176 protein-coding genes and 2 tRNA genes (1 of these 178 only partly in view) are annotated in these 163,807 nt (G+C 65.6%); 80 read left to right on the plus strand and 98 right to left on the minus strand.

The window, feature by feature from the left end:
* Positions 1-479: the 3' portion of a phosphoribosylglycinamide formyltransferase gene (purN, locus tag AC58EF_RS03885; protein ID WP_497274665.1), read on the plus strand. 472 nt of this gene lie to the left of the window's left edge; 479 of the gene's 951 nt are visible here — the last part of the coding sequence; its start codon lies off the left edge, out of view; its stop codon occupies positions 477-479.
* A 202-nt stretch (positions 480-681) separates the two neighbouring features.
* Here purN and AC58EF_RS03890 read toward each other — a convergent pair whose 3' ends face one another.
* Positions 682-2,082: an OprO/OprP family phosphate-selective porin gene (locus tag AC58EF_RS03890; protein ID WP_497274666.1), complete on the minus strand. Its 1,401-nt coding sequence runs from the start codon at positions 2,080-2,082 to the stop codon at positions 682-684.
* 141 nt (positions 2,083-2,223) lie between these two features.
* Between AC58EF_RS03890 and AC58EF_RS03895 the strand changes: the two genes are divergently transcribed.
* Both AC58EF_RS03895 and AC58EF_RS03900 read left to right on the plus strand, forming a co-directional pair.
* The gene (locus AC58EF_RS03895) at positions 2,224-3,720 is read left to right on the plus strand and encodes an ABC transporter substrate-binding protein (RefSeq protein WP_497274668.1); all 1,497 of its coding nucleotides are present in this window, start codon (positions 2,224-2,226) and stop codon (positions 3,718-3,720) included.
* Between the two features lie 18 nt (positions 3,721-3,738).
* Positions 3,739-4,161: a DUF4112 domain-containing protein gene (locus tag AC58EF_RS03900; RefSeq protein WP_497274669.1), complete on the plus strand. Its 423-nt coding sequence runs from the start codon at positions 3,739-3,741 to the stop codon at positions 4,159-4,161.
* Here AC58EF_RS03900 and AC58EF_RS03905 read toward each other — a convergent pair whose 3' ends face one another.
* Together AC58EF_RS03905 and nadC are read right to left on the minus strand one after the other, a co-directional pair.
* The gene (locus AC58EF_RS03905) at positions 4,162-4,989 is read right to left on the minus strand and encodes a ribonuclease T2 family protein (RefSeq protein WP_497274671.1); all 828 of its coding nucleotides are present in this window, start codon (positions 4,987-4,989) and stop codon (positions 4,162-4,164) included.
* The gene (gene nadC / locus AC58EF_RS03910; RefSeq protein WP_497274672.1) at positions 4,982-5,845 is read right to left on the minus strand and encodes a carboxylating nicotinate-nucleotide diphosphorylase; all 864 of its coding nucleotides are present in this window, start codon (positions 5,843-5,845) and stop codon (positions 4,982-4,984) included. Before nadC ends, AC58EF_RS03905 begins: the two co-directional genes overlap by 8 nt.
* An 87-nt stretch (positions 5,846-5,932) precedes the next feature.
* Between nadC and AC58EF_RS03915 the strand changes: the two genes are divergently transcribed.
* Together AC58EF_RS03915 and AC58EF_RS03920 are read left to right on the plus strand one after the other, a co-directional pair.
* On the plus strand, positions 5,933-6,265 hold the full coding sequence (locus AC58EF_RS03915) for an ArsR/SmtB family transcription factor (protein ID WP_497274674.1): 333 nt from the start codon (positions 5,933-5,935) through the stop codon (positions 6,263-6,265).
* The gene (locus tag AC58EF_RS03920; RefSeq protein ID WP_497274676.1) at positions 6,262-6,747 is read left to right on the plus strand and encodes an SRPBCC domain-containing protein; all 486 of its coding nucleotides are present in this window, start codon (positions 6,262-6,264) and stop codon (positions 6,745-6,747) included. The genes AC58EF_RS03915 and AC58EF_RS03920 overlap by 4 nt, the downstream gene beginning before the upstream one ends.
* A 177-nt stretch (positions 6,748-6,924) precedes the next feature.
* Here AC58EF_RS03920 and nadA read toward each other — a convergent pair whose 3' ends face one another.
* From nadA to AC58EF_RS03935, 3 genes are read right to left on the minus strand one after another with little or no spacing between them, the layout of a single operon-like run.
* Positions 6,925-7,911 carry a quinolinate synthase NadA gene (gene nadA, locus AC58EF_RS03925; protein WP_497274678.1) on the minus strand — a complete coding sequence of 329 codons (987 nt, stop codon included), beginning with the start codon at positions 7,909-7,911 and terminating at the stop codon, positions 6,925-6,927.
* Positions 7,912-7,955: 44 nt separating this feature from the next.
* A complete protein-coding gene (locus tag AC58EF_RS03930; protein ID WP_497274679.1) occupies positions 7,956-8,675 on the minus strand; it encodes a DUF4230 domain-containing protein in 720 nt (239 codons plus the stop codon).
* On the minus strand, positions 8,660-9,538 hold the full coding sequence (locus AC58EF_RS03935) for an MBL fold metallo-hydrolase (protein WP_497274681.1): 879 nt from the start codon (positions 9,536-9,538) through the stop codon (positions 8,660-8,662). The genes AC58EF_RS03930 and AC58EF_RS03935 overlap by 16 nt, the downstream gene beginning before the upstream one ends.
* A gap of 87 nt (positions 9,539-9,625) precedes the next feature.
* Here AC58EF_RS03935 and AC58EF_RS03940 point away from each other — a divergent pair, with 87 nt between their 5' ends.
* Together AC58EF_RS03940 and AC58EF_RS03945 are read left to right on the plus strand one after the other, a co-directional pair.
* Positions 9,626-10,537, plus strand: coding sequence for a tyrosine recombinase XerC (locus tag AC58EF_RS03940; RefSeq protein WP_497274683.1), 912 nt, complete (start codon positions 9,626-9,628; stop codon positions 10,535-10,537).
* Between the two features lie 67 nt (positions 10,538-10,604).
* Complete coding sequence (locus tag AC58EF_RS03945; RefSeq protein WP_497274684.1) at positions 10,605-10,892, plus strand: hypothetical protein; 288 nt, start codon at positions 10,605-10,607, stop codon at positions 10,890-10,892.
* 12 nt (positions 10,893-10,904) lie between these two features.
* Here the strand turns inward: AC58EF_RS03945 and AC58EF_RS03950 are convergent, their stop codons facing one another.
* The 4 genes from AC58EF_RS03950 to rsmI all read right to left on the minus strand — a co-directional run bounded on the left by AC58EF_RS03950 (position 10,905) and on the right by rsmI (position 13,949).
* The gene (locus AC58EF_RS03950; RefSeq protein WP_497274686.1) at positions 10,905-11,504 is read right to left on the minus strand and encodes a DedA family protein; all 600 of its coding nucleotides are present in this window, start codon (positions 11,502-11,504) and stop codon (positions 10,905-10,907) included.
* Between the two features lie 118 nt (positions 11,505-11,622).
* Positions 11,623-12,597 carry a glutathione synthase gene (gene gshB, locus AC58EF_RS03955; RefSeq protein WP_497274687.1) on the minus strand — a complete coding sequence of 325 codons (975 nt, stop codon included), beginning with the start codon at positions 12,595-12,597 and terminating at the stop codon, positions 11,623-11,625.
* A gap of 144 nt (positions 12,598-12,741) precedes the next feature.
* Complete coding sequence (locus AC58EF_RS03960; RefSeq protein WP_497274689.1) at positions 12,742-13,110, minus strand: YraN family protein; 369 nt, start codon at positions 13,108-13,110, stop codon at positions 12,742-12,744.
* Positions 13,107-13,949, minus strand: coding sequence for a 16S rRNA (cytidine(1402)-2'-O)-methyltransferase (gene rsmI / locus AC58EF_RS03965; protein WP_497274691.1), 843 nt, complete (start codon positions 13,947-13,949; stop codon positions 13,107-13,109). The genes AC58EF_RS03960 and rsmI overlap by 4 nt, the downstream gene beginning before the upstream one ends.
* Positions 13,950-13,960: 11 nt before the next feature.
* Between rsmI and AC58EF_RS03970 the strand changes: the two genes are divergently transcribed.
* Together AC58EF_RS03970 and AC58EF_RS03975 are read left to right on the plus strand one after the other, a co-directional pair.
* Positions 13,961-15,166, plus strand: coding sequence for a penicillin-binding protein activator (locus AC58EF_RS03970; protein ID WP_497274693.1), 1,206 nt, complete (start codon positions 13,961-13,963; stop codon positions 15,164-15,166).
* An 87-nt stretch (positions 15,167-15,253) separates the two neighbouring features.
* Positions 15,254-16,483 (plus strand): dicarboxylate/amino acid:cation symporter, encoded by a 1,230-nt coding sequence (locus tag AC58EF_RS03975; protein WP_497274695.1) that lies wholly within the window; start codon positions 15,254-15,256, stop codon positions 16,481-16,483.
* A gap of 29 nt (positions 16,484-16,512) precedes the next feature.
* Here the strand turns inward: AC58EF_RS03975 and AC58EF_RS03980 are convergent, their stop codons facing one another.
* The 5 genes from AC58EF_RS03980 to treA form a co-directional block, all read right to left on the minus strand.
* Entirely contained in the window at positions 16,513-17,121 is a 609-nt protein-coding gene (locus AC58EF_RS03980; RefSeq protein WP_497274697.1) for a peptidylprolyl isomerase, read from the minus strand.
* Between the two features lie 42 nt (positions 17,122-17,163).
* Positions 17,164-18,564, minus strand: coding sequence for a chromosomal replication initiator protein DnaA (dnaA, locus tag AC58EF_RS03985; RefSeq protein WP_497274699.1), 1,401 nt, complete (start codon positions 18,562-18,564; stop codon positions 17,164-17,166).
* A gap of 409 nt (positions 18,565-18,973) precedes the next feature.
* On the minus strand, positions 18,974-19,237 hold the full coding sequence (gene rpsT / locus AC58EF_RS03990) for a 30S ribosomal protein S20 (protein WP_497274701.1): 264 nt from the start codon (positions 19,235-19,237) through the stop codon (positions 18,974-18,976).
* A 116-nt stretch (positions 19,238-19,353) separates the two neighbouring features.
* The gene (gene mutM / locus AC58EF_RS03995) at positions 19,354-20,166 is read right to left on the minus strand and encodes a bifunctional DNA-formamidopyrimidine glycosylase/DNA-(apurinic or apyrimidinic site) lyase (RefSeq protein ID WP_497274702.1); all 813 of its coding nucleotides are present in this window, start codon (positions 20,164-20,166) and stop codon (positions 19,354-19,356) included.
* Positions 20,167-20,183: 17 nt separating this feature from the next.
* Entirely contained in the window at positions 20,184-21,860 is a 1,677-nt protein-coding gene (gene treA, locus AC58EF_RS04000) for an alpha,alpha-trehalase TreA (protein ID WP_497274704.1), read from the minus strand.
* A gap of 129 nt (positions 21,861-21,989) precedes the next feature.
* Between treA and AC58EF_RS04005 the strand changes: the two genes are divergently transcribed.
* The 7 genes from AC58EF_RS04005 to AC58EF_RS04035 are packed head-to-tail and all read left to right on the plus strand — an operon-like array spanning position 21,990 to position 27,467.
* The gene (locus AC58EF_RS04005) at positions 21,990-22,721 is read left to right on the plus strand and encodes a class I SAM-dependent methyltransferase (RefSeq protein ID WP_497274706.1); all 732 of its coding nucleotides are present in this window, start codon (positions 21,990-21,992) and stop codon (positions 22,719-22,721) included.
* A 7-nt stretch (positions 22,722-22,728) separates the two neighbouring features.
* A complete protein-coding gene (ubiB, locus tag AC58EF_RS04010; RefSeq protein ID WP_497274708.1) occupies positions 22,729-24,270 on the plus strand; it encodes a 2-polyprenylphenol 6-hydroxylase in 1,542 nt (513 codons plus the stop codon).
* The gene (coaBC, locus tag AC58EF_RS04015) at positions 24,267-25,511 is read left to right on the plus strand and encodes a bifunctional phosphopantothenoylcysteine decarboxylase/phosphopantothenate--cysteine ligase CoaBC (protein WP_497274710.1); all 1,245 of its coding nucleotides are present in this window, start codon (positions 24,267-24,269) and stop codon (positions 25,509-25,511) included. Before ubiB ends, coaBC begins: the two co-directional genes overlap by 4 nt.
* Positions 25,486-25,941 carry a dUTP diphosphatase gene (gene dut, locus AC58EF_RS04020; protein WP_497274712.1) on the plus strand — a complete coding sequence of 152 codons (456 nt, stop codon included), beginning with the start codon at positions 25,486-25,488 and terminating at the stop codon, positions 25,939-25,941. The genes coaBC and dut overlap by 26 nt, the downstream gene beginning before the upstream one ends.
* A 4-nt stretch (positions 25,942-25,945) precedes the next feature.
* Positions 25,946-26,350, plus strand: a complete 405-nt coding sequence (locus tag AC58EF_RS04025; protein ID WP_497274713.1) for a hypothetical protein — start codon at positions 25,946-25,948, stop codon at positions 26,348-26,350.
* Positions 26,347-27,114: a HesA/MoeB/ThiF family protein gene (locus tag AC58EF_RS04030; RefSeq protein ID WP_497274715.1), complete on the plus strand. Its 768-nt coding sequence runs from the start codon at positions 26,347-26,349 to the stop codon at positions 27,112-27,114. The genes AC58EF_RS04025 and AC58EF_RS04030 overlap by 4 nt, the downstream gene beginning before the upstream one ends.
* The gene (locus tag AC58EF_RS04035; RefSeq protein ID WP_497274717.1) at positions 27,102-27,467 is read left to right on the plus strand and encodes a DsrE family protein; all 366 of its coding nucleotides are present in this window, start codon (positions 27,102-27,104) and stop codon (positions 27,465-27,467) included. Before AC58EF_RS04030 ends, AC58EF_RS04035 begins: the two co-directional genes overlap by 13 nt.
* Before the next feature lie 3 nt (positions 27,468-27,470).
* On the opposite strand, the gene AC58EF_RS04040 is transcribed toward AC58EF_RS04035, so the two are convergent.
* The 6 genes from AC58EF_RS04040 to AC58EF_RS04065 form a co-directional block, all read right to left on the minus strand.
* Positions 27,471-27,653, minus strand: a complete 183-nt coding sequence (locus AC58EF_RS04040; protein ID WP_497274719.1) for a hypothetical protein — start codon at positions 27,651-27,653, stop codon at positions 27,471-27,473.
* A gap of 61 nt (positions 27,654-27,714) precedes the next feature.
* Positions 27,715-28,794, minus strand: coding sequence for a M48 family metallopeptidase (locus tag AC58EF_RS04045; RefSeq protein ID WP_497274721.1), 1,080 nt, complete (start codon positions 28,792-28,794; stop codon positions 27,715-27,717).
* A 3-nt stretch (positions 28,795-28,797) separates the two neighbouring features.
* A complete protein-coding gene (locus tag AC58EF_RS04050; RefSeq protein ID WP_497274971.1) occupies positions 28,798-29,880 on the minus strand; it encodes a YjgN family protein in 1,083 nt (360 codons plus the stop codon).
* A 76-nt stretch (positions 29,881-29,956) separates the two neighbouring features.
* Complete coding sequence (locus AC58EF_RS04055) at positions 29,957-30,148, minus strand: helix-turn-helix transcriptional regulator (protein ID WP_497274723.1); 192 nt, start codon at positions 30,146-30,148, stop codon at positions 29,957-29,959.
* Entirely contained in the window at positions 30,145-30,735 is a 591-nt protein-coding gene (locus AC58EF_RS04060) for a hypothetical protein (RefSeq protein ID WP_497274725.1), read from the minus strand. The genes AC58EF_RS04055 and AC58EF_RS04060 overlap by 4 nt, the downstream gene beginning before the upstream one ends.
* Before the next feature lie 79 nt (positions 30,736-30,814).
* Positions 30,815-31,270 carry an ExbD/TolR family protein gene (locus AC58EF_RS04065; RefSeq protein WP_497274727.1) on the minus strand — a complete coding sequence of 152 codons (456 nt, stop codon included), beginning with the start codon at positions 31,268-31,270 and terminating at the stop codon, positions 30,815-30,817.
* 174 nt (positions 31,271-31,444) lie between these two features.
* On the opposite strand from AC58EF_RS04065, the gene thrS reads away from it, so the two are divergent.
* From thrS to AC58EF_RS04085, 4 genes are all read left to right on the plus strand, one after another.
* Complete coding sequence (gene thrS, locus AC58EF_RS04070; RefSeq protein WP_497274973.1) at positions 31,445-33,427, plus strand: threonine--tRNA ligase; 1,983 nt, start codon at positions 31,445-31,447, stop codon at positions 33,425-33,427.
* 130 nt (positions 33,428-33,557) lie between these two features.
* Positions 33,558-34,091, plus strand: a complete 534-nt coding sequence (gene infC, locus AC58EF_RS04075) for a translation initiation factor IF-3 (RefSeq protein WP_497274728.1) — start codon at positions 33,558-33,560, stop codon at positions 34,089-34,091.
* A gap of 585 nt (positions 34,092-34,676) precedes the next feature.
* Entirely contained in the window at positions 34,677-35,894 is a 1,218-nt protein-coding gene (locus AC58EF_RS04080; RefSeq protein ID WP_497274729.1) for an MBL fold metallo-hydrolase, read from the plus strand.
* 64 nt (positions 35,895-35,958) lie between these two features.
* The gene (locus AC58EF_RS04085; protein WP_497274731.1) at positions 35,959-36,387 is read left to right on the plus strand and encodes a GFA family protein; all 429 of its coding nucleotides are present in this window, start codon (positions 35,959-35,961) and stop codon (positions 36,385-36,387) included.
* Between the two features lie 8 nt (positions 36,388-36,395).
* Here the strand turns inward: AC58EF_RS04085 and AC58EF_RS04090 are convergent, their stop codons facing one another.
* The 3 genes from AC58EF_RS04090 to AC58EF_RS04100 all read right to left on the minus strand — a co-directional run bounded on the left by AC58EF_RS04090 (position 36,396) and on the right by AC58EF_RS04100 (position 37,881).
* Positions 36,396-36,902, minus strand: a complete 507-nt coding sequence (locus AC58EF_RS04090) for a DUF3617 domain-containing protein (protein ID WP_497274733.1) — start codon at positions 36,900-36,902, stop codon at positions 36,396-36,398.
* A 70-nt stretch (positions 36,903-36,972) separates the two neighbouring features.
* Positions 36,973-37,254, minus strand: a complete 282-nt coding sequence (locus AC58EF_RS04095; RefSeq protein ID WP_497274735.1) for an HNH endonuclease — start codon at positions 37,252-37,254, stop codon at positions 36,973-36,975.
* 87 nt (positions 37,255-37,341) lie between these two features.
* Positions 37,342-37,881, minus strand: coding sequence for a DUF3617 domain-containing protein (locus tag AC58EF_RS04100; protein WP_497274736.1), 540 nt, complete (start codon positions 37,879-37,881; stop codon positions 37,342-37,344).
* Between the two features lie 246 nt (positions 37,882-38,127).
* Here AC58EF_RS04100 and AC58EF_RS04105 point away from each other — a divergent pair, with 246 nt between their 5' ends.
* The 3 genes from AC58EF_RS04105 to uvrB are packed head-to-tail and all read left to right on the plus strand — an operon-like array spanning position 38,128 to position 41,693.
* Positions 38,128-39,054, plus strand: coding sequence for a LysM peptidoglycan-binding domain-containing protein (locus AC58EF_RS04105; RefSeq protein WP_497274738.1), 927 nt, complete (start codon positions 38,128-38,130; stop codon positions 39,052-39,054).
* 22 nt (positions 39,055-39,076) lie between these two features.
* Positions 39,077-39,469 carry a hypothetical protein gene (locus tag AC58EF_RS04110; RefSeq protein ID WP_497274975.1) on the plus strand — a complete coding sequence of 131 codons (393 nt, stop codon included), beginning with the start codon at positions 39,077-39,079 and terminating at the stop codon, positions 39,467-39,469.
* A 40-nt stretch (positions 39,470-39,509) separates the two neighbouring features.
* The gene (uvrB, locus tag AC58EF_RS04115) at positions 39,510-41,693 is read left to right on the plus strand and encodes an excinuclease ABC subunit UvrB (RefSeq protein ID WP_497274740.1); all 2,184 of its coding nucleotides are present in this window, start codon (positions 39,510-39,512) and stop codon (positions 41,691-41,693) included.
* Between the two features lie 12 nt (positions 41,694-41,705).
* Here uvrB and AC58EF_RS04120 read toward each other — a convergent pair whose 3' ends face one another.
* Positions 41,706-42,113, minus strand: coding sequence for an SPFH domain-containing protein (locus tag AC58EF_RS04120; protein ID WP_497274742.1), 408 nt, complete (start codon positions 42,111-42,113; stop codon positions 41,706-41,708).
* An 18-nt stretch (positions 42,114-42,131) separates the two neighbouring features.
* Positions 42,132-43,073, minus strand: coding sequence for a prolyl aminopeptidase (gene pip, locus AC58EF_RS04125; RefSeq protein WP_497274976.1), 942 nt, complete (start codon positions 43,071-43,073; stop codon positions 42,132-42,134).
* Positions 43,074-43,186: 113 nt separating this feature from the next.
* Between pip and AC58EF_RS04130 the strand changes: the two genes are divergently transcribed.
* The 3 genes from AC58EF_RS04130 to AC58EF_RS04140 all read left to right on the plus strand — a co-directional run bounded on the left by AC58EF_RS04130 (position 43,187) and on the right by AC58EF_RS04140 (position 47,745).
* Positions 43,187-43,945, plus strand: coding sequence for a class I SAM-dependent methyltransferase (locus tag AC58EF_RS04130; RefSeq protein WP_497274743.1), 759 nt, complete (start codon positions 43,187-43,189; stop codon positions 43,943-43,945).
* Positions 43,946-43,999: 54 nt separating this feature from the next.
* Positions 44,000-44,668, plus strand: a complete 669-nt coding sequence (locus AC58EF_RS04135) for a 2OG-Fe(II) oxygenase (RefSeq protein WP_497274745.1) — start codon at positions 44,000-44,002, stop codon at positions 44,666-44,668.
* Between the two features lie 248 nt (positions 44,669-44,916).
* Positions 44,917-47,745 (plus strand): TonB-dependent receptor, encoded by a 2,829-nt coding sequence (locus tag AC58EF_RS04140; protein WP_497274977.1) that lies wholly within the window; start codon positions 44,917-44,919, stop codon positions 47,743-47,745.
* An 11-nt stretch (positions 47,746-47,756) separates the two neighbouring features.
* Here the strand turns inward: AC58EF_RS04140 and AC58EF_RS04145 are convergent, their stop codons facing one another.
* Both AC58EF_RS04145 and dnaN read right to left on the minus strand, forming a co-directional pair.
* The gene (locus AC58EF_RS04145) at positions 47,757-50,375 is read right to left on the minus strand and encodes an EAL domain-containing protein (RefSeq protein WP_497274746.1); all 2,619 of its coding nucleotides are present in this window, start codon (positions 50,373-50,375) and stop codon (positions 47,757-47,759) included.
* A 223-nt stretch (positions 50,376-50,598) separates the two neighbouring features.
* The gene (gene dnaN, locus AC58EF_RS04150; protein ID WP_497274747.1) at positions 50,599-51,723 is read right to left on the minus strand and encodes a DNA polymerase III subunit beta; all 1,125 of its coding nucleotides are present in this window, start codon (positions 51,721-51,723) and stop codon (positions 50,599-50,601) included.
* 169 nt (positions 51,724-51,892) lie between these two features.
* Between dnaN and AC58EF_RS04155 the strand changes: the two genes are divergently transcribed.
* The 4 genes from AC58EF_RS04155 to AC58EF_RS04170 all read left to right on the plus strand — a co-directional run bounded on the left by AC58EF_RS04155 (position 51,893) and on the right by AC58EF_RS04170 (position 55,113).
* Positions 51,893-52,393 (plus strand): invasion associated locus B family protein, encoded by a 501-nt coding sequence (locus AC58EF_RS04155; protein WP_497274749.1) that lies wholly within the window; start codon positions 51,893-51,895, stop codon positions 52,391-52,393.
* A gap of 47 nt (positions 52,394-52,440) precedes the next feature.
* On the plus strand, positions 52,441-53,700 hold the full coding sequence (gene rlmN / locus AC58EF_RS04160; RefSeq protein ID WP_497274751.1) for a dual-specificity RNA methyltransferase RlmN: 1,260 nt from the start codon (positions 52,441-52,443) through the stop codon (positions 53,698-53,700).
* Between the two features lie 182 nt (positions 53,701-53,882).
* Positions 53,883-54,677, plus strand: a complete 795-nt coding sequence (locus AC58EF_RS04165) for a YkgJ family cysteine cluster protein (protein WP_497274753.1) — start codon at positions 53,883-53,885, stop codon at positions 54,675-54,677.
* A gap of 13 nt (positions 54,678-54,690) precedes the next feature.
* Positions 54,691-55,113 (plus strand): hypothetical protein, encoded by a 423-nt coding sequence (locus AC58EF_RS04170; protein ID WP_497274754.1) that lies wholly within the window; start codon positions 54,691-54,693, stop codon positions 55,111-55,113.
* Between the two features lie 70 nt (positions 55,114-55,183).
* Here AC58EF_RS04170 and AC58EF_RS04175 read toward each other — a convergent pair whose 3' ends face one another.
* Positions 55,184-55,696 (minus strand): porin family protein, encoded by a 513-nt coding sequence (locus tag AC58EF_RS04175; protein WP_497274756.1) that lies wholly within the window; start codon positions 55,694-55,696, stop codon positions 55,184-55,186.
* Positions 55,697-56,022: 326 nt separating this feature from the next.
* Between AC58EF_RS04175 and AC58EF_RS04180 the strand changes: the two genes are divergently transcribed.
* The 7 genes from AC58EF_RS04180 (at position 56,023) to AC58EF_RS04210 (ending at position 60,905) form a co-directional block, all read left to right on the plus strand.
* On the plus strand, positions 56,023-56,760 hold the full coding sequence (locus tag AC58EF_RS04180) for a cytochrome b/b6 domain-containing protein (RefSeq protein WP_497274758.1): 738 nt from the start codon (positions 56,023-56,025) through the stop codon (positions 56,758-56,760).
* Complete coding sequence (locus tag AC58EF_RS04185) at positions 56,757-57,503, plus strand: molybdopterin-dependent oxidoreductase (RefSeq protein ID WP_497274760.1); 747 nt, start codon at positions 56,757-56,759, stop codon at positions 57,501-57,503. Before AC58EF_RS04180 ends, AC58EF_RS04185 begins: the two co-directional genes overlap by 4 nt.
* Before the next feature lie 31 nt (positions 57,504-57,534).
* Positions 57,535-58,776, plus strand: coding sequence for a class I SAM-dependent methyltransferase (locus AC58EF_RS04190; RefSeq protein WP_497274762.1), 1,242 nt, complete (start codon positions 57,535-57,537; stop codon positions 58,774-58,776).
* 105 nt (positions 58,777-58,881) lie between these two features.
* Positions 58,882-59,193 (plus strand): hypothetical protein, encoded by a 312-nt coding sequence (locus AC58EF_RS04195; protein ID WP_497274764.1) that lies wholly within the window; start codon positions 58,882-58,884, stop codon positions 59,191-59,193.
* Positions 59,194-59,318: 125 nt separating this feature from the next.
* Complete coding sequence (locus AC58EF_RS04200) at positions 59,319-59,741, plus strand: DUF350 domain-containing protein (RefSeq protein ID WP_497274766.1); 423 nt, start codon at positions 59,319-59,321, stop codon at positions 59,739-59,741.
* Positions 59,742-59,745: 4 nt separating this feature from the next.
* On the plus strand, positions 59,746-60,576 hold the full coding sequence (locus tag AC58EF_RS04205; RefSeq protein WP_497274767.1) for a S1 family peptidase: 831 nt from the start codon (positions 59,746-59,748) through the stop codon (positions 60,574-60,576).
* 53 nt (positions 60,577-60,629) lie between these two features.
* Complete coding sequence (locus AC58EF_RS04210; RefSeq protein WP_497274769.1) at positions 60,630-60,905, plus strand: DUF3297 family protein; 276 nt, start codon at positions 60,630-60,632, stop codon at positions 60,903-60,905.
* 90 nt (positions 60,906-60,995) lie between these two features.
* Here AC58EF_RS04210 and AC58EF_RS04215 read toward each other — a convergent pair whose 3' ends face one another.
* The 4 genes from AC58EF_RS04215 to AC58EF_RS04230 all read right to left on the minus strand — a co-directional run bounded on the left by AC58EF_RS04215 (position 60,996) and on the right by AC58EF_RS04230 (position 64,052).
* The gene (locus AC58EF_RS04215; RefSeq protein WP_497274771.1) at positions 60,996-61,688 is read right to left on the minus strand and encodes a CHAP domain-containing protein; all 693 of its coding nucleotides are present in this window, start codon (positions 61,686-61,688) and stop codon (positions 60,996-60,998) included.
* Positions 61,689-61,765: 77 nt separating this feature from the next.
* Entirely contained in the window at positions 61,766-62,296 is a 531-nt protein-coding gene (locus tag AC58EF_RS04220; protein WP_497274773.1) for a CHAP domain-containing protein, read from the minus strand.
* Positions 62,297-62,401: 105 nt separating this feature from the next.
* Positions 62,402-63,472 (minus strand): DNA replication/repair protein RecF, encoded by a 1,071-nt coding sequence (recF, locus tag AC58EF_RS04225; RefSeq protein WP_497274979.1) that lies wholly within the window; start codon positions 63,470-63,472, stop codon positions 62,402-62,404.
* 67 nt (positions 63,473-63,539) lie between these two features.
* Entirely contained in the window at positions 63,540-64,052 is a 513-nt protein-coding gene (locus AC58EF_RS04230; RefSeq protein WP_497274775.1) for a hypothetical protein, read from the minus strand.
* A gap of 94 nt (positions 64,053-64,146) precedes the next feature.
* On the opposite strand from AC58EF_RS04230, the gene AC58EF_RS04235 reads away from it, so the two are divergent.
* Both AC58EF_RS04235 and AC58EF_RS04240 read left to right on the plus strand, forming a co-directional pair.
* Positions 64,147-64,536, plus strand: coding sequence for a VOC family protein (locus tag AC58EF_RS04235; RefSeq protein ID WP_497274777.1), 390 nt, complete (start codon positions 64,147-64,149; stop codon positions 64,534-64,536).
* A gap of 46 nt (positions 64,537-64,582) precedes the next feature.
* Positions 64,583-65,116 carry a peroxiredoxin gene (locus AC58EF_RS04240; protein WP_497274779.1) on the plus strand — a complete coding sequence of 178 codons (534 nt, stop codon included), beginning with the start codon at positions 64,583-64,585 and terminating at the stop codon, positions 65,114-65,116.
* 54 nt (positions 65,117-65,170) lie between these two features.
* Here AC58EF_RS04240 and AC58EF_RS04245 read toward each other — a convergent pair whose 3' ends face one another.
* Positions 65,171-66,085, minus strand: a complete 915-nt coding sequence (locus tag AC58EF_RS04245; RefSeq protein ID WP_497274780.1) for a dienelactone hydrolase family protein — start codon at positions 66,083-66,085, stop codon at positions 65,171-65,173.
* Between the two features lie 376 nt (positions 66,086-66,461).
* On the opposite strand from AC58EF_RS04245, the gene rplJ reads away from it, so the two are divergent.
* Complete coding sequence (gene rplJ / locus AC58EF_RS04250; RefSeq protein WP_497274782.1) at positions 66,462-66,977, plus strand: 50S ribosomal protein L10; 516 nt, start codon at positions 66,462-66,464, stop codon at positions 66,975-66,977.
* Positions 66,978-67,046: 69 nt separating this feature from the next.
* On the plus strand, positions 67,047-67,424 hold the full coding sequence (gene rplL / locus AC58EF_RS04255; protein ID WP_497274784.1) for a 50S ribosomal protein L7/L12: 378 nt from the start codon (positions 67,047-67,049) through the stop codon (positions 67,422-67,424).
* A gap of 97 nt (positions 67,425-67,521) precedes the next feature.
* Here rplL and msrA read toward each other — a convergent pair whose 3' ends face one another.
* From msrA to pabB, 5 genes are all read right to left on the minus strand, one after another.
* Positions 67,522-68,196 (minus strand): peptide-methionine (S)-S-oxide reductase MsrA, encoded by a 675-nt coding sequence (msrA, locus tag AC58EF_RS04260; RefSeq protein ID WP_497274786.1) that lies wholly within the window; start codon positions 68,194-68,196, stop codon positions 67,522-67,524.
* A complete protein-coding gene (locus AC58EF_RS04265; protein ID WP_179044228.1) occupies positions 68,180-68,332 on the minus strand; it encodes a hypothetical protein in 153 nt (50 codons plus the stop codon). Before AC58EF_RS04265 ends, msrA begins: the two co-directional genes overlap by 17 nt.
* Positions 68,333-68,645: 313 nt before the next feature.
* Positions 68,646-69,848, minus strand: a complete 1,203-nt coding sequence (locus AC58EF_RS04270; RefSeq protein ID WP_497274788.1) for a pyridoxal phosphate-dependent aminotransferase — start codon at positions 69,846-69,848, stop codon at positions 68,646-68,648.
* A gap of 201 nt (positions 69,849-70,049) precedes the next feature.
* Positions 70,050-70,673 (minus strand): aminotransferase class IV, encoded by a 624-nt coding sequence (locus AC58EF_RS04275; RefSeq protein ID WP_497274790.1) that lies wholly within the window; start codon positions 70,671-70,673, stop codon positions 70,050-70,052.
* A 35-nt stretch (positions 70,674-70,708) separates the two neighbouring features.
* Complete coding sequence (gene pabB, locus AC58EF_RS04280) at positions 70,709-71,878, minus strand: aminodeoxychorismate synthase component I (RefSeq protein WP_497274791.1); 1,170 nt, start codon at positions 71,876-71,878, stop codon at positions 70,709-70,711.
* Positions 71,879-71,970: 92 nt separating this feature from the next.
* Between pabB and AC58EF_RS04285 the strand changes: the two genes are divergently transcribed.
* Positions 71,971-72,354: a DUF983 domain-containing protein gene (locus AC58EF_RS04285; protein WP_497274793.1), complete on the plus strand. Its 384-nt coding sequence runs from the start codon at positions 71,971-71,973 to the stop codon at positions 72,352-72,354.
* A gap of 34 nt (positions 72,355-72,388) precedes the next feature.
* Here the strand turns inward: AC58EF_RS04285 and AC58EF_RS04290 are convergent, their stop codons facing one another.
* Complete coding sequence (locus AC58EF_RS04290; protein ID WP_066857969.1) at positions 72,389-72,826, minus strand: acyl-CoA thioesterase; 438 nt, start codon at positions 72,824-72,826, stop codon at positions 72,389-72,391.
* Between the two features lie 259 nt (positions 72,827-73,085).
* Here AC58EF_RS04290 and AC58EF_RS04295 point away from each other — a divergent pair, with 259 nt between their 5' ends.
* From AC58EF_RS04295 to AC58EF_RS04315, 5 genes are all read left to right on the plus strand, one after another.
* Entirely contained in the window at positions 73,086-75,404 is a 2,319-nt protein-coding gene (locus tag AC58EF_RS04295; RefSeq protein WP_497274795.1) for a TonB-dependent receptor, read from the plus strand.
* A gap of 82 nt (positions 75,405-75,486) precedes the next feature.
* A complete protein-coding gene (locus AC58EF_RS04300; RefSeq protein WP_497274980.1) occupies positions 75,487-76,833 on the plus strand; it encodes an alkaline phosphatase family protein in 1,347 nt (448 codons plus the stop codon).
* Between the two features lie 292 nt (positions 76,834-77,125).
* Positions 77,126-78,364, plus strand: coding sequence for a YceI family protein (locus AC58EF_RS04305; RefSeq protein WP_497274797.1), 1,239 nt, complete (start codon positions 77,126-77,128; stop codon positions 78,362-78,364).
* 114 nt (positions 78,365-78,478) lie between these two features.
* Positions 78,479-78,856, plus strand: coding sequence for a Rap1a/Tai family immunity protein (locus AC58EF_RS04310; protein ID WP_497274798.1), 378 nt, complete (start codon positions 78,479-78,481; stop codon positions 78,854-78,856).
* Positions 78,857-78,984: 128 nt separating this feature from the next.
* Positions 78,985-80,355: a class II 3-deoxy-7-phosphoheptulonate synthase gene (locus AC58EF_RS04315; RefSeq protein ID WP_497274800.1), complete on the plus strand. Its 1,371-nt coding sequence runs from the start codon at positions 78,985-78,987 to the stop codon at positions 80,353-80,355.
* A 95-nt stretch (positions 80,356-80,450) separates the two neighbouring features.
* On the opposite strand, the gene AC58EF_RS04320 is transcribed toward AC58EF_RS04315, so the two are convergent.
* The 6 genes from AC58EF_RS04320 to AC58EF_RS04345 all read right to left on the minus strand — a co-directional run bounded on the left by AC58EF_RS04320 (position 80,451) and on the right by AC58EF_RS04345 (position 86,228).
* Entirely contained in the window at positions 80,451-81,833 is a 1,383-nt protein-coding gene (locus AC58EF_RS04320) for a sensor histidine kinase (protein ID WP_497274802.1), read from the minus strand.
* Positions 81,830-82,549 (minus strand): response regulator, encoded by a 720-nt coding sequence (locus tag AC58EF_RS04325; protein ID WP_497274803.1) that lies wholly within the window; start codon positions 82,547-82,549, stop codon positions 81,830-81,832. Before AC58EF_RS04325 ends, AC58EF_RS04320 begins: the two co-directional genes overlap by 4 nt.
* Before the next feature lie 139 nt (positions 82,550-82,688).
* Positions 82,689-83,369 (minus strand): EF-hand domain-containing protein, encoded by a 681-nt coding sequence (locus AC58EF_RS04330; protein ID WP_497274805.1) that lies wholly within the window; start codon positions 83,367-83,369, stop codon positions 82,689-82,691.
* A gap of 176 nt (positions 83,370-83,545) precedes the next feature.
* Entirely contained in the window at positions 83,546-84,763 is a 1,218-nt protein-coding gene (locus AC58EF_RS04335; protein WP_497274807.1) for an argininosuccinate synthase, read from the minus strand.
* 137 nt (positions 84,764-84,900) lie between these two features.
* Positions 84,901-85,863 (minus strand): hypothetical protein, encoded by a 963-nt coding sequence (locus AC58EF_RS04340; protein WP_497274809.1) that lies wholly within the window; start codon positions 85,861-85,863, stop codon positions 84,901-84,903.
* A 158-nt stretch (positions 85,864-86,021) separates the two neighbouring features.
* A complete protein-coding gene (locus AC58EF_RS04345) occupies positions 86,022-86,228 on the minus strand; it encodes a DUF4169 family protein (protein WP_497274810.1) in 207 nt (68 codons plus the stop codon).
* Positions 86,229-86,319: 91 nt separating this feature from the next.
* On the opposite strand from AC58EF_RS04345, the gene AC58EF_RS04350 reads away from it, so the two are divergent.
* A complete protein-coding gene (locus AC58EF_RS04350) occupies positions 86,320-87,315 on the plus strand; it encodes a LacI family DNA-binding transcriptional regulator (RefSeq protein ID WP_497274812.1) in 996 nt (331 codons plus the stop codon).
* Between the two features lie 8 nt (positions 87,316-87,323).
* On the opposite strand, the gene AC58EF_RS04355 is transcribed toward AC58EF_RS04350, so the two are convergent.
* Positions 87,324-87,397, minus strand: a tRNA-Gly gene (locus tag AC58EF_RS04355).
* Positions 87,398-87,483: 86 nt separating this feature from the next.
* Between AC58EF_RS04355 and AC58EF_RS04360 the strand changes: the two genes are divergently transcribed.
* The 4 genes from AC58EF_RS04360 to AC58EF_RS04375 all read left to right on the plus strand — a co-directional run bounded on the left by AC58EF_RS04360 (position 87,484) and on the right by AC58EF_RS04375 (position 93,290).
* Positions 87,484-88,428 (plus strand): LysR family transcriptional regulator, encoded by a 945-nt coding sequence (locus tag AC58EF_RS04360; RefSeq protein ID WP_497274813.1) that lies wholly within the window; start codon positions 87,484-87,486, stop codon positions 88,426-88,428.
* A gap of 348 nt (positions 88,429-88,776) precedes the next feature.
* Positions 88,777-90,912: a TonB-dependent receptor gene (locus AC58EF_RS04365; protein WP_497274815.1), complete on the plus strand. Its 2,136-nt coding sequence runs from the start codon at positions 88,777-88,779 to the stop codon at positions 90,910-90,912.
* A gap of 146 nt (positions 90,913-91,058) precedes the next feature.
* Positions 91,059-92,174, plus strand: a complete 1,116-nt coding sequence (locus AC58EF_RS04370) for a DUF47 family protein (protein ID WP_497274982.1) — start codon at positions 91,059-91,061, stop codon at positions 92,172-92,174.
* Between the two features lie 114 nt (positions 92,175-92,288).
* Positions 92,289-93,290, plus strand: coding sequence for an inorganic phosphate transporter (locus AC58EF_RS04375; protein ID WP_497274816.1), 1,002 nt, complete (start codon positions 92,289-92,291; stop codon positions 93,288-93,290).
* Between the two features lie 129 nt (positions 93,291-93,419).
* On the opposite strand, the gene AC58EF_RS04380 is transcribed toward AC58EF_RS04375, so the two are convergent.
* On the minus strand, positions 93,420-93,704 hold the full coding sequence (locus AC58EF_RS04380) for a hypothetical protein (RefSeq protein WP_497274990.1): 285 nt from the start codon (positions 93,702-93,704) through the stop codon (positions 93,420-93,422).
* 27 nt (positions 93,705-93,731) lie between these two features.
* On the opposite strand from AC58EF_RS04380, the gene AC58EF_RS04385 reads away from it, so the two are divergent.
* The gene (locus tag AC58EF_RS04385) at positions 93,732-95,141 is read left to right on the plus strand and encodes a helix-turn-helix domain-containing protein (protein WP_497274818.1); all 1,410 of its coding nucleotides are present in this window, start codon (positions 93,732-93,734) and stop codon (positions 95,139-95,141) included.
* 328 nt (positions 95,142-95,469) lie between these two features.
* Here AC58EF_RS04385 and queE read toward each other — a convergent pair whose 3' ends face one another.
* The 25 genes from queE to AC58EF_RS04510 form a co-directional block, all read right to left on the minus strand.
* On the minus strand, positions 95,470-96,117 hold the full coding sequence (gene queE / locus AC58EF_RS04390) for a 7-carboxy-7-deazaguanine synthase (RefSeq protein WP_497274820.1): 648 nt from the start codon (positions 96,115-96,117) through the stop codon (positions 95,470-95,472).
* A gap of 12 nt (positions 96,118-96,129) precedes the next feature.
* Positions 96,130-96,822, minus strand: a complete 693-nt coding sequence (queC, locus tag AC58EF_RS04395) for a 7-cyano-7-deazaguanine synthase QueC (RefSeq protein WP_497274821.1) — start codon at positions 96,820-96,822, stop codon at positions 96,130-96,132.
* Positions 96,823-96,865: 43 nt separating this feature from the next.
* A complete protein-coding gene (locus AC58EF_RS04400) occupies positions 96,866-97,270 on the minus strand; it encodes a DUF3617 domain-containing protein (RefSeq protein WP_497274823.1) in 405 nt (134 codons plus the stop codon).
* A 154-nt stretch (positions 97,271-97,424) separates the two neighbouring features.
* On the minus strand, positions 97,425-98,297 hold the full coding sequence (gene hslO / locus AC58EF_RS04405; protein WP_497274983.1) for an Hsp33 family molecular chaperone HslO: 873 nt from the start codon (positions 98,295-98,297) through the stop codon (positions 97,425-97,427).
* Between the two features lie 250 nt (positions 98,298-98,547).
* Positions 98,548-99,477, minus strand: a complete 930-nt coding sequence (gene argF / locus AC58EF_RS04410; protein ID WP_497274825.1) for an ornithine carbamoyltransferase — start codon at positions 99,475-99,477, stop codon at positions 98,548-98,550.
* A 118-nt stretch (positions 99,478-99,595) separates the two neighbouring features.
* Entirely contained in the window at positions 99,596-100,792 is a 1,197-nt protein-coding gene (locus tag AC58EF_RS04415; RefSeq protein WP_497274827.1) for an aspartate aminotransferase family protein, read from the minus strand.
* 161 nt (positions 100,793-100,953) lie between these two features.
* A complete protein-coding gene (locus tag AC58EF_RS04420) occupies positions 100,954-101,349 on the minus strand; it encodes a flagellar export chaperone FliS (protein WP_497274828.1) in 396 nt (131 codons plus the stop codon).
* An 18-nt stretch (positions 101,350-101,367) separates the two neighbouring features.
* Positions 101,368-102,783 carry a flagellar filament capping protein FliD gene (gene fliD, locus AC58EF_RS04425; protein ID WP_497274830.1) on the minus strand — a complete coding sequence of 472 codons (1,416 nt, stop codon included), beginning with the start codon at positions 102,781-102,783 and terminating at the stop codon, positions 101,368-101,370.
* Positions 102,784-102,866: 83 nt separating this feature from the next.
* On the minus strand, positions 102,867-103,322 hold the full coding sequence (locus AC58EF_RS04430; protein ID WP_497274832.1) for a hypothetical protein: 456 nt from the start codon (positions 103,320-103,322) through the stop codon (positions 102,867-102,869).
* Positions 103,323-103,433: 111 nt separating this feature from the next.
* Positions 103,434-104,570, minus strand: coding sequence for a flagellar type III secretion system protein FlhB (flhB, locus tag AC58EF_RS04435; RefSeq protein ID WP_497274834.1), 1,137 nt, complete (start codon positions 104,568-104,570; stop codon positions 103,434-103,436).
* A gap of 1 nt (position 104,571) precedes the next feature.
* A complete protein-coding gene (fliR, locus tag AC58EF_RS04440) occupies positions 104,572-105,354 on the minus strand; it encodes a flagellar biosynthetic protein FliR (RefSeq protein WP_497274836.1) in 783 nt (260 codons plus the stop codon).
* Entirely contained in the window at positions 105,351-105,623 is a 273-nt protein-coding gene (gene fliQ / locus AC58EF_RS04445; protein ID WP_179044145.1) for a flagellar biosynthesis protein FliQ, read from the minus strand. The genes fliR and fliQ overlap by 4 nt, the downstream gene beginning before the upstream one ends.
* A gap of 103 nt (positions 105,624-105,726) precedes the next feature.
* Positions 105,727-106,473 (minus strand): flagellar type III secretion system pore protein FliP, encoded by a 747-nt coding sequence (gene fliP, locus AC58EF_RS04450; RefSeq protein ID WP_497274838.1) that lies wholly within the window; start codon positions 106,471-106,473, stop codon positions 105,727-105,729.
* 127 nt (positions 106,474-106,600) lie between these two features.
* On the minus strand, positions 106,601-106,864 hold the full coding sequence (locus AC58EF_RS04455) for a FliO/MopB family protein (protein WP_497274840.1): 264 nt from the start codon (positions 106,862-106,864) through the stop codon (positions 106,601-106,603).
* Positions 106,865-106,949: 85 nt separating this feature from the next.
* Positions 106,950-107,285, minus strand: coding sequence for a flagellar motor switch protein FliN (gene fliN / locus AC58EF_RS04460; RefSeq protein ID WP_497274842.1), 336 nt, complete (start codon positions 107,283-107,285; stop codon positions 106,950-106,952).
* Positions 107,282-108,166 carry a flagellar motor switch protein FliM gene (locus AC58EF_RS04465; protein ID WP_497274843.1) on the minus strand — a complete coding sequence of 295 codons (885 nt, stop codon included), beginning with the start codon at positions 108,164-108,166 and terminating at the stop codon, positions 107,282-107,284. Before AC58EF_RS04465 ends, fliN begins: the two co-directional genes overlap by 4 nt.
* Before the next feature lie 53 nt (positions 108,167-108,219).
* Positions 108,220-108,891: a flagellar basal body-associated FliL family protein gene (locus AC58EF_RS04470; RefSeq protein ID WP_497274845.1), complete on the minus strand. Its 672-nt coding sequence runs from the start codon at positions 108,889-108,891 to the stop codon at positions 108,220-108,222.
* Positions 108,892-108,919: 28 nt separating this feature from the next.
* Positions 108,920-110,848, minus strand: a complete 1,929-nt coding sequence (locus tag AC58EF_RS04475) for a flagellar hook-length control protein FliK (protein WP_497274847.1) — start codon at positions 110,846-110,848, stop codon at positions 108,920-108,922.
* Position 110,849: 1 nt separating this feature from the next.
* On the minus strand, positions 110,850-111,275 hold the full coding sequence (locus AC58EF_RS04480; RefSeq protein ID WP_497274848.1) for a hypothetical protein: 426 nt from the start codon (positions 111,273-111,275) through the stop codon (positions 110,850-110,852).
* Positions 111,272-112,600, minus strand: a complete 1,329-nt coding sequence (locus AC58EF_RS04485; RefSeq protein ID WP_497274850.1) for a FliI/YscN family ATPase — start codon at positions 112,598-112,600, stop codon at positions 111,272-111,274. Before AC58EF_RS04485 ends, AC58EF_RS04480 begins: the two co-directional genes overlap by 4 nt.
* The gene (locus AC58EF_RS04490) at positions 112,597-113,241 is read right to left on the minus strand and encodes a FliH/SctL family protein (RefSeq protein WP_497274852.1); all 645 of its coding nucleotides are present in this window, start codon (positions 113,239-113,241) and stop codon (positions 112,597-112,599) included. The genes AC58EF_RS04485 and AC58EF_RS04490 overlap by 4 nt, the downstream gene beginning before the upstream one ends.
* Positions 113,228-114,244, minus strand: a complete 1,017-nt coding sequence (fliG, locus tag AC58EF_RS04495; RefSeq protein WP_497274854.1) for a flagellar motor switch protein FliG — start codon at positions 114,242-114,244, stop codon at positions 113,228-113,230. Before fliG ends, AC58EF_RS04490 begins: the two co-directional genes overlap by 14 nt.
* Positions 114,237-116,021, minus strand: coding sequence for a flagellar basal-body MS-ring/collar protein FliF (gene fliF, locus AC58EF_RS04500; protein ID WP_497274856.1), 1,785 nt, complete (start codon positions 116,019-116,021; stop codon positions 114,237-114,239). The genes fliG and fliF overlap by 8 nt, the downstream gene beginning before the upstream one ends.
* A gap of 3 nt (positions 116,022-116,024) precedes the next feature.
* Complete coding sequence (fliE, locus tag AC58EF_RS04505; protein WP_497274857.1) at positions 116,025-116,384, minus strand: flagellar hook-basal body complex protein FliE; 360 nt, start codon at positions 116,382-116,384, stop codon at positions 116,025-116,027.
* 13 nt (positions 116,385-116,397) lie between these two features.
* Positions 116,398-117,657 carry a sigma-54 interaction domain-containing protein gene (locus tag AC58EF_RS04510; RefSeq protein ID WP_497274859.1) on the minus strand — a complete coding sequence of 420 codons (1,260 nt, stop codon included), beginning with the start codon at positions 117,655-117,657 and terminating at the stop codon, positions 116,398-116,400.
* A gap of 317 nt (positions 117,658-117,974) precedes the next feature.
* Between AC58EF_RS04510 and AC58EF_RS04515 the strand changes: the two genes are divergently transcribed.
* From AC58EF_RS04515 to mdoH, 3 genes are all read left to right on the plus strand, one after another.
* On the plus strand, positions 117,975-118,823 hold the full coding sequence (locus tag AC58EF_RS04515; protein ID WP_497274861.1) for a flagellin N-terminal helical domain-containing protein: 849 nt from the start codon (positions 117,975-117,977) through the stop codon (positions 118,821-118,823).
* Between the two features lie 211 nt (positions 118,824-119,034).
* Positions 119,035-120,519, plus strand: a complete 1,485-nt coding sequence (locus tag AC58EF_RS04520; RefSeq protein WP_497274862.1) for an OpgD/OpgG family glucan biosynthesis protein — start codon at positions 119,035-119,037, stop codon at positions 120,517-120,519.
* A gap of 64 nt (positions 120,520-120,583) precedes the next feature.
* Positions 120,584-122,470 carry a glucans biosynthesis glucosyltransferase MdoH gene (mdoH, locus tag AC58EF_RS04525; protein ID WP_497274864.1) on the plus strand — a complete coding sequence of 629 codons (1,887 nt, stop codon included), beginning with the start codon at positions 120,584-120,586 and terminating at the stop codon, positions 122,468-122,470.
* Between the two features lie 21 nt (positions 122,471-122,491).
* Here the strand turns inward: mdoH and AC58EF_RS04530 are convergent, their stop codons facing one another.
* The 8 genes from AC58EF_RS04530 to AC58EF_RS04565 form a co-directional block, all read right to left on the minus strand.
* Positions 122,492-123,223: a sigma-70 family RNA polymerase sigma factor gene (locus tag AC58EF_RS04530; protein WP_497274866.1), complete on the minus strand. Its 732-nt coding sequence runs from the start codon at positions 123,221-123,223 to the stop codon at positions 122,492-122,494.
* 14 nt (positions 123,224-123,237) lie between these two features.
* The gene (gene flhA, locus AC58EF_RS04535; RefSeq protein ID WP_497274868.1) at positions 123,238-125,358 is read right to left on the minus strand and encodes a flagellar biosynthesis protein FlhA; all 2,121 of its coding nucleotides are present in this window, start codon (positions 125,356-125,358) and stop codon (positions 123,238-123,240) included.
* Between the two features lie 8 nt (positions 125,359-125,366).
* Complete coding sequence (locus AC58EF_RS04540) at positions 125,367-126,185, minus strand: lysozyme family protein (RefSeq protein ID WP_497274870.1); 819 nt, start codon at positions 126,183-126,185, stop codon at positions 125,367-125,369.
* 146 nt (positions 126,186-126,331) lie between these two features.
* Positions 126,332-126,640: a hypothetical protein gene (locus AC58EF_RS04545; RefSeq protein ID WP_497274872.1), complete on the minus strand. Its 309-nt coding sequence runs from the start codon at positions 126,638-126,640 to the stop codon at positions 126,332-126,334.
* 11 nt (positions 126,641-126,651) lie between these two features.
* Positions 126,652-126,930, minus strand: a complete 279-nt coding sequence (gene flgM, locus AC58EF_RS04550; protein WP_497274873.1) for a flagellar biosynthesis anti-sigma factor FlgM — start codon at positions 126,928-126,930, stop codon at positions 126,652-126,654.
* A gap of 46 nt (positions 126,931-126,976) precedes the next feature.
* Positions 126,977-127,546 carry a flagella basal body P-ring formation protein FlgA gene (locus AC58EF_RS04555; RefSeq protein ID WP_497274875.1) on the minus strand — a complete coding sequence of 190 codons (570 nt, stop codon included), beginning with the start codon at positions 127,544-127,546 and terminating at the stop codon, positions 126,977-126,979.
* A 63-nt stretch (positions 127,547-127,609) separates the two neighbouring features.
* A complete protein-coding gene (locus AC58EF_RS04560; RefSeq protein ID WP_497274877.1) occupies positions 127,610-128,107 on the minus strand; it encodes a flagellar motor protein MotB in 498 nt (165 codons plus the stop codon).
* On the minus strand, positions 128,104-128,772 hold the full coding sequence (locus AC58EF_RS04565; protein WP_497274879.1) for a MotA/TolQ/ExbB proton channel family protein: 669 nt from the start codon (positions 128,770-128,772) through the stop codon (positions 128,104-128,106). The genes AC58EF_RS04560 and AC58EF_RS04565 overlap by 4 nt, the downstream gene beginning before the upstream one ends.
* A 250-nt stretch (positions 128,773-129,022) precedes the next feature.
* On the opposite strand from AC58EF_RS04565, the gene flgB reads away from it, so the two are divergent.
* The 13 genes from flgB (at position 129,023) to AC58EF_RS04630 (ending at position 139,491) form a co-directional block, all read left to right on the plus strand.
* Positions 129,023-129,391, plus strand: coding sequence for a flagellar basal body rod protein FlgB (gene flgB, locus AC58EF_RS04570; protein ID WP_179044122.1), 369 nt, complete (start codon positions 129,023-129,025; stop codon positions 129,389-129,391).
* Positions 129,392-129,393: 2 nt separating this feature from the next.
* The gene (gene flgC / locus AC58EF_RS04575; RefSeq protein ID WP_497274880.1) at positions 129,394-129,804 is read left to right on the plus strand and encodes a flagellar basal body rod protein FlgC; all 411 of its coding nucleotides are present in this window, start codon (positions 129,394-129,396) and stop codon (positions 129,802-129,804) included.
* On the plus strand, positions 129,801-130,460 hold the full coding sequence (locus tag AC58EF_RS04580; protein ID WP_497274882.1) for a flagellar hook assembly protein FlgD: 660 nt from the start codon (positions 129,801-129,803) through the stop codon (positions 130,458-130,460). The genes flgC and AC58EF_RS04580 overlap by 4 nt, the downstream gene beginning before the upstream one ends.
* 45 nt (positions 130,461-130,505) lie before the next feature.
* Positions 130,506-131,348: a flagellar hook-basal body complex protein gene (locus tag AC58EF_RS04585; protein WP_497274884.1), complete on the plus strand. Its 843-nt coding sequence runs from the start codon at positions 130,506-130,508 to the stop codon at positions 131,346-131,348.
* A gap of 31 nt (positions 131,349-131,379) precedes the next feature.
* Complete coding sequence (locus AC58EF_RS04590; RefSeq protein ID WP_497274886.1) at positions 131,380-132,123, plus strand: flagellar basal body rod protein FlgF; 744 nt, start codon at positions 131,380-131,382, stop codon at positions 132,121-132,123.
* A gap of 81 nt (positions 132,124-132,204) precedes the next feature.
* Positions 132,205-132,993 (plus strand): flagellar basal-body rod protein FlgG, encoded by a 789-nt coding sequence (flgG, locus tag AC58EF_RS04595; RefSeq protein ID WP_497274888.1) that lies wholly within the window; start codon positions 132,205-132,207, stop codon positions 132,991-132,993.
* A 9-nt stretch (positions 132,994-133,002) separates the two neighbouring features.
* Entirely contained in the window at positions 133,003-133,683 is a 681-nt protein-coding gene (locus tag AC58EF_RS04600; RefSeq protein ID WP_497274985.1) for a flagellar basal body L-ring protein FlgH, read from the plus strand.
* Between the two features lie 11 nt (positions 133,684-133,694).
* Positions 133,695-134,936 carry a flagellar basal body P-ring protein FlgI gene (locus AC58EF_RS04605; RefSeq protein ID WP_497274889.1) on the plus strand — a complete coding sequence of 414 codons (1,242 nt, stop codon included), beginning with the start codon at positions 133,695-133,697 and terminating at the stop codon, positions 134,934-134,936.
* Complete coding sequence (locus tag AC58EF_RS04610; protein WP_497274986.1) at positions 134,936-135,256, plus strand: rod-binding protein; 321 nt, start codon at positions 134,936-134,938, stop codon at positions 135,254-135,256. The genes AC58EF_RS04605 and AC58EF_RS04610 overlap by 1 nt, the downstream gene beginning before the upstream one ends.
* On the plus strand, positions 135,253-136,590 hold the full coding sequence (gene flgK, locus AC58EF_RS04615; RefSeq protein ID WP_497274891.1) for a flagellar hook-associated protein FlgK: 1,338 nt from the start codon (positions 135,253-135,255) through the stop codon (positions 136,588-136,590). Before AC58EF_RS04610 ends, flgK begins: the two co-directional genes overlap by 4 nt.
* 17 nt (positions 136,591-136,607) lie before the next feature.
* A complete protein-coding gene (locus AC58EF_RS04620; protein WP_497274893.1) occupies positions 136,608-137,453 on the plus strand; it encodes a flagellin in 846 nt (281 codons plus the stop codon).
* Positions 137,454-137,574: 121 nt separating this feature from the next.
* Positions 137,575-138,438 (plus strand): flagellar motor stator protein MotA, encoded by an 864-nt coding sequence (gene motA, locus AC58EF_RS04625; protein ID WP_497274895.1) that lies wholly within the window; start codon positions 137,575-137,577, stop codon positions 138,436-138,438.
* Between the two features lie 3 nt (positions 138,439-138,441).
* On the plus strand, positions 138,442-139,491 hold the full coding sequence (locus AC58EF_RS04630; protein ID WP_497274897.1) for a flagellar motor protein MotB: 1,050 nt from the start codon (positions 138,442-138,444) through the stop codon (positions 139,489-139,491).
* Positions 139,492-139,537: 46 nt separating this feature from the next.
* On the opposite strand, the gene dapE is transcribed toward AC58EF_RS04630, so the two are convergent.
* Positions 139,538-140,701, minus strand: coding sequence for a succinyl-diaminopimelate desuccinylase (dapE, locus tag AC58EF_RS04635; RefSeq protein ID WP_497274898.1), 1,164 nt, complete (start codon positions 140,699-140,701; stop codon positions 139,538-139,540).
* A 51-nt stretch (positions 140,702-140,752) separates the two neighbouring features.
* On the opposite strand from dapE, the gene AC58EF_RS04640 reads away from it, so the two are divergent.
* Both AC58EF_RS04640 and AC58EF_RS04645 read left to right on the plus strand, forming a co-directional pair.
* Positions 140,753-141,196: a cupin domain-containing protein gene (locus AC58EF_RS04640; protein ID WP_497274900.1), complete on the plus strand. Its 444-nt coding sequence runs from the start codon at positions 140,753-140,755 to the stop codon at positions 141,194-141,196.
* Between the two features lie 2 nt (positions 141,197-141,198).
* Positions 141,199-142,248, plus strand: a complete 1,050-nt coding sequence (locus AC58EF_RS04645) for a S66 peptidase family protein (protein ID WP_497274902.1) — start codon at positions 141,199-141,201, stop codon at positions 142,246-142,248.
* A gap of 3 nt (positions 142,249-142,251) precedes the next feature.
* Here the strand turns inward: AC58EF_RS04645 and AC58EF_RS04650 are convergent, their stop codons facing one another.
* The 4 genes from AC58EF_RS04650 to AC58EF_RS04665 form a co-directional block, all read right to left on the minus strand.
* Positions 142,252-142,845, minus strand: coding sequence for a histidine phosphatase family protein (locus tag AC58EF_RS04650; protein WP_497274904.1), 594 nt, complete (start codon positions 142,843-142,845; stop codon positions 142,252-142,254).
* Positions 142,846-142,850: 5 nt separating this feature from the next.
* A complete protein-coding gene (gene kdsB, locus AC58EF_RS04655; RefSeq protein WP_497274987.1) occupies positions 142,851-143,660 on the minus strand; it encodes a 3-deoxy-manno-octulosonate cytidylyltransferase in 810 nt (269 codons plus the stop codon).
* Positions 143,657-144,667, minus strand: coding sequence for a KpsF/GutQ family sugar-phosphate isomerase (locus tag AC58EF_RS04660; RefSeq protein ID WP_497274905.1), 1,011 nt, complete (start codon positions 144,665-144,667; stop codon positions 143,657-143,659). Before AC58EF_RS04660 ends, kdsB begins: the two co-directional genes overlap by 4 nt.
* Before the next feature lie 289 nt (positions 144,668-144,956).
* A complete protein-coding gene (locus AC58EF_RS04665) occupies positions 144,957-145,958 on the minus strand; it encodes an NAD-dependent epimerase/dehydratase family protein (RefSeq protein ID WP_497274907.1) in 1,002 nt (333 codons plus the stop codon).
* Positions 145,959-146,103: 145 nt separating this feature from the next.
* On the opposite strand from AC58EF_RS04665, the gene AC58EF_RS04670 reads away from it, so the two are divergent.
* Together AC58EF_RS04670 and AC58EF_RS04675 are read left to right on the plus strand one after the other, a co-directional pair.
* Positions 146,104-147,228 carry a GNAT family N-acetyltransferase gene (locus AC58EF_RS04670; protein ID WP_497274909.1) on the plus strand — a complete coding sequence of 375 codons (1,125 nt, stop codon included), beginning with the start codon at positions 146,104-146,106 and terminating at the stop codon, positions 147,226-147,228.
* Positions 147,225-148,094 (plus strand): cupin-like domain-containing protein, encoded by an 870-nt coding sequence (locus AC58EF_RS04675; protein WP_497274911.1) that lies wholly within the window; start codon positions 147,225-147,227, stop codon positions 148,092-148,094. The genes AC58EF_RS04670 and AC58EF_RS04675 overlap by 4 nt, the downstream gene beginning before the upstream one ends.
* Here the strand turns inward: AC58EF_RS04675 and AC58EF_RS04680 are convergent.
* From AC58EF_RS04680 to bla, 3 genes are read right to left on the minus strand one after another with little or no spacing between them, the layout of a single operon-like run.
* Positions 148,072-149,139: a GNAT family N-acetyltransferase gene (locus AC58EF_RS04680; RefSeq protein ID WP_497274913.1), complete on the minus strand. Its 1,068-nt coding sequence runs from the start codon at positions 149,137-149,139 to the stop codon at positions 148,072-148,074. The two genes, AC58EF_RS04675 and AC58EF_RS04680, sit on opposite strands and share 23 nt — an antisense overlap.
* A 44-nt stretch (positions 149,140-149,183) precedes the next feature.
* Entirely contained in the window at positions 149,184-149,540 is a 357-nt protein-coding gene (locus AC58EF_RS04685) for an Mpo1-like protein (RefSeq protein ID WP_497274989.1), read from the minus strand.
* A gap of 54 nt (positions 149,541-149,594) precedes the next feature.
* Entirely contained in the window at positions 149,595-150,653 is a 1,059-nt protein-coding gene (gene bla, locus AC58EF_RS04690) for a class A beta-lactamase (protein ID WP_497274915.1), read from the minus strand.
* An 83-nt stretch (positions 150,654-150,736) separates the two neighbouring features.
* Here bla and ung point away from each other — a divergent pair, with 83 nt between their 5' ends.
* Both ung and AC58EF_RS04700 read left to right on the plus strand, forming a co-directional pair.
* Entirely contained in the window at positions 150,737-151,447 is a 711-nt protein-coding gene (gene ung / locus AC58EF_RS04695; RefSeq protein WP_497274916.1) for a uracil-DNA glycosylase, read from the plus strand.
* A 380-nt stretch (positions 151,448-151,827) separates the two neighbouring features.
* On the plus strand, positions 151,828-152,181 hold the full coding sequence (locus AC58EF_RS04700; RefSeq protein ID WP_497274918.1) for a glycine zipper 2TM domain-containing protein: 354 nt from the start codon (positions 151,828-151,830) through the stop codon (positions 152,179-152,181).
* A gap of 394 nt (positions 152,182-152,575) precedes the next feature.
* Here AC58EF_RS04700 and rpoZ read toward each other — a convergent pair whose 3' ends face one another.
* Positions 152,576-152,920: a DNA-directed RNA polymerase subunit omega gene (gene rpoZ / locus AC58EF_RS04705; RefSeq protein ID WP_179044100.1), complete on the minus strand. Its 345-nt coding sequence runs from the start codon at positions 152,918-152,920 to the stop codon at positions 152,576-152,578.
* Between the two features lie 124 nt (positions 152,921-153,044).
* Here rpoZ and AC58EF_RS04710 point away from each other — a divergent pair, with 124 nt between their 5' ends.
* Positions 153,045-154,247: a phospholipase D-like domain-containing protein gene (locus AC58EF_RS04710; protein ID WP_497274920.1), complete on the plus strand. Its 1,203-nt coding sequence runs from the start codon at positions 153,045-153,047 to the stop codon at positions 154,245-154,247.
* 134 nt (positions 154,248-154,381) lie between these two features.
* Here AC58EF_RS04710 and AC58EF_RS04715 read toward each other — a convergent pair whose 3' ends face one another.
* The 6 genes from AC58EF_RS04715 to ald form a co-directional block, all read right to left on the minus strand.
* Positions 154,382-154,750 (minus strand): hypothetical protein, encoded by a 369-nt coding sequence (locus AC58EF_RS04715; RefSeq protein ID WP_497274922.1) that lies wholly within the window; start codon positions 154,748-154,750, stop codon positions 154,382-154,384.
* 336 nt (positions 154,751-155,086) lie between these two features.
* A complete protein-coding gene (locus AC58EF_RS04720) occupies positions 155,087-155,647 on the minus strand; it encodes a hypothetical protein (RefSeq protein ID WP_497274924.1) in 561 nt (186 codons plus the stop codon).
* Positions 155,647-156,993, minus strand: a complete 1,347-nt coding sequence (locus tag AC58EF_RS04725; RefSeq protein ID WP_497274926.1) for a sensor histidine kinase — start codon at positions 156,991-156,993, stop codon at positions 155,647-155,649. Before AC58EF_RS04725 ends, AC58EF_RS04720 begins: the two co-directional genes overlap by 1 nt.
* The gene (locus tag AC58EF_RS04730; protein ID WP_497274928.1) at positions 156,986-157,696 is read right to left on the minus strand and encodes a response regulator transcription factor; all 711 of its coding nucleotides are present in this window, start codon (positions 157,694-157,696) and stop codon (positions 156,986-156,988) included. The genes AC58EF_RS04725 and AC58EF_RS04730 overlap by 8 nt, the downstream gene beginning before the upstream one ends.
* 89 nt (positions 157,697-157,785) lie before the next feature.
* Positions 157,786-158,616 (minus strand): sulfite exporter TauE/SafE family protein, encoded by an 831-nt coding sequence (locus AC58EF_RS04735; protein WP_497274930.1) that lies wholly within the window; start codon positions 158,614-158,616, stop codon positions 157,786-157,788.
* A gap of 345 nt (positions 158,617-158,961) precedes the next feature.
* Entirely contained in the window at positions 158,962-160,077 is a 1,116-nt protein-coding gene (gene ald, locus AC58EF_RS04740; protein ID WP_497274932.1) for an alanine dehydrogenase, read from the minus strand.
* 154 nt (positions 160,078-160,231) lie between these two features.
* Here ald and AC58EF_RS04745 point away from each other — a divergent pair, with 154 nt between their 5' ends.
* On the plus strand, positions 160,232-160,708 hold the full coding sequence (locus tag AC58EF_RS04745) for an Lrp/AsnC family transcriptional regulator (protein WP_497274934.1): 477 nt from the start codon (positions 160,232-160,234) through the stop codon (positions 160,706-160,708).
* A 103-nt stretch (positions 160,709-160,811) separates the two neighbouring features.
* Here the strand turns inward: AC58EF_RS04745 and AC58EF_RS04750 are convergent, their stop codons facing one another.
* Entirely contained in the window at positions 160,812-161,702 is an 891-nt protein-coding gene (locus AC58EF_RS04750; RefSeq protein ID WP_497274936.1) for a peptidylprolyl isomerase, read from the minus strand.
* Between the two features lie 150 nt (positions 161,703-161,852).
* Between AC58EF_RS04750 and AC58EF_RS04755 the strand changes: the two genes are divergently transcribed.
* From AC58EF_RS04755 to AC58EF_RS04765, 3 genes are all read left to right on the plus strand, one after another.
* Positions 161,853-161,943, plus strand: a tRNA-Ser gene (locus AC58EF_RS04755).
* Positions 161,944-161,989: 46 nt separating this feature from the next.
* Positions 161,990-162,271 (plus strand): hypothetical protein, encoded by a 282-nt coding sequence (locus AC58EF_RS04760; RefSeq protein ID WP_497274938.1) that lies wholly within the window; start codon positions 161,990-161,992, stop codon positions 162,269-162,271.
* A gap of 56 nt (positions 162,272-162,327) precedes the next feature.
* Positions 162,328-163,557: a hypothetical protein gene (locus tag AC58EF_RS04765; protein ID WP_497274940.1), complete on the plus strand. Its 1,230-nt coding sequence runs from the start codon at positions 162,328-162,330 to the stop codon at positions 163,555-163,557.
* 24 nt (positions 163,558-163,581) lie between these two features.
* On the opposite strand, the gene AC58EF_RS04770 is transcribed toward AC58EF_RS04765, so the two are convergent.
* Positions 163,582-163,807: hypothetical protein (locus AC58EF_RS04770; protein ID WP_497274942.1), on the minus strand; the 226-nt coding region annotated here is incomplete at its 5' end.

A 163,807-nucleotide genomic window follows, 5' to 3' on the forward strand; every position in this document is an offset into this window, starting at 1 on the left:
TCCTGCCCGGCGACACCCCCGACAGCCTCGCCGCCCGCATCCTGATCGCCGAGCATCAGCTCTATTCGCGCACCCTCGCCGACTTCGTCACGCGCGAACGCCAGCCCGACTGGCTGCTCAACAAGGTGCGCGAAGCCGCGCTCGCCCTGCCGCAGGCGGACGAGATTCTCTCCCACGGTATGCCCTGCTTCGGCATCGTCAAGGGCAAGAAATTCGCCTATTTCACCCGCGACCATCATGGCGACGGCATCATCGCCGTCCTCGTCAAGACCACCGCGCCGGAGGAACAGGCGACCCTGATCGAGGCCGACCCCGACCGCTATTATCGCCCGGCCTATTTCGGCAATGACTGGGTCGGCATTCGCCTTGACCTGGGCGACACCGACTGGGACCATGTGGCGGAACGGCTGCACGCCAGCTGGCGCCAGATCGCGCCCAGAAAGCTGCTGGGCCTGATGGACATCGCCGACCAGTTTTAGAGTGATTTCGAAGCAGATGGAATCTGCTGCTGGCTCGGAGCCGAAGGCCGGCGTAGCTAGAGTATGATGACTTCACATTGATCCACCCCGTCATTGCGAGCGCAGCGAAGCAATCCACTGGATCTCCGATGGATTGCTTCGCTGCGCTCGCAATGACGATTCAAGAAAATGTCATCCCGCTCTAAAGGCGGCGCCTCTGTCGTCAGAAATCCAGTTCCGCGCGCCAGCCGACCACGTCCACGCCATAGTCGTTCCTGCCCCCGGCCAGGATCGCCGCGTCCGTATAGTCGAGATGCGCATAGTTGATGTTGAAGCGCAGAAATTCGACCGGCGTCCAGACGAGCGCGGCGATGATGCCGTTCTGCGTGCCGCCGATGATATCCTTGTCGTTGAGGCTGAGATAGTCATAGCGCAAGGTTGCCTGCAACGCGCCCCAGCCGCCCCCGCCGACCGGACGGTCGGGCTTCACGATGCCGAAAATGCCGTTCTTGTAGCCGCGGCTTTCGCCGGTCAGCACATAGCCGACCTCGCCATAGCCGCCGAAGAAGGTCGGATCGGCCAGACCCGGCCGCGACACGCGCAGCCAGTGCGCCTCGCCCGCCCACCAGAGGGAGCCGCGCTGCCCCGCCAACTCCAGTCCATAATGGCTTTCGCCGTCGGCCGGGATATTGGGTGTCGCCAGGAAACGGCTGTTGGCGGTGTGGAGATAGGCGCGCTGGCGGTAACGCTGCGGATTTTCGCTCAGCCGCTGGAAATCGCGCCAATGACCCGACAGGCCGAAATGTAGCTGGGTCTTGCCGAGCTTGGGCGCCAGCACGAGGCGGCCGTCGACGCCATAGCTGTTATTCTCGTCCCCGCCATCGGCGCCGTCCGAATCATTGGTCAGCGAATCGGCGCTGTCGGAGAAGACGCCCGCCTGCACCAGCAGGATGCCGGACCGATATTGTGCCGAGAGGCCCAGCCGCCGCTCGAAACCGAAAGCGTCTGTGAAGGCCGCGCGCTCCATCACCGCGCCGCCGGTGTCGCTGATCAGTTCGTCCAGCGACTGGAAGCCATTGTGATTGCCCAACGTAACCAGCCACGGCCCCTTCTCATAGGTGATGAAGGTGTCGACCAGATCGACGCTGTTATCCGACAGTTCCAATTCCAGCTTGTAGCCAAAGCCGCCGCCCAACTGGCCCTCTCCCCCCAAGCGCAGGCGACGCAGTTCGTTGGAATAGCCCTTGGCCCGGTCGTTCACGCTGTCGGGAGTCATCAGCAGGCCGGCATCATATTGAATGCGGCCCTTGACGTGGAAGCTGGCCGCCCCTTTCGTGAAGACCGGGCCACCTTTCCAGCTCACGACGGTATCGCCTGCAGGCTTGACCTGCGCGACCTGAGCCGGCGTGCCGGATGCAGGCGGCGGTGGCGCGGTTCCGCTCTGGGAGGCCGGCGATGCACTGTTCAGCCGCGCTTCCAGCCGATCGACCTGTGCCTTGAGCGCCGCGACCTGTGCGCGCAGGGCATCGGCCTCGGCTGCGCTCATGGCCTGGGCGGCCGCGGGCAGGGGCACCAGCGCCAGCGCCAGCGCGGCGCCGGCGTCCAGTCGAAATCGGAGGGTCATCAGCATTTTTTTCATTTCGGCGACGCAAATATGAACTTTATGTTACATAACAGAGTATTTTGAATGTAAGTTTTATGACATACTCCAGCGACTGATCCCCGGTTGGCGACGCAGCGATGACGGGCTAATCCTGTCGGCGACATGGGCGGCATATCTTTCTTCTTGCGTCGCGGCCGACGCGCCCTGCTGATCGGCGGCATCTTCCTCGGCGCGTCGCTGTCCGGCTGCTCCAGCGAAGGGAGCGGCCCGGTGGTCGTGAGCGTCGTCGGCGACCGCGATGATTTCGCGAAACCCCTGCTCAATCTGCCCGATCCCGCCGCCAAGCTGATGCTGGAAAGCACGGCGCAGGGGCTGGTCGCGTTCGACGGCGGCGGCGACATCGTGCCGGCCCTGGCCCAGCGGTGGATCGTCGAGGATGACGGGCGCAGCTATATCTTCCGCCTGCGCCGCGCCTTCTGGGCCGATGGCAGCCGCCTCACCGCGCCCGATGTCGCCCGCCTCCTGATGGCGCGGATCGTCTCGCTGCGGCGATTCGACCCGGACGGGCCGCTCGACGCGGTGCAGACGGTCGTCCCCATGACCGGCGAGGTGATCGAGATCAAGCTGGCCGCCGCGCGCCCCTTCATGCTCCAGATGCTGGCCCAGCCGCAGATGGGCGTGCTGTCGCGGGAGGGCGGCACCGGCCCCTATCGCCGCGCCCAATATGGCAAGGCGCTGTTGCTGACCCCGATCGACCGGTCGAGCGGCGACGATGAATCGGCCGAAGGCCCGGTCCCGCCATCGCAACTGCGGATCGTGCGCAGCGAGCGCGCAGCGCTCGCCATCATCCGCTTCCGCCGGGGGCAGGCGGCGCTGATGCTGGGCGGGCGCTTCGCCGACCTGCCGCTGCTCGTTCCCGCCGGGGTCGATCGGGGCGCTGTGCGAGTCGATCCGGTGCAGGGGCTGATGGGCCTGACAGTGGTGGGCGACAGCAAGCTGCTGGGCGACGACAATGTGCGCGCCGCGATCAACATGGCGATCGACCGCAGCCAGTTGCCGGCCCTGTTTCCGCTAGGCGGATGGGCGACGACCGAGCAGATCGTCCCCTCGCAACTCGACCTAGGCCGCAACCCCACGCTACCCGCCTGGAGCAACATGGCGATGGACGAACGGCGCGGTCAGGCCAGCGCCACCATCACCCGCTGGAGATCGGACAATGGCGCGCCGCCGCCGCTGCGCATCGCTCTGCCCGACGGACCCGGCGCGACCCTGCTCTTCGCCATGCTGCGGCGCGACCTTGCGGCCGTCGGCCTCGATGCCCGTCGCGTCGATATGCGCGCGGATGCGGATCTGCGGCTGATCGACGAAGTGGCACCCTATGACAGCGCGCTCTGGTATCTGGGCCGGGTCGGCTGCGCACGCAAGGTGCATTGCAGCGATGCTGCAGACATCCAGCTCCAGGCCGCGAGCCTCGCCAGCTCGACAGAGGAACGGACGGCCCGCATCGCCCAGGCCGAAGCGCTGATGCAGGCGCATAATGGCTATATCGCGCTGGGCGCGCCGGTGCGCTGGGCGCTGGTGTCGAAACGGCTGACCGGCTTCCTGCCTTCGCCCCGCGCGCGCCACCCATTGAACCATCTCTTCCGCCGCCCCAATTAAGGTGGAAGGAGACAGTTGATGGCGCTTTCGCAGGACCAGTTTGATCGCATCGTGCGGGACATGCCCGGCTTCGGCCGCGACCCCACCTCGGTCCGGCGCCGGGTCGAGGCGATGGAGGCAGTGCTGGAGGGATTGTTCGTTATCCCCGGCACCAATCGCCGCGTCGGCGTCGACAGCCTGATCGGCCTGGTCCCGGTGGTCGGCGACATCGCCACCGCCGCGATGGGCGCCTGGATCGTGTGGGAAGCCCGGAATCTGGGTATGTCCAAATGGCAGATCGCGCGCATGGCCACCAATGTCGGCGTCGACACGCTGGTCGGCGCCATCCCCTTTGCCGGCGATATCTTCGACTTTCTCTACAAGTCGAACACGAAGAACCTGCGGATCATCCGCAAGCATCTCGACCGCCACCATCCCTCGACAGTGACGATCGACGGCTGATCAGGGGGGCGTGCCTTCAGTGGGCGGCTGGGCATTGGGATCAAGGTTGAGGAACAGGCCCGGCTCGCGCTGGGGCGTGGGCGTCGATGCGGGGCGGCGCGGATTGGCGATGCGCGGCCCCGGCTCGATCCGTAGATAGGCGCTGTCGGGCGCCCCGCCCTGATGCGCCGGGCACCGGGTGAATTCCAGCGCCCGGTCCATGCACAGCCACACTTCGCTCAGCCAGTTGCCGCGCGTGGTGGTGACGCGCAGCATATCCGCCTTCAGCCCCTTGTTGGCGCGCGCGAAAGCATCGGCGAACTGGCCGACCGTCAACGTCCTGCGCCGCGCCAGCGCCCCCATGTCGGGGTAGCGCAGCGACTGGTAGAAGGCGCGCGACAGGTTGAAATAGAGTTCCGGCTTCGTCGTCATGCAGGTGCCATGTTTGGCCCATTCATGCTGGATCAGTTGGGGCGACGGCGTGGTGCAGAGATTCTGCCGAATCACCGCGCGCGGGACGAGATCGGCCGGGCGGCAATATTGCGGCCATTCCTTGCCATAGCCATCGGGCCACAGGCCATGCAAAGTAAAACCGAACTTGCCCGCCCTGCCCCCGCACTGGAGGCTGCCCCGATCCCGCACGGTCGAACAATATTGCGGCGACCAGCTGATCGCCAGCGTATAGCTGCCGATCGGCAGGACGCGCCTTGGCTCCTTGGCGGTCGGTCCTTCGGCCTGCGGCCGGGCGATCTGCGCGGGCATGTGGCACTGCGCCGACTGGGCGAGCGCCCCGCCGGGCGCGGCGATCAGGGCGAGGACGAAGGCTGGGACGATAAGCGGCTTAGGCATAAGCGAAATCCAGTCCGATATCGGCGGCGGGAGCGGATTGGGTGAGGCGGCCGACGCTGATATAGGTGACGCCGGTTTCGGCCTTGGCGCGGATCGTGTCGAGCGTGACGCCGCCCGACGCCTCGGTCGGCACACGGCCGTCGACCAGAGTGACCGCGCCGCGCAGCGTGGGCGCGTCCATATTGTCAAGCAGCAGATGCGTCGCGCCCGCCGCCAGCGCCGGTTCGATCTGATCGACCCGATCGACCTCGACAATGATGCGCTCCACGCCTGCCGCCACGGCCCGACGCACGGCTTCTTCGACCGATCCGGCGACGGCGACATGATTGTCCTTGATCATCGCCGCGTCCCACAGGCCCATGCGATGGTTGGTCGCGCCGCCCATGCGCGTCGCATATTTCTCCAGCAGGCGCAGCCCCGGAATGGTCTTGCGCGTGTCGAGCAAGGTCGCGCCGGTGCCGAGGATCGCATCGACATAGGCGCGGGTCATGGTGGCGATGCCGGTCAGATGCTGGACGGTGTTGAGCGCCGAGCGCTCCGCCGTCAGCATCGCCCGCGCCCTGCCCCTGATGCGCATCAGGTCGGTGCCCGCCGCGACGCGATCGCCATCCCGGTGCAGCAGTTCGATCTCCACATCCGGGTCGAGCGCCCGAAAGAAGGCGACGGCAATCGGCAGGCCGGCCAGCGTCACCGCGTCCCGGCTGTCCATCACCCCGTCGAAAACCGCGTCGGCGGGGATCACCGCCTCGCTGGTGACGTCGCGCCCGTCGGGGCCAAGATCTTCGGCGAGGGTGGCGGCCACGAAGGCGTCGAGGTCGAAGCCGGGCAGCGAAATTGTCTGAGAATCACGGGTCATCGCCATGCGATGTGGCACAGTCGCGGGACTGTTGACACCCCTTCCAACATTATATAGCTAAATGTCTATATAGATGGAGAGCGATATTTGACCGCGGAGCAACTGGACCGGATTTTCAGCGCGCTTGCCGATCCCACGCGCCGGGCCATCCTTTCGCGCCTGGCGCAGGGTGAGACGACGGTGAACGCGCTGGTCGAACCGTCCGGTCTCAGCCAGCCGACCGTGTCGAAACATCTCAAGATATTGGAGCAGGCGGGCCTCGTGTCGCGCGGGCGCGCAGCGCAGACCCGCCCGGTCCGGCTGGAGGCCGTGCCGCTCGCCGCCGCCGCCCGGTGGATCGATCATTACAAGGCCTTCTGGACCGCCAGCTATGATCAACTCGATGACTATCTACAGGATCTGAAAGGAGAGGACGCATGAGCGACGAATCCGAAACTGCCCGTGCCATCACCATCACCCGCCTGATCGACGCCCCCGCGCATCTGGTCTTCGCCGCCCATGCCGATCCGGTGCATGTGAAGCGCTGGTTCGGCCCGGTCGGTTGGCCGCTCAGCAAATGCGAGATGGATTTCCGCGTCGGCGGGCGCTTCCGCTTCCAGATGACCAGCGACGCGGGCGAGCCGGGGCCACCTTTTGGCGGCACCTATCTGGAAATCGTCCCGAACGCGCGCATCCGTTACGACAACAGCTTTGAAGCGCCCGGATCGCCGGTGATGGTGACGACGCTCAGTTTCGAGGAGGATGCGGAAGGCCGCACCCTGCTGACCCACCACACCGTCTTCGAAAGCCAGGCGGTGCGGGACGAATATCGCGGCCTTGGCTTTACGGAAGGCACCGGCTCCAGCCTCGACCTGCTGGCCGACGAGGTGCGCGAGATGGTGGCGGAAATGGGCGGGGGGTGAGCGCTCCCCGAATCATATGAAGACAGGAGCGTTCAACAAAAAGCCGTTCGGGCTGAGCCTGTCGAAGCCTTGCTCTTCTTTTCAAGAAAGAAGAGCCCCCTTCGACTGCCTGCCAAGGCAGGCGCTCAGGACAGGCTTCGACGAGCTCAGGGCGAACGGAGATAAGATGCTTCCGCCTCAGCGCGCGCCCACGTCCCCCTGCCCCACTGTGCCGCTCGCCATTTCAAGCATCTTGTCGAGGCTCTTCTTCGCGGCGATGCGCAGCGTTTCGTCCATCTCGATGCGCGGCTGCAGGTCGCGCAGGGCGAGATACAGCTTCTCCATCGTGTTGAGCGCCATATAGGGGCAGATGTTGCAGTTGCAGTTGCCGTCCGCGCCGGGCGCGCCGATAAAATGCTTCTCCGGCACCGCCTTTTCCATCTGGTGGATGATGTGCGGTTCGGTCGCGACGATCAGCGTGTCGCCGGGCATGGTCTTGGCGAAATCGAGGATGCCGCTGGTCGACCCGACATAGTCGGCATGGTCGACGATATAGGGCGGACATTCTGGATGCGCGGCGACCGGGGCGTCAGGGTGCTGGGCCTTGAGCTTCAGCAATTCGGTTTCGCTGAACGCCTCATGCACGATGCACACGCCCGGCCACAGCAGCATGTCGCGGCCCAGCTTGCGCTTCAGATAGCCGCCCAGATGCTTGTCGGGGCCGAAGATGATTTTCTGCTCCTTGGGAATCTGCGCCAGGATTTTTTCCGCCGACGAAGATGTCACGATGATGTCGCTGAGCGCCTTCACCTCCGCCGAGCAGTTGATGTAGCTCAAGGCGATATGATCGGGATGCGCCTCGCGAAACGCCTTGAACTGGGCGGGCGGGCAGGAATCTTCCAGAGAGCAGCCTGCGTCCATGTCCGGCAGCACGACGATCTTTTCGGGCGACAGGATCTTCGCGGTTTCCGCCATGAAGCGCACCCCGCAAAAGGCGATGACATCCGCGTCCGTCTCCGCCGCCTTGCGCGACAGTTCGAGCGAGTCGCCGACAAAGTCGGACAAATCCTGAATTTCGGGCGACTGATAATAATGGCCCAGGATGACGGCGTTGCGCTCCTTGCGCAGGCGATCGATTTCCGCTCGCAGGTCCGTGCCCTGCGGAATACCGGTGAATGCGTTCATACCCTGTAACTCCTCGGTCCCATATCTGGCCCTTTGCGCGCGCCCTAGCGCTGCTGCCGCTTGTTGGCCAGTACCTCGTTGATGGGCGTGGTGACGTCCCATCGGTCGCGTCTGTCGTCCTTGCGTTCCGGCGGGAAGGTGACGAGCACGCGCACGTCGCCATAGCCCATCGCGCCCAGCGGCGCGGCCATGATCTTTCCGATAGCCGCGCGGCCATATTCGCGCGCCTGCGCCATGCGCTCGGGCGACCGGGCCGACGTTTCGGCCCGCGCCTGCGCATGGACCGAGGTGCGGCGGCTCAGTTCCTCGCCCGCCTCGCGCGTCACGAACAGGCCGCTGGTGCGAACCAGCGTCCGGCGCGCCTCGTCCAGATTGGGCTTGCCCGGCTTCACGTCCGGCGCGTTGACGATCAGCGTCCGGCTTTTTTCGTCCCACTCCAGATCGCGCGCGGTCAGCCCGCCCAGATCGATATAATAGTCGACCGAATAAGGCATCTTCACCACCTGATCGGACTTGAGCCAGCCAAAGCCGCGCACATCGCGCGCCGTGCTCTGGATCGTGCCGTTCAGTTGCGAGACGCGCAGGCTGGCCGATCCTGCGATCTTCTCCGCGATGATCTTCGTCACCGCCGACCCGTCATCCTCGACCGTCACGACATAGTCGCGATTATAGCGCTGCCAGCCGACCAGCATCGCCGCGCCGACCGCGAGGATCAGCAGCGCCAGCAGGACCGGCCCGCCATAGCGCCTCAACGCATCTGCCATCGCCCGTCCCCGGTCGGCGCGGCCAGGCCGCGGCCATCCAGATCGATGAGATGCGCCAGAACGGATCGGCCCGCCGCCGCATAGAGGCGCGGATCGACGCCCTTATACATCTCGGCAACCATGTCGGGAATCGCGCTCTGGCCGTTGCGCTCGAGGAAACGCAATATCTGCCCCTCGCGCTGTTTGCGATGGCCCATCATGCCGCGCACCAGCCGCTGCGGATTGTCGACCGGATCGCCATGCGCCGGATAATAGACGCTGTCGTCGCGATCGAGCAGACGCTGCATGGACCGCATATAGGCGGTCATGTCGCCGTCGGGCGGCGAGATCACGCTGGTCGACCAGCCCATCACATGATCGCCGGTGAACAGCGCCCTTTCCTCCAACAAGGCGAAGCAGAGATGATTCGACGTATGGCCGGGCGTCGCGACGGCCTCCAGCGTCCAGTCCGGTCCCTTCACCTGCTCGCCATCGGCCAGAATGCGATCGGGGCGATAATCGGCATCGAAGGCGGCGTCGGCGCGCGGGCCGTCATCGTCCAGCGTCAGTGGCGCGCAACCGACGACCGGCGCGCCGGTCGCTTGCGCCAGTGGGCGCGCGGCGGGACTATGATCGCGATGGGTATGGGTGCACAGGATGGCGAGCACCGGCCGCCCGGCGATCGCGGCGTCCAGCGCGGCGAGATGCTCGGCATCGTCCGGGCCGGGATCGATGACGGCGACAGCCTCGGCGCCCACCACATAGGTCTGCGTGCCTGTGTAGGTGAAGGGCGACGGATTGGGCGCCAGCACGCGAGCCACCTGAGGGCTGAGCGGCATCAGGATTCCGGTCGGCAGCGCGGCCGGATCGAAAGGGGTAGCCATGCTCCCCATGTGCCCATTTCGGCGTAGATTTCAAGGGCCGGCCACGATCACCTGTCCTATCCTTCCCGGCTCTGATAGGCTCCTTCCATGTCTATTGCGCAGCCTCGTCCGACCGCGCCGCTCCCCGAACGCTGGCGCGAGCATCTTGCTCTCGATCGGCGGCGGTCGGCGCATACGGTGCGGGCCTATGTCGCGACGGCGGAGCGGCTGCTCGCCTTTCTGGAGGCGCATCGCGGCGGACCCGTCGGCGCCACGATCCTGGCGCAGCTTGAGCAGGCCGATTTGCGCGCCTTCCTCACCAGCCGACGGATGGACGGGATCGGCAATCTGTCGGCGGCACGCGAATTGTCGGCGGTGCGCGGCTTCCTGAAGTTCGTCGGCGGCGACGAGGCGCGGGTGCCGCAGCTCAAGGGACCACGGGTGAAGCGCGGCCTGCCCCGCCCCGTCTCCCCCGACGAAGCGGTGGCGCTGGCCGAGGATATCGCCGAAACCGCGCGTGAGGGCTGGATCGGCGCGCGCGACTGGGCGGTGCTGCTGCTGCTCTATGGCGCGGGCCTGCGCATCGGCGAGGCGATGGGGCTGAAGGGCGACATCCTGCCGCTCGGCGAAACGCTGCGCGTCACCGGCAAACGCGGCAAGACGCGCATCGTCCCTCTACTGCCGCAGGTCCGGCAAGCGATCGGAACCTATGTCGACCAGTGCCCCTATCCACCGGCGCGCGACGAGCCTTTGTTCCGCGGCGCGCGCGGCGGACCGCTGTCCTCCGCCCTCATCCGCCGCGCGGTGCAGGGCGCGCGCGGGCGGCTGGGCCTGTCGGAGCGGACGACGCCGCACGCGCTGCGCCACAGTTTCGCGACACATTTGCTGGGGCGCGGCGCGGACCTGCGATCGCTCCAGGAACTGCTGGGCCATGCCAGCCTGTCCTCGACGCAAATCTACACCCAGGTTGACGCCGCCCACCTGCTCGACATTTATCGCAACGCCCATCCGCGCGCCTGAAAAAGCCACGAAAACGCCCTATTCACCAACCAGCCTGCGCGTCCCTCCGGTCGAAGGGAATGCGATGATGCTGCATCTGATCCTGGCCCTACAGAGTATAAGCGGACCCGATATCCCGCCTGACTTCGACCTTCGGAAGGTAAACCCCTCCCCGGACGCCAACGCCATCGTCGTCACCGCGCGCCGGCAGAGCCAGCGGATCGAACGCGAACCGGCAAGCGATGAACCGCCGCTGGGCCGCGCGGAGATCGGCCTGTTCGGCGAAGCCAAGGCAAACCTGCATGTCGAAAATCATGAGCTGGGCGCCGCTGGAAGTTCGCAGCGGGTGATGGTGGGGGTGAAGATTCCCTTCTGAGCCTTTGCAGGATCAGCCGCGCGGCCGCCAGGTCGCCAGCCGCCAGAGATAGAGGATCACCGCGCCGATGACGCAGGCCGTGGCGGCGGGGCCGACATATTTGTCGATGTCGTGGAAATTCTGCCCCAGCAGATAGCCGGCATAGGCCAGGATGACGTTCCAGATCAGCGCCCCGCCCGCGGTCCAGAGCAGGAAGCGGACATGCCCCATGCGGAACAGGCCGGCCGGCAGGGATATCATCGTGCGGAAGGCGGGCATGAAGCGGAAGACGAAGACGACGATCTGGCCATATTTGCCGAAAATATGGTCGAGCGCCTCGACATCGCGCCATTCCAGCGTCGCCCAGCGGCCATAGCGGTCCACCAGCGGTTTCAGCCGATGGAAGCCCAGCACATGGCCGACCAGATACCAGACATAATTGCCGATGGTGGTACCCAGCGTGCCCGCGAGCAGCAGCCACTCCATCGCCATCCTGCCCTGCCCGACGCGAATGCCGCCAATCCCCATGATGAGTTCGGACGGGATCGGCGGGAAGACATTTTCAAGGATCATCAGGAAGAAGATGCCCCAATAGCCGCCGGCGTCGATCAGGCGGAGAACCCAGTCGGTCATGACTGCCCCTCCCCTCTTCCGTCATCCCAGCGCGGGCTGAGATCCCCCTTTTCTTTATCGCCTTGAAAAGAAGAGAGATGCCAGCATTCGCTGGCATGACGGAGGCTGGGCATTGGGATCAGGCCGCCGCCCGCTGCGCCAGCCGCGCGTCGATCGCATCCCAGATCATGCCGCCAGTGTCGGTGCCGTCGAATGCGTCAATGGACACGATCCCGGTGGGCGAGGTCACGTTGATTTCGGTCAGCCATTCGCCGCCGATCACGTCGATGCCGACGAAGAGCAGACCGCGCGCCTTCAATTCCGGTCCCATCGCCGCGCAGATTTCACGCTCCTTCTCAGTCAGCTCGGTCTTCGCCGCCGATCCGCCGACCGCCAGGTTGGAACGGATTTCGCCCTGGCCGGGAATGCGGTTGACCGCGCCCGCGACTTCGCCGTCGACCAGCACGATGCGCTTGTCGCCTTCCGCGACGCCGGGGATAAAGGCCTGGACCATGAAAGGTTCGACCCACGACGCCTTGAACAGTTCCACCAGCGCGGACAGGTTCGATCCCCGGGAATCGACATGGAAGACCGCGTTGCCGGCATTGCCGTAAAGCGGCTTCACCACGATCTCGCCATGCTCGACCAGGAAGCCCCGCACCTGCGCCAGGTCGCGGGTGATCATCGTCGGCGGCATGAAGCGCGCATAGTCGAGCACGAACAGTTTTTCCGGCGCGTTGCGGACGCTGGCCGGATCGTTCACCACCAGCGTCTCGGCCTGCACCCGCTCCAGCAAATGGGTGGCGGTGATGTAGCTGAGGTCAAAGGGCGGGTCCTGCCGCATCAGCACGACATCGACGTCGCGGCCCAGATCCAGCATCTCCGGCTCGCCAAAGGCAAAATGATCGCCATCGACCTTCTGCACCTTCACCGGCCGCGCTTTTGCCAGCACGCGGCCGCCGGACAGGGTCAGGTCGGGCGCCAGATAATGGTAGAGCCTGTGTCCCCGCGCCTGTCCTGCCAGCATGATGTGAAAGGTCGAATCGCCTCCGATCTTGATGCCCTCCATCGGGTCCATCTGCACGGCGACGGTCAGGGGATTGAGTATGGTCATGCGTATCTTTCCCTTAGACCGTTCGGTTCGAGCAGCTTCGAGCTTGTCGAGAAGCGTCTGTCGAGAACGCTTTCTCGACTTCGGTTCTCGGCTTCGCTCGAACCTCCGCTCGAAACGAACGGGATTGATTGATGGGGCAGATAATCACCCCCCATGCCAGACATTGGCCAGATGGCGTGGCGGGCGGCCGGGCGCAAGGAGGATGACGTCGATTCGCATGTCGTCGCCCGGTTTCGCCAGATCATGCCACAGGATTTCCGCCGCCGCCGCGACCCGCGCCAGCCGGCGTTCGTCGATGGCAAGGTCCAGCTCCGCCGTCGAACCGCGCGCCTTCACCTCGACGAAAGCCAGCATCGCGCCGCGCCGGGCGACCAGATCGACCTCCCCCGCCGGGGTGCGCAGCCGGCGACCGACAATCTGCCAGCCCTTGAGACGCAACCACCAGGCGGCGATACGCTCGGCCTGCCGCCCGCGCCTTTCCGCCGCCAGCTTTCCGGCAGAGGATGGCTTCATCCCTTGAGTTCCATCGCCCGGTCGTAGAGGGCGCGGCGGTCGAGGCCGAATTTCTTCGCCACCTCGCCTGCCGCCTTGGACATGGGCAGGCGCGCCATCGCCTCCAGCAGCGCCGCGTCGGCATCCTCGGCGCTGGGCGGCGGGGCTTCGCCGGGGGGACCGACGATCACGACGATCTCGCCCTTGGGCGGGGCGTCGGCATAGCGGGCGGACAGTTGGGTGAGCGTTCCGCAAGCCGTTTCCTCGAACGCCTTGCTGATCTCGCGACTGACGGCGGCTTCCCGGTCGCCCAGATGGGCGGCCATGGCAGACAGGCTGTCCGACAGACGCGGGCCGCTTTCGTAGAAGACGAAGGTCGCGCGCAGCGCCGCCACCTCGTCCAGCACGTCGCCGCGCGCCTTCGCCTTGTTCGGCAGGAAGCCCATGAAGAGGAAACGGTCGGTCGGCAGCCCGGAAAGCGTCAGCGCCGCGATCGCCGCGCTGGGTCCGGGCAGGGTCGTGATCTTGCGCCCCGCCGCGCGCGCATCGCGCACCAGTTTATAGCCCGGATCGGAGATGAGCGGCGTCCCCGCATCGGATAGCAAAGCGACCGATTCGCCCGCCATCCGCTCGATCAGCCGCTGGCGGACATTTTCGGCGCTATGGTCATGATAGGGAATCATCGGCCGGTCCGATCCGGCATGGCGCAGCAACCGTGCGCTCACCCGTGTATCTTCCACGGCGATCACATCGGCCAGCCGCAAGACTTCGGCCCCGCGCGGCGTAAGGTCTCCGAGGTTGCCGATCGGCCCAGCCACGATATAAAGCCCCGGTTCAAGCCCTGAATTTCGAGTTTCCATAAGGACGCCAGATGACAGAGACGGATGCCCCCCGGCAAGCAGATGTGTTCGCCGCAGTGAAAAGGGGCGCGCGGATCGCCTTCATGGGGGCGGCGCTGTTCCTTGCCGCCTGTCAGTCGATCGTGCCCAAGGGGCCGGCGCCGACCACGCCCACCGGCCCGACCCAGCCGACCGGCCCGGACGTGACACAGGGCCTGCCGACCGACACGACGCGCCATCGCGTCGCGCTGCTGGTGCCGATGAGCGGTCCCAATGCCGGGGTCGGCCAGTCGATCGCCAACGCCACCACGCTGGCGCTGCTCGACACCAAAACCGACAAGGTGCGCATCACCACCTATGATACCGCACTGGGCGCAGCGGCGGCGGTGAACAAGGCGCTGGCGGAAGGCAACCGCCTGATCCTCGGCCCGCTCCTCGCCGAAGACGCCCGCGTGATCGGACCGATCGCGGCGCGCGCCAATGTGCCAGTGATCAGTTTTTCCAACGACGCCAGCATCGCGGGCGGCGGCGTCTACATCATGGGTTACAACCCCAACCAGTCGATCGAGCGTGTGGTCGGCTTCGCCCGCGAAAAGGGGTTGAGCAATTTCGGCGCACTGGTGCCGCGCGGCACCTATGGCGAGCGCGCGGGCAATGCGATGCTGCGCGCGGTCGAGCAGGCTGGCGGCACCGTTGTGTCGATGCAGAGCTTCGACCGGTCGCCCGCGTCGATCACGGCCGCGGTCAAGAAATTGCAGGCATCCTCCAGCTATGACGCACTGCTGATCGCGGACAGCGGCCGGGTGGCGTTGCAGGTCGCGCCGATCGTTCGCAAGAATGGCGGGGCGACCGCGCGGCTGCTGGGTACCGAACTGTGGAATACCGACACGGCGCTGGCGGCAAGCCCCGTGCTGCGCGGCGCCTGGTTCGCCAGTGTCTCCGATACGCTCTATCGCCAGCTTGCGACCAAATATCGCGCCCGCTACGGCAATGCGCCCTTCCGCCTCTCGTCGCTGGGTTATGACGCCGTGCTGCTGACGGTGCGGATCGCGCAGGACTGGAAGCCCGGCACCCCCTTCCCCAATGCGCGGCTGCGCGATGCGGGGGGCTTTTCCGGCATCGACGGCGCCTTCCGCTTCAACCGCACCGGTGTCGCCGAACGCGCGCTGGAGGTGAATGAGGTAGGCGCGGGCGCAATCAGCGTGATCGACGCCGCGCCGCGCGGGTTCGGCGAATAAAGCCCTGTTCTTCAAGGGACATGGCGGCATAGACTGGACTGGTCCGTTTCGGGGAGCGAAGCGGACCAGGAAAGGGGTAAGCCATCCATGTCCTTGACCGTCCGCATCCTGATCGCCCTCCTCGCGGGGCTGGCCAGCGGCATTGCGCTGGCCGAATGGGGCGGCGCTTGGACGGGCGACTGGGTCGCGGTTGCCCAGCCGATCGGCAAGGCCTGGCTCAACGGGCTGCAAATGCCGCTGATCCCGCTGATCTTCGCCCTGCTCGTGACCGGCATCGCCCAGGCGGCGACCACCGCGCGCAGCAACGGCATGGCCGGGCGCGCGATCGGCCTGTTCGCGATCCTGCTGCTCGCCTCCTCCTGCGTCGCGGCGCTCATCGGACCGCTGATGCTACACCTCTGGCCAGTGCCCGAGGGGGCGGTCGGCGCGCTGGCCGGGGCCGGGCCGGTGACGGACGTGCCCGACATGCGCCCGTCGGCCGAATGGCTGCTCGGCTTCATCCCGGTCAATCCGCTGAAGTCCGCCGCCGACGGGCAGGTGGTCGCGGTCGTGCTGTTCGCGCTGATATTCGGCTTCGCCGTCACGCGCATCGCGGAGGATCGCCGCGCGCAACTGACCGGCCTGTTCCAGTCGCTGGCCGACGCGCTGCTGCTGGTGGTGAATTGGGTGCTGTGGCTGGCGCCGATCGGCGTCTTCGCGCTGGCGCTGGTCGCGGGCGCGCGGTCGGGCCTGGCGACCGCCGGGGCGCTGCTCCACTATATCGGCTTCATCGTGCTGATCTGCGTGACGGTGACGCTGCTCGTCTATCCGCTGGTCGTGCTCCTCGGGAAAATATCACCGGGCCGATTCGCGCGCGCCGCTTTCCCAGCGCAGGCCATCGCCTTCTCGACGCAAAGCTCGATCGCCTCGCTCCCCGCGATGATCCAGGCTTGCGACGGTCCGCTCCAGGTGCGGGAAACCAGCCGCAGCGTCGTCCTGCCGCTCGCCATCTCGCTGTTCCGCATCACCAGCCCGCCCGCCAATCTGGGCGTCGCCCTCTATGTCGCGGCGATGAACGGCGTGGCGCTGGGACCGACGCAGATCATCATGGGCGTGTTGGTCGCGGCGATCGTCAGCCTGGCGGCGGTCGGCCTGCCCGGACAGATCACCTATTTCACCACCACCGGTCCCATCTGCCTCGCCATGGGCGTGCCGGTGGAGGCGCTGCCGCTGCTGCTGGCGGTGGAGACGGTGCCCGACATCTTCCGTACCGTCGGCAATGTCACCGCCGACATGGCGACGACGCGGATCATCGATCGGGGATATAGCGATAGATAAGAGACTTTCGAATTGTCATCGCTACATGATTAGGGAATCCGGCGCGCCGTCACTATCCTGACCGGCGCTTCCAGCATCTGTCCCTTCATCACGCCTTCGCCCTTGGTCGGGGACTTGGGCGCGACCAGGATCACCTTCACCACGTCCAGCCCCTCGACCACATGGGCAAAGACGGCGAAGCCCTGATTGTCGCCCGCAGCCTCAGGATGGGCGTCCATCGCCGGCATCTTGCCCAGCACCACGAAGAAATCCCCGGTCGCGCTGCCCGGCGCATAGCGCGCCATCGACAGCGCGCCGTCATCATGGGTGAGGCCGGTCTGCGTCGTCGGCTCATGTTGGATGGGAGGAAGAATCCGCTTGGGATCATTCTGCGCGCCGCCCTGCACGAAGCCATAGTCCGCCGCACCGACGCCGCGATAGAAGGCCGTGCCGTCGAACCGCTTCTGGTCGACATATTTGAGGAAATTGCCCGCAGTGACCGGCGCCTTGTCCGTGTGGACGGCAATGACGATCCGGCCCTTGTCGGTTTCCATCGCCACACGCACGTCGACGGGATTGGGCGTGGCCGATTCTGTTTGCGCCAGCGCGGGGGACAGGGTCAGGACGGCAAGGAGTAAAAGGAAAAGCTGGCGAATCATATCGCCAGCCTAACCTATCGTGCGTCCAGCGCCAGTGGCGCGTCAGCCTTCGAGCTGGCGCAGCAGCGCGCGCACGTCCGCGTCCATGTCGGGGTTGCTTTCGCGCAAGGCCTCGATCGTCTTCACGGCATGAATGACGGTGCTATGATCGCGACCGCCGAAGATGCGGCCGATTTCGGGCAACGACCGGGGCGTCATCTTCTTGGCGAGATACATGGCCACCTGGCGCGGGCGGGCAACGGCGCGGGCACGGCGCTTGGAGCGCATCTCGGCCGGATCGATCTTGAAATGAGCGGCGCAGACCTTTTGGATTTCGTCCACGGTGATGCGGCGGGCATTGGCGCGCACCGCATCGGCCAGCATCTGCTGCGCGAAGTCGAGGTCGATCGAGCGGCCGGTCAGCTGGCCATAGGCGACCAGCTTGTTAAAGGCGCCTTCCAGCTCGCGCACGTTCGAACGGATCGAGCGGGCGAGGAAATCGATCACTGCGTCGGGCACCGGCGGATCGCCCGCGACGGCGCGCTTCGATTCGAGGATGGCGAGGCGCAGGTCGAGATCGGCGGGGCGAATGTCCGCGACCAGACCGCCCGCCAGACGCGACAGGATGCGCGCGTCGATCGCTTCGAGCAGTTGCGGCGCCCGGTCGGCGGTCACGACGATTCGCGCGCCCGTGTCGATCAGGTCGTTGATCGTGTGCAGGAACTCCTCCTGCGTCGATCCCTTCCCGGCGATGAACTGGATATCGTCGATCAGCAGCAGCCGCGCCGCGCGCAGCCGCGCCTTGAACGCCATCGTCTCGTTGGCCCGCATCGCATTGACGAATTCCACCATGAAGCGCTCGGCCGACATATAGAGCACCGGCTCCGAGGGCGAATGGGTGGAGAAGGCCGCCGCGATCGCGTGCAGCAGGTGCGTCTTGCCCTGGCCGGTGGCGCCGTGGATGAAGAGCGGGGTAAAGCGCGGCTGCGCCTCGCCCGCCATCGCCTGCGCGGCGGAGAAGGCGAGCCGATTGGTTTCGCCGACAACGAAGTCGACAAATGCGTGACGTGGCTGAAAATTGGAAGCGACGCGCGCTTCGACCGGCGCGGCGACCGCCGGCTCGGCCTGCACCACTTCCAGCAGGCGTGGTCCGGTGGCGTCGGGGGCGCGGCGAACGCGCACTTCGCGCACGCCGACGCCGGCGCCGCGCCACGCCATGCGCAGCCGATCGCCGAAATGGCCGGACACGAAATTGGCGCTGAAGTCGGTTGCGACGAACAGGTCGAGCGTCTGCGATTCGGGGCAATAGTCGCCAAGGCGGGCGGGCTTGAGCCACTGGTCGAACAGGCGCGCGCCCAGATCGCGGCGCAGGCCCGCACGGATGGCAGTCCAGGCAGACTCCAGGCCGGAAGCATCCTGCACATCCACTGCCTGCCGTCCGACCACTGCTGCCTTGTCCTTCATTGCTTAATCGACCCCCCGATCTCATCGGTTCACACGGCGCAAGCATGGCTGTGCGGGAAAGCGCCTGCTTCCCCGGTCCTCTTGCATCGTCTGACCTAATGACGGCCGCCGGAAATCGATTCGATTGGCAGCCGGACGATCAAAATAGACAAGCCCGCTTCACCGGATCAAGGGCGTCACGGTTCAAAAAAATGAAATAAAGACATTGACTCAGCAAACCCGCGGAAAAGTCAGGATGGTTAAATTATCTTTGTATTTCAATGCATTATTTTTTCATTTTTGTGGTGCAGCGCGTCGAATCGCAGGAATTGCGCGGCTGTCAAAAATGACGGCGCCGTGAAGGAACGATGAAAAGCCCGCTCCGGCGATCCGAAGCGGGCTTTCAATCTTGGATTAGTTTGGAAGAGGCTTAGGCGATCGCGCTGACGGCCTTGGTCAGGCGGCCGAACTTGCGTGCAGCGGTATTCTTGTGCAGCACACCGCGGGCGACGCCCCGAGCCAGTTCGGGCTGAACGGTCTGCAGCGCCGTGGTGGCAGCTGCCTTGTCACCGGCGATGATGGCGGCTTCCACCTTCTTCACCAGGGTGCGGATCCGGCTGATGCGGGCGCCATTGATCGCGGCGCGGCGCTCATTGCGACGGATGCGCTTCTTGGCTTGCGGCGTATTGGCCATTCTATTCCTCGGTTCTCGTCAAATCTCGGGAAGAGGCCCGCCGAACTGCCGACATGCCTCGTGAAGGAGCGCCCCTTACAGAGTATCGGGGCAGGCGTCAACGGATTCGGGGTCCGTTATTTCTGGCATTTCGGGCAGAAGAAGGTCGATCGGCCGCCTGTCATGTGGCGCTGGACGGTGCCGCCGCACGGGCACGACTCGCCTTCGCGGCCGTAGACACGCCATTGTTTCGAAAAATAGCCCAGTTCCCCATCGGGCCGCGCATAATCGCGCAGGGTGGAGCCGCCCGCGACGATGGCGGCGGACAGCACTGCGCGAATCGCCTCCACCAGCAGCGTCAGGCGCGGGCGGCCGATCTTCCCCGCCGACCGAGTCGGCGCGATGCCCGCCATGTTGAGCGCCTCGCACACATAGATGTTACCAAGGCCCGCCACGATCCGCTGGTCGAGCAGCGCCGCCTTGATCGACGTCGCCTTGCCCTTGAGCGCGGCGGCAAGACGGGCGGCGTCGAAATCCGGCCCCAGCGGCTCCGGCCCCATGCGGGCGAAGGGGGCATAGGCGGTCCACGCATCCGATCGCACCAGATCGAGCGAACCAAATCGGCGCGGGTCGTTGAGCGAGAGGAGATGGCCGTGGCCGGTTTCCAGCAGCAGATGGTCGTGCGCGCCAATCTCCGCCGGGTCGATCCGCCAGCGGCCCGACATGCCGAGATGGAAGATCATCATGTCGCCGCGGTCGGTTTCGATCAGGCCATATTTGGCGCGGCGCGAAAGGCCCGTCACCGTCGCCCCGGTCAGCCTCTGGCGCAGATCGACGGGAATCGGAAAGCGCAGGTCGGCGCGGCGCGGCTCGACCCGCGTCAGCACGCGCCCCTCCAGGACGGAGCGCAGGCCGGCGACGGTGGTTTCGACTTCGGGAAGTTCGGGCATGACGCTCCCTGTAAACGTTAGGGGGCCGTGGCGACAGGGGTGCCGAATGCACCGTTCGCGTCGAACGGATGGGGCGCATCCGGGTTCAGGTCGGGCCAGCGTTCGATCAGGGCGCGGGTGACGCCGTTGGTCCAGCCGAACCCGTCCTGCAAGGCATATTCGCCGCCGCCGCCGGACTTGCGCGCCTCGACATCATATTTCTCCAGCATCTTGCCGGTTTCCCGATAGGCTGCGTCGACCGTGCCGATCCAGCGGCGGGCAATGTCCCTGGCAAGCGCCTCATGGCCGGTGCGCGCCAGTCCCTCGACCGCGACCCATTGCAGCGGCGCCCAGCCATTGGGGCTGTCCCATTGCTGGCCGCTGGCGATGCGGGTGGTGCGCAGGCCACCCTCCCCCAGCAATTGCGCCTTGGTGAGATGCGCGACGGCCGCGGCCTGTCTGCGGTCGGCAAGGCCGACGAAGAGGGGGAAGAGGGTGGCGGCGGACAGGACGGACGTCGCCTTGCCAGCCTGCCTGTCCCAGTCGCCATAGCGGCCTTCGCCCGGCTGCCAGAGCCAGCGGTCGATCGCCCGGCCCCGCGCCGTCGCCAGCGCATCGAACCGCCGGGCACAGGCAGCGTCCCCAGCGCTCGCACAGCGGCGCGCGATGCTGCGCTCCAGCGACCAGAGCAGGCTGTTGAGATCCACCGGCACCATGTCGGTGGTGCGGATGGTCGACAGGCGCGCGGGATCGTCCAGCCATCGCGACGAGAAATCCCAGCCGCTCTCTGCGCCCGCGCGCAGATGGCGATAGATGTCGGCAGCCGGGCGATTGCTCTGCCGCGCGGTGGCGACATCCTCCGCCCAGCTTTCGTCACGCGGCCCCGGCCGGTCATCCCAATAGCGGTTGAGCAGCGCCCCATCGGGCATCCGCACAACGCGCCGGGCGGCTGCACCCTTCGCCAGTCCTTTCGCGCCGCGCATCCAGAAGTCGTGCTCGGCGCGAAGCGCGGCTAGGTGGCGGGGATCGTCGGGCCTGCTGGTGAGATCGACCATCAGCGCCAGGAAAGGCGGCTGCGACCGCCCCAGATAATAAGTGCGCGTGCCATTGGGGATGAAGCCGTAACGGTCGATCAGGCTTTCGAAATCGGTGAGCATCGAATCGATGAGATGCTGTTGCCCGTCGGCCTTGAGGCCCAGCATGGTGAAATAGCTGTCCCAATAATAGATTTCGCGGAAGCGGCCGCCCGGCACGACATAGGGCGCGGGCAGGGCGAGCGCGGACGATCCGGGCGGCGGATCGAGCGCCGGGCGCGTCAGTTGCGGCCAGAGCGCCTTGATATGGCCGAGCAGGCTCCGCGCTTCCGCCGCCCCTTCCCCCGGCACGTCGAAATGGCGAAGGACGAAATGGCGAAGGGCCGCGCCCTGCGGCCGTTCGCGCCGATAGGTTTCGAGGATGGCGGCGGGATCGCCTTTCGGCACCGCGTCGGCGAAGCTCTTGCCGTCGGGGAAAAGCTTGTCGCGCTGCACCGCCTCGAACAAGGGTCCGTAAATCTGCTGCGGGCCGGGCGGCGGCGCGGCTTGCGCCATGCAGAGCAGGGTGGCAAGGGCGACGAGGACAGGACGGCGCAAGATACAAGCTCCCCCAACAAGGATCAGCGAGGGAATGGATGACGCGGGCGAAACGTTCCCGGCCCTTCTCCTTCGCGCTGGCATGGCGCGGGAACAGCCTGGCAGCATCTCGCAGCCCAAAGCCCAAGCCCATTGCCGGTTTTTTCGTTTTCGCATCGCTTTTGCGCAAAACCGGTTCCCACTTTTGCGCGCGATGCTCTAGAGCGCTTTGCCATGAACGAAACAGCATCCTTCGGCTATCGCGACGTCGATGCCGCTGAAAAGGCGGGCATGGTCCGCGCGGTCTTCTCCAATGTCGCGGCCAAATATGATCTGATGAACGACGCCATGTCCGGCGGCGCGCATCGCCTGTGGAAGGATCAGTTCGTGCGCCGGGTAAAGCCGCGCGCGGGCGAGCAGATACTCGACATGGCGGGCGGCACCGGCGACATCGCCTTTCGGATGCAACGCCATGGCGCGCATGTCACCGTGTCGGACATCAATCCTGAAATGCTGGCCGTGGGCGTCGAGCGGGCGCAGAAAAAGGGCTATGAGGGGCTGATCTGGTCGGAGCAAAATGCCGAGGAACTGACCTTCGGCGACCGGGAATTCGATGCCTATACGATCGCCTTCGGCATCCGCAACGTCACCCATATCGACAAGGCGCTGCGCGAGGCGCATCGCGTGCTCAAATATGGCGGTCGCTTCTTCTGCCTTGAATTTTCCACCACCACCTGGCCGGGCTTCTCCGACGTCTATGACGTCTATTCGCATCGGCTGGTGCCGCAACTGGGCAAGCTGTTCGCCAATGACGCGGATAGTTACCGCTACCTCATCGAATCAATCCGCCGCTTTCCGCCCATGCCCAAGTTCGAGGGCATGATTCGCGAAGCCGGTTTCGTGAACACAAAGGTCGAACCGATATTGGGCGGGCTGGTCGCCATCCACAGCGGGTGGAAGATCTGAAACCGGCATGACCGCGCATATCACGCATCTCTGGCGCCTCGTGAAATGGGGGCGCACGCTGGCGCGGCATGGCGCGCTCACGGGCATCGAACGCGATCCGCTCACACCTTCGCCGGTGCGGCGGCTGGTGCGCGTCGCCCGTTTCGGCGCGCGCGTGCCCAAGCAGCCGCGCTATGCCGACGCCTTCCAGTCCATCGGACCGGCCGCGATCAAGCTGGGCCAGACGCTTGCGACCCGCCCCGATCTGGTCGGTGAAGAAGCGGCGAACGACCTGCTGCGCCTGCAGGACGCCCTGCCCCCCGTCCCGTTCGAGACGATTCGGGCGCAGATCGAGCAGAGCTTCGGCCGCCCGCTCGATGCGCTCTATCGGAGCTTCGATGAGGTGCCGGTCGGCGCCGCCTCGATCGCGCAGGTGCATCGCGCCATCACCACCGACGGGCGCGACGTTGCGGTCAAGGTGATCCGCCCCGGCGTGATCGCCCAGTTCAACCGGGACATCCAGACCTATGAGTGGGCGGCCGCCCATGTCGAGCAGCTGGGCGGCGAACTCGCCCGTCTGCGCCCGCGCCTGGTCATTGCCAATATGAAGCGCTGGACCGCGCGCGAACTGGACCTGCGGCGCGAGGCGGCGTCCGCCTCCGAACTCAGCGAGGCGATGGAGGCAATGCCCGGATATCGCGTTCCCGCCATCGACTGGGACCGGACGACCGGCAAGATCATGACGATGGAATGGATCGATGGCATCAAGATTTCCGATCGCGATGCGCTGATCGCGGCGGGCCATGACGTCAAGGACCTGGCCGCGCGTCTGGTCAACGCCTTCCTGCGGCAGGCGATCGCCGAGGGATTTTTCCACGCCGACATGCACCAGGGAAACCTGTTCGTGACGGCCAGCGGCGACATCGTCGCGATCGACTTCGGCATCATGGGCCGGATCGACCGGCGCGCGCGCATGTGGCTGGCGGAGATTCTCTACGGCCTCATCACAGGCAACTATAAGCGCGTCGCGGAAATCCATTTCGAGGCGCAATATGTGCCCGGCCATCATAATGTCGAGGAATTCGCCACCGCCCTGCGTGCGGTCGGCGAGCCAATGCGCGGCAAGCCGGTGCGCGAATTGTCGGTCGGCGGGATGCTGGACGGGCTGTTCGCCATCACCCGCGACTTCGACATGCAGACCCAGCCGCATCTGCTCCTGCTCCAGAAGACGATGGTGATGGTGGAGGGCGTGGCGACCGCGCTCGACCCCGACATCAACCTGTGGGAAACGAGCGGCCCCTATGTGAAGGGCTGGCTGCGCGACGAACTGGGGCCGGAGGCGAAGGCCGCGGACACGCTGATCGAAAACTGGCGCACACTCCAGCGCCTGCCCGGTCTGGTCCGCCGGATCGAGGAGGCCTTCCCCGAAAAGGGCGGCGCTCCGCCCCCACCGCCCCTGACCGAGGTGAAGCTGATGCGCGTGGGCGGCGGCTGGCGCTATGCGGCGGTGGCGGCGATTGCGGCGGCGACTGGTGCGCTCGGCTCGGCGCTCCTACATCTGCATCTATGACACAGCGCGTCCTCCTTATCGTCTCGGGCGGCATTGCCGCCTACAAGTCGCTCGAACTGGTTCGGCTGCTCCGCAAGCGCGGCATCGCGGTGCGGGCGGTGCTGACGGAGAGTGCGGAGAAATTCGTGACGCCGCTCAGCCTCGGCGTGCTGACCGAGGATCATGTCTATGGCGACATGTTCGACCTGAAGGAAGAACGCGAGATCGGGCATATCCAGCTCAGCCGTCAGGCCGATCTGGTGGTGGTGGCGCCCGCGACCGCCAACATCCTCGCCAAGATGGCGAACGGCATTGCCGACAATCTGGCGACGACCCTGCTGCTCGCCACCGACAAGCCGGTGCTGGCCGTGCCCGCGATGAACGTGCGCATGTGGCATCACAAGGCGACCCAGCGCAATTTGGAGCGGCTCCATGCCGACGGTGTCCATATATTGGAGCCGGATGACGGCGAGATGGCCTGCGGCGAATATGGCAAGGGCCGCCTGCCCGAACCGGAGGCGATCGCGGCGGAGATCGCGCGGCTGCTGGCCCTGCCCAAGCGCCCGGACCCGCTGGCGGACCAGCCCGATTTCGCGGGCGACGCGCTGTCGTTGGCGGGCAGGCATATCCTGATTACCGCCGGGCCGACGCATGAGCCGATCGACCCGGTGCGCTACATCGCCAATCGATCGTCGGGCAAGCAGGGCTTCGCGATCGCCGCCGCCGCCGCGCGGGCCGGCGCGCGGGTGACACTGGTGGCGGGGCCGGTGCATCTTCCCACCCCGACCGGCGTCGATCGTATCGATGTCGAAACCGCGCGCGAGATGCTGGCCGCCGTCGAGAGCGCCCTGCCCGCCGACGCCGCGATGATGGTCGCCGCCGTCGCCGACTGGCGCACCGCCGACGCCGCCGACCAGAAGCTGAAGAAGGATGGATCGGGTCAGCCCGCCCCGCTCGCCCTGGTCGAAAATCCCGATATTCTCGCGACGCTGGGCCGTCATGCGCAGCGCCCCGCCCTGCTGGTCGGCTTCGCCGCCGAGACGCAGAAGATCGCCGAACATGCACAGGCCAAGCTGGCGAAGAAGGGCGCGGACTGGATCGTCGCCAACGACGTGTCCGGTGACGTCATGGGGGGCGACGCCAACGCCGTGCAGATCGTCACCGCCGCCGGCATCGACAGCTGGCCGGTCCTGCCCAAGGATCAGGTCGCCACCAAACTCATCGAAAAGGTTGCCCATGCCCTCGCCTCTCGCTCCCATTGAAATCAAGCTGAAGCGCCTGCCCCATGGCGAGGGGTTGCCGGTGCCCGTCTATGCCACCGCCCATGCAGCGGGGATGGACGTGGTGTCGGCGGAGGAACTGGTGCTGGCTCCCGGCGGCCGCCATGCGGTGGCGACCGGCTTCGCCATGGCGATCCCCGAAGGCTATGAGGTGCAGGTGCGCCCCCGCTCCGGCCTCGCGCTCAAACATGGCATCAGCCTGCCCAATACGCCCGGCACGATCGACGCCGACTATCGCGGCGAGCTGAAGATCATTCTCATCAACCTGGGCGATGCGCCTTTCCCGATCCAGCGCGGCGACCGCATCGCCCAGCTGGTGGTGGCGCCGGTGCAGCTTGCCAGTTTCGCGGAAGTCGATAATCTCGACGACACCGCCCGTGGACAGGGCGGCTTCGGTTCGACGGGAGTGTGATGCGATGACGATGCTGCTTTCGCTGATGCTGGCTGCTGCGCCGGTGGCGGCGACCGCCCCGCCCATGCCCCAGGATCTGAGCAGCGTCCCCGTCATCGACGGCTGGCTGGGTCGGAAAATCTCGCCGCGCTGGTCGGAGGATGTGGCCCGCCTCTACCGTCGCGGCGAATGCAGCGGCGCGGTCAATCAGGAAGGATCGCAGCTGCTGGAGATCGACATGCTGTTCCTGCTGTCGGGCGAGGGCAAGCCGCTGAAGATCGCGCCGGTCAACGTCCGCTGCCTGGAGGTGGAGAAGTTCGTGAGCGGGCGCATACTCGGCACGCTGCGCAATTCCTTCCCCAAAAGTGGAGCGGCCGAGCCGCGCTGGATGCGTTCGCAGGTCCGCTTCCTCTGGTCCGATGCGCCGTGACGCTCACCGACGACCAGCTTGAACGCTATGCCCGGCATATCGTCCTCAGGGAGATTGGCGGGGCGGGTCAGGCGCGGCTGCTGGGCGCCGATGTCGCGGTGATCGGCGCGGGCGGCATCGGCAGCCCGGCGATTCTCTATCTGGCGGCGGCCGGGGTCGGCACGATCCGCGTGATCGACGATGACGCGGTGGCCCTGTCCAACCTGCAACGCCAGATATTGTTCGGCACCCCCGACATCGGCGCGCCCAAGGCCGAGGCCGCGATGGCGGCGGTGGCGCGGATCAATCCCGACGTGAAGCTGATCCCCATCAACGCCCGGATCGATGCCGCCAATGCCGAGCTGATCCTGCGCGAGGCGGATGTGGTGCTGGACGGCTGTGACAATTTCGACACCCGCCTTGCGGTCGCCGATGCGGCGCAGCGGCTGCGGATTCCCCTGGTGTCGGCGGCGGTCGGCCCGTTCGAAGGGCAGCTTTCCACTTATCGCGGCTGGGAGGACGATAAGCCCTGCTATCGCTGCCTGGTCGGCGCGCCGGAGGATGCGCCCGAGCGCAACTGCGCCGAAACCGGCGTGATCGGTGCGCTCACCGGCGCGATGGGCAGCCTCGCCGCGCTGGAAGTGATCCGCGCCCTGGTGCCCTTCGGCGCCGACATGGCGGGCAAGCTGCTGATCGCTGACCTCCTGTCCATGCGCTTCCGCACGCTCGACGTCGCGAAGGACCCCGCCTGCCCCGCCTGCGCCGTGGAATTATGCGTCCCCTGAGGATCGTCGTCGCGACGGCGGACGCGGAACGGCTGCGCGGCGCGCTGGTGCTGGCGGCCGCGCAGGCCGCGCTGGGGGCCGATGCGGCGCTTTTCCTTCAGCTCGATGCCGTGGCGCTGTTGCGCGCGCCGATCGCCGCCCCGCGGGATGACGCCCATCGGGCGGCGGGATTGCCGGTGCTGGCGGCGCTGCTCGACGATGCGCTGAGCCTCGGCGTCGCGATTATCGCCTGCCAGAGCGGAATGGCGCTGGCGGGCCTGACGGCCGACGCACTGCCGGCAGATGTCGAAATCGGCGGCCCGATCGGTTTCCTCCAGCAGACCGGCGACGACGCGCGGCTGCTCTTTGCCTGAAAATCAGCGGATAATGGGCAAATAGTGCCACATCCGGCGCGGCGTTTCCACGCCGGATGCGGCCTGCGCCGCAGCTTCGGGCATGGCGTCGGCGCGCAGCACGGGCAACATGCCGACATGCGCGGCGCTCCAGAAAGCTACATAGCATAGGAGCGCCGTCAGCGCGTAACGCATCGCCTTCTTCATGCAGCCTCCTTTCCAGCGCGGGAAATACCGGCTCCGCACGCCAGCGGCAAGCCGCTTGGCGTCAGAAGCCCTGCCCCCAGGGCTTTGCGACATCAGGGTCGGACTTGCAGGCGCTGCGCAAGGCCCGCCACTGCGCCGCGTCCAGCGCCGGGCGATAGCGTGCATCCTTGACCACGGCCTGCTCGAATCGCTGGCGCCGGTCGGCCGAGAGCGGATGGGACGAAAGCCAGGTCATCGCCTGCTCGGCGCGGCCGGCCTTCCCCTTTCCGCCCATGCGCGCGAAGAAGGCGGCGGTGCCGGCAGGCGAAATGGCGGCGTTGCGCATCTGGTCGATCGCCACGCCGTCCGCAGCGCTTTCCGCGTCGCGGCCATAGCTCAGGGACAGGACGCCATTCAGATAGCCGCCGGCATTGCCGCCAAAGCCCCCCAGCACGACGCTGAGGCCGAGCTGACGCACCAGGCCGGTCAGCGTATCGCGATGGCGGACATGGCCCAGCTCATGGCCCAGTACGCCCGCCACCTCATCGGCCGATCCGGCCTGCTGCACCAGCCCGTCGAACAGGATGATCCGTCCGCCCGGCAAGGTCACGGCGTTGACCAGCGGGATATTGGCCAGCGCCACCTCGCGCGCCTCCCCCTTGGGATCGATCCGCGCCACCAGCGCGCGCAGCGCGGCGTCGCCCGCCGGGGCGCGGCAGAAACGGCCGCCGAAATCCCCGACCATGGCGTCGCCCATCCGGTTTTCCCACGCCCTGGGGATCAGCGGCGCGATGACGCCGGGCGCTTCGGCGGCTCCCCAGATCACCAGCGCGGCGATGAGGGTGAAGGCGCCCGCCGCCGGCCAGAAGCCGAATCGGTCGATCCAGCGGCCGTAACGCTCGCCCCTGGGCAGGTGCGCCACAATCTCCGGCGGCGCCTCACCGGAAAAGCCCATGCGCCAGCCTGGCACATCCTTGTGCCCGAAGGCGGTGCGCCCGCCCTCGGCGCCGATCATGGTCAGCGCGGACCAGGCGACAGGCTCCCCGGCCCAGCCGCTCTCCGGCTCCTCCAGCCGGAACCGGCCGTCGCCCGCGCCGACCAGCAGGACATGGCGCCGCACCCCGCTCCGGCCGTCATAATGCCACAGGCGAAAGTCGCTCATGGCTCAGAAGGCGCCGACGTCCAGCGCGTCGAGCAACCCTTCGCCATGGCGCGCGGTCTTCGTCTGCGATTGGGTGAGTTCGTCGGTATAGATCTCGCCGGTCACGCCCATATGGGTGATGAAGAATTTCCAGTGCCGATATTGCAGGAAGATCGCCCCGATCCCCAGCGTGCAGATGACGAGCGCCATATCGCCCAGGAACAGCAGCAGCCATTCCCGGGTGCGCGCGTAGAAATGGAAATTCAGACCCGACAGCGACAGTCCGTCGACCGCGACGCGGAAGAATTTGGCGTAGAAGGCCAGCGCGATCAGGCCGAGCGCCAGATAGAAGGCGATGGGGATCAGCGCGATCATCAGGATCACGCCGACCGGCGGCGGCGTTCCCTGTTCCAGCCGCGGCATCATCGGGAAAAGCCAGATCGCCGCGAAGGCGCCGATGGCGACGAGGATGAAGGGCAGCAGATAGAAAAGCAGGAACCGCTTGAAGGTCGGCCGATAGTCGCCCGCCGATTCGAACATGTGCGGGCCGAAACTCATCTTGTTCCAGCGCTCGTTCCACAGCGACATCATCGACCAGGGGATGAGCAGGCCCAGCGCCAGGCTGCCGGCCATGCTCTTTCCCATATAGGACAGGCCATAGCCAAAGCCCGGATCGTCGCTGCCACCGCGAATGCCGTGCCACCAGGTGCGGCTGAGCCGATAGCGCAACGCCCGGAAGCGCGCGAGGCCCGCCATATAGAAGATGACGAAGAAGGCGATGATCGACAGGATAGCCGCCAGTCCGCCCCGCCCCTGCAACACCAGCGCCTGTGCGCCGAACTGGAGGAAGAGGAAGGGCAGGCCGATCAGCAGCAGCACCATCAGGAAGCCGATGAACAATTCCTTGCCCGTGCCGGTCCATTCCAGCCGGTCGTCGATGAAGCGGGTGTTGGCCCACAGATAGCGCCGCGTCCGCGTCGTCGCCCAGAATCGATAGATGCCCAGCGTCACGATCGTCAGCAGCAAATTGGTGAAGGCGATCGGCGCATAATCCCGCCAGTCGCCTTCGAAGGCGAAACCGCCGCGCCCGACCTGTTCCTCGTCCATATCCATAGGACCCCCCAGACATATTCCCCGGCATCACCAGACAGGGAAGCGCTCTGATGGTCAAGCGGGCAACAGCCTAATCGCGCAGGAAAATCTCCTCGATCGCCAGTTCGAACAGGTCGGCGATGCGAAATGCAAGCGGCAGCGAGGGATCATATTTGCCGGTTTCGATCGCATTGACGCTCTGCCGGGAAATGCCGAGGTGAACCGCCATATCGCCCTGGCTCCAGTCCCGCTCGGCCCGAAGCAGCTTCAGCCGATTCTTCATGCGCGCAACCAATTGAAACAGCGGGACAGGCCGATCGCGATCGCGAAAACCGGAATGGCGACCCAGGCCGGAACATGCGGCACCAGCCCGAATTGTTCCAGAAACCCCCAGACGGTGGCCGTCACCAGCAGGACGCCGGTCCCGAAAAGCGCCGACTGCGCCAGCTTCATGCGAAGATATTCGTCATCCTCCTCCACCAGCAGGCGCGCCATCGCCCAGACCATGGCAAGCGCACCGATCGATGGAAGAAGCCCGAGTCCCCACAGCAGGACGTCCGCCGGATGCCAATTCTTATAGCCATAGACCGCAACGAACAGGCCGATCGTATAGATCAGGCTGCCGGCAATCATCCGCCGGTTATAGCGCTGCATTGCCGAGGACAGATTTCCCTTCGCACGCGCGAAACGCTCTAACGCGAGAACGAAGGGGATGATCATCGCCGTGCCCAGCAGCATGACGGCGAGCGAACCGGCCCAGCCCAGATCGAAGCGGCGAACGACCAGCCCCGCGCCGATCATCGCCACGCAGAAGGCCAACGCCCAGACAAGGAGAAAACGCCGCTCAAAGAGCGATCGAGCGATCATCATGGTCAAGCCCCTTTTACAATAAGTAAAGGATCATTGACAGGACCATCGCTCGAATGTCAAGTGTCATTGACAGGCACGGTCAGAAGCCCGCGTAACGCTCGTTGCCGATGAAGCCTAATTTGGTCACGCCCGAAGGCTTGATGTCGGCCAGCACCTCATCGACCGTCACGTAACGGGCGGCCGCATCCGGCTGGAACTGGAGTTCCGGCTCGACCGACAGGCGCAGCGCGGCGGCCAGATAGCGGCGCAGGGTCAGCCGGTCGACCGCCGCGCCGTTCCAGCGGATCACGCCGTCGGCATCAATCGTCACCTTGTTCTTGACCGGATCGGGACGAGGCAGGCTCGTTTCGATCGGCCCCTGTGGCAGGTCGACGCCCACGCTGTGCGTCTGGATCGGGATGGTGATGATGAACATGATCAGAAGCACCAGCATCACGTCGATCAGCGGCGTGGTGTTCATCTCCGCCATCGGCGACACCTCCATCGACAGCGCTTGCCCAGAGCGCGATTGGGGTCTTGCGAAGCTCAAAGCCATAAAGTCCCTCCTGACGCTGAAATATGATATATCAGCACATGAAACATGCTTGTAACGCCGAAGCTTGGCAAGCGCCCTTCTATTGACAGTGCGGGCGGCCCATTTAAGGGGAAGGCGCGGCTTTTTCGCGCCGCGCAACCTGCCATTTTCACAGAAAGACCCCCCGTGTCCGCCATGCTCAAGATCACCCTGCCCGATGGTTCCGTGCGTGAAGTCGCGCCCGGCACTACCCCGGCGGACATTGCGGCGGCGATCGGGCCGGGTCTGGCCAAGGCCGCCATCGCCGCGCGCGTCGATGGCGAACTGCGCGACATCGGCCGGCCGCTGGAGCAGGACGCTAGCCTTGCCCTCGTGACGGCGAAGGATGAGGCCGACGCGCTGGAACTGGCGCGCCACGATTTCGCCCATGTGCTGGCCGAAGCGGTGCAGGCGCTGTTCCCCGGCACGCAGATCACCTTCGGCCCCGCGACGGACGACGGCTTCTATTACGACTTTGCGCCGGCCGAGCGGCCCTTCACCGAGGAAGACCTGCCCGCGATCGAGGCGGAGATGCGCAAGATCATCGCCGCCGACAAGCCCCTGCGCCGCGAAGTCATCGCCCGCGACACGCTGATCGCCCAGTGGGAAGCCGCCGGCGAGACGTTCAAGGCGCAATGGGCGGCCGAACTGCCGCAGGGCGAGGAACTGACCGTCTATCATTCGGGCGACGGCTGGTATGATATGTGCCGCGGCCCGCACCTCGCCTCTACCGGCAAGCTGGACCCGGCCGCCTTCAAGCTGACCCGCGTGTCGGGCGCCTATTGGCGCGGCGACCAGAAGAATGCGATGCTCAGCCGCATCTACGGCACCGGCTGGCTCAACAGGAAGCAACTGGCCGAACATCTGACGCGGCTGGAAGAGGCCGGCAAGCGCGACCATCGCAAGCTGGGCGCGGAGATGGACCTGTTCCACCTCCAGCAGGAAGCGCATGGCAGCGTCTTCTGGCATCCCAAGGGCTATCTGATCTGGCGCGAACTGGAAGCCTATATGCGTCGTGCCATCGACGCTGCGGGTTATCGCGAGGTGAAGACGCCGCAGGTGATGGATGCGCGCCAGTGGGAGCAGTCCGGCCATTGGGGCAAATATCGCGAAAATATGTTCGTCATCCCCGACGAAGTGCCCAACGTCGCGGACGAAGGGCCGCTGGTGTCGGACGATGCCGACTGGATGGCGCTGAAGCCCATGAACTGCCCGGCGCATGTCCTGATCTTCCGCCAGGGGATCAAAAGCTATCGCGACCTGCCCTTGCGCTTCTACGAAAATGGCTGTTGCCACCGCAACGAGCCGCATGGCGCGCTGCACGGCCTGATGCGCGTGCGCCAGTTCACCCAGGACGACGCGCACATCTTCTGCCGCGAGGACCAGATCGTCGAGGAAGTCCGCGCCTTCTGCGCGCTGGCCGATCGCATCTACAAGGATTTCGGCTTCACCTACTCGATCAAGCTCGCGCTGCGCCCGGACAAGCGCTTCGGCAGCGATGAGATGTGGGACAAGGCGGAAAATGAACTGCGCAATGCGGTGGCGGCGGCGGGCCTCAACACGCAGGACTATGGCTGGGAGGAACTGCCGGGCGAAGGCGCTTTCTACGCGCCCAAGCTGGAATGGCATCTGACCGACGCGATCGGCCGCACCTGGCAGGTCGGCACGATCCAGTCGGATCGCGTGCTGCCCGAACGACTCGACGCCAGCTACATCGGCGAAGATGGCGAACGCCACCGCCCGGTCATGCTCCACCGCGCGATCTTCGGCAGCTATGAACGCTTCATCGGCATATTGATCGAACATTATGCGGGCAAATTCCCGCTCTGGCTGGCGCCGGTGCAGGCGGTGGTCGCGACCATCGTGTCGGACGCGGACGATTATGCCAGGGACGCCGTTGCAAAGCTGCGCGCCGCGGGAATCCGTGCCGAACTCGACATCCGCAACGAGAAGATCAACTATAAGGTGCGCGAACATTCATTGGCGAAAGTGCCCAACCTGCTGGTCGTCGGCCGTCGCGAGGCAGACGAGGGCACGGTGGCGCTGCGCGAACTGGGCAAGGAGGGGCAGAGCGTGATTTCGCTCGATGCCGTCATTGCCCGTCTTGCAAAAGAGGCGCAGGCACCCGATATGCAGTGAGGCAGAAATGCCGCAAGGGTGCGTGATTCCGTTACGGCGGTGTTACGCACCCCTTTCGGCTTTGCGCAAAAGCCGCTAAGAGCCGTCCGTTTTTGAAACGACCGTAGGAGATATTGCTATACGTCCCCCGATGATGCGCCGCCCGATGGCGCCGCCGCCGAAATCCGGCCCCCGTTATAACGAGTTCATCAACGTGCCCAAGGTGCGCGTGATCGATGATGAAGGCGAGAATCTCGGTGTGATGTTTACGCAGGAGGCGATCGAGCAGGCCTATGAGATCGGCCTCGATCTCGTGGAAGTCTCGCCCAACGCTGACCCGCCGGTCTGCAAGTTCCTCGACATCGGCAAGTATAAATACGAAGCCCAGAAGAAAGCGAACATCGCCCGCAAGACCCAGAAGACGCAGGAGATCAAGGAGATCAAGATGCGTCCGAACATCGACGATCATGATTATGATACGAAGATGAAGAAGGTCCATGACTTCATCGGCGACGGCGACAAAGTGAAGATCACCCTGCGCTTCCGTGGCCGCGAACTCAGCCACCAGCAACTGGGCATGAACCTGCTCCAGCGCGTGGCCGAGAATGTCGCCGAAGTCGCAAAGGTCGAAGCCTATCCGCGCATGGAAGGCCGCCAGATGCTGATGGTGCTCGCGCCGAAATAAGCACGCCGCGCCCCTGGAAAGTGACGCTTGTCGGGCGGGGTCTGCAAGAAGACCCCGCCCGTTTGTTTTTCTTGAAGGAAGTTTCGGCCAGGAGCGGACATGTTCCCCCTCCCGCTGGCGGGAGGGGGCTAGGGGGTGGGCTTAGCGCAACGCGGCAATAGCCCACCCCGCTGCGACTAAATTCCCCCGGCACAAGGCCGGGGCCACTAAGTCTCGCTGCCCCTCCCGCCAGCGGGAGGGGAATGAAATGACGACAGTCCGCAACCCACCCTTCTCGTCATGCTGACGAAAGTCAGCATCCAGGGTTGCGCAGAGAGACTCTGGATCCCGGCATCCACCGGGATGACGGAGTTGGGCATGGTCCGCACTCCACCCATCTCGTCATCTCCGCGAGATCGGGTGCCAACTTGTCGCCGGCGCGCTGGTCGCATCGGGGGAAGGCCCCGGCCCGAGGCCGCCCTGTAGGGCGCGGGAAGGACGATGGGAATAGCCACATGGTTATCCACAGCCCGCTCTCCCTATCCTCGCCCCTTGCCCCGCCGCCGCCTTGCGCTATGTCGCGAGGGTCAGCAGCGCGGGAAATATATGGGTCGCCTTGTCAGTATCATCCGGGGCGCAGGGATCGCGCTGCTGTTCCTGGTCATCATGCTGTGCCTCGCGATCACGGTCATTCCCCCCTTTCTCGACCGCATCTATTATGAAGGGCCGGCCAGCCGTCACTATGACGGCGCACATTTCTTCAATCCCGATGGCGCGATCGAGACGCCCGCGCCGCCGGGGACGAGCCGGCAGGGATTTTTCGCGCGCTGGTTGCTGGGCGCTGACGACCGGCCGCGCTGGCCCGAGGCGATCGCGGTCAGGCCCAGTCGCCCCGCTCCCTTCGCCGCGCCGCGCGGCATGGTCGCGACCTGGGTCGGCCATGCGACCGTGCTGGTGCAGGCGGCGGGCCTCAATATCCTTACCGATCCGATCTGGTCCGATTACGCCAGCCCATTGCCGCCGCTTGGGCCGAAGCGGGTGGCGCAGCCCGGCATTCGCTTCGACGACCTGCCCAGGATCGACCTGATCCTGCTCAGCCACAATCATTATGATCATATGGACCTGCCCACGCTGAAGCGGCTCTGGGAACGGGACCGGCCGAAGATCGTCACCAGCCTGGGCAACGACAGGATTCTGAAGCGCGCGGGCATCCCCGCGACGGCGCTCGACTGGGGGCAGTCGGTCAGTGGCGCGGCGCTCAACGGCCTGGCGCCACAAGCCGTCATCCAGTGCGGCAATTACGAACATTGCCCTGACTATCAGGTGCATGTGACACGCAACCATCATTGGAGCAGCCGCTGGGGCGCCGACCGCAACCGCGCGCTCTGGTCGGGCTTCGTGATCGAGACACGGGCGGGGAACATCTTCTTCGCCGGCGATACCGGCGCGGGCGACATGGGCTGGCCCTATGAGGCGCGGCGCTATGGCCCGATCCGGCTGGCGCTGATCCCGATCGGGGCCTTCCGCTTCTGGAAGGGGCAGATGCAGTCGGACGCGCATATCGGCCCGGTGCAGGCGGTGGAGTTGTTCAGGCGGCTGGGCGCATCGACCGCCATCCCCATCCACTGGGGCACATTCCGCCTGTCTTATGAGCAATGGGACACCCCGCCCCGGATGCTGGAACTGGCGCTGCGCTGCGAGGGGATAGGGCGCAAACGCTTCGCGCCGCTGCGCATCGGCCAACCGCTGCGGGTGCCCACGGTCAGCCTGGTTCCGATCGGACGCAAGGCGTGCGACGAACGGGCGCTCCGCGCGTTGGAGTGATATGCACAGCTTATCCACAGGTCGTCCACAGGCGGCCCACAGGCTTAGCACGGGAGCGCGCATCATGACGGAAAAGGTTCGACAAGCGGGACAATGTCTGTGCGGCGCGGTCCGCTTCGACGCGGTCATCGCCAGCGGGGACATGGGGGCGTGCCATTGCGCCATGTGCCGGCGCTGGACCGGCGGCATATTCCTGTCGGTCGAATGCGCCGAGATCGACATCGCCGACCCCGACGCGATGGGCGTCTATGCTTCGTCCGACTGGGGCGAGCGCGGATTCTGCAAGACATGCGGCAGTTCGCTGCTGTGGCGATCGAAGGACGGCGCGCATCTCGCCGTGTCGGTGCAGGCGTTCGCCGATCCGGGCGCCTTCCCCTTCGCCACGCAGATCTTCATCGAGGAAAAGCCGGCCAGCTATAATTTCCGCGAAGAAACGCAGGTGATGACGGGTGCGGAGGTGTTCGCCGCCTTCGCGCCCGGTGGAGATGCGTAGCCGCCCCGTCAGGACGCGGCGGGGCAATCGCCTTCGCGCCTGCCGGTGAGGTCATGGGTCGTGCGCAGCACCGGCTTGCCGCCTTCCGTCTTGGTCATGGTGGCGCCCAGGGTCAGCGTGTCGGCGGTATAATTGCCTTCCACCGCGATTTCGGAGGCGCCCGCGCCGGCCTTGCAGCTCAAGGTCGCGATCAGACGGCCCTTCCGCGCCATCTTGTCCTTGTAGCTGCACTCCGTCCCTTCCTTGCCCGCGATCGCATCGGCGTCGGGCAGGCCGTCCTTGTCGATGGCGATGCAGAGCTTTTCCTCGTCTATCTGCTTCAACGCTTCCTGATATTCGGCCGGCGTGACGGTGGGCGTGTTGTAGCCGGTGGTCTTGCGGGTCAGCGCCCATTGGCCGGCTTGCATGACGACGGGCGCCTCTTCGGCTTCCGGCGCCGGCGCGGGATCGCTGCCGCACGCGGTCAGGCCAAGGGTCAGGGCCAGCGGCAGCACCGCATACCAGGTTTTTCGCATCATCCTCTCCCCTGTTCTCGGTAGGAACGGAACGGAGGCTCTACCGCTTGGCCATGAAGCGCAAGGGAAATCATCTCCGCTTGCGCGTGGGCGCGTGGAAGTCGGGCGGCCGGGCGGCAACCCAAAGAAGGAAGCGGGCTATGTCCGGCTGGGCGCGCAGCGCCTGCGGGTCCGTGTAGGCGCGGGCCAGCTCCGCATTGGTCAGCGTCGCATGGATGGTGCGGTGGCAGATCGGATGCAGCGGCGCCACTTCGCGCCCGCCCCGGCTTTTGGGCAGCGGATGATGCCATTCCACCCGGCGGCCCAGCGGCCGGTCGCAGAGCCAGCAATGGTCCGGCGGGTCAGTCGACACTGGTGACCCGAATCTGAAGTTCGTCACATTATGGGGCAGGCGCCGAACGAACTTCAGATTCATCGGGGTCACCAGCAAATATAGATTCTAATGCGCGCACTCCACGCCGATCCACTTGCCCTCCGATCGCGCGGTCATCGCCATGGTCATGTTCTGGGGGCCGCCCTCCATCTTCATGTCCATGTCCATGCTATAATGTTCGGGCGCATAGGTGCCGGACATGGTGGCGTTCATCGTGCCGCCCTGCGACTTGCAGGACACCTGCCCCTTCACCACGCCGCCCTTCGCCTCGAACCCGCCATAGGTGCAGTCCTTATTCTCCTGACCGGCGAACATTTCGCCGCCGGGGTTCGCGGCCTCCTCGGGCGTGACGCAATATTTGAGCGAGGTCTGGCTCATCATGCTCTTCATCTGGTCCTTCATGCCCGCGGGCGCGCCTGGCATGTTGCCAAGGTCGATATCCTTCACGGTGAAGCGGCCTTCCCACTGGCCGGGCTTGAGCTGCACCTTGTCGACCTGCGCCTTCACCTCCGCCCGGCTCATGGCGTCGGTGGCGGCGATGTCGCCGGTCTTGTCGCCGGCCTTGTCGCCGCAGGCGGCCAGACCCGCCGTCAGAACCGCAAGCATCAAGACTGTCCGGCGCATCGTCATCCTCCCTGTTTCCCTGCCCTTGTCCGACCATAACAGCGCCGCGCGCCGGTTCAATGACATGGGATAAAAGGAATAAATGTTCTTGATTTGTTCTTAATGATATGCTAAGCGCAGTCCGAAACTTTGGGGGGAGTTTTGATGCAGCGGACGATATCGGGCGAGCTGACGGCCTTCGGCCTCTATCTTCGTACCGGGCGCCGGGCCGCGCCAGCCGCGGTCGAGGTGAAGTTCAACCCCTGGCATGACGAGGAGAATGGGCGCTTCACCTTCACGGGACAGGGGCGCTATTTTGGAGCAGGCGCCGGCAAGGCCGGTCCCGCACGAACGCAGACTGGAGCCAGCCCGCGCCCCGACGGGGCGGACAGACGCAGTCGTTCGAGCCAGGGCGATGCGCTGGATCGCAGAAGCAATCGCGCGGACCATCCGGACAATTATGCCTTTTATACGGTGCAGCGGGGGGATTCGCTGTCCGGCATCGCTGCGCGGCGAAAGGGGCTGACCGCGCGCGATCTGGCGTGGCTCAACCGGCAATCGCCCGATCAGCCACTCAGGGTGGGACAGCGGATCAAGCTGCCGCATCAGGCCTATCTGGATAGGGGGCGCAGCGCGAAAAACAAGTTCCTCGCTCTCGCGCATTACCTGGACACCCATGGCGGCAAGCTGCCGCCGAACGTGGCCGAACCGCCGTCGCTGTGGAGTCAGATTCTGGGTGCGGATTGGAGGCGGGAGACGAAGAATGGCTATGACTTTCACATCGACGCGATTGCGCGGCCAAGGGAGATCATCGCCGAACTCACAAATGGTCCGATGGCAAAACGCTCGCAACGAGCCCCGGCTCAGGCGGGTCGGCCAGATCGCCGGGCAAGCGATGATGGCGGCCATTTCATCGCTGCTCGCTTCAACGACCCCGGCGACAGCTTCAACCATTTCGCCCAGGATCGGAATTTCAATCGTGGCGTCTACCGCGCCATGGAGGATGGATGGGCTAAGGACTTGCGCGCAGGAAAGACAATCATCGTCGACATCGTGCCACTATATGAGGGACAATCAAAACGCCCCTATCGAATCCACGTTACGTGGCGTGTCAACGGCAAAGAACAGTTCAGGGATTTCTCGAACGAAAGGAAAGGCAAGCCTCGTGGCCGATAAATTTGATGAACTCGGGCCTCTCATGAACGAGATTGGACTCGAATTGGTGGAATTGGTCGGTGGAGATGCAAACGGTATCTTTCTTTATGTGGAGATCGGCGACGGTTGGGTCAGCCCTAGCATCTTCAAGGACGAAGGTAATGTAGTGCGCTATTATAACCCCCGTGACACGAGTTTGAGCGATATGCTCTGGGAGGCTTGGTATCTTGAACCGGATGAACCGAACATGCGCTGGTCGGTTCTGGAATATGTCATTCAAGACAAGAAATTCCACGTCAGCATGAAATATCCCGAGGAAGTGAATGTGGACGTCGTCGACGACGAGCGGCGTGAAGCCGCCCTGCGCGCCCGCTTCGGCGACAAGCCGGTCGTCTATCCGCCCCCGCCCAAGGGCGCCTTCGAACTGAAGCCATAAGCCCGATTGCGCCTTCGATCAAAGAACCCATATTCGCCTTATGTCGATTCAGATCCGCACCACGCTCGATGAACCGGAAACCGGCGCAGGTTTCGTCCCGCATCGTCCTGCCCGCCCCGAAAAGAGCGAGGGTGGCCGCCCCTTCACGCTGGTGAGCGACTATGAACCGTCGGGCGACCAGCGCACGGCGATCCCCGAACTGGTCGAGCAGGCGCTGGCGGGAGAGAGGGACCAGGTGCTGCTGGGCGTCACCGGCTCCGGCAAGACTTTCACCATGGCAAAGGTTATCGAGGCGTTGCAGCGCCCGGCGCTGGTGTTGGCGCCCAACAAGATATTGGCGGCGCAGCTTTACGGGGAATTTAAGAGCTTCTTCCCCGACAATGCGGTCGAATATTTCGTCAGCTATTACGACTATTATCAGCCCGAAGCCTATGTCGCGCGGTCGGACACCTATATCGAGAAAGAGTCGAGCGTAAACGAGAGCATCGACCGGATGCGCCATTCGGCCACCCGCGCGCTGCTGGAGCGGGACGATGTCATCATCGTCGCCTCCGTCTCTTGCCTCTATGGCATCGGCTCGGTCGAAACCTATTCGGCCATGACCTTCGCGATGAAAAAGGGCCAGATCGAGGATCAGCGCGAGATCATCCGCAAGCTGGTCGCGCTCCAGTATAAGCGCAACGATGCCGGTTTCGCGCGCGGCAATTTCCGCGTGAAGGGCGACAATCTGGAGATTTTCCCGTCCCACTATGAGGACACCGCCTGGCGCATCAGCTTCTTCGGCAACGAGATTGAGGAGATTGTCGAATTCGACCCGCTGACCGGCAAGAAGGTCGCCAGCCTCGATTATGTGAAGGTCTTCCCCAACAGCCACCATGTCACCCCCGGCCCGACGCTCAAGCAGGCGATGGAGGCGATCCGGTTCGAACTGGCGGAGCGGCTGAAGGAACTGGTGGCCGAGGGCAAGCTGTTGGAGGCGCAACGGCTGGAGCAGCGGACCAATTTCGACCTGGAGATGATCGCGGCGACCGGCAGCTGCGCGGGGATCGAGAATTATTCCCGTTTCCTGACCGGCCGCCTGCCCGGCGAACCGCCGCCGACATTGTTCGAATATCTGCCCGAAAACGCCCTGTTGTTCGTGGACGAAAGCCATCAGACCGTGCCGCAGATCGGCGCGATGGCGCGCGGCGACCATCGGCGCAAGATCACGCTGGCCGAATATGGCTTCCGCCTGCCCAGCTGCATCGACAATCGTCCATTACGCTTCAACGAATGGGATGCGATGCGGCCGCAGACGGTCAGCGTGTCCGCCACGCCCGGCCCCTGGGAGATGGAGCAGACCGGCGGCGTGTTCAGCGAACAGGTGATCCGCCCCACCGGCCTCATCGACCCGCCGGTCGAGATCAAGCCGGTCGAGGATCAGGTGGACGACCTCATCAACGAATGCCGCAAGGTCGCCGCGCAGGGCTATCGCACGCTCGTCACCACGCTGACCAAGCGGATGGCCGAAGACCTGACCGAGTTCATGCATGAGGCGGGGATCAAGGTCCGCTACATGCACAGCGACGTCGAGACGCTGGAGCGTATCGAACTGATCCGCGACCTCAGGCTCGGCGTCTATGACGTGCTGATCGGCATCAACCTGCTGCGCGAGGGGCTGGATATTCCCGAATGCGGGCTGGTGGCGATATTGGACGCGGACAAGGAAGGCTTTCTGCGCAGCGAGACTTCGCTGATCCAGACCATCGGCCGCGCGGCGCGCAATGTCGAGGGCCGGGTGATCCTCTATGCCGACCGGATCACCGGGTCGATGGAGCGGGCGCTCAACGAGACGTCACGGCGGCGCGAGAAGCAGGAGGCGTACAACCGCGAACATGGGATCACGCCGACCACGATCAAGCGCAACATCGGCGACATCATCGCCCATGTGGCGAGCAAGGATCAGGTGACGGTGGATATCGGGCTGGACGACCGCCCGCACCTCGTCGGCCATAATCTGCGCGCCTATATCGAGGATCTGGAAAAGAAGATGCGCGCGGCGGCGGCGGACCTGGAGTTCGAGGAAGCCGGCCGCATCCGCGACGAAATCCGCAAGCTGGAGGCGGAGGAGTTGGGGCTGCCGCAAGAGCAGCAGGTGGCCGCGCCGCGTGGGCGCGCCACTGAGGGCAAGCCGGGAACGCGGAAGATGCGCTATGGGAAGGTGCAGCGGAAGATGGGGCGGTAGAGAGACCTTCCCCTATTCCGCCGCGCGCGGCCTTGGCGCCAGCCTTGTGCTTTCCAGCAGCGGCAGACCGCCTTCGGTCGGCACATAGATGATGCTGGCGTCCTTGCCGTCGATCGCCTGGATCTGGAGATAGCGCAGATAGCCGTCCGGGCCGCCCAGGCTGTCCTGAAGGATGCGGTTGGCGCGCGCCGCGCCTTCGGCCCGCACGACCTCGGCGTCGGCCAGCATCTTGGCGCTTTCCAGCCGAGCCCGTGCTTCCAGCACCGCGATCTGGCGCGAGGATTGCGCCTCGGCCAGCGCCGCGCGGCCGGCCTGCTCCTTGCTATAGACATTATAGGTCGGGCATCCCCACAGCACGCCCGAAAGCGTGATGCCGAAGAGGATGACGATCCCCAACAGGCCGGTTGCAGTCAGTCGCATTCTATCCCCCCGTCCTGATCAATCCGCAAACCCATCCGTCGCCCGGATCAGCGCGTCCAATATGCCCGGCTCATTATAGGCGTGGCCCGCGCCCTCGATCATCTCGAAGCGGGCCTGCGGCCAGGCGCGGTGCAGCGCCCAGGCGGTTTCGGCCGGGCAGGCCATGTCGTAGCGACCCTGCACGATGACGCCGGGAATATCCGTCAGCCGCCCCGCGTCGCGGATCAGCTGCCCGTCCTCCAGCCAGCCGCCATGGACGAAATAATGATTTTCGATCCGCGCGAAGGCGAGCGCGAAATCATCCTCGTCGTGGGTCGCGGACAGGGCCGGGTCGGGCAGCAGGCGGATCGTCTCGCCTTCCCAAACGCTCCAGGCGCGGGCGGCGGCGACCTGGGCCGCACGGTCTTCGCCGGTCAGGATGCGGCGATAGGCCGCCACCATGTCGCCGCGCTCGGCCGCCGGGATCGGGGCGACGAACCGCTCCCATTTGTCGGGATAGATGCGGCTCGCGCCCTGCTGATAATACCAGTCGATCTCGCTCTGCCGGATGGTGAAGATGCCGCGCAGCACCAGTTCGGTCACGCGCGCGACATGCGCCTGCGCATAGGCGAGCGCCAGGGTCGAACCCCATGAGCCGCCGAACACCAGCCATTGCTCCACGTCCATCATCGCGCGCAGCCGCTCTATGTCGGCGACAAGGTGCCAGGTCGTGTTGGCGTCCAAATTGGCGTGCGGCGTCGAGCGGCCGCAGCCGCGCTGGTCGAACAGCAACACATCATAGCGCGTGGGATCGAACAGCCGGCGATGATCGGGCGAGATGCCCCCGCCCGGCCCACCATGCAGGAAGACCGCGGGCTTGGCGCCGGGGGTGCCGACCCTCTCCCAATAGACATGATGGCCATCGCCGACATCCAGATGGCCGGACGCATGGGGTTCGATCGGGGGATAGAGCGTGCGCATGGCGCCTCTTGTAGCAGTCCGAACGGTTTCGACCAGCGACTTGAAGCATCGACCATCGGCATTGAGCGCCGCGCCCACCGGGCGCATCATCCCCGCCTTCAGGAGGGACTATCATGCGCGCCTTTTCCATGCTCTGCCTTGCCGCCGCGCTGGCGGTTGCGGCCCCGGCCATGGCCGCCACCGCACCCGATTATGCCGCCGCGCTGGCGGACCCCAAACGACCGGCCGAGGCGAAGGCACTGGACGCCAGCCGCAAGCCTGCCGAAACGCTCACATTCCTGGGATTGAAGCCCGGCATGAAGGCGGCCGACATCATGACCGGCTCGGGCTATTGGGCGGAAATCATGGCCGATGCGGTGGGACCCAAGGGCAAGGTGACGGCGTTCGAGCCGAACCAATTCTATACCCAGCCCGAGGAGCAGATGAAATGGCAGGCGCTGGTCGCGCGCCGGCCCGAGGTCAAATGGGTGCGCTATCCGTTCGAGGCATTCAGCGCGCCCGCGAACTGCTTCGACTTCACCATCATCAACATGAGCTATCATGATCTCTACTGGCAGTCGGACAAATATGGCATCCCGCGCACCGACCCGGCCGCCTTTGTGAAGACCCTCTACGCCGCGACCAAGGCGGGCGGGATCGTCGGCATCGTCGATCATGTCGGCGCGCCGGGCGATACGCGGGTCATCGTGGACAAGCTGCACCGGATCGATCCTGCCGTCGTGAAGGCGGACTTTGCGGCGGCCGGCTTCGTGCTGGAGGCGGACAGCCCGCTGCTCGCCAATCCGGCGGACGATCATAGCAAGCTGGTGTTCGATCCCACCGTGCGCGGCAAGACCGACCGCTTCCTGCTCCGCTTCCGCAAGCCCAAATAATTTGACCGCAAAGCGCAGGATGACGCAGCCCCGCGCCGCTGCCATCCTGCCGCCATGGACCTGACCGATCTCGACCGCCATGGCGCGGCACGCCTGCCCGCCCTGCTCTCCCCCGACCAGTGCGCCGCGATCATCGCGCTGTGGGACGATCCTGCCGCCTTCCGCAAGGAAGTGGTGATGGCGCGGCACGGCTATGGCCGCGGCCGCTACCGCTATTTCGCCTACCCGCTGCCCCAGCCGGTCGCGGCCCTGCGCGAGGCCCTTTGGCCCATGCTGGCCGACGTCGCTAATCGCTGGGCGGCGATGCTGGGGACGGGCGACATCTATCCCGCGCGCCATGCCGATTTCCTCGCTCGTTGCGCGCTCGGCGGGCAGGACAAGCCGACCCCGTTGTTGCTGCGCTATGAGGAAGGCGATTGGAACGCGCTGCATCAGGATGTCTATGGCCCCTACACCTTCCCGTTGCAGGCGGCGATCCTGCTCTCGCGGCCAAGCCAAGATTTCAGCGGCGGCGCCTTCGTCCTGACCGAACAGCGCCCGCGGATGCAATCCCGGCCCGAGGTGGTGCCGCTGGGCCAGGGCGATGCCGTGATCTTCCCGGTGCGCGACCGGCCAGTGAACGGCACGCGCGGCGTCCATCGGGTGCAGATGCGCCATGGCGTCAGCCGGCTCCTGTCCGGCACGCGCTACACGCTGGGGATCATCTTTCACGACGCGGTTTGAGGCTTAGAGTTTACCCTGTTCAGATCGAATCAAGATAAACTCTATTTGTTTTCCGTGATTTCCGAGCCGTGAAATGTTCCATTTCACTCGAAATCACTCCAGCCAGCCCCCGTTCAGCAACCCCATTACAATTTGCGACAAATTTGTCCGGCAGATGCCAGAAACTTGCGACAAGTGGCGGCTAGACGAAGTGGGGTTCCGGTCTGTCTGTAGGGGGTTTCGTGCGTCGATCCGCGTCCGTCTTTCTGATGCCTTTCCTGCTGGGCGTCGCGCCCGGCGCGCTGATGGCGCAGGAGCAGCCCAGAGGCACCGCGCAGGAACCGGTCGATGACGGCGAGGAGATCATCGTCACCGGCCAGCCGCAGCGTGGCGCGGTGATCGGCGAGATCGAGCCGGAACAGCAATTGTCGCCCGCCGACGTCCGCGCGCTGGGCGTCACCTCCATCAACGAACTGATCACCGAATTATCGCCCCAGACCAACGGCACGCCGATTGTTCTGCTCAACGGCAAGCGCATCTCCAGCTTCGCCGAAATCCGCGACATCCCGTCCGAAGCGGTGGCGCGGGTCGATATCCTGCCCGAACAGGTGGCCCTGAGCTATGGCTATGCGCCGACGCAGAAGGTGGTGAACATCGTCCTGCGCCAACGCTTCCGCGCCGAAACGGGCGAGGTCGAGCTGGGCACCACGACCGAGGGCGGGCGCGACAATGGCGAGCTGGAAGCGGGCATATTGCGCATCCGGGGCGACAATCGCTTCACGCTGAACCTGGAATATAGCCGCGCCGCACGCCTGCTGGAAAGCGAGCGCGACATCACCACCACGCCTTCCAGCCGCCCCTATTCGCTGACCGGCAATATCACCTCCGCCACCCAGGGCATGGAGATCGATCCGGCACTGTCAGCGCTGGCCGGCCAGAGCGTGACGATCGCGAGTGTGCCCGCCAGCGCCGCCAATGGCGCCCCGACGCTCGCCGATTTCGTCGCGGGCGCCAACGCGACCGACGTCAGCGACATCACCCGCTATCGCACGCTCAGCCCCGCGACCGAGAATTTCTCCGCCAACGCGACGCTCGCCCGTGCGCTGGGCGGGGTGTCGGCGACGCTCAACGGGCGGCTGGAGCTGTCGGAAAATGATTCGCTCCAGGGCTTGTCCACGGCCGCCCTGGGCCTCGACGCGGGCAGCCCCTTCTCCCCCTTCGGCCAGGACGTCACCCTTTATCGCTATCTGGCGCAGGCTGGCGCGCTGGGGCAGCAGATACGTGGCACCACCGGCCATCTCGGTCTGACGCTGAACGGGCGGATCGGTCGCAAATGGCAATGGTCCTTCACCGGCAATGGCGACCTGTCGATCACCCGCACCCGCACCGACCGCGGCGCGTCGACCGATGCGATCCAGGCCGCGCTCGACGCGGGCGACCCGGCGGTCAATCCCTATGGCGACTTTGCGCCCGGCCTGCTCGCCACCCGCATGACCGACACGGCCCGCGCCAAGAGCCAGGCCGTGACCGCCGACCTGCTGGTCAGCGGCACGCTGTTCCATATGCCGGCGGGCGATGTCATGACCTCGATCCGGGTCGGTGGCTCAGCCAACGGCTTTGAAAGCCGCTCGACCCGGTCGGGGGCGGCGTTCAGCACCGATTACAGCCGGCAGATCGGCAGCGGCCAGATCAGCATCGACGTGCCGCTGACCAGCCGGTCGAAGGGCGTGCTGGGCGGTATCGGCGACATCGGCGTCAATGTGAACGTCGCGGCGCAGCAATTGTCGGACTTCGGCACCCTCTCGACGCTCGGCTATGGGCTGCGCTGGCAACCGGTGAAGGCGGTGCAGATCCTGGCGTCGGCCAATCAGGATCGCGCCGCGCCGACCGGATCGCAGATCACCGATCCGCTGATTTCGACGCCCAATGTCTCGGTCTTCGACTATGCCACCGGGCAAAGCGTGTTCGTGACGCAATTGTCGGGCGGCAATGCGTCCTTGCGCGAAAGCGTGCGCGACCAGTTCCGCCTGAGCGCGACGGTCAAGCCCTTCGAAAAGCCGAACCTGACGCTGACGGCCACCTATCTGAACAGCCGCACCAGCAACCCGATCGCCGCCTTCCCGACGCCGACGCCCGCGATCGAGGCCGCCTTCCCGCAGCGCTTCCTGCGCGATGCCGACGGCAATCTGTTGCAGGTCGACGCGCGGCCGATCAACTTCTTACGGTCGCAGAGCGAACAGCTACGCTGGGGTTTCGACCTCTCCATTGCGCTTAAGTCGCACATACAGAAATTGATGGAGGCATGGCGCGCATCGGGCGGCAGGCCCGAGGATCGCCCACCCGAATTGCAGGGGCTGTTCGGCAATCGAGAACGACGCCGGGGCGGGCAGGAAGGCGGCCCGCCGCCGGGCGAGGGCGGCGGCGACCGGCCGCGCGGCGAAGGCGGCAATGACGGGCCGGGGGGCCAGGGCGGGGGTCAAGGTGGCGGCCGGCCGGGCGGCGGCTTTGGCGGTCCCGGCGGCTTCGGCGGTGGACGCGGTGGCGGTGGCGGTGGCGGTGGCGGTGGCGGTGGACGCCTGAGCTTCAGCCTCTATCACACCTGGCATCTGGAGGAGAGCATCCTCATCGCGCCCGGCGTGCCGGAACTCGACCTGCTGAACGGCGACGCCACCGGATCGTCGGGCGGTCAACCCCGGCATGAGATCAGGGCGCGGATCGGCTATTCCAACAACGGTATCGGCGCGCGGCTGGGCGTCGACTGGGAAAGCGGCACCCATGTCGACGGCGCGCTGAGCGGAACGGCGGGCGGCAGTTCGCGGCTCGACTTCGGCAGCCTCGCGACCGCGAACCTGCGTATCTTCGCCAATCTGGGGCAGATGCCGCAACTGACGAGGAAGGCGCCCTTCCTGCGCGGATCGCGCGTGTCGATCGGCATCGACAATATCTTCAACCAGCGGCGCGAGGTGCGCGACGCGACCGGGGCAACGCCGCTGCGCTACCAACAGGATTATCTTGATCCGCTGGGCCGGACGATTTCGATCAGCTTCCGCAAGCTGTTCTTTCCCAATTTCGGCCCGGGCAACCGGCCGCGTGGTTAGAGCCCGCCCCGTCAGGAGGCCAGCGACCGGGATTGCGGCTGGCGCAGACCGGCGACGTCGACCGGGCCGGCAAACTCCACGCCCATCCGGTCGTCCTTCGACCAGCGCGCGGTCGCCTTCACCATCGTCTGCTCATTGAGTTCGATCGCGAACAGCGTGCCCGCCGGCACGTTCCACAGCCCTTCGATCAGCGCGCCGGTGGCGGAGATATTGCGGACACGTCCGGTATAGACATGACCGTCATGATGGACCTGGACGGTGCGCAGCATCGTCTTGCGCTCCTGCCGGCTCGATTGATAGCCGTTAGGCATCGCCGCCGTGCCGCCGCCGCGATGGGTGATGAGCACCAAATCGGAAGGCATCGGCTTGCCGTAGATATAGCCCTGGATATGGCTGCATCCCAGCTGGCGGATCAGTTCCAGCTCATCCTGTGTTTCCGCTCCCTCGGCGGTCGTATCCATGCCCAGCGCCTCGGCCAGGCTGACGATCGCCTTGATGATCGCGCTGTTGCGATTGCCCTTGATGGCGGCCCCGCGCACGAAGCTCTGGTCGATCTTGATCTTGTCGAACGGCGCCTTCTTCAGATAGCCGAGCGAACTATAGCCGGTGCCGAAATCGTCGAGCGCCAGCCGCACGCCCAGCGCCTTCAGCCGCGCGAACATGGAATCGGTGCCCGCGTCATCGTTTAGAAAGACGCTTTCGGTGATCTCCAGTTCCAGCCGCTCTGGGGCCAGTTGCGCCGCCGCCAGCGCGTTCATCACCGTGGAGGGAAAGCCCGGATTGGCGAACTGTGCCGGCGATACATTCACCGCCACGCGGATGCCGCCGGGCCATTGCGCCGCGTCGCGGCAGGCGGTGCGCAGCACCCATTCGCCGATCGGCGCGATCAGGCCGCTATCTTCGGCGATCGGCACGAACAAGGCTGGGGAAATCACCCCGCGCGTGGGATGGTTCCAGCGCAGCAGCGCTTCATAGCCGGTGATCTGCTCCGTCCGCGACGACACGACAGGCTGATAAACCAGATGCAGCCCGTCGGCGGCCAGCGCATGGCGCAAATCCTCCTCCAGCTTGCGCCGGTCCTCCGCATCGGCGTGCATGTCCGACGAATAGAAGCGATGCACGCCGCGCCCATCGCCCTTGGCCGCATAGAGGGCAAGGTCCGCGTTGCGGATCAGCGCATCGGCGGTGACGCCATCCTGTGGGCAGGAGGCGATGCCGATCGATACGCCGATCACCACCGCCGTCCCTTCGATCGAATAGGGCTGCGAGATGCCGGTGATGATCGTCTGCGCCAGATGGGCCAGTGCCGCCTGGTCCTGACGGCCCGGCAGGAGAATCTTGAACTCGTCGCCGCCCTGGCGCCCGACCAGCCCCTTGTCGCCAACCACGCGCTGGAGCCGCTGGCTGACCTGCCGCAGCAGCGCGTCGCCGGCGGGATGACCCAGCGTGTCGTTGACCGTCTTGAATCGGTCGAGATCGAGCATCATCAGCGCGCAGTCGCCCGGCCGTCCCTGACGCTCGGCCACAGCCTGCTCCAGTGAACGCAGCATCTGGATGCGGTTGGCAAGGCCCGTGAGCGAATCGAACTGGGCCAGTCGCGTCACCTCGGCCTGGCTGCGGCGCATTTCCGTAAGGTCGGTGCCGGACCCGCGAAAGCCGTGGAACTGATCATATTCGTTGAATACCGGCTGGCCGGAAATCGACCACCAGCGTTCTTCCTTCGACAGGGCGGCGCAGACGGCGATATCGGAAAAGCCGGTGCGGGCGGACAGATGGAAGCCCAAAGTCCGCTCGCCATCGCCCTGCTGCTTGTCGCCGTGACGGACGATCTGCGTGATGGGACGCCCGATCAGGCCGCCCATGGGCACCTCCAGCGTCTCAACCAATGTGTCCGAAATATAGGTGAGGCATCCGTGCCGATCGGTTTCCCAGAACCAGCCGCGCCCGGTGCGCTCATGTTCCTGCAGCAGCCGGTCGGACCGCTGGGCGCGCAGATCCTGTCGATGCAGCTCGATCGCGCGTTCACGATCGGCCGTAGCCTGTCGCACGGCGGCGATGGCCATCACGAAGACGCAGCTTGCCAGCAACCCGGCCTGAGTCACCTCCGCCTTCTCCACCACCGACACCAGCAGCGCGCCGAGAAAATAGACGATCCCCAGCAGCCGGCGGTCGCCGAAGATGCATACGGCGAGCAGCGCCACCGCCAGTTCGGGCACCGCCGCGAGGAAGATCGCATCCGACGCGGCCGTCGGTTGGCTGTTCAGCCAGAGGCTGTAAGTAAGGCCCGACAGGAACAGCATCGGCAGCATCAGCCAATTCTGCACATGCGGCATCAACCGCTGGAACGGCGCCTGGCGCGGCAGGATCATCAATGTGCCGTCGACCAGCAGCATCGTCGCGAGCAAGATCGCCTGCCGGACATCGCCGTCCCGGTAGAAGGGCAGGTTGAGCACGGCGACGACGCAGATTTTGGCGAGCAGGATCAGCGGCCACAGCCGCGCGATATGGACGAAGGCGCCCGAAATCCACGACGCCGCCACTTCCGTGCCGCTCCGCGCCAGCCCGAGCGCCATCATCAGGGTGATGGGGCTGGCCGGACCATCGGATCGGTGGGCGCGCACGAAGGACATGCGTCCTCCATTAGCAACCAGTCATTGACAGAGAATTACTTCACCGCCGCCAATAATGCGCCACGACGAAGCTGCGATCGCCTGGAGCATTTTCAAGTCGGGCTTTACGGTCAACGGCCCGGCAAAGGCTTCATCAAGAAAGACAAAAGCATTTCACCATGCGCGGACATGCTCTTGCAACAGGCTTGAGGCGCGCGGCATCGAACCGTCCAGGCCGGTCGCGTCAGACGCGCATCGGCATCAGCACATAGAGCGCGGGGCTGGCGTCGCTTTCGCGGATCAGCGTCGGCGCGGCTGCGTCGGCCAGATGAAGTTCGACCAGGTCGGTGTCGATCTGGCCGAGAATATCCAGCAGATAGCGCGCGTTGAAGCCGATGTCGAAACCCTCGCCCTGGAAGGCGCCGGGCACTTCTTCGGCCGCGGTGCCATTTTCGGGGCTGGTGACGGACAGGGTGATGCGGTCCTTGTCCAGACTCATCTTGACCGCGCGGGTCTTTTCGGTGGCGATGGTCGCGACGCGGTCCACGCCCTCCTCGAAGCTGCGCGGATCGATCTTGAGCAGCTTGTCGTTCGCGGTTGGAATGACCCGGCTATAATCGGGGAAGGTGCCGTCGATCAGCTTGCTGGTCAGGATCGCGCTGCCCAGCCCGAAGCGGATCTTGCTGGCGGACAGGCTGACCTGCACCGAACCCTCGACCTCGTCGAGCAGCTTGCGCAGTTCGCCGATGCACTTGCGGGGCACGATGATGCCCGGCATCCCGTCGGCGCCGTCGGGCCGCGGCACGGTGACGCGGGCAAGGCGATGGCCGTCGGTGGCGGCCGCCTTCAGCACGGGCTGACCGCCGGAACTGGCGTCTTCGGCGACATGGAAATAGATGCCGTTCAGATAATAGCGCGTTTCCTCGGTCGAGATGGCGAAGCGCGTCTTGTCGATGATCTGCTTGAGCGTCTCGGCCGGCAGTTCGAAGCTGGTGGGCAGGTCGCCCTCCGCGATCACCGGGAAATCGTCGCGCGGCAGGGTCGACAGGTTGAAGCGGGCGCGGCCCGCCTGGATCAGCATCTTGCCCTCGGCCGCCTGCAACGACACCTGGCTGCCTTCGGGCAGCTTGCGAGCAATGTCGAACAATGTGTGGGCGGAAATGGTGGTGGCACCTGCCTGTTCCACCTGGGCCGACACGCTTTCCACCACCTGGAGGTCGAGATCGGTCGCCATCAGCTTGATCGCACCATCGGCCGACGCTTCGATCAGCACGTTGGACAGGATCGGAATCGTATTGCGCCGCTCGACCACCGACTGGACGTGGCTCAGGCTCTTGAGGAGCGTTGCGCGTTCGATGGTGGCCTTCATGTCCCTGTTCTGTCCGTTCTTTTAAGCCTTTAGCCAGGAATTCGGTCGAATCCCGGCGACAATGATGGATGCTTCTTCATAACCACTGTTGCGGCCCCTGCAAGCGTCGCCTTCACCCTTTCGCGTCGGCGTGCTTGCAAAAGCGAACGGCTTGGGCTTTGCCGTGGTCATGCGCCGCGCCCTCGCTCTCCCGATCCTGTTCCTGCTCGCGGCGACGCCCGCAGCGGCACGCGATTCACTTGGCATTTTCGAGGGATGGGGCGCCTTTCGCGATCCCGGCGGCAGTCAGAACGGGCCGCGCTGCTACGCCATAGCCGAACCGGTGGTGCGGCGCGGACAGGCGCGCAGGGGCTTCGCCTCGGTCGGCAACTGGCCGCGCCAGCGGGTGCGCGGGCAGCTCCACATCCGTCTCAGCCGCGCCCGCGCGCCGCAGGCGCCGGTGACATTGAGTGTCGGAGAACGCCGCTTCACATTGGTCGCGGGCCAGGTCGACGCCTGGGCGTCCGACGCCCGCAACGACGCGCAGATCATCGCCGCGATGCGCTCCGCCCGCAGCATGAGCGTGCAGACGGTCGGCGCGGACGGGCGTGCCTTTGCGGACTCTTATGCCCTGCGTGGGGCGGCGACGGCGATCGATGCGGCGGCGCTGGGATGCGCGCGGCTGCGCTGATGTAACAGTCCTTTAAAAATCCGCGCAAATCGACTATGTGCGCGGCCATGCAGACAGCCGCCAGCCCCCTGATGCCGATTCCCGGCGCTATCGATCCTGTGCCCGTGCCCCGCGCAGTGACGCCCCGTGAAGATGGGCGCATCGACCTGATGGGCCTGTCGCGCCCGCAGATCAAGGGAGCGCTGGAGGAAGCGGGGCTGGACGTCAAGGCGGCCAAGCTGCGCTCCAAGCAGCTGTTCCACTGGCTCTATCATCGCGGCGTCACCGATTTCGAAGCAATGACCGACCTTGCCAAGCCGATGCGCGGCTGGATGGCCGAACGCTTCGTCGTCGGCCGGCCGCAGGTGGTGGAGGCGCAGGTGTCGAGCGATGGCACCCGCAAATGGCTGCTCCGCTCGGACGACGGCCAGGATTATGAAATGGTCTTCATCCCCGATGCGGATCGCGGCACGCTGTGCGTGTCCAGCCAGGTCGGCTGCACGCTCAATTGCAGTTTCTGCCATACCGGCACGATGCGACTGGTGCGCAACCTGACGCCGGGCGAGATCGTCGGCCAGGTCATGCTGGCGCGCGACGCGCTGGGCGAATGGCCCAAGGGCAGCATGGCGTCCGCCAATGACGATGAGTCGGACGAAGCGTCGCAATATACGCCGGACGGCCGGATGCTCACCAACATCGTGATGATGGGCATGGGCGAGCCGCTCTATAATTTCGATCATGTCCGCGACGCGCTGAAGGTGGTGATGGACGGCGACGGCCTGGCCCTGTCGAAGCGCCGCATCACCCTGTCGACCAGCGGCGTCATCCCGATGATGGCGCGCGCGGGCGAGGAGATCGGCGTGAACCTTGCCGTATCGCTCCATGCCGTGACCAAGGATGTGCGCGACGAACTGGTGCCGCTCAATCGCAAGTTCGGCATCGAGGAATTGTTGCAGGCCTGCGCCGACTATCCCGGCGCCAACAATGCCCGCCGCATCACCTTCGAATATGTGATGATCAGGGACAAGAATGACAGCGACGAGGATGCCCGCGAACTGGTCCGCCTGCTGCGCAAATATAAGCTGCCGGCCAAGGTCAATCTGATCCCGTTCAATCCCTGGCCCGGCACCGACTATGAATGTTCGACGCCCGAGCGGATCAGGCGCTTTTCCGACATCGTGTTCGAAGGCGGCATCAGCGCGCCGGTACGCACCCCGCGCGGTCGCGACATCATGGCCGCCTGCGGGCAGCTCAAGTCGGCGAGCGAGAAGAAGAGCAAGGCGGAAATGAAGCGCCTGGCCGAGGAAAAGCAGGCCGCGCTCGGATGATGCGCCGCCGGTCCCTGCGTCAGACGCCCGCTTGACCGCAAGGGGAAAAGCGGCCTAGCGGCGATGAATGGCCCGATCCGGTGGATCGGCACAGCCTGCCCGACTCTGAAAAAGAAGCGGGAAGGCGCCGTTTCAGGGTGCCGCGTGGGGCGACACCCGTCTCCAACAGCCGGGTCGCACCGATGAACGCACCACGCCAAGACGAAACGGACTTCGAAGCCGCCTTGCGCTTTTCCTGCACATCCTGTGGCAGATGCTGCAACGGCCTGCGCCTGCTCCTGAGCCTGTCGGAAGCGGTCAGCTGGCTGGAACATGGCGGGCGGGTCGAACTGCTGTGCGATGCCGCGCCGGCCCTGCCCTTCGCGGAAGGATCGAGCGAAGCCTATCGCGCCGCGCGTGCCGTGCCGGCGACAAGCCACAAGCTGCCGGTGACGATCGCCGTGACATTGACCGCGGTCTTCGAAGGCCCCTGCCCCAATCTGCAACCCGACATGCGCTGCGGCGCCTATGATCGACGCCCCAATGCCTGTCGCATCTATCCCGCTGAAATCCGCCCCGACCGCGCGATCGTGCCGGCCGAAAAACTGTGCCCGGACGAGGCCTGGGACGCCAGACAGCCGGTTTTCGTCCACCCCGCGACCGGCATCGCCGATGACGTGACCGCCATTGCGATCGACCGCGCACGAAGCGCGGGGATCGAGGATGTCGATCGCAAGGCCCGCCTGCTGGCCCTTCTCGGCATCGACCAGGCCGCGCTCGCCAATGAAGGCTATGCGATCTGGAAGCCGGCGTCCGACCTGCTGCTGGAGACACTGCGCACCGTCATCGCGGCGGACCTGCCGGAGGAAGGAGAGCCGCTGCGGTTCCAGATCGTCTCTCCGCGCGAGGATACGCGGCGCATGATCGCGCAGGCCGAGGGCGCCGACGCCCCGCCCGATCCCGCGCGCGGCTACGATTATCTGCCGCTCTACGCCTGAGCTGGGAGGCAGCATGACGGACGAGGAGATGGCGGCGCTGGCCGAAGCCTTTCTGGCCTGCGCCCTGCCCAAGGAACGCTGGACCCATGAGGCGCATTTCGCGACGGCGCTGTGGCTGATGCTGCGACGGCCCGACATCCAGCCGGAACGCGACATGCCCGGCATGATCCGCCGCTATAATGAAAGCGTCGGCGGGGTGAACAGCGACACGGGCGGCTATCATGAGACGATCACCCAGGCGTCGCTGCATATGGCCCGCCACCTGCTGGCCGGCCTGCCCGCCGACGCCACGCCCGCGAACGCCCTCGTCGCGCTGATGGCCTCGCCGCTCGGGGACAAGGACTGGCCCTTCATCTACTGGTCGCGCGATCGGCTGATGTCGGTGGCGGCGCGACGCGACTGGGTGGCGCCGGACTTGCAATCGTTGCCTACATAGAAAGCTGCCGGCATAGAAAAAGGGCGGCCCCTTGCGAGGCCGCCCTTTCCCTGTATCCGATCGAGAGGGATCAGAAACGGAAGCCGACGCCAACCAGGCCGGCGTCACGGCCGCCAATGTTGGCTTCATATTCGCTGCGCTGATATTCGGCCGAGATATAGGTGTTCGGGGTCACGGCATATTCCAGACCGCCGCCGTAACGCACGCCTTCGAACGACCCGCCGGCGCCGCCGACGTCGATACGGGTGTTGGCGTAGCCGACCTTGCCGAAGGCCAGGATCTGCGGGGTCAGCGTGTAGCCAAGGCGGACCGAAGCGGCCAGGTCGCGGCTGACTTCCGCACCGGCGCCGGCGCTGGTGGTGCTGTCGCTGAACGAAACTTCGGGGCCGAAGGTCACGCGGGGGGTGACGGCCAGGTCATAGCCGGCGGTCACGCCATAGGTGAAGCCGTCGCGACCGTCGAACTTGTCATAGCCCATGATGACGCCTGCGCGCGGCCCGGTGAAGGGAGCGGCATCCTGAGCGAAAGCAGGAGCGGAGAAAGCAGCGGCAGCAGCAATCGCTGCGAAAATCACAGTCTTCATAAAGTCCTCGATATTATTCTTGTCGCCGTGATTTAGATGTTCATCCGGCGTTCAGGTTAGATGCAAAGCAACCATGAACTTATTCTCATGATTCCTCCTGCTTCTTTTCTCCTCATTATCAGAGAGAAAAGAGCGCTATCCGCATCTTGATTGCGCAGGGGTCATCTAGGATCGTCAAATAGATTTGCAAAGGGGTTCGAACTTTATTTCAATCAATTTCAGCACTTGTGTTGCAAAACGGTTACAGCCCGCCTTGCGCACCCTTGACAATGACCGACTCCGGGGCCGGCTCTGGACCACCGCCGAAAATCCGATAGGATCGCGCCATGAACAGCCCGGTAGACAGCGCCAATGCGATCGTCAGGCGGCACCGCCTGTCCACCCGGCTATGGCATTGGCTGAACGCGCTGCTGCTCTATGTCCTGTTCACCAGCGGCCTCGGCATCTTCAACGCCCATCCCCGACTCTATTGGGGACAATATGGCGCCAATTACGATCATGCCTGGCTGGTGCTCGATCGCTTTCCCGGCTGGATCACCCTGCCCGGCCATTACAGTCTGGCGCTGTCGCGCCACTGGCATCTGGCGGCCGCGCCGATCTTCGCCTTCGCGCTGCTTTTCTACATGCTCTGGAGCCTCGCCAACCGGCATATCACCCGCGACCTCGCCTTCCGCCGCAGCGAGCTGGCGCCGCGCCATGTCTGGCGGGACATAAAGGATCATGCCCGGCTGCGCTTCCCCACCGGCGAGGCGGCGTTGCGCTACAATGTCCTTCAGAAGGCGAGCTATATCGGCGTGATCTTCGTCGCGCTGCCGCTCGTCATCCTGACCGGCCTTACCATGTCGCCGGGCATGAACGCGGCCTGGCCCTGGCTGGTCGAACTGTTCGGCGGGCGGCAGTCGGCCCGGTCGATCCATTTCCTCACCGCCTTCGCGCTGGTCGCCTTCTTCCTCGTCCATATCCTCATGGTGCTGCTCGCCGGGCCGGTGAACGAGCTGCGGTCGATGATCACCGGCCGCTATCGCCTGCCGAAGGCGCGGTCCGGGGTCGGGGCGGGGGCATGATCCTCACCCGCCGCACCCTCCTCCTCGGCGCCACCGCGTCGCTCGCGGGCTGCGATCGGTTGGCCCGCAACGAAGGCTTCCGCGAGGCGCTCTTTTCCGCCGAGAATTTCCACAAATGGGCGCAGCGCGGCCTGATGGCCGGCGACGCGCTGGCGCAGGAGTTCCGGCCCGACCAGATCTCCCCCTTCTTCCGCGCCAACGGCACCGCCAATCCGAATACGCCCGCCTATAAGGCGATCTGGCGTGGCGGCTTCGCCGACTGGCGGCTGCGCGTCGACGGGCTGGTGGCGCGGAGATTGTCGCTTTCGCTGTCGCAGTTGCGCAGCCTGCCCCATCGCGAACAGATCACCCGGCATGACTGCGTCGAGGGCTGGAGCGCAATCGGCAAGTGGCGCGGCGTGCCCCTGAAGACCATTCTCGACGGCGCAGGCCTGCGCGATCGTGCGCGCTACCTCGTCTTCCACTGTGCCGACACCATGGGCAGCGGCCAGCCCTATTATGAAAGCATCGACCTCATCGACGCCTTCCATCCCCAGACCATCCTCGCCTTCGCGCTCAACGACCGGCCGCTGTCGGTCGCCAACGGCGCGCCGCTGCGCCTGCGGGTCGAACGGCAGCTGGGCTACAAGCACGCCAAATATCTGATGCGGATCGAGGCCGTGGAGAGCCTTTCCGGCGTCGGCAAGGGCAAGGGCGGATATTGGGAAGACCATGCCGGCTATGACTGGTATGCGGGCATTTGACGCCTGCGAAACGACATGACAAGGTAGCGGCATGAAACTGTTTGAACGTGTTCTCAAGCGGTTGGTCACACGTGGCCAGCTTACCGTCCACTATGCCAATGGAGGCAGCTTCACCATCGGACATCCCGATCCGGCCTTCCCCAATCTGGCGCTGCGCTTCAAGGACGGGCGCGTTCCGCTCGACATCATCAAGGATCCGCGGCTCGGCATGGCCGAAGCCTGGATCGACGGCCGCGTCGGCATAGAAGGTGGCGGCATCATGGAATTCGTGTCCATGATCCGCGCCAACAATCCCTGGGAGCAGGGCCGCTCCATCGACGCCAAGAGCTTCGTCAGCCGCAGTTTCAAGTCCGCCCGCCAGAAATTTTGGCGGTTGAATCACAAGAGCCGGTCCAAGGCCAACGTCGCCCATCATTATGATCTGTCGGGCGCGCTCTACGCCCTCTTCCTCGACCGCGACCGCCAATATAGCTGCGCCTATTTCCCCGATGCCGACAATGAAGCCGGCATCAGCCTGGAACAGGCGCAGGAGGACAAGAAGGCGCATATCGCCGCCAAGCTGCACCTGAAGCCCGGCATGAAGGTGCTGGACATCGGCTGCGGCTGGGGCGGGATGGCGCTCTATCTGCATCGCACCTGCGGCGTCGACGTCACCGGCATCACCCTGTCGGAAGAACAGTTGAAGGTCGCGCGCCAGCGCGCCGAGGAAGCGGGCGTCGCCGACCATGTCCGCTTCGAACTGATCGACTATCGCGACATGCAGGGGCCGTTCGACCGGATCGTGTCGGTCGGCATGTTCGAGCATGTCGGCACCGCCCATTTCCGCACCTTCTACAATAAGTGCCGCGAATTGCTGGCGCCCGACGGGGTGATGCTGATCCACACGATCGGCCGCGTCGACGGGCCGGGCATCACCGACGCCTTCACCCAGAAATATATCTTCCCCGGCGGCTATATCCCCGCTTTGTCGGAGATGATCCAGGGCAGCGAGGGGACGCGCCTGATGGTGACGGACGTGGAGGTGCTGCGCATCCATTACGGCCTCACCATCCGCGAATGGTACAAACGGACCCTGGCGCACAAGGCGGACATCGTCGCCCTCTATGACGAGCGCTTCTTCCGCCTCTGGACCTTCTACCTCGCCGGCGCGGCGACTGTGTTCGAACATGGCGGCATGGTGAATTACCAGGTCCAGTATGTCCGCGACCGCCGCACCCTGCCCATTACCCGCGACTATATGCAGGAGGCGGAGGCGGCGCTGCGGGGACGCTGATCCGCATTAACCATCGCTGACAGCCATGTTCCCGGACGGTTCAGTCGACGGCGCGCATTCTCCCCTCCATGCCCCCACGCGGGGGGCTTAGGAGGAGAGAAGGACATGAACCTGTTTTGGAAGGGCGCGGCGGCGCTGACCCTCGCCATTGCCGGACTCGGCGCGGCGGCGGTTCCCGCCCAGGCCCAATATTATGGCAATCATGGCTGGCGCGGCGACCGGGACGGTCGCTGGGACCGGCGTTGGGATGATCGTCGTCGCTGGGACGACCGGCGGCACTGGCGCGGCGACCGGCGCGACTGGCGGGGTCATCGCGGCTATTACCGCTCCAATTATCGCTATCGCCAGCGTTGCTGGACCGAATGGCGCTATGACTATTATCGCGACCGCGACGTGCGGGTGCGCATCTGCCGCTGACCCTCACACCCGTTGGCTTCGGGCGAAGGCGAGACGCCGACTCATCATGCGTCTCGCCTTCGCCCGATGCCAACGGCCACTGAACATCGATTGAACCCAAGCGCGGGTTGCGGCATTGCATCGGCATGACCGATCCCACGCCCGTGATTCAGAGCCTGCTGTCGGGCCTGCCTGTCCTGCTGCTGCACCTTGGCAGCGCCACCCTGGTCTGGCTGGCGGCGCTCGCCCTCTATCTGTGGATCACCCCGCATGACGAGTTCGCGCTGATCCGCGCCGGGAACGAGGCGGCCGCCATCTCGCTCGGCGGGGCGGCGATCGGCCTGGCGATACCGCTCGGCTTCTGCCTCGCCGGATCGGTCAATGTCTGGGATATCGTCATCTGGGGCAGCGTCACGCTGGTCCTGCAACTCATCGCCTTCCGGCTCGTCGATTTCCTGCTTGGCACCCTGTCCGCCCGGATCGAGGCGAATGAGCGATCCGCCGCGATCTTCCTCGCCATGATGAAGGCGGCGATCGCCTGCCTCACCGCCGCCGCGGTGGCGGGCTGAACCGATGGCGCGCGGGGGTTGCGGCTGCCTGCCCTTCGCCTTGGCCGGCCTTTTGCTGGTCGTCTGGCTGGGGCAGGATATCGCACCGCCGCTGCAGGTCGAGCAATATGATCCGCGCTCACCCCGTCGCCCGCTGCCGCAATGGGGCGACGAGCAGTTCGTGATCGAGGACCGGCCCGGCGGCCCGGCCGATGCGATGGGCACCGCCTTCGCGGTCGATCGCGACGGCGCCTGGCTGACCGCCGAGCATGTCACCCATGGCTGCACCCGCATCGGGCTGGAGGATGGCCGCTTCGCCCGGCCGGTGTCCAGCGTCGTGGAAAGCCGGGAGGCGGATGCCGCACTGGTGCGCGACGGCCTGCCCAGCCGGGACGCGCTGCCGCTATCGGACCGCACGCCGCAGCCCGGCACGCCCGGCTATCATATGGGCTTCCCCGCCGGCGAGCCGACTCTGGTCGTGTCCGAGCTGATCGGCGCCGCCAGCGCGCGACGCGGCCGCAGCGAACTTACCCAGCCTGTTCTGGCCTGGGCGGAAAAGAGCCGCATTCCCGAAGGCGACGGCACGCTGTCGGGGATCAGCGGCGGCCCGATCTTCGCCGAGGACGGCCATGTCGTCGGCGTCAACAGCGCCTCGACCGACCGGCGCGGACGCATATTGACCACCGCGCCCGACGCCATGACCCGCCTTATCGTCGCCAGCCGCGCGGTGGACGAACATCCCGTCGCCTATCCCTTCGTCGGCCTGGCCGATGCCGAGAATCGCTTCTCCGCCTGGCTGGACCAGGGCGTCATCCGCCGCATCTTCTGCGACGTGGACGAACTGCGCGGCGGTTGACGAAAGCGGCGCGCAGACGCTAGGCGCGACGCAACATTTCAAGGAATTCGACCATGAGCGACACGCCACCCGACCATCTGTCCACCAATCCGCGCAGCCCCCATTTCGACATGGACGTGTTGCAGCGCGGCATCGGCATCCGCTTCAAGGGCCGCGAGCGCAAGGATGTCGAGGAATATTGCATTTCCGAAGGCTGGATTCGCGTCGCCGCCGGCAAGACCCGCGACCGCCACGGCAATCCGCTGACGATCAAGCTGACCGGCGAGGTCGAGGCCTGGTTCGAAAACCCGGCCGAAGACGAAGAAGGCAAGGCCGCCGACGCCGAATAAGCAAATGGAAAAGGGCGCCGAACCGGGCGCCCTTTTTTTTGCGGACGATTTGAGGTTCGTCCGGAGCGATCCCTCCAGAGGTCATCTCGCTCAGTTCATCATCGTGTCGCGCTTCACATCAGCGATGATGGCGCTGAGCGTCCGTTCCGCCGGAGCAGTATCGGCATATTCGATCACGCCCATGTCGGTTTCCAGCCGCGGCATCGCCTTGCGCGCGACCTTCACCGGCACGGCACGCGCAACCGCGGGTTTCTCGTCCCAGCCATCCCTATCCGCTTTGGCAAAACGCACGCTTTCGCCCAGCGACGGATCGGGGATGAAATCATGCAGTTTCGCCTTGGCCGGATAGATGAAGCCATAGGTGGGATTGATCCGCGCGCCCATCTGGCCGGTCGGACTGTGCCAGACGCGCACCTGGCTCCAGTCCCCCTCTTCGGACACGTCGATCGCCAGCACATCTTCCTCGATCGCGCCGGGCGCCGACCAGTTGGCGTGCCGGATCAGCACCCGCCGGTCGTCCAATATCCGGCTGACCACCGCGACATGGCCGAGCGTCATCGGGCCATAGGGCCGGAAGGCCAGCACCGCGCCCTTCTTCGGCTTGTGGCCGCGCTTATATTGCCCCTCGGCCTGATCCCACCAGGTCAGCGCATCGCCGCGCAACGCCACGCCCGACACGGTGCGGGCATAGGGCACGCATTGCAGCATCGCCGCGCCAAAGGCAGGCGCAGCCATCAGCCCGGACAACAGCAACGCCGCCGCCCAGCTCGTCTTTCCAATCATCTGCGATCCCGAAACGTCAAGAACCGCCCCACCGGGGACGATTCTAGAGCCGGGATGATTGGGAAAAGGTTAACGGCTCAGAAAGCAGCGCGAAGGCCTGCGCCACCGCCATTGTCGGCCGAAGCCACGCGGACCGGCTGGTCGGCGACCTTCGGCGCGGTGGCATAGATGAAGCCATTGGCCGGGTTGGAGCGCAGGCCCAAGCCACCGATCGGGCCATACCATACGCGCACGTCGGTCCAATCATTGTTGGGCGACACATCGACAGCACGAACGTCGCGCTCGATGCCGCCGCGATAGGACCAGTTGGCATGGGTCAGCAGCACTTCGCGGTCGCTGACCACCTTGCTCACCATGGCGACATGGCCGACGGGCATGGAACGGCTGGACGAAAAGGACAGGACGGCGCCGACGCGCGGCTCATGGCCACGGTCATAACGACCTTCGGCCTGGCTCCACCAGCTGTTCGCATTGCCATGAATGTCGATGCCCGAAACCTGACGGGCGAAGGGCGCACACTGCAGCACGCCAGCCGAGGCGGGAAGGGCGATCAGGGTCGAGAGCGCAAGAAAAGATGCCGCGAAAAGCGCGCGAAGACCAACGAACATCCGATTGCGACCCCGACTTTTTAAGAGCTTAACCCCGTTGCGGCTCTTAGGGCAGACGCCGGTCGAACCGACAAGCATGGGGCGACGAGTCGTTTGATCGTTGCGTTATGCTGCGGAACGAAAAACGTGGCCAGCCGTTACCGTCAGCCGTGTTGCTGACGACAAGGCACTGAAAAGGCTGGATTCAGTCCCCGTCATCCACACTTGCCCCCCCGTATCGGCCAAACGGTCGAACAGCGCGGCCCGCCGCGACGGATCGAGATGCGCCGCCACTTCGTCCAGCAACAGCACGGGCGGCTGGCCCCGGTCGGCGGCGACCAGCGCGGCGTGGGCGAGCAGGATGGAGAGCAGCAGCGCTTTCTGCTCCCCGGTCGAACAGAGCGCCGCGGCCCGCCCCTTGGCGACATGGGTGACGGCCAGGTCATGCCGGTGCGGGCCGGACAGGGTGCGCCCCGCCGCCGCATCGCGCCGCCGTTCGCGGCCCAACCGGGAGCCAAGCGATTCATCCCCCTCCTCCTCACCCTCGATCGCGATCAGCGGCCGGGCGAACGGTTCGTCGGGCTGGTCCGCCAGCACATGATTCAGCCGCGCCACGAGATCGGCGCGCGCGCCGGCCAGCGCCGCGCCATGCTGGCCCATCTGCGCCTCCAGCGCGGTCAGCCAGACCGGATCGGCCCGCCGCAGGTCGGTCAGCAGCCGATTGCGCGCCCGCATCGCCGCATCATAGCGTGCGCTGTGCGCGGCATGGCTCGGATGCAGCGCCAGCGTCAGCCGGTCGAGGAAACGACGCCGGCCGCCGGGGCTGTCGAGGAACAGCCGGTCCATCGCCGGTGTCAGCCAGACGATCGAGAGATGGTCAGCCAGCGCATTGGCGGAGGAAGCGACGCCACCGATCCGCACCTGCCGCCGGTCGGGACTGGCGGGCGCAACGCCGGTGCCCAGTACCACCCCGTCCACCTCCGCCGCGATGCCAAAGCCCCCCGCGCCCTCCTGCCGCGCCATGGCGGACAGCGGCATGCCGCGCAGGCCGCGCCCCGGCGCCAGCATCGACACGGCTTCCAATATGTTGGTCTTGCCCGCGCCATTGTCGCCGGTCAGCAGGATGAAGGCGTGATCGGGCAGGATCAGCGCATCCGCATGGTTGCGGAAATCGCTCAGGGTCAGGCGGCCGATCATCGGGTGGCTGTAGCGGGGAGTGGGCGCTTGGGGAAGCGACAAGCGCCTTCCCTGAACGGAGCGAGGATCAGCAGCGCTTGCGCGTCACCGCCGTGCCATCGTTGACGATGGTCAGCGTCTTGCCGTCCGCGGAGCGCCGCATGTGCAGAGTCCGGGTCCAGCTTTGCCCCTCGCCGGTGAAGGCCGCCTCCACCGCGATTTTGCCGTCACCGTCTTCGCGCACCGCTTTCACGGCGCCGACGCTTTCGTGGAAGACCAGTTCATCGGGCGCGATCGACAGTTCCAGATCGGCGGCGCGATCGCCGCAGCGCTCGTCCATTCCCGTCCAGCGTCCCTGTAGAGAGGCGGGGATCAGCCCGTCAGGCGCGGCGGGCGGTGGCGGCGTATCGATCGCCGGCGGCGGTTCGATCGGCGTGATCCTGTTGGCGGGTGTCGGCCCATCCCTGATTTCGGGCAGCGTCTCGTCGATGATGTTCGAGACGACACCGGGCTTCCGTTCCTGCCGTTCCTCCTTCTGGTTGCAGGCGGCGACCGAGAACAAGGGCAACAGCAGGGACAGGAGCGGAACGATCTTTCGCATGATGCGAAAACCCGCTTGCCCGCCTCCCGGTTCCCCGCATGACTCGGGATTGCCGCCATGGTAGGAACAGGCGGCAGTCAGGGGAGTCGACGTCATGCCGGTGCTTGGAATGGGCGGCCTGTTCTTCCGTTCGCGCGATCCCGAGGCGCTGGCCGCCTGGTATCGCACGCATCTGAATGTCGGCGGCGGCTGTGTCGCCGATCCGGCGGCGAAGGCGAATGAATGGGTGTGGCAGACGCTGGGCGGGCCGATGGTCTTCGCCCCGTTCAAGGCCGACAGCGACTATTTCGCCGCCGACAAACAGTTCATGATCAATTTCCGCGTGTCCAACCTCGACGCGCTGCTGGCGGACTTGCGCGCGGCGAAGGTTGAGATCATCACCAAGCCCGAATGGGACGATCCGCAAGTCGGCCGTTTTGCCCGCATTCACGATCCAGAGGGCAATGCGATCGAATTGTGGGAACAGCCCACCCCGTCCGCCTGACTTTTGGCCGCCCGACTTTTGGCCGCCTGAACATTGGAGTCCCCTGATGAAGCGCCTGCCTCTCCTTTTCGCCGCCGCTGCCGTCACCCTCATGCCGGGCGCCGCCGTCGCCGCGCTCGCCGTCGGGGCCCAGGCGCCCGACTTCACCACCCGCGGCGCGCAGGCGGGCAAAACCTTCACCCTGACCCTGTCCCACCAGCTGAAGCACGGGCCGGTGGTGCTCTATTTCTTCCCCAAGGCGTTCACGCCGGGCTGTTCGGCCGAAGCGCGCGAGTTCGCGGAGAATATCGACAAGTTCAAGGCGGCGGGCGCGACCGTCATCGGCATGTCGGCCGATCCGGTGGAGGATCTCGTCGCCTTCTCGACCAAGGAATGCGCGGGCAAGTTCGCCGTCGCCTCGGCCGGCCCCGGCATCGTGTCGGGTTATGACGTGGCGCTCAAGATGCGGCCGGGCATGACCGACCGCACCTCCTATGTCATCGCGCCGTCGGGCCGCATCGCCTTCGTCCATAGCGAGATGAACTATGCCGGCCATGTGAAGAGCACGCTGGCCGCGGTGGAGGCGATGAAGGGGAAATAGGACGCACTTCGAGCGTGTCGAGAAGCACGCCTCTCGACACGCTCGAGGAGATATTCAACCCTTCACATATTTGCCGAACCAGCCGAGCGTTTCGGCCCAGGCCGTCTTGGCCGCCGCCTCATTATAGCTGGGGCGATAGTCGGCCATGAAGCCATGGTCCGCGCCCTTGTGCACGGTGATGGCGTCGGGCGGCGACTTGCCCGCCTTGGCGAGCGCGGCCCGCATCACCTCGACATCGGCCTGGGGGATACCCTTGTCCAGCTCGCCATATTGGCCCAGCACCGGCGCCTTGAGCTTCCCGACCTCCTCGACCGCGCTCAGCGGTTGCAACGCGGTCTTGTCCGTCACCAGCCGGCCATAGAAGGCGACGCCCGCGTCGAGATCGGCGCTGTGCGCGGCGTAGAGCCAGACGATCCGCCCGCCCCAGCAGAAGCCGGTGATGCCGCGCCGCTTCGCGTCGCTGCCATGGCTACCCGCCCAGGCATAGGTGGTGTCGATGTCGGTCAGCACCTGCGCATCGGGCGCCTTCGACACGATCGTGCCGATCAGCTGCTTGAAGTCGGCGACCTTTGTCGCGTCGCCATGGCGGGCGAACAGGTCAGGCGCGATGGCGTAATAGCCCGCCTTGGCGAAGCGGCGGCAGATGTCGCGAATCCATTCATGCACGCCGAAAATCTCATGCACCACGACGATCACCGGCGCGCTCTTCCCGCCCGCTGGCCGCGCGACGAAGGCCGGCATGGCGAAACCGTCGCTCGCGGGGATGGAGACAGTCTCCTCCGTCAGCCCCTCGCCCGACGTCTGCACCGCGCTGCTCGCGACCGGGCGACAGGCCGCCGCGAACCCGGCGGCAAAGGCGCCCCCGGCCAGCACATGGCGGCGCTGCAATCCGGTCGCGCCGATCCAGTTGCGATCTTCGGGCAGGCGATCGGGCGCAGCCCCCGCATCCTCATTTCCGTCGCTGGTCATCGGCACGCTCCTCTTCCCATGGTTGAGATGGGGCAGACTAAGGGCTGGACGCGGAAACGGAAGGGCAGTCGTGCGCTCCATCGCCGAGATTCTGCGTGACAAACCTCCCTCTTTCCACTAAAGGCCCGCCCAGCAGACCCCCCAGGGTCTTCCGTCCGAGACAGTTGGTGAAGGGAATCTGCCCTTCTTAATCTCCAGCCTAGACGGGGAAAAGTTCTTTGCCGAACGGGCCATGCGCCCGATTCGGGTCTGCCTGTTTCCCATGGATGCGGGCCAGTCGATCTCTCCCCTTCGGACCTAGTGCCCCATGCCGCATGGCGTGGGTTTAGTCGTTCGCCAAGCGCCAAGCGAAGCGGACATGAAGTGGAGTAATGGCATGGATCGTAATCAGAAAGCTGAGGTCGTTTCCGCGCTGAACGCAGAGCTGGCAGAAGTTGGCGTGGTCGTCGTGACCCGCAACCTCGGCATGACCGTCGCCCAGTCGACCGTCCTGCGCCAGAAGATGCGCGAAGCCGGTGCGTCCTACAAGGTTACGAAGAACCGCCTCGCCCGTATCGCCCTTGACGGCACCAGCTACACCGGCATCAGCGACCTGCTGACCGGCCCGGTTGGCCTCGCCATCTCGGCCGATCCGGTCGCCGCCGCCAAGGTTGCGATCGATTTCGCCAAGACCAACGACAAGCTTGAGATCGTTGGCGGCGCGATGGGCGAAGTGCTGCTCGATGCGGAAGGCGTCAAGGCGCTCGCATCGATGCCGTCGCTGGATGAACTGCGTGCGAAGATCGTCGGGCTGCTCGTTGCACCCGCGACCAAGCTCGCAACCGTCACCCAGGCACCGGCTGCGCAGCTTGCGCGCGTCTTCAACGCCTATGCGGAGAAGGAAGCCGCCTGAGCGGCCTCTCATCCGATTTTTTGACCCTCATCTGACGGGGCATATCGCCCCAAATAAGGAATTAGACAAATGGCAGACATCAACGCTCTGGTCGACCAGCTCTCGGCCCTCACCGTCCTCGAAGCCGCCGAGCTGTCGAAGGCTCTCGAAGAAAAGTGGGGCGTTTCGGCCGCCGCCGCTGTTGCCGTTGCCGGCCCCGCCGCTGGCGCCCCGGCTGCCGCCGCTGCTGAAGAGCAGACCGAATTCGACGTCGTCCTGACTGGCGACGGCGGCAAGAAGATCAACGTCATCAAGGAAGTCCGCGCCATCACCGGCCTGGGCCTGACCGAAGCCAAGGCTCTGGTCGAAGGCGCTCCGAAGGCCGTCAAGGAAGGCGTGAACAAGGACGAAGCCGAAAAGATCAAGAAGCAGCTGGAAGAAGCCGGCGCGACCGTCGAGCTGAAGTAATCGGAACAGCCCCGCTCACAAGGCGGGGTGAACCGATCCGGTTCCAGCCGGCAAATGGGGCGGCGCCTTCGGGTTGCCGCCCTTTTTCTTGCTCCGATCAGGCCGACGGCTTTTCCCGATAGAGCGTGGGGAACATCGCCTTGAGCGCGGCGACCTTGGGCTTGTCCCAGCGCAATATATAGGGATGCAGCGGGTTCTTTCGCAGGAAATCCTGATGGTCGCTCGCTGCATCCTGGAAACCGGTGAACGGTTCGACCCGCGTCACGATCGGATCGCGCCACAGGCCCGCCTTGCCAAGCTGGACCAGATAGGCGCGCGCCGCCTTGTCCTGTTCGGCGTTCAGGGGGAAGAGCGCGCTGCGATATTGGGTGCCGCTGTCGGGACGCTGATAATTGAGCGTGGTCGGATCGGCGATCACCGAAAAGAAGATGCGCATCAATGCGCCGTAGCTGACCTGCGCGGGGTCATAGGTGACGCGCACCGACTCGGCGAAGCCGGTGTCGCCTCCGCTCACTGTCTCATAATCGACGCGACGCCCCTTCGGCCCGCCGGCAAAGCCGGATACGGCGAGACGGACGCCCTTGACGTGGGAAAAGACGCCCTCGACACCCCAATAGCAACCGCCGGCGAAGATCGCGGTTTCCAGCTTGCGGGTCGAGGCGGCATCCAGGGCCGGAACCGGGGCGAGGACCGGGCGCTCCGCGCGCGCGGGCGAAGCGGCGGCGAGCGCCGCTGTAAAAAGGAAGATAAGGGCCTTAGAGCGCCGTTCCATTGGTCGTGGTCGCCGCGACGGCGGTGGTGCTCAGCATCGGCGGTTCCGACGGCTGCAACAGAAACATGCCGACAGCGCCGATCGCAAACCCGCCCAGAAAGCGCAGGAACAGGTCGGATTTCAAAAATGCCATCATGGCAGTGCCTTTCTCACAGTCCTTTTCGGCCAACTCGGCCTTGCGGTTACGCGCCAGCGCCTTGCCCCTGCCTGAACCGGCTCAACCGCGGGAGCGGCTTTCGACCAATGCAAACCAGTCAACGACGAAGGAGTGAACCCTAAATCAGTTTCTTTGCGCAACGGGCATATAGAGGCCGCGGGGCCAATCACAAGACGGCGCGGTCGGAAAAGAACCGTTTCCATTTCATGACAGAAGGAAAAGCCGGCATTCGCACGCCGGCTGCTTCCCGTGACGGGCATGGGTCCACCCCGTCCGCGATGAGGCGGATGGCCTATTTCAGCGCGGCGCAGGCTTCCTGAATCCGGGTGCAGGCCTTCTGCAGCACTTCGTCCGATGTCGCGTAGCTGATGCGGAAGGCCGGCGACAGGCCGAAGGCGGCACCATGGACGGCGGCGACCTTGGCTTCATCCAGGAAATAGCCGATCAGCGCCTCGTCACTGGTGATGACTTCGCCCTTGGGCGTCGTCTTGCCGATCAGGCCGCTGGCGTCGGGATAGACGTAGAAAGCGCCTTCAGGCGTCGGGCAATCGAGGCCCGGCGCGTCGTTCAGCATGGCGACGACCATGTCGCGGCGCTTCTTGAACACGCTGTTGCGTTCTTCTAGGAAATCCTGCGGGCCGGTCAGGGCGGCGACGGCGGCGGCCTGGCTGATCGAGCAGGGATTGCTGGTCGACTGCGACTGAAGCTTGCTCATCGCCTTGATGATCCATTCGGGACCACCGGCGAAACCGATGCGCCAGCCGGTCATGGAGAAGGCCTTGGAGCAGCCATTGACCGTCAGGGTGCGGTCATAGAGGTCCGGGCAGACCTGCGCGATGGTGGCGAAGGGGGTCGAGGCGTACCAGACATGCTCATACATATCGTCGGTCATCACCAGCACATGGGGATGGCGCAGCAGCACGTCGGCCAGCGCCTTCAGTTCATCGGCTGAATAGGCGGCACCCGACGGGTTGGAGGGCGAGTTCAGCATGACCCATTTGGTGCGCGGCGTGATCGCGGTGTCCAGCTGGGCAGCGGTGATCTTGTAGCCCTGCGACGCCGGGCCTTCGATGAACACGGGCGTGCCGCCCGCGAAGTTCACGATGTCGGGATAGCTGACCCAGTAGGGCGCCGGGATGATGACCTCATCGCCCGCATCGACGGTCGCGACCAGCGCATTGAACAAAGTGTGCTTGCCGCCCGAATTCACGCTGATCTGGCTACGCTTGTAGAGGAGGCCATTGTCGCGCTTGAACTTGAAGGCGACGGCTTCCTTGACGTCGGCGGTGCCGTCGACATCGGTGTAGCGGGTCAGATTCTTGCGGATCGCCTCGATCCCTGCCTCTTTCACGAAATCGGGGGTGTCGAAATCCGGTTCACCGGCCGAAAGTCCAATGACGTCCACGCCTTCGGCTTTGAGCGCGTTCACGCGGGCGCTCATGGCGAGCGTGGCGGACGGCTGGATGCGACCCAAGGCGGCGGAAGTCTGGCTCATGGTAATAAACTTTCTCCAGAGCGATTTCGAAGCGGGCGAAACCACCCGCCGACTCGGAAATCGCGACCCAAAATAATGAATCCCCAAGGCCCGCAATTAAAGGCGGACGCCGCGTCCCTTAGTGCGCAACGGGCGAAGGGGCAACTGGCCAGATGGGCTTGAATGGCTTTACGGCAGGATAGGCCTGCTATCGGGCCCCAATCAGCGCTGCAATGTCGCGGCAACCATGCCGCGCGCGGCATTGCCGATGAAGAAGCCGCGCTCCAGGTCGTGCAGGCGCAGATCGCCCTCCACCGCCTCGCCCATGTCGATCAGGCTCTGCCGCAATATGCCCGGCAACAGCCCGCGCGACAGCGGCGGCGTCACCAGCTTGTCGCCCCGTTCCACGAACAGGGTCGAGAAGCTGCCCTCCGTCAGATAACCGGCCGCGTCGGTCATCAGCACTTCATAGGTGCCGCCGCGTTTCAGCGCATCGCGATAGAGCGAGCGGTCGGTGGTCTTGTGGTGCAGGCGCAGGTCGTCGGCGGGCGCGTTGCGCGGCACCACGGCGACCGGCACGATCGCCTGCGGCCAGCTGCTATGGTCCCGCACCTCGATCGCAAGCGCTCCGCCGCGCGACGCCAGCAAGCGCACCCGGCTCGCATCGCGCAGGTGGAAGGTCGCGGCCTGAAGCTCGTTGCGCACGGCATGGCGATCGAAGGTGAAGCCCATCGCATCGGCGCTGGCCTTCAGCCGCGCCAGATGCAGCTCAAGCAGCCTGATCCCCTCATGCGGATCGAAGGCCATGGTTTCGAGCAGGTCGAACCGTCCGTCAGCCAAAGACATTGCTATGATTTCACGCCCCTGCACACATCATGACGTCACGCCAGCGAAAGAAAGCGTCCCTTGGCCAGGCATTCCGCCCATTCGGCGCCTCCTTCCGAATCTGCGACGATGCCCGAGCCGAGGCCCAGCCGGCCGACTCCACACCCTTCTTCGACGCATAGCGTGCGAATGGCAACATTGAAGGCGGCGTCGCCTTCCGGATCGATCCAGCCCATCGCACCGGTATAGACGCCGCGCGGGTGCGGCTCGACCGCGTCGATGATCTCCATCGCCCGCACCTTGGGCGCGCCGGTGATCGACCCGCAGGGAAAAAGCACGCGCAGCACGTCGACCGGCGTCAGGCCAGGCAGCACCCGCGCGCGCACGGTCGACACCAGTTGATGGACGGTCGGATAGCTCTCCACCTTGAACAGGTCGGGGACGGTGACGCTGCCCGCCTGCGACACGCGCGACAGGTCGTTGCGCAGCAGGTCGACGATCATCAGATTTTCGGCGCGCTGCTTGGCATCCTCCTCCAGCCAGCGGGCGTTGGCGGCGTCCTCCTGCGCATCGGCGGCGCGGACGGCGGTGCCCTTCATCGGCCGGGCGGTCAGCTGGCCACGCACCTGGGTAAAGAACAACTCGGGCGAAAACGACAATATGGTCTGCGCGCCGTCGCGGATGACCCCGCCATAGCCCGCCGCCGCGCGCGGCCGGATCGCGGCGTAGAGCGCCATCGGATCGCCATCGACCGCGATCTCGCAGGGAAAGGTCAGGTTGACCTGATAGATGTCGCCGGCGCGGATATAGTCCTGGACCCGGTCGAAGGCGGCGCGATAGCCGGCCTCGTCCACCAAAGGCCGCAACGGCCCCACGCTCGCCGCCGCAGGATCGGGCAGCAGGCCGGGCAACGCGCCGGGCGCGATCAGCCGGACCCCTTCGAACAGGCCGAACCAGAGCAGGGGCGCGCACGCATCGTCCCGCCGCCGGGCGATCGGGGCGAGCCGGCCCTCCAGCGCCAGCCCCGCCTCATAACGCATATAGCCCGCGACATGCAGCCCGGCCTCGCGCGCCTCGGCCACCCGATCGAGCGCGGGCTGCACCTCCGCCATGGTCCGGGCGGCGATGACGGCCACCGGATCGCGATAGAGCCGCGCCGGCGCCGCGCCGCGCAGGCGCGCATCGTCGAACAGGCAGAATGGCTCGTCGGGACCGGGGAGGCGCATGGCGCTTCTTAACAGGCTTTGCGGGGAGCGGAAGGGCATAGGGCGGCGATGCCCTGTTGCATGGGCGGCGCGAAGCCCCTAGCCCTCGACCCATGACCGATCCCGCCCCGGATATTCGGCCCGACCGCCCGATCGGCCCGGCGATCGGCCACGGGCTGCGCGGCCGCTGCCCCGCCTGCGGCGAAGGCCGGCTGTTCGCCCGCTTCCTCAAGGCAACGTCGGCCTGCCCGCGCTGCGGCCTCCGCCTGGACGTGCACCAGGCCGACGACTTCCCCGCCTATATCGTGATCCTGCTGCTGGGGCATATATTGGTGCCCTTGATGATCGAGGTGAACGCCGCCTTCGCCATTCCGATCGGATGGCAGGCGCTGATCTGGCCCGGCCTCGCGATCCTGCTCGCGGTCGCGCTGATCCAGCCGGTCAAGGGCGGCGTCATCGCCTTCCAGTGGAGCCGGCGGATGGCGGGATTCAAATAGGCCAGTTCATTCCGGCCAACTCATTCCGGCCAACTCATTCCGGTCGGCGCAGGAAATTCAGCTCCATCGCCTCGCGCAGCGTGTCGTCGATCAGGCGGCGGCCCTCCGCGCCATGAGTCACCACCGTCGTGTCGCAGGTGGCGACGCACACGCCCTTCTGGAAACCCGCCGAACTGATCGTCCAGCTGGTGCGGCCGATATGACCGATCGCGCAATGCACCTCGAACGGATAGGGGAAATGCGATTCCTCGATGAAGTTGAGGTTCACATTGGCCACCAGCCAGCGCACCCCCTGCTCCTGCGGATGGCGCCCCATATGATGATGGAAGCGGATGCGCGCGGTTTCGAAGATGCCGGAAATGGCCACATTGTTGATGTGGCCCATAGTGTCCAGATCCTGGAAGCGGGTGTCGATGCTGGTGACGAAGCGATAGGCTTCCGGGCTGAACCGCCAGGATTCGGGTTTGGCCATGTCCTGCTTTCCTTCGGAATTATCTGTCACATTTCCATAGCCGCCCCCATGCGCGATGCAATCGTGCCAGTGAAAATGGCGGGACTGCGACCTTTTTGACACAATGACAAAGAAAGCCGCCATGATCGGACGATCATAACGTTAGTGTCACAAGAGCGTCGCCGAACCGTCAAGATGCTCTCACCGCAGTGCAACATCGCGCGCCTAATGCCCCGCCGAACCAATATCCACATCATCAGGGTTCAAAGGGGATTTCATCATGCGTGCCTTCAACGCCCTATTGCTCGCATCGACCATGCTCGCCACCGCGCCGGCCTTCGCCCAGGATGCGCTGCCCGCGGCCGACGCCGCCGCTGCGGACGAAACCGAAATCATCGTCTTCGGCCGCGGCGAAACCCGCCAGGTACAGGAGATCGCGTCCAAGGACATCGTCACCCTGACGCCCGGCACCAACGCGCTGAAAGCCATCGAAAAGCTGCCCAGCGTCAATTTCCAGTCGGCCGACCCGTTCGGCAATTATGAATGGTCGCAGCGCGTCACCATCCGCAGCTTCGATCAAACGCGGCTCGGCTTCACCTTCGACGGCATCCCGCTGGGCGACATGAGCTATGGCAATCATAACGGCCTGCATATCACCCGCGCCGTCAGCAGCGAGAATATCGGCAGCGTGCGCGTCAGCCAGGGCGCCGGCTCGCTCGGCACCCAGTCGACGACCAATCTCGGCGGCACGGTCGAAACCTTTTCCGCCGATCCGGCCGACTATCTGAGCGGCGGCATGTTCGGCGCGCAGGGCAACCTCACCTATGGCAGCGACGAAACCTGGCGCGCCTTCGCCCGGCTGGCGCTGGGCAGCCGCGACGGCATTCGCGGCTATGTTTCCTACGGCTATGGCTCGACCGACAAATATAAGGGCCAGGGCACGCAGGACCAGCATATGGGCAACGCCAAGGTGGTGATCCCCGTCGGCAACGCGACGGTCGACGGCTGGCTGAGCTATTCCGACCGGCGCGAGCAGGATTATCAGGACATGTCGATGAACATGATCCGTCGCCTCGGCTGGGACTGGGACAACACCTATCCCGATTATGCCCGCGCGATCGACTATGCCAGCCGCCTGAACGACGTCGACCTGATCAGCAACAGCGGCGGATCGCCCTTCCCCGACGGCTTCTACGACTATAGCGGCGCATCCGTGGCCGGCGGGCAGGTCTATCCCGGCAACGTCACCAGCGCCGACGACGCCTATTATGACGCGGCGGGCCTGCGCAAGGACTGGCTGGGCGCGATCGGCGTCACCACGCCGATCGGCGAGCAGGCGACCTTCAAGATCAAGGGCTATTATCACAATAACAGCGGCATGGGCCTGTGGGCGACCCCCTATACCCCCAGCCCGAACGGCGTGCCCATGTCGGTGCGCACCACCGAATATGAGATGGACCGGATCGGCGCGTTCGGCAGCATCGACTATACGCTCGGCATCCAGAATCTGAGCGTCGGCGCCTGGTATGAGAATAACAAGTTCAACCAGGCCCGCCGCTTCTACGCCTTCGCCAGCCGCACCGAGCCGGGCCTGTCGTTCCGCGACTATCCCAAGAACCCCTTCGCGACCCAGTGGGAGTTCGATTTCACCACCAACACCTTCCAATATCATGTCCAGGACAAGATCGATTTCGGCATGGTGACGATCAACCTGGGGTGGAAGGGCTTCAAGGTCACGAACAAGGCCGAGGCGATCGTGTCGTCCACCTTCCCCGAAGGCAAGATCAAGGTCGAGGACTGGTTCCAGCCCCATGCCGGCTTCGCGATCGAAATCACGCCCGAAGCGGAAATCTTCGGCGGCTTCACCCAGGTCACGCGCGCCTTCGCCAGCGCCACCACGACCGGCCCCTTCTCCACCAACCAGGCCGGCTTCGACGCGATCAAGGATGATCTGAAGCCGGAAACGTCGGACACCTGGGAGCTGGGCCTGCGCTACAATAGCCCATTGTTCAACGGCACGCTGGGCGCCTATCTGGTCAATTTCCGCGATCGCCTGCTGGCGGTGCAGGTCGGCAGCCCGATCCAGGGGCTGGCGTCCGCGCTCCAGAATGTCGGCAGCGTGCGCGCCGTTGGCGTCGAGGCTGCGGGAACCTTCAATCTGGGATCGGGCTTCAGCCTCTACGGTTCCTACAGCTACACCGATGCGACCTATCGCGACGATGTGCTCAACAGCTCCGACGGCACGCTGGTCGCGGCGATCAAGGGCAAGACCGTGGTCGACAGCCCCAAGCATATGGCGCGCGGCGAGTTCAACTATGACGATGGTCAGCGCTTCTTCCGCGTCGGCGTCAACTATATGTCGCGCCGCTACTACAGCTACACCAACGACGCCTCGGTCCCCGGCCGGGTGATCGTGGACGCCTCGCTGGGCTATCGCTTCACCGACCGGATGGAGGTGCAGCTCAACGCCACCAACCTGTTCGACAAGCGCTATGTCGGCACAATCGGTTCGGGCGGCTTCGGCAACAGCGGCGACGCGCAGACCCTGCTGGTGGGCGCGCCGCAGCAATTCTTCGCGACGCTGAAGACGGGTTTCTGAGCTGACGCCCTTCACTTCGAGCGGGTCGGGAAGCGTTTCTCGACTGCGCTCGAAGCGAACGGAACGGGGAACAGACATGACCATGAGAAAGTCCGCGCTTGTCCTGTTCGTGGCGTTCGCTGCGACCTTCCCGGCCATGGCGCAGGCCCAGCCTGTTCTCCTCATCTCGATCGACGGGCTGCGGCCCGGCGACGTGCGGGAGGCGGACAAGCGCGGCCTTTCCATTCCCAATCTGCGCGGTTTCCTGAAGGACGGCGCTTATGCGACGGGCGTGGCAGGCGTGCTGCCGACGCTCACCTATCCCAGCCACACGACCTTGATGACCGGCGCCGCACCCGCGAAGCACGGCATCGTCGCCAACAACAGCTTCGACCCGACCGGCATCAACCAGGGCGGCTGGTATTGGTATGCGCAGGACGTGAAGGTGCCGATGCTATGGGAGGCCGCGACCAAAGCGGGCCTGACCACCGGCAATATCCACTGGCCGGTCAGCGTCGCGGCGAAGGGCGTGACCTGGAACCTGCCGCAAATCTGGCGCACCGGCCATGCCGACGATGCCATGCTACTCGACGCGCTGGCGACGCCGGGCCTCAAGGCCGAACTGGAAGCGAAGGTCGGCCAGCCCTATGCCATGGGCATCGACGAAAGCTTGCCCGGCGACCAGTTGCGCGGCCGCTTCGCCACCGCGCTCATCGCCGCGCACAAGCCCGATTTCCTGACCGTCTATCTGACCGCGCTCGACCATGAGCAGCATGAGAAGGGACCCGACACACCCGACGCAAAGGCCGTGCTGGAAAAGATCGACGCCATCATCGGTGATCTCGTCGCCGCCGAGAGGAAAGCGCATCCCGATGCGGTCATCGCGCTGGTCAGCGACCATGGGTTCGAAGCGACGCACACGGCACTCAACCTCTTCCGTCCTTTCATCGACGCGGGCCTCATCACGCTGGACAAGGATGGCAAGGTCGCCTCCTGGCTCGCCATGCCGTGGATTTCCGGCGGATCGGCCGCGATCATGCTCGCCCGCCCCGATGACCCGGCGCTTGCGGCACGGGTGAAGACCCTGCTCGACCGTCTCGCCGCCAATCCCGCTAACGGTATCGCGAAGGTCGCCGACAAGGCGGAGGTCGCGGCCATGGGCGGCAACCCGCAGGCCAGCTTCGCTGTCAATCTGAAGCCGGGCTTCGTCACCGACGTGTTTCGCGGCCCCGCCGCTCCTGTGGTGGCCCATAGCCCGGTCAAGGGGATGCACGGCTATTTCCCCGGCCCCGCCAACCTCCAGTCCACCCTGCTGCTCATGGGCAAGGGCGTGGCGCCGGGCAAGAATCTGGGCCAGGTCGACATGCGCGCCATCGCCCCTACGCTCGCGAAGGTCATGGGTGCCTCCCTGCCCGACGCGGAAAAGCCGGCACTCGATCTCGAACGCTAAGGCTGCGCGTGGGCTATTTGGGCGGAGGGCGATCATTTCCTTTTTCCGTCATCCCCGCGAAGGCGGGGATCCATCTCCTGACTTCGCATCAAGAGGATAGGCCCGGAGATAGATTCCCGCCTTCGTGGGAATGACAGATAAAAATTGTCCGCTCCTGCCCGCTTACAGACGGTTAAAACTCGCCCCGCAGCCTCAGCCGATCTCAAGCCGCAACCCATCGTTTCCGCCTGTGGCGGTGGACTTGGTTACACCCACGACCTAATTTCGGCCCCTGTTCATCCGGGGACCGTTTATGCCGCAACGCTACAGCCTGACCGCCATCATCCTGCACTGGGCGATCGCCGCCCTGCTCGCCTTCCAGATCGCCGTCGGCTGGGCGCTGGAGGCTCTGGGCGCGAAGGGCTTCTCCCTTTACCAGCTGCACAAGTCGGTCGGGATATCGATCCTCGCGCTGACCCTCGCCCGCATCGCCATCCGTTACTGGAAACCCCGCCCGGCAAAACTGGAAGGGGGCTGGCAGGGCGCGCTGGCGTCGGGCGTGCACGTCGGCCTCTACGTCTTCATGCTCGGCGCGCCGCTGACCGGTTGGGCGCTGGTGTCGACGGCGAAGGTCAAGGTGCCGACCCTGCTCTTCGGCGTCCTCCCCCTGCCCCATCTGCCCCTGCCCGCCACGGCCCACGCGCTCGCGGAAAATGGCCATGGCCTGCTCGCCTGGATCGGCATCGCGCTTTTCCTGCTCCATGTCGCGGGCGCGCTGCGTCATCATCTGCTGATGCGCGACGGCCTGATCTGGCGGATGGTGCCGGGCCGCTCGGTTGCGCTGCTGGTGGCGCTGCCCGCGCTGATCCTCGCCGGCTTCGCCGCCGGCCGCGCGATCCTGCCCGCCCCGCAGGCCGCGCCCGCTCCAGCACCCGTGACTGAAGAAGCCGACACCGAAACAGACAATTCCGCCGAAGCGGAATCGGTCAACGTCGCAGCCCCCGCCGACAATGCCGCAGCGAACGACACCCAGCCCGCCGCCGAGGAACCCGCCGGCCCGCCGCCCGCCTGGACCGTCCAGCCCGGCGGCCACATCGGCTTTTCGGTCGGCAATGATGGCGAGACGATCAGCGGCAACTTCGCCAAATGGACCGCTGCCATCGTCATGGACCCCGACCATCCCGACAGCGCCGACATCAAGGTGACGATCGACATGGCATCAGCCAGCGTGGGTGACGCCTATAAGGACGGGATGCTGCCGGGCGACGAGTTTTTCGGCGTCGCCGCCCACCCGACGGCGACCTTCGTCGCGAAAGGCGCGGAAGCGACCGGCCCCAACCGCTATCGCGCCAGCGGTACGCTGACGCTCAAGGGCGTCTCGAAACCGCAAACCATCCGCTTCGCCCTGTCGGGCAAGGACGCCACCCGCAAGGTATCGGGCAGCGCCACCATCGCCCGCAGCGCCTTCGGCGTCGGCAATGGCGACAGCAGCAATGGCCTGACGCCGCAGGTGGCCCTGTCCTTCGATTTTACCGCCAAACGGAAGGAGTAATCCGGCGGGGCACTGGTCCGTTGCGCACGAAAAGGCTATGGCGGTGAAACGGACAGGCGCGGTTCAGCATCGCCTTGTTACGGGCGGGCAACAACAGCAGCTTTCAGGACGATCATGATACGCGCGCTTCCGATCGCGTTGGCGGCAGCCAGCCTCGCCGCCTCGCCCTCCCTTGCGGCCCCGCCGTCCCCCTCGACCGGATCGGGCGCCTTCATGTTCGAATCGGGCACCAGCCTGCTCGCCAAATGTCGCAACAAGGCGCCCGAATATGCGCTCGCCTGCACCGCCTATGTTGTCGGCGTGGTCGACGGCATCCGCAAGGACGCCTTTATCGGCCGGGGGCGCCCGGTGTGCTGGCCCGACCGCATGGGCGCGGACGAGGCCCGCAAGATCGTCGTCGCCTATCTCGAACGCTGGCCCGACCAGCGCAAGGCGCCCGCCTCCGTCCTCGTCAGCGTGGCGCTGAACGACCGCTATCCCTGTCAAAAATAGAGTTGTTCGATCAGCCTGATCGGGACAAATCATTGCGTGGCATGGCGGCGAAACCGCTATAAACTTGCCTTGGCGCCCTTGGCAGCGTAGGTGCGGCGCCTATTTTATTTGAGTGAAGGAGACTCGACGTGGCGGCGAAGTGGACGCCGGAAAGCTGGCGGGAGCATAAGGGCATCCAGATGCCCTTTTATCGGGACCAGGAGGCGCTCGCCTCGGTAGAGGCCCAGCTTGGCCAGTTTCCGCCGCTCGTCTTTGCGGGCGAGGCGCGGCATCTGAAGGCGGACCTCGCCAAGGTCGTCCATGGCGATGCCTTCCTGCTTCAGGGCGGCGACTGCGCCGAGAGTTTCGCGGAGTTCCATCCGAACAATATCCGCGACACTTTCCGTGTGCTGCTGCAGATGGCGGTCGTCCTGACCTTCGCGTCGAAACTGCCGGTGGTGAAGGTCGGCCGCATGGCGGGCCAGTTCGCCAAGCCGCGCTCGGCCGATACCGAGACGATCGGCGGCGTCGAGCTGCCCAGTTATCGCGGCGACAATGTCAACGACATCGCCTTCACCCCCGAGGCCCGCGAGCCGGACCCGGCGCGGATGGTGCGCGCCTATAACCAGTCGGCGGCGACGCTCAACCTGCTGCGCGCCTTCTCGACCGGCGGCTATGCCAGCCTGGAGCGGGTGCATGGCTGGATGCTTGATTTCATGGGCCGGTCCCCATGGGCCGCGAAGTTCGAGGCGATGGCCGACCAGATCGGCCAGGCGCTCGACTTCATGCGCGCCTGCGGCCTGGACGCCGAAACCGTGCCACAACTGGGCGGGACCAGCTTCTACACCAGCCATGAAGCGCTGCTGCTGCCGTTCGAACAGGCGCTGACCCGTCAGGATTCGCTGACCGGCGACTGGTATGACACGTCGGCGCATATGCTGTGGATCGGCGACCGCACCCGCTTCGAAGGGTCGGCTCATGTCGAATATCTGCGCGGCATCGGCAATCCCATCGGCCTGAAGTGCGGGCCGTCGCTGGAACCGGACGCGCTGCTGCGCCTGCTCGACACGCTGAATCCGAAGCGGGAAGCCGGCCGCATCACGCTCATCACCCGCTACGGCCATGACAAGATCGAGGCCGGCCTGCCCAAGCTCGTCCGTGCGGTGATGCGCGAAGGCCATCCGGTCATCTGGTCCTGCGACCCGATGCACGGCAATGTCATCAAGGCGGCCAATGGCTACAAGACCCGCCCCTTCGACCGCATCCTGGCCGAAGTGCGCGGCTTCTTCGCCGTCCATCGCGCCGAGGGCAGCTTCGGCGGCGGCATCCATGCCGAAATGACCGGGCAGAATGTGACGGAGTGCACCGGCGGCGCCATCGCCATCACCGACGAGGGGCTGGCCGACCGCTACCACACCCATTGCGACCCGCGTTTGAACGCGGCGCAGAGCCTGGAGCTGGCCTTCCTGCTGGCCGAAATGCTCAACGAGGAACTGAAGGAACGCCGCGCCGCGGCGTGACGCTTCACCGGGCAAGGGCGCCGTCCGGCATGGCGCCCTTCGCCTTGCATTATCCCGACAACGAACTGGACAATTGGTCTGCGCAGGCGACGCGCTCAGGCCGGTAGCACCAGGCTGGCCTCCAGCCCGCCCTGCGGCCGGTTGACAAGGCGCAGTTCGCCCTGATGCTCCGCCATGATCGCGCGGACCAGCGCCAGACCCAGCCCAGCCCCGCCCGTCTCGCGGTTGCGCGATCCTTCGAGCCGGGTGAAGGGTTCCAGCATCTCCTGCATCCGGTCCTCGGCAATGCCGGGGCCGTCGTCGGCGACGGTGATGCGGATCGTCCCCGCTTCGTGCAGCACCGACACATGGGCGCGCTCGCCATAGACGATCGCATTTTCGATCAGGTTGCGCAGCGCGCGGCGAATCTGCTGCGGCCGCACGAAGGCGACGGCACGGTCGCTGTCGGCCAGATCGACCGGCGATCCCAGCTCGATGAAATCCTCCACCACCGCGTCGGCGAGTGCGGCGAGGTCGACCTTCTGCGGGCTTTGCGTGCTGCGCCCGGCGCGGGCGAGCGAGAGAATATCCTCCAGCATCCGGTTCATCTCGTCGATCGTCTCGGACATGCGGGCGCGCTCGCCTTCGTCCTCGACCGATTCGGTGCGGACGCGCAGCGACGCCAGCGGCGTGCGCAGGTCATGACCGATCGCGCCCAGCATCCTGTCCTTTTCGTCCAGCATGGCGATGATCCGCGCGCGCATGGCGTTGAAGGCCATGGTGAGGTCGCGCACGTCGCCGGGGCCGCGCTCATCCACCGGATCGGCAGCGCCGGTCTTCGCGAACTGCTGGGCGGAGCCGGTAAGCTGCTTCAAGGGGCGCGCCAGCCGCCGGCCGACCCAGAGCAGGGGCAGCAGGACGATGATATAGAGGATCAGCGTCTGGCCGATCAGCCAGCCGCCGAAGCGCGGCGGCCGATTGCCGATGCGCGCTTCGACCGTCAGCCATTTGCCCGGTTCATATTCGACCACAAGGCGCAGCCGGCCGACGCGGCGGTCGCGCGGCGTTTCGCCGGTGGCGCGGCTGCGTATCCGTTCCCAGCGGCGCACCGGCATCACACGGCTGTCCTCGGCCGCAGCAACCGACCGGACCGTGATGCCGATATCGTCGAACATCGCTTCCGCTCGCGCCTGCACATCGGGGCGCGGCTTGCCGTCGAGGACAGGGCGGGTCGTGGAAAATTCGACATTGCGACGCTCGGGCCGCTCGCGATCGTCACTATCCCGACGGTCGGCACGTCCCGGCCAGCGGTCCCCGCGCATATCGAGCGTGTTGATGACCCGATAGACCAGCGGCGCGGTCCAGCCAGTCAATTCCACTCGGTTGCGTTCCCGCAACAGCAGGCCGAAATTGATCGCCTGCGCCACGAACAGCGCGATCCCGACCAGGATGATGATCTGCCCGACCAGGCTTTGCGGCCAGAGACGGAGACGTTTCACAGCTTCCGCACTTCGGCCGAAAGCGTGTAGCCCCCGCCCCAGACCGTCTTGATGAGCGTGGGGTTCTTCGGGTCGGGCTCGATCTTCTTGCGCAGGCGGCTGATCTGGTTGTCGATCGCCCGGTCGAAGGCGTTGGCCTCGCGCCCCTGGGTGATGTCGAGCAGCTGATCGCGGCTCAGCACCTGATTGGGGCGCGTGGCGAAGGCGAGCATCAGATTATATTCGGCGGTCGAAAGCGGCAGCGACACGCCCTCGCTGTCCACCAGCGTGCGTTCCTGCGATTTCAGGAGCCAGCCGGCAAAGGCGTAGGTCGCGCCGTCGGGCGCGGTGACGCGCTGCCCGCCGGTGGCGACACGGCGGAAGATCACCTTGATCCGGGCGACCAGTTCGCGCGGGGAAAAGGGTTTCAGCACATAATCGTCCGCGCCCATTTCAAGGCCCACGATGCGGTCTGTCTCCTCCGACTTTGCGGTAAGGAGAATGACCGGAATCTCACCCGCCTCGCGGATATGGCGGCAGAGCGACAGCCCGTCCTCGCCGGGCATCATGATGTCGAGGATGACGAGGTCGATCGCGTTGGCGGCGAGGCGCAACCGCGCGTCGGCGGCATTTTCCACGGCGGTGACGCGAAAGCCGTTGCGCGACAGATATTGCGCCAGCGGTTCGCGGATCGAACGCTCGTCATCGACGAGCAGGAGATGGGGACGATCGCTCATCTTACCTGTCTGTCATGGCTTTCAAAAGGTTGGAAGGGCGAAGGAGAAGGGGGCAAGCCTTCGCCCTTCCCGGTCGGGCGGCCGGTCGCGGGGCCAGGGGGAGGGAAACCCCGCACCGTCATGCCGCCCGCAAGGCTGTTCAGTCGGCCGGCGGGGGCGGCGGGCCGTCCTGGGCGGGGCCGCGACCACCCATCGGGCCACGCATCTGCGGGCGGGCCGCCTTCATCTCGTCGGCGGTGACGAAACCGTCCTTGTTCGTGTCCGCCTTGTCGAACATGGCGAGCGCGCCCGCCGTGAATTCCGCCTTGGTGACGGCGCCATCCTTGTTTGCGTCGCCCAGGCCCATGCCACCGCGCATCATGCCACGGCCGGGACCGCGATGATGGCCCCCATCCCAACCACGACCCCGGCCGCGCCCTTCTGGCTTGCCGGCTTCGGCACGGCCTTCGGCGCGCTTTTCGGCGCGGGCCTGACGGCCGGCGTCATATTCGGCCTTGCTGACCTCGCCATTCTTGTCGGTGTCGAGCGCGGCGAAGCGTTCATCCATGCGCTGCTGGCGCTTGAGGTCGCGATCCTTCTGCGTCAGTTGGCCGTCACCATCCACGTCCATCTTCGCGAAGCGAGCGTCCAGCGCTGCGGTCATTTCCGCCTTGCTGATCTTGCCGTCCTTGTTGGTGTCGGCCTGTGCCATCATGCCGCCGCGCGGGCCGCGTCCGGCGCCGCCTTCGGCATCGGGCTGGGCATAGGCGAGATGGGTCGCCGCAAGGCCCCCGACGAACAACGATCCGACCGCGACCGTGGTGAAAAATTTGCGAAGCATGTCCAACTTCCTTCCTGTGTCTTCCTGAACGGCCAATCCGCCGCTCTTGAAGACGCTTATGAGGAAGATTTGTCCCGCAACTTTGTCACGCCGCCCGCTTGTTTGTCGCAAACTGTAACGGGCGGCGCCTTCCATTCATCGTCATCCCCGCCTGCGCGGGAACGACGGCTAGAATTTTAACTATCGCGCCGTCCCAGCAAGCGAAGTCGCAGGGCATTGAGCTTGATGAAGCCCGCCGCGTCGCGCTGGTCGTAGGCGCCGGCATCATCCTCGAAGGTCACGACCTTCTCGCTGTAGAGGCTGTTGGGCGACTTGCGGCCGACCACGTAAACACCACCCTTGTAGAGCTTGAGGCGGACGGTGCCCGTCACCTTCTCCTGGCTGTAGTCGATCGCGGCCTGAAGCATCTCGCGCTCGGGCGAGAACCAGAAGCCGTTGTAGATCAGCTCCGCATATTTGGGCGCCAGCTCGTCCTTGAGGTGGGCGGCGCCGCGATCCAGCGTCAGCTGCTCGATGCCGCGATGGGCGAGATGATAGATGGTGCCGCCCGGCGTCTCATACATGCCGCGCGACTTCATGCCGACGAAGCGGTTTTCGACCAGATCGAGACGGCCGATGCCATGTTTGCGGCCATAGTCGTTCAGCGTTTCCAGCAAAGTCGCGGGCGACATGCCGACGCCATTGATCGCCACGCCGTCGCCACGCTCGAAATCGATGGTGATATATTCGGGCGCGTCGGGTGCGTCTTCCGGGTTCACCGTGCGCGAATAGACATAGTCCGGGGTTTCTTCCCACGGATCTTCCAGCACCTTGCCCTCGGACGAGGTATGCAGCATGTTCGCATCGGTCGAGAAGGGGCTTTCGCCGCGCTTGTCGCGCGGGATCGGGATCTGGTGCTTCTCGGCGAACTCGATCAGCTTCGTGCGGCTGGTGAGGTCCCATTCGCGCCACGGCGCGATCACCTTGATATCGGGGGCGAGGCCGTAATAGCCCAGCTCGAAGCGGACCTGATCATTGCCCTTGCCGGTCGCGCCATGCGACACCGCGTCTGCGCCGACCATTTTCGCGATCTCGATCTGACGCTTGGCGATCAGCGGCCGGGCGATCGAGGTGCCGAGCAGATAGAGGCCTTCATAGAGCGCGTTGGAGCGCATCATCGGGAAGACATAATCCTTCACGAATTCCTCGCGCAGGTCGTCGATGAAGATATGCTCTTCCTTGACGCCCATCAGCCGGGCCTTGGCGCGCGCGGGTTCCAGCTCCTCGCCCTGCCCCAGGTCGGCGGTGAAGGTCACGACTTCGCACTGGTAGGTCTGCTGGAGCCATTTCAGGATCACGCTGGTGTCGAGACCACCGGAAAAGGCGAGGACGATGCGGTTGATCTGGTCAGACATGGCAGGCGACTCTTTTCGGGCTGGAAGAACGCGGAAATGATGCGCGCGCCCGGTATCAGGCAAGCCGCCAAAGCGCAACCGGACATGACGAAAGCCGGGCGTCGGGACGCCCGGCTTTCGTCATGCCGATGATCGGATCAGCTGGTGCGCGGCAGCCTGAAGCTTTGGCGCTGGCGGTCCGAACCGAAGCGGTAAACGGTCTGGCCACCCTCCGTCGCCGACAGGGGCGCAGGCGCCGGTTCGGCATGGACGGTCTGCGGCGGGGTGTGAGGCGGCATGGCCGCGTCCTGCTGGGCCAGCAGATATTTGGCGCGGCGCAGGCGCTTTGCCCGCGTAGTGAAGGGATTGTCGGTGCTGGGGGGCGCGGCCACCATCGCTTCGAGCGCCGCGTCCTCGGTCGTCGCGACGGCAGCCGGAGCGCGTTCGGGACGGAGAGCCGGGTCGGCAGCCGGGCGAGCCGGTGCGGGCGCTGGCGTCATCGCGGCGGCCGGGATCATCGACGCCTCGACTGCGGCGACCTCGGCATAATCCTCCTCACTCCGACGGCGACGCATCAGCGCGGCCGCGCCCAGACCCAGCAGCAGCAGGCCGCCGCCGCCCATGGCCCAAAGCAGGGCGTCATCGGTGCGCGCCGGCTGGGCCGGCGTCTCGGCCGGCGCGGCGGCTTCTGCCGGCGCAGGCGCGGGCAAGGCGGGTTCCGGCGCGGCGACAGGCGCGGCCGGGATCGGTGGCGGCGGCGACGCCGGGGTTCGCTCCGTCGAACGCTCGGCGCGCTGCGGCGGCGCAAGTTGCTGGCGCGCCTGGGCGGGGCGGACGGCGGGCCGTTGCGCCGCCTTCTCGGCGTCGGCAGCGGCGGTCGCGGCGGCGATGCGCTCCTCGACCGGCGGGGTCGCCTGGACCACCGGCTCGCTCGCCCTGAAGACCGGCGCAGGCATGGCGGCGACCGGAGCGGGCGCCTGCACCGGCGCTGCCGTCTCGGGGGGCGCAGGGGCGATCGGTGGCGCCAGTACCGTCTGCGCGAGCAGCGGGGTTGCACTCAGGGCCAGAACAGCGGCGATCGCGGCCCTGGCGGGGCGAATATTGCGAATATATCCAGTCATAGCGAAAGAGAAACCATCGACCGGACGATTAACCTCATCCCTTCCTTCAGAATCGGGATGAATCGAGCGCTGTCCACGCCATCCCGATCAATATTAATATCCGCTCATTCGAACATGAACCGACTATTTACAAGAAGAGATGGAACGGCGGACCATCATTATTGATCGTCTTCGCCAGTCTTCTGTTCATTCTGCTCCAATCGCGCGCCATCCAGCAATGCCGTCCGCTTCCTTTCCTCCGCCGCGTCGGCCGCGCGCTGCGCCTTGGTGCGGCCGAACTTCGCGCGGTTGGCCTCCGCCTGGCCTGCCTTGTCGGCACGCGCCTTCGCCTTGCGGGCCTGGCGCAGATTGATGACATTGCTCATGACCACAGCATAAGGCCGGGGGCCGCATCTTGCCAAGAGGCCCGAAAACCGGGCATGACAACCTTTTCCCAGCGTTCGGGGCCTAATATCCATGACGAGCATCCACGACGTCGCCGCCCTGGCCAAGGTTTCGATCAAGACGGTGTCGCGCGTCGTCAACAAGGCGCCCAATGTCAGTTCCGCCCTGCGCGAGCGCGTGCAGGCGGCGATCGACCAGCTCGGCTATCGCCCCAACCAGTCGGCGCGGCGTCTGGCGGGGGGACGATCCTTCATGATCGCCTTCCTCTACAACAACCCCGCCCCCGGCTATGTCAGCCGCATCCAGATCGGCGCGGCGTGGCGCTGCCGCGAACTGGGCTATCATCTGGTGGTCGAGCCGATCTCGCCGGGCGCGGAGGAACGGTTCGAGGTGCTGGAGCGGCTGGTCGCGGCGCTGCGCCCCGACGGCGTGCTGCTGGTGCCGCCGCTGTCGGACGATGAAGGGCTGCTCGCCCGCCTGGCGGAGATGAACCTGCCCTGCGCCCGGATCGCGGGGTCGGTGGAAGCGCCGAGCTTCACCATCCACACGCCCGAACAGGCGGCGGGCCGGATGATGGCCGACCATCTGATCGGCCTGGGCCATCGCCGCATCGGCGTCATCACCCCGCCCGTCACCCACCATGCCGCGCTGCGCCGGGTCGAGGGGTTTCGCGAGGGGCTGGCCGCCGCCGGCATCGCGGCGGACGAAGCGCTGTTCGTGCCGGGCCGGTTCGACTTCGCATCGGGCATCGAGGCGGGCGAGGCGCTGCTGGCCCTGCCCCAGCCGCCGAGCGCGGTCTTCGCCACCAATGACGAGATGGCGCTGGGCGTGCTGACGCTGGCGCACCGCATCGGGCTGCGCGTGCCGGAGGATCTGTCGGTGACGGGCTTCGACGACACGACCGCCAGCCTCACCTCCTGGCCGCCGCTGACCACCGTGCGCCAGCCGCTGGAGGATATGGGCCGCACCGTGATCGAGGCGCTGGCTGGCGGCCGGACCGACGCGCCGGCGTTCCAGTTCACGCTGATCGAGCGGGGCAGTTCGGGACCACCGGCGAAGGAAGGATGAGAAAACGCTGGAGCGGGTAGCGGGGATCGAACCCGCATCACAAGCTTGGAAGGCTAGTGCTCTACCATTGAGCTATACCCGCCCGGCAGAGGAGCGCCCTGCCATCATCGCGGGGGTCTCGTCAAGATCACCCTTACTCATCTTCCCCATTTCCTCTATCAGGCAGTCATGGATCGGCCCTCCCTGCGCCAACTTGACCTTTTCGCGCAGATGGTTGCGGCCGGCAGCCTCGTCCGCTGCGCCGGGATGCTGGGCGTTCCGGCCGAAACGATCGCGCGCGACATGGCGTCGCTGGAAATGCGGCTGGGCTATCGGCTGTTCGAGGATCTGGAGGGGACGGCGCGGCTGACCCCGGCAGGGCGCAAGACGGCGCAGGCCATGACGCTGTTGGCCGACGACGCTCCGCAAACGCCGGCCCAAGCGGCCGAAGCCGTTGTCCCGCCTCCCCCGGCCCAAGCGGCTGCGCCGGCCATGCCGACCGCGCCACCGGTGCCGCCGCGCCGGACGATCCTGCTCGCCGCACCGGCGCCGGTCTTCGGCCAGTTGCAGGAGAAATTGTCGGCCTTCGAAGCGGCGAACGAGGATATCGCGATCACGCTCGACCTGCATGTCCAATCGGCGGAAGACGCCGCCACGGCGCTGCGGCGAGGCGGCGCGGACATCGCCTATTTCTACGCCATGGGCGCGCCCGACGTCTTTCCGTCGCGCTATGGCTGGTCGGAGCAGCTCAACTTCTATGCCGGTGCGGCGCATCCGCTGGCGCAGGCGGACAGCGTATCGCGCGAGGATCTGACGATCAGCCCGATGATCGCGATGGACGGACGCAACGCCACGCGCGCCATCATCGAGGAAGCGCTGGAACGCGGCCGCGCCCGGCCGGGACCGGTGGTGATGGAAAGCGACGATATGTTCGCGGTGATGGCCGCCCTGCGCGAGGGCGCCGGGCTGTTCCCGGCCTTCGGCGCGCTGGCTCGCGACCTGGGGCGGATGGACGGGATCAGCCGCCTGCGGCTCGACATGCCCCTGCCTTCCATCGAGATACGCCAGGCGACCGGCCCCAGGGCGGGTGAGACGCCCGCGGTGGAAGCCCTGGCGGAATTTCTGTTCCTCTGAGAGTCCGTTTGGAAATGCGCCTTTGGCGCATCCGCACCGGCCCACACCCCCACCCGACCGCCCATCAGGGTACCATAGCTGGGTGGTCGGGTGGGGGTGTGGGCCGGTGCCGCATTGAAAATGCGCTCTTGCGCGCATTTTCCAAACAGACTCTGAGAACCGGCGCGCAGCGCTTCTGACTCATGCAAGGCAATGGCGGTTTATGCCGCCCTGTAGCGGATCGGCCACACCCATCCGTCAGACATGATGCGACGCAACAAATATACGACAAATCGGTATTGATATATTGTAACATACTAGATACTGGGTCTCAGTCTCTCCTGCCCTACGCCAAGGATGAAGCCCCCAATGTCCCGTTTCCCGTCGCTCCGCGCCAGTTGCGCTCCGTCCGTCTTGTGTCTTGCCACCCTCTGCCTCGCCCCCGCCGCCCTGGCCCAGGCGCCCGCCGACTCCGCCGCGTCCGACCAGGCCTATCATGACGATGCCAGGGCCGACATCGTCGTCACCGCGCTGATCCCCCGCCGGCAGGGCGACATTCTTTCGGGCACCTCGGTCCTGACCGGCGAGAAGCTGACCCGCGAACTGCGCACCAGCATCGGCGAAACGCTGGCACGCCAGCCGGGCGTGTCGGCCACATCCTTCGGCCCCAACGCCTCACGCCCGATCCTGCGCGGCTTCCAGGGCGAGCGCGTGCGCATCCTGACCGACGGCATCGGCAGTTTCGACGTGTCCAATACATCGGTCGACCATGCCGTCGCGATCAACCCGCTGACTGCCGACCGGATCGAGGTGCTGCGCGGCCCGTCCGCCCTGCTCTACGGATCGTCCGCGATCGGCGGCGTGGTCAATGTGATCGACAGCCGCATCCCGCGCCGCGTGCCGGACGAGCCGATCCATATCGACGCGCTCGGCTCCTATGGCAGCGCCGCCAACGAACGCAGCGGCGCGGGCGAGATCGAGGTGCCGCTGACCGACAAGTTCGTGGTCCATCTGGACGGCACCTATGCCAAGACCGGCAATCTCGACACCGGCAACTATATATTGACGCCCGCCCTGCGCGCGGAAGCGGCCGCGAGCGACAATGCGGACATCCGCGACCTTGCCACGCTGCGCGGCAAGCTGCCCAACAGCGCCGGGCGCATGTGGGAAGTGGCCGGCGGCGCCGCCTATATCGACGATGGCGGCAATCTGGGCATTTCCTTCGCCCATACCGACAATTTCTATGGCGTGCCGATCCGCTATTCGCTCGACCCCGACGAAGAGGCCGAGCAGGTGCGGCTGCGGATGAAGCAGGACCGTGTCGACCTGCGCGGCGAGGTTGCCGTGCATGGCGGCTTCCTGGACAGCATTCGCCTGCGTGCCGGCTTTGCCGATTACCAGCATCAGGAAATCGAGGATACGGGCGAGGTCGGCACCACGTTCAAGAACCAGTCGATGGAAAGTCGCCTGGAGTTCGTCCAGGCCAAGCGCGGCGGATGGGACGGCGCGTTCGGCGCGCAATTCTTCACCCGCCGGTTCGAGGTGGATGGCGAGGAGAAATTCTTGCCGAAGAACCAGACCGACCAGATCGGCATCTTCACGCTGCAATCGCTGGACCTGGGCGACACCCGGCTGGAAGGCGGCGCCCGCTATGAACATACCAACCTTCAGGCCGATGCCGACGACACCTTGTTCTTCGACGGCCGCCGCCGCAGTTTCGACGCCATTTCGGGGTCGCTGGGCATCAGCCAGGCGATCGTGCCGGGCTGGCGCGTCGGCATCAACCTGTCCCGCAGCGAGCGCGCGCCGTCCGCCGAAGAACTGTTCGCGCGCGGCAACCATGCCGGCACCCAGGCTTTCGAACTGGGCAACGCCGATTTCCGCAAGGAAAAGAGCTGGGGCGTGGAAGGCACGCTGCGCGGATCGGGCGAAGGCTATAGCGTCAGCCTGGCCGCCTATCACAACTGGTTCAGCGGCTATATCTACGAAAGCATCGCCGACGACAGCGTGTGCCAGGCGGTCAATGGCGGCGCGGATCTGGAATTCCCCTGCTACGCCTTCTCCCAGGCTGACGCGCGCTATTATGGCTTCGAAGCCGAAGCGTCGGTCACGCTGGCCCAACTGGGCGGGTACAAGATCAATGTCGACGGCCTGGCCGACTATGTCCGCGCCACGATCAAGGGCAATGGCCCCGCGCCGCGCATTCCCCCGCTGCGGATGCTGGGCGGGCTGGAAGCGCAGGGCGAGCGCCTGTCCGCCCGCGCCGAGGTCGAACATGTTTTCGACCAGGATCGCGTGACCGAATTCGAAACGCCGACCGACGGCTATACGATGGTCAACGCCTCCGTCTCGTTCAAGCCGCTGCCCGGCAACGACCGGACGACGCTGATGCTGTCGGCCAACAATATCTTCGATGTGGAAGCGCGGCGTCATGCCAGCTTCCTGAAGGACTATGCGCCGCTGGCCGGCCGCGACATCCGGGTGACGGCGCGCTTCTCGCTGTAAGGGAACGGGGCCGGCGTTCAAACGAGGCGCTTCGCTCGTTTGAAGGCCGGCACCGCAATCTGCCGGAAGGCGGGCGGCTGCCCCGCCGCGGGACAGGTCGGCGATGAAAAGATTGCGCATTGTGACAATTTCATTACATGCGCTCCATGCGCCAGATCGCCGCCCTTCCCTATTCCACCGCCGCCGACGGATCGATGCAGATATTGCTGATCACGTCGCGCGAGACGCGGCGCTGGGTGATTCCCAAGGGCAACCGCATCAAGGGCATGGCCGGCCACCGCGCCGCCGAACTGGAGGCCTATGAGGAAGCGGGCATTCATGGCATCGCCTGCCCCGCGCCGCTCGGCCGCTATCGCTATGACAAGCGCAAGCGCAAGGGGGGATCGCGCGAGGCCGAGGTGGAGGTCTTTCCGCTTGCGGTCACGGGCCACCTGACGCAATGGCCCGAACAGGGCCAAAGGGAACTGCGCTGGTTCCCCGTCGCCGAAGCGGCCGATGCCGTCGACGAGCCCGACCTGCAATCCATCATCGCCGCTTTCCGCGAACCGCCCGCCGATCCGGGCTGGTTCGTCCGATTGCTGTTGGCGATCCGCGAAAAGCAAAGTGAAAGGACTGGAATGCTGCGCTGGTTTCATGCGCTGATGCCCAAACAGGGGCGATTCTTCGAGCAATTCGAGGATCATGCCGCCACCCTGGTCACGGGCGCCGACGCGCTCGCCAGGCTGCTCAAGGGCGGGCCGGACATGGCCGGGCATATCCGAACGATCTCGGATCAGGAGCATGAGGCGGACGACATCATCCGCGAAGTGTTGCAGGATGTGCGTCGCATCTTCGTCACCCCGTTCGACCGCAGCGCCATTACCGGGCTGATCGGCGTGATGGATGATGCGATCGACCAGATGAACCAGACGGCCAAGGCGATCGCCCTGTTCGAGGTGGAGGAATTTCCCGCGCAGATGCAGGATATGAGCGCGCTGATCGTCGAATGCGCGCGCATCACCGCCGAAGCCATGCCGCTGCTGCGATCGCTGAACCTCAACGCCTCGCGCCTCCACGACCTGACCGAACGGCTGGTGAAGCTGGAGGGCCATGCGGACATTCTTCATGAGGCGGGGCTCAAGGCGCTCTATGAACAGGCGCGGGCGGGCAATCCGATGGACTTCATCGTCGGCAACGAGATCTACGGCCATCTGGAAAAGGTGACGGACCGGTTCGAGGACGTCGCCAACGAGATTTCCGGCCTGGTCATCGACCACGCCTGAGTTCAACTCTCCATCCGTTCGGGCTGAGCAGAGCGAAGCGGCTTCGCCTGCGGCTCAGCCCCACCCTTCGACTTCGCTCAGGGTGAACGGATCAACAGGACGATAGCCAGTCCCATGGAAGCCCATATCGCCTTTCCGCTGCTGATCGCGCTGATCGGCGTCGCGCTCGCCTTCGATTTCCTGAACGGCCTGCACGACGCCGCCAACTCGATCGCGACCATCGTGTCGACCCGCGTGCTGAAGCCACAATATGCGGTCGCCTGGGCCGCCTTCTTCAACTTCATCGCCTTCCTCTTCTTCGGCCTGCATGTGGCGGAAACGGTGGGCAAGGGCATCGTCGACGCCAATATCATCGACGCGCAGGTCATCTTCGGCGCGCTGATGGGCGCCATCGCCTGGAACCTCATCACCTGGGGGCTGGGCATCCCCTCCTCCTCCAGCCATGCGCTGATCGGCGGCCTGCTGGGCGCGGGCACCGCCAAGGCGGGCCTTGGCGCAGTCGTGTGGAGCGGCGTGTTCAAGACCAGCGCGGCAATCGTCATGTCGCCCGCGATCGGCCTGTTCCTGGCGCTGATGCTGGTGCTGATGATTAGCTGGATCTTCCGCAAATTCACGCCGCAGGGCGCGGACCGGGTGTTTCGCAAGCTCCAGCTCGTCTCCGCCTCGCTCTATTCGCTGGGCCATGGCGGCAATGACGCGCAGAAGACGATGGGGATCATCGCCGTGCTGCTCTATTCGCAGGGAATGCTGACCGGCGGCTTCCATGTGCCCTTCTGGGTGGTCATCAGTTGTCAGGCAGCGATGGGCGTCGGCACGTTGCTGGGCGGCTGGAAGATCGTCCACACCATGGGATCGAAGATCACCCGCCTGACCCCGGCGCAGGGATTCTGCGCGGAAACCGGCGGCGCGATCACCCTGTTCATGGCCACCCATATGGGCGTGCCGGTGTCAACCACCCACACCATCACCGGCGCGATCGTCGGCGTGGGCGCGTCGCGGCGGCTGTCGGCGGTGCGCTGGAACGTGGCGTCGAGCATCATCGTCGCCTGGGTCGTCACCCTGCCCGCCGCCGCCGCGATCGGCGCCCTCTTCTATGGACTGACGAAGCTGTTCTGAGTCTTTTCCGCTTGCGCGGAAAGCGGCGCCGGCCCGCGCCCCCGCCCGGCCTCCCACAGCGTATCCTGGATGGGAGGTCGGGCGGGGGTGCGGGCCGGTGCCGCCTGCTTCAGCCAGGCTGAAGCCAAATTACGCAACCCGGCCGAGCCGGTGGTAGAGATTGGCATATTTGACCGATTCCGGCTGGTCCTGCACTTCCTTCAGATAATGGGCGATGGCGGTACGGATCAGGCCGAAATCTTCCTGCGAGAAGACCGCGCGCGAGCGAGCGGGCTGGGGCTGTTCGATCGTGTCGGTGGTCATGATTATGTCCTTTGCTTCATGCCCTTGCGGGCCATGGACACCGAAATAGACAATCTCGGCACACCCCGTAAGGCCGATAAGTGGCGTGAAGTCATAATCATATTTGGTCATTTTGTCATTTTATGACATTATGACTTTATGGCAGAGCTGACCGACCGCAAACTCTATCTGGGGCCGAAGCTGCGCGTATTGCGGCGCGAACTGGGCCTCAACCAGACCCGGATGGCGGAGGAACTGGGCGTATCGCCCAGCTATCTCAACCATCTGGAGCGCAACCAGCGCCCGCTGACCGCGCAGATGCTGCTGCGCCTTGCCAACACCTATGACATCGACATTCGCGATTTCACCGCCACCCCGGCCGAGGGCGGTCCGGGCGAATTGAGCGAAATCCTGTCCGACGCGCTGGTCCGCGACATCGGCATCGCCCGCGACGAGATATTGGAAGTCGCGGAAAATTATCCCGGCGTCAGCGAGGCGATCGCCCGCTTCTACCGCGCGCTGGGCGATTTGCGCCGCCTGCCGGGCGACGCGGCGGACCGCGGCGGACCCACTCCGCTGGTCGCGCCGATCGACTGGCTGCGCGAAATCATTGCGCGCGCGGGCAATCATTTCGCGGAACTGGATGCGGGCGCGGAGGCGATCGCCGCCGAACTGCCCGACGATCCCGCCCTGGTGCAGGCGGAACTGCGGGCGCGGCTGAAGGACCGGCACACTATGAGCGTGCAGGTGATGCGCGGCGAGGTGCTGGCGGGGACGCTGCGCCATTATGACATGCACCGGCGCCGGCTGATGCTGAGCGAGCGGCTGCCCATGTCGGGCCGGCTGTTCGCCATCGCCTATCATCTGTGCGCGCAGGAGCTGGCCGAGGCGATCGGCGCGCAGGTCGCCCGCGCCGCGCCGCCCGACGAGGACAGCCGCCGCCTCGCCACCATGGCGCTCACCAACTATGCCGCCGCCGCGCTGGTCATGCCCTATGACCGCTTCCGTCAGGCGGCCGAGCAGAGCCGGCATGACATCGCCCTGCTGCGCGACCGCTTCGGCGTGTCGACCGAGCAGGCCGCGCATCGCCTCACCAGCCTCAACCGCACCGGCGCACGCGGCATTCCCTTCTTCATGGCGAAGATCGACCGGGCCGGCATCATTTCGAAGCGGTTCGACGGCGAGGCCTGGCCCTTCGCCCGCTATGGCGGCCTGTGCCCGCGCTGGGACGCGTGCGACGCCCGCTCGCCCGACCGGGTCGAAACGCAGTTGATCGAGACGCTGGACGGGCGGCGCTTTCTGACGCTGGCGATCGCATTGGCGCCGGGACCGGACGGCGGCCGGGGGCGCTCCGTGATCGCGCTGGGATGCGAGGCGAAACATGCCGGGCGCATCGTCCATGCCGACGCCATCGACGCGGAAAAGGATGATGCGGTCGCGGTCGGCCCGACCTGCCCCCTGTGCGAGCGGCGCGACTGCCCCGACCGCGCCCTGCCGCCCGTGACGCGCGCGCTGGACCTGCACAGCTATGAACGGACGATCGCGCCCTACCCGTTCCGGCGGGTCTAGAGCCGATCCGATCAATGCGAATAGTCCGGTTTCGGCCAGAAGCGGACATAGTTCCCCCTCCCGCTTGCGGAAGGGGGTTAGGGGGTGGGCCTACGCGACCTTGGCGCTATAGCCCACCCCGCTGCGACTAATTCGCTCCGCGAATAAGTCTCGCTGCCCCTCCCGTTTACGGGAGGGGAATGTCATGTTCCCACCCATCTCCGCCACCTACCGCAATCCCAGATATTTATGGGCCTGCACGGTCAGCCGCCATTGCGGGCGGTCCATGACCAGCGCGATCGCGGCGCGGGCATTGTCGACCGCATGGGCATCGTCCAGCNTCCGCCACCTACCGCAATCCCAGATATTTATGGGCCTGCACGGTCAGCCGCCATTGCGGGCGGTCCATGACCAGCGCGATCGCGGCGCGGGCATTGTCGACCGCATGGGCATCGTCCAGCGGCTGGACCAGATGATGCTCGAACGCCCAGCCGGACATGGCGTCGACGTCGGCCAGGCTGTGCCCGGCGCCCGGCTGCGGCCAGACCAGCTTCAGTTCATTGCCGGAGCGCTGCACCACGTCGCTGCCGGCCTTGGGGCTGATGCAGACCCAGTCGATGCCGGGATGGGCGGGCAAGGTGCCGTTGCTCTCGATCGCGATGGTGAAGCCGCGCGCGTGGAGCGCGTCGACCAGCGCGTCGTCGATCTGAAGCATCGGCTCCCCGCCGGTCAGCACGATATAGCGCCCCTCGCCCCCTTCGCCCCAGAAGGCGAGCGCCGCGTCGGCCAGTGCATCGGCATCGGCGAACTTACCGCCGCCAAGGCCATCGGTCCCGACGAAATCGGTGTCGCAGAATTGGCAGACGGCGCTCGCCCGGTCCTGCTCGCGGCCGCTCCACAGGTTGCAGCCGGCAAAGCGCAGGAACACCGCACGCCGCCCCGCCTGCACCCCTTCCCCCTGAAGGGTCAGGAACATTTCCTTCACCGCATAACTCATCGGTTATGCCTTTCAGGGCTTCGTGGCATAGATGGTGGGATCGGGCAGCCCGGCTTCCTCGAACCCTTTGGAGCGCAGGCGGCAGCTGTCGCACAGGCCGCAATGCTTGCCATCGGGCGTCGGGTCATAGCAGGACCAGCTGATCCCGGCGTCGAGGCCGAGGCGATGGGCTTCGCGCGCGATGTCCGCCTTGCTCATATATTGGAGCGGCGTGTTGATGCGGATCGGATGGCCCTCGACCCCCGCCTTGGTGGCGAGCGTCGCCATCTTCTGGAAGGCGTCGATGAATTCGGGCCGGCAATCGGGATAGCCCGAATAGTCGAGCGCGTTGACGCCGATGAAGATGTCGCTGGCCCCGGCCACTTCGGCAAGGCCCAGGGTCAGCGAGAGGAAGATGGTGTTGCGCGCGGGGACATAGGTGATCGGGATGTCCTTGCCCACGCCGCCCTTGGGCACCGCGATATCGGCGGTCAGCGCCGACCCGCCAAAGGCGGTGAGGTCGAGCGGCAGCACGATATGGCGGATCGCGCCCAGCGCTTCGGCGACGCGGGTCGCCGCATTGAGTTCGACCCGGTGGCGCTGATTATAGTCGATCGACAGCGCAAGCACATGATATCCGGCCTCGCGCGCCAGACCGCCCGCGACCATTGAATCCAGTCCGCCCGAAAGCAGGACGACGGCGAATTTTCCTTGATTGGCAACCATGGCTTCGCGCTACGCCTCGACGCGCCGTCATGCAAGCATCAGCCTAGGGACATGCGCCGATGCGGCGCCCTTCCACCGCGAACGCAAAGGGGGCGCCATCCGCGACGCCCTGCGAACGGATCTGCACCAGCCGCGAGGTTTCGATGCGCAGATCGGTGCGGCCATTGCCCGCCGCCGCGCAGTCATAGGTGACGCTGGCGGCGTGGGCGCTGTCATTGACGACGAAGCTGCGGCAGGCAGGACCGGGATGCTGCGGCTGGAGCAGCTGGCGCAGGTCGGTGACGCACAGCTTGCGCGTCTGCGCACCCTCGCCGCGGCCGCGCAACTCCCATTCGCCCGCTTCCAACCCGCGCAGCGCCGTCAGTTGCGGCATCGTCACCGCGCCGGCCCAACCCGTCACCATCAATGCCACCGCGGCGCCCAGCACACGCAGTCCTGCCCTGCTCATGATCCCTGTACGATCCCACCAAAAGGACGCCCGGCGGCGGCCCTGCCGCGAGCGATCCCATGATCCATCACGCATAAATGCGGCAATTTGATAGCGCGAACCAGTCGTCCTGCCTCAATTACAAATATCGTTAGCGTAACGATCTGCCGCGGCGTCAGGCGAAACTGTCCACCGCCAGCGGGAAGATGCGCGAACAGAAGGCGCAATCGACGCCGATAATGCCCTGATCATCCGCCATTTCCGCACGCTCCTCCGGCGGGAAGCGACCGATGACGCTGCGGATATGGGCGAGGTCGCAACGACACCCCTTCACCAGCGCCGCGGCTTCGCTCACCCGCACCTCTTCCTCCTCATGGAAGAGGCGCCAGACGATGTCGGTCAGCGGCAGATCGGCGTCGGTCAGCTCCTCATCCCTGAGCGTGACCGCCAGCGCCTGCACATGCTCCCATTCGGGATGATCGTGGCGGACATGCAGCCGCTCGCGCCCCACTTCGCCTTCCGGCAGATGCTGGAGCATCAGGCCAGCGGCAAAGCAGCCCTCACCCGCATCATGGCGGGTGGCGATGCGGATGATGCTGGGAATCTGTTCGGACTGGAAGAAATAATGTTCGGCCGCATGGGCCAGCGATTCGCCCTCCAGCGGGACAATGCCCTGATAGCGTTCGCCCGTGACCGCCTGATCGAAGGTGATGGCGAGATAGCCCTTGCCGAACAGGCCGAAGAGAGACGGATTCGGCCCCAGTTCGGCCAGCCGGTCGGCGTCGAACTTCGCATAGCCGCGCAGTTCGCCGTTCCTGTAGTCGGCGACGAGCAGGCTGATGACGCCATTCTCCGTCTGCGCCTGCAACGTCAGCTGGCCGTCGGCAAGCTTCAATGTGCTGCCCAGTAGGGCCGCCAGCACCAGAGCGGACGCCAGCACCCGCTCGATCGGCGGCGGATAGGCATGGGCGGCAAGCACATCGTCAAGCACCGGCCCGAGCCGCACCAGACGGCCGCGCGCATGGCGGCCGGGAATGGTGAAGCCCATGGCCTGGTCGATGGAGGCGGCAGAAGTCACGTAACAGCTCCGGTCGGCCGGCGCATGGGATGCGGCGGCGTGAATAGGCATCCAGCGATGCGGGGGGACGGTTTAAAGAATGATGATTTCACATGATCCACCCGTCATTGCGAGCGCAGCGAAGCAATCCATGGGAGCGCCATTGGATTGCTTCGCTGCGCTCGCAATGACGATCCAGGCAAATGTCATCCGACCACAAATAGGAAACCCGCCTGGAAACTCAACCGAGCCGGCCAAGCGCCCAGAGCAGCACCGATTTCTGGGCGTGGATGCGGTTTTCCGCCTCGTCCCAGATCAGCGACTGCGGGCCGTCGATCACTGTTTCCACCACTTCCTCGCCGCGATGGGCGGGCAGGCAGTGGAGGAATTTCGCGTCGGGCTTGGCCCTGGCCATCAGCGCGGGCGTCACCTGATAGGGCATCATCGCCGCCAGCTTTTCCTCGGCATGAGCCTGGCCCATGGAAATCCAGGTGTCGGTGACGACCACGTCCGCCCCGCTGACGGCTTCGGCCGCGTCGCGGGTCAGGGTGACCGCCGATCCGGCGGCACGGGCCGCGTCGGCGAAGGACGGGTCGGGATCATAGCCGCCCGGAATGCCCATGCGCACGTCGAACTTCAGCAGGCCGGCGGCCTCGACGATCGAATGAAGGACATTGTTGCCGTCGCCCAGCCAGGCCCACTGGCTGCCGGGCAGCGCCAGGCCATGTTCCACCACGGTCAGAAGATCCGCGACGATCTGGCAGGGGTGCGACAGGTCGGTGAGGCCGTTGATGACCGGGACGGTCGCATAATGTGCCATTTCCTCGATCTTGGCATGATCGTCGGTGCGGATCATGATGGCGTCGGCCATGCGGCTGAGGACGCGGGCCGTGTCGGCGACGGTTTCGCCGCGGCCGAGCTGGCTGGTCGCGCCGTCGAGGATCAGCGACGTGCCGCCCAGCTGGCGAATCGCCATGTCGAAGCTGACGCGGGTGCGGGTGCTGTTCTTTTCGAAGATCATCGCCAGCGTGTGCCCGGCGAGCGGCGCGTCGGCGTCTGTCCAGCCCTTGGGCTTACCCTGACGCGCGGCCTTCCGGTCGATGGCGTCGGCGATCATCGCGGCGATGGCGTCGCCGCCCGCGTCGGTGAGATTCAGGAAATGCTTGGTCATGTCACTACCCCCTCATCTCCCTCACCGTTCGGTTCGAGTAGCCTTCGAGCTTGTCGAGAAGGCGTATCGAGAACTATTCTCGACAAGCTCGAACCGAACGGCAGAGAGAGGAATGGACTCAGGCCGCCTTGGCTTCGGCGAAGCTCCGCGCGCCGGCGGAAATCTTCTCGATGCATTCGGCGATATGGCTTTCCTCGATGACGAGGGGCGGCAGGATGCGCAGCACATTCTGCCCCGCTGACACCGCCAGCAGGCCATGATGATCGCGCAGATGGCCGACGAAGGCGCGCGCGTCATAAGCGTCCTTCATCTTGATGCCCAGCATCAGCCCCATGCCACGCACATCCTCGAACATGCCGTCATGATTGGGGATGAGCTGCTCCAGCGCGGCGCGCAGACGCGCCCCCATCGCCGTCACATGGTCGAGAAAGCCGTCGGCCAGCACCTCTTCCAGAACGGTCAGCCCCACCGCCATGGCGAGCGGGTTGCCGCCATAGGTGGAACCATGGGTGCCGAACACCATGCCCTTGGCCGCTTCCTCGGTGGCGAGGCAGGCGCCGAGCGGGAAACCTGCGCCGATGCCCTTGGCCACCGCCATGATATCGGGCGTCACGCCATATTGTTCATGGGCGAAGAAGGTGCCGGTACGGGCATAGCCGCACTGGACCTCGTCCAGGATCAGCAGCAGGCCGTGATCGTCGCAGGCCTTGCGCAGGCCCTTGAGGAAATCCTGCGTCGCCGGGGTCACGCCGCCTTCGCCCTGCACCGGCTCCAGCAGGAAGCCGGCGGTGCTGTCGTCGATCGCCGCCAGCGCCGCATCGAGATCGTTGAAGGGCACGACCTGGAAACCGGGCAGCAAAGGCTCGAACCCGTCGCGCATCTTGGGCTGGCTGGTCGCCGAAATGGTGCCCAGCGTGCGGCCGTGGAAGGCGTTGTCGAAGCTGATGATCTTGTGCCGGTGCGCCTGCCCGTTGGCATAATGATAGCGGCGCGCGGTCTTGATCGCGCACTCGACCGCCTCGGCACCCGAATTGGTGAAGAAGACGGTGTCGGCGAACGTATTGTCGACCAGCTTCTGCGCGAACTGCTCCCCCAGCGGCGACCCGTAGAGGTTCGAGATGTGCATCAGCGTCGCGGCCTGATCGGCGATGGCCTTCACCAGCTTCGGATGGCCATGACCGAGCAGGTTGACGGCGATGCCGCTGGCGAAGTCGAGATAACGCTCCCCGCGCTCCCCGATCAGATAGCAGCCCTCGCCTCGCACCGGACGCACATCGCACCGGGGGTAAACGGGCATGAGCGGCGTAATCGACATGAGCCTTCCCTTTCTGGACTGATGTATCATCATCTGGTGCGCGGACTTGCGCGAAACGCAAAAAGGCGGCCCCCGCCGGGCCGCCCTTTGCGAGCACCGCCTATACAGGGGCCATGTAGGGGGTGCAACCCCGCAGCATGGCCACCCGGCGGCGACTGGCCTTATCCGATCTGATTCCAGGCTTCGGCGATTTCCGCGATCATGGCGCGGGCCTGGTCGACCGGATCGGCCGAACGGTCCTTGGCTCCCACCAGCAGCAGGCGGCGCGCCTCGCGGTAGATTTGCGCCAGGCCGACGGCGACATCGCCGCCCTTGTCATAATCCAGGCTCGATTCGAGTGCGAAGAGGATGGACATGGCGCGCGCCTGCTTATCCGACACCTTCATCCGGTCGCCATTGCGTTCGGCCAGCGCGGCGGCGTCCATCGCCAGCAGCAGCTCGTCGAACAATAGCCGGACCAGCCCGTGCGGGGTGGCGCCTTCGGTCCGGCTGCCCGAATGGACCGCCGCATAACGCCGCGCCGCCGTGGCGCCGGCATAACCCTGATTGTAGAACATCGTCTTGCCCGTTCCCGATTAGCTGTCGCTGTTGTTCCAAGCCTCGATCTGCTGTTCGAGGTAGCTTTGCGTCGCCTTGAGCGCGCTGAGGCGCGTTTCCATGGCCGCGTAGACCTTTGTCAGTTGAGCCTCGTAATCCGTCATCTGATCGTCGAGCTTCTCAAGCTGTTCGGTAAAATCCTCCGCCAGAGCGTCGTAGCGCTTCTGCGCGGTCTTGAGCGGACCATCATCCTCTTCAAGATTGTCGCGCACCGTATCCATCAGCGCGGACAAGCCCGGATTGGCGGTGGTCGACACCTTGGGATTGACCATGTTGGTGACGCCTTCCGGGTCATTCTCCATCGCCGTGGCGAGCCGGGCGGTATCCAGCGTCAGCGTGCCATCGCGATTGGTGGTGACGCCGATGTCGGCAAGCGTCTTGTAAGTGCCAGTCGCGCTGAGCTGGGTCGAGGTGATCGCCGCCAGCTGCCGCTTCATGTCGCGCACGCCCGACACGCCGTTCAGCACGCCCGCGCTGGAGGAGTCCGCGCCCGTGGCCGTCGCGGTGTTGAGCGCGCCCATCAGCGTGTTGTAGGCGCTGACAAATTCCTTCAGCAGGTCCGAAAGCCCCGCCGTCGGCTGCGACATGGACAGGGTGACGGTGGTGCCCGGAGACGCCTTGGCAAGGTCGATCCGCATATAGGGGATCGCTTCGTCGATCGTGTTGCTGGCGAATTCATAGGCGACGCCATCGAGCGTGATCTCCGCATTTTGCGGGGCCGAGCTGCTGCTCATCGTGCTGCTGTCGGTGCCGCTCCAGCCCAGGCCGGCGAGCACGCTGCCGCTGTCGTCGGCCGCGACGCTGATGCTGAAATCATTGTCCGCGCCGGTTTCGCCCTTGAAGACGAGGCGCGTGCCGCTGGCATCGGTGACGACGCGGGCGGTGACGCCCATGTCGGCCGCATTGATGGCGGAGGCGAGACCGGCATAGCTGTTGTTACCGGAATCGATCGTGATCGTCTTGGTTTCGCCCGACGCGGTCGTGATGGTGAAGCTGCCGGTGCCGATGGCCGTGCTGCCGGTCGCGCCGCTGGTGGCGCTGGACGAGATTACGCGGGCGGTGGCAAGCTGCTCGACGGTCAGCTGGGCAGGCAGACCCGTGGGGCTGCCGCCGCTCAGCAGGCTGACATTGGCGATGCTGGTGTCGTTGGAGGAAACGGTGCCGGTATATTCGGCGCCGGACAGGACTTCGGTCAGCGCATCGGCGAAAGTATCGAGCGAACTCATGGCCGAAGCCAGAGCGGAAATGCGCGATGCGTTGAGCGTCTGGCGGCTCGTGATCGCCGTCTCCTTCGGCTCGCGGGTCGCGCTGACCAGGCTGGACACCAGCGCGGCGGTATCGATACCCGAACCCGCGTTGAGCGCCGTTACGATGCTGCTGCCTACCGAAGCCATTGAGCCGTCCTTTCAAATGCTAGGACGGCGGTAGCGGCAAGACCTTTAGGAAAGATTTTCCGCCTTGGAATATCCCGACAAAATCAGCCGTTGGAGAAGGCGATCTGTTCTACCGTCCCGCGCGACAGATGCGCCTGCGCGACATGGGCATAGGAGGCCCGCTCGACGATCCGCCTGGCCAGCACGGCGGCATGTTCCACCGCTTCCTTGCTGGCGGGCGGCAGGGGCACAAGCACCATCGGCCGGGGGATCATCGCCTGGATCGCGCCGGCCGCGCCGTCGACATCGGTGGCGCCGGCGCTGAGGTCCGCCAATATCTCGGCGATGCGGGCATGGACCTCGACATATTCGGCGACGCTGGCCAGTTCCTGACTGGCGCTTGCCGCCTTCGGCTCGGCCATGGCGTTGCGCCGTTCCTTGGACAGGGAGTCATTGGCGCGACTGGCCGTCACCGGCTGCACGATGGGCGCGGGCGATGGCGCGCGCACGACCGTCCGGTCGACCGGCGATAGCTCGGTTCGAGATACATAATCGTCCATGACGCACCATTTTCATGCGTCCCCATGAACAGATTACGGACGAGTGCGGCTAAACTTTAATTCACCAGAAGAAATTTTTTCGCTCACACTGAAGAAAAAGGCGACCGCCCTTTACAGCTTCCGCCCGTCGGCGTCGAAACGCAGCTCATCGGGCACGGTGATGAAGGGCCGGTCCATCTCGCCCGCCATGCGGTTCTCGACCCGGAAGACGAAGGCCAGCACGGTCGCGACCGCCATGTAGAGGCCTTCATTGACGATTTGCCCGGCGCGCGAGGTGAAGTAGATCGCACGCGCCAGTTCGGGATATTGGAGGACGGTGACGCCATTGGTGTCGGCGAGATCGCGGATCGCGGCGGCGATCGCGTCGCAGCCCTTCGCCACCACGACCGGCGCGGCGTCCTGCCCCGGCTTGTAGCGCAGGGCGACCGCGAAATGGGTCGGGTTGGTGATGATGACGCTGGCCTCCGCCACCGCCTTGCGGGTGGAGCCGCTCAGCACCTCGAACTGGCGGCGACGGATATGGCCCTTCAGCTCGGGCGAGCCTTCGCTTTCCTTATGTTCGTCCTTCACTTCCTGCTTGGTCATGCCCAGCCGCTTGGCGCGCTGCATGATCTGCGCCGGCACGTCGATGCCCGCGATCAGGAAGAGGCCGCCCGCCATCACCAGGCAGGTGAAGATGAAGATATTGCCGACGTCCGCGATGGCCGGCGCGATGCCCGCCTTGCCGAGGCCCGTGATCTCGGTCAGCCGGTCCCAGATCAGCCAGACGCCGATGCTGCCGAGCAGGCCGACCTTGGCGATCGACTTCAGCAATTCGATCAGCCCCTGCATCCCGAAGATGCGTTTGATGCCCGACAGGGGATTGAGCTTTTCCGGCTTGGGCGCGAAGGCGCCGGGACGGAAGCCGAGCGACCCGAGCAGGGCGGGCGCGGCGATGGCGGCGAGGAAGGTCGCCAGCATGACGCCCGCGACCGGCAGGGCGATGCCCATCAACAGGTCCGCCCCGCGCCGGGCCGGGGAGAAATCGACGATATCCTCGCGCCGGAAGCGCAGCGCCTCCACCAGCATGTCGCGCAGCGCCTCGATCAACGCAGGGCCGATGACGGCGAGGCAACCGATGCCCGCCATGACCACCAGCGCCGTGCCCAGTTCGCGCGACTGGAGGATGTCGCCCTTCTTGGCGGCATCCTGCAATTTCTTCTGTGTCGGCTTTTCGGTCTTTTCGCCGCCCTCGCTGCCGCCCGCCATCTCAGCGTCCCTCCGAGATGAAGCGGGCTTCTTCGAGGCCAGCCTTGAGCGCGGCGGTCATCCCCTCGGCCATGATCGGCGCGGCGATGGCGAGCAGGATCAGCCCCGCCATCATCGCCACCGGCATACCGACCGCGAACAGGTTGAGCGAAGGGGCCGCGCGGGCGAGCATCCCCATGACGATCTGCACCAGCACCAATGCGAAGGCGACCGGCAGCGCCACGGTGACGCCCATGCCCATCAACGACCCGCCGAATTCGATAAGACGCCAGATCGTGTCGTTGGACAGCATCCCCGCGCCGGGCGGGATGGCGGTGTAGCTTTGCACCACGAAGCTGGCGAGCAGCAGATGCCCGTCCATGCCGAGCAGCAGGAAGGTGGCGAGGATCGAGAGGAACTGGCCCAGCACCTGGGTCGACTGGCCCGAGGAGGGATCGATCATCGCCGCGAAATTGAGGCCCATGGCGTTGCCGATCGTTTCCCCCGCGACGAAGGCGGCAGCATAGCCGATCTGCACCGCGAATCCCATGGCGAGGCCCGCCAAAATCTCGCCCATGACCAGCATCACGCCTTCGAAGCTGGCGACGCCGTCCTGCGGCAACTGGATGGTGACGCTGTTGAGCGCGGCGAGGCCGAGCGCGAGGGCTAGGATCAGACGAAGCTGAAGCGGCACCGCGGGCGCGCCGAAGACGGGCGCGGCGATGAAGGCCGCGCCGGGCCGGATCATGGCGATCAGCCAGATCCAGAGTTGCGTCTCCACGCCCGCGAAACCGGGTGCTATCATTGCAGCAGGTCCGGGATGCGCTCGAAGATCTCGCGCGTGAAGTCGGCGATCAGCACCATGATCGATCCGCCGAACAGCGCCAGCATCCCCCCGACCACGATGATCTTGGGAATGAAGCTCAACGTCTGTTCGTTGATCGAGGTCGCCGCCTGCACCATGCCGATGATGAGGCCGACGATCAGCGCCGGGATCAGGACGGGCGCAGCCGCCAGCGCCGTGATCCACAGCGCCTGCTGGGCAAGGCCCATGAAGAAATCGGCGTTTTCCATAGCTTCTTATCTCAAACCGTTCGGTTCGAGCTTGTCGAGAACGAGTCCCGGTGGACGGTTCTCGACAAGCTCGAACTGAACGGATGCGGAGAAAGAACGCGCATCATGTCGCAAACGACCCCGCCAGTGACCCCATGGTCAGCGCCCAGCCGTCGACCAGCACGAACAGCAGCAGCTTGAACGGCATGGAGATGATGGTGGGCGACAGCATCATCATGCCCAGCGCCATCAGCGTGGACGCGACGACAAGGTCGATGATGAGGAAGGGCAGGAAGATCATGAAGCCGATCTGGAACGCGGTCTTGAGTTCGCTGGTGACGAAGGCCGGCAGCAGGATCGAGAAGGGAATGTCGGCGGGCGTGCGAAAGGCGGGCGCTTCGGCGAGGTTCGCGAAAAGCTTGAGGTCGCTTTCGCGGGTCTGCTTGGTCATGAAGCCGTGCAGCACCTTGCCCGAGCGGCCGACCGCTTCCTCGATGCTGATCTGCCCCTTGCCATAGGGGTCGAAGGCCTGGGCGTTGATCGTGTCGATCGCCGGGCGCATCACGAAAAGCGAAAGGAACAGGGCAAGGCCGACCAGCACCTGGTTGGGCGGGGTCTGTTGCAGGCCCAGCGCCTGGCGCAGCAGCGACAGGACGATGATGATGCGGGTGAAGCTGGTCATCATGAGCACGAGCGACGGCAGCACCGTCAGCAGGCTCATGAGGATCAGGATTTGCAGGCTGAGCGAGAGCGAGCGGCCGTCGCCCGAAATCTGCCCCATGGCGCGGCTCAGCGCGCCGCCATTGTCGACCGGCGCTGCGGGCGCGGCCTGGGCGAAGGCTGGGACGGCGAAGAGGAGCAATATGAACATAGCGAGCACAACGAAAGCTATCGCAACGCCAACATAGCTCCGTTCGTGCTGAGCCTGTCGAAGCACGCGGGAAATCGTTGGTCGCGTGCGCCCTTCGACAAGCTCAGGGCGAACGGAAGTCAAGCTTTTACCGACCACGATAGGAGTCGCCTTCCGCGATCTTCTCGATGCGGCCACGGGTGACGGCGACGAGGATTTTTCTGCCCTCGAACTCCACCACGGCGAGCTTGCCGAAGGCGCCCATGGGCAAGGCTTCGAGCAGTTTCAGCGATCGGTCGCCCTGCCCCGCCATCATGCCGGGCTGATATTTGCGCCACAGCCACAGCGCGCCAAAGGCCATGCCGCCGACCAGCGGCAGGAGGATCAGCAGTTTGACGAAATACCAGAACATGAAAGCCGCCCGCAGCTATGGTTAATATCGGCCTGCGATCCGCAGTTTCGGGGACGAAGGCAAGCGCTAAATCAGCGGCTCGGGATCAGCCGCGCCGTTCGATCCCGGCAAGGCGGTTTTCGGTCGCGGCGATGTCCACGATGCGGATGCCGTAGCGCCCGTTGACCGTCACCACCTCGCCCTTGGCGATCAGCGCGCCATTGACCATGATGTCGAGCAGGTCGTCGGCCTGACGGTCCAGCTCGACGATGCTGCCCTCGGCCAGGTCCATCACTTCGGCGAGGCGGAGCGAGGTCGAGCCGACCTCCACCGACATGCGCACCGGAATGTCCGCCAGCAGCTTGAACTGGCGGTTGTTGTTCATCCGGCTCACCGGGTCCTCGGCCCGCTCCATGCGGGGGGCTTCGCTCATGTCGCTCATTGTTCGGGTTCCTGTGCAAGCTTTTCAATCTGGAAGGCGGCGCGGCCGTCCTGTTCGCCGATCGAGCCATGGGCGACGATGCGGTTTCCGACAATGAGCGGCAGCGAACGGCCTATGGTGACGGGAATGACGTCGCCGACCTTCAATTCCATCAGGTCGGCGAGCGAGAGATTGGGCCGCGCCACCACGGTGCGGGCGGGCAGGCGGATGTCGCGCATACGCCGCGCGATGCGCGCCTGCCAGACGGGATCGAGATGCTCTTCGTCAGTGGGCATCTTCGTGCTGACCAGCCCCTCGACGGCGCGCAGGGCGGAAAGCGGGAAGAGCAGGTCGACCGGCCATTCCTGCTCACGGGTCAAGGAAATCATGAAGCGCTGGAGCACCATTTGGTCGGTGGGCTGCGCCGCCGCGGCATAGCCGACGCCGCTTTCGCGCAGCATGAGGCCGGGTTCGAGCGGCAGGACATCGTCCCAGGTTTCCACCAGCCGCGACAGCAGCGAATCGCACAGGCGGGCGATCAGCCGGTCCTCGGTAGGAGTAAATTCGGTGCGGGCGGGCAGCGGCCGGTTGCCGATGCCGCCATAGAAACAGTCGACGAAGGTCGAGATCATGGTGGCGTCCATGCGCAGCAGCATCTGCCCCTTGAGCGGCAGCAGGCGATAGACGGACAGAGAGCAGAAGGAGGGCACCTGCGCCGACCAGGCGGCGAAATCCAGCACCCTGGCTTCCTGCGCCTCGACATTGGGGCGCACGCCCGCGATCGGCTCGACGATGGCGCGAATACGCCGGCCGAGCTTCTCGCCCAGCCGGTCCAGCCCGGACAGCATCACGGGCGCCTGCGATTCCCCGCGCCCGAAGGCGTAGGATTGAACGTCGGTCATCTTGGTCCCCTGCCCGCATGGATCAGGGGACATCCCAATCCTTTCAGGCAGCCCTATTGAATAACGAAATTGGTAAAATAAACGTTATCAATGCCACCATAGCCCGTCTTTTGCTTCAAAATATCGTTGATCACCGTCTTGATCTTGCCCTGGAGCGCCTGCTTGCCCTGGGGCGTGTCGAGCATCTCCTGCGGCTGTTCCGCCAGCAGCATCAGCACCTGGCTGCGGATCGGCGTCTCATGCTGCTTGACCGCGGCGATCACGCGATAGTCATAATAGGTCGATACCGCGACGCTGATCTGCGCGAAAGCGTCCGTATCCGACATATTGGACGTGAAGGGCGCCTGAAGCTGGAAATAGGTGGCCTGATAGGCCATCGGATTGACCGGCGTCGGCAGGTCGATGCCCTTGCCCGGCGCATGGCCCACGGACACGGCATGGCTTTCACCGCCCCCGCCGCCGCCATGACCGCCGCCACCTTCGCCGCCGCCGCTTTCCCCCGCCCAGCCATGGGCGGTGGCAACGGCCTGCGCATCCTCACCCGCCAGCACCAGCACCGGCTTGTTCGGGTCTTCCTTGGGACCTTCGGCCTTGGGACTGAAGAAACCGGCTGCGTAGAGGCCGCCGGCAGCGCCTGCGCCGCCCACGACGACGCCCACGACCAGCAGCAGGATCATCTTCACGCTCCCGCCCTTTTTCTTCTTGGCCTTAGGCTCGTCGCTCATGCTTCATGTCCCCTGGAAAAGCGGCCGGTCACGCATAGCGCGCGCGCGGCAGGTCGCCGGCGTCCCCGCCAGCCCGTTCATGGTTAAGAACGGACGGATCGCTGCCTCCTTTATGGGTAAAGGCGATATTTTCGCGCTGCTGTCCGCGCCCTTGCATGTGCGACTGGGCGGACGACTGACCCATGCCCTGACCCTGCCAGCCGGCGGATTGACCCTGCGAATGGGATTGGGATTGCGACTGCGAACCGGACTGGTTCCCTGTGGAATCTGAGCGTGCAGCCTCCGCGACATGCGGCGCGCGTTCCACCTTCACCTCGCTGATCCGCACCGCCGACAGGCCGGCGTCGAGCTTCAGCCGGTCGCTGTCCTGCCGGAGCGCCATTTCCGCCGCTTCGGTCACGACGGTCAGGCTGACGGCGGCGCCATCCTCACCCTGCCGGATGTCGACCTGAACAGGACCAAGCTGGTTCGTATTGATCTGGAACCGCCCCTGCGCGCCATTGGCCGACAGGCCGGCAATATCGCGGGCAAGGCCATCGATCCACTGGCCCGACACGCCCATGTCCACGACCTGCGCGCCAAGGTTGGCGGACAGGTCGCCGGACGGCGTGGACGCGACCGGCTGTTGCACGGAGCCGACGGATGCGGGCGACATCAGCACGGCGGCGCGATCATTTGGGGGCATGGCCGTCAGGGGGGCCGACGCTTGGGACGCTTCGGAAATCCTGTCCTTGCCCGCGACCGCCCTCACCGCGCCCGTCGTCGCAGAAGCGCGCGCTACCGTCCGACCCTGCATATGATCGCGCACCAGTTGCAGCAGCGATACCGCCTCCGCCTTGACCGGCGCGGGCCTGGGCTGATCGGGCGCCGGCTGTTCGGGCGCGACGGCGATGGCTGGATCGACCGAATCAACGGATTGCGGCGCGACGGACGGCGCGGGCGCTGGGGTGGATAGGATTGGCGGCGCTAAGGGCGTGACGGCGGGAGCGGCCTCCTCCGCACTTGCCGGCGCGTCGGTCGCGATCCGGGGCGCTGGCGGAACGACCGATGCAAGCGGCGGCACAGGGGCTGCTGCCACGTCCACGGGCAGCGACACGGGCGACGAAGGGACCGGCATGCCGGACTCCCCAGCCTGCAAGGGCGCAGCCTTCGGCGGAGTCGGGACGGGACCCGGCGCAGGCGTCGAAGCGGGCGCGATATGCGGCGCGGCCGGCGCCATGGAAACGGGTGCGGGCGGCGCAGGTGACGTCGCAGACGCAAGCTCGACCATCTTTTCCGGCACGCCAGTCGCGACCGGGGGAGCGGGTTGAACGGTCGGCACGGGCGCGACGGCTGGCGGCACCGCGACCGCGATCGGCGAGACATCCGGGGTCGGGACATCAGCCTCCTCGACCGGCATATCCTCTCCATCGGATGGGGTCGCCTCTTCGGCCACCGGCGCCTGCGCCAGATCATCGATGGCGGCCCCGACCTCTGGCGGCGCGGACATGACAAGCGGCGGCGTTTTATGGGCCTTGACCGGCGCACCGCCCGGATCGGCAAGTGCAACGGCGATGGCCGCGGGCTGCGCAACTGGCACCGCTGGCATCGCGATGGCCGGGATCGGATCGGCATCGGCAACCGGATCGGCCGGGCCGGCATCGACCTCTGGCACGGGCGGCAGTTCGGCTTGTCCGGCCTGCTGCCCGCCGATGACAGCGGGCCGCGACGGGAAAGCCGACGGCATGGGAGCCTGAAAGGCAGGGACAATTGCCTGCTCGCTCCCCCCATCCTGCAACGGCACGACCGGCGAAGCAGCCAAACTGGATGCCGCTTCGGAAGCGGCGCCGCTCTTGGCGACGCCCAGCAGTTGCGCGAAATCGGCCACGGCCTCGATCGGCTGGGCGGCATCGTTCTTCACCACACCCTTTGCGGGTGAAGCAAACAGCAATGCCTTCAAACTGGTCAATATCGTCATGTCAGGCGTCCCCCGTCCGCTGCATCCGCCGATAGCGCGGCAGCGCGGCCAGCTTGTTCTCACGCCATTCCTCCAGTTCCGCGCGGGCGCGGTCCTTGAGGCGGCTGGCGATTTCCTTTTCGCGATTGGCGGCGACGGTCAGGCCTTCCTTGGCCTCGACATTGCGCTGCGCATCATAGAGCGCCCCGTCGAGCTGGCGGCTGGCCTGCTCCAGACGGGTCGCCAGTTCCTGCATCGCCGCGAAGGACGCGCCGTTCGCCATCCCCTCCCCGCCGAACAGTTCGCCGCGCACCCGGCGCAGCCGTTCGAGATTATGGGCGATGCCGTTCGCCTCGTCGCGGGCGCGCGCGGTTTCGGCGAGCGCCATCGAATGCTGGACGGCGCGGACGCGCAGGACGCGCTGGCGGCGGTTGACCAGTCCCTTCATGCGCCGAATCCGGCGATGAGCGCGTCGGCGCTGGTGTTAAGGTCGATGCGGCTCTTCTGATCCTGCCGGATGAAGTCGAGTATCTCCTGACGGCGGCGGACCGCTTCGTCGATGACGGGATCATTGCCGGGACGATAGGCGCCCATCAGGATGAGGTCGCGATTTTCCTCATAGGCGGCCCAGAGGCGGCGATAGCTGGCGGCGGCCATGCGATGCTCGTCATCCACCACGTCGGCCATGACGCGCGACAGCGACTTGCCGATATCGATCGCGGGGAAGATCGCCTGTTCGGACAGATGGCGCGACAGAACGAAATGGCCGTCCACGATGGCGCGGGCGGCGTCGACGATCGGATCGTCGGTGTCGTCGCCATCGGCCAGCACGGTGTAGAGCGCGGTGATCGAGCCGCCAGTGCGGGCATCGACGCCCGCGCGCTCGACCAGGCGCGGAATGAGCGCGAGGGCGGAGGGCGGATAGCCCTTCATCGCCGGGGGTTCACCCAGCGCCAGGCCGATTTCGCGCTGGGCATGGGCGCAGCGGGTGAGGCTGTCGATCAGGAGCAGCACCTTCTTGCCGCGCGCCCGGAAATATTCGGCGATGGCGGTCGCGCGCGCGGCGGCGCGCAGGCGCAGCACCGGCGGATGATCGGCGGGAACGGCGACGACGATCGACTTGTGCATCGAATGTTTGAGCTTGGTTTCGAGGAAGTCGCTGACTTCACGGCCGCGTTCGCCGATCAGGCCGGTGACGACGATGTCGGCTTCGGCACCGGCGATCATCTGGCCCATGAGGACGGACTTGCCCACGCCCGATCCCGCGATGATGGCGATGCGCTGGCCGCGCCCGGCGGTCAGCAGCGCGTTGACGGCGCGAACGCCAAGGTCGAACGGTTCGGTGACGCGGCCCCGGTCGAGCACATTGCCTTTCACGCCGTTCAATGGCCAGGTGCCGCCGGCGATGATCGGCCCTTTGCGGTCGAGCGGCTGACCCATGGCGTCGATCACGCGACCGATCAGGCCGTCGCCCACCTGCACCATGTTCGCCTGGCTGTCCGGTTCGACGCGGATGCCGTTTTCCAGCGGCGCGTCGGCATCGAGCGGCACCAGCAAGGTGCGGTCGCCGCGAAAGCCGACGACCTCGGCCCGGCAGACCGATCCGTCGCTGGCCAGCACGCGCGCGCCCGAACCGATCGGACGGCGAAAGCCGCTGACTTCGAGCATCCCCGCATCATGACTCACCAGCCGGCCGACATGGCGGGGTGCACGATTCTGCACCTGGAGATGGTCGAACAGGGTTTCGGCCTGGGCGAGCGCGGCACGGATCATGCCTTGCCCTCCATATCGTCCATCAGCGCGCGCAAACGCGCCAGACGCACGTCGGGGCCGTCCTCGACCCAGCCGTCGGCGGTTTCGAGGCGGACGCAACCGCGCTGCATGGTCCGGTCGGCGACCAGCGGCACGCCGATCTGTTCGTCCCTCAGCAGGTCCGCGTCGTCGGGATGGACGTGCAGCGCGCTCTTGTCCTGATTGCTCTCGATGAAGGCGGCGACGCTGTCGCAGCGCTGGACGAGCCGCTCCATGTCGATCTCGACTTCGCCGACAATCTGCTCGACCAGACGGACGACCGTGGCCGACAACATGGTCGACAACATGCCGCTCGGCGCGGGGGCCAGCAGTTCGAGCGCCTCGATCAGCCGCTCGCGCGCGTCATTTTCGGCTGCGTGCGCTTCGGCGGTAACGCGGCAGCCCTCGTCGAAGCCCAGCGTGAAGGCCTCCATCCGGGCCTCCTCCACCAGATCGACGTCCGGCTCCGCATCGGCCATGGCGGCGCGGATGGTCGCGGTCTGCTGTGCCGGCGGCGCGGTATAGAGGCTGCGAAAGCCGCCTTCGGCCGGGCGGAAGCCCGCGACCGCGACCGGCGCCGCATCCTGGATCGCTTCGGCGCCCCAAAATCTAGACAAAGTCATTGCCCTTTCCGCCGAGCATGATGGTGCCCGCATCGGCCATGCGGCGGGCGGTGGCGATGATCAGCTTTTGCGCGTCGATCACTTCGGCAAGGCGGATCGGGCCGCGTTCCTCGATCTCGTCGGCGATGGCCTGCGCGGCGCGGGCCGACATGCAGCTGAAGATCTTCGCCTTCAGCATGTCGTTCGCGCCCTTCAAGGCGACCACCAGCACCGTGCTGTCGATCGTGCGCATCAGCGTGCCCAGATTCTTGTCGTCCATGTCGATGAGATTATCGAAGACGAACATCTCATCCTCGATCGTCTGGGCGATCATCTTGTCACGCTTGGCGACGGCCTTCATGATCCGCTGTTCATTGTCCTTGCGGACATTGTTCATGATCGCCGCCGCCTCGACCGTGCCGCCGCGCTGCGACGCCGCGCCCTGCTTGCCGGCAGGGCCGCGCAGCAGCAACTGCTCCAGATCCTCCAGCGCCTCGTTCGACACCGGGCCGAGCGTGGCGATGCGATAGACGATCTCTTCCTGATATTCCGACGGCAGCAATTGCAGCACGTCGGCGGCCACGGGCGCCTCCAGATGGGCGAGCACGATCGCCATGATCTGCGGATGCTCCGCCTCGATCAGCGCCGCAACCTCCTTCGCGTCCATCCACTTGAGCATTTCGAGCTGGGTGGAGCGGGTCGGCGGGGTGATGCGCGCAAGGATGGTTTCCGCGCGTTCCTCGCCCAGCGCCTTGGTCATCGCGCCGCGAATATGGCGGGTGGCGCCATAGCCGATGGTGGTGCGCTTCTTCGCCTTGGTGACGAAATGATCGAGCGCCTCGTTCACTTCCTCTGGCTCGACATCCTGCACATCATACATGGCATAGCCGAGCTGGCGCACTTCTTCCGGCTCCAGGCGGGAGAGGATCTGCGCGGCTTCATCCTCGTTGAACAGCATCAGCAGGACGGCGGCGGCGGCGCTGCCCTTGAGCGCCTCGGGACGGCCGGGGACGATCTCAGGCATTTTCCTTGTCCTTCTTGGCTTCCTTCAGCAGGTCACGGACGACCAGGGCGGCGCGGTCGGGATCCTGCTTCACGAAATTGCGGATCAGGTCGGCGCGCTGCGCATAGTCATAGGTGGACGAAATCATGTCGAGCGTGACCTTCGCTTCGGCGCCATCGGGCGTTTGAGCGGCGGCCTGCTTGGTGAGTTCGCTCGAAATCTCGCGGCCGATGCGCTGGCCGGTTTCCGCCGTATTGACCGCCGCGGCCTGCTGAGAGGCGGCGCGGCGCTTCAGTAGCGGGCGGCCGATGCCGAAGACCAGCAGCAGCACGACCAGCAGGGCCGACACATTGCGCACCAGCGGCGAGACCCAGTCGGCCTCATACCAGGGGGGGGTCGGGTCGGCGGCCTTGACGAAGCTGCGCGAGGAGAGCGCGACCACGTCGCCACGCGCCTGATCGAACCCGACCGCACCCTTCACCAGCGCTTCCAAGGCGGCGATTTCCTGCGCGGAGCGGGGCTTGCCGTCCGGGCCATTGTCGAGCGCGACGGCGACCGACAGGCGCTTGACGGTGCCGATCGCGTCCTTGGTGACGGACACTTCGCGGCCCAGCTCAAAATTGCGGTTGAAGGTTTCCTCGGTCTTCATGAGCGGGTTGGGCGGCGTGCCGGGCTGGCCGGCCTGCGCGCCCTGCCCTGACTGACCTTGGGCCGTCTGGCCCTGCGTCACCGCCTGGCCATTGGGATTGGTCTGGGTGACGGTCGGGTTGACCGGCGCCTGGTTGCTGAGCGCACCAGGGATGCCCGACGCCTCGCCTGCGCCCTGACCGCGCGGATCGGAGGCCCAGGTGCCCTGCTCGCTGCGGAGGCGGGCTTCATCCTGCGGGTAGGTTTCGCGGGTCGCCTGACGCTCGGCGAAATTCAGTTCGGCGTGCACCTCGGTCGAGAAATTGCCCTGGCCCAGGATCGGCGTCAGCAGCGCGATCACCGACTGGCGATAACGGTCCTCCATCTTGCCCTGAATGGCGAGCTGGCGATCATCGGCGGCATCGCCGTCATTGTTGCTGAGCAGGCGGCCATTCTGATCGACCACCGAAATATCGTCCGGGTTCAGCTCGGGAATAGAGGAGGCGACGAGATGGACGATCGCGCTGACCTGCTGGTCGGTGAGCGTGCGGCCGTTGGCGAGGCGCAGCATCACCGAGGCGGACGGCTTGGCGCGGTCGCGCAGGAAGACGCTGGGCGGTTCGACGGCCAGATGCACTTTCGCGCTTTCGACGCTGTCGATCGCCTCGATCGTGCGCGCCAGGTCCATCTCACGCGCCGAGCGCAGCTTTTCACCCTCGACGGCGCGCGACGCGCCCATCGGCAGGCTGTCGATCATGCTGTTGCCGTCGGGCGCGCTCTTGGGCAGGCCCTGGGCGGCGAGCATCATCTTCGCCTTGAAATAATCATCTTGCGACACGGTCATCGCGCCCGAACTGTCGAAGCCGTAGCGCACGCCATTCTGGTCCAGCACCTGCGCGACGGCCGACTTGTCGGCATCGGGCAGACCGCGGAACAGGTCGCGCTGCGGCGGTTCGCGCAGCGCCATCCAGGCAAGCCCGGCGACCGCGACGGTGCCGAGCAGGCCGAGCAGCGGCAGGCTCCTGGCCACGGCGGGCTGCTTCATGAAGCCGGTGAAGCGCGCCTTGAGCGCGTCGAAGCCCTTGGCCCCGCCCCCGAAGGAGGAAGCGGCCGAAGCAGGAAGGGCCGGCGCAGCGGCGCCGACATTGGTGGAGAGTGCGTTCTCGCTCATGGGTTAGACCGGCATGCTCATAATGTCCTTGTATGCGGACAGGAGTTTGTTGCGGACCTGAAGGGTCGCTTCGAAGCTGACCGACGCCTGCTGCTTGGCCAGCATGACGCCGGCGATATCGGTGGTTTCGCCGCGCTCGAAGGAGGCGGCAGCCTCGCCGGCCTTGTTCTGGAGGCCGTTGACCTGTTGCAGCGCGCTGTTCAGCGCATCGGTGAAGCCGCCGGGCGGGGTGCCCTGCGTGCCGTTTGCGCCGGTCGCGCCGCCGATAGTGCCGGTCTGGCTGACGTCGCGCAGGGCCGCATTCTTCTGCAGGATGGCGTTGCGGATCGCCATCACGCTGTCGGTGGGGGAAATGCCGTTCATCTGTCAGCCTCCCTTAAGCGGCCAGCTCGCGCATCTCGGCGAGCCGATAGCGCAGCGTGCGTTCTGAAATGCCCAGCTTGCGCGCGGCGGCGGCGCGGTGGCCGTCGGTTTCGCGCAGCGCGACGCGCACCGCTTCCAGCTTGGAATTGCGGGTCACGTCGCGCAGCAGGATCGGTTCGGCGGCAGCGAGCGGCGCCGACGTGACGATGCGCAGCGGCTGCGGCGCACCGGAAATATGCAGGTCGGCGGCGTCGATGCGGTCGCCGTCGCGCAGCACCAGCGCGCGCTGGAGCACATTGCCCAGTTCGCGGGCATTGCCCGGCCAGCGATGGGCGGCGAGCTTTTCCAGCGCGGCGGCGGTCGGCCACACGAACTTGTCGCGCCCCAGATCCTGCTGGCGCAGCAGCATGGCGGCGGCGATGGCGCTGATGTCGCCGCGACGCTCGGCCAGCGGACGCAGTTCCAGCGGCATGACGTTGAGCCGCCAGTAGAGATCCTCGCGGAAGCGGCCGGCGGCGACTTCGCCGGCAAGGTCGCGGTTGCAGGCGGCGACGATGCGGACATTGACCGGCACCGGGTGGGTGGCGCCGACGGGCAGCACTTCGCCTTCCTGAAGCGCGCGCAGCAGCTTGGCCTGAAGCGCCAGCGGCAGTTCGGCGATTTCGTCGAGGAACAGGGTGCCGCCGTCGGCCGCGAGGAACAGGCCGTCGGACGACTGGGCGGCGCCGGTGAAGCTGCCCTTCTTGTGGCCGAACAACATGGCTTCCATCATGGTTTCGGGCAGCGCCGCGCAGTTGACGGCGATGAAGTCATGGGTGGAGCGGCCCGACCGGGCATGAAGGAAGCGCGCCATGCCCTCCTTGCCGGTGCCGGTGTCGCCCTGGATCAGCACGGTGGCATCGCTGCGGGCGACGCGGGCGGCCAGGCCCATCAGATGCGCGCTGGCCGCATCGCCCACGGCCGGGACGCAAGCGGGGCGCGCAAGTTCGGCGATCAGGGCAAAGGCGAAACCCATATCCTCCAGGCCGAAGGCGACGCGCGCCGGCAGGCCGTTGGCGGCGGCGACCAGCGAAGGCGCCCCGTCGATCAGGTTGATGAGGATGTCGCGATGGGTGGCATGACCGATCTCGGTCGCCAGCAGCACCCGGCGGCTATCCTTGTCGCGCGGGCTGGCGGCATCCACGATCCGCACCATATAGCAGGCATTTTCGAGCCAGTGCTGCAAACCCGGAACGAGCGCGCAGACCCCATGGCTCACGTCAAGCGATGACATGAACTGACCCCATGTTTTTGGCTGGCTTGTACCCCCGTACGCCCCATGCCCCTTCGATGGTTAATTTCTATCGTTCCGTGGTTATTAGATGGTTAACACGGCAATCCGCTTGCCGCAGACCGGCAATTTTTTTCCGGTTTCCGGCAATTTTTTCCGCGCCTCCTTATATACGCGCGCGTCAAGCTGTTGATTTTACAGATTTTCAGAAAAAAATGCGGCCTGAATTAAAGGCCCGCTTCACCCCGCCGTTATCCCCTTTCGAGGCCGCAAGCGCCCTGATGGCAGCGACCTGATGGTTGAATTTGAAAGGGAATATCATGACTGTTATCGGAACCAACACCTCGGCGCTGCGCTCGGCCAACGCCTCCACCTCCGCCAGCAAGGCGCTGAGCACCGCCATGGAACGCCTGTCGACCGGCAAGCGAATCAACAGCGCGAAGGACGACGCCGCCGGCCTCGCCATCGCTTCGACCATGACCTCGCAGATCCGCGGCATGACCCAGGGCATCCGCAACGCCAATGACGGCATTTCGATGGCGCAGACCGCTGAAGGCGCCCTGAACGAAGTGTCCAACATGCTGCAGCGTATGCGTGAACTGACCGTCCAGGCGTCGAACGGCATCAACGACGCCAACGCCAAGGCGAACATCCAGACGGAAATCTCTTCCCTGTCGGAGCAGATCACCAGCACGCTGACCAACACCGAATTCAACGGTCAGAAGCTGTTCGACGGCACGGCTGGCACCGCCGGCGTCGTGACGATCCAGGCCGGTGCCAACGCAAACGACACGATCGACCTGACTTTTGGCGACGTGTCCGCTGACCTTGCCACCATTTTGGCCTTCGACGTGACCACGGCGACTGCGACAGATTTTGCAACCGCCCTGGGCACCAGCGGAACGGCCGGCAGCTTCGATGAAGCCATTCAGTCGATGTCGACCGCCCGCGCCGATCTGGGTGCAGCGCAAAATCGCCTCGAATCGACGGTCAACAATCTGACCAATAACGTCACCAACCTGACCGACGCCCGCAGCCGCATCGAAGACGCCGACTTCTCGGCTGAAACGACCGCGCTGGCCAAGCAGCAGATCCTGAGCCAGGCTTCGACCGCGATGCTGGCCCAGGCCAACCAGAGCCAGCAGGGCGTGCTGAAGCTGATCGGCTAAATCCCGACAAGATTGGCGGGCTGAGGTCATGGTCACCTTGCAGTCCGCCAATGTGGCCCCCGGCGCATCAATGGTCCCCACCGCGCCGGGGGCCAACCTTCGATCAAACGACCAGCAATTCGAAGCCTCCGTCCCCCCGGGCGGAGGCTTCATCGCATTTGCCGGGATACAAGGCTTGGCTTGGTCGTTTCCGCCATCCATGATCGATCCCATGACCAAGATAGACCGGCGCGCGATGATCGCCGCCTCCGGCGCCGCCCTCCTCCTCCCCGCCTCGCTGCGCGCCCAGACGCGGGTCGAGCCTTTCTCCTGGGAAAGGCTGGTCGGACAGGCCCAAAGGCTGGCGCGCGCGCCTTATAAGGAGACGCCCGCCCATCCCGGGGCGGCCAGGGTTGATTATGATGCGCTGCACGCCGCGCGCTTCCGCGACGACCGCACCTTGTGGGGCGATCTGCCGGGTGACACGGGCATCCGCTTCTTCCCCCTGTCCAACACCGCGCCGCAGCCGGTGCAGATTTCCGTCGTGGACAAGGGGCAGGCGACGCCACTCCGCTATGATCCCGCCATGTTCGACGCGCCGGCGGGCAATGCCGTCGCCGCGCTGGGGCCGGATGCGGGCTTTGCCGGCTTCCGCATCATGAACGCCAAGCGGGACGGCGACTGGCTGTCCTTTCTGGGCGCCAGCTATTTCCGCGCGCCCAGCCCGCAGAAACAGTTCGGCCTGTCGGCGCGCGCGATCGCGATCAATACCAGTCTGGGCAAGGAGGAATTTCCCCGCTTCACCCATTTCTGGCTGGAGCGGACGGGGAACAGCAGCGTCACCATCTACGCGCTGCTGGACGGCGTTTCGATCGCCGGCGCCTATCGCTTCGTCAGCAGCCTTGGATCGGACGGCGTGCGGCAGGATGTGACCGCCGCCCTCTTCCCGCGCAAGGCGATCCCGGAACTGGGGCTGATGCCGATGACCAGCATGTTCTGGTATGATCAGGCCAATCGCACGCAGGGCACCGACTGGCGGCCGGAAATCCACGACAGCGACCTTCTGTCCATCGCCAGCGCGGATGGCACCGCCCATGCGCGCCCGCTGGTCAATCCATCCGCCCCACTGGTCAGCGTCTTTGCCGAGCGCGATCCCAAAGGTTTCGGCCTGCTCCAGCGCGACCGGGATTTCGATCATTATCAGGATGACGGCGTCTATTATGATCGCCGCCCGTCGCTTTGGGCGACGCCGGCGAGGGCACTGGGCCGGGGCGAAGTACGGCTCTATGCCTTTCCCACCGACAGCGAATATACCGACAATGTCGCCGCCTACTGGACGCCGGCCGCCGCCGTCACGCCCGGCAGGCGGATCGACGCCAGCTATCGGCTGGACTGGAGCGCGGCGACGGCGCCGGCTTCGACGGGACTGGCGATCGTCGACAATGTCTGGCGCGGGCGCGGCGGGCAGGAAGGCAGCGACCGACTGGTCGTCGATTTTTCCGGCGTGGCGGAGGGCAGCAAGCCCGACATCTGGAGCGACATCAAGGGCGGCACGATGATCAAGACCGCCGGCTATCCCGTTCTTGGCAAGCCCGGATCATATCGCGCGGTGCTCGACCTGCGGCGGAATGGGGCCGGTTCGACCGATATTCGGCTGCAATTGCGCACTGGCAATCGTGCGTTCAGCGAATATGTGCATTACCCTGTCGGCGCATAATGGGAACCGTAGCCGTAACGAACGGTTCTGACGCCTGGGTCAACAGCAAGCGGGTCTGAACAATATGGGGAATGGAGGCGCAAGGTCGGCAGGGCCGACCGGCGAGGACAAGCCATTGGCGCAGGCCTTTGAACAGGTGCCGCGCGAAAGCCCGCTCGCCATGCCCGAGCAGGATTTCTATGCCACCCCACCGCTGATCGCGCGCCGCCGTTTCAATATCGACCTGTGGGCGCGGCGCTTGCTGGTCGTGCTGCTGGCGCTGATCCCCGCCGCCATGGCCGCGCACGAGATGCGCCGATCGATCGGCCTCGACGGCATCGATGCCGTCGAGGGCGTCTATCTGGCCCTGTTCATCTCGCTCTTCGCCTGGATTTCCTTCGGTTTCGCCACCGCGACGATCGGCTTCCTGCTCCAGACCGTCGGCGGCGGCCGCAGCGTCGCGCCCCGCCCCCTGCGCGCCTCTGAACCGCTGCGCGGCAAGACCGCCATCCTGCTGCCGGTCTGCAACGAGGATTTTCTGGGCGTGCTGGGCCGCCTGTCGATCATGGAGCGGTCGCTGGCGCAGGTGATGGGCGGCGAGCGTTTCGAATTCTTCATCCTGTCCGATTCCAACCCCGAAAGCGGGGAGACGGAGCGGCGCGCCTATCAGGAAATGCGCGGCTCCTTTTCCCGCCCCGTCCATTATCGCCGCCGCGCGCTCAATATCGGGCGCAAGCCGGGCAATATCGCTGAATGGGTGCAGCGCTTCGGCGGCGGATATGACTATATGGTGGTGCTGGACGCCGACAGCGTGATGAGCGGCCAGACCATGGCGCGGCTCGCCGCCGACATGGAGCGGCATCCGCATGTCGGCCTGATCCAGACGGTTCCGACCGTGATGGGCGCCTCCACCCTGTTCGCGCGCTGGCAGCAATTCGCCAGCCGCCTGTTCGGGCCGATCTCAGCCGCTGGCATGATCTGGTGGGCGGGGTCCGAGGGCATGTTCTGGGGCCATAACGCGATCGTGCGCGTCCGCGCCTTCGCCGAAAGCTGCGGCCTGCCCGAACTGCCCGGCCGCGCGCCCTTCGGCGGCCATATATTGAGCCACGACATGCTGGAGGCGGCGCTGCTGCGCCGTCGCGGCTGGGATGTGCATATGGTGACGGCGGAGGATAGTTTCGAGGAATTTCCGCCCTCCATGCCCGACCTCTTCACCCGCGATCGCCGCTGGTGCCAGGGCAATATCCAGCATGTGCCGCTGCTGGTGAAGATCGCCGGGCTGCACCCGGTCAGCCGCTTCCAACTGCTGGTGGGGGCGAGCGCCTATTGCACGTCGCCCATGTGGCTTGCGCTCATATTGGTGGTGCTCGGCGGCGCGGCGAGCGGCCTGTGGCCGGCGGCGGCGGTGCTGCCGTCGGGCGGGCTGCTGGCGGTGACGGCGGTGCTGCTGTTCGGGCCGAAAATCTTCTCCATCATCTGGGCGATGGCGGACCCGGCGCGGCGCATCGGCTTTGGCGGCGCGGCGCGGATGACGCGCGGCGTGATCGCCGACATCATCCTGTCGATCCTGATGGCGCCGGTCGCGATGCTGACCCAGACGATCAACCTGTTCGGCATTGTGATGGGCAAGAAGGCGAGCTGGAACGGGCAGACGCGCGATCGCGACGGCATGGCCATCACCAGCGCGATCTGGCTGTTCAAGTGGCATTTGTTGCTGGGCATTGGCCTGACCATGCTGGCGGTGAAGGCCGGCGGTTTGGGGTGGACCATCCCGGTGGTCGCGGGCCTGTTCCTGTCGCCGCTGCTGGCGGCCATCACCGCACGCAAGGATGTGGGGCGCAAGGCGGAGGAAAGCGGCCTGTTCCAGGTGGCCGATCCGTGGTGGCGGACGCAGAGCTATCGCCCGCTCCGCTTCCGCTGGCCGTCCAGCGACGGGCGGCGCATGGGGCCAGTGCCGGCGAACGACGAATAAACGCTGCCCATCCGTCAGGGTTCAGTCATCCCAGTCGCGCAGCTTCTCGCGCAGCTTGTCGAGCGCGGCCTTCTTGATCTGGCAGACCCGCGCCGCGCCGATGTCCAGCGTCTGGCCGATTTCCTCCAGATTGAGTTCCTCGACGAAATAGAGTTGCAGCACCATCGCCTCGCGCTGGGGCAGTTCGCTGATGCAGGCGGCCAGCGCCTTCTTGAGCGATTCGCGCTCCATGATGTCGTCTGCGCGATCCTCGACGTCGGCGAACCACATGGACTGGTCGGAATAGACTTCGTCCATGCTGCTATGCTGGACCATCTCGACGCTGTCGGCGACCTCACGATAGGCGGCGGGCTCCAGCCCCATCTCGACCGACATTTCCGCTTCGGTCGGCAGGCGGCCGAGCCGCTGCTCCAGACCATTGCGGACCTTGCCCAGTTCCTTGCGCTTGGCCATTGCCGACCGGCACAAAGTCGCTTGGCGTCGCAAATGGTCGATCATCGCGCCGCGCACGCGCAATTGGGCATAGGCGGCGAAGCCCAGGCCCCGATCCTCGAAACTGTTGGCGGCCTCGACCAGTGCGACCATGCCGATCTGGAGCAGGTCTTCCACCTCGATGGCGGTCGAAACGCGCCCATGGACGTGCCAGGCGATCTTGCGCACCAGCGGCATATATTGGCGGGCCAGCCGCTCCGGGCTGTTTTCGCCGGGCTTGCCATAGGTATGGGCGCCGGCCGTGATCTTGTTCATATACATGGCTCAGCCTTTCCTCAGGCGACGCGTTCGCGCTGCGGCAGCGGATCGTGTCGCGGAGTCGGACGCTGCTCATTCCCTACCACAGCAACCACTTCAACGCCCTTACCATCGGGAATTTCCAGGAAGGACAGCACCGGCGTTTCGGGCAGATGGGGTTTGAACAGGCGGGCGAGCGCGCGGCGCGCGACCGGCGAGGTCACGATCGCGAAGTTGCGCGCCTGGCCCAGCATCGGCCGCGCGGCATGGACGACCGATTCGACGATGCGGTTGGCGAGGCTGGGTTCGATCGGATGCTTGGCGTCGCCCGCGACGCGCATCGCCTGTGCCAGCATCGCTTCCAGATCGCCGTCCAGCGTGATGACCGGCAGCGGCATCTTCACCGGGACAAGCCCCTGAATGATGAGCGCGCCGATGCGCTGACGCACCGCTTCGACCAGCTGCTCGTGGCTCATGTCGGGGCGGGCGCCATCGACCATCGCCTCGCAGATGCGGCGGAAATCCTTGAGCGCAATGCCTTCGGACAGGAGCGCACGGCAGAGCGCGCTGATCTGGGTAAGGCTCAACAGGCCCGGCGTCAGGCCGTCCACCAGCTGCGGCGCGATGTCCTTGAGATTGTCGAGCAGCTTGCGCGCCTCGTCCAGGCCGAACATTTCCGATGCGTTCATGGCGATCAGCTGGTTGAGGTGGGTGGCGACGACCGTCGGCGGATCGACCACGGTATAGCCGGCGACCACCGCCTCGCTGCGCTTCGCCTGCGAAATCCAGACGGCGTCGAGGCCGAAGGTCGGGTCTTTCGCCGCGCGGCCCTGCACCGTGCCCTCCAGCGCGCCGCTGTCGAGCGCCAGCAGGTCGTCGGGCCAGATTTCGTCCTCGCCCACGACAACACCGGCGATGGTGATGCGATACTGGTTGGGTTCCAGCGCCAGATTGTCCTTCACGCGGACCATCGGCACGACGAAGCCCAGTTCCTTGGACAGCTGGCGGCGGATGCCGGTGATGCGGGCCATGAGCGGCGCGCCCTTGCGCTCGTCCACAAGGGCAATGAGGCCATAGCCGATCTCCAGACCCAGGATCGCGCCGTCCGACACATCGTCCCATTCGATCAGCGCGGGATTGGGCGCAGGCGGCAACGGGGCCGGCTCGGCGGCCTTCTTCTGGCTTGCCTTGCGCAGCTGCCAGGCGATGCCGCCGGCGACCGCGGCGGCGGGCAGGATGATCATGTGCGGCATACCGGGCAGAATGCCAAGGAAGCCAAGGATGGCCGCGACGGGCACCCACGCCTTGCCGGTGCCGAACTGACCGGCGACCTGCGCGGACAGATCCTGCTCGCTCTTGACGCGGGTGACGATGGAGGCTGCCGCGATCGAGAGCAACAGCGCGGGGATCTGCGCCACCAGCGCGTCGCCGATCGCCAATATGACGTAGGTCTGGGCCGCTTCGCCGATGGCGAGGCCATGGCTGACCACGCCCAATATGATGCCGCCGACGATGTTGATGACCAGGATCAGGATGCCCGCAACCGCGTCGCCCTTCACGAACTTGCTGGCGCCGTCCATCGAACCGTAGAAGTCGGCCTCGGTCGCGACTTCCTGACGGCGGATCTTGGCTTCCTCGGGCGTCAACAGGCCGGCATTGAGGTCGGCGTCGATCGCCATCTGCTTGCCCGGCAGAGCATCCAGGGTGAAGCGGGCCGACACTTCGGACACGCGGCCCGCGCCCTTGGTGATCACGACCAGGTTGATGATCATCAGGATGGCGAAGACGAAGATGCCGACGACATAGTCGCCGCCGATCAGGAAGTGGCCGAACGCCTCGATCACCTGGCCCGCCGCGTCCGACCCTTCATGCCCCTGCACCAGCACGACGCGGGTCGAGGCGACGTTGAGCGCCAGCCGCAGCAGGGTCGCGAACAGCAGCACGGTCGGGAAGCTGGAAAAGTCGAGCGGCTTGGCGGCATTGAGCGCCACCATCAGCACGGCAAGGCTGATCATGATGTTGGTGATGAAGCCGATGTCCAGCATGATCGCCGGCACCGGGACCATCATGAACAGCACGACCATCAGCGTCGCGAATGGGAGCACGGCGCCCTTCGCGGCGCTCATCCAGATCTTCGCTTTGACTTGGGCAGGGGACATTCTGGCCGTTACCTTCCGAGGGTGGCAAGCATGAGATAGGCGAGGCGCGCCGTCTGCGGCTGCGGCTTGACCATGATGTCAGGCTGCTGCGCGAGGCGCTGGGTTTCGATCCGCACATAGTCGGCGGGCTGGACGGTCTTCGCGCCGCTGGGCAGCGAAGCGTCGGCATATTGGGTCGGGCCGCCAAGGCTGTCGGAGCTTTTCTGGAGCTTGGCAGCGAAGCGATCGCGAATCTCGGCGAAGCTGCGCGCATTGCCGGCGCGATCGTAGAAGATGGAGCGGTTGGCGCGCGCCGCCGACGGGAACATCGACGCGGCGGTGGCTTGCGGTGCGCGGTCATGGACCGACAGGAATTTGGACGCGCCGCCCACGCCCAGGAAATGGGCAAGGTAAAGGTCGACCGGCTCGGCCTCGCGGCCCAGACGGCTTTCCAGGTAGGCCTTGTTGTCGGCGGCATGTTCGGCCGCCATGACCGAGGCGGTCTCGGGATGCTTGCGCAGGTCGAGGATCTGCTGGCGCAGATCGGGGTCGGCGACATAATAGCGGCCGTTGCTGCCCCGGCTGATCGCGTCCGACGCCCAGCCCAGCCCATATTCGCCGCCATGCTTGTCGACGACGGCGAGCCAGCTCTGGTCGATGAACTGATAGAGTCCGGTGGCGGACGAGGTCCCCGCGCGCGCCGTGGGATTGAGGCTGGATTCGATCTTCGCCTGACCCAGCAGATAGCCGAAGTCGACACCGGTGCGACGGCTCGCCATCGCAATCGCGTTGGTCACGCGATTGCCGGTCGATCCCGACGTTGCCGAAATGTCTGCGAATGCCGACACGAAACCAAAATCCTCACTTTGCTAGCGAGGACATTAGAGCAAGGCTTGTGCCAAGATTTGGTTAACGCGGCCGCAAGAAAATAGGGCCGGCACAACGAAAAACGGCGCCCACAGGCGCCGCTTTAGGATTGAAGGGAAAAATAATTTTATCGGCCGTAGGTCAGCGGCGCGGCCTGCGCGCCATGCGAGGCCAGGATGGACAGGCGCTGGCTGGTATGATCGGCGAGCAGGTTGACGCGCACGCGGGCGCTTTCCAGCAGCGGCAGCATCGCCTTCAGCCGATCGGCCACCACGGGGTCGGAACGCCACGCGCCGATCGCCCGAACCGCCGCGGCGGCCTGGCCGACGCGGGCGCTGGCTGATTCGATCGCGACGGGATCATTGCCGCCCAGCACGCCACGCAATTCCTCGAAGGCGTTGGCCAGATCGTCGAGCGCGGCGAGGCTGAGCGGCATGATATCTGTCCTTAGTCGGCGGCCGGCAGGTCGAGCGCGATCATGCGCTCGGCAATGGCATCGGCGTCGACCGGATAATTGCCCGAAGCGATCGCGGCTTTGATGGCGGCGATCTTGTCCATGTCGACCGGCGCGCCTTCGGACGCCATGCGTGCCGCCGGGCTGGCGGAAGCCAGCGACGCGGACGCCGCGGCGGCGCTGGCCGTGCCCGTAGCGCGCGTCTTGCCGCCTTCCCGTAGGCTGGTGGCGCCGATCGCGTTGGCGATGCTCTGACCCACAGAGTTGATCATTGGGTAAAATCCTTCACTCGTCCTTTGAACCCTATAACGGACAAGTTCAAAAACTATTAAATCCGGGAATGCGCACAACCCCCATTTCCACGACCTGCGCGAAAATCGGCGCGCTTTTCTTGTCTTCTCGCACCCGGATCGTCTCGCCGACGGCCCCATCCTCGTCCGCGATCATCATGCGCGAGACGCTGAAAGCCGCATTGCCGGCCATCAACTGAACGGGATCACCCTTGCGCACGGCGCTTTCCCTGGGTGCGGCGGGCGCGGCTGCGCGCATGAAGCGGCCGGCGGCGGCATTGCCCGGCAGCGGGCCGGAGGCGGCTGCGGCGCCCCCCGTCACCAGCGGCACGCGGATGCGCCATCCCAGCGCCTCGCACTTCACCATCGCGGCGCCGAACACCGGTCCTTCGACGGTCGGCATGGTCGGGCAGGCGGCCAGGCGCAGGCGGCGGTCGACCGGCGCGGCGGGGCCGCCCGGTTCCCCCAGACCCGCTCCCACGGTCATGGCGACCAGGCTGTCGATGCGATCGAGATTCTCGAATTTCTGCTGCGCCAGCGCGGGCTGACCGATGGTCAGCACAGCGGCGGCGAGAAGGAAGGGCGAAAATCGAAACACAGCATGTCTCCTGACAAGGCGGACCATATGCTGTGAGCTACGCAATTTTCGTGCCAGTCGCCCCTATCGGGCTGGTCGCGCGCCCGGCGCGATGCGGATCATCTGCCCCTGCCCCGGCTTTCCCTCGGCCTGATCCAGGCCGCGGATCAGCAGGCGATCCTGTGCGATTCCATCGGCTTGCAGCGCACGCGCGACCGCGCCCAAACGGGCGGCGGCCAAATCCCACTGGTCGAAGCGCCGACGCGACGGATCGGAACCATGGCTGCGTATTTCCACCCCGCCCGACTGCTTGGCAAAGTCATGCGCCAGGGTCGCCAGCCGCGCCCGCCCGGCAGCGCTCAGCAATGCTTCGCCCGGCTCGAACAGGTCGGCGGCGCGCAATTCCATGCCCTGCGCCATGGCCCGGCCGCCAAATTGCTGGCTGATCCGCGCCAGCATCGCGTCGCGGCGCGACCCGCTGGCCTGGAGCAGCACGAAGAAGGCGAGCAGCAGCAGCAGCAGATCGGCGAAGCTCACTACCCAGCGATTGCGCCGGGCAGCCGGAGAGGCTGCGACGGTCATGCGACTTCGCGCATCGCGGCGCGCCGCAACGGCGCATTTTCGCGCCGGGCGATGGCCAGCATCCGGTCCGCCGCCTCGCGCTGCCAGGCCAGTTCGCGCTCCGACAGGTCGGCGAGACGCGCCGCGACCGGCGCCGCGATGATGTTGGCGATGATCACGCCATAGAAAGTGGTGAGCAGCGCCAGCGCCATGGACGGGCCAAGCGACGCCGGGTCCTCCATCGCGGCGAACATGCCGACCAGGCCGATGATCGTGCCGGCCATGCCCAAAGCGGGCGCGGCGTCGGCGATCGACAGCCAGACCTTGTGCACGGCGCCATGCCGCTGCGCGCGGTCGGCCAGCGCCTGCGCCGCCCAATATTCGAACGCCTCGCTGCTGTCGCAATTGGCCAGCTTGCGCGCGGCATCGGTGAGGAAGGGGTTGGTGGTCTTCACCCGGTCGGTGCAGGCGAGGCCGCGCAGCTGCGCGACCTGATCGATCTTCAGCATGGTGGCGCGAGCAGCATCGCGATCACGCGACGGATCGGCGGCCAGCAGCAGGCGCAATGCGGCCATGGCGCGACCGAGCGGCCCCATGCCGTTCTGGAACAGCGCGACCAGACCGATCCCGCCCAGCATCGCCAGCAGGGTCAGCGGATCGAACAAATGGCTGAAAATCGCGATCATGACCGTCCGTCCCTCATCATCTCATCGCCCGGCGGCAACGCCCTGCCGCCGACCGGCAAAAATTTGCCGCCCTTGCCGCTCCTCCTTGCGAGGGCTCCATTTCCCGGGAATTTCAGCCTTGCCGATGCGTCACACACGCAAATTGGCACGGCTCTTGCTGATCACAGGCTGGATCACCCGCTGGAGAGGCCATCAGGCTGCAGAACGACGGATGATGAGAAACTTTTAGAGCCTTTGAGGGCAAATGAGCATGTCGGTGGAAGATAATTTGTTCGGGATCCATGGAAAGGCGCTGGCGCTTCGCTCGCAGCGCCTGTCCCTGCTCGCGTCCAATATCGCCAATGCCTCGACCCCCGGCTACAAGGCGCGCGACATCGATTTCGAAGCCGCGCTCAAGGAAGCCACGACGCAGGCCGGCAACAGCGCGACCGATGTGTCCAAGGCCGTCGATGACTCGATGGGCTATCGCGTGCCGCTTCAGCCCAGCCTGGACGGCAACACCGTCGAACTCAGCACCGAACAGACATTGTTCGCCGAAAATGCGGTCAAATATCGCACCACCCTCTCCTTCCTGGAGGGCCGCATCAACACCATCAACCGCGCGCTGAAGGGAGAATGAGCATGAGCGGCTCCAGTCCCATGAACGTCTTCGATATCGCCGGCCGCGCCATGAGCGCGCAGCTGGTGCGGCTCAACGCCACCGCGTCCAACATGGCCAATGCCGGCAACGTCACGGGCAGCGCGGGCGAAGCCTATCGGGCGATCAAGCCGGTGTTCGAATCCGTCACCGACGCGCCGGGCGTATCGACCGTCAAGGTCAAGAATGTCGTCACCACCAATGCGGAGCCGACCAAGCGCCACGATCCCAACCATCCGCTGGCCGACGCCAATGGCGATGTCTGGGAAGCCGCCGTCGATAGCAATGCGGAGCTGGTCGACATGATCGAGACCGCCCGCATGTACCAGAATAATGTGCAGGTCCTGAACACGGCCAAATCCCTGATGCTCGAAACCATAAGGATCGGCAAATGACGACGACCTCCTCCGTCACCGACAGCGCGGGCCTTTCGGTCTACAACCCGAACGCCAAGGTCGGAACGGGCAGCGCCACCATGGACCAGTCGAGCTTCCTGACGCTGCTGACCGCACAGATGCAGTATCAGGATCCGTTCGCGCCGGTCGACAATGCCGAGATGGTGTCGCAGATGGCGACCATCACCAATTCGACCGGCATTGCCGAGATGAACGCGACGCTGAAGGGCCTGGCGAGCGAGCTGACCGGCACGCGGCTGGGCGACGCGGCGAGCTGGATCGGCAAGTCGATGCTGGTCCAGAGCAATATCGCCGTCCCCGACGCCAGCGGCACCTATGCCGGCCAGATCACCCTGCCCTCCGCCGTCGACGGCGCGACCGTCGACCTGGTCGATGCCAGCGGCAATGTCGTCAAGACCATCGACATGGGATCGCAGCCGGCCGGCGACGTCACCTTCTACTGGGATGGCAAGAATGATGCGGGCGAAACTGTCAGCACCGACGCCCTCCAGGTCAAGGTCAATGGCGCGACCCCCAGCAAGGTCGCGACCTGGGCCACCATCGCCGCCGTCCAGTCACCCGCGGACGGCTCCTCCTCCAAGCTCATCACCGCGCTCGGCAGCTACAGCCCGTCCGACGCGATCAGCCTGATGTAACTTCACCCGCCTTTCAAAAATCCTTTTCACCCAAGGAGCAACGCCATGTCCTTCTACATCTCCCTGTCGGGCCTCAAGGGCGCACAGACCGACCTTTCGACCATTTCCAACAATGTCGCCAACGTGAACTCGACCGCCTTCAAGAAGAGCAAGGCGCAGTTCGGCGACATCTTCGCCGCCGCACCGATGCAGACCACCAGCCAGGTGGCCGGTCAGGGCGTGCGCGTGCAGGGCGTGGCCCAGCAATATACGCAGGGCACGATCGAAACCACCGACAAGACGCTGGACCTCGCCGTCACCGGCGAAGGCTTCTTCACCGTGAAGGGCGATGACGGCAATGTCAGCTACACCCGCAACGGCGCCTTTTCGGTCGATGAAGATCGCTATGTCGTCGACACCACTGGATCGCGCATCCAGGTATTCGGCGTCGACCCCACGACCGGCGACCTCACCACGGCCACGACCGGCGCCACCCCGGCGGACCTGACCGACCTTCAGATCCCGACCACGCTGGGCGGCGACCCCGCCGGCGCGCAGCTGACCAGCGTCGGCGTGAACAAGGAAGGCCTGGTCTCGGCGGTCTATGCCGACGGCAGCACCGTCTATCTGGGCCAGGTCGCCATGGCCGCCTTCAACAGCCAGGAAGGTCTGCGCCAGGGCGGCGACGCCCACTGGACATCGACCGTGGCCAGCGGCGCGCCGATGCTGGGCACCGCCAATGAAGGCCTGTTCGGCGCGGTCAATTCCGGCTCGCTGGAACGGTCCAACGTCGACATCACCGAGGAACTGGTGAACCTGATCGCCGCGCAGCGCAATTTCCAGGCGAACAGCAAGGCGATCGAGGCGGCGAATACGCTGACCACCACGATCGTCAACCTGCGCACCTGATCGCTTAGGCACGGAATAGAAAGGACAGCCCATGGACCGGCTCGTCAACACGGCACTCACGGCGATGCGCGGCGCGATGGCGCGGCAGGCGTCGGTCGCGAACAATCTCGCGAACGTCAACACCGTCGGCTTTCGCGCCGAGATCGCCAATGCCGAGACGCGCTGGATCCAGGGCGAAACCTTCGACACCCGCGCCCAGGCTTCGGAACAGGTGATCGCTGCCGACATGGCGCAAGGCGCGGTCACCACGACCGGCAATCCGCTGGACGTGGCCATGGACGGCGATGCCCTGCTCTCCGTTCAGGCTGCGGACGGCAGCGAGGCCTATACGCGCCGCGGCGACCTGAAAATCACCGACAGCGGCCTGCTGACCACCGGCGACGGCCTTGCCGTGCTGGGCGAAGGCGGTCCCATCATCCTGCCGCAGATGGACAGCGTGTCGATCGCCAAGGATGGCAGCATCTGGGGCGTGCCGCAGGGCGGCGACCCCGCCAATCCGGCGCAGGTCGACAAGCTGAAGCTGGTCAACGCAGCAGGGTCCAGCATCGCCAAGAGCACCGACGGTCTGTTCCGCGAGGTGAATGGCGGCGCGCTGCCGTCCGATCCGCTCGCCAGCGTGACGTCGGGATCGCTGGAAGGATCGAACGTCAATTCGACCCAGGCGCTGATCGACATGATCGAGGCGAGCCGCGCCTGGGAAACCCAGGTGAAGATGATCGATACCGCCAAGCAGCTGGACGATGGCGGCGCGTCGCTGATGCGTCTCGACAGCTGAGGCAGATGGTTAATTTTGGCACGCATCTTGCTGTGATGGACGCATGAGCATCCCCTGGTGATGCCGCACGGAGATTGAACGATGAGCAACGCCGCCCTTCATGTCGCCCGCACCGGCCTTGACGCGCAGAACACGAAGATGCGCGTGATCGCCAACAATCTGGCGAACGTCAACACGACCGGTTTCAAGAAGGACCGCGCCGATTTCGAGACGCTGGCCTATCAGCAGATCATCCAGGCGGGCGCCAATTCGGACAGCGAGAACAGGTTCGCCAACGGCCTGAACCTCGGTTCGGGCGTCGCGCTGCAGGGCACCAGCAAGGTCAACACCCAGGGCACGCTCAGCCAGACCAACAATGTGCTGGACATGGCGATCGAGGGATCGGGCTATTTCCAGGTGCAGCAGCCCGACGGCTCCACCGCCTATACCCGCGCCGGCAATTTCAGCGTCACCGCCGAAGGCACGATCGTCACCAGCGACGGCCTGCCGCTGATCCCGCAGATCACCGTGCCGCAGGGCGCGACGTCGGTCACGATCGGCAATGACGGCACCGTCTCGGCAACCTTGCAGGGCGAGAGCGAACCCAGCCAGCTCGGCCAGATCGAACTGGCGAGCTTCATGAACCCGGCGGGCCTGACCTCGATTGGCGGCAACCTGCTGACCGAAAGCGCGGCCAGCGGCACGCCGCAGGTCGGCGTCGCGGGCCTGGAAGGCCGGGGCGTCATCCGCTCGGGCTATCTCGAAGGATCGAACGTCAACATCGTCGAGGAGCTGGTCGACATGATCGAGACCCAGCGCGCCTATGAGGTCAATTCGAAGATGATCAAGGCGACCGACGAAATGCTCCAATATGTCAATCAGAATATGTAAGGCTGGATGATGCGTCTGTCCCTTGCCGCTATCGTCGCCGTCTCACTGATCGCGCTGGCCGCCTCCCCGCTGGAGGCCGCCAAGAAGAACAAGCGGGACGTCGAGCGCGACTATTACACGCCGACGATCGCGCCGCCCGCCGCGCCTCCGGCGAACGGCTCCATCTTCCAGGCGTCGATGGGCTATACGCCGTTGACCAGCGGCGCACGCGCGACGGCGGTGGGCGACATCGTCACCATCGTCCTGGTCGAACGCACCCAGGCGAGCAAGAGCACCAGCGCGGACACCGCCCGAAATGGATCGATCGGCCTGACGCCGCCGACCACCGGCATATTGTCCAAGCTCTTCTCCGCCAGCGACGTCGCGGCGGGCGGCCAGAACAGCTTCACCGGCAAGGGCGCCGCCAGCCAGTCCAATGCGCTGACCGGCGAAATCACCGTGACCGTCGCGCAGGTCTATCCCAACGGCACGATGCTGGTGAAGGGCGAAAAGGCGCTGACGCTCAATCGCGGCGACGAGTTCATCCAGATCAGCGGCCTCGTCCGCCAGGCCGATATCGCCCCCGACAACCGCATCGCGTCGACCCGCGTCGCGGACGCCAAGATCATCTACAAGGGCAAGGGCGAGATCGCCAATGCCAGCCGCCAGGGCTGGTTGCAGCGCTTCTTCTCCGCCATCAGCCCGTTCTGACGGAGACTCCCATGACCTCCCTCGCCCGCATTATTTTCGTTCTCTCCTGTAAGGGGAGGTGGCGCGCCGAAGGCGTGACGGAGGGGTGTCACCCTAACGAGAGGGGGACACCCCTCCGTCTGGCTACGCCAGCCACCTCCCCTTCCAGGGGAGGATGGGCGAAGCACCTGGTCGGCGCCCTGCTCGTCCTGCTTTCCTGCACCGCGCCGGCCCATGCCGAGCGCATCAAGGATCTGGGCAGCTTTCAGGGCGTTCGCCCGAACCAGCTGACCGGCTATGGCATCGTCGTGGGCCTGGCCGGCACCGGCGACGACAGCATCCAATATGCGACCGAGGGCATGAAGGGCGTCGTCTCCCGCTTCGGCCTGACCCTGCCGCCGGGTGTCAATCCGGCACTCAAGAACGCCGCGGCGGTGCTGGTGACGGCGGACCTGCCCGCCTTCGCCAAGCCCGGCCAGCGTCTGGACGTCACCGTGTCGGCGCTGGGCAAGGCCAAGTCGCTGCGCGGCGGCACGCTGATCATGACTCCGCTGCGCGGTGCGGATAACGAGATTTACGGGATGGCGCAGGGCAATCTGGCCGTCGGCGGCCTGGGCGTGTCCGGCGCGGACGGCAGCCAGGTTTCGGTCAATATTCCTTCGGCCGGGCGCATCCCCGGCGGCGCCACGGTAGAACGCGCGGTCGCGACCGGCTTCGACACCGCCCCCACGCTGACCTTCAATCTCGCCGAAGCCGATCTGACCACGGCGCTGCGCGTGGCCGACGGCATCAACAAGACCTTCGGCGATCGCCGCGCCCGCGCGACCGACGCCGTCTCGGTCGCGATCGATGCCGCCCCCGGCGCCGAAGACCGCATCCTGATGATGGGCATGATCGAGAATATCGAGATCGCCCCCGCCGACGCCCCGGCCAAGGTGATCGTCAACGCCCGCACCGGCACGGTCGTCATCAACGGCGCGGTCAAGATCCATCCGGCCGCGATCGCGCACGGCAAGATCACCGTCAGCGTCAACGAAAGCCCGCGCATCGTTCAGCCCGCCCCCTTCAGCCGGGGCGAGACCGCGGTCGAGCCGTCGAGCAGCATCAGCATCGATGAACAGAAAAAACCGATGGTCAATTTTAAAGGTGGGGCGTCGCTGGCCGATATAGTGAAGGCGGTCAACGCCATCGGGGCTTCCCCGGCGGACATGGTCGCGATCCTGGAGGCGCTCAAGCAGGCGGGCGCGATGAAGGCGGAGCTGGTGGTATTGTGATGCAGGTAAATGGAACGAACGCCGCCGGCGCGACCAGCACGGCCAGCTCGCAAAAGGCCGCGCTCGGCAAGGTCGCGCAGCAGTTCGAGGCCGTGTTCCTGCGCCAGATGATCGGCGCGATGCGGTCGGCGGGCCTCGCCGAAGGCATTGGCGATTCCAGCGCGACCCAGCAGTTCCGCGACATGGCTGACGCCCGCACCGCCGACGCCATGGCGAGCAAGGGCGCGATGGGCATCGCCGAACTGCTGCTGAAACAGTTCGGCGATCGCGTGTCCGACGCCCCTGCCGCTGACGCCACAGCCGGGACGACCGGCGCATGAGCGACCTCTTCATCATCGGCGCTTCGGGCACCAAGGCCTATCGCACCGCGATGGCCGCCATTTCCGAGAATATCGCCAATGCCAGCACCGCCGGCTATGCGCGCAGGTCGGTGACGACGATCGAATCCGGCTCGTCGACAGCCACCATGTCGCTCTATGTGGCGCGCGCCAATTTCGGCGGCACGCAGGTCGCCGGCATCAACCGTGCGGCCGACCCCTATCTGGACGCCACCGTCCGCCAGACCGGCATGACGCTGGGCAGTGCGACGGCCCGCCTGCGCTGGCTGACCGACGCCGAAACCGCGATGAACGACAGCAGCACCGGCATCGGCCAGCTGATGACCGGCATGTTCCAGAATATGGAAAAGCTGGCGGCCAGCCCGTCCGACACGTCGCTGCGCGTCACCACGCTGGACAGCATCAGCCGCGTATCGCAGGCCTTCAATCAAACCGCCACCGATTTGAAGATCGTGTCGGAAGGCATCGCGACCGAAGCGCAGGCTTCGGTCAACACGATCAACCAGTCGCTTTCCGCTCTTGCCGACATCAACAACAGCCTGCTGCGCGCGCAACCGGGCACGTCGGCTTATGCGCAATTGCTCGACAGCCGCGATTCGGCCTTGCAGGATCTGTCTGCGAACCTGAACGTCTCGATCAGCTTCGGCGCGCATGACAGCGCGGAAGTGACCTTCAACGGCCAGACGCTGGTCAGCGGCAACGCCGCCACCAGCGTTTCGGTCGCGGCCAATGCCGACGGCACGCTGGCGCTGAGCCTGGCCGACGGCACCGCGCTGACCGCCCCTGCCAATGGTGCGCTGGGCGGCCTTTTCTCCGCCGCCGACACGGTGGCTGATCGCCGCGAGAGCCTCGACACGCTGGCCGAACAGTTCGTGACCGACGTCAATGCCTGGCACGCGCAAGGCGTGACCGACAGCGGCGCGGCCGGCGGCGCGCTCCTGTCCTGGACCGGCAGCGCGGCGACGATGACCGCGCTGGACGTCGAGCCTGCCGATCTGGCGCTCAAATCGGCCGACGGCACCGCCAACGGCAATCTGCTGACCGTCGGTTCGGTGCTGCGCGGCAATGGCAGCGTGGAACAGAACTGGACCTCGCTGGTCGCGAGCCACGCGAACCTGCTGGCGGCAACCCAGGCCGAATATGACACGGCGACCAGCCGCAACGACCAGGCCGTCGCCGCGCGCGAAGCGGTGAGCGGCGTCGACCTCGACATGGAAGCCGCCGATCTTCTGCGCATTCAGCAGGCCTATTCGGCATCCGCCAAGGTGCTCCAGATGGCCAAGGAAACCATCGATTCCATCCTGAATATCATGTGATCGGAAAGGACTGACCCATGGTAGGCATCACCAACAAGATCATGCTCGCCGAAATCCGCCGGCAGCAGAAATTGTCGCAGGATATCGTCGACGGACAGACCGCCATCTCGACCGGCATCACGCTGAACAAGCCGTCCGACGACGCGCTTGCCTGGGTGCAGCTGTCGGATGTAGGCCGGGCGCAGGCGCAACAGGCCGCCTGGCAGGCCAATGTCAGCTATGGCACCACGCGCGCCACCAATGCCGACAATAATCTCTCCGAAATCAACAATCTGCTGACCCGCGCGCAGGAACTGGTTACGTCGGCCCGCAACGGATCGCTGAATGATACCAGCCGCGCCGCGATCGTCGAGGAAATGTCGACGATCCGCACCACCATCGGCGAATTGCTGAACCAGAAGGATTATCAGGGGACGCCCGTCTTCGACGACCAGCAGAGCGTGCTCGTGCCGGTCAGCCGCGGCCTCAATCTCGCCGTCGTGGGCACAAAGCAGGAAGTGTCGGAAGGGATTGACGTGAATGGCACGCCCATGTCGATCGACGCCCTCCTCGCCCAGAGCATAGCGGCGGTTGAAAGCGGCGTGGACGCCGACATCGCCGCCTCGCTCGACGGGGTGAAGGCCGCGCAGAGTCACATCACCGTCCAGCAGGCCAAACAGGGCGTGCGCGGCGAGCGGCTGGAAACCATCGGTGAGCGCCTGACCAATGTCGACCTCAACCTGACCGAGCGGCGCGCCGACCTGGAATCGACCGATCTTCAGGAAGTGATCGCCAATGTGAAGGCGCAGCTGCTCCAGCTCGAAGCGGCCCAGTCGGCCTTCGCGCGCATCAATCAGCAGACACTGTTCGACCTGATCAGTTGAGGCGGAAAAAGGCGGCTCCGTGCTAAAGCGGACGCTAACCAGTCCGTATTAACCAGAAACGGACAGGCGCCCAGAGGGGGCCGACGAGCCACCGCCTCCGGGCACATTTTCGGGGACCATCATGTTTGCAATCATCGGCCTTGTCGTGCTTTTGGGCATGGTGTTCGGCGGCTTCATCATCACCGGCGGCGACATCGGCCCGGTGCTTCACGCCCTGCCGCACGAAATGCTCATCATCGGCGGCGCGGCCGTCGGCGCGCTGATCATCGGCAATTCGGGCGCAGACCTGAAGGCGCTGGGCGGGGGCCTGGCCAAGGTGTTCAAGGGACCGCGATATAAGAAGCAGGACTTTCTCGACTGCATCTTCCTGGTCAGCAAGCTGATGAAGACGCTGCGCGTCGAAGGGCCGGTCGCGCTCGAACCCCATATCGAGGACCCGGCCAGCTCGACCATCTTTTCCGAATATCCCAAGCTGATGAAGGACAAGACGCTCATCCACCTGATGAGCGATACGCTGCGCCTGGTGGTCGTATCGTCCGGCACGCTCGATCCGCACGCGGTCGAGGAGGTCATGGACAATGCGCTCAAGACCCATCATCATGAAGCGCTGAAGCCCGCCGACAATCTTCAGGGCCTGGCCGACGCGCTGCCCGCGCTGGGCATCGTCGCGGCGGTTCTGGGCGTGGTGAAGACCATGGGCTCGATCGACCAGCCGCCATCGGTCCTGGGCGCGATGATCGGCTCGGCGCTGGTCGGCACCTTCCTGGGCGTGCTGCTCGCCTATGGCATGGTCAATCCTTTCGCCAACCGCTGCCGCGCGGTGATCGAGGCTGACGGCGCCATGTATCATGTCGTCAAGCAGATCATCATCGCGTCGCTGCACGGCCACCCGCAGCCGCTGGTGATCGAGGCCGCACGCTCCAGCCTGACCCATGCCAACCAGCCGGCCTTCGCCGAAGTGTTCGACGGTATGCGGGGCAAATAAGCCATGGCGGAGAAGAAGCGCGGCGCGAACGAGCCTGAACCCCGGCCGATCATCGTCAAGAAGATCATCGTCGAAGGGCATGGCGGCCATCATGGCGGCGCCTGGAAGGTCGCCTATGCCGACTTCGTGACGGCGATGATGGCCTTCTTCCTGTTGATGTGGCTGCTGGGCGCCACCACCGAAAAGCAGCGCAAGGCGCTGGCCGACTATTTCACCCCCACGCTGGTCGAGCTGAAGATGGCGTCGGCCGGTTCGACCGGCCTGCTGGGCGGCGACAGCCTGACGGGCAAGGAAAATTACCCGACCACCGGCGGCCAGGGCAATCTATCGATCACCATTCCGCGTGACGCCACCGGCACCAAGGACCAGGGCGGCAAGGCGATGCGCGCCGCCGATCGGCAGAAGTTCGAAGCGATCAAGAAGAGCCTGGAAGAACGCATGATGCGCAAGGGGCTGGGCAAGCTGCGCAAGAATGTGCGTTTCACCGAAACCCGCGAAGGGCTGCGCATCGACCTGATCGACGAGGCCGACTTCGCGATGTTCGCCATGGGCACCGACCAGCTCGTGCCGCAGGCCCGCGCCCTGATCGGCGAAGTCGCCAAGGTCGTGGAGTCCATGCCCAATCCGCTGATCGTGCGCGGCCATACCGACAGCCTGCCCTATGCGGCGGGACGGTCGATGAACAATTGGCGCCTCTCCTCCGGCCGCGCCGAAGCGACGCGCCAGGCATTGGCCGACAATGGCATCGGCAACAGCCGCTTCGCCCGGATCGAGGGGGTCGCCGACCGCGAACCCTTCATCAAAGACGACGCCTACGATCCGCGCAACCGCCGCATGTCGATCATCCTGGGTTGGACCCGTGGCGGCGGCAACGCCGACGATGAAGGACTGGACGAGGAGACGAAGGCCGCGATCAGGGAGCGTGACGATCCTGCCCGCGTGGCGAAGGCGCAGGCGGCAAAGCTCGACATGGGCGGGACCGGCCTGCCTGCCGGCGCTCAGCTGATCAATCCGACCGCGGCGGGAACATCAAGCAAGCCGGGCAAGCATTGAGGCGTATAGCGCGCTTGTCCTGATCAGCGGGGTTCGCGCGTCAGGCCTAGCCCTTCGCCAGCGCCCGCTCCACGACGAGCGCGTAAATGCGCGCCAGATCGTGCAGGTCCTGCACCGCCACGGCTTCGTCCAGCTTGTGCATGGTCGCATTGTTCAGGCCGAACTCCACCACCGGGCAGAGGCGCGAGAGGAAGCGCGCGTCGGACGTGCCGCCGGTGGTCGACAGCTCGGTTTCCACGCCGGTCACGTCGCGGATCGCGCCGCTGACCAGCGCGGACAGGGCGCCCGGCTGGGTCAGGAAGGATTCGCCGCTGATCCGCGCCTCCACCGTGCCGCCTTCGACGGCGGCGATGGTCTTGATCCGCTCGATCAGCGACGCGCCGCTATGTTGATCGTTGAAACGGATGGAGATGCGGGCCGTCGCCTTGCCGGGGATGACATTATGCGCGGCATTGCCGACCTCCAGGTCGGTGATCTCGATATTGCTGGGCTGGAACCAGTCGGTGCCCTCGTCCAGCACCTCCGCCTCGATCGCCGTCAGGATGCGCACCAGCCGGGGGATCGGATTGTCGGCCAGATGCGGATAGGCGACATGGCCCTGGCTGCCCGCGGCGCTGATCCACATATTGACCGACCCGCGCCGGCCGATCTTCACCACGTCGCCCAGACGCCGGGATGAGGTCGGCTCGCCCACCAGGCACATATCGGGGCGCAGATCGCGCGCCGCCATCCGGTCCATCAGCGCCAGCGTGCCATAGACGGCCGGGCCTTCCTCATCACCGGTGATGATCAGGCTGATCGTGCCGGGCAGGTCTTCGGGCAGGTCGCGGAGCGCCGCGACGAAGGCCGCGATCGATCCCTTCATGTCCACCGCGCCCCGGCCGTAGAGCAGGTCGCCGCGAATTTCGGGCGTGAAGGGATCGCTGGCCCAGCCCGGGCCCGGCGGCACCACGTCCAGATGCCCGGCAAAGGCGAAATGCGGCCCCGCCCCGGTCGTCCGCCAGGCAAGCAGATTTTCGACCGGGCCATCGGGCGCCTCCCCCGTGACGAAACGGTCGACGGTGAAGCCCAGCGGCGCCAGCATCGTCTCCAGCACCGCGAAGACCTCACCGGTAGCCGGTGTCACGGACGGGCAGGCGAGCAGGCGCTGGGCCAGGGCCACGACATTTTCCTGGGGGTCATTGGAGTCATTGGGGCTGGTCATGCTCATTGCGCGGCGTTAGCGAAAGCTGGACCCGTTGACCAGCGGCAGGAGAAAGGCGTGCCAAGGATCGCGCTTGAAGACGTGGGACAAACGAACAGCACCGGCTATCCGGCCGAACATGCCGGTATCGTGAAAGGGCGCTGGTATCGGCGGCTTGGGCCGGCCACGGGACTGTCCGACTTTGGCGTCAGCCATGTGGTGCTGAAGCCCGGCTCCGCCTCCTCCCACCGCCATTGGCATGAGGATGAGGACGAGTTCGTGGTGATGCTGGCGGGCGAGGCGGTGCTTGTGGAGGATGGCGCGCGCACCTTGCTCCATGCGGGGGACATGGCGGCCTTTCCCAAGGGCGAACCCAACGGCCATCATCTGGTCAATGAAAGCGCGGAGGATTGCGTGTTCATCGCCTTCGGCCGTCCGCCCGCGGGCGATTGCCATTATTCGGATATCGACCTGCTATGGTCGGGCGGAGCCTACCGCCACAAGGACGGGAGCTGCTATTGACGATGAAGATGGACCGCCGCGCGTGGATGAAGGGCGCGGGGACCGCGGGCATGGGCGCAATGCTGGCGGCGGCGCATATGCCCGCGATAGGCGCGACCGCCGGGCCGATCCGGCCGCCGCGACTGCGGCAGGGCGATATTGTGGGACTGATCGAGCCGGCCGGTTTCACCGACGACGCCTTTGACCTCGATCTGGTCAAGGACACCATCGCCGCCATGGGCCTCAAGCCCAAGCCCGCGCCGCATCTGGCCGAACGCTATGGCTATCTGGCGGGCAAGGACAAGGACCGCGCCGCGGACGTGAACATGATGTTCGCCGATCCCGAGGTGCGGGCGGTGTTCGCGGTGCGGGGCGGCTGGGGCTGCGCGCGTATCCTGCCGCTGCTGGATTTCGCGACCATTCGGAAAAACCCCAAGCTGCTGATCGGCTATTCCGACATCACAGCGCTGCACATGGCCTTTGCGGCCAGGGCGGGCTTCACCACCATCCATGGTCCCGTCGCGTCGAGCAGATGGGGACGCTATAGCTGGGACGCGTTCCGCGCCGTCGCCTTCGACGGCGCGACGCCGACCTTCGCCAACCCGGAGGCGCACGAGGACCGGCTGGTCCAGCGCGCCGGACGCATCCGCACCTTCCGCCCCGGCGTGGCGCGCGGGCGGCTGCTGGGCGGCAACCTGACCGTGCTGGCGGCGCTGATGGGCACGCCCTGGCTGCCCGATTTTTCGGGCGCCATTCTCTTCATCGAGGATATTGGCGAGCAGCCCTACCGGATCGACCGGATGCTGACCCAGATGAAGCTGGCAGGGGTGCTGGGCAAGTTGAAAGGCGTGGCGTTCGGGCAATGCACTGATTGCGGCCCGGCGGGCGCCAGCTTCGGCGGTTTCACCTTGTCCGAAGTGCTGCAACAGCATCTGGAGCCGCTGGGCATCCCCGCCTTCCAGGGCGGCCAGTTCGGCCATGTCGCCGACCAATATTGCCTGCCGCTCGGCGTGCAGGCGGAAATGGATGCGACCGCGGGCACGATCCGGCTGCTGGAGCCGGCCGTTACGTGAGGATCAGGGGCGTTCGTCCCAGCGGACCAGATGGACGGCGCCGTCCCGATCCACGGAAAACTCGCCGAAGCCCCCCGTGCGCAGCTTGCGCGGGGGCAGGCCGAGCGCCAGCAGGGCGAAGCGGGCCGCACCGTTGCTGGTGACGAGCAGGTCCGCCTCCCCGGCTTGGGCACCGGCTTCGGCGAAGAAGGCCAGCCAGGCGGCAAGGCGCATGTCCGCGTCGACTGTCCAGCCATCGGGTGCGATGCTCTGCTCCTCCCATCGCGCAAGCGCCGCCGCGCCGATCCGCATGACCACTTCGGCCTCCGGGCGCCCTTCATCGGGGCCATGGTCGATCTCACTCAGCCAGTCGCATGGGCCGTCCGCGGTATGACCGGTCGCGGTTGCGATCGCCTCCGCCGTTTCCCGCGCGCGAAGCAAGGGACTGGCAAGGATGCGACCGATGGCGAAGGGCTGGCCGGCGAACCAGGCCCCCAGCCTCGCCGCCTGTTCGCGGCCGCTGTCCACCAGCGGGATGTCGGTCCGCGATCCGATGCGGCGCGGTTCCTCCCCACTGGCGAAGGTGTTGCCGTGGCGGATGACGAAAATGCTACGCATGACGGTCAGAGCGGCGGCGTGGGATCGCCATGCTCGGCGATCAGCCGTTCGACGCGGACTATGTCGGCTTCGGTGTCTATACCCGAACTGTCGAAGCGGGGCGGGTCGATCGCGACGGTCATGACCGGGATGCCCAATTCCAGCAGCCGCAACTGCTCCAGCCCTTCCAGCCTTTCCAGCGCGGTCGGCGGGCAGGCCTCGAACCGGCGCAGCGCTTCCAGCGCATAGCCATAGAGGCCGACATGCCGCCAGACCGGCGAAACCGGCTGGCTGGCGCGCAGCCTGTCCTCGTCACGGATCGCCGGGATGATCGTCTTGGAGAACCAGAGCGCTCGCCCGTCCGGCGCGCGGGCGCAACTGGTGCCGCTGAAGGGCGAGCGGACCTTGTGTTCGCGCAGCGCATCGAGCGATGGCCAGTCGAGCGCGATCACCGGGGTCGCGACTTGCGCGCCCCGCTCCAGCGCGACGATCACCGCACTCAAAGCGCCTTCGGGTTGGAAGGGCGAGTCGCCCTGGAGATTGACGACGAATTGCGGGGCCACAGGCATGGCCAGCGCCGCGGCGAGGGCTCGGCCCGATCCGGTGGCGATCGCCCTGTCGGTCATGACCGCCGGACAGCCGACGTCCTGCGCATGATCTGCGATTTCCGCGTCGTCGGTGGCTACGACCAGAGCGATATTCGGCAGATCGGTGATGGCCGCCCGCGCCATCGCGATCGTCCGATGTAGCAGGGTGCGTCCGGCGATCAGCCGCAGCGGCTTACGGGGCAAACGGGTCGACCCAGCCCGTGCCGGAATGACGACGAGATGGTTCAGGCAACCCCGGCGTGCAATAGGTCATGCATATGGAGTGCGCCCTTCAGGCGGCCATTTTCGCAGACGAAAAGCAACATGATATTGCGCTCATGCATCAGGTGCAGTGCTTCGGACGCCAGTTCGTCAGGCCCAACCGATTGCGGCGTGGTGGTCATGAAACGGCCGACAGCTTCGGTCAAATTCTGCTTGCCGGTGACGGTGCGGCGCAAATCCCCATCGGTGAAGGCGCCGATCAGATGGCCGCCCTGATCGACGATGGCTGTCCCGCCCAGGCGGCCGCGCGTCATTTCGATGGTGGCATCCAGCAGCGACGCATCCTCGCGCACCGACGGCACATTATCCCCCGTCGCCATCAGTTCGCGCACCTTGAGAAGCTGTGCGCCGAGCCGACCGTTGGGATGGAATTTATAGAAATCGTCGGCCGAAAAGCCGCGCATCTCCATGAGCGACACGGCCAGCGCGTCGCCGAATGCCATCTGCACCGTGGTCGAGGTGGTCGGTGCCAGTGCATTGGGGCAGGCTTCGGGCACGTCCGGCATCAGGATACAGATATCCGCCGCCAGCGCCGCCGTGCTCTGCGGCCGCGCGGTCATGGCCAGCAGGGGGATGGCGAAGCGCTTGCAATATTGGATGATCGGGCCGAGTTCGGTCGACTCCCCGGAGTGCGACAGCATCAGCACCACGTCGTCCGGCGTCACCATCCCCAGATCGCCATGGCCGGCGTCGGCGGGATGCAGGAAGATGGCGGGCGTCCCGGTGGAGGTCAGCGTCGCCGTCATCTTGCGCGCGACGATGCCGCTTTTGCCCATGCCGGTGACGATCACGCGGCCGCGGACATTCATCATCACGCCGACCAGACGAAGGAAATTGGCGGCGAATTCCCGTTCGCTGAAGCGGGCTTCAAGGGCGTGAAGGCCGTTCGCTGCGATCGACAGGCTTCGACACGCGGTTTCAACGATACGTCCGCCTGAACCGAAAGGCACGATCTTGGATGCTGATATCGACACGCGCTTGCCCTTTTTCCCGCCTGTGTCGCAAGCCTCCAACTCACGGACACACGCGGCGACGAACCGCCGAATTCGGCGTGCCGCCTTCCCTCACTATCGCGACCCCTGCCGGCAAAGGCCGGAGCAGAGCGACGGTCTACGCCGTATCAGACACTTATGGCAAACCATTTTGCACATGCGAAGAAAAAAGTTGCGAAGAATGTCGGCCGGGGCATGGTCGAAACACGGCAAGACGAGATGTCGCCGCGACAAGCGGCGCATCCTTTTTGCGTCTCGTGCGTGCGCTATCCTAATGGATGGCGTGATAGCTTCGATACCAGTCGACGAATCGCGGCACACCCGACTCGATTGCGGTATTCGGCGCGAAGCCAATGTCCTGGGCGATGGCGCTCACGTCTGCGAACGTCGCATGGACGTCGCCCGGCTGCATCGGCTGAAAGTCGATTTCCGCCTTCTTCCCGATCGCATCCTCCAGCACCGAAATGAGATGCATCAACTCTTCGGGCCGGTTGTTGCCGATATTGTAGAGCCGGTGCGGCGCACGGCTGCCACCCGCCTTGACCGCGCCATCGTCGGCGGGCGGATGATCGAGACATCCCAATATGCCCGACACGATGTCGTCGATATAGGTGAAGTCGCGCTGCATCCGGCCGTGGTTGAAGACGGGGATCGGCTCGCCGGCCAAGATTTTCGACGTGAATATCCACATCGCCATGTCGGGCCGGCCCCAGGGGCCATAAACGGTGAAGAAGCGCAGGCCCGTCATCGGTATGCGGAAGAGATGGGCATAGGTCTCGCTCATCAGCTCATCGGCGCGTTTGGTCGCGGCATAGAGCGAAACGGGATGGTCAGTCCGGTCCTCGACGCGGAAAGGCAGGCTGTCATTGCCGCCATAGACCGAGGAGGAAGAGGCATAGACCAGGTGCCGCACGCGGCGCTCGCGCGCCAGTTCGAGCATGTTCACATGGCCCGCGAGGTTGGAGCGAACATAGGCGTGCGGATTGATCAGCGAATAGCGCACGCCCGCCTGCGCGCCCAGATGGACGATCGATTCGATCACCTGGTCGTGCAGCGCGTCCTGAACCGCGCCCATGTCGGCAAAGTCCAGTTCATGAAAGGTGAACAGCCTGTCATGCGCCCGGTGCAGCGCGTCGAGCCGCGCGCGCTTGAGCGACACGGGATAATAATCGTTGAGATTGTCGATGCCGACCACGGCATGGCCTTGCGCCATCAGGCGATCGGCGACATGCATACCGATGAAACCCGCTGCGCCAGTGACGAGAATCGTCATGCCTTTTTCTCCTCAGGATGCCGTGCCCCGTCTCTGCCGAAGCGACAGCCGATGTAAAGCCCCCTGGGGCACTATCGCCCGAATGCGCCGGTTCCGGCTCTTCTTGCTTAGGCTTTCCCTAATCTTTCCTGCCTAAGGGGTGAACATGGATATGGTTTTCCATCCACCGCCTCTTTCGTGCGATGCGCCGGCGCAGCGTGCGCGCTGGACGGCGCTGGCGCTGGATGCGGCAGAAGCCAACGCCTTTTACGGCCCCGATATGCTGGGTCCGGCGCTGGACCATCTGGCCGCCGATGCTGTGGTCCGGCTGGTTCAGGCACGGACGGACGAAGGCCTGATCGGCCTGTTGCCGGTCGTTGCGCAGAGCAGCCATGGCCGCCTGCCGATCGGCTGTGTCGCCAACTGGATGCACGACCATTGCTTCTTTGGCGCCCCGATCATCCGACAAGGCCAGGAGCTGGCCGCCTGGCGCAGCTTCATGGCCCAGCTGGATGCCGCGCCCTGGGCACATGGCTTCCTGCATCTGGAGGGGATCGACGCCGCCGGCGCAAACGCCGTCGCGATCGAGGCGCTTTGCGTCGAACAGCGGCGCGGTCGTCGCGAAATCCATCGCTATGACCGGGCGATGCTGCGGTCGACTCTGGATGCGGACGCCTATTGGGACGCCCATGTGCGGTCCAAGAAACGCAAGGAACTACGCCGCCTCCAGAAACGCCTCGCCGAACTGGGCACGGTCGAGCAGCGGCTGCTGACCGATATGGCGGAACTTCACCAATGGTGCGATGCCTTCCTGACGCTCGAAGCATCGGGATGGAAGGGCAAGGAAGGCACGGCGCTCGCCTGCAAGCCCGAACATGCCGCTTTTTTCCGCGACGCTTGCGCCACCGCCGGCGCGGCGGGGCGGCTGCACATGCTGCGCATCGACCTGGACGCGCGACCGATCGCCATGCTGGTCAATTTCCGCCACGGCGACGGCGCCTTTTCCTTCAAGATCGCGATCGACGAGACTTTGGGCCGCTTTTCGCCGGGCGTGCTGATCGAGATCGCCAATCTCCATGCCGTGCAGGGCGATCCTGCCATCGGCTGGATGGACAGTTGCGCCGCCGCCGACCATCCGATGATCGACAGCCTGTGGGCCGAGCGCCGCACCATCGTCCAATATCGCATCGCCCTGCGCGGCAGGGGCGTGGCCCGGCTCCAGCGCGCCGCTGCCTTCACCCTTGCCAACGGCGCCGAAACCTTAGCGCGCTTTCTGAAAGGACGGGAATGACCGCCCATAGCTCCACCATGACCGGCGCGGTCGCCACTTTCCCCGACAGCGCGCGCGCGACCTTCGCCGCCGCCTATCCCGACCAGCCGGTCAAGCTGACCCATGGGCTGGCGGGCCATGCATTGCTGAGCCTGGACGCGCTGGCGGACCTGGCGGAACGGATGCCCGCCGCTTCGGTCGAATATAATCTGGGCAAGCTGCCGCTGGGCATCAGGCCGGAGGATACGCCGTCCAACGGGCTGACCCTGGGCGAGACAATCCGCACGATCGAGAGCAACGGCAGTTGGGCCGTGCTCAAAAATGTCGAGCGCGATCCGGTCTATGCCGCGCTGCTCGACAGGGCGCTGGCCGAACTGGAGCCGATCGTCGCCGGGCAGACCGGGCCGATGTTGCATCGGGAGGCTTTCATCTTCCTCTCCTCCCCCGACAGCGTCACGCCCTTCCACATGGACCCGGAGCATAATATCCTGCTCCAGATCATGGGCACCAAGACCATGACGGTCTTCCCCGCGCGCGACGAGCAACTGGTGCCGGCGCAGCAGAGCGAGGATTTCCACAATGGCGGGCATCGCAACCTGTTGTGGCAGGATGGGTTCAAGACGCGCGGCATCGCCTTTCCCCTGGTACCCGGCGACGCCATCCATGTGCCGGTCAAGGCCCCGCATTTCGTCGAGAACGGCCCTGCCGTGTCGGTAAGCCTGTCCGTGACATGGCGGTCCGAACGGTCGGTTGCCGAGGGCGAACTGCACAGCTTCAACGCGCTGCTGCGCAAGCGCGGCCTGCCCGTCGGCACCGTCAGCGCACGGCCCGAGGAACAAGGACTGCGCCGATTCTTCTACCGCATCATGCGGAAACTGGGCGCCTGAACAGCCGGCGCAGCAGCGCCTCGGCCTCCAGCCGGGGCGTGAAACGCTCGATCACCCACCATTCCAACCGCTCCTCGCAGGTGGACAGGCTCTGCTTGTATCGATCCTTGCCGGCAAGGAAGCTATAACGCGCCAGATCACGGGCCGCATAATGGCCGACCGCCGCCGCGTGGCAGAGCAGCCCCGGCTTGTCCTTGGCTCCGGTCGGTTCGGCAAAGGCCGACTGATAGTTCATCGCCACGCCGCGATGCACGAAATTGACGAGCAGGCCGACAACCTCTCCCGCATCGGTGAAGCGCAACAGCTCGACCTGGCCGGTCGGCAGGCCGCGCGCCGAGATAGTCGCTACAAAATCCCGGAATCCGGCATCGTCCCACGCATTGTCAGCGTGCCGCCCTCGGTTGAGAGCGGCCATCTCCTCGATCCAGGGTTCGATCTCCGCCAGCGTGGCGGCCACGATGGCGGGCGGCGCGCCGCTCCGATCCTTGATCGCACGGCGGATCTGGCTGCGCGTATTAGCGCTGAGCAGCGAGAGATAATCGCCATCGGCCGCACGCACGGCGTCGAGATCGACCTGATAGACGGGCGACGCATCGACACAGGTGCGACGGCGGGCGGGCAGGCCCAGTAGGGGCGCGTCCGGCGCGATCCCGCTCACCCGCAGCGCGCGCCAGTCGCGACGACGGGCCAGCGCATCGATCGCCGCGGCGGACGCCTCCACCGCGCGGCCGGTTTCCGTCAGCAGGCCGTTATATTCGACATAGGGGCGATCGGCCGCCGGATCGCCCGACTGGTTGAGGCTGAGTGTCGCCACTGGTCCCAGAAGCCGCCGCTGCATCGCATGGCCCACCAACGCCAGCGCCACATCCCGTCCCTCCCCGTCGGTGACGGCCAGCAGTTCGGGCTGGATCGCATAGCTGTCGAGCCAGGCCCCCATCCAGGTCCAGCCGAGGAAGAAGGAGGCGTCCGACCGTGCCTCCAGCGCCTGCCAGCGTCGGGCAAGAGCCGCGCGATCGGGCCGGGAAAAGGTCGCGGTAAGGGACATGGCGCCCCTTGTGGCAGAGCGCCGGGCGGGGTCAAGCGGTCGATTTAAACGGTGATGCGCCGGGCAGGATCGACGGTGCCATCCGGCCGCACACCGGCCATGGCCAGATCGCGCTTCATCCGGCCGGTCAGAAAACGCAGCCACATGACGAAATCGGCACGCAGCGACCAGAGCGGATAGCGGAAGGTGGCGGGGCGATTCCGTTCGACCAGGCCATGGCCGATCCAGGCAAAGCCATAGCCCGCCAGCGGCAATGCCGTCGCCAGCCACCAACGCCCCGTCAACGGCGTGGCGGCCGCCAGCGCAACGACCAGACTGGTGCCGACATAATGGAGCGCACGCGTGCCGGGCTGCGCATGTTCCTGCAGATAATAGGGCCAGAAATCGCGGAAGCGAGTCATGCTGATCACGGCTATCCTCTCTTGCCGCCAGCGTAACGACTGACCTGATCGTTGTTAAGCCTTATGCGTCAAACCGTGGGCTCTTTCCGGAGCATAGAGGAAATAGTCATAGGCGGCGCGGGTGGCCTCGGCGATGATCCGGTCGCGCGCGACATGTCCCTTGCTGTCCTTCATCACAAAGGCGACGACAGCGAAGCGGCGGCCGTCCGGCAGGCGGACGATGCCGACATCATTGCCGGTGCCGTTGAGCGACCCTGTCTTGTGGGCGACCGCGGTGCCGGGCGGCAACATGCCGACGATGCGCGCCTTCCCCGTCTCGCAATGCGCCATGATGGTGAACAGCCGCTGGGTGCTGGCCGCGGACAGGGCACGCCCCGATTCATAGGCGGTGATGAGGTCGAGCATCGCCGAGGGGGTGGACGTGTCCTGCGGCTCCATGGCGAAGGCCAGATTGGGCAGGTCGCGAATGTCGCGCGTCACCAGCAGCGGATCGGCGCGGCGCGCGGCGTCGGCATTCTGGCGGAAGCTGCCCGATACGGGATGGATACCCATGGCGCGGTAGAGAAGATGCGCGGTGTCGCTGTCGACCCGCAGGCCGGTGACGCCCAGTTTCGTCACGAAGCCGGTGATCGCCTGCGGTCCGCCGGCGCGCGCGACCAGCACGTCGGTCGCATTATTGTCGCTCTTTTGCAGCATCAGTTCGAGCAGCCGGTCGACCGAAAGGCTGGCGCCGGGGCGCGAGAACATCCAGGCGATGCCGCCTTCGCTCGCCAAGGCCGGGTCGAGCGCCAGTTGATCGTCCAGCCGCAATTCGCCCGCATCGACCAGCGCGAAGATGCGTCCCGCCACGGCCACCTTGTAGGCGCTGGCCATCGGGAACAGGGTGTCGCCGTTCAAGCTCTGCGTCTCGCCGGTCTGAAGGTCGCGCACCGCGATCCCGACCGTGCCGTCCGACAGGGTGGCGAAACGTTCGAACTCGGCCAGCAGCTTGGCCTCCGCCGTCTGCTGCACCAGCGGCTTGGGCGGCGGGCCGAAGGCGTCGGCGCTGGGCAGCGGCGTGAAGAACAGACCAAGGGCGGCCAGACAGGCAGTGGAACGGGGCAATTGCGGCATAGCGACCTCCCTCGCGCAATGCAGCGGCCATGGCAAGCCTCCATGGTTGACGCGCAGGCCCCGCCGGACCATCACCGGCGACCATGAGCGATACGATCAAGCTGCACGAAAGCTGGCGCACCCCGCTGGCCGACCAATTCGCCGCCCCGCACATGCAGGCGCTCAAGAATTTTCTCCAGGAGGAGAAGGCGGCGGGCAAACGCATCTTCCCCAAGGGCAGCGAATATTTCCGGGCGCTGGACCTCACTCCGCTCGACCAGGTGAAGGCGGTGATATTGGGACAAGACCCCTATCATGGCGAGGGGCAGGCGCATGGCCTGTGCTTTTCGGTCCAGCCCGGCGTGCGCACCCCGCCGTCGCTGGTCAATATCTACAAGGAAATGCAGGCGGATCTGGGCATCGCGCCGGCACGCCACGGCTTTCTGGAACATTGGGCCAAGCAAGGCGTGCTGTTGCTGAACAGCGTGCTGACGGTCGAGATGGGGCGCGCGGCCTCGCATCAGGGCAAGGGCTGGGAAAGCTTCACCGACGCGATCGTGCGGCTCGTCGCGCAGAAGGAGGAACCGGTCGTGTTCCTGCTCTGGGGCGCCTATGCCCAGCGCAAGGCGGGTTTCGTCGACCAGGACCGCCATCTGGTGATAAAGTCGGCCCACCCTTCCCCGCTGTCGGCGCATAATGGCTTCCTGGGGTCGCGACCCTTTTCCAAGGCCAATGCATTTCTGGAAGCGAAGGGGCGCGGGCCGATCGACTGGGCCTTGCCGGCGGTCGGCGCGGACCAGCGGGCAATGCTGTAGAACGACGCGCCCTGCGCGCGACGCAGCGAAGTTCACACTGTCGTGGGGCGATTTCGCCCGATTGCGCCCGCGAAGCGTCACAAACGCGCCTGCGAAGCGCCACCTGCGGGACGGTGACGCAACGCGCGAGGAACATGAAGGCGGACGCAACTGCGCGCCGCATCGACACCGGGCAATAGAGGCTTGGCAAGGGGCTTCATCCGACAGGATGGAGCAGAAAAAATCCAACATTGAAAGGGGTTTGCGCAGGACGGCAAGGGCTTTCCGCTACCCCGCCTTTAAAGCTGAACGGCAGATAACAGTCCGGTTCAGGATCGAATCAAGGAATCGGTGCCATATCTCCGCCTGTAATCAAGGATTTCAGGTCTGGAGGAGAATATATGAACATCCGCAAAGCCATTTTGGCCACCGCCGTCGCCGCCGCCACCCTGACCGCCGTCGTGCCGTCGGTTTCCTATGCGCGCGACGACCGCCGCTGGAGCCACGACCGCCACTATCGCGGCGATTATAACCGGCGCGATCATTATTATGCCGACCGCCGCGGTTATCGTGACGATCGCCGCTATCGCTGCCGCAAGTCGGGCGGCACCACCGGCCTGCTGGTCGGCGGCGTCGCCGGCGCATTGCTGGGCCGCGCCGTCGACACCCGAGGCGACCGTGCGCCGGGCACCATCATCGGCGCGGGCGCGGGTGCGCTGGCCGGCCGGGCGATCGACCGCAATTCCAAGTGCTGACAGGCGGGGCGCGGGATGGCTTCCGACAAAGGCCATCCCGCCTTTCCTCAATCCAAGGCGCGCCCTGGAGCAGGGAGCGTTCAGCCAGGACCACCTCTTTTTCCGTTCGGGCTGAGCCAGTCGAAGCCCTGCACTTCTCTATGGTCGGATGACATTTGTCTGAATCGTCTTTGCGAGCGCAGCGAGTCGAAGGCGGGCGAAGCCCAACCAATCCATAGGGGGTGACATTGGATTGCTTCGCTGCGCTCGCAATGACGAGGTAAGGCGACCTGATGTCATCCGACTCCAGAGGTCCACCGCTCCCATTTTTCCGGCGTCCCTGGCCGGAAAAGGTCGAGGCCCGGTCCCGCTTGCGCGGGCCGGGCCTCATTCCCTCTCCAAACTTGTCAGGCGATCAGCCGTCGTAATCGCCGCCGATATTCTGGTTGCGCGGCGGCGCAGCAGCGGTCAGGCGCAGAGCCTCCGCCGACTGGGCGATCGAGCCAATCTCGTCGGGCGTGTCGTCATCGTCGATCTGCACCTTTTGCAGCGACGCGACGAGCGAATCGTGGAGGTCGTCAGGCATGACCGTCTCTTCGGCGATCTCGCGCAGGGCGACGACAGGATTCTTATCGCGGTCGCGGTCGAGCGTCAGCTCGGCGCCGCCAGAAATCTCCCGCGCGCGCTGGGCGGCGAGCAGGACGAGGTCAAAACGGTTGGTAACTTTGTCGACGCAATCTTCGACGGTAACGCGGGCCAAATAGGGCCTCCTGAAACAACGAATGGAAGTCGTGAACCCGGCGCCTAGCAGCGACCTTCGGCAGAGTCAATGAAAAGGCCATAAAGCCGTGGCATGGCGCGGCCAAAAGAGGCATGAAGCAGATATGGCGACCGTCAAGCCCGCCCCTCCCGCCGCCGACACCGGGGAAATATGCGTCACGCTGGGCGGCAACCGGCTGCGCCTGATCACCGAGGGGGCGGCGCTGCGCGAGGCGCTGATCGCGCTGATCGACCATGCCCGGCACAGCCTCAAACTCTATTATTATATCTTCGCGCAGGACGGCAGCGGGACGATGGTCCGCGACGCGCTGATCGCGGCGCGAGCGCGCGGCGTGGCGGTGACGCTGATGGTCGACGGCTTCGGGTCCAGCCATACGCCCGACGGCTTTTTCGCGCCGCTGATCGAAGCCGGCGCGCATTTCGGCCGGTTCGGCACGCGGCGATCGACCCGCTATCTGATCCGCAACCATCAGAAGATGGCGATCGCCGACGATGCGCGGCTGCTGATCGGCGGCTTCAATGTCGAGGATGGCTATTTCGGCATTCCGGCGGAGGATTGCTGGCGCGACCTGGGCCTGCTGGTCGAGGGCGACCAGGTCGAGGCGATGACGCGGTGGTATGGTCAGCTCTGGCGCTGGGTGTCGACGAAGAAGCAACGGTTCCGCACCTTGCGGCGGATGGTGCGCAACTGGCATCCGGCGCTGCATCATGACGCGGCCGATCCCTTCCGCTGGCTGATCGGTGGGCCGACGCGGCGGCTCAGCCCGTGGGCGCAGGTCGTGAAACATGATCTTGAGCACGCCCGGCGGGTCGACATGATCGAGGCCTATTTTTCGCCGGGACGGGGCATGTTGAAACGCATCGCCCGCGCCGCAAGGCGTCAGGGCGCGCGGATCATCCTGCCGGCCAAGTCCGACAATGGCGCGACGGTCGCCGCCGCGCGGCTGCTCTATGGCCCGTTGCTGCGGCGCGGGGTCGAGATCTGCGAATATCAGCCCTGCAAGCTGCATATGAAGCTGCTCGTCATCGACGACGCGGTCTTCATCGGATCGGCGAATTTCGACATGCGCAGCCTGTTCCTCAACCTGGAGGTGATGTTGCGGATCGAGGATGCAGGATTCGCCGCAGCGGTGCGGACGTTCGTGGCCGGCGAGGCAGCGGCCAGCCGCGGCATTACGCTGGAACAGCATCGGGCGAGCCGCACATTCCTCACCCTGCTGAAGCAGGGGATCAGCTATCTGCTCGTCGGCGTGCTGGACTATACCGTGACCCGGCGGCTGAATTTCCGCGATCCCGATGCGGATTAGAGTGATTTCGAGCCAAATGGAATCATTTGGCGACTCGGAAATCACGGAAAACAAAGGGTCCTAGTGTCGTTCCGGTTCAAGTTGATCCGGAACGATTCTAGCGAAAGAGGGGGCGATGCCCCCTCCCCTCGCGATCAGCGGCCAGCGCCGGGCAGGACGCGAACCTCACCCACCGGATAGCCCTTTTCGGCCATTTCCTGGGCATAGTCGCCGCGGGCATCGGCCAGTTCGGACCGATATTCCTCCCAGGCGTCGCGATTATCCTCGGCATCGGAAGACTGACGCAGATCCTTGGTCAGTTCCTTGCGCGCTTCGGCCAGGTCGGTCTGATAGTTGAACCAGTAATTATTCTCCACGCCAGCGATCGGCCCCTGATAGACGAGCTGATCCTCGACCTGCGCCAGCTGCTCCTCATAGCTTGTCGGGCCTTCGGGGCTTTGGGCCAACGCCGCGGCGGGCGCCAGGCCAAGCAGGGCGGCGGCAAAAAGCTTCGAACGGTACATGGGTTCTTCTCCTCTTTGCTGATCTGAACCACTAGCTGCACAACGCGCCGACCCGGCTGTTTTCCGCCTGAACGGATGTGCAGAATGGACGAAGCGAGCCCGCATGACGACGGACCGAAGCGCCGAGGGCAGCCGGAATCCTCGTTTTCTCTAGTGGCCGATTCTGACATTCGGTACCGCTTGAGGCGATGTCGCACACGAATGCCAGAATCTTTTCGGACCACTAGAAATATTTGATTCTAGTGGATTTTACGATTTTGACATTTGCAGACGCATCCCAACCGTCAGGGGATGCAAACGTCAAAATCAAACCACTAGCGATGTCCGTGTGTTACGCTAACGCACCACCAGATAGAAGCGTGCCGGCGCCGACCCGCCATTTTCGATCACGATATTATAGCGATCGGTGAAGAGGGGCATCCAGGCGCAGTCGACCTGCGGCCCGCCGACCGGCTTGGCGCAGAGCGTCGAGCCGTCCGCGCCCTGCACCCGGAGGGAAAGGTTCGTCGCCCCGCCAGCGGGCGCGACCAAAATCTGGGCACGCTGCCCGCCCAGGAAAAGCTGCCGCATGGTCAGGCTGGCCCCCGGCACGAGCGAACCGCGCCGATAGGCTGGTCCGAGCGCGCGGCCCCGGAAACCCAGCGCAGACGATGCAACGCCATGGTCGCTCGCCTCTTTCGTCCAGAAGGCGGCGAGGTCGTCCTGCCCCTCCGCCGGTGTCGCGCCCAATGCCTGCAGCGCCTCGACCCTGTCGAGCAAGGCGGCATGATCGCCGTCCGCCTGCGCGGCGTCGCCTTCCAGCAAGGTCCGCAGCACCGGGTCATCGGGCAGCATGTCGGCCGCTGGCGCGCCCGGCGCCGCGGCAAAAAGCAATCCGGGCAGCAACAGCCTGATCATCATCCCTCCTCCGGCTGGACGACGAAGCGCGCGCCGGGCGCCGCATCCTCCACATGAAGGGAAAGCTCATGCCGTTCCGCAATCGCCAAGGCAAGGGAAAGGCCAAGGCCATGGCCGCCATCGGGCGCACCGTCCAGCCGGACATAGCGTTCGAAGATGCGCCGCCGGTCGGCGGGCGGAATGCCCGGACCGTCATCCTGCACGACGATGCGCGGGCCAGCCGACAGTTCGAGCGACACATTCCCGCCGCTCGGAACATATTTGAAGCCATTGTCGAGCAGGTTGGACAGGAGCCGCATCATCTGCATCGGGTCAGCGCGGAACAGGATGTCCGGCGCGATGCGGGCATGAAAGCCGATCCCCAGCTCCTCGGCGCTGGCGCCATAGAGATCGGCCAGATTTTCGGCGATGTCGCTGAGATTGATTTCCGCCAGCCCGCGCAGGTCGCCGCGCATCGCCTGCGTGCCCGCAATGTCGAGCAGCGAATCGAGCAGGCGGACGACGCCGCGTATCTCCGCCCGCGACTGGTCCAGCGTATGCAGCAGCGTCTTGTCCTGCGTCGCTTCCATCGCCTTCAATATGCGGGTGTCGAGATGCATCAGCGGGGTGCGGATTTCATGTGCGGTCTGGTCCGACACGGTGCGCTGCGCTTCGATCAGCCGTTCGACCTGATCCAGCATGGCGTTGGTATTGACGGCCAGTTCGGTCAGTTCATCGCTGTCCCCGGCCGCCAGCACGCGCGCCTCAATATGGCCCGCGCGCACGGCGGCGAAGGTCGCGTTGACCGCCTCGACCCGCTCGCGCAGCCGCCGCGCCGCCAGATGCCCGGCCAGCAGGCTGAACATGGCGATCAGCGCGCCGCCCGTGGCGAAGGCCATGGTCAGCCGCCCCTGCAAGGCCCGCCCGCGATGGTCGCTGTGGCCCACGACCAGCCGCATCTGCGGCCCGAGTTGCGTCGCCCGCGCGAACATCCGCTCCCCGCCGGGCAGGGCGACGAAGCGCGCCTCCGACACTTCGGGCGCGATGGCGGGCCAACGGTCGAGATTGCCGGCGATGCGGCGGCCATTGGCGTCGGTCAGGAGATACCAGACCTGCTCGCCATCCTGACGATGGACCGCGAAGCGATCCGCCATGCGCGCCTGCAGTTCCGCATGGCCGCCGCTGACATAGATATCGGCGAGGCCCGCCAGATCGGTGTCGACTTCGCGCGCCAGCATCGCCCGACCGTCATTGTCGACGATCTGCCGCACCACCAGATAGAGCGCCAGGGTCGACAGGAGGCTGACGAGAAGCGCCATCAGCGTGACCCGGCCGAAGACCGACCGGAACAGGCCGGGCCTAGGCACTTGCCGGCGCGGTCCGGGCGATCAGGCGATAGCCGGTTCCCCAGACGGTTTCGAGCACGGGGCTGTCGAACCCCTCCTCCAGCTTGCGGCGCAGGCGTCCGACATTGACGTCGACGACATTGGTCTGGGGATCGAAGCTCAGTTTCCAGACATGGCGCAGCAGCATCTCGCGCGTCACCACCTCGCCCGCATGGTCCATCAGGTAGCGGAACAGCTCGAACTCCTTGGGCGACAGCGGCAGGTGCCGGCCCTGGCGGAATGCGGTGCGCGCCTTCACATGGCATTCGAGGTCGCCGAACAGCAGCACCGGATCATGGCTGCGGCGGCTGGCGCGGCGCCAGAGGGCGCGGACGCGGGCGACCAGCTCGTCCGGCTCGAAGGGCTTGGCGAGATAATCGTCGACGCCGCTTTCCAGCCCCTCGACCCGATGTTCGCTGCGGCCGAGCGCGGACAGCATCAGCACGGGCGCCCCGACACCGGCCACGCGCATCCGGGTGACGACGTCGATGCCGGACAGATAGGGCAGCATACGATCGAGGATGATGACGTCATGGCCGCCGCTGCCGGCGCGGTGCAGGCCGGCCGGGCCATCTTCGGCCTGCTCCACCTCCATGCCGGCGTCGCGCAAGATGGCGGCGATGTTGGCGCGCGCGGCGGCGTCATCCTCCACCAGCAAGACGGAAATCGGATCGGACTGCGCCATAACTCCCCCGCCTTAGCCATAATGACGAAGGCCGCCAGTGACAAAGGCTGTTAGGGCGCGCGAAGGTCCGACCGATCCGGCGGATGCGATCAGATTTTGAGGCCGGCGCGCAGCATCAGCGCGCCGATGATCAGCAGATAGACGCCGAAGATTTTCTTGAGCGGACCCGCCGGCAGGCTGTGCGCGGCGGCCACACCCAGCGGCGCGGTCAGCATCGACATGGAAGCGATGGCGAAGGTTGCGGGGATGTTGATATAGCCCAGCGACCCCCAGGGCAGGCCGCCTTCCTTTAGGCCGATGATGGCGAAGCCGATGGTGGTGGGAATGGCGATCAGCGTGCCGATGCCCGACGCGGTGGCGATGGCGCGGTGGATGGTGCGGCCGCACAGCGTCATCACCATGATGGCGATGGTGCCGCCGCCGATGCCCAGCAGCGAGGAAAAGGTGCCCAGCCCCCCGGCGATGCCGACGCGGACGATGCCCGACGGCATGGTGTCGCTCAGCACCTTGCCGCTGACCCTGGGCAGCAGGAAGTTGAGCGACATGAGCATGACGCCGCCGCCGAAGATCATCTTGAGCGTCGTGCCATCGACATGGCTGGCGAGCATGACGCCCGCGCCGCAGCCCAGCACGATCCAGGGCGCCCATGTCTTGAGCACTTCAAATTCCACCGCGCCGCGCTTGGCGTGGGACAAGAGGGAGCGGATCGAGGTGACGATGATGGTCGCCGCCGACGTGCCGATCGCGACATGGGCGATGGCGTCCCTGGTCCCGCCCAGCAGCGGCAGGACGACCAGCAGGGCCGGCACCACGACGAAGCCGCCGCCGATCCCGAATATCCCCGCGGCAAAGCCGGCGAGCAGGCCAGCCGCCAGCATGGCGACGAGCGGAACCAGCCAGGTCATGATATCGCCCTGCATCAGCGCGCCCCTTCCTGCCCAGTGCGGCCAGCGCGCATGTTGCTGCGTTCGCCTTTGCGGATCAAGGCGGCGAATTTGGGTATGTCGACCATGACGTTAAACCATGCCTCTCTTCGGCGGAATCAAGCTGCATGGGGGGCATGTGGTCATGTCCCCCTGCCCGACTAGACGAACGAGGGGCGGGAACCCGCACGTCCCTCTCCCAAGCCGGATGCGAGGGGGAAACAATCGGCGACGATGGAAAGAGGCGCGCGTCGGGAAAATAAAGGGCGCCAGCCCCAAGGGAGGGCTGGCGCCGCTTTGTCCGGCGCTTGTCGGAGCGCCGGGGAACCGGGAACAGGCCTGTCAGGCGATCGCGTCTTCCGCCGGGGTATAGGGCAGGCCCAGATCCTCGGCGACGGCCTGATATGTGACCTTGCCGTCCCAGACGTTGAGGCCTTCGCGCAGGTGCGGGTCGCGGCGCAGCGCTTCCTTCCAGCCCAGCTCGGCGATGCGCAGCGCATGGGGCAGCGTCACATTGTTGAGCGCATAGGTGCTGGTGCGCGCGACCGCGCCCGGCATGTTCGCCACGCAATAATGCACGACACCGTCCACGACATAGGTCGGCTCGGCATGGGTGGTGGCGTGGCTGGTTTCGAAGCAGCCGCCCTGGTCGATCGCGACGTCGACCAGCACCGCGCCCTTCTTCATCGTCTTGAGCATTTCCGCGCTCACCAGCTTGGGCGCGGCCGCGCCGGGGATCAGCACCGCGCCGACCACCAGATCCGCCTCGGCCACGCATTCCGCCAGGTTCGCGCGGTTGGAGAAGCGGGTCTTGGCCCGCGCCTCGAAATACATGCCCAGCTTTTCCAGCACTTCGGGGCTGCGGTCGAGGATGGTGACGTCGGCGCCGAGGCCCGCGGCCATCTGCGCCGCGTTGAAGCCGACGACGCCGCCGCCGATCACGACGACCTTGGCCGGCAGCACGCCGGGCACGCCGCCCAGCAGCACGCCGCGGCCACCATGCGCCTTTTCAAGCGCGGTCGCGCCGGCCTGGATCGCCATGCGGCCGGCGACCTGGCTCATGGGTTTCAGGAGCGGCAGGCCGCCCGAAGCGTCGGTCACGGTTTCATAGGCGATGCAGGTCGCGCCGGAGGCGATCAGGTCGCGGGTCTGTTCGGGATCGGGCGCGAGGTGGAGATAGGTGTAGAGGATCTGGCCGGGGCGCAGCATCGCGCGCTCGCTGGCCTGCGGCTCCTTCACCTTCACGATCATCTCCGCCGTGGCGAAGATTTCGGCGGCGGTGGCGACGATCTCCGCGCCCGCCTTCTCATAGAGCGCGTCGCTCGCGCCGATACCCTCGCCCGCGCCGGTTTCCACCAGCACGCGATGGCCATGGGCGGTCAGCTCATGCACGCTTTCGGGCGTCAGGCCGACGCGATATTCGTGATTCTTGATCTCTTTGACGGTGCCGACGATCATTTTGTCTCTCCAGAAGCTGGGCGTGAACAGGATCACGCCGCCCTGCCCCGATGATAGCGCGGGTCGAGCGGCGAATGTTCCCTGATTTTGCAGCTTTGACTGGCGCGCTCGGGATGATATCCCGAATTTCATTTAATCAACGGGATTTCATTGCATGGATCGGTTCGACGTCGCGATCATGGAAGCGCTTCAGGCCGACTCGCAACGATCGATGCAGTTATTGAGCGAGCTGATCGGCCTGTCCGCCTCCGCCTGTCACCGTCGCGTCAAGGCGCTGGAAGATGGCGGCGTGATCGCCGGCTATGCCGCCCGGCTCGATCCGGTCGTGCTGGGACTCGACCTCCACGCCTTCGTCGAAATCTCCCTGACCAGCCAGAGCCGCGAGGCGATGGACCGGTTCGAAGCGGCCGTCGCCGACTTTCCCGAAATATTGGAATGCCATCTGATGGCGGGCCATGCCGACTATCTGCTGCGTGTTGCGGCGGCCGATCTCAAGGGGTTCGACGATATCCACCGCGATTGCCTCGCCCGCCTGCCCGGCGTGTCGGCGATCCGCACCAGCTTCGCCATCCGCCGCATCCGCGACTGGCGCGGCTATCGGCTGCGGGGGATCAGAGCGCGCGACGTTTGATCTGGTGCAGGTCGAGCGCTCTGATATTTTTTGTTTATCGCATCGTTTGTTGCGCAAAAGCCCACCCTTCGGCAAGCTCAGGACAGGCTTTTGCGCACGATGCTCAAGGCGCAGCCCTGACCGGCACCGGCGCGTTGCACAGGTCGACGCCGCCAGCCGGGCGATCGTAGAAATCATCCTTTCGATTGGCGCGCAGGCGCAGATAGTCGGCGAAGCTGGGTGAGGCGACATCCATCTGCTGGACGCGCGGCCGCTCCGCCTCGGGCAATTCGCTCGCCAGACGCACCGACAGGATCGGCACCGGATGTTCCTGCGGCGTGTAGAAACCGAGTTCGCCCGACCCGCGCGGCAGACTGGACAGGTGGGCCATGCCCTCGACCACGCGGCCGACGACGGCGATATTGCGGTCGAGCTGGCGCGGGGCCTGCCCGATCACCGCGTAAAGCTCTGCGCCCGTTCCCGCATCGGGCGAGACGTTGCGACCGACGCCGACATAGCCATAGCAATGCGGCAGCCAGGCCGATGCCCCGTCCATCGCCACCGGCCAGCCGCCGGCGAAGCCCGTCGTCGGCGCATAGGGATCGGCATAGGGCAAGGGCGTGACCCGCAACCGCCGATTGGCGAGCGGCAGTCCATAGTCATCCGCGCTGGTGGCGGACAGGCCCGGCGGCATCGGTTTCTTCTCGGTCGCGTCGCCCCATTGCGTAACATAATTGTCCTGCACCCGGTTGATGCTGGTGCCGTCCCACCAATGCGCCCGCGCCAGCGCCTGGATATTGGCGACATGGCGCGGCGAGAAGGCCGGCGCGAGTTGGATCACGATCCGCTTGCCGCCCTCGATGGTCATGACCAGCAATTCGTCGGCGGGGACGGCCTGCCAGGCGGCCGCCGGCGCCCGCGCCACGACGGCGGCCGGCGTGGCGGGCGGATCGGCGGCAAGGACGGGCGGAGCGGTCAGGAAGGCAAGGAGCGCGGCGCAGAGGCGATAGGTCATGAAGCGATCAAACAAGGCGCATCGGATAAAGTAAAGTCCTCGATCCAATGCCCCTTGCCTAGCCGCCCGACGCACGATAGGGAGCCGCTTTCCAGTGCGATTGGAATGGAACCCGATCCACGCCGCTTACAGCGACGATCAGGTTCATGCGGAGCGGTGGCCGAGTGGTCGAAGGCGCTCGCCTGGAAAGTGAGTATACGTCAAAAGCGTATCGAGGGTTCGAATCCCTCCCGCTCCGCCATACAGTCTTAAGTAGTTCAAAACATTAGATAAAATTCGGAATTTGGGTGCAAAACCGCGCCTTTCCATTCTGGTTTGGTACTGCAGAGAGTCAAAACCAAACTGGGAATATGGAATTTCCGTCAAATTTCTCCGCCCCGATAGCCGGCAGTACGGAAGTGAAAACTGTCGATTCCATATCGATGGTTCGATCCACTTTGGCGCCGCCACTGAGTCACAAAGCATTCACGCTGCGCAATAACTGGGCGCATGAGGGCACAAAAGAAAAGGGCCTGAACAAAAGTGATGTCGATTTCCTGTCGAAAGTTCATAGCAAGCTCGGATTGTAGTGCGTTCGACGCCAGACTTTTTGCCGGCTATTTTGCAGGGATATTTTTAACACAGCATGATTATGCAGCCCTTTTCTAACGCCGAAATCGAATTCTTCATCGAGACCAACGGTCGCCTACGCGCAGAGCGCGCACTTGCGCTGGGCACAGAATTCGTACTCTTCATCCAATCACAATTCGTGGAGGGGGAGCTCGAAGCGACTGAAATCGTCCACCTCGGTCGCGGCAGCTTCCGCGCGCGCCTTGTGGTTATTTTCCGCGACCCGGCGACCAGCACAGGGATCGCTCTCGCGGCCTTGGCACTCAGTGGCGCGGATATGCTGAACGGCGACAGGGACAGTTCCTTCGCCACGGAGATTGCGACGGCCTGCATCGAAAGCGGTGCGGCCCGCTGTGGGTTCCGGACCTCGGAGAAAGAATTCCTCGTCGAGCGCAACGCCATGCCAGCAATCGAAAAGGTGCAATCGCTCGCGACGGAAAGTGCGGCACCCGTTTCCGAAGAATTCTCGTCCGACTTTGCAGAGGGCTCGCCCCAAGCCGGAAATGCGCCTTCGCTTGCTGCAAGCGATCCTCTATCTTCCACCGAATACAAGCCTCCTCAGCTCGACGTTGTCGGCCTGTTCGATCATGACGACGGCGCCCCAAAGGTCTACACCGTTGATGGTAGCCACGATATTGAACTCGACAAAGATGGCGAGACACCCCCTAACGGCCGTGTCGCTGACTTCCGCCTGCGCGGTCCACTCGCAAAGTACGGTCGGGCCTACGCCATCGAAGGTTGGACGCCGCGCAGCGATAGACCGATAGGAATCTTCGTCGGACGGATGATCGAGATTCACGACGGGCGCGCCGTCACCTTCGAGACCATCGATGGGGCAAACTATGCCCCTGTCGTGCCAGATGATACGCTCGGATGGGTGCCGATGGGTGCGCTCGTCGAGGTGAGAGCGTCGTTGACCGGCGACGGGGAGCTCGAGATCTATGACTGGCGCGAGCTCGACCGAGAAGAAGCCGCAAGTATCTCGTCTTCTGCGCCTGGTCCCGAACTTTCGACCTATTCCGGCGTGCTGTCGGACGTCGTTGACGGACTTCAGTTCAAACTAGACTGGGGCGGGACCGCCTTGGTCAACGGCGCGGCCCCCGGACTCAATGTCCCGCGCGACCGACTAATAGAAGTCAGAGCCGAGCTTAGCCGCGGTTCGCGAGGTGGTATGGCCGATCCCCGATTATTCATTCATAGCTGGCGTCCACTCGATGATGACACGTTAGGGGGTACAGAAAGCTAGATTTTCTCGATATCGGGCGTCTGCTTAGGTTCCAAGAAATCTAGGACAATCTCCTGCCAGCCAGTCTTTCGCGTGCATAGTGATGAAGCAGACCGACCGCAGCTGGGAACGGAAATCGGCGGCTGAACGGCAATAGAGGGTCGGTTTCGCTGCAGAGCGAATGCCGTATCGTGGGACAAATCCGTCGCCCGCGACGATTTTGACCAACGGCGGGTTCGACCGAGTGCTGCCGTTCGCGAGCATCCCGAAA

The sequence above is a fragment of the Sphingobium sp. WR1 genome (assembly GCF_059693745.1).

What these genes read in the sequence shown, in the direction of transcription:
- AC58EF_RS04385 (WP_497274818.1), top strand. Translation starts at nt 93,732, where the DNA reads ATGGCAGAGCTGACCGACCGCAAACTCTATCTGGGGCCGAAGCTGCGC.
- AC58EF_RS04215 (WP_497274771.1), bottom strand. Translation starts at nt 61,688, where the DNA reads ATGATTGGAAAGACGAGCTGGGCGGCGGCGTTGCTGTTGTCCGGGCTG.
- nadA (WP_497274678.1), bottom strand. Translation starts at nt 7,911, where the DNA reads ATGAACGCATTCACCGGTATTCCGCAGGGCACGGACCTGCGAGCGGAA.
- fliR (WP_497274836.1), bottom strand. Translation starts at nt 105,354, where the DNA reads ATGATAGCACCCGGTTTCGCGGGCGTGGAGACGCAACTCTGGATCTGG.
- dnaA (WP_497274699.1), bottom strand. Translation starts at nt 18,564, where the DNA reads ATGAAGGACAAGGCAGCAGTGGTCGGACGGCAGGCAGTGGATGTGCAG.
- AC58EF_RS04340 (WP_497274809.1), bottom strand. Translation starts at nt 85,863, where the DNA reads ATGACTGGATATATTCGCAATATTCGCCCCGCCAGGGCCGCGATCGCC.
- AC58EF_RS03930 (WP_497274679.1), bottom strand. Translation starts at nt 8,675, where the DNA reads ATGGCAGATGCGTTGAGGCGCTATGGCGGGCCGGTCCTGCTGGCGCTG.
- AC58EF_RS04580 (WP_497274882.1), top strand. Translation starts at nt 129,801, where the DNA reads ATGACGACGACCTCCTCCGTCACCGACAGCGCGGGCCTTTCGGTCTAC.
- treA (WP_497274704.1), bottom strand. Translation starts at nt 21,860, where the DNA reads ATGCCAGCGCGAAGGAGAAGGGCCGGGAACGTTTCGCCCGCGTCATCC.
- AC58EF_RS03890 (WP_497274666.1), bottom strand. Translation starts at nt 2,082, where the DNA reads ATGACCCTCCGATTTCGACTGGACGCCGGCGCCGCGCTGGCGCTGGCG.
- AC58EF_RS04350 (WP_497274812.1), top strand. Translation starts at nt 86,320, where the DNA reads ATGACGAGCATCCACGACGTCGCCGCCCTGGCCAAGGTTTCGATCAAG.
- AC58EF_RS04560 (WP_497274877.1), bottom strand. Translation starts at nt 128,107, where the DNA reads ATGACCGTCGCAGCCTCTCCGGCTGCCCGGCGCAATCGCTGGGTAGTG.
- uvrB (WP_497274740.1), top strand. Translation starts at nt 39,510, where the DNA reads ATGTCGATTCAGATCCGCACCACGCTCGATGAACCGGAAACCGGCGCA.
- flhB (WP_497274834.1), bottom strand. Translation starts at nt 104,570, where the DNA reads ATGGCGGGCGGCAGCGAGGGCGGCGAAAAGACCGAAAAGCCGACACAG.
- rsmI (WP_497274691.1), bottom strand. Translation starts at nt 13,949, where the DNA reads ATGGAAACTCGAAATTCAGGGCTTGAACCGGGGCTTTATATCGTGGCT.
- AC58EF_RS04485 (WP_497274850.1), bottom strand. Translation starts at nt 112,600, where the DNA reads ATGATCCGTGCCGCGCTCGCCCAGGCCGAAACCCTGTTCGACCATCTC.
- recF (WP_497274979.1), bottom strand. Translation starts at nt 63,472, where the DNA reads ATGATCGGCCGCCTGACCCTGAGCGATTTCCGCAACCATGCGGATGCG.
- AC58EF_RS04600 (WP_497274985.1), top strand. Translation starts at nt 133,003, where the DNA reads ATGCGTCTGTCCCTTGCCGCTATCGTCGCCGTCTCACTGATCGCGCTG.
- AC58EF_RS04205 (WP_497274767.1), top strand. Translation starts at nt 59,746, where the DNA reads ATGGCGCGCGGGGGTTGCGGCTGCCTGCCCTTCGCCTTGGCCGGCCTT.
- AC58EF_RS04290 (WP_066857969.1), bottom strand. Translation starts at nt 72,826, where the DNA reads ATGGCCAAACCCGAATCCTGGCGGTTCAGCCCGGAAGCCTATCGCTTC.
- AC58EF_RS04710 (WP_497274920.1), top strand. Translation starts at nt 153,045, where the DNA reads ATGGCGACCGTCAAGCCCGCCCCTCCCGCCGCCGACACCGGGGAAATA.
- AC58EF_RS04065 (WP_497274727.1), bottom strand. Translation starts at nt 31,270, where the DNA reads ATGGCTTTGAGCTTCGCAAGACCCCAATCGCGCTCTGGGCAAGCGCTG.
- msrA (WP_497274786.1), bottom strand. Translation starts at nt 68,196, where the DNA reads ATGGAACGGCGCTCTAAGGCCCTTATCTTCCTTTTTACAGCGGCGCTC.
- AC58EF_RS04465 (WP_497274843.1), bottom strand. Translation starts at nt 108,166, where the DNA reads ATGACCGACGTTCAATCCTACGCCTTCGGGCGCGGGGAATCGCAGGCG.
- AC58EF_RS04620 (WP_497274893.1), top strand. Translation starts at nt 136,608, where the DNA reads ATGGTAGGCATCACCAACAAGATCATGCTCGCCGAAATCCGCCGGCAG.
- AC58EF_RS04630 (WP_497274897.1), top strand. Translation starts at nt 138,442, where the DNA reads ATGGCGGAGAAGAAGCGCGGCGCGAACGAGCCTGAACCCCGGCCGATC.
- AC58EF_RS03970 (WP_497274693.1), top strand. Translation starts at nt 13,961, where the DNA reads ATGACAGAGACGGATGCCCCCCGGCAAGCAGATGTGTTCGCCGCAGTG.
- ung (WP_497274916.1), top strand. Translation starts at nt 150,737, where the DNA reads ATGAGCGATACGATCAAGCTGCACGAAAGCTGGCGCACCCCGCTGGCC.
- AC58EF_RS04380 (WP_497274990.1), bottom strand. Translation starts at nt 93,704, where the DNA reads ATGACCAAATATGATTATGACTTCACGCCACTTATCGGCCTTACGGGG.
- AC58EF_RS04545 (WP_497274872.1), bottom strand. Translation starts at nt 126,640, where the DNA reads ATGCCGCTCAGCCTCGCCGCGCTCGACGATCTGGCCAACGCCTTCGAG.
- dapE (WP_497274898.1), bottom strand. Translation starts at nt 140,701, where the DNA reads ATGAGCATGACCAGCCCCAATGACTCCAATGACCCCCAGGAAAATGTC.
- fliE (WP_497274857.1), bottom strand. Translation starts at nt 116,384, where the DNA reads ATGAACGGCATTTCCCCCACCGACAGCGTGATGGCGATCCGCAACGCC.
- AC58EF_RS04650 (WP_497274904.1), bottom strand. Translation starts at nt 142,845, where the DNA reads ATGCGTAGCATTTTCGTCATCCGCCACGGCAACACCTTCGCCAGTGGG.
- AC58EF_RS04610 (WP_497274986.1), top strand. Translation starts at nt 134,936, where the DNA reads ATGCAGGTAAATGGAACGAACGCCGCCGGCGCGACCAGCACGGCCAGC.
- AC58EF_RS04515 (WP_497274861.1), top strand. Translation starts at nt 117,975, where the DNA reads ATGACTGTTATCGGAACCAACACCTCGGCGCTGCGCTCGGCCAACGCC.
- ubiB (WP_497274708.1), top strand. Translation starts at nt 22,729, where the DNA reads ATGACCGCGCATATCACGCATCTCTGGCGCCTCGTGAAATGGGGGCGC.
- mutM (WP_497274702.1), bottom strand. Translation starts at nt 20,166, where the DNA reads ATGCCCGAACTTCCCGAAGTCGAAACCACCGTCGCCGGCCTGCGCTCC.
- fliQ (WP_179044145.1), bottom strand. Translation starts at nt 105,623, where the DNA reads ATGGAAAACGCCGATTTCTTCATGGGCCTTGCCCAGCAGGCGCTGTGG.
- AC58EF_RS04110 (WP_497274975.1), top strand. Translation starts at nt 39,077, where the DNA reads ATGAACGAGATTGGACTCGAATTGGTGGAATTGGTCGGTGGAGATGCA.
- AC58EF_RS04005 (WP_497274706.1), top strand. Translation starts at nt 21,990, where the DNA reads ATGAACGAAACAGCATCCTTCGGCTATCGCGACGTCGATGCCGCTGAA.
- AC58EF_RS04360 (WP_497274813.1), top strand. Translation starts at nt 87,484, where the DNA reads ATGGATCGGCCCTCCCTGCGCCAACTTGACCTTTTCGCGCAGATGGTT.
- AC58EF_RS04245 (WP_497274780.1), bottom strand. Translation starts at nt 66,085, where the DNA reads ATGACCAGCGACGGAAATGAGGATGCGGGGGCTGCGCCCGATCGCCTG.
- fliG (WP_497274854.1), bottom strand. Translation starts at nt 114,244, where the DNA reads ATGCCTGAGATCGTCCCCGGCCGTCCCGAGGCGCTCAAGGGCAGCGCC.
- AC58EF_RS04195 (WP_497274764.1), top strand. Translation starts at nt 58,882, where the DNA reads ATGAACCTGTTTTGGAAGGGCGCGGCGGCGCTGACCCTCGCCATTGCC.
- AC58EF_RS04305 (WP_497274797.1), top strand. Translation starts at nt 77,126, where the DNA reads ATGCCGCAACGCTACAGCCTGACCGCCATCATCCTGCACTGGGCGATC.
- AC58EF_RS04765 (WP_497274940.1), top strand. Translation starts at nt 162,328, where the DNA reads ATGATTATGCAGCCCTTTTCTAACGCCGAAATCGAATTCTTCATCGAG.
- AC58EF_RS04400 (WP_497274823.1), bottom strand. Translation starts at nt 97,270, where the DNA reads ATGAGCAGGGCAGGACTGCGTGTGCTGGGCGCCGCGGTGGCATTGATG.
- AC58EF_RS03905 (WP_497274671.1), bottom strand. Translation starts at nt 4,989, where the DNA reads ATGCCTAAGCCGCTTATCGTCCCAGCCTTCGTCCTCGCCCTGATCGCC.
- fliN (WP_497274842.1), bottom strand. Translation starts at nt 107,285, where the DNA reads ATGAGCGACATGAGCGAAGCCCCCCGCATGGAGCGGGCCGAGGACCCG.
- AC58EF_RS03945 (WP_497274684.1), top strand. Translation starts at nt 10,605, where the DNA reads ATGCTGCATCTGATCCTGGCCCTACAGAGTATAAGCGGACCCGATATC.
- dut (WP_497274712.1), top strand. Translation starts at nt 25,486, where the DNA reads ATGCCCTCGCCTCTCGCTCCCATTGAAATCAAGCTGAAGCGCCTGCCC.
- AC58EF_RS04165 (WP_497274753.1), top strand. Translation starts at nt 53,883, where the DNA reads ATGAACGCACCACGCCAAGACGAAACGGACTTCGAAGCCGCCTTGCGC.
- AC58EF_RS03940 (WP_497274683.1), top strand. Translation starts at nt 9,626, where the DNA reads ATGTCTATTGCGCAGCCTCGTCCGACCGCGCCGCTCCCCGAACGCTGG.
- argF (WP_497274825.1), bottom strand. Translation starts at nt 99,477, where the DNA reads ATGACCAAGCATTTCCTGAATCTCACCGACGCGGGCGGCGACGCCATC.
- AC58EF_RS04750 (WP_497274936.1), bottom strand. Translation starts at nt 161,702, where the DNA reads ATGACCTATCGCCTCTGCGCCGCGCTCCTTGCCTTCCTGACCGCTCCG.
- fliF (WP_497274856.1), bottom strand. Translation starts at nt 116,021, where the DNA reads ATGAGCGAGAACGCACTCTCCACCAATGTCGGCGCCGCTGCGCCGGCC.
- AC58EF_RS04475 (WP_497274847.1), bottom strand. Translation starts at nt 110,848, where the DNA reads ATGACGATATTGACCAGTTTGAAGGCATTGCTGTTTGCTTCACCCGCA.
- AC58EF_RS04585 (WP_497274884.1), top strand. Translation starts at nt 130,506, where the DNA reads ATGTCCTTCTACATCTCCCTGTCGGGCCTCAAGGGCGCACAGACCGAC.
- thrS (WP_497274973.1), top strand. Translation starts at nt 31,445, where the DNA reads ATGCTCAAGATCACCCTGCCCGATGGTTCCGTGCGTGAAGTCGCGCCC.
- AC58EF_RS04285 (WP_497274793.1), top strand. Translation starts at nt 71,971, where the DNA reads ATGACCGATCCCGCCCCGGATATTCGGCCCGACCGCCCGATCGGCCCG.
- AC58EF_RS04190 (WP_497274762.1), top strand. Translation starts at nt 57,535, where the DNA reads ATGAAACTGTTTGAACGTGTTCTCAAGCGGTTGGTCACACGTGGCCAG.
- rpsT (WP_497274701.1), bottom strand. Translation starts at nt 19,237, where the DNA reads ATGGCCAATACGCCGCAAGCCAAGAAGCGCATCCGTCGCAATGAGCGC.
- AC58EF_RS04135 (WP_497274745.1), top strand. Translation starts at nt 44,000, where the DNA reads ATGGACCTGACCGATCTCGACCGCCATGGCGCGGCACGCCTGCCCGCC.
- AC58EF_RS04735 (WP_497274930.1), bottom strand. Translation starts at nt 158,616, where the DNA reads ATGCAGGGCGATATCATGACCTGGCTGGTTCCGCTCGTCGCCATGCTG.
- flgG (WP_497274888.1), top strand. Translation starts at nt 132,205, where the DNA reads ATGAGCAACGCCGCCCTTCATGTCGCCCGCACCGGCCTTGACGCGCAG.
- pip (WP_497274976.1), bottom strand. Translation starts at nt 43,073, where the DNA reads ATGCGCACGCTCTATCCCCCGATCGAACCCCATGCGTCCGGCCATCTG.
- AC58EF_RS03895 (WP_497274668.1), top strand. Translation starts at nt 2,224, where the DNA reads ATGGGCGGCATATCTTTCTTCTTGCGTCGCGGCCGACGCGCCCTGCTG.
- AC58EF_RS04265 (WP_179044228.1), bottom strand. Translation starts at nt 68,332, where the DNA reads ATGATGGCATTTTTGAAATCCGACCTGTTCCTGCGCTTTCTGGGCGGG.
- AC58EF_RS04180 (WP_497274758.1), top strand. Translation starts at nt 56,023, where the DNA reads ATGAACAGCCCGGTAGACAGCGCCAATGCGATCGTCAGGCGGCACCGC.
- fliP (WP_497274838.1), bottom strand. Translation starts at nt 106,473, where the DNA reads ATGTTCATATTGCTCCTCTTCGCCGTCCCAGCCTTCGCCCAGGCCGCG.
- AC58EF_RS04670 (WP_497274909.1), top strand. Translation starts at nt 146,104, where the DNA reads ATGGATATGGTTTTCCATCCACCGCCTCTTTCGTGCGATGCGCCGGCG.
- AC58EF_RS04090 (WP_497274733.1), bottom strand. Translation starts at nt 36,902, where the DNA reads ATGCGAAAAACCTGGTATGCGGTGCTGCCGCTGGCCCTGACCCTTGGC.
- AC58EF_RS04185 (WP_497274760.1), top strand. Translation starts at nt 56,757, where the DNA reads ATGATCCTCACCCGCCGCACCCTCCTCCTCGGCGCCACCGCGTCGCTC.
- AC58EF_RS04375 (WP_497274816.1), top strand. Translation starts at nt 92,289, where the DNA reads ATGGAAGCCCATATCGCCTTTCCGCTGCTGATCGCGCTGATCGGCGTC.
- bla (WP_497274915.1), bottom strand. Translation starts at nt 150,653, where the DNA reads ATGCCGCAATTGCCCCGTTCCACTGCCTGTCTGGCCGCCCTTGGTCTG.
- AC58EF_RS04175 (WP_497274756.1), bottom strand. Translation starts at nt 55,696, where the DNA reads ATGAAGACTGTGATTTTCGCAGCGATTGCTGCTGCCGCTGCTTTCTCC.
- AC58EF_RS04200 (WP_497274766.1), top strand. Translation starts at nt 59,319, where the DNA reads ATGACCGATCCCACGCCCGTGATTCAGAGCCTGCTGTCGGGCCTGCCT.
- AC58EF_RS04480 (WP_497274848.1), bottom strand. Translation starts at nt 111,275, where the DNA reads ATGAAGGGACTGGTCAACCGCCGCCAGCGCGTCCTGCGCGTCCGCGCC.
- AC58EF_RS04680 (WP_497274913.1), bottom strand. Translation starts at nt 149,139, where the DNA reads ATGTCCCTTACCGCGACCTTTTCCCGGCCCGATCGCGCGGCTCTTGCC.
- infC (WP_497274728.1), top strand. Translation starts at nt 33,558, where the DNA reads ATGATGCGCCGCCCGATGGCGCCGCCGCCGAAATCCGGCCCCCGTTAT.
- AC58EF_RS04145 (WP_497274746.1), bottom strand. Translation starts at nt 50,375, where the DNA reads ATGTCCTTCGTGCGCGCCCACCGATCCGATGGTCCGGCCAGCCCCATC.
- AC58EF_RS04510 (WP_497274859.1), bottom strand. Translation starts at nt 117,657, where the DNA reads ATGTCATCGCTTGACGTGAGCCATGGGGTCTGCGCGCTCGTTCCGGGT.
- AC58EF_RS04295 (WP_497274795.1), top strand. Translation starts at nt 73,086, where the DNA reads ATGCGTGCCTTCAACGCCCTATTGCTCGCATCGACCATGCTCGCCACC.
- AC58EF_RS04605 (WP_497274889.1), top strand. Translation starts at nt 133,695, where the DNA reads ATGACCTCCCTCGCCCGCATTATTTTCGTTCTCTCCTGTAAGGGGAGG.
- AC58EF_RS04565 (WP_497274879.1), bottom strand. Translation starts at nt 128,772, where the DNA reads ATGATCGCGATTTTCAGCCATTTGTTCGATCCGCTGACCCTGCTGGCG.
- AC58EF_RS04080 (WP_497274729.1), top strand. Translation starts at nt 34,677, where the DNA reads ATGGGTCGCCTTGTCAGTATCATCCGGGGCGCAGGGATCGCGCTGCTG.
- AC58EF_RS04140 (WP_497274977.1), top strand. Translation starts at nt 44,917, where the DNA reads ATGCCTTTCCTGCTGGGCGTCGCGCCCGGCGCGCTGATGGCGCAGGAG.
- AC58EF_RS04685 (WP_497274989.1), bottom strand. Translation starts at nt 149,540, where the DNA reads ATGACTCGCTTCCGCGATTTCTGGCCCTATTATCTGCAGGAACATGCG.
- gshB (WP_497274687.1), bottom strand. Translation starts at nt 12,597, where the DNA reads ATGACCATACTCAATCCCCTGACCGTCGCCGTGCAGATGGACCCGATG.
- AC58EF_RS03900 (WP_497274669.1), top strand. Translation starts at nt 3,739, where the DNA reads ATGGCGCTTTCGCAGGACCAGTTTGATCGCATCGTGCGGGACATGCCC.
- queC (WP_497274821.1), bottom strand. Translation starts at nt 96,822, where the DNA reads ATGGTTGCCAATCAAGGAAAATTCGCCGTCGTCCTGCTTTCGGGCGGA.
- AC58EF_RS04715 (WP_497274922.1), bottom strand. Translation starts at nt 154,750, where the DNA reads ATGTACCGTTCGAAGCTTTTTGCCGCCGCCCTGCTTGGCCTGGCGCCC.
- fliD (WP_497274830.1), bottom strand. Translation starts at nt 102,783, where the DNA reads ATGGCTTCGGTAGGCAGCAGCATCGTAACGGCGCTCAACGCGGGTTCG.
- flgM (WP_497274873.1), bottom strand. Translation starts at nt 126,930, where the DNA reads ATGATCAACTCTGTGGGTCAGAGCATCGCCAACGCGATCGGCGCCACC.
- AC58EF_RS04050 (WP_497274971.1), bottom strand. Translation starts at nt 29,880, where the DNA reads ATGGACGAGGAACAGGTCGGGCGCGGCGGTTTCGCCTTCGAAGGCGAC.
- AC58EF_RS04035 (WP_497274717.1), top strand. Translation starts at nt 27,102, where the DNA reads ATGCGTCCCCTGAGGATCGTCGTCGCGACGGCGGACGCGGAACGGCTG.
- pabB (WP_497274791.1), bottom strand. Translation starts at nt 71,878, where the DNA reads ATGCGCCTCCCCGGTCCCGACGAGCCATTCTGCCTGTTCGACGATGCG.
- AC58EF_RS04665 (WP_497274907.1), bottom strand. Translation starts at nt 145,958, where the DNA reads ATGACGATTCTCGTCACTGGCGCAGCGGGTTTCATCGGTATGCATGTC.
- AC58EF_RS04130 (WP_497274743.1), top strand. Translation starts at nt 43,187, where the DNA reads ATGCGCGCCTTTTCCATGCTCTGCCTTGCCGCCGCGCTGGCGGTTGCG.
- motA (WP_497274895.1), top strand. Translation starts at nt 137,575, where the DNA reads ATGTTTGCAATCATCGGCCTTGTCGTGCTTTTGGGCATGGTGTTCGGC.
- queE (WP_497274820.1), bottom strand. Translation starts at nt 96,117, where the DNA reads ATGAGTTATGCGGTGAAGGAAATGTTCCTGACCCTTCAGGGGGAAGGG.
- AC58EF_RS04025 (WP_497274713.1), top strand. Translation starts at nt 25,946, where the DNA reads ATGACGATGCTGCTTTCGCTGATGCTGGCTGCTGCGCCGGTGGCGGCG.
- AC58EF_RS04100 (WP_497274736.1), bottom strand. Translation starts at nt 37,881, where the DNA reads ATGCTTGCGGTTCTGACGGCGGGTCTGGCCGCCTGCGGCGACAAGGCC.
- rplL (WP_497274784.1), top strand. Translation starts at nt 67,047, where the DNA reads ATGGCAGACATCAACGCTCTGGTCGACCAGCTCTCGGCCCTCACCGTC.
- AC58EF_RS04490 (WP_497274852.1), bottom strand. Translation starts at nt 113,241, where the DNA reads ATGACTTTGTCTAGATTTTGGGGCGCCGAAGCGATCCAGGATGCGGCG.
- AC58EF_RS04155 (WP_497274749.1), top strand. Translation starts at nt 51,893, where the DNA reads ATGCGCCGCGCCCTCGCTCTCCCGATCCTGTTCCTGCTCGCGGCGACG.
- flgK (WP_497274891.1), top strand. Translation starts at nt 135,253, where the DNA reads ATGAGCGACCTCTTCATCATCGGCGCTTCGGGCACCAAGGCCTATCGC.
- AC58EF_RS04745 (WP_497274934.1), top strand. Translation starts at nt 160,232, where the DNA reads ATGGATCGGTTCGACGTCGCGATCATGGAAGCGCTTCAGGCCGACTCG.
- AC58EF_RS03920 (WP_497274676.1), top strand. Translation starts at nt 6,262, where the DNA reads ATGAGCGACGAATCCGAAACTGCCCGTGCCATCACCATCACCCGCCTG.
- flhA (WP_497274868.1), bottom strand. Translation starts at nt 125,358, where the DNA reads ATGTCCCCTGCCCAAGTCAAAGCGAAGATCTGGATGAGCGCCGCGAAG.
- AC58EF_RS04040 (WP_497274719.1), bottom strand. Translation starts at nt 27,653, where the DNA reads ATGAAGAAGGCGATGCGTTACGCGCTGACGGCGCTCCTATGCTATGTA.
- AC58EF_RS04415 (WP_497274827.1), bottom strand. Translation starts at nt 100,792, where the DNA reads ATGTCGATTACGCCGCTCATGCCCGTTTACCCCCGGTGCGATGTGCGT.
- AC58EF_RS04675 (WP_497274911.1), top strand. Translation starts at nt 147,225, where the DNA reads ATGACCGCCCATAGCTCCACCATGACCGGCGCGGTCGCCACTTTCCCC.
- flgB (WP_179044122.1), top strand. Translation starts at nt 129,023, where the DNA reads ATGTCGGTGGAAGATAATTTGTTCGGGATCCATGGAAAGGCGCTGGCG.
- AC58EF_RS04345 (WP_497274810.1), bottom strand. Translation starts at nt 86,228, where the DNA reads ATGAGCAATGTCATCAATCTGCGCCAGGCCCGCAAGGCGAAGGCGCGT.
- AC58EF_RS04645 (WP_497274902.1), top strand. Translation starts at nt 141,199, where the DNA reads ATGAAGATGGACCGCCGCGCGTGGATGAAGGGCGCGGGGACCGCGGGC.
- AC58EF_RS04430 (WP_497274832.1), bottom strand. Translation starts at nt 103,322, where the DNA reads ATGGACGATTATGTATCTCGAACCGAGCTATCGCCGGTCGACCGGACG.
- AC58EF_RS04720 (WP_497274924.1), bottom strand. Translation starts at nt 155,647, where the DNA reads ATGATCAGGCTGTTGCTGCCCGGATTGCTTTTTGCCGCGGCGCCGGGC.
- AC58EF_RS03960 (WP_497274689.1), bottom strand. Translation starts at nt 13,110, where the DNA reads ATGAAGCCATCCTCTGCCGGAAAGCTGGCGGCGGAAAGGCGCGGGCGG.
- AC58EF_RS04055 (WP_497274723.1), bottom strand. Translation starts at nt 30,148, where the DNA reads ATGAAGAATCGGCTGAAGCTGCTTCGGGCCGAGCGGGACTGGAGCCAG.
- AC58EF_RS04240 (WP_497274779.1), top strand. Translation starts at nt 64,583, where the DNA reads ATGAAGCGCCTGCCTCTCCTTTTCGCCGCCGCTGCCGTCACCCTCATG.
- AC58EF_RS04730 (WP_497274928.1), bottom strand. Translation starts at nt 157,696, where the DNA reads ATGGCGCAGTCCGATCCGATTTCCGTCTTGCTGGTGGAGGATGACGCC.
- hslO (WP_497274983.1), bottom strand. Translation starts at nt 98,297, where the DNA reads ATGGGCTTCACCATTCCCGGCCGCCATGCGCGCGGCCGTCTGGTGCGG.
- mdoH (WP_497274864.1), top strand. Translation starts at nt 120,584, where the DNA reads ATGGGGAATGGAGGCGCAAGGTCGGCAGGGCCGACCGGCGAGGACAAG.
- AC58EF_RS03935 (WP_497274681.1), bottom strand. Translation starts at nt 9,538, where the DNA reads ATGGCTACCCCTTTCGATCCGGCCGCGCTGCCGACCGGAATCCTGATG.
- AC58EF_RS04470 (WP_497274845.1), bottom strand. Translation starts at nt 108,891, where the DNA reads ATGAGCGACGAGCCTAAGGCCAAGAAGAAAAAGGGCGGGAGCGTGAAG.
- AC58EF_RS04060 (WP_497274725.1), bottom strand. Translation starts at nt 30,735, where the DNA reads ATGATGATCGCTCGATCGCTCTTTGAGCGGCGTTTTCTCCTTGTCTGG.
- AC58EF_RS04120 (WP_497274742.1), bottom strand. Translation starts at nt 42,113, where the DNA reads ATGCGACTGACTGCAACCGGCCTGTTGGGGATCGTCATCCTCTTCGGC.
- AC58EF_RS04370 (WP_497274982.1), top strand. Translation starts at nt 91,059, where the DNA reads ATGCGCCAGATCGCCGCCCTTCCCTATTCCACCGCCGCCGACGGATCG.
- flgC (WP_497274880.1), top strand. Translation starts at nt 129,394, where the DNA reads ATGAGCGGCTCCAGTCCCATGAACGTCTTCGATATCGCCGGCCGCGCC.
- AC58EF_RS04455 (WP_497274840.1), bottom strand. Translation starts at nt 106,864, where the DNA reads ATGTTCTGGTATTTCGTCAAACTGCTGATCCTCCTGCCGCTGGTCGGC.
- AC58EF_RS04325 (WP_497274803.1), bottom strand. Translation starts at nt 82,549, where the DNA reads ATGAGCGATCGTCCCCATCTCCTGCTCGTCGATGACGAGCGTTCGATC.
- AC58EF_RS04330 (WP_497274805.1), bottom strand. Translation starts at nt 83,369, where the DNA reads ATGCTTCGCAAATTTTTCACCACGGTCGCGGTCGGATCGTTGTTCGTC.
- AC58EF_RS04420 (WP_497274828.1), bottom strand. Translation starts at nt 101,349, where the DNA reads ATGTTCTACAATCAGGGTTATGCCGGCGCCACGGCGGCGCGGCGTTAT.
- AC58EF_RS04300 (WP_497274980.1), top strand. Translation starts at nt 75,487, where the DNA reads ATGAGAAAGTCCGCGCTTGTCCTGTTCGTGGCGTTCGCTGCGACCTTC.
- AC58EF_RS04365 (WP_497274815.1), top strand. Translation starts at nt 88,777, where the DNA reads ATGTCCCGTTTCCCGTCGCTCCGCGCCAGTTGCGCTCCGTCCGTCTTG.
- coaBC (WP_497274710.1), top strand. Translation starts at nt 24,267, where the DNA reads ATGACACAGCGCGTCCTCCTTATCGTCTCGGGCGGCATTGCCGCCTAC.
- AC58EF_RS04590 (WP_497274886.1), top strand. Translation starts at nt 131,380, where the DNA reads ATGGACCGGCTCGTCAACACGGCACTCACGGCGATGCGCGGCGCGATG.
- ald (WP_497274932.1), bottom strand. Translation starts at nt 160,077, where the DNA reads ATGATCGTCGGCACCGTCAAAGAGATCAAGAATCACGAATATCGCGTC.
- AC58EF_RS03980 (WP_497274697.1), bottom strand. Translation starts at nt 17,121, where the DNA reads ATGATTCGCCAGCTTTTCCTTTTACTCCTTGCCGTCCTGACCCTGTCC.
- AC58EF_RS04310 (WP_497274798.1), top strand. Translation starts at nt 78,479, where the DNA reads ATGATACGCGCGCTTCCGATCGCGTTGGCGGCAGCCAGCCTCGCCGCC.
- AC58EF_RS04530 (WP_497274866.1), bottom strand. Translation starts at nt 123,223, where the DNA reads ATGTATATGAACAAGATCACGGCCGGCGCCCATACCTATGGCAAGCCC.
- AC58EF_RS03975 (WP_497274695.1), top strand. Translation starts at nt 15,254, where the DNA reads ATGTCCTTGACCGTCCGCATCCTGATCGCCCTCCTCGCGGGGCTGGCC.
- rlmN (WP_497274751.1), top strand. Translation starts at nt 52,441, where the DNA reads ATGCAGACAGCCGCCAGCCCCCTGATGCCGATTCCCGGCGCTATCGAT.
- AC58EF_RS04220 (WP_497274773.1), bottom strand. Translation starts at nt 62,296, where the DNA reads ATGTTCGTTGGTCTTCGCGCGCTTTTCGCGGCATCTTTTCTTGCGCTC.
- AC58EF_RS04210 (WP_497274769.1), top strand. Translation starts at nt 60,630, where the DNA reads ATGAGCGACACGCCACCCGACCATCTGTCCACCAATCCGCGCAGCCCC.
- AC58EF_RS04085 (WP_497274731.1), top strand. Translation starts at nt 35,959, where the DNA reads ATGACGGAAAAGGTTCGACAAGCGGGACAATGTCTGTGCGGCGCGGTC.
- AC58EF_RS04700 (WP_497274918.1), top strand. Translation starts at nt 151,828, where the DNA reads ATGAACATCCGCAAAGCCATTTTGGCCACCGCCGTCGCCGCCGCCACC.
- AC58EF_RS04230 (WP_497274775.1), bottom strand. Translation starts at nt 64,052, where the DNA reads ATGCGAAAGATCGTTCCGCTCCTGTCCCTGCTGTTGCCCTTGTTCTCG.
- AC58EF_RS04275 (WP_497274790.1), bottom strand. Translation starts at nt 70,673, where the DNA reads ATGTCTTTGGCTGACGGACGGTTCGACCTGCTCGAAACCATGGCCTTC.
- AC58EF_RS03950 (WP_497274686.1), bottom strand. Translation starts at nt 11,504, where the DNA reads ATGACCGACTGGGTTCTCCGCCTGATCGACGCCGGCGGCTATTGGGGC.
- AC58EF_RS04270 (WP_497274788.1), bottom strand. Translation starts at nt 69,848, where the DNA reads ATGAGCCAGACTTCCGCCGCCTTGGGTCGCATCCAGCCGTCCGCCACG.
- AC58EF_RS04520 (WP_497274862.1), top strand. Translation starts at nt 119,035, where the DNA reads ATGACCAAGATAGACCGGCGCGCGATGATCGCCGCCTCCGGCGCCGCC.
- rplJ (WP_497274782.1), top strand. Translation starts at nt 66,462, where the DNA reads ATGGATCGTAATCAGAAAGCTGAGGTCGTTTCCGCGCTGAACGCAGAG.
- AC58EF_RS04335 (WP_497274807.1), bottom strand. Translation starts at nt 84,763, where the DNA reads ATGTCTGACCAGATCAACCGCATCGTCCTCGCCTTTTCCGGTGGTCTC.
- AC58EF_RS04045 (WP_497274721.1), bottom strand. Translation starts at nt 28,794, where the DNA reads ATGAGCGACTTTCGCCTGTGGCATTATGACGGCCGGAGCGGGGTGCGG.
- nadC (WP_497274672.1), bottom strand. Translation starts at nt 5,845, where the DNA reads ATGACCCGTGATTCTCAGACAATTTCGCTGCCCGGCTTCGACCTCGAC.
- AC58EF_RS04235 (WP_497274777.1), top strand. Translation starts at nt 64,147, where the DNA reads ATGCCGGTGCTTGGAATGGGCGGCCTGTTCTTCCGTTCGCGCGATCCC.
- AC58EF_RS04170 (WP_497274754.1), top strand. Translation starts at nt 54,691, where the DNA reads ATGACGGACGAGGAGATGGCGGCGCTGGCCGAAGCCTTTCTGGCCTGC.
- dnaN (WP_497274747.1), bottom strand. Translation starts at nt 51,723, where the DNA reads ATGAAGGCCACCATCGAACGCGCAACGCTCCTCAAGAGCCTGAGCCAC.